Origin of the sequence: Rhizobium favelukesii, from assembly GCF_000577275.2 — a bacterium.
In the GTDB taxonomy this organism is placed as follows: Bacteria; Pseudomonadota; Alphaproteobacteria; order Rhizobiales; family Rhizobiaceae; genus Rhizobium; species Rhizobium favelukesii.
Genome location: NZ_HG916855.1, coordinates 683,846 through 912,103, shown reverse-complemented (window position 1 = coordinate 912,103; position 228,258 = coordinate 683,846). Strand labels below are relative to the sequence as shown.

Here is a 228,258-nt window from a genome sequence, read left to right as displayed (position 1 = left end):
GATCGAAAGAACCGCGGCGAACAACATGAAAGCCCAAATTGTAGACGCGATATGCGACGGCGCGCTCGGGCGTCTCATTCCAAACACCGCGGCAAACACACGTACGATTGACGGGGCCATTCTAATATTTTGGTCGCAAATGCACGGACTCACTTTGCTGCTGGTAGACGGCCTCGTCGGCCCCAGCGACAGGATAGAGGAGCTGACCGAAAACGTCTTGCAAGGCATGCTCGACGGATTGGCGAATTGTATCCCCACGGTACCAGAGGGCGTTTGGATAGGTCCTCCGCCTGCCAAGTAGGACGTCCCAAGCCTCCCGATCGGCGACCTGCTGACATTTCGACGAGCGAGCTTGGATATTGGAGCTGGTCGGGCAACCGCTCTGTCATTTACGTGGTGCGCGCGCCGTCTCGTTCCGAGAGGAGAATTCTCATGGACGCCTACATCTCTGCTCTGATGGGTCTCGCCGGCATTGCGATTGGCAGCCTGACCTCGTTTGCTACCACGTGGATGACGCATCGATCACAGGTGAGGGAAAAACATCGGGAGCTCGAGGCTGCCAAGCGCGAAAAGCTGTTTTCGGATTTCATCGCCGAAGCCACCCGGCTCTATGGTGATGCAATAAGCCACCAGAAGGACGACGTCTCTGACCTCGTGCTGCTTTACGCATTGGTCGCCCAGATGCGTCTGATCTCATCCCGTCCGGTCGTGGATGCAGCCGAGCTGGCGATGGCAAGGATCGTCGAAACCTATCTGACACCCAATCGCTCGCTCTCTGAAATCCGGGATCTTGCCCGTTCCGGCGCGATGAACTTTCTCCTCGATTTTGGCGAGGCTTGCCGGACAGAATTGGCGGCAGGGCACCTATCTACTCGGCGATAGGATTTTACCGAACTCGGTAGCAAAGCTACCACCAGCCACATTCCTCCCAGCAATTTACCTCCAGCCCATGGGCACGACGCAGAGTATGGCCGCCCAAGGTTATTCTCACGCGCCCACCGGTCGGAAACGTTCATCGATAGACGAGCGCGCAGATGGACCGAGATTGCCTGGTGGTATAGGCGGGACCATACCTAAGTGTAGTTACGCAATCTCCCCGATAGGCCTACCTTTTCTCTATCGCCTCAACCCCTCGATGAGGCGGGTAGCATCCTCCCAGCTACCGGGCTTCGGTGTCCCTCCCCTCCGCCGAGGCCGCGGATCCTCCCAAGGTCCGCCTAGGCCGTCTCCATCTGCCCGGAGACGGCCTACTTTTTATAAGAGCCGGAGGCTTTGGCCCCTGCAAGAAACCACGGCATCATCAACAATCCTTTCCAAATATCGGGCATAACTCCCCCAGGCCGCAGGATTTTGGCGATCAGCATGCTTGCGAGCTCACGATCGCGACAATCCGTTTTGCCACCCACGTCCATGTGAGGCAGTGGACTGCCAGATCGAGGCAGCGTCTCCAATTTTCGTTACCGACGGAACCGGGGTCATTCTTTCCAGGCCTCCTTGCCCGGGAAGGAGCGCGAATGAGATCGCGAGCTGCGCCCTGTGTCCTTTGCTTGCAGTCGTCCCGCGTGCCAATCCTACACCACTCATCACCTACACCTACGTATGATTCACCGCAGTAGTCCGTTCGACTAGACTCCTTGCATCAACCAGCGACGCGCTCGGCTCGGTCCGGGCAGGATGCGAGGATCTCGTCATGTACCAGGATTCCGTCACCAACCTTGCCCGCTTGGGTGAATGCAACGCACCCATGGTCCGCACCCTGTTCTTCGCGTTCCTGATAGGAGCGGCGATGGCGGGCGCCTATATCGGCTTCGGCGACATTCTGACGTTCCCCGCCGGTGTGCATGTCGATCCTGCCACCTTCTCCATGAGGCTGATTGGCGATTATCCCGCAAATATCACTGTTGCCGGCGCTCTTCACAATCTGGTCTGGATCACCAATCTGATCGGCGGCACGGCCTTCATGGCCTTGGGCAGGGCGCAGTTCCACAACAGCTGGCACGTTTCGGTCGTGCCCGCTCCCATAGCCGTCCGGGCAAAGATTTCCGCCAACACAAACGAGTGAGGCTCGTCATGGACGACCCACTCAATATCACAAACCTCAGCCCACCGCCGGCCAGTCTCGCGCCGGCCGGGGAGGCTTTCGCCCCTAGCCCGCAGCCTTCGACGGCCACGGCGACAATCAGACGGCTCGCCATTCCGGCCCTGGCAATCGCGGTCGTCTGCGCCAGCATGGCACTGGTCATGGCAGACTGGAACCGATGGGTGGCCGGTGCTGCCCGGCAATCGACAGACGATGCGGTGATTAATGCTGATGTCTCCACTCTCAGCGCGCAGGTTAGCGGCACGGTACGAAGCACGCCGGTTGGAGACTATCAGCGGGTCACGAAAGGCCAGTTGCTCGGTGAAATCGATCCCCGCGAGTATGACGCCGCCGTCGAGGTGGCGAAAGCAAACCTGGCATCCGCCAACGCCTCGCTCGCAAATCTTGCGAACCAAGTCGCGTTGCAGAAGGCTGTCGTGCAGGCAGCCGAAGCGCAGAACGCATCCGCGCTTGCCCAGCAAACACAGACTGAGCTTGAGTTTCACCGGCAGACAAATCTTGGAGATGCCACGTCGCAGCAGCTGCTGCAGCAGGCACAATCGGCCTATCTCCAGGCCCAGGCTGCCGTCAAATCGACCGCAGCCGCCATCGAGCAACAGAAAGCGCAGTTGAAGGTTCTTGATGGACAGGATCCGTTGTTGCGCGCTGAGGTTAGCGCCGCACAGGGAAATCTGGACACAGCTCTGATCCGCCAGGGATACACCCGCATCTCAGCACCCTTCGATGGTGTCGTTGGCCGCAAGCTCGTCCACGAAGGCGATTTTGTCGCCGCCGGCACCAGCGTCATTTCGGAGGTGCCCCTTCCGAGCGTCTACGTGACGGCAAACTTCAAGGAGACACAGCTTGCCCGTATGACCCCAGGCCGTGCGGCACAGGTCACCATTGATACATTTCCCGGCCAGACGCTTTCTGGAAAGGTCTCCCGGCTGTCGCCGGCAAGCGGCTCCATTTTCGCGCTTTTGCCGCCTGACAATGCCACCGGCAATTATACCAAGGTCGTGCAGCGCATTCCTGTCAGGATCGATCTCGATCCAGGCCAAACGCTCGCCAATCAGCTCAAGCCGGGAATGTCGGCTGTCGTAAGCGTCGATACAGCGGCGGACGCAAAGCCGTGAGCGCCGCAGCCAGCGCCTTTGGTCCGGTGACGAGTGGCACGACAGCCAGCCGCCCTCACCTGATCGTCGCGGCGCTGCTGTTGGCATCCTTCGTCGTTGGTTTCGACACCAGGGTCTTTACTGTCGGCCTTCCAGACCTGCGGGGCGCCTATTCATTGGGGGCCGACGAGGCCTCCTGGCTGAACACCATTGCCAACGCACCGCAGATCCTCATCTCGTCAGCGGTGGCATGGCTTGCCACAGTGTTTGGCGTCCGCCGGGTGATGATCCCTTCGAGCCTTGTCTACGCCTGCATCTCGTTTGCAATCCCGCTGCTCCATGACGGGACGGCGCTCTATGCGCTTCATGCTGTGCGGGCGCTGCTGCTCGGCGTCTTCATCCCGGCAACGATCATGGTGATCTTCCGGAACCTCGACATGAGATACTGGCTGGTCGGAATTGCGATTTACGCGCTTCGCCTTCCGTTGTCGCAAAACCTCGGCTTCGTGCTTGTCGGGGTTTATGGGGACTACCTCGGTTGGCAATGGCTCTATTGGCAGGACGTGATCGTCGCGCCACTTATTGCGCTCTTGCTGATCGTTGCGGCTCCCAAGGAGGAGATCAACGTCAGCTTGCTTGCGACTGCCGATTGGGGCGGAATGCTGTTGCTCGGTTCATCGATGACGATGCTCTATATCGCTCTTGACCAGGGAAACCGGCTCGATTGGTTCCAGTCAGGCATCATCAATTCGCTTCTTGCCGGCGGCGCAATCCTTGTCATCGGATTTTTCATCAACGAGAGCGTGGTAAAACTCCCCTGGGCGCATGCCAGCGTCATCCTGTCGCGTAACATCGGGCTCGGCTACGCCGTTATTATCGCCTTCACATTCTCCAGCTCCGGCGGTTCGATCGTCATCCCGGCGTTCCTGCAAAACGGCGTCGGGTTGCGACCCATTGCGATTTCAGAACTTTATGTCGTCGGTGCCGTAATCCCGGTCTTTGTCTTCATCACCCTGGCCGTCTATCTGCAGCGTCGGGTGGACTCGAGATTGTGCATGCTCATCGGTCTGGTGGCGATGGCGCTCGGTTCTCTCATTGGTTCCAGGCTGACGATTGAATGGTCTCCATGGAACTTCCTGCCCGTCGTTTTCCTGTTTACCGCGGGCCAGTCGTTCACCTTCTTCTCAACTGTCGTCTACCTCTTGGCAAACACCGATCCAAAGCGGGCAACCGCGGCGTCCGCCTATATCCAGGTCATCCGTCTTGGAAGTGCTGAGCTGGCTGTCAGTGTGCTGAGCACCTGGCTGCGGCAACGCGAGCAGTTTCACTCCAACATACTGACTGGCCCCATTACGGCCTCTTCACGAGATTTTCATGGCGTGATGGCCAGGCTGGAGACGCTGTTCGGTGCCTCGTCGCGGGGAAGCCTGGAAGCATTGTCGACCGTTGCGACACACGTGCGAGCGCAGGCCTATGTGCTTGCCTATTCCGATGGCTTTATCCTGTCGTTTTGCTTCGCCGTCGTTGGTTTGGGGCTGGTCACACTGATGGGCGCGATGCCGTTCGGCCCACTCCACCCAGACTTTCATCATAAGGGGCCTGCAGCAGGGACCCCAGTTGCACAGAGCAAGGCCGCTTGATCGACAAGCGACCATCATGCTTGCCGGTCAGCGGCGATATCGGAGCAAAGTCACACGATCGTCCAAGACGAAGCATGGCGTTCGACCCCAGGCTTGTGGCTGCCCGGCAAAAGCCAGTCCGACTCACACCTATGTATAGGTTAGACTGGGCCAGGAAGAAGGTATGGTTTCGGCAACATCGGCTGGGGGAACAATGTCTACAGCGTCAACGATATTTCGCTTTCGCGATGTCGGAGGATCAGGCCACAATCTGGCTTTCGGCCTCATTGCCGTCGCGCTTGCAGCCGCGGTCTTTTACGTTGATACCTATACGGACATCGAGGGCGCCGTCGCGGTTCTCTATGTCGTCACCATGTTGCTTGCCGCCCAAGCGACCACGCGCACCGGCCTGCTTGTCATCGCTGCCGTTTGCGCTGCCCTCACGCTTCTTTCCTACGCCACCACGCATAGGAACGATGCAGACCTTCAATCAACCATCCGCCTGATTGTGGCGCTTGCTGCGCTGTTCGTTACGACCATGCTGCTCCTGAAAACGGAGAGCGCCCGCCTCGCGCTCCTTTCGATCAACTCCGCGCTGAAGGACAGCGAGGCCAGATACCGGTCGATTTTCGACCGCACGCGCGTGGCCCTTTGGGAGCGAGACTATTCGAAGCTGCGCAGCTATCTGATGGATATCAGGGCGCAGGGCATCACCGATATCAAGGCGCATGCGCGCATTAATCCGGCCGTCGTCCATCATTGCGTCGGTCTCATCGAAGTGGTCGCGGCGAACGAAGCGGCACGCGAACTGCTGGGACCTCAGTCGGCGGCGGTCGGCACGCTGCGCCGGTCCGCCCTCCCCGGGCAAGAGAAATTCCTTGACGTGCTTCAGGCGATCATGGACGACGCAAGGGTGTTCGAAGACAAGGTCGAGGCACGGGCGGACAACGGCGAAGACAAGCTCGTGCTGCTCAGCATCAGCTTTCCCGAGGATCCGGCCGCCTTCAACCGCGTTGTTGTCAGCATGGTCGACATCACCCAGCGCGAAATGGCCCTGAAGGCCATAGCCGAAGCGCAGGCGGAGCTGACAAAGGCATCAAAGGCCGCGACGGTCGGCGCGATGTCGGCATCGCTTGCGCACGAGCTCAACCAGCCGCTCGGCGCGATCGTCGTCAATTCGCAAACGCTGCTGAGGTGGCTTGACCGCGACCCACCGGATCTCATCGCCGTGCGCCGCTCGGCCGAAAGAATGATCCGCGACAGCCAGCGGGCGAGCGAGATCATCCAGAATACACGCAGCCTGCTTTCTCCTTCGAGCAACAAGCTCGAGAACGTCAGCCTGGATAGGCTGATCGACGAGACGATGGCGTTGATGGAGCACGAGCTACAGCGCAGTGGCACGACCGTGCTTGTCGACCGGATGCCTGACATTCCGCCTGTCTCGGCCGTGAAGATCGAGTTGCAGCAGGTGCTGATCAATCTCATGACCAACGCTATCCAGGCGATGGACGAGGCCGGCAGTGCACAGCGGATCATTGAGATAGCGATGGAGCGGCCGGATATCGACCATGTGAGTATTGCCGTGCGTGACTCCGGACCCGGGATCACCGAAGATGCGAAGGCCAAGCTGTTTGCCCCGTTTTTCACGACGAAGGTGACCGGCATGGGCATGGGCCTGTCAATCTGCCGCAGCACACTGGAGGCCCGTGGTGGAAAGCTCGATGGAACCAATCATCCCGAAGGTGGCGCGATCTTCGAAATGCGCCTTCTGATAAAGCCGGAGGTGGAACATGGCTGAGACACGCAAGTCACAAAAGGAAGCGCCCGGACCTGTGGTCTTCATCGTCGATGACGACCTCTCGATGCGAGAAGCGCTCACGGACCTGTTCCGCTCGATGAAATTCGACGCGCAGGCATTCGACAGCGCGACGGCCTTCATGGAGGCCGCAAACGTCGATCGCCCCGGCTGCATTCTCCTCGATGTGCGCTTGCCTGGTGTCAGCGGTCTGGAATTCCAGACGCAACTGGAGCGCATCGGCAGCAAGATGCCCGTTGTCTTCATGACCGGATTCGGGGACATTCCGATGAGCGTGCGGGCAATGAAAGCCGGCGCCGTCGACTTTTTGACCAAGCCCTTCAAGGATCAGGATATTCTCGACGCGGTGGCAACGGCGATCGCGCGCGATGCCGTGCGCCGACGCCAGAATGCGCAGAGCGAAGCCGTTGCCTCGCTTGCGGGAAGCCTGACACCGCGTGAGCGCGAAGTCATGGAAGCGGTGGTCAGGGGGCTGATGAACAAGCAGATCGCCTATGAGCTCGGCATCAGCGAGGTCACAGTGAAACTGCACCGCGGCAATGTGATGCGGAAAATGGACGTTCGCTCGGTGGCCGAGCTTGTGAGGAAGGCCGAAATGCTGGGCGATGGCGTACGACCACCTGTATCTTAGTATGGTATCTTTGAAGCGGGCATGAGCGCATAACAAGACTTCGAAAGCAGTCAAAAAAGGTCGTTTCATTGCCCCCAGTCCCTACCATAGCCGTCGTAGACGACGACCAGGCTATCCGTGAAGCCATGGATGATCTCGTCAAGTCCTGCGGTTACGAGTGCCAGGTGTTCGCCTCGGCGGAAGAGTTTCTCGCCTTCGAACCGCGATCGATAATCGATTGCATGCTCGTCGATGTGAAGATGCCCGGTCTCAGTGGGATCGAGCTGCAGGCTGAATTGAACAAGCATTCGCAGCGCCCCCCGATGATCTTTGTCACCTCCTACAAGGATGAACGGACGCGCAGCGCGGCGATGAACGCGGGTGCATTCGCTTTTCTTGGAAAGCCTGTCGATATCGAAAAGCTGATCGGTTGCCTGGAGTCGGCGCTCGGGCACTGAGAGGTGAAGGGCAATTGAAATTGCCGTGATTGCGCTCGGGAATACCACAGCGCGCCACATCATCGTCAATCGGCACGGCCCACCAGAGCGAAGCGAACCGCACGATCAGGAATTCGGCGCTTCGCCAATGCATGCATCTCCTGACCGACACCGTCTGGGAAAGCGACCTTCTGTTTGGCCGGCTACAGGCGTGTCCCGAAAGCAACGCGCGCAAGGAGACAAGACGATGTTCCTCGCGCTTCGACTTCATCGCCGACCACCGCGGCATGTTCTCGCGCCTCGCCCTGACCGAAGCGCAGGTCGACCGCCTGCGAGACGAGTTCGGGATCTACATGGTCGGCGATTCCCGCTTCAACGTCGCGGGCCTCAAGGAAGGCCGGCTCGACGACCTCGCCGGAGCGATCCGGCCGACCAACTACGAGACGGGTCCTTCCGGCAGCGGCTCGCAGGTGCGGACGTCAATGATCGGCTCGTCCCGGTATGAGGCGTGCGTTCTCTGATCGTTCTTAGCGAGAACGGTTGGCGTCTCGGCATGGGCAGCCCGCGTGACGGCGAGCCAAACGATACTAGCCAGGAATATGAGCCGGCCCCTTCATTGCCCTTGCACCCTCGGATCGGCCCACATCCCGAAGCCGCCACGTCCGATCTTCTCCGCATCGCCAAGATCGGGCCGCATTAGCGATCCGCCCGGCTTTTTCGCGAGCCTCAGTGCGCCGAGCGAAACGAGCTGTTCCTCAAGGTTTGCGACAGTGTCGAGCGTGCCTGGAATATTGTAATAGCCAAAACAGGTGACATCCTGGCTCGGCGCATGCTCTTCCGAGACAAAGGCACGGCAGAACAGCACCTTGGGGTTCTTCAGCAGGATCTCGAGCTGGGTCCGCGCGAAGTCCTCACAGCGGCCGGCGAAATTCTCTTCGCGATTTACCATTTCGCCGGCGCACGGTTCGACGCCATAGAGATGCAGCCTAACCTTATCGTCAACGCGGATGTCGGTCGGCGACGCGGCTTTAAAACCGCTGGCCGACGCAAAACCCTGTCGGCCGACGACCTTCCGATTGCCGTCGTAGTACTCGATGACCAGGACCGTCTTCCCAGGCGCTGCAAGCGATTTCACATAGACCTCGTCGACCACCCCCGCAGCTGAAGCGGGCGATGACGGCATCGCCGGCACGACCAAAGCCAGGCTGCAAGCCCACCTTCGGAACTTCACTAAATTCGTAATCATTGAAGCTCTCGCTCAAAAGTTTCTTTTCGGGCTTCCACAATCCGCATTTTCGATGTAGCAGATAACGTATTGAGTTATTGTTTTGGGTTAGGCTAGCGGGTTTCTTAGGAAACGACAACCGTTTTTGTCGAGCGTAGTTCTGGATGAAAGGCGTGCAATGAAGGGCATACTTTTTTCCGCAACGATCATGGCACTGACTGCCGGCACCATGACTGGTATCAGCGCAAACGATCTGAAATCATTTGCTTTTAGCCGTTTTCCAAACGAAAAACGGAACATTGGCACTGCGCTCGATCAAGTTCTCTCACATCTTCATGCGGACGCGAGACAAGAGTTTTCGATGGGGAAAGACGGCATTCTCAGCAACGCAAGTCGCGATCTTTCGTATTACTATATACGTATAGCTGAACCGAACGTCTCTATCGCTCTAGAACGCGAATATGACACGCGACAAGACGAAACCGTCGGCGATGAACATAACGAACTGAGTCATAGTCACTTGTCGACTAGCCGTTGCGGGCCGTCGCCACTTGGCCCGGCAGCTATCCGTGATTTGGTCATCGCCTCGGCGGACAAGCACGGCGTCGACCGAAGCCTTGCAACGGCGATCGCCTGGACCGAAAGCCGGTTCGATCGGATCCGCAACAGCCCGAAAGGCGCGCGCGGCGTCATGCAGTTGATGCCGGCAACCGCGCAGCGTTACGGGGTACGCGACGTTTGCGATCCCGTCTCGAACATCGACGGTGGTGTCCGCTATCTCCGCTCGCTCATTGACCAGTTCGGCAACCCGCTGCTTGCGGCAGCCGCCTACAATGCCGGTGAGCAGCCGATCTACGACCATCACGGTGTGCCGCCCTACCCCGAGACCGTCGCCTATGTCGCAGCCGTCCTCAACTATCAGCTTGGGCTCCAGCCGCTCCGCGTAAAGAGCGCGACGCTGCAGTCGGGCGACGGCGACCGATCATCAACTCGAAGCAACAGCGTCATCGGCGCAACCGCCACGGCAAAGTTCGTTGGCGGCGTGATGCAATTCTAGTGGCATGAGGAGAAGGACATGAAGATTCCCGATACTTTCCGGCAATCCCGGGCGCTCCACATCGTGACAATCTGCTCGCTCGTTGCGACAGCCCAGTTTTTCAGCGCCGATTTGGCGATGGCGCAGCAAACGAGCCAGGCCTTCGCACCACTTCAGGCCGTGATGCAGGCGATCGTCGACTTCATCACCGGACCCTTTGGACGGTTGTGCGCGATCATCGCGGTAATTTCGATGGGCTTCCTCGCCTTTGCCGGTCGCCTCAGCTGGTTCCTCGTGGGCGGCGTTGCACTCGGCATTGGTCTCGTCTTTGGGGGGCCGGGCATTGTCGATGCACTGATATCCGTTGTCGGGCACTAAGTCATGGCCGAGCCCGACCTCACAAAGCCGATCCTCACCCCGTTGATCATCGGTCTGACGCGCTCGCCGACCTTGTGGGGGGTGCCGTACATGGCGGCCATCATCGTCATGGGTCTCACGATCATCGCCTGGCTTGCCACCAACAGGCTGTGGGCGTTGCTGACCGCCCCGATCGCCTATCTGGCTCTTTTCACCCTTTGCACCTGGGACGCTCGTATTCTGGACGTCCTTCAAGTCTCAACACGATTGACGCCGCGAACGCCGAACAAGGTCTTCTGGGGCGGCAATTCCTATGGGCCTTGAACCATGCTGAAGGTCGTGCGCGAAGAGCTCGGTTTCGGCGTCATCGGCGGCCGGGAACGGCCGATGTCGAAACACATCCCCTATCTCAGGCATGTGGCGGATACGGTCGTCAATCTCGCCGATGGCGCGCTGATGAGTGTCATCAAACTCGACGGCCTCTTCTTCCAGACAGAGGACCAGGCCGAGCTCAACATGCGCTCGGCAGTCCAGAACACGATGATCAGGGCGCTCGGATCGAGCCGCTTTTCAATCTGGTCGACGGTGATCCGCCGCCAGATTGATGCCGCTCAGGAGGGCGCGTACGAGGACCCATTCTGTGCTGCTCTTAACCGCCGCTACATGGCAGCACTTGCCCAAAAGCGACTGTTTGCGAACGAACTCTATCTCACCATTGTTCGCTCGGGCATGCGTGGCCCGCTTGCGATCGGCGACAAGCTGCGGCGCCTCCTGGATCGTACAGCGGGCAGCGATTTGCGTGACCAGCAACTGCGCGAAGCGGTCGGCGAGCTCGAGGAGCTGACGGAAAACATTGTGCGCGATCTTCGCAAGTACGGCGCCCGCGCACTCGGCGTCGTCCATCGCGCCGGCGAACCCTATTCGGAGCCGCTGGAGTTCCTGAACACCATTTTGACCTGTGGCATCCCGCGGAAGATGCGCCTGCCCAGGATGGGTATTGCCAACTACGTCGGAGCCTCACGACTGCACTTTTCGAGGCGAACATTACAGGCTCAGGGCGCGACGCCTGACGACAACCGCTATGGCGCGATGCTCTCCATCAAGGAATATCCCCCCTTCACCGGTCCCGGCATGCTCGATGGGCTCCTTCAGGTGAACCACGAGTTCATCCTCACCCAGTCCTTTACGATCGCCGACAAACCGGTGGCCCAAGAGCGCATCACCCGCCTGAAGCGGCAGATCGGCGCGTCCGATGAGGCCGGCAGCGATGTCGAAAACGATATCGATTTCGCGCTGAACAGTCTGCTGAACCAGGAAGCGGTGTTCGGTTTCCATCATCTCTCCCTGCTTTGCCTTTCGCGCGACCTCGACGGCATCAACAAGGTGGTGTCCGAACTCGGCGCCTGCTTGACCGACATGAACATCAACTGGCTGCGCGAAGATCTGAACGCAGAGGCGGCCTTCTGGGCCCAGCTTCCAGGCAACCATGCCTACATCGCCCGAAAAGCGATGTTGTCGAGCGCCAATTTCTCCGGCCTCTCGTCGATGCATAATTTCGCGTCCGGCCAGAGCGAGCGCCTGCACTGGGGAAGTCCCATCACCATCCTGGAGACGACCAGCCAGACGCCCTACTGGTTCAATTTTCATCAGCGCGATATCGGCCATTTCCTGGTGACCGGCCCGACCGGTTCAGGCAAGACCGTGGCGCTGACGTTCCTTCTGGCGCAGGCGTTCCGTGTGCGACCGACGCCTAAGGCGGTATTTTTCGACAAAGACCGGGGTGCTGAAATTTTCATCCGGGCGATCAACGGCACCTATGAGGTGCTCACCCCGGGAACGCAGACCGGTTTTAATCCCTTGCAGCTTGAGAACATCGGCGAGAACCGCGAATTCCTCCTGCGCCTCCTCAAAACGATGCTGCGGCGTGGCGATGGTGGCGATTTCGATCAACAAGAAGAGGACGTGCTCGAGCGCGCCATCGTGCGGCTGATGCAGGAGCCGGCCGCAGAGCGCAATCTTTCCAACCTCTCCGGTCTGCTGACCGGCCGATCGCGAGCTGATCCCAACGATCTGCATTCGCGTCTGAGGCCATGGATAGATGGCGAGAAGGCTTGGCTGTTCAATGCTCGCCATGATGTTCTGTCCTTCTCCGATCGAAACGCCGTCGGCTTCGACATGACAAGCATCCTCGACAATGACGAGGTGCGCACGCCAGCGCTGATGTACATCTACCACCGTCTCGATGAGTTATTCGATGGCGCGCCGGTGATGATCTTCATGGATGAAGGCTGGCGGTTATTGAGGGATCAAACCTTCAGCGACTTCATCATCGACAAGGCGAAGACGATCCGAAAGCTGAACGGCATCGTCGGGTTCGGAACGCAATCGGCCGCCGACATCGTCCGCTCGCCGGCGGCGCATACCCTGATCGAACAATCGGCGACCAATATCCATTTCCCCAATCCCCGGGCGGATGAGGAAAGCTATATCGGCGGGTTCGGTCTGACGGTGAAGGAGTTCAACTTCATCCGTAACACGCCGCCGGAGAAGCGGGCGTTCCTGATCAAGCACGGCCATGACAGCGTGATTGCCAGGCTCGATCTCAGCTCGATGCCTGATCTGATCAAGGTTCTGTCGGGACGGAAGGAAACGATCGAGGAATGCGCGAGCCTGCGCGAGACCCATGGCGATGATGCCGGAGCATGGCTCCCTACCTTTTGTGGCTGGGAGGATGGCACATGAGCCGAGGCCCCCTGCCGGTCTCCGTCCTGACCCTGTTGCTGATCGGCTTTGATGCAGGCGTTGCGATGGCCAACGTCCCCGTGATCGATGGCATCAATCTCGGTGAGCACCAGGAGCGCGACGAGACGACTGATGACATCGAGGATACCGACCACGATCGCCATACGATCCACACCTCGGTGACATGCTCGGTCTACCGGCCGGGCCGCAGCAATGATCCGGTTGGTGCGGCGAGCGCCAATCCTGAAATATCCGGCCTCGTACGGCGCGTCGCCCGCGAGGAACGCGTCGATGAGAACCAGTTCCTCGCGCTGGTCTACCAGGAAAGCCGTTTCAATCCCTGCGCCAAATCCAGTGCCGGCGCCACGGGCCTGGCGCAGCTTATGCCGGGGACGGCGGCCCAGCTCGGCGTCAACGAGAACAATATCGAGGAAAACCTGCGCGGTGGCGCGCGGTACTATAGGCAGCAGTTGCTCCGCTACGACAACAATGTCTCGCTGGCGCTCGCCGCCTACAATGCCGGCCCCGGCAATGTGAACAGGTATGGCGGAATTCCGCCGTTCAAGGAGACGCAGGGCTACGTCCGCAGTATCACGCAGGATTGGCTGCCGGCATTCGGCGGCTCGGACAAATCAGGAATACTCCTCAATTTCGGGGGTGGCGAGATGGCCTATGCCGGAATGCGTTCCGCGACATTGAACGCGATGGGAACCACTGCGGCGACTGGCGACAGCCTTGCCAATGTTTCGAGCTGGTATCAGCAGCTCGGTCAACTTCAGACCGGCACCATCCAGGAGAGCTGGGACCATAATTCCACGGTGCGCAACGCCAATCTCGAGATGATGAACAACTTCATCAAGCTCGGCACGGCGATGGCCGATCTTGTCACACCAGCAATGCCGTGTCCTCGGTCAATCTTTCCAGCTCGTCGCGAAGCACCGCCCATGACGAGGGCGATGAAAAGCCACGGGACGTCACCGGTCTCTGCGACCCGCGCCAGAACCTCGTCTGGAGCGATGCGCACAAGGCCTGCATCGAGAAACGGGAAAACGAGGACCAGGTTGAGCTGATGCTGCAGCCGCAATGATAGGAGAATCGATATGAGAGCCATCGTGCTGAGCAGCCTTGCGCTGCACGTTCTGCCGAGCGTCGTGTTGGCTGACGTGCCGGTGATCGACAGGACCAACTATAAGGTCGCCCAAAAGACCGCGGAGACGACCAGGCAGATCCTGGACACGAACAAGAATATCCTGACGACCGTCGAGGATACGTTGAAAGCGGTCACCGGCGATCGCGGCAGCACGGCGGCCCCCTTGAAAGACCTTGCCATCGGCAGCGGCTTCAGCGTCTCGGCGATCCCGTCCTTCGACAGCATCCTGAAAGAAGGCGTTCCGAACCTCGGCAACATGGGCGGCGACATTGCCAAGGGCGCAACGGTGTTCATCAACGGTTTGCAACTGGTCAAATCGCTGTCCGGCAAAGAAGACAGCACTTTTTCCGGCGACAAATCCTACGAGCAGCTGGTGAACACGGTCCTGGGGGTATCGGCACTCGTCAACGGGTCGCAGCAGGCGATCAAGAGCCGACGCAGCGCTTTCGAGCAGGCAGGGGGCCAGATCGGCACAGCGCAAGACATCAAAGGTTCGATCGATCAGAACACACAGCTGCAGGTTCAATCAGGCCTGACGCTCAACGAAATGATCGGCGTCATGAATGGCGCCGTCACGTCCCTGCAAGCGGAGAACCAGCGGCGTCTCACCGATATTTCAAACACCAAGAAGGCGCTGGCCTATGGGAACTGACATGGCAAAGCGTGAAATCGGCACCGCTCTTCTGGTCGCGGCAATCGTTGCCGGCTGCGGCACCGTCAAGGAAAAGACGGCGCCTTGCAGGCGTCCGGTCAATCTCACGTCCTTTGCGGGCGATCCGAGGCATGAGTGCGGGCCGATGCGACGCGTGAACGATCCGGCCGCGGCCTTTGCGGTGATCGGCGTGATGGATCAGGATCAGCATTAGGAACGCGCCAATGCAGGATTTTCTCGGTGATCTGCTCGACCGCATCGAGAACTCGGGGACGAGCTTCTCGGAGAAAGCCTATACGATCGTCGGCAACGAGATCATGCCGCTGCTGCAGACCTTGTTCGTCGTTTATGTCGCCTGGTACGGGCTCCAGCTTGTCATGGGAACAGCCCGGCTCGGCGTCGGCGAAATCGTCGGACGCATCGTGCGTATGATGATCATCCTTACGTTGGTCAGCTCCTGGGGCAACTTCAACAACCTGTTCTACCGCTGGATCAACGACACGCCCGAGGACGTCGGCCGTGCGATCCTGGCAGCATCCGGCACCGGAATTTCCGAGCCGACCAATGGCATGTCGATGATCTGGCGCACCGCCAACGAGGCGGCCTCGGCTCTTGCCGAGCAGTCTGGCTACCTCACCATCCTGCCAAGCATGATCGGCGTCACTATCATGGTCGGCGCCGGTGTCTTCATTGCGATCGCGCTTGCCATTCTGATCCTCGCCAAGGTGATGCTTTGGGTGCTGATTGGAACCTCTCCTATCTTCATCAGCTGCATGCTGTTCGAGAGAACGCGCGGTTACGGCGTTGGCTGGTTCAATCAGCTGCTCACCTACGCCCTGATCCCGCTGTTCATCTACGTCATTGCCGCATTCCTGATTGCCGCCATGAATCCTGAACTATTGAAGATCGACGCAGCCAGTGGTTCGAGAACACTCACGCTCGCCGATATCGCCGGCTTCCTGCTGCTGTGCATCGCGGGCGGCTTCGTCATGCTCTACATCCAGTCGTTGGGCCAGGGCATCGCTGGCGGAATCGCTGCAGGCATCGGCAACGCGGCGACCAACATTGCCCGTTTTGCCGGCGTAAGGGTACCGCTTGCGGCCGGTAAGGCCGCTCTCAGCGTTGGGAGAGCCGCCTACCAGGCCGGGCGGGGTCTGGGCGAGCGCGCCCGAAATGGCGGTAACGACGATGCCTCCGGCACGCGTTCCGCCATGCAATCACGCATCACCCAGAACAGCACGCCAACCTGAACGGAACCGTTTCCGAAAAGACATTTGCTATGGCCGATTCCAAAGACCTCAATCTACGCACCTATTATCAGAGCGGCGATATCTGGGAGCAGGAGATCGTCAAAAAGGCGAAGCGCTCGCGCACGCTTGCGTGGTTCGTTGCAACGATTTTCGGCGGCATCACGCTGTTGAGCTTGCTCGCCCTCGTCATGCTCGTGCCGCTGAAAAGCTTCGAGCCCTACATCGTCGAAGTCGACAGGAGCACGGGCTATATCGAGGTGAAGACCGGTCTAACGCGACCGACGAACCTCACGGAACAGCAGGCGATCACCCAGGCCAGTATCGTCCGATACATTCGGGCTCGCGAGGGGTACGATCCCTATGCCATCGAACAGAATTTCGGCATAGCGGCACTGCTGTCGACGGGCAATGCGGCGCGCGAGCTGCAGGACCTCTACAGCGCCACCAATGCGAAGAACCCGGCCAAGGTCTACGGCAAGAGCAAGCGCATCACCACCGAGATCGCTTCGGTCACCCTCCCGAACAACTCCACCGGCATCGTTCGTTTTTCGACGACGGAGCTCTCCGACACCGATTCCGTTACCAACCACTGGATCGCGGTGGTTCGCTATCGCTACACCGACACGCCGGCGACCAACGAGTGGCGCTTCGAGAACCCTCTGGGCTTCCAGGCCTATGACTATCGCCGCGACCAGGAAACGGTGACGGGGAGCGGCCAGTGATCAAACCGCTTCTCTTTGCCATTGCCGTCATGGCTATTAACGGCGCCGACAGCGCCACAGGCGCCGAGACGCCATTGGCGGGCCGTCTCGACCCTCGCGTCACCAGCGTCGTCTATCAAGCGAACAACGTCGTACGTGTCTTCGCGACCTACGGCGTCTCGACGATGATCATCTTCGACGAAGACGAGAAGTTCGAAACGATCGCCGTCGGCGATACGGACAGCTGGGACGTGGTACCGACTGACAAGGGCAACATCCTCTTCGTCAAGCCGAAGGCGAAGAACATCGCGACCAACATGAATGTCGTGACGACGAAGCGCATCTACTATCTCGAGCTTAACGACTATGCGCCGGAGGACAACAAACAGGTCTTCGGCATTCGCTTCATCTATCCCGACAAGGCCCTGAACGCCTCGCTTCGAAAAGAGGCGGAAGTCCGCGCCGGCTACCCGAACATCTCAGGCATCGAGAAGGCCAACGTCAACATCGACTATTCCTTTTCCGGCGATGGCCGGCTGAAGCCACTGATGGTCTTCGATGATGGTAAAAAGACGTTCTTCAAATTCGGCGACAGAGTACCGGCGATCTTTGCTGTCAACGCGGACTTCACCGAGACCCTGCGCAATTTCCGGCGCGAGGGCGACTACATCGTCGTCGACGGAACCGCTGCACAATATACGCTGCGCGACGGGAACCAGTGGACCTGCATCTTCAATCTCAGAAAGCCCGATTTCGGCGCCCCGGATCCAGCGATCATGGGGCCAGTGCCGGATGACAAGGCGACAATGCGAAGAAGGAGCGGCAACGGATGAAACGATCGCCCGAACTCGAGGCGATGTTGGCTGCGGACGAGACTGAAGTGCGCGATCAGGGTGCCCGGCGCAAGCAGCTCATCGGCGGTGCTGCGCTGTTGCTCGGGGGGGCAGCACTCGCTTATGTGATCGTCTTCGCACCGCAAAAGCGTCCAGGGGATGTCCCTCAGGGTGACGAAGAATTTTCCACGACCACCTTCCGGCCGCCGTCCTTTCTCCGTGAGGACCGCAAGCCCGAGCAGAAACCGGCCGAGAATATCATCCAGCTTCCGCAGCCGCCGGAGGAAGAGAAAGAAGACCATTCGGATACCACGGAATTTAATGTTCCGCCTCCGCCCGTCGCCGTCGAAACCGCCGAACAGAAGCAACAGCCGCCCGAGGAATTCCCGAAGCGATTTCTTTCCAAGCAGATTGTTACAGACTCCGCCAAGGCCGACAGCGGAGACGGCTCGCTGACCGGTGCCGCTGCGGAGGGTGCACCGACCGTGGCGGGTGAGGATAGCAACAGCAAGTTCCTGGCAACGGCCTCGGCAATTGGCGATCGCTCGGCCAAGGCGCGTCAGATCGGGCGGCTGGATGCCATGATCCCCGAGGGCACGCTGATCCCCGGGATTCTTGAAACTGCCATCAACAGCGACCTCCCTGGTCAGATCCGCGCCATCACTTCCCAGGACGTCTATTCCTTCGATGGCCGTCGGATCCTCGTTCCGACGGGAACGCGGCTGATTGGCGAATACCAGTCCGATATGACCCGTGGGCAGAAGCGCATCTTCGTCATTTGGACACGGCTCCTGCGCGACGACGGCGTTTCCGTTCGGCTGAACAGCATCGGCACCGACAGCCTCGGCCGGTCCGGCCTCACCGGTGTCGTCGACAACAAATGGCGCGAGCGTTTCGGCTCGGCCGTCCTGCTCTCCATTGTCGGTGCTGGCTCATCCTATCTTACCGGCTATGGCACCGGCCAATACAGTTCCGGCAGCAGTAACAATGGAGAGTCCGATTCCCAACGCGCCGCCGACCTGGCTCGCAAGACCATCGCCCAGACCTTCTCCGACATGGCCAACCAGGCGCTCGGAGAAAACCTCAAAATTCCGCCGACGATCAGCGTCCACCAGGGTGAGCGCATCTTCGTCTATGTCCGCCAGGATCTCGACTTCTCCGCCATGTATCCGGATCCGGTCGAGGCAGCCTTGAAGGAGATCAAGCATGAGCGAGGCCTTGGCACGGGTCGCGGCGTCAGGCAATGATCCGCATTATTTCCTGAAGCGGGCGCTCTCCCCGCTGGCAGAGTTTCTCGCCGATCCAAAAGTCGTCGAGATTTCCATCAATCGGCCGGGCGAGGTGTTCATCGAGCGTCTCGGTTCACCGCATATGGAGTTTCATGAAATCCCGGCCCTGACGGGGACCGAGATCGAACATATCGGCGAGCGGGTGGCCGCCACGAGCAACCAGTTCATCAGCCGCATCAATCCACTGCTCAGTGCCGCACTGCCGGGCGGCGAGCGTATCCAGATCATTCTTCCACCGGCTGCTCCTGATGGGGGCGCCATCTCGATCCGTAAGCAGGTGATCAGCGATTTCACGCTGGCGCAGTATCGCGATAGCGGCGCGCTCGATAAGGTTTCCGTCACCGTCGGCGGATTGAGCGGGACCGAGCAGAGGCTTGTCGCGCTCCTGAAGGCGGACCGCATCCACGACTTTGTCGAGACGGCCGTCCGTGAACGCGTGTCGATCCTGATCAGCGGCGGCACGTCCACCGGCAAGACGACCTTTCTCAACGCCTGCCTCAAGAGCATCGACGTGCACGAACGCATCCTGACGCTCGAAGACACACGCGAACTCTTCCCGCCTCATCGCAACAGCGTCCATCTGGTCGCATCGCGTGGCGATCAGGGGACGGCCCATGTGACAATCCAATCGCTTCTCGAGGCATCGTTGCGCATGCGGCCGGATCGGCTATTCGTCGGGGAGATCCGCGGGGCCGAGGCCTTCGCGTTCCTGCGCACCATCAACACAGGTCATCCCGGCAGCATGTCGACCGTGCACGCCGATACGCCCATGGGGGCCTATGAGCAGCTCGCCATGATGATGATGCAGGCGGGGCTGTCGTCGGGCTATTCGAAGCCGGATCTGATGTCCTACATCCGCATGGTGATACCGGTGGTGATCCAGCTGCGCCGTGACGGTGGCCGGCGCGGCGTATCGGAGATCTACTATGCCCGGCGCGTGCCATGAGCCGATCTTATCTTTCGATCTATCTGCTGTTCTGCGTGCTGATCGCCGCAGCCGTCTGGATGATGAGTTACAGCCTGATCCTGCTGCTTGTCTGGAAGGATGGTCGAATTCTGCATTTGATGACGACCACCAATCCCTTGGCGCCAATCCAGCAATTCGTCGCCTACTCGAACAGCCGGCCGTTGCGACTGGTGGCAATCGGATCTTTGGGTCCAGCGATTTTCGTCGCAGCTGCTGCGGCCGCATTCGGACTGCGTCGTCCCGCAAACCCGCTGGGAGATGCCGCATTTCAGGACATGGCGTCGCTGCGACGTGGGGGCTGGTTTCGGAAGGATGGACATGTCTTCGGCCGCGTCGGAGGCAAAATTCTTCGCCGCAAGGATGACCGCCATCATCTGGTAATCGGCCCAACACGCTCCGGCAAGGGTGTCGGTTATGTCATTCCAAATGCTCTGATGCACAAGGGCTCGATGATCGTCACGGATTTGAAAGGCGAAATATTCGAGCACACCGCCGGCTACCGGGCGCACAGCGGTAACGGCGTCTACCTGTTCTCGCCGGGATCGGCCAAGACGCACCGCTGGAACCCGCTGGATTTTGTGCGGACCGATCGTGGTAGCCGCACGCTCGACCTGCAGAACATGGCAAGTATCCTCATTCCCGAAACAATGGGCTCGGAAAACGCCATCTGGCAAGGGATTGCTCAGCAGGTGATTGCGGGCGTCATCAGTTACGTGTTGGAAAGCCCGCACTACAAGAACCGCTGCAACCTCGGCGAAGTCAACAGCTTCTTCAACTCAGGCGTCGATCTGCAGGTCCTGATGAAGCGGATCAAGGAGAAGGAGCCCGATCTCTCCAGGTTCACGACCGAGAGCTTCAATGCCTATATCGCTCTGAATGAGAGAGCGGCACGTTCTGCCCTTCTGGATATTCAAAAGGCTCTGGCACCGTTTCGCAACGAGCGCGTTATCGCCGCTACCAACGTGACCGACATCGACCTGGCGTCCCTTCAGCGGCGGCCGGTCACGATCTACCTGGCGCCGAATATCACTGACATGACGATCCTGAGACCCTTGCTGACGCTCTTCGTGCAGCAGACCATGGAGCTGCTCACCCGCGAGCATAACTCGAGCGCCCTTCCCGTCTATTTCCTGCTCGACGAATTCCGCCAGCTGAAGAAGATGGACGAGATCATGAACAAGCTGCCCTATGTGGCCGGCTACAACGTCAAGATGGCCTTCATCATTCAGGACCTTAAAAACCTCGATGAGATCTACGGAGAAACTGCGCGGCACTCGCTTCTCGGCAATTGCGGCCTGCAGCTCATTCTCGGCGCTAATGATCAGGCTACCGCCGAATATTCCTCACGGGCGCTTGGCAAGCGTACCATTCGCTACCAATCGGAATCCCGGACACTGGAACTGATGAGCCTTCCCCGTCGCACCAAGGTCGAGCAGATACGTGAGCGCGACTTGCTGATGCCGCAGGAGGTTCGGCAGATGCCGGAAGATCGCTTCATCCTGTTGGTCGAGGGTCAGCGTCCGATCTTCCAAACAAAGCTTCGCTATCACGTGAGCGAACCATTCAGGAGTGCTGCGAAATATGCCGCGGAACATCCCGTCGACGTTCCGGAAACGGAGTTCGCCGCGACCCTTCGGGTTCCCGCCATCGCAGCGGGAGATGAGACCGTGTCAAGTCTCCCTCCCGAGGGAGGTCAAGCGCACGCCCCAATGTCAAACATGTACACGACAACTGAGAGTGCGGAGACAGGCGCGAAGAAGGTAGCGCGCAGCATCCGGGCAAGACCAAGATCCAGCGTAAGTCGGAAAGCGAAATCGAAGCTGATATCGCCCGAAGGTGCACTGGCCGGCGATCGGCAGGCGCAAGTCGAAGAAAAGTTGTTGCCGACAGTTTGAAAGCTGCGATTGCTGCGTCCCTTGCTGCAGTACCCGATATGCCGTTGCCGCGGCGGAAGAACATCAAGGAGATTTTGGCGCAAACCATCCCTGATCCGGTCGAAATCGGCTTAGAATAGGCCAGGTCTCCGCACGAGGAGGCTCATATGGCAAATGCGGCCCAACGCGAGAGGCGGCACGTCGCTAGTTGTCCCCAAGGATGGCTTCCAAATCGCGGGCGCCATGCAAAACCCGCTCGATACGGACGGCGTGGTCATGGACGATGTAAAACATGATGTAGCGTTGAAAGATAGCTGATCGGACACCTGGCCAAAGCGAGAAGCGCGGCGTACCGGCTTCTCAGCCCTGCAACGAACCGGACCGCCCGCCGCGCGTTCGCCTCGCATGGATCAGCCGCCTTATCGCTCGCGGTCGTCGCGTTCAGGCTCTTGCCGTTCATCGGTCTCGCGCTGGAGCTGCTCGAGCCTCGGAATGAGTTGCTGGGCTGGATCGGAGCGCGTCGCATCGCCTGATCGAGGAGCTGGACCATCCCGGGTCTGCTGCGTCATATCGGCGACCGGCCTGTCCCGTTCCTCTTCAGTTTGAACACGGCTTGCCTCATCGTCATGATCGCGCAACACGTCCAGAGCGGTAGGTGACGTCTGGATCACCGAGGTGCCGTTCCCTTCCTGTCTCATCTTGCCACCGCGCTGCCGCGAGCGCTCGGCCGCTTCGATCGCAATCCTGAGGTCGTGATCCACCTCGGCGATTTCTCGGATCAATGTATTGCCGGAGGCACCGAGCTCACCCACACGGGCAATTACAAGGTCCAGGCGTGCCTGCAACGACGCTTTATTGGCATTGACTTCGCCTGCATCCGCGAGGTCGATCGCTTCACGGTAGTGCTCCACCTCGAGCATGATCTCGTTTGCTGCTTCGACGGTCCGCAGCCCATGGCGCGCGACCGCCTCGTCCCAGCGCACGTTGGCATCGTTGTCACCTTCGCGCAGCCTTGGCTCATCGCTGGCGATCCGCTCACCGTTTTGCTCCTGCAGTTCCATCAGTTCGCGCCGCACACTTACATGCTCACGGGCTGCAGAGGCAATCTCGTCGAAGTTTGCGCGCTCGTTTGCGGGAATGACGCGTTCCGCCTGGAACAGGGCGGTCTCGACACGCTTCTCATAGGCTTCGAATTCGGATCGGCTCATTTGACGCATTGGCTCATCCCTCGAAACGATCTGATCCAGAGATACCAGATGCGTTATGAATTGCGAGCGCAAACTTTCCGTCTTACGCCCACCAGGCACTCGGGGATGATCACGCACCACTTCTGATTCTAAACGGATAAGCTGCGATTGAGCGAAGCTTTCGACTCCTTCTCCGCCATGTTCTGTGGCCACGGCCTCCCATTGTCGCTTAGCGAAATCAGTATAGCGTCGGCTTCGCTCTGTTTGAGGGAAGCTATGTCTGTCGGACCGCTTCGCATCATATCGTCGCTGCGCGGCCTCGCTCGTTGCCTCGTGTTCGGTTCGCCCGTGGCGATTTGTCGGACGCACCTGGTTTTTGCCATAGGCCGCGGCACTCGCCCGCTCACGCCGATCGGTCATTTCCATATTGATGCCGTGCGCGCGTGCCTTTTCCGCCATCGTCACCCGCCAGCGACGAAACACCGAAATCGTCGTTTCGATCCGATCGCCGGCATCCGAACGCATGGCAACGATCGCATGGACGTGCACATGCGGCCGTTTGCCGCCCGCCTCCTCGGGCTTTGGGTCCTTCGACGGGTCATGCAGGGCAAACACATAGCGGTAACCGGCAAATTCCTGCGCCAGGAACCCTCGTGCGGCGGCATGGAAAGCCTGGACATCCGTTCCGGCCCGTGCCGAGAGGACGACATGCATGACGTCGCGCGGCTTGCGGCTATGCAGGCCGTCGCGCCATTTGAGCTGCACGACATCACCGGCCTGCTTGGCATCCGCGATCACACCCCCTTGCTCGTCGTAAGCGACGACCTGATACCGACTGACAAGATCACGAAGCCGGGCGGAGCCGTAGTCTGTGCCGTTGCCGTAACCGGTGAAGCGAAACGTCGCTGCCACGCTCTGCTCGCCCTCGTCACCATCCAGACGACCTTGCACGATCGCCGATGCTTTCCCGTCACCGGTGAGGCGCTCACCCATGCTGTCGCGCAAGACAGTGACGCCCTCGATGGTAAAGCCCGTGTCATCATTGCGAGGCGATGCGGCAAAGGCGAACATCCGGTCACCAAGCCCGCGTTTGAGGATCGCCCGCGCCTGCTCGTGAATAGCCGATGCCGGATCGAACTGCTCCTTCACCTCCACCACGAATGACCCGATATCGCGGCTTTCGGCGCGATTCTTCATCAGGTGGTCCCACTCGCCCGGGACCGTGGACAGTTCATTGCGGCCCCGCAGCTGTTCGCCACGCTCGTTCTCGACGACGACGTCGCCGTTGCGCGAGATATAGCCGATCATCGCGCCAAGCCTGCTGCCGCCACCGAAGGACGCCATCTTGACCACGGCCGGTTGGCTGCCGGACGCGAGCGATGCAAACCGGGACCGCATGGAAGGTTCGCCGGCGCCAAATCCATCCCCGGCCCTCAATCCGGCCGAACGGCGGCCGCGTTTGGTCCCACCATGCATTCGGCCGGCGACAAGAGATGCGGTCGGGACCGCTCCTCCGCGGCGCCGGCGCTCCTCTTCCTCCAAAGTCTTGCCCCGACCCAGCGACCGCTCGTGTAGCAGCGCTGCCCTCAGCCGCTCCCACTCATTCTCGAACGCACCGAAGAAGAACTCCATCAGGCGGCTCCTCGCCGCCGTTGGGCGCCGCGCGCCGCGAAGCGCCTGAGCTCGAGCATGACGGCGGCGACGATCTTTTGAATATCTGCCGTTTGAGCAGAGATCGCCTTGGCATCAACGTGACCGCTGCTGTTTGCGGCGCGCGCCAGCTGGTTGAGGTTCACGCCAATCGCCCGCATGTCCGACAAAAGCAGATCCAGAATTGCCCGGTCGTCATCGGTGAAGAAGGGGCGGACGCCTGCGCCTTCCAATGTCAGCGACCGCATAAAGGCCGAGATGGTCATTCCGGCGCCTGCGGCAACGCGCGCAATGACGGCGATTTCGGAGGTGCTGAAACGCGCGTGCACGACCCGATCCTTCCGCTTGTCTGCCGCTCCCGATTCGATCACCTTGCGCTGGCTTGCCGCCATTTCATCCTCTTCGAAACAATCGCCGCAGGCGCCATCGACGGCTTGTCCGTCGATCGTCAGCAAATTTGTATCACAAATTTGCGTATCCTGCCAAACATCACTATACGTATTTAGTATTGTTCTTCCAGACACATCGAGTGATCACATCGTGTGCCATTGGCATGTGATCCCACTCTAGGGGCCATCGCCCATAGAATGTGTTTGATCGCCAGCATTTTGGTTGACGATTGCTATACTAATAGAGTTATATTCACAGAGACACTGAGCACGTCAGCTTTCAAAGGGTCGATCAAGATGAGCCGGATCTATGCCGCGGTGAGCAATAAGGGTGGCGCGGGCAAGACCACGCTCGTCACCCTGGCGGCGGGGGAGTATGCGCTTAGAAACGAGCGTGTGCTTCTGATCGACGCCGATAGCAGGCAGAACCTGTCGGGATGGTGGCGACTGTGCCACAACAAGCAAAATGTGCCCGACAACATCGAAGTCACGACCGCATCGACATCACGAACGCTCGAGACGGCCATCGAGCGGTTTGCAACGTCCTTCGACCTCATCGTGATCGATGCACCTGGTGTCGACAGCTCCCTTCAGACGAGCATCATTCGCGCTTCGGAACTGGTCATCTCTCCCATTCAGCCGGCGATCAAGGAGATCGAGGCGGCTGGACAGGCGATCGCCATGGTCAACGAGACAAACGACGAAGCGGGTACCAAGATTCAGCATCTGAATGTGAGAACGCGCGTGACTATCCCGGGGCGCAACCTCGAAGCCTATCGCTATATCCGGCCATTCGTTGCCGGGTTGCAGCAAGCCGCCTATCGCACTGCACTTCTCGATACGGAGTTATTCGAGCGCAATATCTATCGCGCGATCCAAAACGGCCTCGGCACATTGCAGATGCAGGACTTGACCGACAGCGTCCGAAAGGCCCGCGCCGAAGTTCAGGCGCTCGTCAACGAAATCGAGAGCAAACGATCGATCCACCTCAAGGGCATTGCCGCATGAACAAGCCGAGCCTGGACCTTGACGACTTCATCATCGCATCGAACGCTGTCAAAGCCGACCACAATGCCGGGGGTGCGAACGCGAGATCGGTCGAAGGTCTCGCCGAAGAAGGATCTGCGCCGTCGGTCGAGGCCCCTATCCTGGCCAAGCTTTCGCAGAGTGTGCGCCAGCAAAAGGCAACCACCCGAGCTATTGCCGGAGAAGGAGCGCGACTTGCGCTCAAGAACCTGAAGCGCGCCAAAGAGCGCGACGCGAAGTTCTATGTCAACGTTGCGCTGAACTATGAGACCAAGATGCGCCTGAAGACGGCGGCACACGAGAACGATGTGAAGATGACGGTAATCATGCAGGCGGCGATCGACTTTTATCTGAAGGAAAACGGCTATTGAGTGTCGTCGAAGATGATCCGGCCGGTCGATTTGGCGGGGGTCATCTCAAGCAAACGCCAAAATGCCTCCTAGCGCGGGGCCAGGTTCTCGATTTCGGCGGCGAGTTGCTCGATCGCAGCGTTGAGTTCGGTTTCGATCTGCCGGCGCTCTTCGAGGGTCGGGGCGTTGCGGGCCTCAGTGCGCAGTTCTTCGATGTGCTGTTCGGTCGTCATCGTCGTCTCCATTGACGTTTGTGAAAGATGACCGGCGCGGCTGTGAGGGGAGAAGACGGGTCAAGGTTCGCGTCAGCGACCGGCGGAGCCGGCGTGCGGAGGAGCCGATTTTGTCGGAGCGCAAGCGCAGGCAAAATTGGAGGGACTGCGCGACCTTGAGGCGGCTTTTCCGCTCACAGCACAATCGCAGTTCTGAGCAGACAGGGTTTGGTCTCGTGTGGCACCGGAACGAGTGTTCGAAACACTCAAGGAGACATTGCAGGAATGAGGCGTTTCCAAATCGGCAACACAGTCGTCGAGGAGCAATCCGCAAGCATTCAGGAAAACCTGGCGATGGCCTATCGATCGAAGCTGCGCCCGGTCTGTCTTTGCCAGACGCCTGGCGTGGCGATGTACATTGCCAATATCGGGGACCAACTCGTCATTAAACGGATGCCATTGACCGGCGGTGCGCACGCGTCTGACTGCGAATCTTATGAGCCACCCTACGAATTGTCGGGGCTGGGCTCCCTGATCGGCAGTGCTATCCAGATCGATACGGAAAGCGGGGTTGCTTCTTTGAAGCTGAATTTTTCCCTTTCCACGAAAGGCCCGCGCACCGCGCCAACGCAGACATCGGCGGGCTCAGAGTCCGTCAAGAACGATGCCCGCAAGATGTCACTGCGTGCCCTCCTCCATTATCTCTGGCATCAGGGCGGCTTGACGGAATGGACCGCACACTGGGCGGGCAAGCGGCACTGGCCGCAGGTTCGCAACCACCTTCTGGAAGCGGCGCGCACCATGTCTGTCAAAGGAGAGCCACTCGCCGATCGGCTGTTCGTACCGGAACCATTCCGGCTCGACGATAGAAACGCGATCGAACAGCGACGCGCCGCCGCCCTGGCCGCTCTTCACGCGGGGGCCACCGGTTCAAAACCCTTGATGGTTCTGATCTGCGAGATAAAGGAATTTGCGCCGACACGCAGCGGTCAAAGGATTGTCGCCAAACACCTGCCTGGTTTTTCCCTTTTCCTGGAAGAGGCCTCCTGGCGTCGCCTTAATGCGCGATTTGCCGCCGAATTCGACATCTGGAAAGCAACCGGGACCTGTCACCTGATCGCGATTGCGACGATCGGCGCGTCAGCGTCGGGAGCAATCGCCGTCAACGAGATCGCCTTGACGGTCGTCACGCAGCAGTGGCTACCGGTCGAAAGCATCCACGAAGAGCGATTGCTGGAACGATTGACCAAGATGCGCCAAAAAACCGTCAAGGGGCTTCGTTTCAACCTTTCGACCACGCAGCCGCTCGCAAACGCGATGCTTCCGGAGCTGAAGCCCTGTCCCGCAGCGCTCTATATCGTACCGCCTGGCGCCGGCGAGGAATTCGAGATTGCGCTTGAGGACATGATCGAGGCGCGACCGGATATGACGCCGTGGATCTGGCGCGTCGCCGATGGCGACATGCCGCCCCTGCCCTAGAAAAACGTGGAGTGGCGTCGATTTTGACCTATCAAGCACGTGAATCAATGCGGCGCGACCGATTCAAAACTGTCGTTGGACGCTGTGCACCGGATCACCGACCCTGTTGTCCATGTCGCTCTACCCCTATCACCGGCGCGTGTTGCGCGACCAGATAAGCTGGAGGCCTTCCTGGCCCCGGGACTTCGGTCAGCGCGCGTAGATCGGTGCCGGGAGCTCGGATCGTCGAGCCTGACCGAGATGCAGTCGCGCTCTATGTCGCGGGCCTGTTTCTGCCAGCCGGCGCCGAACTCGACATTATGCGGAGCTCCACATATGTCGATTATGCAGAGAGCAGGATTATGCGGAGTATCGATCTCCAAAGGCCGCTTTGGCCGGCATTTGCGGTGGATTCCTGCTCCGCATAATACCGAGGGGTGGAAGGGGTGCGCCCCGCAGGGAGCGGAGCGCCATTGGCCTGTTTAGCGGGACCAGATGAGCTTGTGCTCGCCCTTGTCGCCCTGGACGAGGGAGGCGTAGACCGGGGCCGTGAAGGAGGGGTCATCGAGCTTGAGCGAGAGGTATTCGGCGCCTGTTTCCCGCGCGGTCCGGCTCCAGCCGGCGCCGAACTCGACACCAGTTGCTGTGACCCGGAAGTCCGGGGCGCGATCGTTGTCGCGGTCGCAGGGCTTGATGGATGCCTTGACGTTGAGGGTGAGGGTCTTGATGGTGCCGTTGTAGGCGCCGGTTTCGTCGCGGGTGAAGGTGCCGATCTGAGCCATTGTCGCATTCCTTTTCTGTTGCTCGAGCCGCGCCCATCGCGGTCTCGATGGCTGTCGATCAGACCGGCGACGATCGGCCCGCACCCGCAGGGCCGCAACGAAGTGGAGGACGGCCATGGGCCGAGGCTTTCTTCGCTATCGCGAGGAATGACGGCGCAGCCGGCAGGGGAAGAAAACGAGCCGGCCGTTGCGGGAGGACGATCGAGCCGAGCATCGCGAGGCGGTCCCCGGTCAGACATGCCCCATCGAGACAGCGGTGGGTGTGCCTTGCGCAGATTAAAGGGACGGAAATGGCGGGCCGAGGGCGCACCTCATCGAGGCTGCAAGGGCCGCGCATGTTCTCATTCAAGAATGCCCATCTGTCGGAGACAGACGGATTGCTGTCCCTGAGTGTCAGCCTAGTCAATCACCTGTCGCGCCGATCATACACATTGGCGAATTTTGGCGTGACGAGCCCCGTGGAGACGATCGACGTGGCATGTTTCGACAAGCGGCTTCAGTCACTGCGCAGGTCGATCGACAACTCCTTTTCCGGCGATTGACCGGCTGGGCCTCGCCGCGCAGCCGAATTTCGGGGCGATGCGACGTGGTCACCGCGAAGACGACGTGCCGCAAGCCCTGGTCGCTGGAAGGAACTGACGGGCGAGGACGACTGGCGAAAGTCGAGGTCTTTGACAGCGAAAGCGGGGAGTGCTGCCGCACCTTCGCGATAGATGATTAACTCACCGTCATGTTAAGGTTCCAGCTCTTTCGACAGCTGGAGCTTTTCCGCATGCCCGACCAGGATGGCAGTATTTTCGACTATATCGGAATTCTTGCTGTAGTTTTACTCGTTGCGGCAAACGGATTTTTCGTCGCCGCAGAGTTCGCTTTGGTCTCTGTCAGGCGCAGTCGCGTCGCCGAACTTGTAGCCGCTCGCAGGATGAACGCGTCGGCCCTGCAGCGCGCTGTCGATAACCTCGATGCCAACCTTGCTGCCACGCAGCTCGGGATCACGATTTCCTCACTGGCGCTTGGATGGGTCGGCGAACCTGCCCTTGCTCATCTCATCGAGCCGCTGTTGGGCTGGTTGCCGGCGGGCTGGGCCGCCACGGGCTCACACACCATTGCCGTGGTGATTGCGTTTGTCATCATCACTTCGCTCCACATCGTCCTCGGCGAACTGGCACCAAAAAGCCTTGCCCTACAAAGAAGCGAAGTGACATCCCTGGCCGTCGTCAGACCGCTTCGCCTGTTCCTGGTGATCTTCAAGCCCGCCATCGTCACTCTCAACGGCATGGGCAACCTCGTGCTGCGTGCTGTGGGGCTTCATCCCGGCACTGTCGAAGCCTCCTTCCATTCGCCACAAGAACTGAAACTACTTGTTGCCGAGAGCCAAGAGGCTGGCCTTCTCAATCAGGTCCAGCAGCTGTTGCTCGAACGCGTGTTCAACATAGGAGATCGACCGATCTCCGACATCATGACGCCGCGCCTTGATGTCGACTGGTTCGACGCCGATGGCAGTCAAGCCGAAATCCTCACGACGATCCGGAAGTGTAGACATGAGCAGCTCCTCGTCGCACGAGGATCGATCGACGAACCGATTGGCATGGTTCTCAAGAAGGACCTGCTCGATCAGGTGCTGGACGGAGGCAAATTGCGTCCCATGGATGTGATAAAGCAACCATTGGTGCTGCACGAGAGAACATCGGTCGTTCGGGTGCTCGACAGCTTCAAGGCATCGCCGGTGCGGCTTGCGATTGTCATCGACGAGTACGGAACCCTTGAGGGCATCATTACCCAGACAGACCTGCTGGAGGCAATTGCGGGAGACCTTCCGGGTACGGATCAGGAACCAGATATCGTCATACGCGCCGACGGTTCATTGCTCGTCGATGCGATGATGCCGGCATTCGAAGCGTTTGATCGCCTTGGCATGCGCGACAAGCCGGAAGGAGATTTCCACACGCTCGCAGGTTTTGCCCTCCATCATCTGCAGCGTATTCCAGAGGTTGGTGAAATATTCGACTTTGACGGCTGGCGGTTTGAGATCATCGACATGGACGGGATGCGTATTGACAAGATATTGGCGACCCGCACCGCCACCAGTGATGCCGGCACCTAGGACGTGCCCCTCACAACAGCGGGGTGCGCTTGAGGAGGCGCTGCAGCGTCCGTCGGTGCATGGACAATTGGCGTGCAGCGCGCGCCACATTGGCGCCGCACGACCTGTAGACGTCCCTGATATGCTCCTGGCGGACATTACCGGGAGCCGGGAAGGACGACCGGAACGTCGGCTGTCTAAGATCCTTGTTCAGCAGAACGCCAATCAGAAAGTCGACGTCGGTCGGCTTGGGAAGGACATCGCTGCCACCCGACTTGATTGCCTTTACGGCGTTAGACAGGTTGCAGAAGCGGCTGTGCACTAGCGTGCGGCAGCGCGGATAGCGTGCTGCGATAGCTTCAACCAGGCCGATGCCATCGCCATCATCGAAGACGAGTTCCACGATGGCGAAAGAGATGGTTCTTTCGCGCAGGTGCCGTCTCGCCGCATCGGCGGTATCGGCGAGGCATACATGAAGGCCTTTCCCGATCAGGCTTTCGACAAGCGGCGAGGCCGTTCCCACTTCGGCATCAGCGATTAACACCGCATTTTGCCTGGCAGTAGCCGGATGCCCGCTCGAATGAATGAGATCAGCCGAAGTCATCGTCGTTCCCCTTGCTTCATGAGGCTTGAAGTGTAGGAGGATTGTGCGGCGCCAGACACTATACATACGGTTAGATCGGCTTCGGGTACAAAGCATCCCCCGGTGAGGTCGTCACATAAGCAAGGAAAGCCCGCGCGGTAGTTCGTGATGATAGCCGCGCTTCGATTGCGATTGCGCGAAGACGCACGCCATTGTCGTGGCAATCAAAGCTGGATCTACGCTTCCAACGACCGTCGGGCCAAAGCTACACGCACGCCGATGGCATCGAGCTGCTCTCAGATCGATGTCGGCATCGGGCAGCGAGCGAGCGTCGGGGAGCGTGGCTGCCGCTTGGCCGGAAAGCGGCGTTAGTGGCCGTTGCTATCGTGCGAACTTGCGGGCAGCCGCCACGCAGGCAATGACCGCGGCGGTCACTGCAAACATGGTCCAAGTCACCGTTTCATGCAGCAGGGTTGCGGCCAGGGTCAGACCGAGGAAGGGTTGAAGCAATTGCAACTGCCCAACACTGGCAATGCCGCCTTGCGCCAGGCCCCGATACCAGAAGACAAAACCGATCAGCATGCTGAAGAGCGAGACGTAGACCAGGCCACCTAGCGCAGGGGCATTGATATGCGAGAAGCTTGCCGGCATGAACCAGATCGAGGCCAGGATCATCACTGGGAGAGACAAAACGAGCGCCCAGGAAATGACCTGCCATCCTCCCAATGTTCGCGAAAGTTTAGCGCCTTCGGCATAACCGAGCCCGCAGACGATGATCGCCGCCATCATCAGAGCATCTCCGACGGGCGCAGCGCTGAGGCCCTGCGCCAACGCGAAACTGCAAACGAATGCACTTCCCATTACTGCAAAGAGCCAGAAGGCCGGCTTCGGACGTTCTCCGCCGCGAATGACGCCGAAGACAGCGGTGGCAAGGGGCAACAGGCCGACGAAGACGACCGAATGCGCCGACGTCATGTGCTGCAGCGCGAGCGCCGTCAGCAATGGGAAACCCACGACCACGCCTGCAGCGACCACGACCAACGAAAAGACATCACGCCGTGCTGGACGCTTCTCTGCGAAAAAAAGCAGCAGTAAAAGCGCCAGCGCACCGGCGATTGCCGCCCGCGCGACCGTCAAGAACACCGGATCAAACTGCATGACCGCGACACGCGTCGCAGGCAGCGAGCCGCTGAAGATCACTACGCCGATAAGGCCGTTAAGCCATCCAGAAGCCGAGCGGTCCATATACCTTGCCTTTCTCATGTGCCGTCCTTATCGGGCCGGAGGCATGGTCACGCCAGTGACAGTCTGATACAGTTTTATAAAACTGTTATGCCTGAGGAAGCAGTACAGATGGATGGAGCTGAGGAACGCAATATCAGCCGAGTGGCGATGGTCATGGCCACAATTCGACAACGGATTGCCGGCCGCATTTTGACGCCAGGTGCGAAGCTGCCGTCGGTTCGGGCAATGGCAGCAACAGCTGGCGTGTCCACGTCGACGGTCGTCGATGCCTATGAGCGCCTGGTTGCTGAAGGTGTGATCCTGTCCCGACAAGGTTCCGGTTTCTACGTCGCAAACCAGGCCGCTCCATTTTCGCTTTCCGAGATCAGCCCAAAGCTGGACCGGGCCGTCGATCCCTTCTGGGTATCGCGCCAGTCGCTGGAGGCCGACGACAGCAATCTAAAGCCAGGCTGCGGGTGGCTTCCGCCATCGTGGCTTCCAGAAGACGGCATTCGCCGGGCGTTGCGGGGGCTGTCGCGCGCCGGCAGCACTGCGCTCGCCGACTACGGCTCCCCTCTCGGATTGCCGCCACTGCGCCAACACATCGCAAGGCGCATGGCGGAGCGCGGGATGGAGGCATCGCCGGATCAGATCATGTTGACCGAGTCCGGGACCCAGGCCATCGATCTCCTTTGCAGGTTCCTCCTCGAACCGGGGGACACGGTGCTCGTGGACGATCCGTGCTACTTCAATTTCCAGGCACTGCTGCGGGCGCACCGCGCCAAGATCGTCAGCGTTCCCTATACGCCTTCAGGTCCGAACATCGAGCTGTTCGCTCGGACCGTGGAAGAGCATCGACCGCGCCTCTACATCACCAATTCGGCAATCCACAACCCGACGGGCGCCATCCTTTCCCCCGTTGTTGCGCATAGGATCTTGAAACTTGCCGACAAGTTCGACCTGACCATCATCGAAGACGACATCTTCGCCGATTTCGAGCATACGCCGGCTCCACGCCTGGCGGCCTTCGACGGCTTGGAGCGAGTGATCCAAATCGGAAGCTTTTCGAAGACCCTGTCTGCCTCGGCCCGTTGCGGCTTCATTGCCGCAAAGCGGGAATGGGTTGACGGGCTGATCGATCTCAAGATCGCGACCTCTTTCGGCGGCGGACGGCTCTCTGCCGAGCTTGTTTACAAAGTGCTGAGCGATGGCAGCTATCGCAAACACGTCGAGGTCCTGCGAAGCCGGCTCTCGAAAGCGATGTTCGACGTTTCGGCCAGACTGAAGAACCTCGGCATCATCCCTTGGCTCGAACCTTCGGCAGGAATGTTCATTTGGTGTCGACTGCCCGAAGATGCTGACGCAGCCGATGTCGCACGTGCCGCCCTGAAAAGGAAGATTGTCTTGGCGCCTGGAAATGCGTTCAGCCTCTCCCAATCCGCAAAGAACTTCATTCGTTTCAATGTTTCCCAGACACTTGATGCGCGGGTCTTCGATGTGCTGCGCGAGACGCTGAGGGACTGAATTTGCAAAGGCGAGGCGAGCCTCGTGACATCATCGATCGAACATATCCTGCCACTGCCGCTCACCGACCATGCAGTCGGTCGCCGGTTGGTCAGCAATCCTGTCCATCGTGGGCTCAGGAGAAAGACCGCTGACTTCCAGGACAAGCTTGCGGCGCACCGCCACAGCGAAATCCTCGATCTTGTTGACTGGCAAGACGAAGGAACCGGGGCCGCCAATCACGCAATCGGCATAATACTTGTCGAGTCCGCCTGGTGCGCCAGAGGGGCGCAACATGAGTGCAAGTCCGTTGATGACGATGCCGGCCTGAACTGCCTTGTCGCGGGTTGGCGCAACTGGGTTTCCGGAATTGTTTGTGCCGTCGCCGGACACGTCGATCACTTGTCTCGTGCCTGAATATGGGCTGGAGACGATCATTGCAGCCCCTTGGGCAATCGCGGTGGAGATCGACGTGCGGCGCTGCGTGGTGATCGGTCGCTGCTCAAGCTTGCTGGCAAAGCCAATCGCATCCTGCTGTGTCTCGATCACATGCCAGTCGATGACGGAACCGGGCACCACATAGCCCGCCCATTCGAAGTAACTGATCGCAATGCGTCCGGTGAGCCCTCCCGTCACCGCCTCGATGAATTCTTTGTGCTTGAGCGCCTCGACATAGCCCTCCCGCTGGATGCGCACCTCCTCCTGATCCATAGACCGGGACGTGTCGACAGCGAGGACGAGTTTCACATCAACCTCGCCTCCGCCCAGCGGCACCGTTACCGGGGCCGCAGCTGAGAGGCTCATGAGCATCGCAAGCGTTGCAAACATCGGCGCTCCAATCACCCATTGTCCACTGTCGAAAATGTAACACAGCTTGATATGCAGGCGACGTCGCGATGCATCCTCCAAGTCAACTTTCGGTGATGCGTCACGTAATGGGTGTGAAAGACGTCTCGCTCGACCCCACTTGATTTGAGCAAGCTGCCATCTCATTTGATATCCCTATCTCAATCTGTCGAACCGACAGCCTCTCGCCTTTGCAGCCGCTGCCGTTCCTCAAATTGGACGCCGCGCGTCCGAGGAGTTTTCATGGGTTTCATTGATCGTGACGTCCAGCCGTCACATGACGCCAGCCTGCTGGACGCCTATTCTCAGTCAGTTTCGAACGCGGTCGATCTTGTTGGGCCGGCGGTCAGTCGCATCGAAAGGGTGGGCGGTCGGGCCGGACATGGCTCCGGATTCGCGATCTCTCCTGATGGTCTGGTCGTGACGAACAGCCACGTCGTCGACGATGCAAAATCCGTTCGGATCAAAACGCCAGATGGCACCGTGATCGAGGGCAAGGTGCTGGGTCGCGATCCGGACAGCGATCTTGCGCTCATTCGTGCGAACGATTGGGCAGGTTCCTTTGCCCGGCTTGGAGACTCCAAGACATTAAAGCGCGGGCACATTGCAATCGCAATCGGAAATCCGCTCGGTTTCGAGTGGACGGTGACGGCCGGTATCGTTTCGGCCCTCGGCCGATCGATGCGCGCCGCCAGCGGACGACTGATGGATGATGTCATCCAGACGGATGCTGCGCTCAATCCCGGAAATTCCGGTGGGCCACTCGTGTCCTCGGCAGGCGAGGTCATCGGCGTCAATACAGCCGTGATCCAAGGCGCGCAAAGCATCGCTTTTTCTGTGGCATCCAACACCGCCAAACATGTTGTGTCAGAGCTCCTGCGGTTCGGCCACGTGAGGCGCGCCTATATCGGCATCGCAGCCGATACCGTAGAACTGCATCGGCGAGTGGCCTTGGAGGCTGGGCTTGTTCAGACAACGGCCGTGCGTCTGCGCCGGGTGGAGGAGGAAAGCCCGGCAGCGCGAGCAGGACTTCGGGCGGGAGACTATCTGCTTGCAATCGATGGCCACCCCACATCGGGCATCGACGACGTGGTGAGGCTTCTTGATGGCGACAAGATCGACATGGATGTCGAGGTGTTGATCTTTTCGGTGGTGGGTCGGATTGAACGACACATCGTCCGGCCGGCGCACCGACCGAAATCGGAGTAGCTTCGCCAACGCGGTCTGTCAAACACGCCGCGTTTGTTCGAGCTCGGCGGGTCGCAAGACAGCCTCTCGTCAGACATTGCAATGCGAGCGTCGCGGTGGCAACCTTCGCTTTGGTGCCAATCAGGATCCCAACTTGACCCACCCCCAGATGCGCCTCGATGATCCGGAACTGGAACACGAGACTAGGAGCGGAATGCCGTCGCTCGTGCTCGCGGCGCTCGGGGTCGTCTACGGCGACATCGGCACCAGTCCCCTCTACGCCTTCAGGGAGGCGTTGCACGCCACGGCCGGATCGGGGACGCATCACGCCAACGTTCTTGGCGTCCTATCCCTTATCGTTTGGGCTCTTACCATCGTCGTCACCGTAAAGTACGTCTCCTTTGTCCTGAAAGCAGACAACCGAGGCGAAGGCGGCACGCTTTCGCTGATGACACTGGCGCGCGAGGGCCTCGCGGGCCGTCCAAAGTGGGTTCTGATCCTTGGAGTAGTGGGCGCTTCGCTGTTTCTCGGTGACGCCATCATCACGCCGGCGATTTCGGTCCTGTCGGCTGTCGAAGGCATCGAGGTCGTCGCGCCCGCCTTGTCGCACTGGGTCGTGCCGATCACGCTTATGATCATTGCCGTTCTGTTCTTTGTCCAAAGGTTCGGAACGGGCGGAGTAGCGTCGGTGTTCGGGCCGATCACCGCCCTATGGTTCCTGGTGCTCGGCATTAGCGGCGCGATCCATATCTTCGACGATCCTTCCGTCCTTGCCGCGATCAATCCCCTTCATGCCTTTCGCTACGTCGCCGACAATCTCGGATCGACCATCGCGGTACTGGGCGCCGTTTTCCTTGCGGTCACCGGCGCCGAAGCGCTGTATGTCGATCTCGGCCACTTCGGCCGTCGCCCGATCGTCATCGCCTGGTTCGCGCTCGTCTTCCCAAGTTTGCTGCTCAACTACTTCGGCCAGGGCGCGTTCGTCCTTTCTCATCCCGAGATGGCAGCCCATCCATTCTTCGGCATGCATCCGGAATGGGCGAGGCTTCCGATCGTCTGCCTCGCAACCGCGGCCACCGTCATCGCCAGCCAAGCGGTGATCTCCGGCGCCTACTCGCTTGTGCGACAGGCGATGCACCTGAACCTGCTCCCTCGCCTTCAGATCCTGCACACGTCAGAAACGCATTCCGGGCAGATTTTTATGCCGCAGGTGAATAGCCTGCTCTTCATCTTCGTCGCCGCGCTGGTCCTTTTCTTCCAGAATTCCAGCGGGCTGTCGGCCGCCTACGGTATAGCGGTGACGGCGGAAATGTTCATCACCTCGGTGCTGCTTTTTGTTGTGATGCGGCGGATCTGGCACTGGACGCTGGCCGTCGCCGTCGCCGTGATCGTCCCGCTGGCGATGATCGATGCCGGCTTTCTTGCCGCAAACGTCGCCAAGTTCGCCGACGGCGGCTGGGTTCCAGTGACCGTGGCGTCAGTCATGGCGCTTATCATGCAGACCTGGACGGCCGGACGCAGACTTCTTGCGAGGCGGACAAGGGCCGATGAGATTCCTCTGTCCGTCATCATCAACAATCTCGACCGCAAGAAGCTCCCGACGGTGCCCGGGACCGCCGTCTTTCTGACAAGTGACGTCGAGGGCGCGCCGACAGCACTTCTTCACAGTCTCAAGCACTACAAGGTGCTTCACGAGCAGAACGTCATCCTCAGCGTCACGACCGCCACGACCCCGTTTGTGCCCGACGACGAGAAGATCTTTCTCGAGAGCTTCAACCCGCTCTTCAGCCGGATCGTGATTACCTTCGGGTATATGGAGACGCCGAACATTCCCCGCGCGCTCATCCTCGTGCGCAAGCTCGGTCTGAAGTTCGACATCATGTCGACCTCGTTCTTTCTGTCACGAAGGACCATCCTGCCTTCAAGGAAGGGAGGTATGCCCTTCTGGCAGGACAGGCTGTTCATCGCCCTTTCCAGGAACGCGAGCAATGCGACAGACTACTTCGGACTGCCGAGCGGGCGAGTTGTCGAACTTGGCCTTCAGACAATAATCTGAAACAGGCACATGAAAGTCTTAAGTGTCACCATTGCGCGCCACCGCTGAGCTTCGACCAAATTGCCTGCAAACCGATCCGGTTCCGGAAAGCCAGCGTCGCGAACGAGCGTGCTGACATATGTCCGGCGGGCTTTGGCGTCGTATTTGATCGCCTTGAAATCTTCGACGCGCATGTTGATTTACGGATCATCTGCAGGGCCGATATACTGGCGTTGCTGCCTATGCCCCTCGCCTTCGCTCGGCTGATCGAAATACCAGTATTTGCGACCCTTGTTGGCGACACTACGAAGCGACCCTCAACGGGAAGTCAGCCGAGAACCTGGCATCCAGCAACGGTTGCCCGAGTTCAGTCATCGTGCGATACATGAGATCGATCTGCTTCATGTTGGCTTCGCTGTACTAAATCAACACTTTAGGACAACGCTCTTATCGCCTGCAATCTGACCCTTTTTGGCTTTGGAGATGGTCGAGGGACCATTTGCACTAAATCCACGATTTTAAGACAACGTCGGGTCCGGCACAGGACGGCGCACCGTCCCTGGCAAGTTGATCACGCGTGGCACCGGGGGCAAGTGCTTCACACCGGCAGAAACAGCGAACCAGGATCCATTCCGTCGACAGGATGTCGGGACCAAAAATTGGAGGGCTAACGCACCAGCGCTAGACCCTCCGCAAAAACCTGCTGCGGCATACCGCGTTGCCTTAAACGGTCGCCCGCAGATTCTCGTGTCCCGATGAGACATGAAAATCCTATGCGACTCGACAAATAAAGGAAAGCGCAACGAAACCGATCATTTATCGCGCTTCTATCCATGTAGTCAGGGAATGATCGTGCCCTGCCCTCGTGTTTCATGGAACCCACTTCCACGAAAAGCAGCTAACTTTTCGAAAGCTCGTGGATCTGCCGCAAGCGGTTCTCGGCGTCATGGAGCTTCTCCAATAGTTGCAGGTCTTCAGATTGCATCGCCTCGCCCACGAAGCCTCCGAGGATTTCCATTGGCGTCACTTTCAGGGCGTTGCAGAAGCCGACGAGAGTGGACGCGGCGATCCGGTTGAGCCCGCGTTCGTACTTCTGCATCTGCTGGAACGTCACATTCACGGCTTCGCCGAGCGTCGTCTGCGTCATCCCACGCATCTGCCGAAGCTGGCGAAGGCGCTCACCTATCGCCTTGTCGATATCCGAAATGCGTGCCTGACGAACACCTCTTCCCATTTGTCGTTTTTCTCTCAAATCAAAGGACGTTCGAGGAGTTGGATGGCCAGCTCGATCGCCGGCCTGTCAAGGACGTCGATGAGCGCGCAAGCGATAAAAGCCACTCTTTCCAGTTCGGCCTGCGAATGAAGACGACCGTGCGATCTTCGCCCGCATACGCAGGGACAACCCGCGCTTCATAAAACCCATCGTCCCGCTTGATCGTCCCGAGCCGTCTGCCGATCGGTCGTCCAAGTCGCTTCTCTTCTTCGGCCACGTAGTGCATCGGTTTTGCTCCGGCCTTGTCCGCAAAAGCCCGTGAACGATCTGGACGCCGCGCATTCGTTCGTCCGGAGCTGACGGGCCTGCCACTTTTTCGCAAGAAGTCGTTGCTGCTTGACAAAAGAAACCCAACACGCCTTGTCCGATCGTATGCGGTCAATGCCCTCCAGAATGGCCCGCATATCCTTTGCTTCGTCGGCCTCCAACGAGACGAGGGGAACGCCGTCAAGTCGCGCCGGCATGTGCGTGGCTTTGTCGATGATCGACCAGCCTACATATTTCATGCAGAGACAATATCCGGCCATCAAGTAAGTCCCTTGTCAAAGGCAAGATTGAACAAAAACGACGGCGGCGGCTATTTACCAAATTGGTCGGCCTCCCCCGATCAAAAGTTGTACATTCTCGTTTCCAATTCCGGGATCTGGTTTCAAGGCACGGCATCGTACAATGTCCGTTTGCAGGACATAAGGTCGCGCTACGGGCGCATCCATAGATCAGCGTGCGAGCGCTTTTGTGGCCCGGTGATAATCCTCAGCTTTCCTTTCCCTCGTCAGACGGACCAGACGACGAAGAAGGAGGAGTGCAGATCAACTGCCTGAAAAATCTCCAAGTGGACCAAGGCGGCCCGCCTGATTTCTCCATGAAACGAGCACGCGTCGTATCGGGCGCAGTTCATGGCTGTTTGGAGACGAACAGTAAGCGGTGTGCCGCTCACACGTCGACGGGATATAGTCGGATGCCACCGCGTGACGCGATATGACAACTGTGCGCCAGAAGCCGGCACAGGCATTGTTCTTCAGGTAATGCTGGTCGAACTCTGCCTTTGCCGATGACGTAAGGCGATCCTTATCCGCCGAAATCGTCGTTCTCATCTGCACAAGACTTGCGCTGCAGGCGCCTCGGCCTCAGGCGACGGACCATCCACCGTCCACCAGCAGGTTCGCGCCGGTGATTAGGCTCGCAGCCGGTGATGCAAGGAAGACTACGGCGCCCACCACATCATCGGTTTCACCGATCCGGCCGAGTGGAATGTGACCGAGCGTCGCTTTGCGATTGTCGGCATCGGATAGAAAAGGTGCTGTACCATCGGTGTGAATGAACGTCGGCGATACGGTATTTACGGTAACATTATAGCGTGCCCATTCGGCTGCAAGGCAGCGCGTGAGATGATTAATTGCCGCCTTGCTCATGCAATAGATTGCCTCGCCGCGCAGTGCCACGGTACCGGCCTGTGAGCTGATGTTGATGATCCGGCCCCCATTGCGCTTGATCATGTGACGGCCTACTGCCTGCGTCATCAGAAAGGTGCCCTTGATGTTGACATCGAGAATCTCGTCAAGGTCCTTCTCCTCAACGAGTTCTGCGAGATTGCCCGGAGCCACGCCGACGTTGTTGACGAGGACGTCGATCCGACCGAACGTAGTAAGCGCCGCATCGACGGCTTGTGCGATATGGGCCTTATTGGGAATGTCCAGTTCAACAGGGAGAACTTTTCGTCCCGCGCCTTCGAGTTCGGCAACCAGGCCCGCCGACGCTGCGACATCGCGGACCCCCAAAACAATATCGGAGCCTGCTGCGGCACAGGCAAGTGCGCAAGCTCGACCGATGCCACGGCTTGCTCCCGTCACCAAAGTCACCTTGCCCTCAAGGCTGAAGTCCGGCGCATTCTTCTGCATCATCATGCCTCCCTCGATGAAGCTCATTTATGGCAGCGTCGGCGTGCGGATGCCAGATGTTCTGCGCATGCCGAGGAGCGTCCTTTGACCAAGGGCGATCCCCCAGCGTCTCTAGAATCAGATTGATCGGCAGCCCGAGCGTCACCGCGTTCACGCGCAGTCCAAAAGAACCAATAGCAACATAAAACCAGTCCAGCTATAAAACTGATTGCATAATGCAATTAGAATTGCGGTGGCGTGGGCGCTTAGGAGGAGAAAGAGGGCATGGCCAAGCTCGTCTTCGGAATGATGCAGTCGTTAGACGGCTACGTCGATATGGAGTTTGCGCCAAGCCCCGCTCTCTTCCGTCACTTCATCGAGGAAGTGCGCGGCCTGACCGGCTGCGTGTACGGTCGCCGCATGTATGAGATCATGCGTTATTGGGACGAAGATCGCCCTGATTGGGTTGGGCAGGAACGCGACTTCGCGGCGGCGTGGCGAAGCCAACCGAAGTGGGTCGTGTCGCCCACGTTGAAGTCGGCCGGCCCCAACGCCACGCTCGTCGAGGACGAGCTTGAGCCGGCAGTGCGCGGACTGAAGGCTCGGCTGGGTGGGGAGATTGAAGTTGCCGGACCAGACCTGGCGCGAAGCCTTACCGATCTTGGTCTCATTGATGAGGATCGACTCTACCTCTGCCCCGTCGTGGTGGGTCGCGGTAAACCTTTCTTCGCCGGCCCGCGCGAGCCGCTCCGCCTAGCGGCCAGCGATCGGATTGCCGAGGACGTCATCAGGTTGACGTACGTTCCTGCCTGATCGCGCGACCCGCCTGGTGGATTGCGCCGACGCGTCAGCTTGCTTTGGGGCCGACAAGCGCCGATTGTGATATTGTCTGCCCGCCCAGCAGGGCGTTGCGGCGGGAGGAGTGGCGGAGACTTTGTCATAGAACCGTCGTATCGCGTCTCCGGCATCCGTGGAACAAGGGCATTATTGTCGGTCAGAAGCGGCCACTTCAGCCAAAGAACGTTTGGTCGATCTGCGTCCGTCTTGAAATGACCGGCGCAACGCTGGAGCTTGCTCTCTTTAATCTTGCGATAGATAGCAAGCTTCGCGCCTGCGACCTCGTCAGCTGAGGGTCGACGACCTATGGTCCGGAGGGGATCGGTTCACCGAGGAGCTGGTCAAGGCCGGCGTCTTCATTGCTGCCGCCGGCCTCCAGAATAGCGCTCAAGCCAAACGCATCATTCTCGATGGTCCGGGCCACACGGTCATCGATGGGCCGTTCGCCGAGACCCGCGAGCTGGTCGCCGGTTTCTCGATCTGGGAGGTCAGGGACATGGACGAGGCCATGGCTTGGGCGAAGCGCGCCCCCAAATTCATGTCGGGTAAGAGTGAGATGGAGATCCGCCCGTTCTACGAGGCGGCGGATCTGGCCGAGTTTCTGACACCCGAGAAACTCTCGACACCTCGTGAAGGGGAGCGCGGGAAGCTCGGCGTTGCCTGATCCCGTCAGAGTAAGCCGGCTTGTCTCCTCTAGCCTTTGTCAAAAAGGCGGTTTGACCGTAGGCGAGACGCGCCAGCGATCGAAGCGGTATTCGCATTGAACAGCCAGGTTCGTCGCCGTGCTGGCGCAAGACGCGCTCGCCGTCGGGCGTGCCTTTGGCTGCCGCCGCTTCCGGGGCTGGATTAAAGGGATACGAACTACAACTGATGTCAAACCATCGAGAGGATCGCTGTGAGTCATGACCGCAAGGGGGCCGCTTCCGGACATATCAGACCTTGAGCGTTTGCGCCAATTGCGGTCAAGACTACATGGCGACGTCACGGCAAGGCAGACGTGAAGAGCGGCTTGCTTTCTATTTCGCCGTCGCGGCCGGATCAGTCCGGTTCACCAGGCTTTGCAGGTATGCGCAAAACAAGAAAGCGGTGATCGTCCTCTGTCCTCGGCGTTGCCGAGAAATCCTGGCCGACCGTACCCAGCGTGGTCATGATCAAATCACATGCGACATCGCGAACTGGCTTCGACGCTGCCGGCAGGACGTCAAGCATGAATTCCTCCATGACCGGCTCGGTCGCGCTCTTTGATGCCTCGGCCTCGGGGGCGTCGCGGTAGAGCGGCGCGGCATCGCTGAGCGCGATCCGAACGGATGCCTCCTCGCATTCCGAGCGGAGGAACGCATGGACCAACGATCGAAGTCTTTCGAATGGAGGCCTCGATCGGTCGCTGAGTATCTCCGCCAGCATTTTGGTCGTCTGCCGCCTTTGCTCTCTAAGCTCGACTTTGTACATTATGCAGCGAAGCAAAGTGCTTGTGTCATCCGCTTGAGGCGGCTTGGTTGAGTTTCAGGAATGTCCGGGTCTGGCGGGTGCTGTCGATAAATATCCTGATCCCACAGGATCATGCGAACCGCACCGATGGCATCGGAGAAGGTGAACTCTGTTTTCTTGTACCAGGCGGCGGCATAGGGAAGGACGCCATGACCGAGCAGATCGCATGCCCAGAGTGTGACGAGGCTGTAGAGCGCCAGCAGCGACGGGGTCGTGCGCATGATGGCTTTGTCGTTCCACTGCCGTTGGGTTTCCACGCCAAGATGCGCTCGCGTTTCGGCGAAGGTGACCTCGATCTGCCAGCGCCGAACGAAATAGGCAATGATCTGAGCGGGCTCAAGGTTGACGTTGGTGCTCATGAACGCCTGGGGTTCACGACGGCCTGATGGATCGCGAACGAGAACCCAGCGAATTGGTCTTGGGGGCGTTCCACGCCGATACCAGAGGCCGGTTCCTGATGTGACATCAAGGGTTTTGTCGGTTTGCTTGCCGTACCAGGACGATGCGACGATGCGCTGCCACTCGGTCTTTGCGTCTTTGAGGAGCGTTTTCAGTTTCGGCAATGGCCTGCCTTTTTGCGCCGGTCGCCCGAGCGTATGTTCGTGCCGTTGATCTGGTGGAGCAAAGAGACTGGCATCCAGACGCAACCGCGTGATGAGAGTGGCCGTGTCGGGAAGAGCCGCAGCCAGTGTATGAACGGCAAAGCTGCTATCGCCGACAAAGATGATTTCGCGGCCCGGCAGCCAGCGGCAAAGCTGCAAGACGCCTTGCCTTGCCCAATCAGTCAGCAGCTTGTGCTTTCGGCCCTTCTTCTGATCATGGCGCTCAGAGGGACACAGGATCGTCAGCACCGGCAGGGCTTTAATACATTTTGCCCATGGGACAGGTGAAAGAACCATGAAGCTCAACCATCTCAAGCCGCTGGCTTTGACAAAGTGGCCATGGCTGGAGCGCACCGGGTCACGATAAATTCCACGCGCGGCGATGCGTTGGCCCCAACGCCGTTCGATTGTATCATCCATGCCAATCACGACAGGGCCCTCGGGCACGAGCCGGGCAACAATGATGGACAGCAGACGGGCCGCCAACGTGCGAGGGTTCCAGCGGGCTCGGTTGAGGAGTTGATGATAGGCGGCAAAATTACTTACCTCCGCGCGTCCGGTGATGCGCAGGCAGGCCGTCACCGTTCGCTTGCCAGGCGAAAGGAGCGCACCCATCACCAGGACCAGCAGATGCTCCCAGCTTGGCGCGGTAAACCAGAAACGAAACGGCGACAGCCATTTGCGAAGGATGTGGGGGACCGCGTCTCCCGGCTCACGGCTACAATCATGTTGTTCGCTCATCCATTCGTTCGAATCCGATCAAACGAATGGCGCAAGGCCGGGACCCTGCGGCGAATTGATTCACCCAGGGCTGCTCAGATGCCCCCGAAATCACCACCGATTTTGTACAAAGTCGAGCTAAGAACTGTCCCTAGAAGGCCGAGTGAGCAGCATAGGAAAGGCCCCAAGCTCTCGTCGAGCGACCGCTTCGGGCCGATAGAGACTTGGAACTGATCTCAATTAATGCCGAGCCAAGTACGCCCGCAATCAATAGTAGGGTGAGGCGCACGCGCGTCGCGAACCGTAGAAGGGCTGGAACGTGTTGTCGTAAGCTCTGTAGGACCGGTAGCGCGCATAGCACCAGCGCGTATGTGCGTTGCCGCCAGAATAGACCTGGCGGTAATAGCGCGGGGGCGCGTAGTAATGCTGACGGTAATAGGTCGGCCCGTAGTAGCCCTGATCGTAGTAGCTGGGGCCATAATAGCTCGGCTGCGCCAGCAATCCGCCGATAATTGCGCCCGTCGCGAGACCGCCGAGTGCCCAAGCCCAACCGTCGCCACCATTGTGGTGTCCATACCCGCGATAGCCGCCCCCGTATCCGCGATTGTAGCCGCCGCGGTAATGCCTGTACTGGACGGGCTGCGCCTCTGATACTTCGATCTTCGGCACGGCAACGGTGGGAAACGCAATGGCCGGCGGGACGCTCGTCAGCGCCGTCAACAGCGACAGGGTAACGATTGCTAACCTTTTCATTGGCTTCACCTTTCCTCTACAGCGCCCCGCGTCGAATACGGCGCGCAAGGACGCTGCAGCCCTTTAAATGAGCGGCGTAATTTTACCTTAGAATCGATTTTGATTCGAGGAATTATGCAGTCGCAGGAAGCTTTCTTTCAATAATGGCCCATTCACGGTGTCGCATCGCCCCGCCCGAAAAACGCAGTTTGTTGATCGCGAACGCTCGCCCCAAATTCTACCAGAATGGGCGGCGGGGCGGATCCGGGGCCGTCCGCCCGTCTGGACAACGCGATCTCTCTACAACTGCAGATTTCGTGAGTGCATGTTCCCTTAAATCGAGACCTGACCGCGTTCCCCAATGCAGACGGTCGGCTGCCAGACAGACGCGACCGCTTCGGTGAAGGGTTTCGGGTGCCGTCAGGCGTACGAAAGCCTCTCATGCAGGAACCCGCGGTCGGCATTCCGTGAGCTATGGGGTTTTGTGTATCGGATCTTCCGGCGGGCCGCTGCTCGCAGCGTCGCTTGTCGGTCCCAGCGGGTGAAGATTGGTGTTTTCGGGTGTGACGGCCGAGAGTTTCGTGGTGATTGGGAGAGCGTTTGGCCGGTTGGAAGCCAGCGCCATTCGGACTGGCGCAGGCCCTCCCGTTGGCCGGCTCTGTTTTGAGTGGACCATATGAATGGATCTGCCATGCCGGGTCATGACGCACTCTCCCGGTTCGTTGTTGCCTTATCTGGCGGTCCGCGCGGTTGCCGCCAGCGTTCGAACACCTTGACGACGATCATACGTCCGCCGCAGCATGGGCATGGCGGGCGGATATCGTTCGGCTCATCGGTTGCGTCGTCAGCGGGCGGCGGGACAGCGTTCAGGAGTTCGCGGGCGCGAGCGATGCTGATCTTTCGGGAGCTGCCGGCGAGCAGACCGTAATGCCGGATGCGGTGGAACCCGCGCGGCAGGACATGGAGCAGGAAGCGGCGAATGAACTCGACGGTCGCGAGCGTCATGATTTGCTGCCGGTCGCGGCCGTCGCGGCGGTAGTCCTTGTAGCGGAAGGTGACACCGGTCTCGTCGAACGAGATCAGACGACTGTTCGAGATGGCCACCCGGTGCGTATATCGTGACAGATAGGCAAGAACCGCCTCAGGTCCCGCGAAGGGCGGCTTGGCATAAACGACCCAACGCTTCTTTCGCACCGGCGACAGGTACCGTACGAATGCCCGGCGGTCAGTGAGATGCGCAGCCGAACCGAAGAAGGCGAGCCGCCCGGCATCGTGGAGTTGGAGCAGTCTCGTGAGGAACAAGCGCCGGAAGAGCTTGCCTAGCACACGCACCGGCAAGAGGAATGCAGGACGTGACGATATCCAGCGTGACCCATCAAGGGAGATGCCGCCGCTTGGCACGATCATGTGAACATGGGGATGATGGGTCATGGCCGATCCCCATGTGTGCAGCACGGCGGTCATGCCGATGCGCGCGCCGAGATGCTTCGGATCGGCGGCGATTGTCAGCATCGTTTCCGATGCGGCCTTGAACAGAAGGTCGTAGACGAGCGCCTTGTTGTAGAAGGCGATCGCGGCGATCTCGGCAGGCAGCGTGAAGACGACATGGAAGTATCCGACCGGCAAGAGATCAGCCTCGCGCTCGGCGAGCCATGTGCGTGCGGCGGCGCCCTGGCACTTCGGGCAATGCCGGTTCCGGCAGGAATTGTAGGCAATGCGCCACTCTCCGCAATCCTCGCAGGCCTCGACATGGCCGCCCAATGCAGCGGTGCGGCAGTGCTCGACCGCCGACATCACTTTGAACTGGGCCAAGCTGAGGTGTCCCCCATGGGCTTTCCGATAGGTCGGCCCGGCAACACGGAAGATATCGGCGACCTCAATCGAGGTGCGCATGGCTCAGCCGTCGGGCGTTTTGCCTTCCATCAGCGCCATCAGCCGGTCGAGGGGCCCTGCGACCGCGTGAATAGTCCGGGTGGAGACCTTCGCATAGAGCGCGGTCGTCTCCAGCTTGCTATGTCCGAGCAGAACCTGGATGACGCGGATATCGGTGCCATCCTCCAGAAGGTGGGTGGCAAAGCTGTGCCGTAGGGTATGCGGGCTGACGCGCTTGTGGATGCCGGCGACCTCCGCAGCTTCCTGAACCGCGCGATGCAGTTGCCGCGACGAGATCGGGTCGGTGCGACTGCGCCCCGGAAACAGCCAGCCATGAGGCAGCATCACGCCGCGCCGCTTTCCTTCGCGCCACCACAGTCGCAGCAGTTCAAGGAGTTGCGGAGAAAGCAGGGCATTGCGATCCTTGCGTCCCTTGCCTTGTTCAACGCGGATCAGCATGCGCGTCGAGTCGATGTCATCGACCTTGAGATGCGCGACCTCGGAGACGCGCAAGCCCGCGCCATAGGCCACGCCAAGCGCCGCTTTGTATTTGATGCCTGGCGCCGCCTCGAGCAACCGCGCAGCTTCCTCCATGCTCAGCACATCGGGTAGCTTGCGTGGATTGCGGGTTATCACCAGCGCTCGCGCCAGATCCCGCCGCTTTAGCGTCACCGCAAACAGAAAGCGTAGCGCCGAAACCGTGCCGTTGATCGTGGCCGGACCCACACCGTTCTCATGCTGATACAACTGGAAATGTCGTATGTCCTCGACCATTGCGGTGTCAGGGGTACGCCCAAGAAACGTGGCGAAGCGCCGGACATGACGGATGTAGTCCTGCTGAGTGTGGGATCCCAACCCTCGCATCACCATGTCTTCCTGCATGCGCTGGCGAAGCGGGGTGGTCGGGGCATCATTGGAGAAGCTGGCCATTGAACGTTCCTCTCGTTGAAGGGAACTCAATGGTCAGGCAACACCAACAGCCTGCCCAGAACTTCAGATAATCACACCAACCTCACCGCGCACGCCCTCCCGCGAAGCGGGTTCGTGCATGGAGCCAAAAGCGGAAATTATTGCCGCCCTACGCACATGTTGACTGAGGCCCAAAGCCAGGGCACAAAGGTGGCATCCACGGTCGCTCGCGATGGAAAAACAAAGGGAATTTCAAGGCGATTTCCATAAGCCATCGAAATCATGTGAGAATCAAGAGTCCCTAGGTAGTCGGATTTTATGCGTGCGGCCCCCTCCTTTGAAGAAGAAACTGCCTACCAAAAATCCTAAACTTTACAGCGACTTACCGGCTTGTTGAAGCAAGCTTGCCAGCGATTCCCTCCAATCTAAAACAAAGTTCGTAGCCGCGCGAAAAGTGGCTGGGACCCGATTATCGTGACTGCGGTTATTCGTTCTTCCGCTTCGCGCCAATTGCAGTCATTTCGGCTCGGGCATTTCGCTGAATGTCAGCGTCGGTGTATAGGTTAGGTGAATCGCACTCTCCAACATGGGCACGAACGACAGATGGCAGGTGATCAAGCCAGTTCTGGACAAGAAGATGCGTTGGCTCTTGCCGAAAACCTCCGTCGCACGCTCGGGAAATTTGTCCGTGGCATCCGATCCCAAGCAGATACGCCCACGACATCACAGTCGGAGACGCTCTCCCTTCTGGACAGGAATGGTCCCTTGAGTGTCGCCGAACTGGCAGGCCTCCGCAATGTCAGACACCAGAGCATGCGTCTGGTCGTCGGCCAACTGGAAATGGACGGGCTCGTCGGTAGATTGCCAAATCCTGCGGACGGGCGCAGCCAGCTCCTGTCCCTTACCGAGAAGGGCCAGGAGTCACTGTCCCGATGGAGGGAAGCAAGGGCCTCAAAGATTGCGGACTTGATTGAAGAAAGGCTATCCGATCGGGATCGGCAAATTCTCCGGGCCGCAATCGCCGTCATCGAGCGACTGGCATAGCGCCGACACTACACCTTCGCCAATGCAGCAAGGACATTCGACAAGCTGTTCAAGCCCCAGTGCTCTGCATACTTGCCCTCCTGAACCCGCACGATGTCGATGACGCTGATGGCGACATCCTTCCCCGTCGCTCGAATTCCCATCAATGTGCCCGAATGAATGCCGCTGATTGTTTTGCGGGTCGTCACCCTGTCTCCCTCGGCGATCTGATCATGGATCGTCACCTTCATGTCGGACAGGGCGGGGCGAAGGATGTTCTGGAAAGTGTTCCACATGCTTTGCGGGCCGTTCGGCATTCCCGACGGAGCGGCATGGTTCACGAAGTCCGAAGCCATCAACGCGTGGAATTCGTCCTCATTCCCGTTTTGAATGACCTCGATTTTAAAGCGGCGAACCACTTCCTTGTTGTCAGCGGACATGACTGATCCTTTGCCTGAAATTCTGTCACAAGAATATATACAGTTTAACTGTACATATTCTCGATCTAATCCCGGCTTTGCTCGTTTGCAAGCGTTGCGAAAGGGGAAATTTTCGATGCACTTTTGTTGCAGCCGAAGTCCGCTTAGGGCCGTGTAGCGACAAACCATGATATCGTTCGTCCGCCCATCACGGGCGACGAGGTGGAGGTGTGGCGGAGGTTCTGTCATGGACACCGCCGTATTGCGTCCCGATATCCATGGAACAAAGGTTCTCGTCGGTCAAAAGCGACCGCTTCAGCCAAAAAACGTGTGGACGATCCGGGTTCGGCTTGAAATGAGCGGGGCGATCCGAGAGTTGGCGCTCTTCAATCTCGCCATCGACAGCAAGCTCCGCGCTTGCGATCTCCTGAAGCAATGTCGACGTTCCCGACCTCGACCTGGTGCTGCCCGGCAACGCTGCCGGTCTCGACGACGGCGCGCACGACATCGCCGCGCAAGCGTCAGCCGCATGGGAAGCCGCCGTCTGCTGGCAGGACGAGTACGCCGTCAAGCGGCTCGCCGAAGTTCGAGCGGTCTGAGCAGTTTCGGCGGATCGATTGGCCGTATCGATGTCGGGACCTCCAGCGACCGCATTGCGCGCAATACGGCCGAACCTTCGCCCTCGCGGCAACGGCCGCCTCCCACCCCACGCAGTCCTTCGACGCTCATTTCGGCCGTTCTGCGGCTCAGGTGCCTGAACCAGCGGGACGCGCCATAAGGCGACCTTCATGGCGCTCCCTCAAAGCTGCCCTTCGCGCAACGGCTCGAGTCGGAACGTATAGCTGACCTCTGGCGAGCGGTTTGGAGACGTTGTCATTGCCAGCCGCCTACGCCGCGTCCGCGATCCATTCGAGCGAGGCGCCATGCGGGTCGGTCCAAGCGACAGGGGAGCCGTTCACAGATAGGAGAAAGCGGCCTGGCGGCCGGCTTTTTCCGGCGCACGTGGCGATGCACGGGAATACGCGAGGGAACTCGTTCGATACCCAATAGGGAGAGAGACGCATCACCTGCTCAGCGAAAGCCTCTCTGTCTGCGGGGTCGGAAACATAGTCGAGGACGGCTGTGTGAAAGACGACGAGGGTAGCATCCTTTGGAGCTTCGCTGCAGAGCCGCACTAGGTCGCTGCCGCGCAGGTCGCCCTTCAGCACTCGGGGCTTGACCGTGGCAGCGATTTTTACGGCCGCCCGCAGATTGGCGAGCCGCGCCGTCTGCTCTGGCCAGACCAGCGTCTCAAGCCATGCGACTTGCGAGGGGTCCGAAGCATCGATCGGGCTCAGGTCGAGTCCTGCCCGCCAGACGACCTGCGGTGCGGCCGCAGGCATCGGCGTTGTCTCACTGGCGGAACATCGGAAGACAGGCGGCTCCGCGGCCATCGCGGGTGCGCGGATCGCCTTGCGCCCGTAATCGTAGCTGTAGAGGTCGGGCATGAGGCAGAGGCCTGCGGAAGTCCCGACCTCCAGGAGGGCCAGCGGCTGCGGCAAGCGCGCCAGTACGGGGAGTAATGTGGCGCACCTTCCCGGCTCGTTGGTTTGCGTCGAGCGCTCGAGCATTAGTGAGCGGATAGCGTCGGCATTAGCCTGAAGCGCCTGACGAAACTCGTTCCATCCTGTCGGCGTGCCGAACAGGTGACGCACCGCGGCGAGCAGAAGGTTCGGTTGCCGCTTCACGTCCGGGAGGGTCGACAGGAAGCCGAGTGTTTCCCGGTCCCCAGCGACCGCACGAGCCAACTCCTCGTATAGCGGCGACCGACCGTGAGCCTCCGTATCGGCGAAGCGAATATATCGGGCTGAGATTTCAGCCAAGCCCTCCTCGCCCATATCCGCTGATCTCCGATCCCGACGTCTCGTCACAGTACACGATCCACGGATCAGATTGGAGCCAGGCGCGGCGTTTTTACACAAGTTCGACCCATTCCGGTCGTCAGGACGGCGGGTGTTACGCTTTTGCGGCAGCCCAATGCCTGAGCGCCTTCTCCGGTAATGATGCATATAGAAACGTCACGGACGCGCGATCAATCGCGTGATCCGAATTAGCGGTATTCCATGCCATCTTACCCTCTGTGCGCTTCTGCATTCCGCAATTTGGACAATGCAACCATGTGTCAACTGGTGGACCTGTGTAACAGTTAACTCACTGAAATTGTTTCGTTCGGATTTGAGGTCGCGAAGCACGTGGGCAATCCGATTCTCAGAACGATACCCGGCAAAGCAGGGACGCACTCGGGCGGGGCCTTCTTTCGGGCGACACGCCGGACAGCCTCCGAACGGCAGCACGTTGGCCATGCCGCCCGTTGGGGGGCGCGTTCGCTGACTTCATCCCGGAACATCGAAACCCCTCTCCACGGGCCTCTAGGTCGCGATCCGACCCTTGAGCGGTCATTCTGCGTCCTCCAGTTGTCTATGGTCCAATCGCCGTGACTGGCTTTATTTCGCACAATCGCCATTATTGATTTGGTCTCATTTCTCGAGCGAGCGAAAGCAACCATTTAGGCTTTCAGCAAGTGAAGGAGTGACGCCATGCGGCCGAATACATGATGGTTCAGGCACATTTGGAGAGCGACATGGTATTCTTTGCGAAAGGAAAGTTGATTGCTGCGGCGGGCGCCCTCGCCTTTTGCCATCTAACGTGCGTTGCTCAGGCGGCCTCATGCGGCAAAAGTGCTGCCGGGTTTGAACAGTGGAAAGTAGAGTTTGCCGAGACGGCAAATGCCGCCGGCGTCAAGGGGAAGGGTCTTGCTGCGCTTGCAGGCGCGAAATATGCCGTAGGAACCATCCAGGCCGACCGCTCCGTCAACAAGGCTTTCAGTGGCTCGGTCGGCGACTTTATGAGACGACGCGGTGGGTCCGCGATTATTTCCAAGGGCCGTTCGCTCAAGAGGGCAAACGCAGCACTCTTCGACAACATCGAGCGTAACTACGGCGTGCCCGCCGGGGTGCTGCTCGCCATCTGGGGCATGGAGACCGGCTACGGCGCCTCCATGGGCAACCAGAACACTGTTTCGGCAATCGTCACGCTCGCCTACGATTGCCGCCGCCCGCAATTCTTCGCGCCGCATGCGATAGCTGCGCTCAAGCTGGTCGACAGCGGCGCGCTGAGTGCCGGCTCGGTCGGCGCCATGCACGGCGAGATCGGCCAGACCGGGTTCTTGCCGGGGAACGTCCTGAAATACGGCGTCGGCAGCAGGAACATGCGCGACAAGCGTACCGCGCTAATGTCCACGGCCAACTTCCTCAGGGCGCACGGCTGGCGGGCCGGCGGGGGCTATCAGGGCAACATGGGCGCCATCGCTGGCTGGAACTCCGCGAGTGTCTATCAGCAGGCGATCGCCCGTATCGGCGAGGCGATCGACGGCAGTTAGATAGGTAGGCCTGCTTCCAGCTAACAAGCCGCCCTGGGCCGGCTCAGAATGCTATTAACGCTTGGCATTGCCGGGAGGTTCTAACTTCCGGAGGTGCTCCAGAACCAGCATCTCGAGCCACTCCGTCGTCGTCGGGCGACTTGCCTGCCAGCCTGACCCAGGCGCAATTGGCATTCAGCGTCGTCCATCTAATGCAGCGCGAACCAAACGAGGGACGACGCTCGGCCGAAAGGTGATCGCGGTACACAGCGAATTCGCCATGCCGCTGGTGCTTGGGCAAGCTCGCGTCTTTTTTGAGTCGTCCCCCCTGTTCCCAACCGATGTCAATTCTGGGACCTCAGATGCGATGTCGAGCAGAGTGCTCCGAACGTCCGCGTTGGATCGCCAAAAGCGGAAATAATTGCCGCTCCTCCCCCGTATTGACTGAGGCCCAAAGCCAGGGCACAAAGGTGGCATCCACGGTCGCTCGCGATGCGGCGCTCCGGTAGCCGCAGCTTCGCGCTACTCCGATGTCGCAATCTACGATCGCACGAAAATTGGCTGGGGACCCATTTGTCAGGGGCGAATTCTTCCGCTTTGAGCCCAAGAGCTGTTGTCTGCAGCCCGGTCGGCGCTGGCTCGTTTCGACCCATATCGGCTCTTGCCTTCGCGGGCCAGTGCCCCTCTAATGGCCAGCCAATAAGCAGGGCAGCCTCTCGATATGAGGCGGCTGAATCACTCAAGGCCCATCCTCAAGCCGTTATCCGCCAAGAAGCGTGATCTTGCGATTTCTGGCCTCGCAAAGAAATACGTATCGACAGCATCAAAAGCAGCTAAAACGGCATCCAAGAAGCCTCGCCAAACGGCAGGTGATGACCGGGAGCTTATGCACGAGGTCGCGGTAGCGATCCTCGACCACATCGATAAGTGCGGCGACTACACAAACAAGCTCATCGAGTTCGCCCGTAATGAACCTGAACGCGACGCCATTCGCGAGTGGTTTTCACGATACAGCAGGATCGAGTTCAACGGTACAGGCCAGAAATTCAGCTTCGTCAGGACGAAGCTATCAGACCGGACAAGTGCCGCTGCAAATGATTTCTGGACGCTCAAGGAGCCTCCGAAGCGCCGACCGTTCAGGTTCGCCGAACAGTTGGCGCGGCTCGTCGCCAAAGCTAGGCAGCAGCAGGAGGCTGGCGACAGCACGGACGACGCCCTCCTCAACGACGTCGAGGATGTGATGCACAACCATGGCATCCGTCTGTTCAAACAGACTGCGTTCTAGCCAGCTACGTCCGATTTCCACCCTTCCACGACGGATAGGAACCGGAAAGATCGACCCTTCTCTGCCTTCCGAACTGCCCTACGCCAAGTCGTGACCCGAAGCGGTCATATCACATGCTCGCTATTCATCGTTTCGGCGAGCACTGCGTGGCCGCGACCGCGAGGACGCGCCTGGTGCGTGTGCACCGAAAAGTCGCTTTTTCCCGCGGCCGCAGCATCGGGGATCGTTTGGTCGCACGGTCTTACGCCCACACTTATAACGGAATGCATTTTTGACTTGATACAACCGTTTGGTAATATCCTTGCGATGTATTTGAAATAAATAGATACTTCATTGCAAAGTGGACTAATCATGAGCTTGTTTAATTCCATTTCTCACGAACTCATCGATGCATGGCTGCAGTCAGATGAGATGGACGGTCCCGAAAGCCTGTATTCCAGAGTGCTGGCCAGCCTGAGTATCAAGATGGCGATCGCAGTCGTTAGCACCGATGCAGACGACCCCTACGACTGGCGTTTTCGCCGTATACAGGATTTCGGGTTCAAGAGTCGGATGCTGGATCGGCTGAGAGGGCAGCTTCCGAATGCCCGCCTGCGCGACCTTGACCGGTCATTCGTCGATGATGCAATTATTCCGACTTACTCGCGCGTCGTGGAGTTGCGGCGGCCGACGATCGATCTTGTGAAGACCAAGCTGATCGGCGTTCGCATCGGATACGAACGCCTGATATTGCCGCAGAAATGCAATGGTAAGCCGGGATGGTGCATCAGCCTGACGGAAGGCAGGTATTTTATCCCTCCGGGCCAGGAGATGAAGTTCGACATGACGGATGAGGGCATCATTCAACTGCTCATCGAAGGCCAAACCGCGAAGGAAATTGCAGAATTTCTCAACCTATCACCGAGGACCATCGAGCACCGTATCGACAAACTGAAGTTGCAGCTCGAAGCCAAGAATCTGGTGCATCTGGTGGCGAAACTGGTTGCCACCCAACTGGATCGCCGAACGTCTGCCAAGTAGGCAATACGAACGCATAGGAGGGGGAACCTATCTGGCGGTCTTCTTTGCCGCTGCTCTCTTCTGGAGGGCTTCGATCGACAATCCGGTGCTCGCCGACGCGATGCTGTAAAGTGCCTTGGTGACGTCCTTTGTCTTGAAAGCAATGCCATTTTCGCCGCGATCACGATCGAATCCAAGCGGATTGCCGAATCTGTCGACGAGGATATGCACGCCATAGAACATCTGGCCGAAATCGCGGCTAGCAGGCTTGTAGAAATTCGCGCCATCCGCTGTGTCCAGATCGCCATCGAAGTTGGCGATGAACATCTGTGTCACTGCATATTTGTCCTGACCGCGTTCTGTGACGACCTCACCGAACTTGCAGGTCCCCAAATATGGAAATCCGTGCAGGAGCGACGGACGCACCGTCCTGCGCATCTTGTGTCCGGCGGGAAGTTTGGACGTGAACAGATCACTGGCATCGTCTCCGAGAATGGAGAGGTTTTCCTTGGTTGCGGCAGCCACCTCTGAAACTGCCATGTTTGCGGTGATCTTGCGGAATTTCCGGCTCGATGTCGCCATCGGCTCCGGTGTAGCGTCCTCACCATTGAACCAGCGTGAGTACTTTGCGCTGGCAACCTCAGCCTCGGACGAGGACGAGGCGACAGAGAGCGATCCCCGTGCAATCTTGATCACCTCTTCACCGAAACGGTCGCCGTACTGGAGTTTCGAAACTGCGGTCATTGATCCCTCACTGTTTTGCTTTCGCGGTGCGAACGAACGTACGAGAGAAATTCTTAACCGGCTGCCGGAGCCGGATTAGTAGATTTACCCTTTTTGGCGCAGCACCGAGCATCGCCATTTCCGCACGTGCTGACGGTCCACTTGAAATGCTCAAGGGTGTTACTCTCGATCTGTTTTCGCGGCAGCAACTTTCGCATCGCACTGCTGTCCGAACTGCCATCTTAGTGTTTTTATTCACTTTTCATTCAGCATGAAAGCCTGCAGCCAAACACCTGAGAGAGCTTAGGGTAAAAATACCGCCTCGTTTTCTCGATCGTTTAAAACTTTGACTAGAAGTTGCTTTCTGCGAGCAACCGACAGGTCCGGTCTCGCTGTTCTGTTTGGGTACCAGGCCAATCCATGCGCTCAAAAGCCGCCATTGCTCTTTATCGAATTGTTTTCGTGCGCAAAATCGGCGATCAAATCACTTCGGCTACTGCGGAATGGAGCACTGTCCGACAGTCCTTTTATTGAGAGCCATGGGGACATCGGAAGGGCTGTCGTCCGGGAGACATTGGATCTTCACGCCGACGACGCCGTCCCACCCTTTGGTGATGATCTCCCTTGTCTTCTCCTGCTCCTCAAGAGTCGGGAATAGAGGATCGACATCGCCACCATAATCGTGGAACTGCACAAGCCTTTTCCCCAATTCGGCCGGCACCTTCCCACTGCGTGCCAGGTCCGCCAAGCGGATAGGACGACAGTGGCCGTTCAGGAAGGCGAGCTGCGTCTCGTCCGAATATAGGTATTCCATCCACAAACGGGCGGCATTCGGGTGCGAAGCGAAAGCGCTGATCGCCTGGACATAGACGCCCGCGACGCCACCGGTCTTGGGCCTGACGATCTCGATCCTGGTTTTGCCCCTTAGCCGCTCGCGGTCGCCAAGCGCCAGGTAATCCCAGCGAACGAGGATGGGCGTCCGTCCGTCCCTAAGCGAAGCAAGATTGCCGACGATAGGAACGAAATTGCCTTTACGGTTGAGGTCCGCAAAGAACCTCAGACCCTGATTGGCCGCCTGGTCGACATTGCCCTTTGCGGCCGACAGGCCCGCGGCGAAGACGCCCTGGATGGCCTGATTTGACGCAAGATCGCCGGCGAGGCCGACCGCATTTCTGTAATCCGGCGAGGCAAGGTCTGCCCAATCCGTCGGCATCTTCGTGATGATATCCGCATTCACCTCGAAGGCGATCGTCCCATAGTAGGCGCCGTACCAATATCCGTCCGTATCCTTGGCGGCGTGCGCAATGGTGGCCCACGTCGTCATCTTGTAAGGCTGCAGGAGGCCGTCCCTTTTCGCCGATGACGCGAAAGACAGGCCGACGTCGATCACATCCGGCGTTTGCGGGCCGGCTCTGTCCCGCAGCTCCCTGATCGCGTCAATCACCGTGGATGATCCCACGTCGGGTAAAAGTTCGTTGATCTTCAGGCCGAATTTCGCCTTGAAACCGTCGATGATGCCGCCGTATCCACACCAGTCGCGAGGCAGTGCGATAATGGTGAGCTGGCCCTCAGTCTTGGCGGCTGCCACCAATTCGTCCATCGGACTGGCGGAAGTCATTGCGGTGAATGCCAGCACGGCCAGTGCCGCCGACGGCATCACCAGGCAGTTCGCCCTCCATCCTACTTTCATGGCCGCCCCCTCCATAACTGATGGCCTAGGGTCGCTGGAATTATAGCAGCCTGCTAGAACCTTGAAAATTGCTATTGGGGCGGGCGCTGGCCGAAGCTCGGGCTGGCGGGGCCCGCAAATTCGATGGCCGGAACGTTCGGGTTTCAGCGTTGATGCAAGACCTCCCATGGTGGCACACCTTCTCCCGTATGTTCGATCGGCAACGGTTTGGGAACGTCCGCTTCGGGGCCAAGGAACGAACCCGCTCGCGCGGGAGGGGCTCGGGCCTTGAGGCGTGTGCGTTATTGACGGCATCGCTGAGGCTTTGATCGATTAGGGGTGACGGACGGCCATCGGCCTCCGAGCATGAAGCGTCAACCTTCAGCTTGAGAAGAGCCTCCGATGACCGTCCCCCCTTCACATCCGACCGGCAGCGCGCTTCGTGAGCGCATGATCGAAGACATGTCCATGCGCGGCTTCACCGAGGGCACGTGGGGCCGGCGACCGCGTGATACAGGGCTTGCGAGACCGGCGTGCCCGCCTCGTGCTCCTTCAGAATGCCGATAATCTGTTCGTCTGTGAAACGGCTTCGCTTCATTCCCTGGTCCTCTCAATGGGCCAGAGCTTACTTCAGCCGGAATGCAGTATCGAATTCAGTTGGTCACGGCTTTCACCACTGCACTTACAATATCGTCTCCAGTTAGGGCCGATGGCGGTCCGTGGAACAGAGAAACCTTCGAAACACAACGCTTCACTAATTCGTAAGCGGCCGGAAGCGCACCCCCGAATTATTCAAGGGTGTTCCGAGCGCGGGCTGGCGGCGCTGACCGAGCAAGCAAGGGCAGAACTGCAGCGCGATAGCGGAATGTCAGCAGAGAAGGCTACGACCGAGGTGTGCCGTCGCATGATCAAGGGGATCGGGTCCGGTACGGTGACCTACGAGGCGCATGGGCGGACGCGCCAGATGATAAGCCGGTCACCTTCCCCGATTACAACTGATGGACGGCATCGGACCAGACGCGGTCATGAGAAGGACGGCGACTTTGCGCCAATAGGAGACATTGGGGCTGTGGGGCCTGCCACTATTTCCGCTGTCTATGCCGGAAAGCGTCGACGAACGCCGAGAAGGCTGGCGAAGGATTGCGCCGGCTCGGATAATAGAGATGATAGCCCTGGAAGGTCGGACACCAGTCCGAAAGTAACTGCCGCAACCGCCCGCGCTCGACATGTCGCACGACGAGGTCCGTGGGCACATAGGCAAGACCGATACCGTCCAATGCAGCGTCTATCGCCGGAGCGATGTTGCTCAAGGTGAGCTGGCCCTCCACCCGCACGCTGAACTCACGGCCGTCCCGCTCGAATTCCCAGGCATAAAGCCCTCCGGACGTTGGAAGCCGAAGGTTGACGCAGTTGTGGCCTGTCAGGTCCTGCGGGATTGACGGCGGCCCATGCCGCTCCAGATAGTCGGGCGAGGCCACGACGGAATATGACACGTCGGGTCCTATGCGCACCGCCACCATATCTCGGGCAACGGCCTCGCCAAGACGGACGCCAGCGTCGAACTGCCGCTCGACAATGTTGGTGAAGCCATTGTCGACGATAATCTCCACCGTTACGTCTGGGAAGTCCCGCAGGAATGCCGAGAGCCGACGGCGGAACACGAGCTCGACCGCATCGTCGGGGCAGACCACGCGTACGTCGCCGGACGGCTTGTCGCGCAATGCGCTGATCGCGTTGATCCCTGCGGCGATACTCTCGAAATGCGGCTGGATGCACTCCATGAGACGTTCGCCGGCCGCGGTGGGGGCCACGTCCCGCGTGGTGCGGGAAAGAAGCCGGATGCCCAGCCGCTCCTCCAGCGCGCTGACTGTGTGACTGAGGGCCGAGCGTGTGACACCAAGCTTGGCGGCAGCGCGCGTGAAGCTCCGCTCCTTGGCAACTTCCAAGAACGCTCTCATCTCGGTGAACTCGTCCCGCCTCATTGTTGAATCTCTTTCACCTAGACATGCAGATTATACCTTCTAGTCTGTCTAACCCCGTTTGGCTATTTATTGCTGCAACCGCAAAGGAGAGCCGTAATGGTCGTTGAGCTGACAGCGAATGACATAATCTCGACGGAAGCCGCAGATACGCCATGGGCTGCCGTGACCTGCCTGTCGCTCCTGACCTTCCTGCTGGTTGGGCTGGAGTTCCTGCCAGTCAGCCTCCTGACCCCCATCGCCCGAGACCTCTCGGTATCGGAAGGACAGGCTGGGCTGGCGATTACAATCTCAGGCATCTTCGCAGTTGCCACCAGCCTGTTCGGCAACGGCTGTCTGTCGAAATGGGACAGGAAGGCAGTCGTCCTGCTCTACACCGGGGTTCTGGTCCTCTCCAGTCTGACAGTCGCCCTCGCTCCCAACTTCGCCGTCTTTCTCGCGGGTCGGGCGCTTGTCGGCGTCGCGATCGGCGGTTTCTGGTCGCTGTCGACAGCTATCCTCGCACGTTTGGCTTCCAAGTCGGACCTGCCAAAGGCCATCGCCCTGCTCCAGGGCGGCACCGCGCTCGCCATCGTTGTCGCGGCTCCTCTCGGCAGCTTCCTCGGCGGGCTGATCGGCTGGCGTAGCACCTTCCTGATCACGGTTCCGATCGGTCTCGTCGCACTGGTCTGGCAATTTGCCGTTCTGCCGAAGATGCTTGCGACGGAAACCGTGTCGGTCGGCCGGATGTTGCGCCTCTTGCGCAACCGCGCCTTCCTGATCGGTATGGCGGCGACGGGTCTTGTCTTCATGGGGATGAACGCGCTTTCGATCTATCTGCGTCCGTTTCTCGAGGGTGTCACCGGGGTGGAACTCAACACGCTCTCGCTGATGCTACTGGGTGTCGGACTCGGCGGTTTGGCCGGGACTACCCTGATCGGTTTCGTCCTGCGCCGACACCTGACCGCCGCGCTTATTGGCCTGCCTGGCACAGTCGCTCTGATCGCTCTCGCGCTGATCTGCTTCGGGTCTTCACCGTGGGCCACCGCGGTTCTTCTCGTGCTCTGGGGATTCTTCTCGACCCCGACCCCGGTGGCCTGGAACACCTGGATGGCGAGGTTGGTCCCCGGTGAATTGGAAGCGGCCGGCGGTGTCCAGGTCGCGCTGATTCAGTTGTCCATTGCAGGCGGAGCGTTTGCAGGCGGCGTTCTCTTCGACATCGCAGGCTGGTGGAGCGCTTTCCTTCTGGCCGCCCTCCTTCTTGCAGGCTCCGCCGCGTTCGGAGCGCTCGCCAGCCGACGCGTTTAACCTTTTCCAAAATCTCGAAACAGGAGAACATCATGTCTCAAGGCATCGAAAACAAAGTCGTCGTCATTACTGGGGCGAGCAGTGGACTTGGAGAAGCTACGGCGCGCCATCTCGCCGAGCGAGGTGCCACCGTGGTGCTCGGTGCCCGGCGGCGTGACCGCATCGATGCACTGGCAGACGAACTCACCAAAAAGGGCTACAAGGTCAGGGCGGTCCAGACAGATGTCACGGACAGGCAGCAGGTTAGCAACCTGGTGGACACGGCGGTGAGCGAATTCGGCCGCATCGATGTCATGCTGAACAATGCGGGCCTGATGCCGCTTGCCCCGCTCGAACGTCTCAAGGTGGACGAGTGGGATCGCATGATCGACGTCAACATCAAGGGCGTGCTTTATGGCATCGCCGCGGCACTGCCGCACATGAAGGCGCGGCAGTCCGGACACATCATCAACGTTTCCTCGGTCTACGGCCATGTCGTCGATCCGGGTGCCGCCGTCTACTGCGCCACTAAGTTCGCCGTCCGCGCACTCTCCGAAGGGCTGCGCAAGGAGGTGAAGCCCTACAACATCCGCACCACCATCATCTCGCCCGGCGCGGTCAGCACCGAGCTTCTCGAGCATATTAGCGAGAAGGACATCCAGGCGGGCACAAAGGAATTCGTGAGCAAGATCGCCGTCGGTGCAGACACGTTCGCCCGGACGGTCGCTTTCGCAGTGAACGAGCCCGACGATGTCGACATCAACGAAATCCTATTCCGGCCCACGGCGCAACCAGTTTGACTGGACGAACCATGTCGATGAACACCATGGCTATGACCCGGCGAAGGATGGTGGGTGGGGTTCTCGCAGCCGCGGCTTTCCCCTTTGCTGTACGTGGACAGGACGGCCGCGATCCCGCCAGCCAGGAGCCGACCGACGTCAAGATCAGAATGACCTTCAACGACCTGTCGCTGACGGCCACGCTTTACGACAATCCATCAGCGCGCGACTTCGCCTCGATGCTTCCTCTGGACCTCAGGATCGAGGATTTTGGGGGGAACGAGAAGATCGTCCATCCGCCGCGGAAGCTGACCGAGGAAGGCAGCGGTCCGTTCGGAAACGAGCGGCCCGGCGACCTCTGCTACTTCAAGCCATGGGGCAATCTCGCCCTGTTCTACGACGATTACCGCTGGGACGGGCTGATCCGTCTCGGCCGTTTCGACGGGGGTTTCGAGCCTCTATTCGTTCGCGGCACATACCCCGTGCACATCGAACGGATTTGAACCATCAACGCCACCACCCGAAGAGGATCAACCGAATGAAAAACTTCAAGATCGCGCTTATCGCACTGACGCTGGCCGCGTCCTCTCCCGCCTTCGCCTATGACAGCAAGTCTGCGATAACAGGGACGTGGCGCATGACGTCGCTCCAGGTCACCGACGCGAGGGGCAAGCAGACCGAAATCCCCTATTCCGGCCAGGTCATCTTCTCGCAAGGCGGAACGCTCTCCGTCCAGGCGATGAACCCGGACGCCGCCGCGGAACCGACGCCCTACACAGCAAATGGCTACGAGGCATACTATGGCCCGGTCGAAGTCGACGAAACCAAAAAGACGTTCGCCATCACCGTGGAATCGTCGCTTGTCCGAAATCTCATCGGCCAGCGCATGGAGCGCAAGTTCGAGGTCGATGCCGATCAACTCACGATCACGCCCGCCGATCCCCAAGAAGGTTGGCGCGTGACCTACGAACGGCTCTGAAAGGAGGGCTGCAATGAAAGGGAAACTGAAACGGAAGGAGGCGCTCGACCCGAACGGGAAGCGCCTCCCTCCTTAACCCGGACGACATCGAACGTCCGAGCTATATAGCCTGCCACAGGACGTCATCGAAACGGGTGATGGGCCGTAGATGGACAATGGCATCCTCCCGTTCAAGGCGCGTAAACGATATCCAACCTAGCCGATAGGCAGGTAGCTCGGTCGGATACGTTCCGATTTCAGCGCACTGGCGGTGGCCCGATGGATGACTGCTTTGGGCCGGAAGGCGACAACAGCCTCGTCCGCAGAGCGCCAGGAGCAGACATTACTTCAAGTACATGCTGAACAACACGAGTGCGATGAGCGCCACCAAGATTGCAACGTAGGCGATACCAGGAGAGTTCAATTTCCGGCATGACGCTCGATCGGCTCGGCTAGGTCGATCCAATGCGGGCGATTGTCCCACCAATGAACATGATCCGGCGCAGGAAAGGACGGATCGGCGAATGTGCCGCCCGCGATGACGACAGTGCCGGGAAAATATGTTCCGGATTTCGAAAATCCGCCCCCACCACAGATCGGGCAAAAAGCCTTCATCACATCAGGTGTGGTTTCGCCTCGCGGAAACCATATGGAGTATTCTCCAGAGATGATCCGGACATTTTCCTCAAGGAATCACACATTGTGCGCAAGTGCGCTGCCAGATGCACGCTGACAACGCGTGCAAGTGCATACGTGGTTGTGCAAAGGATCGCCATCGACCTCGAGGGAAAGAGCGCCACAAGTACACTTCGCATGATGGGTGGGCATAGGGGCCAGTTCCTTGTTTACCAACGGTTGTCGATCCTACGACGCCGGAAACGACAAGGTCTATCATACCCATTCGGATCGACACCGTCGGTCACGATCCAGCCGTGAATCTCCACTTCGCTCGCTCCGGTGCGGCTAAGAGACAGACTGATAATCTCGGCATCGTGGAAAGTTGGCACCTCTCCGAACCATGCCAACAACACTTCTCCTCCCGGCCCATCTCGGTCGATCATACGTTACCCCATGCAAAGTCGGTGGTGTCTCACCATAGCAACCTGAAGGGGTTTAGCAACGCGCTCAGAAACAAGGGCGAATGACCGCGAAAAGGCCCGCAGCGTACGAGAACATTGACGACATAGCGCCATGAGCAGTCATCAAAGAGCTCACTCCTCATATCTGCTCGCGACAGCAAGGGTCCTATCTGCGTTAGTCAACAGCTCAACGCTGCCTCCGTGTTCGAAACTGTCCGATCGAAGCCGTAAGAAGCTGCAACATCAAAATCGCGCCCGAGGTTCGGATAGATCATGTAAGAGCTGCTTCTTCCGGAAGCGTCGCTGTCGAACTGCCAACCAGCCAGAAGCGGTTCGAAGTCATCTGGGTTGATTGCGAAGGCGCAGGAGACGATCACGGCACCTGATGAACAATCGACATCGCGGACGGACGGAGGAGCCGACCGAATGTTTAGAAGGCTACACGACCGGGGTCTTTTAGACGGTCAAGGCTATTCATCGCCGTCATGAACCCCCACAACACAGCCGAACCGCCTAGAATTAGCATTAGTGCCCGCGCGAACTTCACTCTCTCACCGTCGGTTTAACCGGAAAGTACGTCCTACCAGCGACCGGTGTTAGATTAGTGAGGAAGATCCGTACAATTTTCAAAGTCCGCTTCTGGCCGACAGGCGACGATAGCCTTGGCCGGAAAGCGCCATAAGCGGACATTGCTTCAGGCGCAGAGGCCTGAGTATATTGCTCTCGTGCATCGGTCGAAAGTGAGGGCACAATGCTTCATCATGCTTCGTTTGGCGTCTCAAACATTCAAACCTCGTCCAGCTTCTATGATGCGGTATTTTCCGCTTTGGGGTATTCGAGGGTCTGGGAAGATTTAACGCCCGGCAGTGCTGATCAAGCTATCGGCTACGGACCGCCAGACTCCGGAGACAAGTTCGCTATTAAGCTTCGCGCTGGTGCCGCGATCTCTGGTGGCTCAGGGCATCACTTGGCCTTTGCTGCCCCTAGCCGAGAAGCGGTCAACGCATTCCATCTCGCGGCATTGGAGCACGGCGGCGTAGATAATGGAGGTCCGGGTCTCAGGCCGCACTACGGTCCGCATTACTACGCGGCCTTCGTCATTGACCCAGATGGAAACCATATTGAGGCTGTCTGGAAATCTCCCTCGCGATGACCGTTTCGGGCCGAGAGCGGACTGAGAACGTCGACAACTTTGCGCCAAAAAGCCGCCGTAGCGCAGATTGTGTATATGGCTGCAGGCGACCCCTAGCTGCCGCTCGACGATAGCACTGGATATGTCCTCCCGTGCTGGCCGCCACTCGCTCAACAGGAGAACAATCAGCTTCGACGCATGTCTCCCTATTTGGGCTTCAGCGTCCTGCCCAAGGAGCCAAATCGTAGGCGATAGTGCCCAGGTGTCAGGCTAGTCTCACGGCGGAACAGACGGCCGAAGAAGCTCGCATCCTCGTAGCCAGCTTCGTTGGCGACCGCCTCGATCGGTAAATCGGTGGTTTCCAGCATCTGCTTGGCTTCCTCGAGGCGCAGTGCATGCACATAGTTGAGGGGAGTCATGCCCGCGGCCTTGGTGAAGCGGCGGATGAAAGAGCGTTCCGGAAGGCCGGAAAGTGCTACCATCGCGGCGACCGGAGCGCGAGTCTTGTAGTTCATCGCCACCCAGTGCTGGCATCTGTTGATCACCACATCGGTTGTCTGCCGGAGGCTCATGAGCGACGCGAATGGCTGCTGTCCCATGTCATGCCATTGCAGCATGTAGACCTTGGCAACTTCCATTGCTTCCTTCAAACCGACAAACCGCGCGATCAGATACAGTGCAAGGTCCTGCCAGCTCGATCCGCCCCCCGCCATGACGATGCGCTGCGCTTCGCCGCTCAGCACGAGAGACCGATCCACTCTCACCCTGACCCCCGGGTAGTTGTTGGTGAGCGTCGCCACATAGCCCCAGTGAATTGTAGCATCACAATTAACGAGCAGCCCGGCTTCGCCGAGCAACACCGCACCTGAACACGCGCTGGCCAACATCGCGCCTTCCTCGTGCGACCGCTTCAGCCATCTCGCTTCAGGTTCATACCGTCCAGTGACGCTTTCGCCCGGATTGACGAAGAAATCCGGAATGCACACGATATGAGGGCGCGGGCATCCGTTGAAATCATAGTCCGGCTTCACCCAGATGCCATTCGCGGCTTCGAAACCATCACGCGATCGAGCGACGATATAGGGCTGCATGCGCTGTTCGCCTGCTTCACCACTTACGATGTAGGACCAATCCCGGCCGGGTGAAGAAAACAGGTCAAACATGCCGAACAACGCCGAGGCCGTGACCTCCGGCACCGCGAGGATGGCAACATTGATGCGGCTGTTTTGATCGAGCATGGCAGAAACGACCGCCTTTCAGCATTTTCGACTTTAGTCCCAAACGTCCGACGCTACTAGGCTCCTGCGAGCCTAGAGGAGGTCTCGACATGACGGATGAAGCACTCCGCAACGAACTGCGCGGCGAACTGCTCGCACCGGGAAGCGCCGCTTACGACGCTGCGCGGGTGGTGTGGAACGGGATGATCGACAGGCGGCCCGCGCTGATTGCCAGATGCCGCAACGCCGCCGACGTCATTGCGTCGGTAAACCACGCTCGCACCCACGGACTCGCCATTGCCGTTCGCAGTGGCGGACACAATGTCGCCGGCTATGCCGTCTGTGATGGAGGCCTGATGATCGACATGTCTCCGATGAATGCTGTCCGCATTACATCTGGACTTGACCGGGCGTATGTTGAAGGCGGTGCCACATGGGGCGACGTCGACGCCGCAACGACGCCTTTCGGACGCGCCACGCCCGGCGGACTGATTTCGACCACGGGTGTGGCCGGGCTTACCTTGTCGGGTGGCATCGGCTGGCTGCGGGGAACGCACGGTCTTAGCTGCGACAATCTCATTGCCGCCGATGTGGTTACCGCCGGGGGTGACGTGATCCATGCGAGCGAGACGGAAAACGCCGACTTGCTATGGGCACTGAAGGGTGGCGGCGGCAACTTCGGCATTGTCGTGAACTTTGAATTTTGCCTACATCCGATCGCAGAAGAGCTGATGTTCTGCGCTCCCGCCTATCCCGAAGAGTGCGCCAACGACATCCTTGCGAAATGGCGTGACTACATGGCCTCGGCACCGGAAGAAGTAAGCGGTCTCGCCGAATTTTCCACCATACCCAGTGATCCGGCGTATCCGGAATACACCTGGGGCATGCGTGTCTTGGCGCTCGCCACAGTTTATGATGGTCTGGCCGAAGAGGGAGAGCATGTCACGCAGCCTCTGCGCAGCTTTGGTGAACCGCTGCTCGATTTCAGCGGCCGCATGCCATACCGTGCACTGCAGTCCATCTACGACGGATTGTTTCCCACGGGCCGCGATCGCTGCTACTGGAAATCGACATACCTCTCGGGCCTCGACAATGGCGTTATCGCCGATATCACCAAGCGCGTGGCGAAACGTCCGTCCGAGATGACTTTTGCCTCGATCTGGAAGTTTGGCGGTGCGGTACAACGCGTTGCCGCCGATGCCACCGCCTTTGGCGACCGCTCCATGCCGTTCATGCTGAGCCTCGATGCAATCTGGTCCGATCCGACGGATGACGATGCCAACATCGAGTGGGTTCGCGACGTCTGGGGGGACATGCAGCCCTATTCCACCGGCCGCCTGTATCTGAACTTTCCCGGATTTGGAGAAGGTGAGAATCTTGTTAGCGACGCTTTCGGTGCTGAAACCTACGCAAGGCTTCAGAAGGTCAAGCGTGACTACGATCCAGACAATCTCTTCCACATGAACCAGAACATTCTGCCGCTATGAGGTCGGGCGAAACGCGTCATTGATGATTGCGACCTACTTCGAGCCGCATAGCGTCTCCTTTTGGCGCATCGCAGCCCGTGGCCGAACGGCCGCTCTCCACCTAACCTGACCTGCTGAGGCGTCTCCATAAAGGGCAGCTTCGGGCCCAAGAGCGGTCATGCTTGAAACAACCCGGCTTGCAGGCTTAATGTAAGCGCTAATTTCTGTGCGCCTTCTGTAGCGGAGTGCTGTGAGGCATGAAGCGTCCACCAAAAAATAGGTGGACACCAAATCATGGATGAAGATGCTCCTAAACTGCAGGTACGGCTTGTTGGTCGCGACGGCCGCCGTCGATATGACCCTGCGTCGAGAGATCAGCTTGTCGCGGCGTGCTTAGAACCCGGCGTTTCGGTCTCGCGGCTGGCGCTGGAGCACGGCGTCAATGCGAATCTCGTCCGGAAGTGGATGAAGAAGTCCAGAGCGGAGCGTCAATTGCCTTTGGCCTCGGCGTTCGTTCCGGTTCAGATTGCTCCGGATATGCACTCGGGTTCTGCTGGCGATCTGAAGAAGACCAAGCCATTGAGCCAGTGCCTTCCCGCATCCAAGGTGAGCGCACTCCTGCCGAACGGGGTCAGCCTGACCGTCGAGTGCGCCGGTGTGGAAGTGCTGGAAGCAATCATAGGAGCGCTGGGTCATGTTCAGACTGGGCGGTGATCTCAAGGTTTACCTGCATCGCGAACCGATCGACTTCCGCGCGGGCATCAACAGCCTGGCGGTCCTGGTCCAGGAGACGATGGCGCTGGATCCGTTTGCGCCTGCGGTTTTTGCCTTCTGCAATCGCCGGCGTGACCGAATGAAGCTGCTGTTTTTTGATCGTTCCGGTTTTGTGATGGTCCTGAAGCGGTTGACCGAGGACAGGTTCAGATGGCCCCGTTGCGAGGTGCCGGTGGTCATGCTGACGACAGAACAGCTTCACTGGATCCTCGATGGCATCGATATCGACGCAATGGTGCGCCATCCGGTGCGGCAATATCAGATTGCCGGCTGACGGATGTCGAATTGAGCAGTTGACGCGGCTGGGCGGTTCAGATTCAAGAATCTGATGACTCGCACCGGCGAACCGAGCATTGCAGAACTGATGGCGCAATTGGCAGCCAATGCTGCCGAAATCGCTGCGCTCAAAGCCGAGAAGGAAGCGCTCTCGCAGCGGGTCGTCAAGCTGGAAGAAGAGCTTGCACTGGCAAAACTCCATCGCTTTGCCCCCCGCAGTGAAAAGCACATTGATCGTCTCTTCAACGAGGCCGAAGAGGCTGCGGTCGAGGATGGCAGCGAAGCAGGCGATGTTGTCGAGCTTCCGGACACCGGCCTGCCAGCGGTAGAAGGTCAAACGGGAAAGAAGCGTGGACGCAGACCTCTGCCAGAAGACCTGCCACGCGAGCGCGTCGAATATGACCTCCCCGACGATCAGAAGTCTTGTCCCTGCTGCCAGGGTCAGATGCATCGCATGGGCGAGGCTGTTACCGAGCAGCTCCATATCGAGGTCAAGGCAAAGGTCCTACAGAATGTGCGGTTCAAGTACGCTTGCCGCCATTGCGACCGCACCGGGATCAACATACCCGTCGTGATCGCACCGATGCCGACGCAGCCCCTGCCGGGCAGCATCGCTACCGCCTCGACGTTAGCCTTCGCGCTCGTCCACAAATACGTCGACGGCACACCGCTTTACCGCGTGGCTCAGACATTCGAGCGTGCTGGTGTTCCGATCAGCCGCGGCGCTCTCGCTCACTGGGTCATCGGCTCAAGCGAGAAGCATCTGCACCGCATCTATGATGCGCTGAAACTGCGGTTGCGATCGCAGCCTCTCATTCATGGCGATGAGACGACGGTTCAAGTCCTCAAGGAAAAGGACAAGGAGGCCACCAGCACATCGTACATGTGGGCCTATCGCAGCGGCGAAGACAGTGACCAGCCAATCGTACTGCTCGATTATCAGCCCGGGCGCGGCCAGATCCACCCGCAGACCTTCCTTGGTGACTACCGCGGCATATTGGTGAGCGATGGCTACACAGCCTGGCGCACATTGCATGGCGCAACCCATGTCGGATGCATGGCTCACTCCAGGCGGCGCTTCGTCGAAGCCCTCAAGGCAAGAAAGAATGGCGGCGGCCCGCCGGAGCAAGCGCTCAGGTTCTTCGAGCAGCTCTACCGGATCGAGAGGCAGGCGCGAGAGATAAAGCCCGACGCCGGTGAAACGCAGGCCGCCTGCATTCGCCGCTTCCGGCAACAGCACAGTTTGCCTGTCCTGAACGCCCTCAAGACGTGGCTCGATAACATCGCGCCGAAGGTCGTGCCGGATACCAAGCTCGGCGATGCTGTGTCCTACACCCTGAACCAATGGGATTATCTGACGCGCTACACCAGCGACGGCAGGATGCCGATCGATAACAACATCCTGGAACGCGACATCAGGGTTTTTGCGACCGGAAGAAAATCGTGGCTGTTCAGCGACACTGCTGACGGAGCCAAGGCCAGTGCTGTGATTTACAGTCTGATGCTGACATGCCGCGCCTGTGGCGTCGACCCTCTGATCTGGCTGCGCCACGTACTCACCGAGTTGCCACAGCGCGAAGAGAATGCCGACATCGGCGACCTGCTCCCGTTCAACTTCTCCAAGACCTCCACGACCGAATAGAGCCGGATACCGCGACCGATGCTATCCGCCGTTCGGTGTGGAACAGGCGTCAATACGCATCGAAAATCGCGCTTACGGCTTAATTGAAGACCTCTACGGTTTCCCTTAATAAGAGTGCCAACATCTGCGAACGGAACCACGATCTATTTGGCGATAATTCGGTCGTTTCTGACCGGCCCACGAAATGGCTTCATTCGAAAGCGCTGGCGGCAGTAGCTCTTATGGTTCGAGCTTACCGCTCACTTTACAACACAGCCGCTATTGGTGCCCTCAATGTGTTTGGAATGGGCCAGGAGGCGACGCCAGCCTCTTCCGACCACAAACGTCTGGATGAAGGCGACGTAACTCCTTACCCAGTCGATATCTTTCAAATCGAGATCAAAGAGGCGGCAACTTGGGAGTGGTTTGATCGTGACCAATGACTGATTAACGAAGATTAAATGAGGTCGGTCTCGAACCAGCCTTGCCTGTCATCGGTGCCTGCTTTAGCTCCTGAATCAAATGGAGCACGCCAGATGATCCTCATGATAGTTGCGGTCGCGATCGTTTTAGTTTTTTTCTTCCTGTTTCCCCGCCCCACGTTGATTGCGCTGATTGCGGCCATTTTCGTCGGCGCTGGGATCGGGATCTATGTTTACTTCCAGCAATCCGACCGCAACAACTCAGCGGGCTTGGTGGTTGGCACGAGCACCGGCACCCAAGGCTGCCTTGACCCTGCCAAGCCAGTTTTCGTTCAGTTGTTCAACGGCTCGGACCAGCAGGTCAACGTAGTGCGCTTCCGATTGGTCGCAAAGCGCCCAGGCTTCAGCATTGAAGCTTACTCCGACTATCTCAGCAGCTACAAGATCATTGAGCCGCATGGCGTTTACGGGACATGCTGGGCGCTAAATAAGTATAGAGGCTTGGAGAGCTTACCAGACAAACCTTCGCCCAAGGATTTTGAATGGAGCGTAGACATCTCATCAGTTGATTTCGCTGACCATCGGTAGGTGTCGGTCCGTTTGTGAATTCTCCAGCCCCGCCCGTTGATGGGCGGTGCGGTCGATCGCTTTCGATCAGGTCTCGCAATGAGCCTTTGCCGTATTCCTTCCATCATGCGCTCCAGCATGAGGGCGGTGGTCACGCCGAGCAGGTCGGATGAGCGAGCCGCGACTGCAAGCGAGAGTGCAAGCCGGATCAGGTCGTACGCCGATTTCCAACAACTGTTTGATCGAGATCGCGGATTTGGATGGCGAGCACCCCCTCGCCGGTGGCAACCGGTCCAAGATTGCCCGCAATCGCCGCAAATCCAAATCGCCGGACCGGTCGGAATTTCAGTGTGCTCTGATTGCGATAGCCACTCGTAAATCCGTTTCGTGCTGCCGCACATAAGCGTGAGCCGACCCCGCCATCTTGCGATTTCGCTCAAGAACCAGCGCTCGAGCTTGATCTTCGGACAGAACCGTATCTTTCAGGGTATTTCTGACCTGGGAGGAATTCCGTGTCGGTGGTTCCACCGCATTCACGCGAAGGAGCTGGGGCCTTCGCGTCTTGCAGTCGACTACTTTGACTGGTTCTCAGGCGAACCGTTCCTCCCAAATATTGGGGTGATGTTCGACGCACCAGACGGAACTCGCTCCGCACTCTGGACGCGTCTCTTCCAGAACTCTTCCATTTCCCGGAGTTTTGCGACAAGCCCTTTTCGCGGATCGAAATAGGCGGGGCGCTCGGGAAGTGGCAATCCGTACTCGGAGCAAAGCCTTTCGATTAAGTCCATAGCCCGCAAACCGAGTCGCGCGAAGTCCTCCTGTCGGTGCTCGAAAAGATCGTTGAAATCTGGAGGGTCGATCTCAATCGATTCCAGCGCATCGAGCACATTCCTCAACCGGTTCGGAAGCCAGCGTATTTCGTCAGACAGCTCCCGCCCGAGCAGCGTCCAGTTCGCGTCCTTTGGAAGCAAGAGAACGGGATTATCGGAATGAAGGAAGAAGTTCGACGGCTCATTCAAGTCGATTTCCGGAAAGTCCATGGCGGCGGCATGGGACGACCCCACGAAGTCATCCAGTATGAGAACGATCCGCATGGCTAGGTCGCGGGCATCGTCATGAAGGACGGGTTCGTCGCGTTGTTGAAAAATGGGCCGAACCCAGAGAAAGCCACTGATTGATAATGCGCCCAATGCAAATCCGGCGACAACCAGGAGGGCAGCGACGTCGAAGGTGCTCATAGGATTCCTTTTGAGACAGTTAGCTGCAGTCCGGCCGATATCACCACGATTCTTTCCGCTGGCAAAACAGTAGCCAGAAAGAGAACGCAGTCGGCTCGCCCGACCCATTGGAGATGGGGGGCGTCGAGGGTATTCGCAAGGCATCTCCCGTCCGAGTACCTCGGCGTCGATCTCCAATGATGCCAAACGACCGTCAGGAACAAACCGCCCGCCCTGGTCAGGTACTACATTGGAGTAAGCGATTTGTCAGACAACACAAGCGATCCTTGTGGGCCCACCCATGAGAAAACAAATTACGACGGCCAAGAGAAAGCTATGTCCAAGGAGGGCACCTGGGCATTGTTCGCGGCAGCTGCCTTTGTGGCCTTGCTCATCGGCTTGGCCTACACATTTTAGCAGGAGGCAAGCGCCTCTCCTCACCCACAGGCCACATCCGCACCCATGGTGCCCGAACTTGCGGCGGCGAATTGGAGGGGCCGGGATGTTATCCTGGGGAGCCAACCTACTCACCAACTACGGCCCCAATCCATAAAACCGAAGCGCCACCTTGCGGCAGACCAATGAATTTGACATCGCGGGCAGCGAGAGCGACCCTGAAGGAACAGCGATTCGGATCACACAGTTTTGCTTCTGCGATCCAACGTGCCGCGCGTTATCCCCCTTGTCGAGTCCAAAGCTATCGGGAGAAAGACCATGATACCTTCGAGTCTCTTCTATGATCTAATTGATTCCCAAATCGCGTTTAAAATCGTGCAGAGGAATTTCAACAGTCCCAACTTCATCTTCAGCGTGCCTCGTGCGAAAGACGGGCAACTCCGTTTGACGATACTCGGAAGTCAGGCCCTTGTTGGGTCTGCCGATGCTATTCTAGCTCGCCTGAATGCCCTCCTCTGCGAACACCCCGCGCCTCAGCCGCAGCATTCCTTTAGGCAGGCTACCGTTAATGGAAAGGTCATAAGCTATTCGCTCTTTCCTGAGGCCGAAAAGGGCAAGCAGCATGGTCTGCCGGAAGAACTGTCTGTCGAATGCCGTCTCATGCCCGCCGACCATCCAAGTCCCGACCGAGAAACGGTGCTAGTGAATGTAATTGTAGAGGCAAGACATAGCCTTCATCTTATGGAGCGGCTCGGAAAAGATAACTTCCAAGAGATCAGCCGACTATCGCCGCATGCCCTGCCAAGAGAAATCCATCAGAAACTGGCAGCGAACGGTTACTATGAGCAGAGCTTCGTGACTTTATATGGCGAGGAGGCCCTCGAAGAGGCTAAAACAAAGCTCAAGGACGCCTGCGATAGGTGGGTTTCCGCCGACGGCAATGTACAGCACGCGCGTCATTGAGAACGGCCAGAATTATAATGCGGAAGTCGTTTGCCATAGTTGGGCAGCAGACAACAGGCACCCATCGGAACTGCTCCGATGGCCACCATCACGTGGGCAATGACGAGCGCCTTCCGGCGAAGGCCACGAAGACGGTCTTGGCCGGAATGCGCCACAAGCGGTCATCGTTCACATTGCTGTAGCTACGGTGCCGGTGCCTGTGCCTGTGCCTGACCAAAGAGGACGTAGGTCCGGTCGTCCAACCTTATCTTGATGATGGCAGCGGAAGGTCCACTAACGCAGTCTTCTTGGGAGAAATTGTGAGGCACGGCATCAGAGATTGCCGTCGGCAGCTTTCGATTGCCAAAGAAATACAGTTTTTGTGATCGCTTGATCCGTTCTATTTCGATGCCTTGCTTTCTGATGAAAACAAAGGCGAAGTGTCCCTCATCGGAGGAATACTCGACCTTCGCGAGGTGACATTTACGCTCGCGGTGAGGTCACCACTTTTGCGGCGTTATGGAGCAAGTGCCACATGGTTCCGCTAGAGCATCGCACTTGAATTGAGAATCGAGTGGGGTTTTCACGAGGGTATTGGTGTGATTCACTGCGGTTGGAGGTGAATCACATGGGTAAATCTCATTCTGTTGATCTTCGTCAGCGTGTTGTTTCCATGGTCGCTAGCGGCCAATCACGGCGAGCCGCTGCCCGTCATTTCGCAATCAGCGACAGCAGTGCGATCAAGCTGCTGCAACGCCGGGAGCGGACTGGGCTGATAACCCCCGCGCGTCAAGGAAGGCCACCAGGTGCAGGGAAACTGTCGGCGTTTCGCGATTTCCTGGTCGCACAGGTCGAAGGCAAACCGGATATCACCATGCCAGAGCTTGCCCGTCGCCTTGAGGATGAACATGGATTGGTTATTCCACCATCGTCCCTGTCGCGGTTTTTGATAACGCAGGGATACACATATAAAAAAACAGATAATGGCGTCGGAACGCGCTCGCGCTGATATCCGAAAGGATCGTGATGTCTGGATTTCGAAACGCCAACCCCGGATGCGATTTGAACCGCATCGACTTGTTTTCTTGGACGAAACCTCGGTGAACACAAAGATGGTGAGACTGCGTGGGCGCTCCCCGCGCGGCGAGCGTCTCATCACGGATGCGCCCTTTGGCCACTGGGGGACACAGACATTCATTGCAGGCTTGCGCTGTTTCGGTCTTACTGCGCCCTGGATTATTGACAGGCCGATGAACCGGGAAATCTTCGACACCTACATCGAGACCCAGCTTGCGCCGACACTCGAACCAGGCAATGTCGTCATCCTGGATAATCTTCGCGTTCACAAGAGCGATAAAGCCAAAGCCTGCCTCAAGGAAGTTGGTGCGTGGCTCCTGTTTCTGCCGTCTTATTCGCCAGATTTGAACCCGATCGAAATGGCCTTCGCCAAAATTAAGGCCCATCTCCGAGCCGCCGCCGCTCGCACGTTTGACGCACTCTCAAATGCGCTCGGATCCATCTGAAAGGTCTTCAACAGCCAAGAATGTCGAAACTATTTTACAGCCGCAGGCTATGGGTTCGATTAAAGGTACGGCGCTCTAGCGTGTGGTGGGGGCTCGCTCGATATGGCCCATAATGAGCGAAGGCGGCGCTATCATTTGCATACTCTCGGGTGCTAAAATCCCGGTGACGAACAGCGAGGGCGACTGCCAGCCCATCAGACGCCAGACGAGGAGACTGTGTCTTGAGATTGCTGACGCGCCTTTTCCGGAGGTTTCTGGTTTTCTGTCTGGGTGTACTCAGCGTTTGGCTGATCGTCTTCGTTGTTTTCGATACTGCGGACCACAGGTTTCCATGGCTCGTTGCGGTGTGCCTCACATATGGCCTGGCTGCTTACGTCATTCTTCCGAACGTCGTCCGACTGTCCCTGAAGGTTCTTCATCGGGGGCTGATCCCCAGATACACGATCACGGCCGATGGCCTGCCCGGCGATCCTATAAATTTCGCCCTCATCGGCAATCTTCAACAACTCCGCGAGGCCTTTGCAACGGCAGGCTGGTCCACGGCCGACCATTTGGGGATCGCAAGCTCGTTCCGAATGATACGCGCTTTCCTGATGAACTCTGCCTATCCCACCGCACCTTTCAGCACCTTCTATCTCTTTGGACGACGGCAGGACATAGGATTCCAGGAGCCCATCGACGATAGCCCCCGCAAGCGCCATCACATCCGTTTCTGGGCCCTTAGTCTTGCCCATTCCGAGGACGACATGAGCGCGGCGAGCTTCTGGTTGAATACCGACAGGCCATCGCCCGAGGAGCGGGTCCTATGGGTTGGGGCGGGCACCAGAGATACCGGTCTTTCTCTGACTTGGCTGACATTCCAAGTCACACATAAGACCGATTCCGATACGAACGCCGAGCGCGACTACATAGTCAATGAACTGAGGGCAAAGCAAGTAATCGGGGAGGTCGCGCGGCACCAATCTGGCTCACGTTTGAACATCGGAAAGGTCAACCATTACATTACCGATGGCGAGATCGCGTTTGCCAGCTTGACTCTCAGTGCCACGGGTGCCGGTCACGCCGGTGCCGTTGTCGGGCCGGATGCACCCTGATCCGGCAAACCAGACCGAATGAATTCAAAGTGCCGAGCGCTCTTGATCAAGAGAAAGACCGAGTTCCCACCAGTCTAGGACCCTGACAGCCAGCGTGCAACGCGCCGAGCTTAAATCGCTCGCGACGGTTTGTGGCACATGCTCCATGGTCCGCATTGTTGCGCAGCAGCGGGGTGCACGTCTGCAATGGGCCGATACTGTTGAAAAAGTCCGTTTTCTGCAAACTCTGATTTTTTTTCACGGCCGTAGAGGCCGACACAGAATATTAAGCTGGGGTGCCCGCCAGTTTCGCGTTCAGGCAGCGTGTGGGCCGTGTAACGGAAGTGAAACAGCATCGAGCGGCAACATTCGCTCAAATCGCGGATTGGCTGACTTTCGGCAAGCTCGGATTTTCGACTTTTTCAACACTATCGGCCGGATGCGGACACCGTTGTACCTAACACCTGCCAACACAAGATCATTCTTCGAACCTGCTTGCCACGGCAAGCGTTCGATCAGCGTTGCTGACGAGATCGACGCTGCCGCCGTGTTTGAAGCTTTCTGGTTCGGCGCTATAGGCAGTCGCAACATCGAACTCGCGCCCGAGATCGGGATAACTCATGTATGAGGTGCTTCTTCCGCTGGTACTTTTCTCAAACTGCCAGCCGACCAGAAGCTGATCAAAATCCTTGGCGTCAATGGCGAAGGCGCAGGTGATTATCACATCGGTGATAGCGCCCGACGAACATTCGACGTTTCGGACGGATGATGGAATCGTCGGAACATTCAAAATAAAGCCAACCCGATCTGGGTCCCTCAGGCGGTCAAATCGGGTCATCAAGGCGATGAAGTCTCCTAAGATCACCATACCAACGGCAGCCAAAATGGAAGCGCGCAAGAACTTCATAATCCACCATTAGCTTTCTCGAAAAAGCACTAATATCAACATGAAGTTGCGAAATTGTGAGATGCATTGATACAACTTTATGGCGGCTTTGGGCCAGTAGGAGACGTTTGCCCTACTGCGCCTGGAGGCCCGAAATGGTCGGAAACTGACAGTCGGTTTTCGGCTTCCAAGTATCGAGAGCAGCCGTTCCATGGTGCCCATACGGGACGCAAACCTGGCCCGCAATCAATCGAGATTGCCAGCGCTTCCCGATACCGCGCTACCGACGTTGGCCTGTTCAAGATCATCGAGTGGCGTGAGTATTTCGGAGACCTGATCGCGCAGCCAGGCGTGTGCACGAGAGGCGGAATTGCGCCGGTGCCAAATCATAGCCAACAGCGTTGGCGGCAAAACAAAGGGTAGCGGATGAATGGCAAGCCCCTCTGCGATGGCCACTTTCAGGGCCATCCGGCGCGGTACAATTCCGACGAGGTTTGTCGCGGCCACAGACCGCAAGACGGCCGTAAAGGTCGGCACCGACAGGACTACCTCGCGTTGCAGGCCCAGTGCAGCAAGTGCGGCAGTTTCTGGATCAGGCGCCATCTCGATGACGCGGAAGGCGGCGTGGCGCAGACTGCAATACAGTTCGACGGGCATCGCCGCCGCTGGCGTAACATGGTGCTGGCGTAGAACCGGATGATCCTGCCGCGCAACAACAACGTAACTGGCATGAAAAATCGGTCGCCAATCGACCCAGGGCGAAAAATTGCCCGCAGGCAACAACAGCAGATCCAGCCTGGCTTCTCGTAGGTCGTCAATGGTCTGAAGATTGAGCGAGTCAGTATAGCGCAGCGAAATGCCCGGCGCCCACTGTTCCAGGTTAGCCATTAGGCCGGGAAGCATCATCTCGGTGAAAAAATCCGACGCTGCAATGCGGAAAGTCTGCACCGCACTCACTGGATCGAAGCTTGCCGGGTTCAAGAGGCGGCTTGAATCCTCAAGCAGTTGCGTCAGCGGCAACACCAAACCAAGTGCAAATTCGGTGGGGCGCATTTGCTGGCCATCACGCACCAGCAATGGATCGCCGAAGGCGGCGCGCAACCGCCCAAGGGCCGCCGACACGGCCGGCTGCGATAGGCCAACCCGCTCCCCGGCGCGCACGGTAGACCGTTCGCGCAACAAGGCATCCAGCACTTTCAACAGGTTGAGGTCGAACGCGGATAAATTCATGGGACCAATTCAGTCGATACAATCATTCAATTTATCACAAGCCCGGCGGTGCGCTATCTCCGGGACCTTCCCATCAACCAACCACAAAGGTCCATGCATCATGAACATATACACTCAGCCACAGCAGTCTCATAGCTGGAACGGCACTACCTATCGCATCCTGTTGTCCTCCGCCGAAACTCAAGGCGCCATGTCCATCGTCCACGGCGTTGCCGGCCCGCTTGAAGGCCCGCCTTCGCACGTCCACGAGGCCGAGGACGAAACCTTCCTTGTGCTGGAAGGTGTCGTTGATTTCGAACTTGAGGGCACCGTGTTTCGGCGCGGTCCGATGGAGACTGCGCATATCCCACGTGGCAAGCGTCATAGCTTCCGCACCGGTCCAGACGGCGCTGTTTGCATTACCGTGCTGACGCCAGGTGGCTTTGAAGGCTTTTTCAAAGAAGTCGCCGCGGGCGGTTTTCAAATACCGCGTGACATCGCCGCGGTTGCCGAATGCGCGGCACGCTATGGCTCGCAGTTTACCGGCCCCGGACTGGCGCAGAGAGGCTGATTGCGTGACATCGCCTTTATCTTTTTTCTCGCGGCGGTCGTGTGTGTCACCTCTGGCATGGGTTGGGGGATCCAGATGGCAATCAGCGAGGATCACTTGCTGGCGCCGGCCCATGCGCACCTCAACTTGGTGGGATGGACCATGCTGGCGTTGTTTGGTCTGTACTACCGACTGACCCCCACAGCAGCGTGAGGGGATCCTTCCGCGCGTTCACGCCGGACTCGCCATCCTCGGTATCGCTCTCATGATCCCAGGCATTGCCACGGTCATCGTCGGAGGTTCGCCCGCTCTGGCGAGTGCCGGCGCGATACTGACTTTGGCCTCAATGCTGCTGTTTCTGCTGGACCGTTGCCCGCCACGGACTTGGTGCAGCGGCGTGACGACTGACCGCGGGCTTCGCGATGCCCGCGGTCAAAAGGCTTGGTTTAGCCTCCGGGCACTAGAAGAAAAGCGGACCCAACGCCACGAGAACTGCCGTCCGATTGCCAGAAGTTCCCCGATGGCATCAACCTGCTGTCTCGGCAGCTCGCGCAAATGTCCGCTTTTTCGGATGCGGCTAAGAACTCTCAATGTCCGACATGGTGAAGGGTTTCGGGTGCCGTCAGGCGTACGAAAGCCTCTCATGCAGGAACCCGCGGTCGGCATTCCGTGAGCTATGGGGTTTTGTGTATCGGATCTTCCGGCGGGCCGCTGCTCGCAGCGTCGCTTGTCGGTCCCAGCGGGTGAAGATTGGTGTTTTCGGGTGTGACGGCCGAGAGTTTCGTGGTGATTGGGAGAGCGTTTGGCCGGTTGGAAGCCAGCGCCATTCGGACTGGCGCAGGCCCTCCCGTTGGCCGGCTCTGTTCGGCGGCGGTCGATCGCGTCCCGGGAACAGCCAAGGTTCGCATTCACCTCGTCCGTTTCGCACTGGCTTCACGAGTTTCCAGGCGGGCTGCGCTCAGCGAGGTCACGGCGGTAAAATCATCCTTCATGCGGAAAGGAAATCTTCGCGTACTCGCATTTGTTGTTTTGCCGGCCTCGGTCAGAAGAACCGACCATTGGCAGACCATCCTCCGTCCCGCTCGGCAAGCCTCGCCGACAGCCCTCTTCGCGACGGAGCTGCTCATGCGCTCGCCATGAACGTGCCCTGCTCAGCGCCATCGACACCAAGGCCATATCACTCCTCAGCGCCGCATGGTATATTTTGAGGGATGGCGATTGGGCGCCGCTGGAATAGCAGATTGCTGATCACGGCGGGTCGCGATTGCCACATCATGACGGCGCGCCCCGCTGGCGCAGTTGCGGTACCGCTCTCGTGCAAAAAAATCCGGTATCAAGGCGGAAGGCTGTTTCATGCACCGCATCGTCGCCGTCGCTATTCTCGCACTTGCAGCCTTGGTCAGCTATTCCGCGCACGCTGAGGTGCTGATCGGCGTTTCAGCCGCGATGACCGGACGGCTCGCGTGGATCGGGGAACAGGGGCAGCGTGGCGCAGAGATGGCCGTGGCCGATATCAATGCGGCGGGCGGCGTTCTAGGCCAGCAGGTGCGGCTCATCGCGGTCGACGACTTCTGCGATCCAGAGCAAGCGGTGGCCGTCGCCAAAAAACTCGTGGCTGACGGTGTAGTGCTCGTCGTCGGTCACTACTGCTCTGGAGCCTCGATCCCGGCATCAAAGGTGTATGAGGCGGCGGGAGTTCTGCAGATTTCACCAGGGTCGACCAACCCGCTGCTGACCGAACAAGGCCGTGCCAACGTGTTCCGCGTCATTGGTCGTGATGATGCGCAGGGCGTCGTGGCCGGCAACTACCTGGCCGATTATTGGGTCGACAAGAAGATTGCGATCCTTCACGATGGCACCACCTATGGTAGGGGCCTTGCCGATGAGACCCGAAAGCAGTTGAACAAGCGAGGTGTGACCGAAGCGATCTACCAGGCGTACACCCCTGCGAAGAACGACTATTCGGCTGAAATCGCTGCACTAAAGGCTGCGAAGGTCACCGTGGTATATGTCGGCGGTTATCATGCTGAGGTTGCGCTGATGGTTCGCGCTGCACACGACCAAGGCTACGCGGTTCAGTTCGTCTCTGGCGATGCTCTGGCGACCGAGGAATTTGCCCTGATCGCCGGTCCAGCCGCTGAGGGAACCCTCTTCACGTTCTCCGCGGACGCACGGCGAAACCCCGAAGCGGCCCCAGTCGTGGAGCGGTTCCGTGCAGAAAACTTCGAACCTGCAGGCTACACGCTGCTGAGCTACAGCGCCGTTCAAGCCTGGGCGCAGGCGGTCACGAAAGCCGGCTCGCTGAAGCTGCGCGAGGTGATTGCTTCATTACGCGCCCATTCATTTGATACTGTACTGGGCCGTATCGACTTTGACGACAAAGGCGACCTCACTGTTCAGAGCTGGGTATGGTATATCTGGAAGGGCGGCGAATACGTGCTGTTGGAATAACACAACGCTGATCACTGCGGATCGCGTTCGAGAAAAAAGCTGTGCGGGCCATGTTGACCACATCAGCCGGATCGATGGGTCGCCGCGATGTTTGAACGTCTCGGAATACGTGGCCGCTTACTCTTCGCTTTCTTTGGTATCAGCACCTTCGCGGTGCTCGCAACTGCCGCGGCCGTGTATGCGTTCCTCCAAGTGGGCGAGGTCGTCGAGCGGATCACGGAGCGCCGGGTCCCGTCCGCGCTTGCATCGCTCGAGCTCCCCCGCCAAGCGGAGCGGGTCGCCGCCACTGCGCCGGCCGTACTTGCTACGACCAGCACGGTTCAGCACAACCAGGTCTCGGCTGCGATCGGGGTGGAGATGTCGCGCCTCGAAGAGTTGCTTGCCGCGCTCAAAGGCACCGCGGTCAGCACGGCGGCGGTGGCTGAGATCGAAGCCGCGGTGATCGGTCTGCGGCGCAACCTCAACACTCTCGACAATCTTGTCGCCGCTCGCCTCACCGTGGTTGCGCGCAAAGAGGAGCTGCTGCGCCGCTTGTCGGCTACGACAAACGCAAGCCAGCGTCTTGTGGCGCCTGGCATCCTCGTGATGAACTCCAAGGTCCCCCAGTGGCGTGCAGCCGTGGCGGATGCCGCCCTACCACCCGAAGCACGCGCGGCGGCTACGACAGACCTTGCGCAGGCAATCGCCTCCTACATCCCGCAACAGAAGGCACAACGGGAGATTTCGGCGATCAACGACGCGCTGCTCAAGACGGCGGTTGCGCCGACGCCCGGCGACCTGGCACTGATGTCCTTTCCGCTGCGCCGCTCGGTCGACTCCCTTGCGGCGGTGATGCCCGAGATGGATGAGAAGCTGCGGACGCGATTCCGCCAGCGTGTTGACGAGTTCGAGGGGTTGATCGACGGTCCGAAGAGCATTGCACAGGCGCGTGAGGATGAGCTCGCATTACTCGCAAAGGGCGGAAAACTTTTGGTCGAGAACGCTCAGCTCTCGCGTAATTTAACCGTTGCCGTGGATCGCCTCGTAGCTGCGGCTAACCGTGACATCACCGAGGCTGGTCGTGAAGCTGCGACCGTCCAGCGCTACGGTACCGGAGTTGTTCTTGGCTCGGCCGTTCTGAGCCTCCTGAGTTCAGTTCTGATCGTCTGGTTGTATGTCGACCGCAATCTTCTTGCCCGCTTGTCGGGGCTGAGCCAAAGCATGCTTGCCATCGCCGGCGGCAATCTTCGAGCACCACTGCCTGCCACGGGCCGCGACGAGATCGGCCGCATGGCCAAGGCGCTTCTGCTGTTCCGTGACACTGCGGTCGAGGTCGAGGAAAAAAACCTGCGCGAGGTTGCCGAAGCGCGCCAGCGACTCGTCGATGCAATCGAGAGCATCTCCGAGGGCTTCGCCCTTTATGATGCCGAGGACCGGCTTGTTCTATGCAACAGCCGATATAGGGAAATCCTCTATCCCGGCGTCGCCGATGCCGTCGTGCCTGGTGCACAATTTGAGACGATTGTCCGGAGGGCAGTGGAAAAGGGCCTCGTCGAAGATGCGAAAGGCAAAGAGGAGGAATGGCTCGCCGCACGGCTTGCGGCACATCGCAATCCTAAGCTGACGCTGGTTCAACTTCGCAGCCAGGACCGCTGGATTCAGGTCAATGAGCGGCGCATTACTGGCGGCGGCATCGTCGCTGTCTACACCGATATCAGCAAGCTAAAGAGGCATGAAACCGAGCTCGAGATCGCCCGCGACGCGGCCATGGCGGCGACACAGGCCAAGAGCAAGTTCCTTGCCAGCATGAGCCACGAGTTGCGCACGCCGCTGAACGCTATCCTGGGCATTACCGAAATGCTGCAGGAAGATGCCAGCGAAGCTGGCCAAGGCGAACTGATCGAACCGCTTCAGCGGGTGGCGCGCGCCGGCAAGCATCTGCTCAAGCTCATTAATGAGGTCCTCGATCTTTCCAAGATCGAGGCCGGCCGCCTGGAATTGCATATCGAGGAGTTCGATATCGCAGGCATGGTTCAAGATGCCGCGACAACCGCGCAGCCACTTGCACAGAAAAACCGCAACCGGATCATCATCCGATGCCCGGATGACATTGGCAGCATGCGCGCCGATCAGCTTCGGGTGCGCCAGATCCTCCTCAACCTGTTGAGCAATGCCTGCAAGTTCACGGAGAACGGCCAAGTGACGATTGGGGCGACCTGCGCAAAGCATGATGGAGGCGATGGCGTGATATTTACCGTCGCCGATACCGGCATTGGCATGACGCCGCAGCAGATGACGAACCTGTTCCAGGAGTTTAGTCAGGCCGATAGTTCCACCACCCGCAAGTACGGCGGCACCGGGCTAGGGCTTGCCATCAGCCAACGCCTGTGCCGCGCGATGGATGGCGAGATCACTGTGGACAGCACTCCTGGCGCCGGCACCAGGTTCACGGTGCGGCTGCCGTCGGCAATCGACGTGGGCCCCACGCTGGAGCAGCCGGCCCCTGGCGCCGGGGTCGCCGCTGATGATCGCGTTCGCCCCGTCTCGAACGTGGTCCTCGTCGTTGATGACGATGAGGCGGTACGGGACCAGATGCGCCGGTTTCTCGCCCGCGAGGGTTGCGATGTAGTGACCGCCAAGGACGGTGCGGAAGGGCTTAAACTGGCCCGGCAGGTGAAGCCAGCGCTCATCACGCTTGACGTGCTGATGCCGGACTGCGACGGCTGGAGCGTCCTGCAGGAACTGAAGGCGGATCCTGAGCTCGCGAATGTCCCTGTCGTGATGCTCACCATGGCCGATGAGAGGAACCGGGGGTACGCGCTCGGTGCCGCCGATTACATGGTTAAGCCGATCGAGCGCGACGCGCTCCGGAAACTGATCAGGAAATTCTGGTCCGGTGCTCCTGGTCCAGCGCTTCGTGTTCTGATCGTCGAGGATGATGAGAGCACGCGCCAGCAATGGCGTCGCATATTGAGCACAGAGGGTTGCGACGTGGACGAGGCCGAGAATGGCCGGGTCGCGCTGGAACGACTCATCAGCGCGCCTCCAGACCTCATCATCCTCGACCTCCTTATGCCGGAAATGGACGGCTTCGAGTTTCTCATCGAACTGCGCAAGCAACCCGCCTTTAAGGCGATGCCGGTCGTGGTTGTGACGGCGGCAACCCTCAGCGAGGATGACCACCGGCGCCTGAACGGTGGCGTCGAGCGCGTGCTCGCCAAGACCGCCTTCAGCCGCAACGAGCTTCTGGAGGAATTGCGCAAGATGGTTGCAAGATACATTCCCAAACGAAACTCGCCTGACAAGGATCGTCGTGATGGTTAGGATCCTCTATGTCGAAGACAATGAGGACAACATCTACATGCTGTCCGCGCGGCTAAGACGCAAAGGCTACGAGGTGATCGTCGCCACCGATGGCGATCAGGGCGTGGCGCGTGCGCGATCGGACGCGCCTGCGCTGATCCTGATGGACTTAAGCCTTCCCGTCCTCGACGGCTGGGAGGCGACAAGACGTCTCAAGACATTGCCTGAGACGCGGGATATTCCCGTGATCGCGCTCTCGTCGCACGCGATGGCTGGCGACCGCGAAGCAGCACTGGCAGCCGGGTGCGATGACTTCGATACCAAGCCCGTCGATTTCACGCGTCTGCTTGGAAAGATCAAGGCCCAACTTCCAAAGGGGTCGATGTCATGAGCGAGGTTGCACCCGCCCTGCTCGTCGTCGACGATAACGAGGACAATCGCTTTACGCTGACTGAGCGGTTGAAGCGAGAAGGCTATAGAAACGTGGCATGCGCCAGCAATGGACGGGAGGCGCTCGAAATGCTGGCAACGAGATCGTTCGATCTCGTGCTGCTCGACATTACGATGCCGGAAATGGACGGCTACCAGGTGCTCGAGGAGCTGAAGGCCGACACAACGCTGCGCAACATTCCGGTTGTCATGATATCGGCGGTCGATGAGATCGACAGTGTGGCGCGCTGCATCAGCCTCGGCGCCGAGGATTATCTGGCCAAACCGTTCAACGCGGTTCTGCTGCGCGCCCGCGTGGCCGCGTGCCTGGAAAAGAAGAGGCTGCGCGACCAAGAGGTGGTATACACGCAGCAAATCGAAACCGAAAAGCGCCGAGCGGACGAGCTTCTGTACGCCATCCTACCCGCCGGCGCGGTGCGCGAGCTCAAAGCGACCAATGAGGTCCGGCCCCGCCGCTACAATGAAGTCGCGGTGCTATTCTGCGATATCGTTGGCTTCACAGCTTATTGCGATGAGAATCCGCCGGAGAAAGTGGTGGAGGATCTTCAGGCGCTGATCGGCGAATACGAACGAATCGTCCGTCAGCATGGGATGGAGAAGATCAAGACTATCGGCGACGCCTTTATGGCTACGGCCGGCCTGTTTGATCGCATGCCAGATCCGGTTTTTGCCAGCTTGCAATGCGGACTCGACATGGTGACAGCATCACGTTGCATCGAGCCCAAATGGGAGGTGCGAGTCGGCGTTCATTTCGGTCCAGTTGTGGCGGGAATCATCGGGCAGCGGCAATTCGTGTTCGACCTGTGGGGCGACACGGTAAATGTGGCCTCCCGGATCGCAGCCCATGCTAGCCCTGGGACTGTAGCGATCAGCGGGGCCACGTGGCATCGCATTCGCGAGCGGGGTCGCGGGCGCTCCCTGGGCTTCGTAGAAATCAAGGGCAAGGGTCGGATCGAACTGATCGAATGCCAGGAACTGCGTTGAGGGAACCGGAACAATCCTAGCTACCTGCCAGTCCCCATCGTGGTTCATCCGTCAGACTGAGACGTTCCCGACCAGCGGCAAAGGTCTGCTGCTTCCGAGGCAGACATAAGGATCCGCTGAAGGTTCCGGATTGGGCCAAATGCTCGCCAATTGGCTTTCGCTTAGCGCCAACTGCGGTCACCACGCAGTCTTTAGGGCCATCCCCAAGAATTCGCTTGGCTACCAAGAAAGGCGAGCACCCCGAATACGAACATGAGCGGGAAAATGCGAGCCGGGATGCTACTTCATATCGCTGACGTCGCGGGTCTTTCCCAAACAAGGCAGCATGACCGCAACCACGATGCAGAACGTAAACGCAGCCGCAGTGAAAAACAGGTTGCTTGCGATAAAACTACGCTTTGCTTCTTGGACGGTTCGCCCGCTCAGGAAAGTGCTCGTTACAGAGTTAAATAAGCGGATAGCCGAAGGAGGAACAGGTGGCATAATTGAGGTACGTTTCCATCCTTGCAGCCGCCTACTTTCTGGTGGCGCTCATCAGCATGGTGATTTTTGCAGAACCGCGTTGGGGAGGTTGCTTCATACTTCTGCTGTTCGCCGAGTTTTCCCGTCTCTTTACCGTGTGGTTCAACTTCGCTTTGCGCGGAAAATAGCACCGACGGTATGGCAGCTTAGGGCCGTGTAGCGACAAACCATGATATCGTTCGTCCGCCCATCACGGGCGACGAGGTGGGGGGTGGCTGCGCCAGAAGCGGACATTGACAGAGGTGGATGTCATCGTATCCTCGCCTGAAGGTTTGATGGGGTGAGTCATGTCTGCGGTTACCCAACACATCATTGATCGAGGCGACGGCGCGCGCGTGGAACTATTCCAGGCTCGACCGTCTGCGCCCAAGAACGGGGCGATATTGTTTGTACATGGAAATCAGGGTGGACTTCTCTTAGGTGGAAAAGAGGCTGTCGATGACGGATCGCTGGTTCGGTTCTCTTCCCGTCTTGGTGTAACGGCGGCTGCAATCTCTCAGCCTGGTTTTGGTGCATCGGATGGGCCCGCCGATTTCTGCGGCCCGACTACTCAGCAAGCGATTATAGCCGCTTTGGCGTTTCTGAAGCAGCAGCCATCAGTCGATCCCGCACGCATAGTTCTCTACGGAAACAGTCGAGGGGCTGTGGCGTCCGCCATGGTGGCCACGAAAGTCCAGGGCCTTAGGGCGCTCATCCTAACAGGAGGCGTTTACGATTTACGAGACGCCTACGAAAGCGGTTCGAGAGGCTTGCAGCAAGCTATCCAGAAAGAGGCAGGCGTTTCGAACGAAAGCTTCTTGGATCGGTCCGCACTCCATTACTCGCACAGGATTCGTGCGGAAACCTTACTTCTACATGGCAAGTACGATGATCGTGCATCGGTTGATCAAGCTGAACGATTTTCGGAGGCTCTCGCACAGGTCGGTGTGTCGGTACGCTTCTATGCGCTCGAAGGCGGTCATCGCCTTCCCCGAGAACAGGTCACGCCAATCCTCCGGGAATTCTTAACTCGAATATTTGCGCCAGTCGCAACGCTTCACTGACTTATGGCTGCTTCGGGCCCGTCAGGCGACAACAGCCCCGGCCGGGATGCGCCAACACCGGACATCTCTAAATCCTACGATAGCTGTCGGCTAGAAGCCTGAATGGCGATGAACATTGGTGAAACGGAAGCCAACGTAGGTGGCATAAGGAAAGCGATCAGTTTCGCTTTCGCAGGATTTATCTCTGGAGATACCGTGGCAACAATCGGTCCACTGATAAAAAGCACCAAGACAAAGACCCTCCCACAGCCAACTTGAAGTAGCGCGTGCATTCGTCTTCGGAACTGGCCTTGGCTCGCTGGAGCAACGCCCAGATCGGGGATCACGAGCGAAGGGACACGGCTCTATCGCGCCAGCAAGAAGGACTGAGACGCCTGTGAACTCAAACAGCGCTGCTGCCCGAATGCGCCTGCCCGCAAGGTACCGCGTGATCTCAACGAAGATGCCCGCGATGTCGCCCGAGCGATTGCTGCCACGCCTGAATATGAGCAGTCCCGGCATCGTCGCAAGAAGGTCGAGATGCTCTTCGCACACCTGAAACGCATTCTCCGGATGGCGCGTTTGAGGCTGCGAGGTCCGTGCGGTGCGCGAGACGAATTCCTGCTTGCAGCAACCGCCCAAAATCTGAGGAGACTGGCGAAACTCAGACCACAAAGGTCGCCACACGGCGAGCGCCGTCTAAGAGCGGCATAAACCGATAGCTTGCGCAGAGGCGCCAGGCAGATAACCCATAATTCCCCTGCCCAAAAAGCCAAAGCGGCCGGGTAAGCGGCTAATCTATCGAGTTTTTCAACGACATCGGCCCATATCGGCCATTGAGGCGAGCTCCGCAGCCGCCTGAAAGCAGACATTCCCGTCGACCACGTGGGAGGTCGCTGTTGCGCAATCTCCAGACGTTCGTCTGAGCCGGATCAATGATCGCTATGCGTCGAGGAACTATGCTTTGCCCGCTGGCGCCTGCCTGCACGAATGCGCCATGAGCAAGTCTCGCACAATCTGGGGCGAACCCGAAACCACGCGGCGTGCTTTTGCGGAGCCGCACGGAAGCTGTGGACGATTGCCGGCGATGGAATGGTATCACTCAGTGAGGCCAGCTTTGCGCAGGCCGTCCACAATGCGCTCGAAATCGGCAGGGTTCTTGTAGGGCAGCACTTTGCGCCTGTGCTCCAGGGAATAATCGGGATTGATCCGGAACGCTTCCTCCCACTGCCCGCGCGCCTCCGCGAAGCGGCCCAGGTGACCATAGCTCGCCGCCAGCAACACACGTGAGATGTCGGTGGCTGGATTGCGGACAAGCCGTCGCTTCAGGATGACAACGGCCTCCTCGTACCTGCCTAGCTGGAACATCGCCTGCGCGTGGAAGTGCAGAAAGATATCCGGATAATATGGATTCAGGGCCATTGCCCGCTCGAAACAGACGAGGGCCTCGTCGGGCCTGCCCGCATAGTGGAGCGCGTTGCCGAGGCTCTCGTGGCCCTCGACAAGATTGGGAGCAAGCGCGATCACGCGTTCAGCCTCCCGGATGGCTACGTCAAGCCGTCGCAGGTACAAGCTGACGACGCCCAGCGCCCAATGTGCGTACGGATATCGATCATCGAGCGCCACCGCCTGCGTCGCAGACCCGGTCGCCTGTTCCAGCGATTTCGAGGGTGATTGGCTCCACTGGTTGACGTAGGCCAGCCCGTGCGCGACGGCGAGGAAGGCGTGGGCCGGGGCGAATTTCGGGTCCAGATCGATGGCGCGTTGCAACAATTGCTGGCCCTGAATGTTCTGCTCTCTCGTCAGCCGCCACATGTGTTCACGGCCCCGTAGGAAACAGTCATAGGCTTCCAGATTTTGGGTCTGCTCGGCCGCAAGCCGCTGCTGGTCCCCGGTCGTGAGCTTGAGTTCCAGAGCGCCGACGATCTGCTGCGTGACGTCATCCTGCACCGCGAAGATGTCGCTTAGGTCGCGATCGAAACGCTCAGCCCACTGATGCCCGCCAGTGGTCGCATCGATGAGCTGCGCGGTGATCCTCACCTTGTTGCCTGATTTGCGGACGCTTCCTTCCAGCACGTAGCGCACGTTGAGGCTGTGGCCCACCTCCTGCACGTTCACGTTCCGGCCCTTGAAGGTAAACGACGAGTTGCGTGCGATGACAAACAACTGCGACAGCTTCGACAGCGCAGTGATGATATCTTCGGAGATGCCGTCGGCGAAGTACTCCTGCTCGGCATCGCCGCTCATGTTGGCGAAGGGCAGCACGGCAATCGAGAGCCCCGGCGGCAATGCGGCCGGCGCACGAGCAACGGCGCCTGCGGTCACTAGTGGTTTTGCCTGCGCGGCGGCGCCGACCTGGAGCGAATAAATCCGGATCGGCTCGGCGATGTTCTTGAGCTGCGTGTTGCCGAGATCGCTGACGGAGAGATCGAGCCTCGCCCTGACCTGGCGATAGGCGTCCTCGGACAGGCAAATGGCGCCGGGGGCCGCGACACCCTCGATACGCGAGGCGATGTTGACGCCGTCGCCCATCAGGTCGCCATCGCTTTCCTCTACTACGTCCCCCAGATGGATGCCGATCCGGAACTCGATGCGCCGATCGTGCTGAACGCCGGCATTGCGCTCGACCATTCCGTTCTGCACCTCGATGGCGCAGCGCACGGCATCGACAACGCTGCGGAATTCGACCAGCGCTCCGTCTCCGGTACGCTTGATGACACGGCCGTTGTGCACGGCGATGGTTGGGTCGATCAGGTCGCTGCGCAGTGCCCGCAACCTTGCCAGGGTGCGATCTTCGTCCTCGCTGGCGAGCCGGCTATATCCGACTACGTCCGCGGCCAGAATTGCGGCCAGCTTGCGGTTCTCGCTCATAGAGCCGTTCCTCATCGCCACGATAGCAGGAAGACCGAGACATGGGAACTTATGCCCGCAGCGATCTCGGCTGAGATCAAGTTCTCTGGCGCGTCTGCGACCTACAGCGTGTTCGCCGACGATGTCTACTTTCGGGCAACGGCAAGGCGTACCCCAACGGCTTGGGGGCGCAAAGCTGCCGTTACGCGTGGCCAATCAGGGCCCAATGCGGACCCCCTCGTCGCTGAGGTGAGATCATCGGCTGTGGTGATGCCCGCGCAAAGAGGTCACGTCAAAAAAGGCATTATATCCACCCCGTCGCCCGGAAAAACGGTGATGTGCGGGTGGTCTTCGAACAGTCGTGCAGCGGCATCAGCGCTCTCCGCTTCGACCACCAAGTAGCCGCAGAACGAATTCACCGCGTTGACGACGCCCTCCTTGGTCATGCGTGTCGTCTTGCCCACCATTCCGCCAGGATCAAGGATGGATGAAGCATTTCTTTCTTCCCACGCCGACCACTCTTTTATGCCGACGGCGTCGACTGCATCCTGCTCGGCTTTGGGCAGGTTTCGAAAGGACGCCAGGTCCTCGGGCTTCATGGTGTAAACGGCAAGAAAGCGGGGCATCAGCACATCCTCCATTCATCTTAAAGGTTGCCAGTTTATACGCCTCGCTTCGGAAATCACCCGCCGACGCTTCATGTCCACACTTGACAAAAGAATAGTGTGTTGCATTCATCCTGTGAGCCCCCCTGCGGAAGCAGACGAGGGATCGGGCCGGCGCAGCGGCAAATGAGGACAAAGAAGGTTTCGCACCACCCTTAATCCAGGCGGGCTGGAAGACCTTCGAAATGCTCAACCGTGTCGTCAAGCTGTACCCACGGATGTTTCGATTGCTCGAAGACAGACATGGCAGGCGGCGAATAGGCCGGGTCGGCAAATGAACCGACCCCCACACCGATCCAGGACGGCGCGGCATCGGCCTTCCAATAGACGGTCGAACCGCAGGTCGGGCAAAAATGCATGTGAACCTTGCGACCGCTATCGGCGGTGCGAATGAATTCCGTCGACGTTCCGGATATTTCGACACAGTCAGTCGCGTAGAACGCATTGGCGCTGAACGGTGCGCCCGTTCGTAAGCGCGATTTTCGATGCGTATTGACGCCTGTTCCACACCGAACGGCGGATAGCATCGGTCGCGGTATCCGGCTCTATTCGGTCGTGGAGGTCTTGGAGAAGTTGAACGGGAGCAGGTCGCCGATGTCGGCATTCTCTTCGCGCTGTGGCAACTCGGTGAGTACGTGGCGCAGCCAGATCAGAGGGTCGACGCCACAGGCGCGGCATGTCAGCATCAGACTGTAAATCACAGCACTGGCCTTGGCTCCGTCAGCAGTGTCGCTGAACAGCCACGATTTTCTTCCGGTCGCAAAAACCCTGATGTCGCGTTCCAGGATGTTGTTATCGATCGGCATCCTGCCGTCGCTGGTGTAGCGCGTCAGATAATCCCATTGGTTCAGGGTGTAGGACACAGCATCGCCGAGCTTGGTATCCGGCACGACCTTCGGCGCGATGTTATCGAGCCACGTCTTGAGGGCGTTCAGGACAGGCAAACTGTGCTGTTGCCGGAAGCGGCGAATGCAGGCGGCCTGCGTTTCACCGGCGTCGGGCTTTATCTCTCGCGCCTGCCTCTCGATCCGGTAGAGCTGCTCGAAGAACCTGAGCGCTTGCTCCGGCGGGCCGCCGCCATTCTTTCTTGCCTTGAGGGCTTCGACGAAGCGCCGCCTGGAGTGAGCCATGCATCCGACATGGGTTGCGCCATGCAATGTGCGCCAGGCTGTGTAGCCATCGCTCACCAATATGCCGCGGTAGTCACCAAGGAAGGTCTGCGGGTGGATCTGGCCGCGCCCGGGCTGATAATCGAGCAGTACGATTGGCTGGTCACTGTCCTCGCCGCTGCGATAGGCCCACATGTACGATGTGCTGGTGGCCTCCTTGTCCTTTTCCTTGAGGACTTGAACCGTCGTCTCATCGCCATGAATGAGAGGCTGCGATCGCAACCGCAGTTTCAGCGCATCATAGATGCGGTGCAGATGCTTCTCGCTTGAGCCGATGACCCAGTGAGCGAGAGCGCCGCGGCTGATCGGAACACCAGCACGCTCGAATGTCTGAGCCACGCGGTAAAGCGGTGTGCCGTCGACGTATTTGTGGACGAGCGCGAAGGCTAACGTCGAGGCGGTAGCGATGCTGCCCGGCAGGGGCTGCGTCGGCATCGGTGCGATCACGACGGGTGTGTTGATCCCGGTGCGGTCGCAATGGCGGCAAGCGTACTTGAACCGCACATTCTGTAGGACCTTTGCCTTGACCTCGATATGGAGCTGCTCGGTAACAGCCTCGCCCATGCGATGCATCTGACCCTGGCAGCAGGGACAAGACTTCTGATCGTCGGGGAGGTCATATTCGACGCGCTCGCGTGGCAGGTCTTCTGGCAGAGGTCTGCGTCCACGCTTCTTTCCCGTTTGACCTTCTACCGCTGGCAGGCCGGTGTCCGGAAGCTCGACAACATCGCCTGCTTCGCTGCCATCCTCGACCGCAGCCTCTTCGGCCTCGTTGAAGAGACGATCAATGTGCTTTTCACTGCGGGGGGCAAAGCGATGGAGTTTTGCCAGTGCAAGCTCTTCTTCCAGCTTGACGACCCGCTGCGAGAGCGCTTCCTTCTCGGCTTTGAGCGCAGCGATTTCGGCAGCATTGGCTGCCAATTGCGCCATCAGTTCTGCAATGCTCGGTTCGCCGGTGCGAGTCATCAGATTCTTGAATCTGAACCGCCCAGCCGCGTCAACTGCTCAATTCGACATCCGTCAGCCGGCAATCTGATATTGCCGCACCGGATGGCGCACCATTGCGTCGATATCGATGCCATCGAGGATCCAGTGAAGCTGTTCTGTCGTCAGCATGACCACCGGCACCTCGCAACGGGGCCATCTGAACCTGTCCTCGGTCAACCGCTTCAGGACCATCACAAAACCGGAACGATCAAAAAACAGCAGCTTCATTCGGTCACGCCGGCGATTGCAGAAGGCAAAAACCGCAGGCGCAAACGGATCCAGCGCCATCGTCTCCTGGACCAGGACCGCCAGGCTGTTGATGCCCGCGCGGAAGTCGATCGGTTCGCGATGCAGGTAAACCTTGAGATCACCGCCCAGTCTGAACATGACCCAGCGCTCCTATGATTGCTTCCAGCACTTCCACACCGGCGCACTCGACGGTCAGGCTGACCCCGTTCGGCAGGAGTGCGCTCACCTTGGATGCGGGAAGGCACTGGCTCAATGGCTTGGTCTTCTTCAGATCGCCAGCAGAACCCGAGTGCATATCCGGAGCAATCTGAACCGGAACGAACGCCGAGGCCAAAGGCAATTGACGCTCCGCTCTGGACTTCTTCATCCACTTCCGGACGAGATTCGCATTGACGCCGTGCTCCAGCGCCAGCCGCGAGACCGAAACGCCGGGTTCTAAGCACGCCGCGACAAGCTGATCTCTCGACGCAGGGTCATATCGACGGCGGCCGTCGCGACCAACAAGCCGTACCTGCAGTTTAGGAGCATCTTCATCCATGATTTGGTGTCCACCTATTTTTTGGTGGACGCTTCATGCCTCACAGCACTCCGCTACAGAAGGCGCACAGAAATTAGCGCTTACTCTCCTTCCTCTCATGTTCAGTCGTTGACGGCTTCTGCCGGAGCATGGCCCGGCAATGCCGGCATATCGCTGGCGATCACAGGCCACTGCAAAGCGCAAGATCAGTCAAAACAATAGCAGGCGCGGCAGAGAGGACTTCCGGCTGAGCTCTTAAGAATGACCCCGCAAAACTGACGCCACCCCACCATCCGGAGCATTTCCATGGGCCGCATCCGCACACTCGCAAACGTACTGATAGGAGCAACTCTCATGACCCAAACGATCGCAATGGCTGCCGACGCCAACACCGATCCACGGATCGATCCCGAGATTCGGTCATTCCTGGCTGATATCAATAAGGACAGTAGCCCATTCTGGAAGCTGCCCCAACCAAAGCCGCAGGATATCCTCACGGGCCTGCAGTCCAAGACGCCCGTCGACATGAGCGGCGTTACGACGACAGAAAAGATCATCTCTCAGGACGGGCGGCAAGTGAAACTGTACATCATGAAGCCCGAACACTTGAGCGGAAAGCCAGGTGTCCTGTTCTTCATTCACGGTGGCGTTTGGATCGTTGGGAATTTCGAGAACCATCAGCGTTTGCTCCGCGATCTCGTCGTAGGCTCGGGACAAATTGGCGTTTTCGTCGAGTACACACCCTTGCCGGCCGCGAAATTCCCGACCCAGCTTGAGGAATGCTATGCGGGCCTGAAATGGGTCGCCGAGCACGCCGGTGAGTTTGGTGCTGACGGCAATCGCATCGCCGTTGCCGGCAACTCCGTCGGCGGGAATATGACCGCCGCGCTTTCTCTCATGAGCAAGGATCGCCAAGGGCCCAAGATCGCGTACCAGGCCCTCCTCATTCCGGCAACCGACGCCAGCGTGGACACGCAATCGTATCACGAGTACGGAACAGGTCGCTTCCTGGCCCGCGCATTTATGAAGTACGGGTGGGATCTCTATGCGCCGGACGAGAAGACTCGAAACAATCCGTACGTTTCGCCTCTTCTTGCAAGCAAGGACGAGCTGAAGGGCCTGCCCCCCGCGCTCGTGATCACGGCAGAAAATGATCCGCTGCGTGATGAAGGGGAAGCCTACGCCCGAAAGCTCAAGGACGCCGGCGTCGAGGTCGATGCGGTTCGATACAATGGTACGATCCATGACTTCGTGCTTCTCAACGCACTTCGCAACGTTCCCTCGACAGAAGCGGCGATCAAGCAGATCAACGATGGTCTGCGTCAGCACCTCGGGCCGGTCAACAACTAGGCGGTCCGATCTTGACTCGGCGGGGCATAGCACCGCCGCGTCAACCGCATTTCGTGGCTATCAGCGTCTTCTAGATGAACTGAGCAGCCAAAAGTCGCCACACGTAAGCAATAACGCTTGAGGAGTGTATCCAACGAATAACGGCACCGAGATTGGTCTTTATCAAAGGACTAGACCAAATTCTCCTATCCTGAGGTGCAGGTTGTGGCTGGTCATGGACGACGGTAAACCGTCCAGGTTATTACCGTCGGACAGGCCATTGCCTATACTTGCTGGTGCGCTGACATGTTGGACCAACTGCATTCACAGGGTTACAGAAAATACCCGGCCTCCCGGCTACTCAGGTCTTCGGACGATTTGGGATGGTCGACGCTCTTTGCAGAGCTCCGATCTCACTCCAGCTGTGAAGGACCGGGTGCAGAAGGACAGGATCTGGAAATAGCAGTCATAGTCAGTGGCTCAGATGCAGGACTCGTGACCTGCAAGGTCGGAGGAGAGCAGCGGCGTGTTCGGCCTTCCGACGGTACGATCTGGCTCAATCCCATGGCTGCCAAAGCCGACGCAATTCACATCGCATCGGAAGAACTGCAAGTCGCTCACCTTTATCTTCCATCCTCCGCTTTCATCCGCTTGGCGACAGACTTCAGCGTGCCTCGAACCCCCGGACAGTCTATCCGCTATGTTTCCGGTGTGCACGACAGCCTTATCAACCAGATTGCTTTGTCGATCCTACGCGAAATGTCGGATCCAACGACGTCTGGACCTATGCTGATCGAGACTGCGTCGCTCTTTCTGGCAGCCCGACTCCTTCATGAGCACTCAGAAAGTTCGTTGCGTCGTTTAGAACGCCAGCCGAGACTTGGACTTGATAACGTCAGATTGCGGCGTGTTCTTGCCTACATTGAAGAGCATCTCACCGAGGAAATTACAGTGAGCGATCTGGCGAGCATAGCGTGTCTGAGCGTGTTCCATTTTACGCGCGCATTTGCGGCCAGTGTCGGGACGCCACCGCATAGCTATGTGAGTAGGCGTCGGCTGGAGCGAGCAAAAAAACTCCTCGCGATAGGACAAATGTCACTCAGCGAGATTGCCTTTGATTGTCAATACTCGTCGCAATCGAGCTTTGCGCGCGCATTTCGACGTGCTACCGGCTTGACGCCGGCGAAGTTTAAGCAGGCCGTCCGCTAGTACAAAATTCAGCACGAGTAGATCAAACCACTGGCGAACCCGAGGAGAAGGTTCTGAACTGCTTGCGCATCGAGACGCTGACCGTGCAGCTTCGCTCGAGCGCGAACGCGACAACGGTGTGCCCGCTTTCACGTGCTGCCACACGCCGGGCTTTCTCCGCGGAAAGTGTTTCGAGTGGCGGCAGGGCCGAAGCGACGTCGGCAATCCCAACCGGTCGGCTCGCGGCCCTCTCAGCGCGATCGTCGCGAAGAAGGTAGCGGTCGTCGAGCAGCGGGGCTTCGACGGACCGAGAAGCTCGGCTTCGACGCGTGCATTCGCGAGCATGACGGCTCCTGTCCCAGTCGTGACGCCGATCACGTCCATCGTCGCCCCTTGCCGGCGCGCGCCCAGTCTTAAAGAAGGCCCTGCTTGACCGGCGTACGCCTTCGGCGGGGGCCACCTTGCGGAATTGTTGTGATGTTGTGAGTTTGCGCTCTTAAGAGTGGGCTTAAGAGCGCATTGAGGACTGATGGCACAGGCAATTTTATTGACCGGGCGAGAGCGACGTCGGCGATGGTCCCGAGATGAGCGTGCAGAGATACTGGCGGCGGCGTTTGCGCCGGATGGGATTGTTTCCGAAGTTGCGCGTCGCTTCGATGTTTCGACCGGTTGATTTATACTTGGCGGCGGCAGGCTTTGGCTGCAGAAGTCGGCCCTGCCTTCGTACCAGCGCGGGTCGTTGGCCTTCCGGGTAACGGCGGGGTCGAAACGGCTATGTTCGTGGACTTCCCGAATGGCGCGAAGGTGAGAATTGACTGTACCGCACCTGCCGCACTGGCGGCTGCGGTCATGCGAGCACTCAAATGATCCCGATCAGCTCCGGGGTGCGGGTGTGGATCGCGAGCGGTCACTGCGACATGCGCAAGGGGATGCAGGGGCTCGCACTTCTGGTGCAGGAAGGTCTCGGTCGTGACCCCTTCCAAGGTGACGTTTTTGTCTTCCGCGGGAGAAATGGACGACTGATAAAGGCCCTGTGGCACGATGGGATCGGGCTATCGCTTTATGCAAAGCGCCTGGAGCGGGGCCGTTTCGTTTGGCCCGCGACCGAGGGTGGCGCGATCGCTCTTTCCGCCGGTCAGATGTCCTATCTGCTTGAGGGGATCGACTGGCGAAACCCGCTGCAGACCTGGCGTCCGACGAGCGCCGGATAGCGCATATTTTGCCGGGATTTGCGGCTCAGAATCCGAAGAAAAGCTATGCAAATCAGGGGTTTTGTGGTCCACTTCGAGCATGGAAACCGGCTCGGAACAGCACCCCGATTACGCCGCTGCCCTTGAGGCAGAGCTGATCGTCGCACGGGCGGAACGAGCCGCTGCGGTGGCCGAACTTGCCGTCGCCAAGGCCAAGGAAGCCGATGATCAGGCCATCGGGAGACCAGAAGACGAGTTTGGCGGAAGACCTGGCGAACGGGAGCTGATTGTGCGATTGCATGCAACGAAAGAGGAGGTTCCGCAGTGTGGTCTCGTAATCGACGCCACTGCGCCGCTCGCCGTCATTGTCGACGAGATTCTCTCGAAATGCAGAGAGGTAGACCAAGGGACCCACTGGGCTCGGCGGCGCGCGAAAGGCGCTAGCCCGGCGGGTGGCTCCCCCGCGCGTTATTCGTGATTCCGCACAGCGTGAATGTCCGCGGATCCCTTCCATGAGAGGCTACCGCAGCCATGATGGGCGGCGCGATATGTCGCCGCCCATTGCGAGACCTACTTGGCCGAAGCAGCCTCTTCGATGACCTGAACGACCTTATCGGGATGTGAGACCATGACGACGTGGGAGGCTCCCTTGACCACGACAGTCCCCTTGGAATGGGCCCGCTCGGCCATCCATCCAAGCGCCTTGGCCGGAATGTTCTTGTCGGCGTCCCCGTAGATGAACCAGGACGGGATGTTTTTCCACGCCGCGTTTGGCGCTGGTTCGTTCAGCGCACTTTCGGTGATCGGCCGCTGTGTGGCTGCCATCAACTTGGCCGCTCTGGATGACACGTCGGCCGCAAACTGCTCGCGGAACTTCCCTTGCTGGATATAGAGGTCCTTGTCGCCGCCATCGAGCACAACTGGTTCGGCCAGTGTGGGAGCCAGGGTGCTTCCGGGGAATTTGCTCGAAAGCTCGACGGCTGTTTCTCCCTTTTCCGGGGCGAACGCCGCCACATACACGAGGGATTCGACGTTGTCTGCACGTGCGGCCGCATCGCTGATCACCGATCCTCCGTAGGAATGCCCGACCAGCACAACCGGGTTTTTGATTCCGGCGAGGATGCGGCCGACGTAATCACCGTCGCTCTTTACGCTGCGCAGCGGATTGGCAACCGCGACGACGGGGTAGCCGTCCTTCTCCAGCCGAGCGACAACGTCGTTCCAACTGGATGCATCCGCAAACGCACCGTGGACGAGGCCGACAGTGGGCTTTGCCTGAGCGGAGACCGCGGGGGCGGCCGGAGCAGCCAGGACACCAAAGGCCAGCAATGATCTCAACAGCAATTTCATCTTTCTTCTCCTTTTAGATTGTGCACAATCTATTATCGCGCAATTCGAATTCCGTCAATGCATCTTTGTTCAATCGTTTGTGACCGCGTTCATTCGCGCCAAGGAAGGCGCGAAGCAGCCGCCGCCCGTCTTCAATCTGGCGTTCGAAACGGCGTTTGACGAGGCTGTCTCTCTGACTTTGGCATCCATTGGGAGACCTTTGAAGCGAGCGTGGCAACGCCGACGTTCCTCTTTGGTGTCTATGAATCTCGTGCAGCCGAAGAGCTTCTGGCGGGCCATATCAGCCTGCGGTCGAACGTCCTTGCGACGAGTTGGTCAAAAAGAATAACGACGGCGGCTGACGGATGCTCGCGACATGATCTCACATGACAGGCCGAAAATGTAGATAGCTACCTCTGGACGAAGCTAGCCGCGGCGCTATCTGGACGTGAATTCGTATCAGGGAGGGAGCAATGTCTGAACTCGTGGTGCTTGGCTTCGATAAGGCCGATGAGGCGGACGCCATACTCAATCGCTTGTTGACGCTCGAAAAGGAGTACCTGATCGACCTCGAGGACGCGGTTGTCGCGGTTCGCGACAACGGAGGAAAGGTCCGGCTCAAGCAGAGCGTGAACCTCACGACAATGGGAGCCACAAGGGGTGGTTTGTCCGGCGCGCTTTGGGGATCTCTTGTGGGTCTTTTGTTTCTGAACCCGCTGGCCGGCATGGTCCTTGGCGGAGCGTTCGGAGCTGGTTCTGGAGCACTTGCCGGTTCGATCACAGATTTTGGCATAGACGACAATTTAATCAAGAAATTGGCGGACACCATTCCGGTCGACAGCTCGGCCCTCTTTCTGCTTGTTCGTAAAGTCCAGCCGGAAAAGGTCCTTGAGGAATTCAAAGGTGCGAACGCGCGGATCTTGCGGACTTCGCTCTCGCCGGAACAGGAAACGAGACTGCGCACGGCGCTTTCCCCTAAGGCACCCGCGGACGTGCGCATCGAAGCCGGCAACGCGAAGTCAACAATCTAGCACTTTGTCCGTCGAACCATGGGAATGATCACTCGCTGCACGCCAACGCAACAAGCACCCGGCATTGGCAACGACCGGAGTTCTGGCGGGGGCAGCGACAAACAATCTTCGCGGCATCGCCGTCGGCACCGCTAACGGCGGGGCGAGCAGCCGTGACAGGCGACGTCGCAGGCCAAGCGGCAGATTGTTCCGGCGGCGAGTGATACGGGCGATGGTATGTGGCCAACTGCCCCGCAACGGGTCGCAAATGTGGGCATGCGAGGCGAAAGGGTCCGTGAGTGCATCGGTCTGCTCGTCATGGGTTTCGACCTGATCGCCCCCCGTGAGTGTGGTATTTGCCAGGGCTTGCGGATCGAAACGACCACCGGCAGCATCACGCATTGGCGCCTATCGACTTCGAATGCCTTGAGTTGAAAGACACCTCGGTCTTGTGGGAGATTGGTCGATGAAAGTGCCTCGTCGAGTTCCGCCGGCCTATCTGCTGGTAATACTGGCGGCTTTCGTACCTCAAAGCCCATTGGCGCAGACCGGTCCCTCCGTCGGCGTTATGGCCGTTGCAGTCGGAGACGTATCCCCAAAGCATGAGTTCGTGGGACGCGTCGAAGCGATGAACGCCGTTGACATCCGTTCCCGGATCGAGGGTTTCATTGACAAACGCCTTTTCAACGAAGGCCAGGCCGTCAAGAGCGGGCAGGATCTGTTCCTCATTGACAGTCGCGCACTGGACATTGCGCTGGCAGATGCCAAGGCATCACTTGCAAGTGCGCAGGCAACGCTGGCAGACGCACAACGCCGCGTCGCGCGAAATAAATCCCTGAGCAGCCAGACAGTATCACGCGCAACACTGGAGGAAAGTCAAACAGCGCTGGAAACTGGTCAAGCAAACCTTTTGGCGGCGCAAGCACGGGTCAGTCAAGCCGAACTCAATCTCAGCTACGCCAGGATAAGCTCACCAATCGAGGGCCGTATCGGTGCCGCGCAATTATCGGACGGCAGCTTTGTGAGTGGCAGTTCGATGACACTTGCCCGCGTCGTAGAGATGGATCCCATTCGCGTGGTTTTCTCAGTAACCGACCGATCAATTCTCGAGCTTCGTGCGGCCGCCGGCGGCATCAGCAAGGATGAGCTCGCTGGAAAATTCGTACCCACCCTGCGGCTGTCCAACGGGCAGGAATACAAGGGGCCGGGCAAGATCGAGTTTTTTGGAAACGAGATCGATGAGGCAACCGGAACGCTGTCGATTCGAACTCTGTTTCCCAATCCGGACTTTCTGCTGGTTCCGGGCCAGTTCGTAACAGTGATCGTCTCGGAGGCGGAAAAGAAGATGCGCCCGATCGTACCGTTGGGCGCTGTCCAACAGGATCGCGAGGGCAAGTTTGTCCTGCTTGTCAACGAGAACAACGAGGTCGCGCTCCGGCGAATAAAAGTTTCTGAACAGGTGGGTGGAAACTGGGCAGTGGACGACGGTCTGAAAGGCGGCGAAAGCCTGATCGTGGAAGGAATACAGAATGTCGCCGAAGGATTGGCTGTCACTGTCACGCAAGCCTCGCCCGCAAACAACAGCGTGACGTCGATCGTCTCCCAGTCCGGTTCATCGCAATGAATATATCCGCGCCCTTCGTTGCAAGACCCAGGTTCGCGATGGTCATTGCAATCGTCATGATCATCGCGGGTGCTGTCGCCCTCCTTCAAATACCTGTCGCCCAATTTCCTCAGATCACTCCGCCGGAGGTGCAGGTTACCGCGAGTTATCCAGGTGCCAACGCCAGCGTCATGACCGACAGCGTGGGAGCACCGATTGAGGACCAGGTGAACGGGGTTGAAGACATGCTCTACATGTCGTCCTCCAGTACCAACAATGGCGCTTACAGCCTGACAGTGACGTTTGCTGCCGGAACAGATCCTGCAATCGCCCAGGTAAATGTACAAAATCGCGTAGCAATGGCGACGCCGCGACTTCCTGCTGCGGTGACCCAAACCGGCGTTTCGGTGAGAAGTCGTTCGTCGAGCATGCTGCTCGGCTTCGCAATTTACTCCCCGAAGGGTACGCACGACGATGTCTTCCTCAGTAACTACGCAACGATCAATATTAGAGACGCAATCGCACGGCTACCGGGGGTCGGAGAGGCGAGCGTCTTTGGCCCTGCCTATAGTATGCGGATATGGATGAATCCTGATCGCATGCAGGCCCTCGGGGTCACGGCCTCCGATCTGACTGCAGCCATCCAGGCGCAGAACGCGCAAGCCTCCGCCGGCCAACTGGGGTCTCCTCCCTCGACCCAAGGCCAGCAATTGCAACTGACCGTGATGGCAAGAGGACGACTGGCGAACGAGGCAGAGTTCGGCGACATAATCGTTCGCACGAACAGGGATGGAGCAATCGTGCGTCTTCGCGACGTTGCGCGCGTGGAACTCGGAGCACAATCATACGATACAGCCTCGACGCTGAATGGACAGCCCAGCGCGACGGTGGTTGTCTACCAATCCTCAGATGCCAACGCGCTTTCGGTGTCCACCGCTGTGCTTGGCGAACTGGAGACATTGTCAAAGCAGTTCCCCGACGACATCGCCTATACGGTGGTTTTCGATACGACCGCTTTTGTTCGACAAACCATCGAGGAAATTTTCATCACCCTGGCAATTACATTTGTCCTCGTCGTCGCCGTTGTCTTCATTTTCCTGCAAGACTGGCGTGCAACAGTCATTCCATCCTTAACGATACCCGTTTCACTGGTGGGTGGCTTTGCCGTTCTTTACCTCATGGGGTACTCGGCCAACACGATCACGCTCTTTGCGATGATCCTCGCGATCAGCCTGGTTGTGGACGACGCCATCATCGTCGTGGAGAACGCTCAGCGCATCATGAGCGAAACCGGGATCGGCGTGCGCGAAGCGACGCTGCAAACAATGAACCAGGTCACGGGTCCAATCGTCGCCACAACGCTCGTGTTGGCCGCGCTGTTTGTGCCGGTGGCTTTTCTGGCTGGTATCACCGGCGAGCTCTACCGGCAGTTTGCGGTTACCATATTGGTCACCATTACGTTTTCCACGATCAATGCACTCACGCTTAGCCCTGCCCTATGCGTCCTCATGCTGCGGCCTCCCGTGGAACAGAGCCAGTCCCGAATTTTCAGCAAGGTGAATGAGGGGCTAGACGCTTCACGCCGCTTTTATCTGCATTTATTGGCGCTCTTCGCCCGAAGGCTTGGTCTTAGTGCCGTGCTGCTTGTGGCAATTGTAACTGGCATTTACGGCTTCTATCGTGTCCTGCCGACCGGCTTCATCCCCTCCGAAGACCAGGGCTATCTCTTCATGAACGTCCAGTTGCCGAATGCCGCGTCTCTCGAACGCACACAGCAGACAATTGCAACAGTCACCTCGGTGCTTCAGCGTACGCCAGGCGTTGCAAACACGATCGGAATTGCCGGTGCAAGCATGGTGGGCGGGGGCGGCTCCAATTCCGGTATGATCATCTCGGCGTTGAAACCGTGGAATGAGCGTGGCGCGGATCAAAGCGTTTTTGCCCTGATGAACCGATTGCGGGCTGAGTTCGCGGCGATCACGACGGCATCAGTTGTGCCATTCAATCCACCTGCCATCCCCGGCCTCGGCACAACGGGTGGCTTCGACTTCCGCCTTCAGGCGCGCGCCGGGCAAAGTCAGGAAGAGTTGGCCGAAGTCATGCGAAGCCTGATTGTCTCGGCAAACCAGACCCGGGGACTGGCGAGTGTATTCAGCACGTTTTCGGCTGACTCACCACAGGTTTATCTCGACATTGACCGAAAGCGTGCAGAACTTTATGGCGTTTCGCCGGCGACGATATTCGGCGCGCTACAATCTCACCTCGGATCGTCTTATGTGGACGATTTCAATATATTTTCGCGTGTATACCAGGTTCGTCTTCAAGACGAGCCAAGTTTTCGAAGTCGCGTCGAGGACATTCAGCGACTGAGGGTGCGCAGCCAGTCCGGCAATCTTATTCCGCTGCAGGGCCTGCTGTCGATATCGACCGTCTATGGTCCCAGCACGGTCAACCGCTACAACCTCTTCCCATCGGCCGCGATCAACGGACAGGCAGCAGCCGGATCCAGTACTGGCGATGCGTTGGGTGCCATGGCAACGCTGGCGTCGGAAAAACTCCCACCCGGCTTCGGGTATGAGTGGACAGGGTTGGCTCTTCAGGAGAAGCAGGCCGGCAACCAGACCGTGGTCATTCTCATCATGGGGATCGTGTTCACCTACCTGTTTCTCGTCGCACAATATGAAAGCTGGAGCGTGCCTCTGGCAGTAATGTTGTCTGTGACCGTGGCCGTTGCCGGGGCGTTGGGGGGCCTTGTGGTTGGGGGCATCGACCTCAACATCTACGCGCAAATAGGCCTGCTGTTGCTCATCGGGCTCGCTGCCAAAAATGCGATCCTTATCGTTGAGTTCGCCAAGGAGCGCAGGGAAGCAGGTCTAACCATCATGGAAGCTGCAACCGAGGGAACGTCGCAGCGCTTTAGGCCTGTGCTGATGACAGCTATGGCGTCTGTGCTTGGCGTCATACCCTTGGTCGTGGCCACGGGGGCGGGAGCTGGCAGTCGGCAGGCGATCGGCACGACAGTGCTCGGAGGATTGCTCGTCGGCACCGTATTTGGCATTCTCATCATTCCGCTTCTGTATATTTTCATCCAAACAGTCAGGGAGGCTGTCAAGCGTCGTCTTTTCCGGACCGACCGCAATGCTGAAGGCAGCAAACCTCCTGCGATCGCGCCTTCGGAATAGTGCCGGCGCCCAGCACTGGTGCGTGCCCGTTCTCTCACCAGGTCGGCTTTTTGGATGCCAGAGCCGATCGGGCGCGATATGTCGCCGAAGCTCGTATAGTGTCCGACCGTCAGAGGCTTTCTCGGCATGCGTAAATGAGGCCGATAGATGCGCTCATGTCACACGCCGCTGGCGGATATTCGAGCATGGCTCCACAGCAACGCCAGTAAACTCCAGAGACAGAGAGCATCCGGCCAGCACATGCACATAGAGGTAGATCAAATCCGCCATGCGCTTGAATTGGTTTCGATATAGCCATCGGATCTCCATGCTGGAACGCGCACGCTCACTCGGGCGCGCTCTTCGATTTGTCTTCAATCTCTGCGTATCGCTTCCGGTGGCATGCCTTTGGCTGGATCAACCAATGGCGATGGGCATCGAGCGCCCTTCCTTGGAATGTGTTGTGCTGATGCACGGGCTTGCCCGCGGCAGCGGATCGTTCTGGCTTGTCGAAAGGGTGCTGGTGCAGCGTGGATTCTTCGTCATCAACGAAGAGTACCCTTCAACGACCGCATCGATTGCCGGTCTCGCGCATTACGTAGGAAAATCGGTCGAAGCGTGCGGGGCCCGGCGCGTCAACTTCGTAACCCACTCGCTTGGGGGAATTCTGGTCCGCTACTGGCTTGCTCACACACGGCCCCTGAGTTTGGGACGTGTCGTGATGCTTGCTCCACCCAACAACGGCTCCGAGATCGTGGATGTCTTTGGCGATATCGCGCCGTTCCAGTGGATCAATGGACCTGCGGGGCTAGAACTCGGAACCGACGCCAGTGCCACACCAAAGGTTCTACCGAACCCCGATTATCCGCTAGGGATCATCGCCGGTGACATTTCGCTAAATCCTATCTTCAATTCCATCATCGAAGGACCGAATGATGGAAAAGTGTCGGTCGCCTCGACGAAGATCGAGGGAGCGAGCGACCATTTGGTGCTTCATACCACGCACACCTTTATGATGTTCAATCCAATCGTCGTTGTTGAAACCATGAATTTTCTTGAGACGGGGGCATTCAATCACAACCTGACGCTTCACGAAGCGAGCGGTGCGATGTTGGCAATGTTTGAATAGACGGCCCGCGTCTGCCGATCGACCTTGCCTTTGTCGAAAGATAGTCAATTGCCTTGGCGCCCACCCCGGGACAGTGCCTGCGAGGCTGTTCGCGCAGGAGACATAGGATCGCTGCCGGCGCAGATTCGCGCTGTAAAGCGGACGACTTAGCTGTCAGCAGATCCAAGAGATTTGAACTCAGAGCTTGGTTTTGGGATTCTATGCCGATCACAGACAGTCTTCTGCGACACTATAGTTGTGATGATGGTGCATAGGCTTCTGCCGCGATCTACGGACTTAATTGAGCGTCACAGAGGATAGAGTGATGAAGCAGTTACTGATGTGTTCGATGGCGGGTCTGGCACTTGCAAGCTGCACGCCGACGCAGCAGGGTGCCGGTATTGGTGCCGCAACGGGAGCGGTGGTCGGTGGTGCGGTGACGAATAATGTGCGTGGTGCGGCCGTTGGCGCTGCGATCGGTGGGGCTTCCGGCGCTGTGATCGGCAACGTGGCCGGTCGTCCAGGGCAGTGCGAGTTTCAGGATCGCAATGGTCGGCGCTATATCGCAGCTTGCCCGCGCTAACGGGTGATGAACATGAAATCGCGGTCGGTGTCCTTCACGCCAGCGGGTAACGGGCCAGTAGTTCGAACGCGGGCTTGCGAAAGAGGTCGCTCTTTTGCGCTACCTCTCCTTCCCTCTCCCGAATGATCGCTGCTGAATTCTAGCCGTTGCGCCAGCGGTCAGACTGGATGGGCAGACAACGACATTAATTTATTGAATTATATCGCGATTTTTGAGCGTTCTGGGCTGTCGGCCACCGTTGGTGGGCAAGATCGGTTTGTTACACAAGGCATGTACGCGCGACTGATTGCATGTTGAGATCGATGCCACTTCGCTGGTCAACGGCTGTCACGGCAACGTGCCAACCAAGCGCATTTGAGCACCCTTCGGGTACGACATACCTCGGTTCAACTGGAGGCAAGACATGGCCACTGCCAATGCCGCGTCAAAGACCACGATGCAGAGATTTCTCGACGGCGTTGAGAAGGTGGGAAACATGGTTCCCCATCCCGTCATCATCTTCCTTATACTGATCGGCATCGTCATCATTTTGTCGGCCGTACTCGGCGCTTTCGGAGCGGCGGTGAGCTACGAGCGCATCAATCCTGACACACACGAGATTGAGCAGGCGTCGACAGCAATCCGCAGCCTGGTCAATGTGGAGGGCATCCGCTTTCTATATTCATCGCTCATTCCCAATTTCATGAGCTTTACGGCTGTCGGGCTGATGATCGCTGCCATGATCGGCGCAGGCGTCGCAGAGGAATCCGGTCTGGTCACGGCGCTGATCCGCAAGCTCGTCATTGTCTCACCCCGCTGGGCGCTGACCTATATCCTGGCTTTCGTCGGCATCCTCGCAAGTATCGCGGCGGATGCCGGCTATCTCGTGCTGATACCGCTTGCGGGCGTTGCCTATCTGGCGGTCGGGCGACACCCTCTGGCAGGCCTTGCCCTTGGCTTTGCTGCCGTGGCCGGCGCCTTCACGGTCAATATGCTGATCAAGCCACTCGATGCCGTGCTCGTCGAATTCACCAACGATGCGGCGCACCTTGTCGATCCCGCACGCTCGATCGGTCTGGCATCCAACGTCTGGTTTTCCATTGTCTCGGTCCTGTTCCTGACGGTGGTGATTGCGTTCATCACCGATCGCATGATCGCGCCGCGGCTGGGAGACTATGATCCGGCAACCGCAGAGGGCGGCGTGCAGGCTCAGGGGGCGACCCTTTCCGAGCAGGAATCGCGCGGTTTGCGGTTCGCGCTCTATGGTCTGATCGGTCTTCTCGTGGTTTTCCTGCTTTTGACGATCCCCAGCGGCGCGCCGTTGCGCAATCCCGATACCGGCGAACTCATCGGCAATTCACCCTTCATGAACGGCCTGATAGCGCTGATCATGCTGATCTTCCTGGTGACGGGCTGGGCCTACGGCATCGGCGCCGGCACGCTGAAGACACTGGCCGAGGTCATCGCGGCAATCGAGAAGTCGATCAAGAACATGGGCGGAACCATCTTCCTGTTCTTCGTGCTGAGCCAGTTCGTTGCCTACTTCACCTACACGAATATCGGCACCGTCATGGCACTTAGCCTTTCGGGCGTCCTGCAGGCCGCCAATATCGGAGCGTTACCGCTGTTGATCGGCTTTATCGTCGTGGTTGCGATCATCGATCTGCTGCTGACGGGCGCCATTGCCAAGTGGGCGATCTTCGCTCCTGTCTTCGTTCCGCTTCTGATGAAGCTCGGCGTCGAGCCGGAAGCCGTGCTTGCCGCCTATCGCGTCGGCGATTCACCGATGAATGCGATCACGCCGCTCAATGCCTACTTCGCGCTCGTCGTCGGCTTTGCCCAGAAATACGACAAGTCCGCCGGTGTCGGCACGATCGTCTCTCTGATGCTTCCTTATGTCGTGCTGATCTTCGTCTTGTGGACGGGTCTCTTTGCGGTCTGGAAGGCCCTCGGACTGCCGTGGGGCCTATGACGATCGATGCGGCAACCGTGAACGAATAAACACTCGAATGAACGGATGGGTATCATGAGCAACACCTTAATCCCTCTCGACGTCGCCGCCGCAGAAGACCATCTGATGCGCTTCTTATCGGTGGAGGGCGTCACCGGACAGGAAAAGAATATTGGCCTTGCCGTCTGCGACGCTCTGAAAAAGATCGGCGTGCCGGAATCGGCCATTCGCTTCGACGATGCCAACAAGCGCATCCCGTTGCCGACCGAGACAGGCAATCTGATCGTGGATATTCCAGGAACGCGGCCGGGTCCGCGGCTTCTTTTTTCCACGCACCTTGACACGGTGCCACTTTGCGCTGGCGCCAAGCCTCGGCGCGAGGGCAACCGCATCGTCTCAGACGGTACCACCGCCTTGGGCGGTGATGCCCGAACCGGCGTCGCGGTCCTCGTCGTGGTTGCCGAGACGCTGATCAAACACAAGTTGCCGCACCCGCCAATCACGCTGCTGTTCACGGTACGCGAGGAAAGTGGGCTGCACGGGGCACGTGAGCTCAACCCAGCTGATCTCAACGGCGCTGTGATGTGCATCAACGTCGATGGCCAGATGGCCGCCGACCTGATTGTCGGCGCCGTCGGCCAAGAAAACTGGGAAGTCGAGATCACAGGCCGTGCGTCGCACGCAGGTGTCGCGCCGGAGAAAGGTATTTCGGCAACCCTGGTCGGCGCCATGGCTTTGGCCGAAGCAAAGCACGGCGGCTGGTTCGGCAAGGTGATCAAACCGGACGGTCGAGGCACCAGCAACGTCGGCATTTTCGGAGGCAAGGGCAACAAGCCGGCCGGTGATGCGACCAATGTCGTGACCGACTACGCGTTCATCAAGGGCGAGGCGCGCAGCCCTGAGGCGACATTCGCGACGAAGATTGCGAACGGCTACAAGGAAGCCTTTGCCAAGGCCCAGAGCGAGGTGACGGACGATCAGGGCGACAAGGCCGAGGTGAAATTCAGCCATCAGGCATCCTATCCGCCCTTTGAATTGGGCAAAGACACACCAATCGTGAAACGCGCGACGAAAGCGCTGCAGATGCTCGATATCGAGCCAGTGTATGTGTTTTCGAACGGGGGCTTGGATGCCAATTGGCTCGACAAGCATGGCGTTCCCACCATCACCATTGGGGCTGGACAAGCCGAGATTCACACCATCAAGGAATATGTGAACCTCAAGGAGTACGAGAAGGGCTGCCGTCTGGGCGTGCTTATGGCGACGCTCGACGATTGATGTGTTCGCAGGGCCGTGTGCCGTGGACGGCTGCAGCAGGTGCGGCTGTCATGCTGCACTTGGCTGCAGTCATCGCGCCTCAGCCCGGTCTTTGTCGATCCAGGCCGAGGGAGGCAAACTTGGAGATCTAGATGGTTGCGCGATTGGGCTTGGACTGCGTGGTTTGGACGGTTAGAGGCACAAGGGAGCAAGGCGATTGAGTCCAATAGCATACACCGCGACTATCATCGCCGTTGCCGTCGTTCTGTTTGTCTGGAACAAGTTGCCGGTCGTCTTTGTGGCCATGCTGACTGCGCTTGCCCTTTGGGCGAGCGGTGTCCTGACGATCGGCCAGGCTCTTGGCGGTTTCGGTGATCCAGCGGTCATCTTCATCGCGTCGCTTTTCGTCGTCAGCTCCGGACTTGAGGTCACCGGTGTGACCGCCTGGGCCGGACAACTGCTGATCCGTGGTGCGGGCGAGGAGAGCCGGACGCGCCTTCTGCTTCTGACGATGGCACTGGTGTCGCTGCTTACTGCACTGATCAGCGTCAACGGCGCAGTCGCGGCCCTGTTGCCGGTCGTGGTGGTCATCGCTGTTCGCCTGCGGCGAAACTCGTCGCAACTGCTCATGCCGCTGGTCTTTTCCGCGCATGCAGGTTCCATGCTGGCGCTGACGGGAACGCCGGTAAACGTACTGGTGTCGGAGGCAGGCACCGACGCGGGCGCCGGAGGCTTCGGGTTCTTTGAATTTGCGCTCGTGGGTCTTCCGCTTCTGGCGGGCACGATGGCGATCATCATATTGTTCGGAAAGCAGCTGCTTCCCGAACGCAACGGCGCAACCATGCCGGCCGATTTCAGCCATCATGCCAAGACCCTTGTCGAGCAATACGGGCTTGCAAGCGGCATATACCAGATGCGTGTGCGCGCAAGCTCGCCTTTTGTCGGCCTCGCATCCACCGGGGTCGATCTCTTGGCGCATCAGGGGTTACAACTTGTCGCCATTCAGGAGGGGGAGACGGCCGGCCCGCTCCGCAGGCCTCATATTGCCGAGGGGGATCATCTTCTCTTGCGTGGCGAGCCTGACGTCGCAGCCGCATTCGCATCCGCGATGCATCTCGCCTTTCGCGACGAGAAGGCGACCGGTCACGGCGAGGAAACCTTGTTCAATCGCAGCTCGGGTCTTGCCGAGGTCGTCATCCCGCCGCGCTCCGGGCTTATCGGCGAAACGGTTTTTCCTGGCATGGTCACAGACAGCGGCGATCTCATCATTCTAGCGGTACAGCGCGCCGGCGCCGGGATCGCGCCCGGCAGTACCACGAAGGATGCAGGCGGCATCGCGTTGCAGGCAGGCGATACGATGCTGCTGCAGGGAACCTGGAAGGCACTCGATGTTCACCTCAATGACCCGGACGTTCTGGTTGTCAATTCGCCTGAGCTTGTCCGCCGTCAGGCTGTCCCGATGGGGCCGGGCGCGCGCCAGGCAGTCATCATCCTGATCGCGATGGTTCTGCTACTTGCCACCGGCATCGTGCCGCCGGCGGTCGCGGGTCTGCTTGCTGCTGGTGCGATCATCCTGTCAGGGATCATGAGTGTCGAGCAAGCCTATCGCGCTGTGGGCTGGACGACGGTCATCCTTGTTGGCGCGATGATGCCGCTTTCGACTGCCATGGTGCAAACAGGTGCAGCCAAACTGATGGCAGAGCATCTCGTAAATCTCGTTGGCGATGCAGGACCAGTTGCCCTGCTCGCCGGGCTGTTTATCCTGACGGCGATCATGGGGCAACTGATCAGCAACACTGCAACGGCACTGATCGTCATCCCGATCGGCGTGGCGGCGGCAACGGCCATGGGGATTTCTCCGCGTCCGGTGCTCATGAGCACAGCTGTCGCTGCAGCTGCTGCCTTCCTGACGCCGATCGCGACACCGACGAACCTGATGGTGATGGGCCCCGGCGGCTATGCCTTCAACGACTACTGGAAGCTTGGATTGCCCTTGTTGATCTGGTTCTTTGTCGTTGCAGTATTCATCGTGCCCTTGATCTGGCGCTTCTAAGATTGCTGGTGTGACGGTCGGCGCGACGATCCGGATTGCGAGACGCGCCTGCCCAGGTTTTTCCAGGCGACACCGTTGGGCACATCGCGGAATGAGGAACGGCCGGCAGGCTAAAGCATGTCTCCCGAAGGCGGGAACCGGCGGGCCAAAGACATGCGTGAAAACAAAGAACTAAAGCGCGACAAGCGAATCTCAAAGATCGCGCCGTGCGTGAGCGTGGAAACGGCGGGAGATGCTCACGTTCTCGCCTATTGTGATTTCACCAGCCCCGAAAAACCAGCGACAGCCAGAAGGCTGAGTGCCCAGCCAATCACCGACTGGAAGAAATAGTATTTCAAGGTGAACGTGCCGTTTGGCTTCAACGAGTCCGGTCGCCAGTAGTCCTTTTGCCCGATCGAGGCCACCGGCAGAAGAACATCCAACGAATACATCAACGCATTGAACTCTGGGTAGCTGGCTGCTTCCGGTTGATTGCGGAAACAGGTGAGCTGGTTTTCTCCAACCTCGGCACGTCCCGTCAAATCCTGTCCGCTTGATGGCATGAAGCGGCTTTCGGTTCGTTGGAGATCGCACATCGTCCATTCCGGGGAACGCAGGACGACAGGACTGTTTGGTTTCATTGCGCCGCTGCGATAGGCGACAGCAAAGATCCCGGTACCGATCGCCCAAAAGAGCATGAGCCAGACCAGCGCCAAAAGGGGTTGCCGCCCGTAGCGCAGCGTCACCGCAAGGACGGCATCGGTGCCCCCCAGGACTGCACGCAACATCGGATTTTTGGCGCGTGCCCGACGCGCCCGCCGTTGTAGTCGCTCCTTGGTGATCAGGACGGCGCGAGCATCCTCGTCATGCCCCATCTCCCGCAAGACCATCGATAACTGCTCGTAGGGCTGCGGCCAGAAGTCCGCCTTCCAACGGTCAGGCGTCTGGCGCGACAGCCAGTCGAGCCGGCTTTCCGCATCAGCCGGCCCGCCGATGAAGGCCCCATACCGGCAGCGATTGAGAAGCAAGTCGCCGGTCTTAGGCCAGCTCGTTGGTTCGTCGTCGATTGCGCCGATCGTTGTGGCAGTCAGGTCCAGCGCGCCCTCGACGGATGCGTTCTGTCGCAGAAAGAATGCGCCGTCAATGGTGGTTCGATTGAGCCGCAGCGCATAACCGCCCGGCTGCGAAAGTGACGCCGAGGTGCAATCGATGTCGCCACCGAAGCGGGCACCCAGCAGGCGGGTCTCACCGACAATGGTAGCCCCTCGCAAGGCGAGGTCGCCTGCTGCTACGATCGCGTCACCGTTGAAAACGACTTCACCGGGGCGTTCAAACCGGGCACCGACCGCGTTGACGTCGCCGCCAAGGCGAACCGCGGAAAGATTGATGCCGCCCCGCACATCGGCACCGCGCAACAGAACGCCGCCTCGGGTTTCCAGTCCATCAGCGTCGAGCGCGATCCCGCCGGGGGCAGCGATCGAGACGCCGTCGGCCTCTATGCTGCCGCCGATCCGCGCGCCGGGAAGGCGGATTTCGCCTGTTACGATCGCGCCGCGAAGCGAAAGGCAGCCGCGCGCTTCGAGCCTATCGGCCTGAAAGCCGGGTAAGGCCGAGCCGTCGAGGAAGAGATTGTCGATGATGGCGGAGCGCAACACTGGCGAGGCTTCGAAGTGGCAGTCCTTGAGACCGATGTCGCGAGGAACCCGGCATCCTTCAAGATCGAGGATACCGGTTATCCAGGCGCCGCTCAGCCTCAGCCCCTTTTCATGCAAACGGTAGCCATCGCTGCCGAGGATGAGATAGCGCAAAAGGTCCGCCCGCACGGTTCGCTCGGGGTCTTCCCGTTCCGGGCGTAGACCATCGCCCAATCGGTCGAAGTCTCCCAGCTGCAGATGTGCAACCACCTTCGCTTCAGCCACGCTGAGCGGGTGAAACTGAGCAAGGCTGGGTACGACGGGAACAGCAGATCCTGATTGCGGGGCCGTCTGGTTCATCGAACCGGTATCCGTTTGGGTTCGGCTGCGCATAATGATCGAACACTGTTCTGGCAGAGAGGAAATCTGCCGGACTTGCACACCGGTCGATCGGCAAGAGGGGCGTGGCAATTCATACGATCGTTCTCCTCGATCATGGCGTTCGCGCCGATCCTGGCCGATCAGCGTGTCGTACCACAACGCGATCGTGGCCAAGCCACCAAACAAACGGGTCGTTTCGGCAAGACCTACGTTCCAACGACATCGGATTCGGCGCTGCCTTGGCAATGCGACCGGGGCGGCATTTTTCCAGCCGCCTGACTGACCGTCGCGTCATTGATTTCGCCGTTTTTGAGTGTTGGTCAAGAGGTGTCGCAAAAATGCGCGCTGATCGGGCGGCATATCGGACCACAAGCATAGTTTCTGGATTCAGTGCCGATCACAGCCCGACATAGGCGATGCTAAAGTGTCGCCAGGACGCCTCACGGCCCATGCGACCGGTGAAAAGGCCGGATACAAATCGGGCCCTGCAGGGGGCATGCATGAAGGAAGTTGGCCTGCGGGGACTGCGCGCTATTACACCATCATAACCCGTCGAAAGCCTGTACGATGCCAGAAGACCACGCAACACCGCAGTCACGCGCATCGGGATTGCCACAGGGCCTGATCCTCCTCTGGAGCTTGCTGTTCGTCGTCTGGCTGGTGATCAATTCATCGGTAGAACCGGCGATCATGGGCGTCGGCGCGCTGGTATCGTTGGTCGTGGCGGTGATTTTCATGCGTCGTGGCGATGTCTGGCGGATCAAAGTGACGCCGAGCAAGATCTTTCATTTCATTGCCTATACCGGCGTTTTCTTGGTCGAATTGGTAAAGGCGAACGTCAACATGCTTGGCTATGTCTACGCGCCACGCATCGACATTCGTCCGGGGATCGTCAAGGTCAGGACGTCGCTCAAGTCGCCGATCGGACGGCTGGCGCTCGCAAATTCGATCGCGCTCACGCCGGGCTCGCTGGTGATGGATCTCAGAGGCGATGCACTCTTCATTCATTGGCTCGACGTCAAGACGACCGATCCGGAAGGCGCGACGCGAATGATCATCGGGCCTTTCGAAAGGCACTTGGGGGTGGTGTTTGGCTGAGATCATCCTGCAGATCTCCGTCGTCTTGATCTTCTTCAGCATCGTCTTCGGCGTGCTGCGGCTGATCATCGGCCGCACGGCGATCGATCGGGTGGTGGCCATCGATATGCTGACGGTCGTCACGATCGCGCTGATCGCGCTTTACGCCCACATATCCGGGCGCTTCGTCTATATCGACGTTGCTCTTGTCTACGGTCTCCTGAGCTTTCTGGCTGTCCTTGCCATTGCCCGCTTTCTGGAAAAGGGGCCGTAGCCAGATGCTGGAGATGCTGATCCTGTTGGTATGCGGCAGCATTCTGGTGAGCGGAGTGCTGGCCGTCGTGCTCAGCAATCTCATGGCAGCGATGGTCAGCGCCGGACTGGCAAGCCTGTTTGCGGCGGCGTCCTATGTGCTGTTGGCTGCGCCTGACGTCGCCATGGCCGAGGCTGCGATCGGGTCGGGTCTTGCAACGCTGATCTTCCTTTATGCGATACGCAAGACCAGAGGTGAAGGACCTGTCGATGAGTGATCTGGTTGGCAGCCTCGTTATCCTCGTTGGTGCGTTTTTCCTCTTCTCTGCGGGGGTCGGTCTGTTGCGCATGCCCGATGTCTTCACGCGCATCCAGGCGGGCACCAAGGCCTCGACGCTCGGCAATATCCTCGTTCTTGCCGGCCTCGGAATCTATCATCCCGACTGGTCGTTGAAGCTGCTGATCATCGCCTATTTCGTGCTCATGACCAATCCGTTGTCGTCACACGCGCTGTCGCGGGCCGCGCATGCAATCCGCACACCGATGGCGGCAACGACGATCGTCGACGCTCTGCGCGACGAAAACGACAATGCTGCCGAAGAGGGCTCGCTATGAGGCGCGCGTTCAGCCTGCTCGCCGTGCTGGCATTCGCCGTCATCTTTGCTGGACTTGTCAGCGACTATGGCGAACGCCAGACGCTCTCTGCCTTGGCGGTGCATTATCTGACGCAGGTGCCGGCGGATCTTGGCGCCCCCAATGTTGTGACCGGAATTCTGATCACTTTTCGCGGCTTCGACACATTGGGAGAGGTTGCAGTGCTGTTCATGGTGGCAGCGAGCGTCGGCCTGCTGTTGGCAAGTGAAGCGGATGAGACGCCATTTTCCAAGCCTGTTGGCGTGACACAGGGGCCGAGCGAACTGGTGCGCAACGGCGCAGAGGTGGTGCTTCCTGTTATCTTCCTGTTCGGTGCGTATGTCATCATCAACGGCCACCTGTCGGCTGGCGGTGGATTCCAGGGTGGCGCAGTTGTTGCCTCCGGTGTGATGCTCTTGATGCTCGCCTATCCCTCAGCGCCGCTCCATCATGCTTTCCTCAGCATCACGGAATCGCTGGCAGGCGTTTTCTATGTCTCGATCGGCATTGTCGGCATTGCCTTTGGCGGCGGTTTTCTCGACAGCCATATTCTGCCGCGCGGTAATTTCGGGACGCTCTTCAGTGCCGGGGCCATTCCGCTGATATCGGCTCTGCTGGGTATCAAGGTCGGTGCCGAACTGAGCGTCATTATCGACCGGTTTCGCAATTGAATGACGACAGACGGGGAGCGCGATGGGGCTGGCGATATCACAGATACTTCTCACCACGGGATTTCTTCTCGTGCTCATCGGCTTCTGGGGCATGCTCAGGCATCGCAACATCCTGCGCATCATCATCGGCTTTTCGCTGATCGATACCGGTATGCACATCGTTCTGGTGGCGACCGGCTATGTAAGCGGCGCGACCGCGCCGATCGTCGACGTGGCGCTCAGCGCTTCAGATGCGGCCGCGCACGCGGTCGATCCCATTCCTGCCGCACTGGTCGTGACTGCTATCGTCATCGGCTTTTCGGTCACCGCGATCATGCTGTCATTCGCGATCCGGCTGCATGCCGTGCGAAAAACTCTTTCGATCGACGTGCTGACGGAGTCTAAATGGTAGACAGCCTCCTCCAGCCACTGAACATCTTCCTGCTTGGCCTTGGCGGTGGATTTCTCATTCCCCTGCTCTACCGCATCGCCAAGCCGTTGCCGGCGGTGGGCTTTGTCGTAGCACTTCTGGGCATGACCTGTATTTCGTGCGTCTGCCTGTGGGCTATCCACAATGGCGCGCCGACCTTCGAGATTTTAACTGCGGGCAGCGTGCCGCCATTCTCGATCAATCTGCGCTTTGGGCCGTGGGAGGGGTTTTTCTCCCTTTGCGTCAATGTCGTCGCGCTGCTCGGTGCCTGGCACCTTTGGGCGCAGTTGCGCTCAAGCTATCCGGCGCTCTTGCTCTACCTGATCCTGATCATGGGCATCAACGGAATGGTCATGACCCGCGATCTGTTCAACCAGTTCGTTTTCCTGGAAATCACGTCGATCGGAACCTATGGGCTTCTTGGGCTTGAACGGACGCCCGCAGCGCTTGCGGCCAGCTTCAAATACATCATGGCGACGGTGCTTGCCTCGTCCTTCTTCCTGTTGGGAGCCGGGCTTCTCTACCATGTGACCGGTACGCTCAATATCGACGACATGATCACCAACCGGGCGGCAATCACCGGTCCGATCGGCGTGAGCGCGCTGCTGTTCGTGCTGGCCTGCCTCGTGCTGGAACTGAAGCCGTTCCCGGCCAATGGATGGGGGCTCGACATCTACGAGACGGCGGCCAGCGGCATCGCAGCCCTTGTCTCTGTCGGGGTGTCGGCGGGTGTGTTCTTTGCGCTTTTCAAGCTGCTGCCGCTTTTTGGCGATCACCTGGGCATCCTCGCCGTATCGGGTGGGATCACCTTCCTGTTCTCCAATCTCGTCGGGCTGAACCAGACGAGCGTTCAACGGATGCTCGGTTATTCCTCCATCGCGCAGATGGGGCTTCTGATGCTTGCACTGGCGCTGCTGCATCAGCTTGGGGCCGAGCAGTCACTGCCGCTGGTGGTCGGGGGCCTCTTCATCAACCATCTACTCGCGAAGGCCGGTCTGTTCTGGCTTGCCGGCATTGTCGAGCCGCGTGAGATCGGCGGTTGGTCCGATGTCGCCGGCAATCGACTTGTGCTCTTTATCCTTGCTGTGTTTCTGGTCGCGATTGCCGGCTTGCCGCCATTTCCCGGCTTCTGGGCGAAATGGGAGCTCGTGATGCAGGCGGCGGCCGGCGAGCGATACATCTGGATTGCCGTCATTCTGGCCGGGTCGCTGCTTGAGGCAGCCTATATGTTCCGCTGGTTCAAGCAGGCGACGCGGCCGATGCCGAGCCAGTTAGACAGTGGTTTGCCGGCTGGCAACCTGGCGCCCATCGGCCTGGCGCGGTTGGTTCCAGTGATGGCCAGCGCCGTTCTACTGTTTGTGAGTGGCTATGTGGCGGCCGCCCTTTCCGGTGCAGCGTCGCTGTGGCTTGTCGGACCGCTTTGCGTTGGTGGCGTTCTGTGCCTGCTTGACGGGCTTGCCGGCCGGATCAAGTGCGTGCTGATGATAGCGGCGGTGCTGGTTGTCGGTCTGTGGATCGCTGACGATATCGAAGGTTTGCGCCGACTGTTTACCGTACTACTCCTCGCAGGCGGTATGGTCATTGCTTTCGCCAGCCTCTATCGCTCCGATTCTCGCCGAGGCTTCTATCCGATGATGGCGATCCTGCTGTTGTCGATCGCCAGTCTGCTGCGCGCCGCCACCAGCCTTGAGTTCTTTTTCCATTGGGAGATCATCACCCTTTCTTCCTATTTTCTGATCGCGCAGCGGCCCGGCGCCCACCCCTATGTGCTGCAGTTCCTGCTGTTTTCTCTGGTGTCGGCGTTTTGCCTGCTCGCGGGCTTCGGCGTTGCCACCAGCGCCAACGGCAGCACGGCGCTTGCAGCATTTGCCACGGCTGGCTCGGATGCGGCGCCGGCCTTCATGTTCCTTTCGATCGGATTTCTCATCAAAACCGGAGCTGTTGGCGTCCATGTCTGGCTGCCGGGCGCCTATGCCGAGGCCGACGATGATCTCTCGGCGATGCTGTCCGCCGTCATCAGCAAGGTGGCGATCTTCGGCTTGTTTATGGTGACTTATCTCGCCATTCGCTCAAAGGTTGGGCTCGAGATGGCGCATGTGATGGGTTGGATCGGGCTTCTAACGACCATCGCTGGTGCAGTGATGGCGTTTCAGCAGAGCGACCTGAAGCGCATGCTCGGCTATTCCAGCATGAGCCAGATCGGTTACATCATCACGGCGATCGCCTTGATGAGCCATCTCGGTTGGGTCACCGCTTTCTACCTGGTCGCCAACCATCTGATGGTAAAGGGCATCCTTTTTCTTGCCGCAGCCGCCGTCATCCTGCGCACCGGCACGCGGTTGTTCGATGAGATCGGGGGCCTTGGCCGAAAGATGCCGCTCACCTTCGCGTCGGTGGTCATTGCTCTTATCTCGATGTCCGGTCTGCCGCCGCTTGCCGGCTTCGGCGGAAAATGGCTGCTGTTGAGTGCGATGGTGGACAGACGTTGGTACGGCCTTGCGATCGTTGCTGTGCTCGCGACCTTCATTGGTTTTCTCTACATGTTTCGCTTTGCCTATGCGCTCTTCCTGGGGCAGCGAAAGGCAGCGCACGATGAAATCACGGAAGCGCCTTTGACGCTACTGGTGCCGCAGTTCGTTCTGGTTCTGGCAATTTTCCTGCTGTCCTTCTTCCCGAAGCTGGTGATGGATCCCGTGTCCGCCGCGATCGACCCATACTTCGCATCGACGCTGGTGTGGCAAGGCATGTCGCTGGAGACCATCTATGGCTACTGGAACCCCTTGCCCGTCATGGCCATAAGCGTGGCGATCGCAACGGCGCTGCTTGGGGTGTTCCTGTTGATCTATAGAACTTGGCGGGGCCGTTCCATGCCTGTCAGCACCGCGCATTTCTACGCCTTCTATCGATCAATGTTTGCCCCGCTCGTGACCCCACTTGCCAACTTCGTCTGGGATGGGCTTTGCGATCTGACTGTCGGTGCGGCGGGAGTGGTGCGGAGAGTCTACACCGGAAACGGCCAAACATACGCGCTGCACGTGCTCTACTATGTTATAGCATTATATCTGTTGGGCACCTTCAGCCTTCTCGCAGCTTGACAGGTGGTCAATGCGCGCCGCTGCAAGGCTAAAGGCTCGGGCGATGTGGGCTCGACCTGCACACGTGCGCTATTGCCCAGCAGCTGCTTGCGCAAGCCCACCCAGAATGCGGCTTGGAAGAAAAATCACCAGGGATGCAGCACCTTCGACCACCGATGCTCCGTCTGCCAGCATGGTCTGGCCAACAGGGCCTTGATCCTCTCGGAGCACGCTGCGCATCAGGGCATTGTTGCTGACGATGTCCATGAGCGTCGGTGAACTGGCAAAGACGTTGTGTCTACCGCCATCGATGTCAGAGACATCGATAACAGCGATCTCCCTTTTTTGAAGAATCGCGACATCCGAGCCGCTGCCGACACGCGGGCGGCCGCCCGCCAATTGCCGGGAAATCCCGAGCGCTCGATCGCGCTGTGAAACGATGATCGTAAACGGGCGCGGGATATCTCCGATATCGTCAAGCTGGCTCAGGAACACGTCGACGTCGATGTCCGGGGCCGCGAGCACCACTCCACCCACGCGCTTCACAGTGCTGGTGCGGCCTCTAAGGGCCAGATCGCGTAAGGCTTCGGTGACGACATAGGCGCCCATTGAATGACCGACCAGGATCACTCTCGTCGCATTCGTCTCCGCAGCGATCTCGATCGTCTCGGCAAGTCCCCGCCGGCCGACGAGGGCGCTATCGCGGTCGAAGACGTAGAGAGGGACGGACGCTCCTGACGGCCAGGCATAGTGCAACGAGACCGACTTGATATTGTAATCGTAGGTGATCTGAGCATTACGGAAGACGCTGTCGGCGAAGTTGTTGTTGTATCCGTGGACGAAGATTAAGATCTCGCGATTTTCGGGCGCACGCTGCGCCAGCGCGGTATTCAGCCGCCTGATGAATTCTTGTCGCTCGGCGATCGGCTGGTAGGTTCGCGCCGAAAAGTGCCGGCTGGGATCGGGCAGGCGTCCGCTTGTCTCGACGCGGCCAGGAACGTGGTTTCTTGGAACTCCAATGTCGAGCTTCGCAAAATTCAGCGTCTTCGACCGCTCAGCCGAATAAGGTAGGGAAAGATTATCGGATCGCGCGCGCGTGGTAGCCACATAGATCGGAACGATTGCCCGTGGTTCTGCGCCTGATGACGATGCCACGGGAAGGCCGAGCACCGCGCGTGGTCCGCCACAGCCGACGAGAACCAATAGCATGATCGCAATGACGGACAATCGCATTGAGGACATGGCTCGGTCTTATTCCCTGGCGAGCTGGTCAAATCGGTCGACAACAAGGTGTCTCGCGGACAATCGGTTATGGTCGCTCACGCGGGCTACACGCATGAAGCGAAGCGTATCGTAGTTCTAGGCTATCCGCGCCAGGTTCGGTAGATGAATTTTGGGGCGCAGACAGCGTAAGGTCCATCGACAGCGAAGTCGCCTTGATCCTGATGCATCTGACGGTTGAGAAGACAAGACGAAATGGCTAGATTGTGGTTTGGAGGAAATGCCACCACTGGGGGCTTATCGCCATTTGCCGAGATGAACGCTGAAATATTCGGCATTCACCGCGTGCGGATGGAAGGCCATTCTCAAAGCCCGCAGAAAACAGTTCGCTTGCATCATTCAGTCGTCACCTGGCCCCCAAGAGGAGAGTACGAATGAACTGCACATTTTTTTCTGTTCTCTCAACCAGTCTTTCCACAGACTTGGCAACGACCTACACCCTCGAGAGGATCGTTGCCATTTCAGGTGGTCGCCTTCAGCGCAGACCCCGCACTCCAGCCAGCGCGTCTTCGAACTGCTGGAAACGCTTCGACACGGATCGCACGACGATACGCCGCAATCTGTTTGGCGGGCACGCTGACGGTGCGGCCTCGCTCATGGTGCGGGCGAAAATCATGCCGCGACACGACGGCGCGCGTCGGAATTTGCGTTTAAATTCCATGTCTTTAGGGATGAACGTTCCGGCACCGGCAACCGGTTGCGCGCTGACATCGGCCCCCAGGAGTTGATGCGATGAGGACCGAAGACGGCACAGCGCCTGTCGGGTTGCTCGCACGGCACCTGGACGACGAAAGCCTTGCGAGCCCGAATTGCGAGGCGGCGGCTTGGGAAGACGAGAGGGCATCGTCCTTGCCCTCCTTTGAATTTTCGACCGCAGGGTTGCCGCGACCGGATCAGTTTGCGGCATGGCACAGTAGTTTCGAGCCTATGCTCGAACTGGCTGACATCGACCCGACGACCGCCGCCTTCCACGGCCGGCAGAAGCTTTGGGACCTTGGCAGTCTTTTGCTTGCTCAAATCAGTACTGACAGCCTCGCATTTTCCAGCCTGCCGGGACATCTTAGGCGGGATCCGATCGATCACTGGACAATGACGATCCTGCTGTCTGGAAAGATTAGGACCGATGCGGGAAGAAGTGTGTTTACCGCGGGTCCCGGTGAGGCCCAGATTCATTCGCTTGGTCGCTCTTTCACCGGCGTCGTCGATCAAGGCGAAATGCTCGTGCTGTTCGTGCCGCGCGATCTTTCGCTTGAGACGGCGGCCACGCTTAGCTCGGCGGAATTTTCGACGCTTGGGACAGGCATGGGACGATTGTTCTCGGACTACCTGATTGACGTCGCCAATCGTCTGCCGATGCTCGCCAGGGCCGATCTGCCGGGGCTCGCGGCCGCCACACGGGCAATGATCCTTGCCTGTGTGTCGCCATCCGCAGATCATATCGAGGCGGCCGAAGGACCGATCGCCAATGTGCTTCTCGAAAGGGCACGGCAACTGGTGCACAACCGGTTGCTCGACCCGAAACTCGGAAGTGAGATGGTGCGACGGGAGCTCGGGGTCTCGCGCACGCGCCTTTACAACCTGTTCGAGCCCTTCGGCGGGGTGATGCATTACATTCAGCATCGTCGGTTGCTGAGTGCTTATGCGGCGTTGACCGACCCCAACGATCGGCGGCTGATATTTCAGATTGCCGAAGAGCGCGGTTTCAGCGACGGCGCCGAGTTTGGCCGCGCGTTCAAGCGAGCGTTCGGTTATAGCCCGAGCGAAGTGAGGAACCGAGAAGGGGGTGGCATACCGGTTCGCCCAGATCTTGAGGACTGCCCATCCGAGGAGCGATTGGGCGTGCTTCTTCGAAGGTTGCAAGGGTAGCCCAAATGTTCGCCTCTCGGCCGTTGGGGCATCCTCGCTTGGCAGGTCCTAACCCTATTATCATGGCAAGGTCAGTCGGCGCGATCCGCCCCATCTGCCCGGTCATGTCTCCGTACCGGGGCGGCCCTCGGCTACCCGGTCGAGGGTCTTCCTCAAACAGCACGAGATTGAAGTCGGCGTCTTTGCTGGAGCAACTTCAATCAACTGCAATATGCGTAATGGCCTCGCCAGACAGTCGCCTTGAGAGAAATCGAACTTGCAAACTCGCGATGGCTGACAGCAGTCGTTGACGTCCGTTTTCGCGGCGCCTTCAACGCTTCCTGAGCTAAGCTTGCAAATTCGAGTTTCGAAGCTTTTGGCAGGATATTGCTGCTCTTTAGAACTGAATTACAGCGCATTCATGTGGGCCCAGCGTCAACTTTTCTTCGACACGCCGACCGGTGATTAGATCGATGCCTTGCGGAGGAGTTTTGATTTCCGTTGCTTCGGCGTCGCAATTTAGGACGAACAGCAACTTGCGGTCATCGGCCTCCCGCATTGTGACTTCCACATTCGGCGGCAAGTCCTGGAGAAGAGGTTGAACATTGCTTTCTGCGAACAATTGGGTCGCCAAGGCTTCGACCAACGGTTCGGTTAGATACGTTCCGACATAAACCGCACGACCGTTACCGAACCTGCGGACTGTAACCATTGGTCGACCGCTGGCGAAGCGGTTTGTCCATCGCCCGATGACCTTCACGTCATCGTCGAGCCGAAGAAGCTCGTACAGGTGCGCTGCGTCGTACTCCTGGTTGCCGAGACTGAAACTGTAACGTCTGGTCGCCGAACTCGCCGGCAGACGCTTCGCTGGATTGTGGAGGCCGTACTCAGTTCCGTGCAGGCCGAAGAGCCCATCGGCACCCGGCTCTGCGAGACGGCCGAACTCCTCGACGCGAACGCCGCATAGTCTGGATAGTCCCGCTCGCGGAGCGAGTTCGGTTGGAATATGGTTGTTCTCGTCTCTGGTCCCCGTCATCGCACCGACAATCAAGGTCCCGCCATCCTTGACGAACGCTTCCACATTCTCGTTCCATTCCGGTCGCCAGATTACCCAATGCGGCACATATAGGATCTTGATCCGCGACAAGTCGTCTTCGGGATGGATGAAGCCACACGCTATACCCCTGGAATAGCAGTAGCGATGGAGAAGCAGCCCGTCTTCCAAGGGGCTTGGCATACCCATGGGATAAGTCTTATAGGCCTCCTGATTGTCGAAGTCCGCGCCGGCGATGGCGACGTCCATGCGCACAGTCGTACCAAGCAGGTGCGGCTTTATCTTGCTGATATCCCCGGCGAACTGAACGGCTTCCTGGTAGCGGCGGCGGGGCACGTCATCGTGGTCAATGATACCCATCCAGTAAATTTCGGCGCCGAAATGTGCTGGACGCCAGCGGAAAAACAGGAGGCCGTCGGCCCCACGGGCGACAGAGCTCAGTGCCATCCGTCGCATCTCACCCGGCTCAGGCGTCATTGTCGAGAAACCAGGCTGACTCCCGAAGCCTGAAGCCTGTTCGGGAACGATGAAATTGCCTGAATAGGCGCGGCAGATGTCAAGATGCAAGGCTTGAGTGGCGGGATGACCACCGCTGCGCCTCATCTCGTCGTAGAGCATCGGGTAAACGTCGAAGCCAAGGAAGTCGAGGTCCTGACCGAACTGACCGCGGAAATCGATGTCTTCAAGACGGCCGAGATTGTGGAAGATGAACCAGTCGGAGTTCGCTCGACGGAGAATTTCCACCTGGTCATGCTGGAAGACAGCCGTCGCATGCGCCAGGAACCGGTGATAGTCCTGCAGGTGCCCTGGAGCAGGAAAACCCGGATTGTCCTTTCGAGGCACAGCGATCTGGTCAAAGTTGTCGTAGGCCAGCGCCCAGAAGTTCCCGCCCCACGCGAAATTCAACGCCGCAATGGTTTCATAGCGATCCCGAAGATAGCGCCGGAACTCCCGTTCGGTTGCCTCGGCGTATGACGTCGACACAGTCGTGTTCAATTCATTGTCGGTTTGCCAGCCGATGACGTTCGGATTGCCCGCGTAGTGCCGGGCCAAAGCCTCCGTGATGCGTCGGCTGTGAATACGGTAGACAGGGCTGTTCGTGTCTGCGTGTTGGCGCGAGCCGTGAGACGCTGTGCGGCCCCACTCGTCCGTGCGCAGCACCTCAGGATAGGTTGATGTCAGCCAACGCGGTGGCGTCGCAGTCGGCGTGCAGAAGATCGTCTTGATACCTTCGCAGGCCAAGACATCGATGGCCCGATCGAACAGCGAAAAGTCGAAGTGCCCCTCCTGAGGTTCGATCAGGTGCCATGCAAACTCGCCAAGGCGCACGACGTTGAAACCGGCCGCCGCCATTCGCTGGGCATCGCGCAGCCAATAGCTCTCGTCAACGTGCTCCGGATAGTGTGGAACGCCCAGGAGAAAGTCATCGAGATTGAGAGTGCGCCAAACCGAAAGCGGTGCAGGAGGGGTACGCTTCATGACTGTTTCATCCTTGCTTAGATTGTCGCGACGGCCTTGGGAGGGGTGATGGTTTTGCCGCCGGGCCCAAAAAGGTAGGCATCGGCTGGATCGAAGCCGACCGACACCAAGCGATCGTTTTGAAAGGGTTTGACGTCCGCGATCTGAACGGTGAAAACGGTCGTGCCGCTGTCCGATCCTGTCGTGACCAGTGGTCCGGCGTCGACGTAAACGATCGTTTCTCGTCCCAGATACTCGGTCAGACGCACGTTTCCAGGAAAGCGGATTTCGGCGAAGTCGTCGTCGAGCCGAAGCCGTTCGGGCCGAACACCGACCGTGACCGTATCGCCTACCGAAACCTTGTCGGTGAGACGGTCAAAAGCAAGCTCCAGTCCGCCGGCACCTGTAATCCGCGCACCCGATCCACTGGTTTCAGCCACCCGTCCCGCGACGAAGTTCATGCGGGGCGCTCCAAGGAAACCAGCGACGAAGACGTTGTCGGGGTTGTTGTAGAGACTGAGCGGAGCGCCGACTTGTTCGATTGTGCCCTGATTGAGCACAACGATCCGGCTCGCCATTGTCATCGCTTCGACCTGGTCATGGGTAACGTAGATCATCGTTGATGCGAGCCGGGAGTGGAGCGTCGACAGCTCGACCCGCATTTGGGTGCGCAAGGCGGCGTCGAGATTGGAAAGAGGCTCGTCGAACAGGAAGACGTCGGGCGAGCGTGTGATGGCACGGCCGATGGCAACACGCTGCCGCTGCCCGCCGGACAACTGCTTCGGCTTCTTCTCAAGTTGCTCTTCAAGACGAAGAATTGTGGCGGCGCGGGCAACCGCGGCATCGATTTCGGTCTTCGGTCGCTTGGCCATTCTGAGGCCGAACCCCATGTTTTCGGCAACGCTCATGTGCGGGTAAAGCGCGTAGGACTGGAACACCATGGCAATGCCTCTGTCGCCAGGCTCCAATCTGGTCACATCCCGTCCCCTGATCAGCAGCTTTCCCGAACTGGTCGTCTCAAGGCCGGCGATCGTCTTCAGCAAGGTCGACTTGCCGCATCCCGACGGCCCGACCATGACAACGAACTCACCTTCCTCGATGACCAGGTTGACGTCCCTAAGGGCATGGTAGCCCCCATAATGTTTCTCGATGTTGATAAGTTCGACACTGACCATCTTATGTATTCCTTGAGTTTTCGCCTCAGCCCTTGACCGCACCGACGGTCAGGCCGGCGATGAAGTGCCGCTGCATGAGGAAGAACATGACGACTGGAGGAATTGCGACCATGATCGTTGCCGCCGCTACCAGATTCCACGCAGACACCCACTCCCCTCGCAGATTGCTAAGGCCGGCTGTCACGGGCTTTACCGCATCGCTCTGCGTCAGCACGATTGCCCAGAAGTAATCGTTCCAGACAAAGGTGAATGTCAGGATCGCGAGTGCTGCCAACGCCGGTCGGATCAACGGGAGAACAACGTGCCAAAGTGTCTGCCATGGCGACGCGCCTTCTGCGCGGGCGGCTTGGAAAAGCTCGTCTGGAAGCGCGGCGATGAAGTTGCGCATGAAGAGTGTCGCGAAGCCCGTTTGAAAGGCCACGTGGAAAACAATGAGCGCGTAGTAGGTATCATAGAGTCCGATGGAGACCATCAAATCCCTGACCGGGATCATCATGATCTGGGCTGGAAGGAAGTTTCCCCCGACGAACAGCGCAAACATCAGATCCGCCCCGCGAAAGCGGTAGCGAGACAGCACGAAGCCTGAAAGCGTGGAGAGAACGAGTACGCCGCCCACCGACGGCAATGTCACGATCAGGCTGTTGAGGAAGTATCGCGCCATGGCGGTCTGCGTGAACACAGCCGTGTAGTTCTCAATGAAATTGAAGCTCCTCGGCCAACCCCAATAGTTGCCCGCCATCACTTCCTCGAATGATCGCAGCGACGTCGCCATGACTGCCAGCAGCGGGACGAGCCAGAGAGCGAGGATCAAAGCGACCATCGCACCATACGCGAACCGCCGAACCGGCACGTCTTCCGGTATGGACCTTGGGTACATCACAGTCCCTCCCTTTCCGGCCTGAGAAGCGTGCGTAAGTACCAGGAGATAAAGGCTGCCATGATCACGAAAAGTACCGTCGCGATCGCCGCGCCATAGCCGAAACGGTAGGAAAAGATTGACTGCTCGTACATCTGATATGCAAGAACGGTCGAGGAGCCGAACGGCCCTCCCGACGTCATCACGGCGACCATGTCGAATGACCGAAGCGCGCCGATGACCGTCACCGCCAAGGCGATGAAACTGACTTCGCGCAATTGGGGAAGAACGACATGAAACAGCATCGGCCAGCCCCGCGCGCCGTCGACGCGCCCAGCCCCTATCAGGTCTTCGCTCAGATTGTTGAGGCCCGCCAGAAACAGGACGAGGCAGAAGGCCACCTGTGGCCACAAGGCCGCGACCACGACTGCGAAAGTCACGAAATGCTCGTCGGAAAGCAACGCGGGTGCGCTCGCCCCAAAGTATCCGAAGATAAGCGAGAGAAGTCCGAAGCTCGGGTCATAGACCCAAGTAAAGACAACGCCGACCGTAACAGATGCGAGCACCAGCGGCACAAAGAACAGGGATTTCATGATCCGCATGCCGCGGATAGGCTGGTTCAGGAGCAGCGCGAGCGCCAATCCGAGCGGTGGCGCCAGCATGAACATTGCGAGCCAGATGAGATTGTTCTTGAGCGATATGTAAAACTGCGGGTCATTCAGGAGCTGAACATAGTTGGCCAGACCGACCCATTGTTTTACGCCAACGCCGTCCCATTCAAACAACGACACCCAGATCGTCTCGATGGAAGCGACAATGATCACCACCCCAAACAACAGGGCACCCGGTGCGATGAACAGTGTCGGCGTTATCCAATGTCGATGGCGTCGCCAGAGAGTGGACATTCAGGACTACTCCAGGAAAAGTTGATGGGTCCAAGCCCCAGACGCTGGGTTGGCTCGCAGAAGGCAGGGCTGCCGCTAATCTGCAGCCCTGCCTTCTGCGGTACAGCTCCGGGGAGAAACAGGCGACCGCGATGGGGTTAGGTCTTGAAGATGCGCTTTCGCGTACCTTCGAGCCGTTCCAGAATCTGGTCGCGCCGATCGGGCTTCGCCATGAACTCCTGGAACCCCTTAAGACCTTCCTGTGCCATATCCGGGTCGGTATCCCGGTCGTAGTACTGCGCGGAGCCCTCGACGGTCTTGAGAGACTCGACGGCCGCGTTCACGAGCGGGTCTTTACTCGGAGGGCAGTCGCTGCGAGGCGGCACGGCGCTTTCCGTCTCCAGGAAGGCTGAAAGGTTGTCGGGCTTGTAGAAATAAGCAAGGAAGTCACGCGCGCTTTCCTTGTTCTTGGCATTCTTCGGGACGTGGATCGAATTCAGCGCAAAGTCCTCGTATCGCGCCACGCCTTCCACAACCTGCGGAAACGGTGTGAATGCGATTTGATCCTGCTGACCCTCGGGGAAGCCGTACTTGATGAAGCCTGCAAGGTCCATCATCGCCGCTTTCTTCTGCGCCAAGGCTGCAGAAGCCTGTTCCCAGCCAGACGAGGTGCTGTTGGCACTGAACATCCCCGCGTTGATGAGTTCTGCCCATTTATCGAAGACAGGCAGGATCGCAGGATCGGTATAGGACATCGTGCCGTCCATCAGTGCCATGTGCTTTTCCAGGCCGTTGATGCGCAGGTTCATATGGTCGAACCAGCCGGCCGCGGGCCACATCTCCTTGGTCCCCATGCTCACAGGTACCATTCCTGCGGACTTGGCTTGTTCGCCCAGCCCAAGCAGGTCGTTGATCGTTTTCGGGGGTGACCACCCCTTCTCAGCAAAGACGTCCTTGCGATAGAAGAGCCCCCACAGCAGCCCGCCGAGGGGCAAGCCATACTGCTTTCCGTCGACAGTCACGGCATTCAATGTCGGGCCCAGCACTGCCTTGTAGTTCTCGCGTTCAAAGAGATCGGAGATATCGTCGAAGAGCCCCCGCTTGACGAAGGCCTTCATGCGGTTACCCGAAAACCAGAAGCAAATGTCCGGCGCACCGACCACAAGATAGCTTCGGATCGCAGTCTTGTGAGCCTCGTGATCCATGTTGTTGATGGTCACCTTGACGCCACTTACCTTCTCGTACTCGCTGGCAATGCGCTGCAGGACCTCGCGCTGCGAAGCGTTGCCGATATTGGAGATGATCGTCATTTCCTTGCTCTGGGCAAGAGCGGGAGCGCTCAGTGATATTCCGGCGAGTGCCGTCCCGGCTCCGATTAGGAAATGGCGTCGGGACGCGGGCGCCCCTTTAAGCAGAGTGGTTATATCTTTCGGTGTCATTCAAAATCCTCCCAGGACAAAGCTTCGCCTCGCCCGAACGGACCAGCGGTCGGGCTTCTAGAACGTGAATTTGCTTGAGAACATGCGGGCCAGAAAAATCTCGCGCCGCGGTCTCCTCCTCATTGCCAACGCCGAAAAGCTAACCTACCTTCTGAGTTAGGACAAGAGTTAATTTACGAAATAAACTAACTCAATCGAGGAGGTAGAGTTTGAAAGGCAATGCGAGCACGTCACGCGCCTTAAACAGGCGGTTGATCTTGAACTTGCTGCGAAACCGGGGTCCGGTATCTCGGGCCGAGCTGGCAGTGATCACTGGTCTCAGTCCGGCGGCCGTAACATTTGTCGTCACCGAATTGATCGAAGACCGGCTCCTTGTAGAGCGGGAGGCCGTCACAAGCTCAAACGGTCGCCGTCCGATCCCCGTAGACATCAACTACGAGGCTCACCTCGCCCTGGGCTTCAAGCTCAATCGAAACAGCATCGACTGTGTGCTGACTGATCTCGCCACCATCCCACTCGCCACCATGGAAACAGCCGTCGCGAACACCTCCCCCGAGGGCATGATTGAGGCGATCAAGGATGCGATCCCGCGCCTGTTGGCGCAAGCAGGTCGCAAAGAGCAGGATATAATGGGTATAGGCGTGTCGATTCCTGGCGAAGTCGACCCAAAGAAAGGGGTGTGTCTGCAAAGTCCGCGCTTTGGTTGGTATGATCTTCCCTTCGCCGAACTCCTGGCCGAACGTGTGCATGCGCCGGTCTGGATAGACGATGACGTCAACGCTTTCGCTATCGCCCAAAAGCTGTTTGGGGCGGGCCGCAACCACCGGAATTTCGCCGCCCTGGCCATCGGCGCTGGGATTGGCTGTTCACTCGTCCTGAACGGGGAAATATACCACGGCAGCAACGGCGCGGCAGGCAAATTGGGCCATATTACAACGATACCGCAAGGTGAACTGTGCGAATGCGGACGCCGCGGGTGTCTCATGGCCCATGCTGCGGAACCATACATGATCGCGGAATGGGGGCGCAAACGGGGTGAACCGGCTACCCGGACCGATTTCGTGGCCGCCGCCGAGGCGGGCGAGGACGCTGTCGTTGCAATTCTACAGGAAGCAGGATCACGTATCGGCAGACACTTGGCCGATTTGGTGAATCTATTCGATCCCGAGATTATCGTCGTGGGAGGCGAGGCCGTGCAATTCGGTGAAGCGCTGTTGGGACCTCTCAAGCGATCGATGAACGAATTCCTGTTCTTCTCACGACCCGAGCTTCAAACGGATTGGGTTGCGAGCTCCTGGGCAAGAGGAGCTGCAGCGTTGGCTACGCAAAGCATCTTCGACTTCGAGCGATCGCCGAGTGGCTGATGACCGGCTCGAACCAGATCCAGTCCTGATTTCGCCAGAGCAGACCAACAGCCATCATAGAGGCTTGTCAGATGTGCCATGGAAGCCGCTTAGGCTCTGATCGGCGAACGCTTTTCTTGTGCATCCCACGAGATCGACAATGGAAAGGAAGGTCCGAAAGCCGTCGCAGAAATGCGTCGCTCACGAATTCGAACAGCGCTGCAAGCGAGATGGTTGGACTTAATTCCTTGCACGGGTGGGCACGTATCCGCGACTGCCGTCAAGCAATGTTCTTGTATAGGCGTGCGCGACCTGCCCTTTGAGAAGCTGCTCACGGGTTGCGATCTCGACGAAGACGCCGTCTTGCATGACCGCAACACGGTTGCACAGATGCGCTATGACGGCCATGTCGTGACTGACGAGAATATAGGTCAGCTTCTCTCTTTCACGCAGGTCTTTCAGCAGATTGAGGATCTCTGCCTGGATCGACACGTCGAGAGCCGACGTCGGTTCATCGAGAAGCAGGATGCGGGGCCTCAAGATCAATGCACGCGCGATCGCCACCCGCTGGCGCTGTCCGCCCGACAGCTGGTGCGGGAATCGATGGCGAAAGGACGCCGGCAACCCAACGTCGCGTAGGACTGCCTCTACCCTTTCTTGGCGCTGGCCAAGACCGTGAATCTCCAACGGCTCGAGCAGAGTGCGGCCGATCGTGTGGCGTGGATGGAGTGAGCCGAACGGGTCCTGGAACACCATCTGTTGCTTTGCCAGCTGCTGAGGCGAGCGCTTTCGGGAAATAGCCTCTCCATCGACACCGATAGTGCCGCTCCAGTTTTTGAGCCTGCCGGCAAGCGCTCCAAGAACAGTCGACTTGCCACAGCCGCTTTCCCCCACAAGGCCGAATGTCTCGCCTGGTTCGACAGCAAAGGAAACGTCCTTGACGACGTGCTTGCGCGCATCACCGCTGTCGAACGAAACGGCGAGATTGCTAACGGATATCATCGTCATCTCATGCCTCCGCCCAGCTCGCTTCGCGTCGCAGGACCTGAAGCCTGTCCTTCGGGTGATCGAGGCTTGGCAGGGCTTCCAGAAGACCCCGGGTATAGGGGTGCGTTGCATGGTTGAGGCGGCAGGCTTCAAGCGTTTCCACGATGCGTCCCGCATACATAATGATCACACGATCACAGAAGCTCTTTACCAGATTAAGATCGTGCGAGATGAAGATCAGGCCGATGTCGCGTTCGGCGATCAGGTCATCGAGGATAGACAGCACGTGCTGGCGAACGGTCACGTCAAGAGCGGATGTCGGTTCATCGGCAATGATCAGAGATGGCGACGAAATCAGCATCATCGAGATCATGATGCGCTGGCCCATTCCGCCCGAAACCTCGTGCGGATAGAGATTGAAGACGCGCTCAGGGTCGCGAATATGGACACGCTCGAGCATGGCGAGCGTGCGTTGACGTGCTTGTCGCCGCCCGATGCGCTCGTGCAGAATGACTGTTTCGGCAATCTGTTCGCCAACCGTCATCACCGGATTGAGCGAATATTTCGGGTCCTGAAGGATCATCGAAATGCGTCGGCCGCGGATCGCGCGCATGTCGGCCTCGCTGGCGCCAAGCAGGTCCACCTCCTCGAAACGCATCTCCTCGGCCACGACGCGCGCGTTTGCCGGCTGAAGGCGCATGATGGCGCGCCCGGTGGTACTCTTGCCGGAACCGGATTCACCGATGATGCCGACCTTTTCCCGTCCGACGTCGAACGAGATATCCTTCACCGCCGTCACGGCGCCCGACAAGGTCGGAAACTGGACCGACATATTCTTGACCGAGAGGATCGGCTGAAAAAGGTCAGGCATTTCGGGGATCCATGATGTCGCGCAGTCCGTCGCCAAGCAGGTTGAAGGCGAGACTGACAAGGAGAATTGCAACGCCTGGAACCGTTGTCAGCCACCAGGCATCGAGGAGATATTGCCGACCGGATGCCGCCATGGCGCCCCATTCCGGCATCGGCGGTTGCGCGCCAAGCCCAAGGAATCCCAATCCCGCCGCCGTCAGGATGACGCTCGACATGTTGAGCGTCAAACGGATGATGATGGACGGCGCGCAAAGCGGCACGATATGGCGAAAGAGGATACGGCCCACGCCTGCACCCTGCAATTCGGCAGCGACGACGAAATCGGCTGAGCGAAACGTTAGCGTCTCGGCGCGCGCCAACCGTGCGATTGGCGGCCACACCGTCAGGGCTATGGCAATGACGGCGTTCTCGATGCCGGGCCCAAGGGCGGCGGAGAACGCCAGCGCGAGCACGAGACTTGGAAAGGATAGGAAAATATCGGTGATGCGCATGAGAACGACATCGACCCAGCCGCCGAGGTAGCCGGCTGTTGCACCAATCGCAAAGCCGATCGGAGCGACGATGACGGTGACAAGGATGCTGATATAAAGCGTCGTGCGTGCGCCATAGACCAACCTCGAATAGACATCGCGGCCAAACTCGTCTGTCCCAAACCAATGGAGCGCCGACGGCGGCCTCAGGGCCATGGTGAGATCCTGCAGAATTGGATCGTGATTTGCCAGCAGCGGCGCAAGGACTGCAATTGCGATCAATGCGGCGACGACCACAAATCCGGCGAAGGCAAGTGGATTGGCGATAAGGCTAAGCCACAGCACATAGGCCTTGTGCAGACGAGCTTGACGCATCGAGGAAAAATCCTCGTTGATCAGCCAATTGTGGAGATCGTTGAAATAGCGTGTCGCCATGATGTCACCGGGTTCTCGGATCGAGGAAGCGATAGGTCAGGTCCGACAGCAGATTGATGGCAATCGAGATGATGCCGATCAGAAGCACGCTGCCGAGGACGGCATTCATGTCCGCAAAGAACAACGCAGAGGTCAGGTACTGACCAAGTCCTGGCCAGGCAAAGACGGTCTCGATGAGAACCGTGCCGTCGAGCAGACCGCAGTAGGCAAGGGCGACGATCGTCAAAAGCTGGACCCGGATGTTGCGGAGTGCATGACGCCAGACGATGGCGCGTTGCCCGAGGCCCTTGGCTTTCGCGGTCAGCACGTACTCCTGCCGCAACTGCTCGAGCATGAAACTGCGGCTCATGCGACTGAGATAAGCCATCGCGGCGTAGCCGAGGATGAGTGCAGGCGCAGCCACATGCAAAAGCGCGTCGCGGAAAACCTCCCATTCGCCGGCAAGCATCGCGTCGACCAGGATCGAGTTCGTCGGCCCTTCCACCAGACCCTCATTGTAGACATCCAGACGACCACTTCCCGGGATGAGGCCGAATTTCGCGTAGAAGACGAGGATGACGATGGTTCCCAACCAAAAGATCGGCGTCGAATGCCCGAGAAGTCCAACAATGCGCGCAACGTGGTCGACCCAGGTGCCCTTCCTGACAGCAGAGATGATGCCGAGAGGAATGCCGAGGCTTGCACCGATGATGGTTGCCAGGGTCGCAAGCTCCAGCGTCGCCGGAAACACGCGGGCAAGGTCGCTGGCGACCGGATTCTTCGTCACATGCGACTGGCCGAAGTCGAGATGAGCGACGTTTCCAAGATAGGTCGCGAACTGCACGTAGACTGGCTGGTCAAGGCCCATCTGCTTGTAGACGCGCTCATAGGTCTCGTGATCGGCCTGATCGCCGATCACAGCAATGACCGGATCGGCGGGCACCATGCGCCCGACAACGAAGGTGATCACCAGGAGCCCTAAAAGCGTGGTCAGGATGACGCCAAAGGACGTCGCCACCTTTTGCAATGCCGCAAGCGCTGCCGTACCGCGGCTCGGCCCGGTGCCGGTTGTCTGTACGATCGTCACGTCATTCTCCTCGAGCCGTCAGGCTATTGACCCTTTGAGACCGTGTCCCAACGTGTCAGCCAGGTTGAATGGCCAACGTAGCCCTTGATGTCCTTGCGCACTGCCTTTGCGTCGGTGCGCTGGAACGAAGTGATGAGAGCCGGAGAAGCCTTGAGATAGGCCTGGTTGACCTTCGCATAGAGATCATCGCGCTTCTCCTGGTCCGTCTCGTGCGCTGCCGCCGTCACCATATCCTGGATATCCTTCGGAACGTCCCAGGCGGTACGCCAGGCGATCAGGCCGCTCAGCTTTGCATCGTCTGCATTGTTGGGATTGGTCGCATAGGAGGCCAGAACGGCATGCGGATCGGGGAGACGTTCGCCGGTACGGGCCGAAAAGATTTCGAACTCACGGTTACGAAACTTGCCAATATGGTCGCCCCCTTGCAGGTCAAGTTTGATGCCCGCTTTGGCGGCATTGGCCTGAAGGGATTGGGCCACTTCATATTCCGGCGTCACCGGTGTCGCGTAGTAGACTTTCGAAAATCCATCCGGATAGCCGGCCTCGGCAAGCAGTTGCTTTGCCTTGTCGATATCGAGTTTGTAGGGAGCGGCATCGCTGGCACCCGGCAGGCCAGCGGGGACAATCGTCTCTTGCTTGATGCCGTAGTACTTCATGACCGTGTTTGCCAGCCCATCATAGTCAATGAGGTAGCGGAAGGCTTCGCGAACCTTCGGGTTGGCGAGAATCTCGTCCTTCTGGTTAAGCGCCAGATAGTAGAACCCGAATCCCGGCGTCTTCTGGATGTCGGCCTTCCCGCCTGACTGAACGGCAGCGAGATCAGTCGACGAGAGGCGTGTTGCAATATCGACGTCACCCGCTTCTAGCTGCAGGCGCTGGCCAGACGATTCCGGAATGTGGCGCAATATGACGCGACGCATCTTGGGAGTGCGGGCCCAATAGTCCTTGAAAGCGTCAGCAATCAACAGATCATTGACACGCCACGTCCGCAACGAATAGGGCCCGGAACCGGCATCAGCGGTTTGCAGGAATTCCCGACCCATATCGCCATTTTTTTCCTTCTCGGCGAGGAGCTTGCTGTCGAGGATGGAGGTGGAAAAACTCGCCAACGAATAGAAGATCAGGTTCGGATTCCAAACTTCCGGCGTTTCCAAGACGACGGTGGTGTCATCGCTTGCCTTGATCAGGCTGTCGACATTCTTGTCAGTAAAGCCCCACTGGCGCAGGTCGACGGAAGGCGCAAGCCCGAGCTTGACCAGTCGACGCAACGACCACTCGACATCCTTGGCGGTCAGAGGATTTCCTGAATGAAAGCTCACGCCGGAGCGGATCTTGAAGGTGAAGGTCTTGCCATCGGGCGAAACGGTCCAGCTTTCGGCCAGGCCAGGCATCGGCTTGGTGATGTCGTCTGCGGGCAGAGCAATGAGACGCTCGTAGAGATTGGCTACGATCTCGGCCGCCTCGAGTTGGTTGAGTTCATTCGGGTCCAATCCACGCATGGACGACATGTTCATCGCAACGACAAGCTGGTCCTTGGGCGTTGCCGCCTGTGCCGAGATCGACATCGAAAGCGTTGCGGCGATAAAGGCCGAGGTCATTAGGAAGCTGCGTCTTTGAATGCCCATTCGTTCCTCCCTGGAGCACTGCAATCGCGTCAAGCGCGCATTTTTCATATCGACATCAATCTGAAATCTGGTATATCAGATCTCACAAAACGATTTTCTCGTCAACGGGGGATTTTCAGGTGATGCAGAAAGATGCGCTTCCGGCACTGCGTGGGGAACGGATCGAGAAGCTCGACCCCCGCTTCTTAACGACCCTGCGCGATCACGTGCATCGCACGTTGCGCGCAGCCATTCTTTCTGGACGCTTCGGTGCCAACGAGCGCGTCAACGAACGCCAGCTCGCAGACCAGCTGGGCGTCAGCACCACGCCGATCAAAGAGGCTCTGCGCCAGCTCGAAACCGAAGGTCTTGTCGAAGCTCTTCCCCGGCGCGGCGTGCTCATCCGGTTCAACTCGGGCTGGGCAGAGGAGATGATCCTTGCCCGCGCAGCTCTGGAGTCGATGATTGCACATCTGGCGGCGAAGAGGATTTCCAAGACTGAGGCTGACACACTTGAAGCGATCGTCGTGCAGATGAAAACGGCAACCGCAGCGGGATCGCCAGACGAGTTGATTGCGCTCAACGAGACGTTTCACGACCAGATCCATGTGTCGTCGAGGTGTGCGTATCTCGCGCGGATGATCGAACGGCAGCAGTTCTATGACGCAAGCATCCGACGCGTCATTCACTCCGATCCGCAAGAGCGCGACAAGGCCCTGTCAGAACATGCCGCGATCGCTGCGGCCATCATTTCCGGCAACAGCGACAAGGCCGAGCGTGTGATGCGCGACCACGTGGTGCGCTCCGGTGAGACTTACCTCAAAATCGTATTCGAGAAGAACGAGGACATTTGACGTGACCGAGGCAATGAAGAAAATCCGCAAGGCTCTGACGGGTATTTCAGGCGTTCCCGTGACGCCCTATCAGAAGGATGGCAGCATCGACAGCACCAAACTGTCGGCCCTCATCAGCCGCCTTGCGGGCGCCGGCGTTCACAATCTGATGGCCGCTGGCAATACCGGAGAATTCTTTACGCTGACGCTGGAAGAGATCCGTCATGTTCACGCAACGACGATCACGGCAGCCGACGGGAAATCCCTTGTCAGCGCCGCCGTCGGTCGCTCGCTTAGCGATGCCAAGGCGCTGGCACGCCAGGCGATTGCCGATGGCGCAGACGCCATCATGGGCCATCACCCGATGGACCCATTTGCAGGTCCAAGCTACCAGGCCAAGTATTTCCTGGAGCTTGCGGAAGCCTCGAGCGTTCCCGTCATTGCCTATGTTCGAAGCGATACGTTCTCGGTGGCCGACTTCCGAAAGCTTGCCCTCCATCCCAACATTGCCGGCATCAAGTTCGCCTCCGGCAACCTGATGCTTCTCGCCGAGGTGATCCGCGCGACGAAGGATGCATCTGCGATCTGGGTTTGCGGTCTTGCAGAGGGATGGGCGCCTGCTTTTTATGCCATGGGCGCGCGGGGCTTTACCTCGGGCCTCGTCAATGTCTTCCCTGAGCGATCGCACGCAATCCATCAAGCGCTGGAAAGGGGGGACTATGCTGGCGCGCGTGCGCTCATCGATGACATTGCCGGATTCGAGGCCATGCGCACGAAGTATCTGAACGGCGCCAATGTAACCGTGGTGAAGGAGGCGCTCGGTATGCTCGGTAACGACGTCGGACCAGTGCGCATTCCAGGCGTTGAAGCGCTGACGGAAGCAGAACGCGCCGAACTCAAGACGATTGTTGCGCGCGTCAGCGAGCTTGGCCGCGCAGCCTGAGGATACAACGACATGCACATCACTGCCCTGAAGACCTACATGCAAAGGGTGGACGATCGCCCGCGCCTGCTGGTCAAGATCGAAACGAGCGAAGGCATTTCGGGTTGGGGAGAAGCCTACAACCATGGACCTGACTGGTCCCTGCCTCCCCTACTCGACTATCTCTTTCACCAGATCGAGGGACAAGACCCGCGGCGCGTTGAGTTCCTGGTGCTCAAGCTCAACCAGCAATGCCGTTTTCCGCCAGGTGCCTTGGGTTTGGCCGCAATTTCGGCGATCGATCATGCATTGTGGGATATTGCAGGAAAGGCGGCCGGCCTTCCGGTGTACATGCTGCTCGGCGGAAATGTGCGCGACCGCGTTCGCGTCTATTGCGGCGTCTATACCGCACCCGACCCGCAAGCCGCACGCGACCAAACATTCAAGCTGAACGAGACCTATGGCTATACGGCTTTCAAGCTCAGCCCCTACCGGCGCGATCTGCATGCCGGCCGATGGGGCGAACTGGTCAAAGAAACGGGTGACTGGTTCGGCAAGATCCGGGACCTCACGCCGTCGCATTTCGAATTCGCATTCGATGCCCATGCAAAGATCTATGAGCCCTACCAGGCCGCCCAGCTCGCTGCCGCGATCGCGCCCTATGATCCGCTTTTTTACGAGGAGCCGATCCGCCCGGAACACATTCCCGCCTGGGCGGAGCTAAAATCGAACGTGACGGTGCCGCTTGCAACGGGTGAGTCACTTTACTCGCGCTTTGAATTTCTGTCGCTGTTGAGCGCGCGCGGCGCCGACATTATCCAGCCTGACATCTGCGTGGTCGGCGGCGTCACCGAAATGCGCCGCATCGCCGCCATTGCGGAGGCACACTATGTGACGATCGCACCGCACAATCCAATGGGGCCGCTGGCCACAGCGGTCAATATTCATTTCTGTGCAGCGCAGCCGAACTTCAAGATTCTGGAGTTCAAGCCGCATGAATATGCCCCTTGGGCGACCGATCCCTATATGCCCGTCGACGGGCATATGGAGCTGAGACCGGACCGACCAGGCTGGGGCATCGAAATTGACGAAAAGGCGCTCATCAAGGAAGACTACGTCCATTGGGAACGCAAGATCACCCGCAAGCCGGACGGCGCGACTGCCTACCCATAAGGGCAGCGCTGCGCCATCGGCCACACAACGCCAGTGTCATACACCGCAGTCGCGCGTGTGTTCTCGTCGTCCGCTCTCCAACCTGCCCAAACGGCGTCTTAGCACGATCGGGCGGTGCGCATCTGCGAGATCGAAATTGATCGCCTTCGGGCAGCCAGGCGCTGCGGGATCATGTCAATTGGGCCCACCCTCGTGATAGCTTGACCTTGACAGCGTGTGACGAAGGCACCTGCGCCACACATGGGCTCAGCCCAGTAAGGTTTTCTTGAGCCGATGGATATGGCCAGCGCCGATGCCGCAGCAGCCGCCGATTATCGTCGCACCTGCTTCGGCCCATGAACAGGCAAAGCGCGAATAAGTATCATCGGTCAGGTCGTTGCGGGTATCGTGCAGGCCTTCATTGGCGGCTGCTGCGCCTTGCTCCCCTTCAAAGGCATTGGCGTAGACGCCGATTTCGATGTGAGCGTTCATTTTCCGAAACACACGCGCTGTCGTCTCCACCGCCGCCTTCATGACCTCAGGCTTGCTGCAATTAAATAACAGGGCCTCGGCGCTGGACGAAACCGCCCAGAATGCCGCGTCCTCGACCGTTTCGTCAGAGCGAAGCCTCGGTTCGTCGCTCCTGATGTTTGCCTCGTCATCTGCCAATGTGAACGAAATCCACAGTGGCTTGTCGGTGGTTGCCACGGCCTTGCCGACAGCCTCTCCCTCCGCGATCAGGCTCAACGTCTCGCCGAGCCATATATCGACGAAAGGACTGAGGTTTTCGACAAGCACCTTGAGATAGTCCTGAGCGCGCGAAGGCTGGAAGTTCTGTGGTTCGTAGGAGCCGAAGATCGGAGGCAGCGAACCGGCGACCAGCACCTTCCGATCGGTGACGGCATCGGCGGCTTCGCGCGCCAGGCGACCAGCGAGGCGTATCAACGCCGCACCCTCCTTGTGGAACCGCTCCTTGCCGATATGAAAGGGCACAAGCGCATAGCTGTTGGTGGTAATGACCTGCGATCCGGCGGCGATGAATTCCTGGTGTACCTTGCGTACGATGTCGGGCGCCTCGATCAGCGCCAATGCCGACCATTCCGGCTGTTTCAGTTCGGCGCCAAGTCGCAGGAGCTCGCGGCTCATGCCGCCATCGAGAATTCGCGTTGTGCTCATGAGGAGGTCTCCATTCAGGCGGTCGCCGTCGGCAGCGGCGAGCTTTTCATAACAAAGTGGGTGAGGTGTGCGCAGTTCGCGTCGGCGCGCACAAGGGATCAGGGCCAGTGCCTTTTCGTGTGACCTAACGTCGAACCGGCACCTGCCCTTCGACAGCTCGAAAGACGCGGGAGATCAATGCGGTCAGAGCGAGATAGAAGAGGGTGACGACGAGCAACGGTTCGTAGACGAGCAGCGTGTCCTGTCGAACCTTGTTTGCCACGGCGTAGAGATCCATCACCGTAATCGTAAAGGCAAGCGGCGTCGCCTTGAGCTGCATGACGATCTCTCCTGCTATGGTTGGCAGGGCGATCCGGATAGCGCGTGGCAGCCAGATGCGGCGGGTGAGTGTGAAGGGCGACAGGCCAAAGGCTCGGCCGGCTTCGAGCTCGCCTTTGGGAACGGCAAGCAGTGCACCGCGCAACACCTCCGCCTCATAGGCGGCATAGTTCAGCGTAAAACTTACGGCTGCGAAGAAGAAGCCCTCGCGCAAGATTGGCCAGAAAAGGCTTTGGCGGATGCCGGGGACCAGGGGCAATAGCGAGCCGATCCCGTAGTAGAGGAGCCATAGCTGTATCAGCAACGGTGTGCCGCGCAAAAAGGTGCAGTAGCTGCGGGCGAAGAGCCGCATAAATCTGCCGCCGCTGACCTGTGCGAAGGCGAGACCTATGGCGATGATGAACCCGAACACCACGGAGATCGCCAGCAACGAAACAGTCTGCCAGGCGCCCGTCAAAAGCAGCGGAAAGTAGGAAGAGATCCAGGTGAAACTCATAGCGCTTTCTTCAGGCAAGGCTTGGTTGTCCCTGCCGTACACGCCCCTCGACCAGTTTAAGGGCAAGATTGGAAACGAGCGTGATGGCGAGGTAAAGAAGGGCTGAGGCAAGGAAAAAGACGAAGTAATGTTTGGTGCTTGCCCCGGCAAGACGGGTGGCGAGCGCCAGCTCCTGATAACCGACGACAGCGACCAGCGCACTGTCCTTTGTGATTGACATCCACAAATTGGCAAGACCTGGCAGCGCATTTGGCAAAAGCGCCGGCAGCAAGACGCGGCGAAACCTCAACACGGGTCCCATGCCGAAGGCCTTGGCAGCCTCGATCTGGCCAGCTGGAATGGCGAGGATCGCACCGCGCAGCACCTCTGTCATGTACGCACCCTGCACGAAGCCCAGCACAGCGACGGCTGCGATGAAGCCGTTCACAGTGATTGGCGGCAGGTTCAACGCAGCGAGCAGCCGGTTAAGGCCATCCGTGCCCGCGTAATAGAGCCCGACGATCAGGATCAGCTCGGGAACAGCGCGCATCACCGTGGTATAGAGATCGAGCAGCAGGCGGAACATGCGATTGCCCGAAAGCTTTCCGATGGCGCCGCCCGTGCCGAGCAACAGGCCGACGGCGAAGGCACAGGCTGAGATGGCGACCGTGGAGGCGGCACCTGCCAGGAGAACTCCACCCCATCCCGGAGGATAGGGCGATAAAAGGTCCAGAACACTATGTTGCGTGGTCGCCATCGTTCAGATTGCTTACTTTGCGCCGTAGATGTCGAAATCGAAGTATTTCTTGGTGATGGCGTCATATTTGCCGCTAACACGGACGGCGGCGATGGCCGCATTCAACTTGGCTTTCAGCTGCGTGTCTTCCTTACGCAAACCACCCGCAACTCCAGCTCCGAGAACCTCCTTGTCGTCGGCGACGTCCCCCGTCCTGGCGCAGCAATCCTTTCCCCCGTCACTTTTGAGGAAAGCGTCAAGCGCCAGAAAATCACCAAAGACATAGTCGATGCGGCCGGACGCGAGATCCTGAAAAGCCTCGTCGAGTGTTTGGTAGGTCTTTTCCTGCGCAACCTTGGCAAAATACTTCTTGTAGTATTCCGATTGGATCGTCGACACCTGAATGCCAATCGTCTTTCCCTGCACGTCATCGGCGGTTGCGCCCGGCTTCTGGTCTTTGGGACCGATCAGGCTGCTCGGGGTGTTGTAGTACTTGTCGGTGAAGTCGATCACCTTCGAGCGTTCCGCCGTGTTCGACATCGATGACCAGATCACGTCGAACTTCTTGCTCTCAAGAGCCGGAATGAGACCATCCCATGAAATGTCGACGATCGAGCATTTCTCCTTCATTGCTTCGCAGACAGCGTCCATAAGGTCGATTTCCCATCCCTGCCAATGGCCCGAGGCATCCTTGGCAAAGAAAGGCGGATAGGATTCATTCATGACGCCGAAGCGGACTTCTGCCTGCGCCGTGATGGCGGAAAGCGCAAGTGCTGCGCCGGCAAGAAGCGTGGGGAGCAGTTTCATTCGCAGGATTCTCCTGGTTTGTGTTATCGACGACAGCTCGGTTCGCGCATTAGGGGGCGCGCAAGCCGGTGAACTCCCGACAGCGGGCGCTAACGGGCGCTCCAAATATTTGCTCGGGCGGGCCTTCCTCCTCGATCCGTCCCTGATGCAGAAAGAGGACACGGTTCGATACATCCCGCGCGAAGCGCATTTCATGCGTGACAATCAGCATGGTTCGGCCTTCTTCTGCGAGATCGCGGATGACTTTAAGGACTTCGCCAACGAGCTCCGGATCAAGTGCCGATGTCGGCTCGTCGAACAGCATGACAGCGGGATCTACGCATAGCGCCCTGGCAATCGCCGCGCGCTGCTGCTGACCGCCGGAGAGGAAAGCGGGGTAGGTGTCGCGCTTTTCAAAGAGGCCAACCTTGTGAAGCAAGGCTTCAGCCTTTTCGACGGCCTCGCGGCGCGAAATGCCCATGACGTGCACCGGCGCCTCGATGACATTTTCCAGAACCGTGCGATGGGCCCACAGATTGAAACTCTGAAAGACCATCCCCAATCCGGTCCGCAGCCGTTCGATCTGCCGCCAGCTGCGTGGCTGCAGCCGGCCGCTGCGGCCCATCTTCATCGCGATCTCCTCACCGTTCACGGCAATGCGGCCACGGTCTGGCGTTTCGAGAAAATTGATACATCTGAGAAACGTGCTCTTGCCGGAGCCTGACGAGCCGATGATCGAAATCACATCCGACTTATGGGCCCGCGCCGAGACACCCTTGAGAACCTGTTGCGAGCCAAAGCTTTTATGAAGGTCATCGACACGAAGAGAAAGAAAGGGTTGATCTGACATGCGGGGTTCCGGCTGCATTGAGTTTGCGGAGGATAATGATAAAATTGCGCGGCTTTTTCGCGAATTTTTCACCTATTTTGCACAATTTGTGCAAAATAATCTTTCTCGCGCGTCAACTGCGGCAGAATACATGATGTCCTGCAGCGACAATTGGACTGGAAGCAATGGAACAATTGGATCGTTTCGACCGTGACATTCTTGATATCGTTCAGCGCGACTGTCAGCTTAAGGCCGAAACCATTGCCGAACAGGTCGGATTGTCTGTCTCGGCCGTGCAGAGGCGATTGAAGCGCCTGCGCGAAGATGGAATCATCAGGGCGGAGGTCGCCGTGGTCGATCGGAAGGCGACGGGAACATCGATGGTGTTTATCGTCGGGATGGAGATCGAGCGGGACAATTACGATGCGCTGGCGAAGTTCCGTCTTTGGGCAGAAAAGCAGGATCACATTCAGCAGGTCTACTATGTGACTGGAGCGGTGGATTTGATCGCGATCATCACGGCCCGGGACGTCGAACACTACGACGACGTCGCCGCCTTGATCATGAAGGAAAATCCCCAGATCCGCCGCATGCACACCAATGTCGTGTTGAGGGATGTTAAACTCGGATTGTTCGTGCCGCTGAACGCTGGCGATCATTCCGACGGGAAGGCATGAGAGAAGGGCAATTCGCAATCGCTCTTCGACAAATGGCCACCACGCATCAAGCCATGAGACAGCGCCCCACGAAGCGCTGCGGGTTGGTTGATTTCGATGTTCCGACCTGATGTCCTGTTGATTTGAGCCCCACAACAGTGAAAGACCACGATCGCCGAGCGCCGTGCGGCTCCATGCACATGATCGTGCGGGTTCGCGGCGGATCATCAACCGGCAAAAGTTGCCCTGTTCAGATTGACGCTGCTTTCTGAATCAAAGAGATGAACCCGTTGCGGCTGTACAGCCAGCGAAAGGGACGACTGATCTTCTACAGCGACGTGGTCCGACAAATGGGCGATCGTCGCAGTCTCGCTTCCTTCGAGCTTGCCGTAGACATAGGTGTCGGTTCCGATACTCTCGGCGTAGTCGACGTTGAAACGGACCGCAAGCCCGTTTGCCCCGCCATCCTTGACAAGTTCAAAATGGCTCGGCCGCACGCCGAGGATAACGGCTTGTCCAGGCACCGCATTTGCAGCTTCGACGGGCAGATTTACGACCTCGAAGCCCGGCACTTCCACCGCGACGCCACCCGGTCCCGAGCAAAGCAGCGTGCCCTCGAAGAAGTTCATCTGCGGCGAACCGATGAAGCCCGCAACGAACTTGTTGGCCGGCGCGGCGAATAGTTCCAGTGGGGTGCCGATCTGTTCGACGCGACCGGCATTCAGGACGACGATGCGATCCGCCATTGTCATGGCTTCAATCTGGTCGTGCGTCACATAGACCATCGTCGCGCCCAGCCGCTTGTGCAGGCGGCTGATCTCGCCCCGCGTCTGCACGCGAAGCGCAGCATCTAGATTGGACAACGGTTCATCGAACAAGAACAGTTTGGGATTCCTGACGATCGCGCGGCCGATAGCCACCCGTTGCCGTTGACCACCCGAGAGCTGCTTAGGGCGTCGATCGAGGAGAGGCTCGATCGCCAGCATCCTTGCCGCTTCCATCACCCGCTGATCGATCTCTGCGCGGTTCATCTTGAGGTTCTCGAGGCCGAAGGAAAGGTTCTTTGCAACCGTCATGTGCGGGTACAAGGCGTAGGATTGAAACACCATCGCAATCCCGCGATCGCCTGGGGGCGCCGTCGTGACATCGTCGTTGTCAATGATGATCTGACCGGAGCTGGCGCTTTCAAGGCCGGCGATAAGTCGAAGCAATGTCGACTTGCCGCAACCGGAAGGGCCAACGAGCACAACGAACTCACCCTCTCCTACATCGAGATCGATACCATGAAGGATCGCATGATGGCCGAAGCTCTTCTTGATGTCGTTCAATTGGAGACCAGCCATGAAACGCTTCCTTCAATGCAACCATCTGCAGCGCAGGCACGCCGATTGATCGGATGCCTCCTTCAAATTTGACCGCAGTTTGCGTGGAACCAATTAGTTCGTCAAGATGACGAACGTAATTTTCTCCAAAAGCTGGTCAGTGCGTTCTCTGAAAGCACAGGGATAGGCTCGTGCAAAATATGCCCGGTTGGCTGGCACTCTAGGCCAAAGAATGGCCTGAGGATTAAAGCGGTGGCGGCGGTAGGCGCCGCAGCTCCGGCAGGGCCTGAGGGGAGAAAAGCAGATTGTGAACGTGGTTCAGACCGATGGCAAGCGCCCCCAGGAGTGTCGCACGGCCGCCAAGAACACTGGCTTTGACATCGATGGTGCGACGACTGGCTTTTGCAATGCCTTGCCGAACACGCTCGACGATCAGTGGATGGCGGCCAATGCTACCACCCAGAACGACGGCCTTGGGATCCACGATTGCATTGACGGACACAACAAGGAGTGCGGCGATGTCGGACGCTTTGCCGATGACGTCCATCGCAAGCGGATCGCCCTTGTCGGCAAGTGCCAGAATGTCACGTACGGAGGTCTCCTTGGCACCGCCGGAACGAGCATACAGGTCGCTGATCCCGCGAGCCGCGATCGCGCATTCCAGGGCGCCGCGTTCAAGGCTTTCCTCAGCATAGGGATCTGCGCCAAACGGCATATAGGAGATTTCGCCGGCCGCTCCGCTTGCGCCGCGCATCAGCTTGCCATCCTGCAGCACGCCCAGTCCGATACCTGTCCCCAGTGATATGAAAGCGACGGTATCGATCGCGGTTGCGCATCCCTGCCAGGACTCGCCTATCACCGCTGCATTGACATCGTTTTCAAGCACGACGGGACAGCCAAGTCTTTCGCTGAGCGTCGTGGCGATATCGATGCCGCCGATATCGGCCAGGTTCGGCGCCATGGAGAGCGCACCCGTGGCTGGATCGACGACACCGGGTGTCGCTATCGCCGTCACGAGCACAAGCTCGCGGGCGATACCCATATCCGCAAGCAGTTTCGACAGCATTGCCTCGGCCTGATCGATCAGGTGATAGCCGCCACGGCGGTCGGTCGGAAAGTCGATTTCACGAACAACATTTCCGACAATATTGCCAAGAACGATGCGCGTTGTCGTCGCGCCCATGTCGACGCCGACGGCGTAGCCGGCATCGCCATTGACCTCATAGGTAATGGCGGTGCGGCCGATGCGGCCGCTGGTGACCCCTTTTTCTCGAACCCAGCCACCCTCCTCCAGCGTCCGGATGACCTCCGACATCGTCTGCTTGGAAAGGCCGGTGATCTTGGAAAGTTCCGCGCGCGACGTGGGGCCGGCGTGAAGCAGAACATCCATGACAGCGCGAACGGAGATCTGCCGCAATACGGGAGGCGCGTTTTCGGTTAATGCCATATTCGAGCTATCTCGCCAGATCCGTTTTTCATCGTCGCACTGTGCTTGCTTTTTCCATGAAAGCCCGCCGATTTCAAACTGCTTGTTGACAGTTCAGGGGCGCAGCCATAATAAATTCGTCAACCTGCCGAACAAATATCGCGAAGGACTAGGTTTGTCAAATATTTCAACCATTGCGTACGGCTTGCGACAGGCAGATCGCAGCCATCGGGCAGACGAGGCGAGTGCGGTTCAAGGTGTCGTTGCCGGCGTGGACCTGGGGGGCACGAAGGTCCTTGCGGGTCTTGCCGATCTTCAGGGACGGATTCTGGCAACGGTCGAAGAGCCGACCAAACACGGTGCCGATGCCCCAGTCCTCACGCAGATTCCGCGCATGGTTTTGTCCCTGCTGCAGCGCCATCGCGATCAGGGCCCTTTGCGCAAGACTGTTGTCGGCATACCGAGCGCAGTCTCGCCGTCGACGGGGCTTGCTTCGCTTTCGCCGCACCTGGCAATTCCCGCCGATCGCCCCCTCGCCGCACTACTCGCGCGGAACCTGCCCTGCCCTGTCGTGGTGGAGAACGACGTCAATCTTGCGGCTTTTGCGGAGGCCACTCTTGGCAAGGGGCGCAACTGCGGCTCCCTCGCATTCATCGCTTTCGGAACCGGTGTCGGCATGGGGCTTGTCGTTGGTGGCGCGCTTTTCCGCGGTTATCACGGGCGGGCGGGTGAACTTGGCTTGTTGCCGCTAGGCGCTGATCCGCACCAATCTGCACCGCAGGCCCGCGCCGGTCTGTTTGAGGACCAGGTCGATTCGCCTGCGGTGCGCGGTTTGTATGGCGATGGGACCGTACCAGTCAGTGAGATTTTCGCCCGCGCTGCGGTGGGAGATGCGGACGCTGCCGCTGTCATCGAGACGCTCGCAAAATCGGCTTCGCTTGGCATAGCCTCCGTGCAGGCTCTCTTTGATCCCGCCATGATCGTCCTGGGCGGGGGCATCGGCTCACGTCCGGACTTCGTCGAGGCGGTGACACGGCATATGTCTGCGTTGCTGCCGTTTGCCGCGCAGATAGAGGCCACCGGAATCGGACCGGAAGCCGGTATGCTCGGGGCTCTCATGCTCGGCCTGAGCAACCATGCAAGTCTCGAGAACAGTCAACAACAGGAGGTCGCTCGATGACAGCACCGCAAGCGAAACCCCAAGTTCTGACACCCCTCGCCGACGGGCAACTTCGTACCGTGGAGCCAGTCCTCGTGCCCTTCATGGCTCCGCGCCTGCAAGGCGATTGCAGACCTGAAGGTAAGATCGAGCTTTCCCTGTGGGGCTCCGGCAGGCTCGCAAATCTCACCTTTACCGGCTGGAACGCACCCTTCACCTATGCTCCGAACCGCGTGGAAACGGACGGCGGAGGCCTCTATGTGGCGCAATCGGCCCCTGCGCTCTTCTTGAAAGGTGCAACGCTGCGCACACTGATCCCCGCCCGGCGCTGCGCCTGGTGGGGCAGCCTGGCAAAGCGAGAACGGGTCGAACGGCTCGCCGATCGCAGGATTGCCCGCACCGGGTGGGGCGTCGTGATCGCCGAACAAAGACCTGACGGGATTTTCGTGACCGCCGGCGCGACACTTAATGAAGCTCAGAGGGCTTTTGATCTGGACCAGGCAACGCTGATCGCCGAGGCGAATGCCTATGTGACCCGTTGCGATGCGATGCCAGAGGCTGGGCCGCTGATGCGCAGCATGATCTCGCAGAGCCTGCATGCGGCCCTTTCCAGCATCCGGCAGGATGAGCAGGGCAACTTTGCCGGCCTTGCGGCAGGTCAGGCCTATAGCGCGCCAGCACGAACCTACTATCGTGATGGCTATTGGACGCTTCAGGCGCTGCTTGAGCGTGAACCAGAAGTGGTGCGGGCTCAGATTGATCTTCTCGCGCGTGGTATCCAGCCGAACGGAGAGGCGCCGAGCGGTGTCATTCTGACAGGGCCGGCCCAAGCGGAGGAATGGGAAAAGGTGCGGCAGTCGCATCCGCGGATTAAAGAGGAGCACCTGCGATCGGGCGACTGGTGGAGCGATCACTTCGATAGCCCGCTGTTTTTTATCCTGACGATCGGCGACTATATCCGCGCAACCGGCGACAGTTCTCCGCTGTCTCTTCACTGGAACAAGGTGGTAGCAATCTTCAACCGCTATTGCGGGTTCGACGAGACTGGAAACGGCTTGCCAGTAAAGCCGCGCCACGACCGGGACTGGGCCGACAACGTCTACCGCCATGGATACGTTGCCTATGATCTCGGCCTGTGGATTGGAGCGCTCGACGTCATCGCGCAGCATGGCGGCTTGGTTGACCCGTCGCTCGCCTCTGAGGCGACCGCCGTGGCGAAAAAAGCGCGCGCTTGCCTGGACGAGGCGCTGTTGCAACCGAGCGGCACCTACGCAGACTATGGAACGAAGACGGATTTCGTCGAAGACCACCTGACGCTGGATAGCCTTACGCTCCTTCGTTTCAATGCGGTATCGCCGGAGAGGGCGAAAGCCGTGCTCACCCGGATGCAGGAGAGGCTGGAAAGCCGCAACAACAGCGAGCAGCCCTATGGCGATTGGGGCGTGCTTTGCGCCTTCCCACCGTTCAAGCGCCCAAAGGACACGCGCGAAAAATCCTATTTCGCCTACCGCTACCATAATGGTTCGGACTGGCCGTATCTCTCAGGCCTTTACGCGGAGCAGCGCCTCGCCTATGGGCTGGGCGAGGCGGACTACCCGCTGTTGCGCTGGTGGAAGACCTGCCTCGAGAACGGCTGGATGGGAGCGGTTGAATACTTCTCGCCACCTTGGGGACGCGGTTCGCTGCTACAGGGTTGGAGCAGCATGCCGGCCGTCGCCGCTCTGGCCTATAAGGACAAGCTGCCGGTGACGATGCGCTGAGTTTTCCCCAACTGGCCGCCATCAGGCGGCCTCTTTTTTGCCATCTGCACATTCATCGACGCAAAAAGCCGCCCCGTGGGGCGGCCTCTTGAGTTCAACTCAAGGCCCCTGCCCTATTCCTTCGTCGCACCCGCCATCAAACCGCTCATCAGCATGCGTTGCAGGGCGGTGAACATGACAAGGACGGGCAACACAGACAGCACCGACATGGACAATAGCCGTGGCCAGTTGATGCCAAAACGCCCGACCGTATTTGCAAGCGCAACCTGGACGGTCCATTTGTCCTGATCGCTGATGATCAGGAATGGCCAGAGATAATCATTCCAGCGCCAAACGAGATTGAAGGCGAGCAGCGTGCCGATTGCAGGTATGGCAAGCGGCACGATGATCCGCCAGAGAATGCGCCACTCCGGCGTCCCGTCGAGGCGCGCTGCCTCGAGAAGGCTGTCGGGAATGTTGGTGATGTATTGGCGCATCAAGAAGACCCCGGTGGGCGTCGCAGCCGGCGCGATGATGATACCTGCGAGTGTATCAAGAAGATTGAGATCGCGCAGGACCAGAAAGACGGGGATCATGACGATCTGCAGCGGCACCATCAGCGACGACATGATGAGCAGGAAGAAGAGCGTATCGCCCTTGAACCTGAATTTCGCCAGTGCATAACCGGCCATGACGCTGATGGTGACGGAAAGGAGCGCCGAGAGCACGGACACGATGGCCGAGTTACGGAAGAAAATCAGGAACTTCGCGCGCGATACGGTATCAATGAAGTTCTGCAGCGTCGGCTGCGCCGGGAAAATGGTCGGCGGCCACTGGAAAATCTCCTGTTGCGACTTCAGCGACGAGAGGAAGAGCCAGACCGGCGGCATCAGAAAGACAAACAGGGTGAGCGCAACGAAGGCCAGTCGCCAGAAAGAGTAGATCCGCGTCATTTTTCACCCCGCGATACACGCAGCTGGAAGACGGTCAGAAAAAGGAGGATGATGAACAGAACCATCGATTGGGCGGCGGCGACGCCTGCCTGCATCGGCTTTTGAAAGGCCGTGTCATAAATCGTCTGAATGAGATAGACCGTCGCCTTGCCGGGGCCGCCTCCCGTCAGCGATACGACCAGCTCGTAGACTTTGAAGGCCTCAATCGAAGACAATACCAAAACGACTGCCAGCGTTGGCTTGAGAAGCGGAAGCGTAATGTGCGTGAACTGGCGCCACTTGCTGGTGCCGTCGATTGACGCTGCCTCGTAATAGTCGCTGGAAATTGCGGTTAGGCCGGCGATAAAGATCATCATGTTGAAGCCGGCTTGCGCCCACACCCAGGCTATGACCATCGCCACTTGTGCCATCGTGTCCTGCTCCAGCCATGGGATCGGGGCGATGCCGACCAGTGAGAGCAGGTAGTTGACCAGGCCGTTGTTGAGACCGAAGAGCCACCGCCAGGCAACGCCGATGATCAGCAGACTGATCATGGAAGGAAAGAAGACGACGGTACGCACGAGGGCAAACAGCTTGGTCTGCGGTGCCAGAAGAAGTGCCAGCGAAAGCGACACAACGATGTTCAGCGGAACGGCGATAACGACGAAGAGGACGGTCTTAAGCAGCGAATTCTGGAAATCGCCGTTGCTGAGGAGCCCGATGAAGTTTTCAAGTCCCACATATTGCGGCAGGGTATTCGGCACCTGTGGAACGACCACCACGCCGCGCTTGAAAAACGCCATGAGCAGGCCTTGGACCAACGGATAGAGCGTAAAAGTGATGAGGAGCACCATCGTCGGCAGCATGAGCAAATATGGCCAACCAAGGCTCGCCAGACCGACTCGGCGGCCTTTCGGCACTGGGTGGGGACCCAGTGCCGAACTGCCTTCTTCTATCATGACCGCAGTCACTTGCTGGCCTCAAGCGAGGCGTCGGCCGCCTTCTTGATCTGTGAAATGGCCTCTGCGGAGGAGATCTGTCCGGCGACGGCCTGAGTGACGGCCGTCTTTACGGTGCCCCAGACGGCTTGCATCTGCGGCCAGGCCTGGTCGGTCGCCGCATAAGCCGGGCTGGCGTTCAGCTCGTTCTGCATCGCCTTGATCGCTTCGGTCGCTGCCGGATTATCATACTTGACAGCCGGCGCTTTCAGATTTGCTGGGATCGTGCCGAAGGTCTTGGCGTACTGCGCCTGGATTTCCGGTGAGGTGATCCACTTTAAGAATTCGACAGCTTCCGGAAGATGCTGACTGGTATTGAAGGCGACGATATAGTCCCCGCCATAGATCGACGACGCCACGGTGCCGCGCGGTGTCGGTCCGGCCTGCCACGCAAAATGCGCATTGTCCGCCAATCCGGCGATCTGCCAGCTTCCCGACATATAGGCTACGGCCTGGCCGGCGGTGAAAAGTTCCTTCGGGTTGTCCGAGCTTGCACCCGACCAGAGGCCGGGCGGCATGGCAGCCTTCGTGATGTCAACGAACTTGTCGAGCGCGGTCGTCCACGCTGCCTCGTCCATGACGACCTTCACAGGTTCTTTCTCGGTATAGATGTGGTTGCCGTATTGATACTCGTGGACGATCCAGCGGCTTGCAGAAACGTCCCAGACCAGTGGATAGCGGGTGCCGGATTTTTCGGCGACTTCCTTGATCTTCGGAACAAATTCATCCCAGGTCCAGCCGGTCGCCTGATCTGGGATCGCAACGCCGGCCTTCTTGAAGGCGTCGACGTTCAAAAAGACGCCCGTCGAGGTTACTCGCAGCGGTGCGGCGATGACCGTGTCGCCGAGTTTGGCACCATCGCCCCAGCCCTTGACAAAGTCATTGATCCATTCGGGCCCGATCTCTTTGTTGAGATCGACGAGGAAGGGTCGAATGACCGGCTCCATCGAAGACGTGAGTGACAAATCCGGCATGATGCCGGAGGCCGCGTACTGCTGGAATTTTTGGATCATCCCATCATAAGGGGTGATCTCAAGGTCGAAGGTCGTGTCTGGGTGCAGTTTCGTGTACTGATCGAGCAGGGCACGCGTGTTCGCCTCTTCCTGATCGTTGTCGACGTACCAGACGATCTTTAGCTCGGATGCTGCTGCGAGCGAAATCGTCATCGCCATGGCAGTTGCTGCCATCATCAATGTCTTGAGCGGTTTCATAGGGATCCCCTTTTTGGCTCCTCATTTTTAGAACTCCTGCCAACAATCGGCCTACCGTTTCGCTCCCTTCAAGCCGATTGTTTGTTCGTAACCATGACGAATTAAATACGAGTTTTCGATAGTGTCAACATAAACAAGTCGACTGACGGCACTTAGTTCGTCCTGTTGACGAATAAAATGGTGCGCCTTAAATGTTGGCAAAGCGCAAGGAGACGCAATGGACATTTTCGTCGAAGCAAATGGCACTGATCTGCAGCAATTCATCGACAGGCTGGCTGCTGCCGGCGGCGGAACTCTTGTGCTTAAGGCGGGACGGCACCGCATGGGACCGATCCGGCTTGCGAGCGGCGTAACCCTGTCGATTTCAGAGGGAGCGATACTCGAATTCGTGCCTGACTATGAGCTTTATAGCGCAAATTCGGTGAGCGTGATCGCGGAAGGGTCCAACCGTGCTTATATCGTGGCGCATGGTGCGCGTGATATTGCGATCGTCGGTAAGGGAAAGATCGTTGCCTCAGGCCACGCTTTCAATACCGGCTTCGATGAAACGGTCGGCACCTTCACACCGAGCAAGAAGCGTCCGAGAGTGCTTGTGTTCGAGGATTGCAACAATGTCAGGCTCGAGGGCTTTACCATCGAGGACTCTCCGATGTGGACGGTTCACCTCGTCCGCTGCCACGACGTGACCCTCAAGAATACGAAAGTCTTCAACGATCGCCAACTTCCAAACACGGACGGGATTGTCATCGACAGTTGCAGCCACGTTGCCGTGAACCATGTCGTCATCCGCACCGCCGACGACGGAATCTGCCTGAAGACGAGCCGAAGTGAAATGGGCATCGGGCGCTGCGAGAAGATAGACGTCGCAGATTGCATCGTTGAGAGTAAGAGTTGCGCATTGAAAATAGGTACAGAGAGTTTCGGCGATATCCGCGATGTTCGTTTTACGCGTTCCAAAATCCAGGAATCAAACCGCGGCCTCGGCATTTTCTCCCGTGATGGCGGAGTGATCGAAAATGTTGTCTTTTCGGATATAGAGCTCGACTGCCACGAGACGCCCGACGGCTTCTGGGGCTCAGGTGAGCCGTTGACGATCACCCAACTCGACCGTCGCCCGGAATTGCCAGCGGGAATCGTGCGAAACGTCCAGGTGGAGAACATCACCGGCCGCTGCCATGGCGCGATTAACCTCTTTGCGGAAAAAGCCGGAGGCATCCATGGCGTCACGCTTCGAAACGTGCATCTGAAAATGGACGAAGGTCCGTTGGGAACGGCCAGACAATACGATCTTCGCCCGACCAACGCCGATCTCACACCGCCGGGCGATGTGGTGGGGCGCGGCAACGCGTGGCTGCGTGGCACCGACGGAAAGATAGTCGGGCTTTTCGACTATCCCGGCGGGATGCCGACGCTCTTTGCACACAAGGTCACAATGCTGGTGCTAGACGATATCGACATTCAACGTCCTGCATCGTTGCCGACCGGGTGGAGTAAGCTGACGTCTGTCTTGGAGGATTGATGGCGGCGAACCCTTCGATGCCTTATCTCGGCACCTCATCCCCGTGATATTTGAGCCTCGCAGGACGAAATGAAGATCATCCAAGCGAGATCAGCCGCGCCGAGGCCAGGCCAGCGACATTGCGATGGTTCGCCAGGGCGAGAGCCTTGGTCAGGTTAACCGGCACATTGCTCAGCTGTGGTTGCCGAATATCGACATGGTCATGAAGCCTAGAGCATCGCACTTGAATTGAGAATCGAGTGGGGTTTTCACGAGGGTATTGGTGTGATTCACTGCGGTTGGAGGTGAATCACATGGGTAAATCTCATTCTGTTGATCTTCGTCAGCGTGTTGTTTCCATGGTCGCTAGCGGCCAATCACGGCGAGCCGCTGCCCGTCATTTCGCAATCAGCGACAGCAGTGCGATCAAGCTGTTGCAACGCCGGGAGCGGACTGGGCTGATAACCCCCGCGCGTCAAGGAAGGCCACCAGGTGCAGGGAAACTGTCGGCGTTTCGCGATTTCCTGGTCGCACAGGTCGAAGGCAAACCGGATATCACCATGCCAGAGCTTGCCCGTCGCCTTGAGGATGAACATGGATTGGTTATTCCACCATCGTCCCTGTCGCGGTTTTTGATAACGCAGGGATACACATATAAAAAAACAGATAATGGCGTCGGAACGCGCTCGCGCTGATATCCGAAAGGATCGTGATGTCTGGATTTCGAAACGCCAACCCCGGATGCGATTTGAACCGCATCGACTTGTTTTCTTGGACGAAACCTCGGTGAACACAAAGATGGTGAGACTGCGTGGGCGCTCCCCGCGCGGCGAGCGTCTCATCACGGATGCGCCCTTTGGCCACTGGGGGACACAGACATTCATTGCAGGCTTGCGCTGTTTCGGTCTTACTGCGCCCTGGATTATTGACAGGCCGATGAACCGGGAAATCTTCGACACCTACATCGAGACCCAGCTTGCGCCGACACTCGAACCAGGCAATGTCGTCATCCTGGATAATCTTCGCGTTCACAAGAGCGATAAAGCCAAAGCCTGCCTCAAGGAAGTTGGTGCGTGGCTCCTGTTTCTGCCGTCTTATTCGCCAGATTTGAACCCGATCGAAATGGCCTTCGCCAAAATTAAGGCCCATCTCCGAGCCGCCGCCGCTCGCACGTTTGACGCACTCTCAAATGCGCTCGGATCCATCTGCAACCTCTTCAACAGCCAAGAATGTCGAAACTATTTTACAGCCGCAGGCTATGGGTTCGATTAAAGGTACGGCGCTCTAAGGCCCCAGTCTCTTCGCCGATACTCGCAACACGTGGTTCTCGGCTCCAGGCAGCGGAAATCGCAAACCAGCCTTGGAGTCCGAGCGCATGGTCAAACGTCGACCCTGACTTGCGCTTGCTGTTACTGATGCGCTTTAAGCGACGCCAAATCGTTCAAGCATCTTCTTGAGTTGCAGGTTCTGCCGATGAAGATGCTCTGCCCATAACCGCTTGAGCCGTCTGTTCTCAGCATCAAGGGCAATCACCTCATCAAGGGAGATCGAACTCAAAATGGCTTCGGATTTCTCACGTAAATCCGTCGTCTTGCCCGTCCTTAGACGGCCAGTCTCACGAGCCGGCTTGCGTTTTCGGGATTTTCCATCGGCGTTCTTCGATGCTGGTTGTGGCTCCGATGTATCCCCGCTTGCGGGCATCTGTGCAACAACGGCCTTGTTCGCATCTTCGGCCTTCTGTGGCAGTGTCCCTTCAACGTCGATCCTTGCAGCTGAAGGCATGCCTTCCGGCGTGCCGTCAGCGCCCCTGCCACGTCCAGAAACCGAATTTGTCTGGAGCTGGGTAGGCCCGCCGCCTTCCGCGTCGACCTGCGTGTGCGGCGCCTCGGTCGACGAAAACAGATGCGGTGCCTTGTCTTCCACCTCGCGGGCCAACGCTTTAAGGTCCGTTCCACCCCAAATTGATGCCGCCTGCGCCTTCTGCAGTCGTCGTCCTCCCTTGATTTCTACCACGAACTGGCGCTGTCTTGTTTTCATATTGTCTGGTGTCCCGAGCATATCGCAAGACCGGCGCCGACTGGCGCCCCTTAAGGCCTGCCTTCTGCTGAATACAGAACCAAGCAGGATCGTTCAAGAAGGGTGGGGCTACGCGCAAAAGCCCTTACGGCATGAAGGGCTCGCAGGGGCCGTCATTGTGAGACCCTGCCAAGCCGAAATCTAGAGGTTGAAGGCCCATCATTTTCAGGCCTGGGCGCTCCAGCAACCACAAAGAGCGCGGGAGCGATCCGAACCAACTTCAGTCTAATCCGAGACGCTTGCGCAGTTCGGCGTTTTCCGTCCGCAACTTTGCAGCCAGAGCTTTGCGAAGCTCAAGGTTCTCCTGTTCGAGTTGAACGAGATCCTCGAACGCAGCGACAGCGGCAACTGACTTCTGCTCGGGTTGCTGGACAGGCTTAGCGGCTCTTTTCCAAAGATAGTACGTCTGCTCCGAAATACCGGCCTTTTTGATAGCGTCCTTGAGCGTACCGCTGCCCCCGGAGGCTTGCATCTCGATAAGCTTCAGCTTCTCGATTTTTTCCTTGTCGGTGTGCTTCCTTGGCTTGGCTGCTGGCGCCTTTGGAGCCGTGGCTTGGGTGGCTTCGTGAGGCGATTGCGCAGCTGTTTTCTGGCCGCGTGGCGATCGTTCTTTTTTGGGCGCTGGTATTTTCACCTCGCCATCGGTGTCCGCCATTATTGCAATAGGTCCGGTTTCACTCTCGTCAGCCATCAACAACTCCCTCGTTAAGACGTTTCTTTTCATCCCAGTGAACCAAAGAGTCAATGAAGCCACACCAAAGTTCGCCAGGGAAACCTTCAAGCCAATATGTGTTTGGTGTCGAGAAGCTCATCCAACAGCAACTGCACCTTGTGCCAATCGAAAAAGCGCGGTGACGATTTGTCGGTGTAGGCAGGCTCACGAAAGATCAAACCGCTCAAGCATCTTCTTAAGCTGAAGGTTCTGCAAATAGAGCTTTTGAGCCAAGAGCCTTTTCATCTGCTTGATTTCGTCGTCGAGGCCCGCCACTTCATCGAAGAAGCGAGGCTCCTTGAAAGTCAAGGATTGAGCGCCTTGATCCTCGTTTATGTCAACAGCGCTGTGCATGGCCGCCCGGACGCGGCCCCGCTTCGGGCGTTCTGGACGCTTGTTTCGCGGTATTCGTGGAGACTGTGTGCGTGTCTTGCTCCCCTGCACGAACGCATGCGCTTCAACACCTGAATGATCGGCCTGATCACTGTTCGATGTGCGACGTTCCTCAACACTGGCTGATGGCAGGACAGCTCGTGCGACATCGAGATCGCCCTCAGGTTCATTTGAAGCCGTCGCCATTTGATCAGCTGGGACGTCCCCCTCGTGCTCAGCTTTGTCCAACGCTTCCCTTGAATTCGAAGGCAGCGCCGAGGGGTGTTCGACTTCGCTGTCGAAAGGCTCGGAGACCGGATCATCCCCAATCGAGCTCTCTTGTGCTTCTGGCTGCGGTCGCCGCGACCTGAAGCCAACAAGATATTTCCATGGTGATTTCATCGTGTTTCAACCTTGCAAACTGCACCGCAATGCTGCTGCAGCTTCCAATACAACCTCATGCGTCGTTCCCCCGCCGGCTCACGACGTGAACTCGGTGAATTTTCCTGCCGAAAATGCAGTGACCGAGGTCGTTCTCACGACCCGGCCACCTGCCCCACTCGGTGGTTAATCGAGTCCGAGCCGCTTACGCAGCTCGGAATTCTCCTTACGCAACTTTTCCGCCAGCGTTCTTCGAAGCCTCTGGTTCTCCTCTTCGAGTTGAACAAGATCTGCCATCTCATCGATTGCCAGAACAGACGACTTTGCCGTTTGTTCAATATGCTTCGCAGTCTTCTTCCTTCCGGCACTCTTGATGGTGGAGTTGAGCGTGCTCGCGCCTTCAGTGACTTTCGTCGCGATCGACTTGAGCTTGCCTGCTCTATCTTGTTCGCCACGCTTCCCGGGTTTTGCCGTCGGGGTCTTCGCACTCGTCGCCTTTGAAGCTTGAACCGGTGCGACAGCCGTCTTTTGACGCCGTGGTGCACGCGGCTTCTTGGGCGACGCGGGTGTTTTTACGGGGGCATCGTTCTCAACAACGTCAGCAATCAAGTCTGGATTATTCTCGTCAGCCATCAGCTATCTCCCTCTGTAGTCAAGCCCACCTTTCGACCTAGTGAAAGGCGGAGTCAAGACAAGTGCAACGGATCGCTGACTGCTCTCCTGCAAAGGCCGGCATCCCCGGGTCTCCGCTCGGCCTGCCGAGTGGGTGGGATCCGGAGGGGAAGAAAGTTTCGGGTGGCCGTTGCGGGAGGACGATCAAGGCTCGAGCCGGTCTCCAGTCAGACATGCGTCATCGAGCTCGCAGAGGGCCTGGCCTACGACTGAGACGGTGGCGGCCCTCGCCGGCAGACTTCAGCCCCAACACGGTCCAGGGGCGACCCACTCTCCCGACCGCCATCATCACCGCGCCACGCCGCGACGCAACCGGCGAAAGCGCTCACGCATGTGCCCTTAACGCCTGCTGTCGATGATTTGCCACCGGACAAATCCGAGCAGCCCTCGGGCCGGGGCTCGGCGTCATCATGCCGGCGATCCACCGTCAACCGGCTTCGAGCGGCGACGCGGTGCCTCGCCGAGAGTGAGATCCCCGCCCCAACCCAGCACTCCGGCGGGTGAAATCTTGCAGGCACTATTTGGACCGGCTGATCTCGGCAAGCGACTTGCGGCGCGCGATGAACTCGCGGAGAAGGGGAAGGAAGAAGGCCTTGCTGAACCGCCCGATGGGTGGTTCAGGCTCAAGGTAAAAGGAGCGGCCGACGACATCGCTGTTGAATTCATCGAGGACGATCCAGAGCCGCAAATCTGCATCGCGACCGGCCCGCCGTTTCTCGATCGCGGGAATTTCCGCTGCGAAACGAGCCTTCTCTGGCTGTTTCGTTGTGATCGGGAAAAACAGAACCAGATCACCGTCAGGTCTTGAAAGTCTCACGCCAACGGCAACTGGGCGATCCTTGCGGCCCTCGGTCTCACCCTTGCCGGCCTCCCTCGCCCAGAGATAGGGATAGCGGATCACCGTCGCGGTCTGGATGGCGTCGTAGCCGCTCACCGGCTAACCTCGTCAGTCTCGGCATAGGTATCGACTGCGGCCTCGAGTTCGTCCAGCAATTCGCGCGGCATGGTTTCGAGCGTGCCCACCGACCGCGCGTCGGATTGCCGCATCAACCGCTCATAGTCATCGATGTTGAGAAGTACGAGGCGCGGCTTGTTGCGCTGTGTGATCGTCACCGGATGCCGCAAGGCTTCCGCGATAATATCGCCGGATTTTCGAGATAGATCGCTCGTTGAATATGAGCCACTGGGACGGGGCATACTTATCTCCATGGTGTCTGCGCGAACTCGACTATAGCGCTTGCGCAGGCGAAAATACAGCATTTACAGCATTTCTGTAATACTGTTATTGCGGCCGATTGGCCCCCGGTGACAGGGTTTTGGCCGGATCTCAATCCCGGTTCGGTCGGGACCAGATCAACTGGAGGCGTCCTCGACTTCGGCGAGCGTGGCGTAGATCGGAGCAGGACGCTCGGGTCATCGAGCTTGACCGAGAGATAGTCGCGGCGCTGCTCGGAGGTCTTCTGCCGGGCGGCGGCGAGCTCGACGTTATGCGGAGTGGGGCGATTTAGGCATCTGTCTTTCTGAACTATCGCTCCGGTATACTGCGCATAATTCCGGGCTAAAAATGAGCAGGCATGTCCTGCGTCGGTTATGCGTGAGCGTTCTTTCCCGCGAGGAATGTGGCAAAGCCGCAGGGGAAGCCGCAGGGGAAGAAGGTCGGAGAAGCCGTTGCAGGCCAAGGGCGAACCGGCGCAAGACCAGCCAAAAGAGAGGCCGTGGGGGCTTCACCAGCCCTGTCGAACGAGAGTGAGGCTGGCGATCGGCATTATCCGTTGTGTGTTCGGCACAAGCGGCGCCATCCGTCCCGTGCGGCCGAGGCGGACAACATCGCGCACGGTGCGGCGCGTATCCGTCGTCGACTGCTGCTCGACGAAGGCGACGCGGCGGGTGAGCGCCGCACGCGACAGCCTTGACCCGCCGCAGCCGACAGATCGACCTGAGCAGGCTGGATTTGCCCAGATTGGATTGGTTCAACCGAGTGTCTGGCTGGCAAGCGCATAAGTTCTTGGTTGGCGTGGCGCGTCGCCTTCACCTACGTTCAGCCAACGCCGTCCCAGCGACATGGATGTCACGGTGTCGTAAACGGAGAGACCGCAGCGCGCCAGAAAATCGGAAAACCTGCCGTCTTTCTCGCGTGTGTCGAGCCGCAGGAAGGAGGCTATATGTCGGACCGCATGCGGATGAATCACGGCGATTGCATCTTCGTCGTTGGTGGCGACGACGGGCCCGATTACGTGGCCACGCCCAAACCGCCGACAAAGCGAAAAGGCTTCCATCTTGTCGCCGCGCATCAGCCCGATGCCCTTAGAGCATGTCAGCAGTCGGACCAGCAATGTCCTGCGATCTGCACCGAAGGCGGCCTTGTCCAATTCGACGATGGTATCCAGATCCCCGGGCTCCAACGGCCGGCGCACGCTGCCGGCGGGGGCATCGAGTTCCGGTGGAGCAACCGCTTCACCATTGCATTGGTAGACAGTCGCCTCTCGGGCGAAGTTCAAGGAAAGGTACAGGCGCCGCGCGGCTCGCGTAGCGTTAAGTCCAAGGTCGCGTCCTGCAACCCGATCCAAGACATGGCCCATCAGCCATTGCCCGGCACCGTTGGATTGCAGGCGCGGAGAGGTAATCACCATACCGATCGTGGCAAAATGCTCATCATAGGGAAACCACATCGCAGAGCCCATTATGCGGCCGATTTCGTCCATCGCAACGATGCCCTCGCCGACTTCCCGCAGGAACTGCCAGTCTTCGGCGCGGTGCGGCCATCCGACAGAAATCGATAGTGCATGCAGCTGATCGAGATCTGTGGTGCTGAGATCGGCAATGCGCATGTCGAAACTATCGACAACTCTCGATTCTCTTGGGACCACGTGCGTTTCTCCCGAACACCGATCTTCACGCCGAACGCGATATCTCGCATCGGCAGGTCGACTTAAAGGTATGCCAGGACCACCGATAGAAATTGCTTGTGAGGCTACTGCAAACACAACAATCGACCAAATCTACCGCGATTTCGGCATGTAACGCCTGGGCCGATGTCTAGGATCATCGAAACAGGCTCGAGCCGGCGACACCGCCGTGAAAAGTTAAGAGATCAGAGATGTCGCCTCCGGTTAGCCCCGTTTCCAGTTCCTCCAGAATTCCATCCCGTGCCGATGTCGTTGTCATTGGTGGCGGCATGGCCGGCGTGACAGCCGGCTATGAACTGGCGCGCCGAGGAACGTCTGTCGCCATCATCGAGAAAGGCCTGGTTTCGGGCGAGCAATCGAGCCGCAATTGGGGATGGTGTCGCCAGCAGAACCGCGATCCGCGCGAACTGCCGCTCGCCCAGCTCGCGATGCGTATCTGGGCGGGACTGAATGCTGAACTCGGCGAAGAAACCGGCTTTCGCCGCACGGGTCTCGTTTACGCTTCTGGCAACCCGGCAGATATCGCAAGTTGGGAGAAATGGGGCCAGATCGCTCGTGCTTTCGACGTCGATACGCGTCTGCTAACGAGTGCTCAGACGGCTGCCCTCTTGCCTGGAAACGGCCGCAACTGGCTCGGCGGCGTGCATTCCCCCACCGACGGCCGCGCCGAGCCGCAGCTTGCGGTTCCCGCTCTTGCCCGCGCCGCCCAGCGCCTCGGCGCCATCATCGTCCAGAACTGCGCCGTACGCGCATTCGAGACCGCAGCCGGCAGCGTATCCGGCGTGGTGACGGAACAAGGCCTGATCCGCTGCGCAGCCGTCCTCGTCGCTGGAGGCGCCTGGAGCGGCATGTTGCTGCGCCACCAGGGCGTCCGCTTTCTGCAGGCCTCGGTGAAGTCCACGTGTTTCTACACCGAACCGGCTGCTGCGGTGACCGAAGGCGGCATTTCGATGCAAAATGTCGCCCTGCGCCGTCGCCTGGACGGCGGCTACACGGTGGGCCTGAGTGGCCAGGGGCAATTGCAGATCACTCCCTGGGGTCTGATGCAGGCGAAAGCCTTCTGGCCGACCTTCCAGGTGCGCCGCAAGGGGCTGACCTTTGCCATCGGGCGTCAATTTTTCGAAGGACCGGAGGCGCTTTCCCGCTGGCAGGCCGATGGTGTCTCGCCCTTTGAGCGCGTTCGTACGCTCGACCCGGCACCCGACAGGCGCCTGATCGACACGGGCTTGAAGCGATTGCAGGAAATCTATCCGCAGCTCGCCGGCCTGAAGGTCGCGCACGCCTGGGGTGGCATGGTCGATTCGACCCCGGATGCGATCCCGGTTATCGCCCCGGTCAGGGCGCAGCCCGGCCTTTTCATCGCCTCCGGCTTCAGCGGTCACGGCTTCGGCATCGGCCCTGCGGCCGGGCGCCTTGCAGCCGACCTTATTCGAGGCGACACGCCGTGCGTCGATCCGACACCCTATCGCTATGAACGCATGATCGACGGCACCGATCTCGGCAAGCCGGGTATGCTGTGAGGACCACAACAATGCAGGCAATGGAAATCCTTGAAACGCTTGTTGGCTTCCCCTCCGTCGTCGGTACGCCCAATGCCGGGATCGTTGCCTGGATTGGCGATTATCTGCAAAGCCACGGCATCGACGTCACCATCCTTCCCGGCCCGGAGGGTGATCGGTCGAACCTCTTCGCCACCATCGGCCCGAGGGAGATGCCGGGCTATATCCTTTCGGGCCATATGGACGTGGTCCCGGCTGCCGAGAATGGCTGGACGAGCGACCCCTTCCGGCTGCGCGCTGAAGCGGGCCGCCTATACGGACGCGGCGCGACAGACATGAAGGGTTTTCTTGCCGCTTGTCTTGCTGCCGCCCCTAGCCTTGCGCAGGCACCGCTTAGGCGACCGATCCACTACGCTTTTTCCTATGACGAAGAGGCGGGCTGCAAAGGGGTACCGCACATGATCGCGCGCCTGCCGGAGCTCTGTAAAACTCCGCTCGGCGCCGTCATCGGCGAGCCGAGCGGCATGCGCGCAATCCGCGCGCACAAGGGGAAGGCAGCCTCCCGGCTGACGGTCAAGGGTCGTTCCGGTCATTCCTCACGTCCCGACCAGGGGTTGAATGCCATTCATGCCGTCGCTGGCGTGCTCGCCCAAGCGGTGGCGCAGGCCGAGCGGCTGGCCCGGGGTCCCTTCGAGCCCGTGTTCGAGCCGCCCTACTCCTCTCTCCAGGTTGGCACACTGAAGGGTGGACAGGCGGTCAACATCATTCCGGATTGGTGCGAGGCCGAGTTCGAGGCACGCGCAATTTCCGGCGTTGATCCCGGCGTGCTGCTTGCACCCATCCGAGCCGCCGCCGAGGCGCTGTTGGAACAGGGCTTCAAGGTCGAATGGCAGGAACTGAGTGCTTATCCGGCGCTTTCGCTTGCCGCCGATGCGCCCCTTGCAACGCTATTTGAGGAACTGACCGGGCGCGAGCCGCTCGCCGCCGTCAGCTATGGTACAGAAGCCGGGCTTTTCCAGCAGGCGGGCATCGATGCGATCATCTGTGGGCCCGGCGACATCGGACGCGCCCACAGGCCGGACGAATTCATCTGCGCAGACGAACTCTTCGCCTGCCAGGCGGTCATCGAGGCGCTCGGCGCGCGCTGCACCGCCTGACGATCAAGAAGGAGTTCCGCCATGGCCTTCCTCTTCAATTCCGATACCAAGCGCGGCGCAATTTTCGCCGAAGCGTTCGCGCGCGAACTGCCCGACATTCCCTTTTCGCTCGACCCGGCGACAGTCGATCCGGAAGTTGTGCGGTACCTGATTACCTGGACGGTGCCGGAAAATCTCGCGCGATATCGCAATCTCGAGATCCTCTTTTCCATCGGCGCCGGCGTCGACCAGTTTCGTATCGATGCCGTTCCGGCGCATGTGAAGGTAGTACGGATGGTCGAGGACGGCATCGTCCGGATGATGCAGGAATATGTGACACTCGCCGTGCTCTCGCTTCACCGTGATCTGCCGACCTATCTGAACCAGCAGCGACTGCGGTCCTGGCAGGCAATCGCACCGGTTCAGGCGTCAGAACGGCGCATCGGCGTGCTTGGCCTCGGCATGCTCGGCACGCAGGTGCTCGAACGACTGAAGCCTTTCGGTTTCCCGTTGTCGGGATGGAGCCGCAGCCCGCGCCAGATCGGCGGCGTCAGGTGCCTGAGCGGCCGGGACGGACTGGACACGCTACTGCGCGCAACCGACATTCTCGTCTGTCTCTTGCCGCTGACAGATGAGACACGCGGCCTCCTCAGCGCAAAACTCTTTGCGCAACTCCCGGCCGGTGCCGCGCTCGTCCATGTCGGCCGCGGCCCGCAGCTTGACCATCAAGCCCTCCTTGAGGCGCTTGACAGCGGCCATCTCAGCGGTGCGGTGATCGATGTCACCGATCCGGAGCCACTGCCGGCGGACCATCCCTTCTGGATCCATTCGAAAATCCTGCTGACGCCGCATATCGCGAGCGTCACCCAACCTGAAAGCGCCGCTGCGGCGGTGATCGAAAACATCAAGCGCTTCCGCGCTGGCCTCGACCCGGTCGGGCTGGTCGATCGCCACCGCGGCTACTAAGTTGTCAACCCACCGGATAAGGAAACCCATGTCCCTCTTGAAGACGATCGATACTGATCCATCCTTCGCGCCGCGTCAGTCCGTCGCCCACCCGGACCGCCTGATTTCCGGCGATCCGTCCTTCAAGACCTGGGCGCAGGACGTCGCCCGCGAAGAGATGATCCACACGGGCGTGTGGGAAGCGACCCCGGGCGAGACGCGCTCGATCAAAGGCGAGACTTTCGAATTCTGCCATATTCTTTCGGGCGTCGTCGAACTCAGCCCGGAAGGCGGCGCGCCGGTCGTCTACAAGGCCGGCGACAGCTTCGTCATGAAGCCGGGCTTTGTCGGGGTCTGGAAGACGATCGAGACCGTGCGCAAGATCTATGTGACGGTGATGTGACGCCGATGCCGCGCGACCCGATCGTCTTCGAGGCCTACCGGAACGGCTACCTGCTCAGCACCGATCGCACTCGCCTCGATCCGGCAACGGTCCACCGCTTCCTGGCAGGCGATTCCTACTGGGCGCGCGGCATGACGCTCGAGCAGCTCAAGCGGGCCTTGGACCATTCACTCCCCATCGGCATCTACGCCGAAGACGGCACGCTCGCCGGCTTCGGCCGTTTGGTCACCGACTATGCCATCTTCGCCTATCTGCGCGATGTCTTCACGCTGCCGGCCCATCGCGGCCGGGGGCTTGCATCCTGGCTTGCCGACGAGATCCGCAATCATCCGGAACTCGTCGACGTCACCAGTTGGATGCTCGCGACGAGGGACGCGCACGCCGTCTACGAGAAGGCCGGCTATCGACGGGCTCCGCATCCCGAATACTATATGACCGTTCCAAAGCCCGACGAGGCGCAGGCGCGCGAGCCATAACCGCGGGTTATGGATCGCTTTCATGTCTTTCGTGGTTTCGACTGCTGCTTGCGCGCATCCTCTCATTGACCACACAGGAGACGCGCCATGACCTATCGCATTGGCGTCGACGTCGGCGGGTCCTTTACGGACTTTGCCGTGTTCGACACAGGCACCGGAAACCTCGCTACACTGAAGGTCTTCTCGCGGCCGGATGCGCCTGGCGAGGAGATTGTCTCTGCTCTCGACATGCTCTCCGAGCGCTATGGAATAGAGCCGAGCGAGGTCTCCTATTTCACGCATGGAACAACCGTCGGCGTAAATACCGTCATTGAGCGCAACGGCGACGACATTGCTCTTTTCACCACGAAGAATTTCGAAGACGTGCTGCAGGTCGCGCGTCTCAAGATCCCCGAGATCCACAATCTCTATTCCGTGCGTCCGCAACCGCTGATCAGCCGCGACCGGGTGTTCGGTATCGACGAGCGTATCCTGGCGAGCGGCGAGGTTCTAAAGACGCCCGATGAGACGGACGTGGCCTGTGCCGTCCAGGCGGCGATCGACGCCGGCTGCAAGGGGATCGTCCTCGCCTTTCTGCATTCCTACCGCAATGGCGCCAACGAGCATGCCGTCAAGTCGATGATCGAGCGGCTCGCACCGGGGCTGCCGGTCATATGCTCGGCTGCCACCTGGCCGATCATCCGCGAATATGAACGCACCATCACGGCCGTGATCAGCGGCTACGTCCAGCCACGTGTCGCCAATTATCTCGACCGCTTCGAAAAGGTACTGCGCGAGCGCGGCGTCACCTGCCCACTGCTGATCACCAAGACCAACGGCGGCGTCATGGGCATCGATCAGGCTCGCTCACACTGCGTCCAGATGATCCTGTCCGGCACCGCCTCGGGCGTCATCGGTGCCGGCTATCTGGCCAAGGCGAGCGGCTTCGAGCGTATCATGAGCCTCGACATCGGCGGCACCAGCGCCGACGTCGCCGTCATCATCGATGGCGAGGCGCAGTACGGCACGGGCGAACTGATCGGTGATTTCCAGATCCATGTCCCGTCAGTGTCGGTAAGTTCGGTCGGCCAGGGCGGCGGTTCGGTTGCCTGGATTTGATCGGCTTGGGCTTCTCCATGTCGGGCCCCAGAGCGCAGGCTCAACTCCTGGTCCCGCCTGCTATGGCCGCGGCGGCACAAAGCCGACGATCACTGACGCGATGGCCGCCGCCAATCTCATCGGCCATATGCCTCTCGGCTATGGTGCCGTGAATGTCGATCACGCCGCATCGCGAGCGGCCCTTGCCCCGCTCGCCGAAGAGCTCGACACCAGCGTCGAGGAACTTGCCGGCAATATTGTCGATATCTCGGTGTCCGGCATGTATGCGGAGGTGAGCGCGCTCGTCTCGCGCTTTGCCATCGACCCGCGCGAGTTCCACCTTTTCGCCTTCGGTGGTGCCGGCGCGATGCTCGCCTGCTTTCTCGCCAGGGAGCTCGACATGCGGGGCGTCGTGGTGCCGCCGACCCCTGGTGTCGTGTCCGCCTATGGCGGGCTCATCGCCGATCTCAAGAACGACTTCGTCCGCACGGTCTATTGCGAGGTGACGGTCGGGGCGCTGGCCGACCTTTGCGCAACCCTCGGCTCACTTGAAGTAGAGGCGCGCGCCTGGCTCGAGACGCAGGGCTACAGCGGCCGCGGAAGCATTCGTCTCTCCGCGGACATGCGTTACCTCGGTCAATCCTTCGAGATCGAAACGCCGATCCAGCCTGCCTGGCTTTGCCACGGCGATGCCGCTGCGATACGAGCCGCCTTCCACCAGGAGCACGATCGCCTCTACGGCCACCGCGACGACAACGCCGACGTCCAGATGGTCAGCCTGCGTCTCGTCATTGCCGGCGCCACGCCGAAGCCGCCGCTCAATCCCATTGCTGCCGGGAAAGCTCCAGCCGCGCCGCGCCTTCACGTCGACGGCTGGTTTTCGGGCCGCAGTTGGGTGACCGGCGTCTATCACCGCGCCGACCTGGCCGCAGGCCATCGCTTCCACGGCCCGGCGATCGTCGCCCAGGACGACACGACCACCATCGTACCGCCGGCCTTCGAGGTCCTCGTCGACCGCTTCGGCAATCTTGTTATCACCAGGACGGAGCTCTGATCATGGCCATCGACCGCCGCAACCTGAAGGTGCTCGCAAACTTCTGCTCGGCAGCCGCCGACGCGATGGCCTTCACGCTAATGCGCACCGCCCATTCCGCCTTCGTCAAGGAGACGGAGGATTTCTCCTGCCAGATCGTCACGCGCGAGGGGCTCGCCTTCGCCAATCCCCGCCAGTTCGGCGCCCCCTGGTACAGCGGCATCGACTATGCCTCGCTGATCGAGGCCTTTAACGACTATGAGGAGGGCGACATCTGCATCACGAACGATCCCTATTCAGGCTTCGTCGCCACCCATTCGCCCGACATCCACATCTGGAAGCCGGTTTTCTTCGAGGGGGAGATTGCCTGCTTCGTCGTCGGCCACATCCACAACACCGATGTCGGCGGCGCTGTACCGGCCTCGCTCTCCCGGTCCTTGAGCGAGATCGAGCAGGAGGGCCTGCGCCTCCCGCCGACGAAGCTTGTTTCGAAGGGTGAGATGAACCGCTTCGTCCTCGACGTGATCCGCGTCAATGTCCGTTTACCGGAACAGAACCTCGGCGATCTTCATGCGCAAATCGCTTCTGTCAATGTCGGCGAGCGCAAGATCCGGGAGATCATAAGTCGCTTCGGCTACCGGACCTTCCTTGAGGGTGTCGCGCAGATTCTCGACTATGCCGAGGCGCAAACGCGCAGTATCCTGGCGCGCGTGCCAGACGGCGATTATTTCTTCGCCGACTATGCTGACGAGGATTCCGTCGGCGGCAAGCCCTGCAGGATTGCGCTCACCCTCAAGATCCGCGGCGACGAGGTCGTACTCGACTATACCGGCTCGGACCCGCAACTCGGCTCCTCACTCAACATGCCGACCGGCGGACGGGACCGCCATCCGCTGGTGATGGTCGGCCTGACCTATGTGCTTTACACGCTGGACAAAAGCCTGCTCCTCAACGCCGGCACATTGAGGCCTGCCCGTGCGATCCTGCCCGAGGGCTCGGTCGTCAACTGCAGCCGGCCAGCAGCCGTCGGCATGCGCTCGCTCACCTGCGCCATGACCCAGATCGTCACCGTTGGCGCCTTCGTCCAGGCGCTGCCCGACCTGATGCCCGCTGCCTCCCCGGGCGGCAACGCCATCATGAACATCAAGACGACAAGTCGGGCCGGACGCCCGGTCATGGCCTCGATCGGGCCGGTCGGCGGAGGCGGCGGAGGCACGCCTGCCGGTGACGGCAGCGACGGCGCAGGTGGTGCCACGGGTTTTCTGCGCAATACGCCGATCGAGATCAGCGAGGCAGAGGTGCCGATCCGCTTCCTGCGGTACGGCCTGGAGCGCGATACGGGCGCGCCTGGTCGGCACCGCGGCGGTCTGTCGGCCGTCATGGAGTTTGAGATCTCGGCGCCGGAAACCATCATCACCGCCCGCAACCGCAATCGCTCGATCATGCCGGCCTGGGGCGTGAAGGGTGCACATGCCGGCAGCATTTCCCGGTTCCTTCGCAATCCGGGCCGGTCCGACGAGGTCTCGCTCGGCAATACTGATGTCGTCCACTGCGGTCCCGGCGACGTGATCCGCGTCGTTGGCCCCGGCGCCGGTGGCTATGGCGACCCCCTGTCGCGGCCGGCGGGCGAGGTCTTGAAGGACGTACGATGCGGCGCCGTCAGCGTTGCAAGCGCTAAGCGGGACTACGCAGTCGTCATTCGCGTCGGCAGTGTCGACGAGGAAGCGACCGCAGCCATCCGTTCAGGCCACCGGCCTGCAGTGGCGGAAGTCATCACCCATGGCGTTGAACGGCGGGCCTTCGAAGCGATCTGGAACCTGGAGCGCTACGATCTCCTGACCGCCTTCCTCGCCTCTCAGCCAGTCGGCTGGCGGTATTTCCTCAAGCATCGGATATTCGAGGCGGTCGAGAAGGTCGCGGGCGATCGCCCCCCTGTTGCGGAGGAGATGCGGATGCTGTTTGAGACGATGCGAATCCGCTACGCTCTCAGCTGAGAACGAAACTGCCGGAGGCGCCGTCTCATGAACATCCGCCAGCTCGAAGTCTTCCGGGCAATCATGCGCGACGGCACCATCACCGCCGCCGCCAATTCGCTCGGCGTTTCGCAGCCGGCAGTCAGCAAGCTGCTCGCCTATCTTGAAGATCAGCTTGGCTATCCCCTGTTCGAAAGGATCGGCGGCCGGCTCGCACCGACGACAGAGGCGCATATTCTTTATGGCGACGCCGATCGCGTCTTTCGGCAAATGGAGGCGCTTTCATCCCTTGCCCGCGACGTTGGCGCCAGCAAGATCGGGCTCATCCGCATCGCTGCCAGCCTGCCGCTTGCCTATTCGGTCCTACCGGTGGCACTCACCGCCTTCCGCAACCACCATCCCGAGGTGAAAATCCATCTTCATACGCTGCCGAAGCGTGAGATTGCCGAGGCGTTATTGCTCGGTGACGTTGACGTGGGTGTCACGCTGTCACCGATCCTAGCACCGACAGTACGGGTGGAAACCCTCTATTCCGCCAAGATCGTGGCGATCCTGCCCGCGAGTGATCCGCTGACCACGGAAGCAACGCTCACGCCGGCCGCCCTTGCTGGGCGGTCCATCATCTCCTACGGCTCCCACGCGGAGTTCGGCGCAGCTCTCGACGACGTCTTCGCAGCGGCTGGACAAGTGCGCGAGGTCTCGATCCAGATCGCTTCCTCGGTTGGCGCCCTGCCTCTGGTCCGTCAGGGGCTTGGCATTGCGCTGGTCGACGGACTTGCGCTATGGAGCCCAGTTGAGGGGATTGTCTCCCGGCCTTTCCGTCCAGCGATCCCGACACCAGTCTCGCTGACGATCAATGAGGCCCGGCCGCAATCACGCTTCGTTCCACCGTTCTGCGAATGCCTCAGGCAAGCCTTCGCCGACACCCCGCAAATGTAGCCTCTGCACGACCGCCAAAGAATTGACTGTGGCGTCGCCGAAAACGTAATTTTCCGCCGTCCCGGCATCGCCCGTCGATGCATGCTGCTTCTGTGGCCGCGCTAACCTCGCCTTTAGGCCCACCCAGAGGACGCGCAATGACACTGAGCTTTGATCCGGACAAACTTCCCTTGCCTGTCGGACATTTCATCGGCGACCGGCTGGTACCGGCTGCCGGGGTCATCGACATGCATCGCCCATCCGATGCCAAGGCCTATAGTGGTTGCCCGGTCGCTGACGAGAACATGGTTGATCGCGCCGTCCAGACCGCCAAACAGGCCTTGAAGGTGAGCAACTGGGGCGGCGTACGCCCACGCGAGCGCACCGTCGCGCTGCAGCGCTGGGCGGACCTTATCGAGAGCGAGGCCGAAACGCTTGCGAAACTCGAAGCGCTTTCCTCAACACGCCCCGTCGGCCAGCTTGTCACCGGCGATATCGCCGTCACCGCAGAGCAGATCCGTTTCTTCGCCGAATTCGCCGATAAGGAGGGAAGCGATCTCGTTCCGACGGACGACAGCAATCTCGGCATGATCATCACGGAACCTTACGGTGTGGTCGGCGCCATCACGCCCTGGAATTTTCCTATTTCCATGGCTGGCTGGAAGCTTGGTCCCGCACTCGCCGCCGGCAATGCAGTGGTTCTAAAGCCGTCCGAACTGACACCGTTTTCAACCATCCATCTCGCCGAACTGGCAATCCGGGCCGGCCTACCGGCGGGTCTCATCAACATTGTTCTTGGCGACGGCCAGGTTACGGGCAATGCCATGACCGGCCATCCGGAGATCGCCAAGATCAGCTTTACCGGCTCGACCGCAGCCGGTTCTGCGATCATGGCCAATATCGCCCGCACAGGCGTCAAGCCGATGACGCTGGAACTCGGCGGAAAGAGCCCGCAACTGGTTTTTGCAGACGCCGATCTCGACAAGGCTGCCTCAGTCATTTCCCAAGGCATACTTTCCAATGCCGGCCAGGCCTGCGTCGCCGGCTCCCGGCTGATCGTCGAAGAATCCATTGCGGCCCCTCTGGCCGAAGCGATCGTCGCACGCATGAAGATGGTGAAGGCAGCGCCGACCTGGGACGAGACGACACAATATTCGCCGATCATCTCGAAGCGCCAGTTGAGCCGTATCCACGGCATTGTCGAGTCGGCTGTTTCGGCCGGCGGCGAATGTCTGTTCGGCGGCGCACCGATGGATGCGCCGGGCTATTTTTATCAGCCGACATTGATCGCCGTTCGCGAGCCCTCGCCTGCGGTCACGCAGGAGATCTTCGGGCCTGTCCTTACGCTGCAGACCTTTGTAGACGAGGAGGAGGCGCTCGCGCTCGCCGACCATCCGACCTACGGGCTTGCCGCCGGGCTCTTCACCCGCGACCTATCGCGCGCGATCCGGCTCACCCGTCGTCTGCAGGCAGGTACCGTCTGGGTCAACCGCTACAACCGTTCGCGCGACCATATCTTACCAACCGGAGGCTACAAGCAGTCGGGCATCGGGAAAGATCTCGGCCGCGAGGCTTACAACGCCAACCGCAAGAGCAAGAGCGTCTTGATCAGCCTTTGAGGACGATATCGCCATGACACATCACAGGATCGCACTTATTCCAGGCGACGGTATCGGGCGCGATGTCACAGCCGCCGCCTGGTCGGTTCTAGAGAAGGCAGCCGCGATCGGCAAATTTAGGCTGGAAGGCACGGAATTCCCGTGGTCATGCGCCTTCTACAAGCAGACCGGCGCCATGATGCCCGCTGATGGCATCCAGATACTGCGCGGCTTCGACGCTATCCTTCTTGGCGCCATTGGCTGGCCGGCAGAAGTGCCCGATTCCGTATCTCTGCACGGCCTGCTGCTACCAATCCGCAAGGCCTTCGTGCAATACGCCAATATCCGTCCGCACCGGCTTCTGCCTGGCGTCCAAGGTCCCTTGAAGGCGGAGGCTTTCGACATCGTCTGCATCCGGGAAAATACTGAGGGCGAATACTCCGGCGCCGGCGGCCGTGTTCATCAGGGGACCGCCGACGAGGTCGCGGTGGAAACCTCGATCTTCACGCGCACCGGCGTCGAACGGGTGCTGCGTTTCGGATTCGAGCAGGCGCGCTTGCGTCGCGGCAAGCTCGCCTCGGTGACCAAATCGAACGCCCAGAAATATTCCATGGTGTTCTGGGACGAAATCACCAGGGAGCTCGCCGCCCAATACCCGGACGTCGAGGTCACGATGTATCACATCGATGCCATGGCCGCCCGGATGGTCATGGCACCGGAAAGCCTCGACGTTGTGGTTGCCTCGAACCTCTTTGGCGACATCCTGACTGATCTGGGCGCGGCCATCCAGGGCGGTCTAGGATTTGCTGCTTCCGCCAACATCAATCCCGATCGAAGTGGTCCCTCCATGTTCGAGCCGGTGCACGGATCGGCGCCCGATATCGCCCATCTCGGCATTGCCAACCCGATCGCCACCATCTGGTCCGGCGCAATGATGCTTGATCATCTCAGCGAAACGGACGCGGCACGAAGGATCATGGAGGCGCTGAAAAGGACGACTGCCAGTGGCATAGGCACCGTCCCGGGCAAAGACAGAACGGAAACCATCACTGCGGCGGTTCTTGCCGCGCTCGACTGATCGTTTGGAGAATGAGCATGAAGACGTTGAACGACACGGAACTGTTCCGGCAAACGGGCCTGATAGGCGGGACGTGGACCGGCGCTGCCTCTGGCGGGGTCGTGGAGGTGATCGACCCGGCGACCCAGACGATCCTCGGTACCGTTCCAGATATGGGGGCTGCCGAAACGCGCGCCGCGATCGAGGCTGCCGATGCAGCCTTCACACCGTGGAAGAAGAAGACCCATGCCGAACGCGCCGGCCTCCTCGAACGCTGGTATGCGTTAATGATCGAAAACCTTGAGGATCTGGCGCTCCTCCTTACGCTGGAACAGGGCAAACCGCTCGACGAAGCGCGCGGTGAGATCCGCTATGGCGCCGCCTTCGTCAAGTGGTTTGCGGAGGAAGCGAGACGCATCGGCGGCCATACCATTCCCTCTCCAACCCCCGACCGCCGTATCGTCGTGCTTAAAGAAGCAGTCGGCGTCTGCGCCATCGTCACGCCCTGGAATTTCCCGAACGCGATGATCACCCGCAAGGTCGCGCCTGCCTTGGCGGCCGGATGCACCGTTGTGATCAAGCCGTCGGAGTTCACGCCGTTTTCCGCGCTGGCACTCGGTGTGCTTGCGGAGCGGGCGGGCATCCCGGCCGGGGTCGTCAACATCGTCACTGGCATGCCCACGGCCATTGGCAACGAGATCATGGCCAATGTGACGGTGCGCAAGATTTCGTTTACGGGCTCGACACGCGTCGGCTCGCTGCTGATGCGCGGTGCAGCCGATAGCATCAAACGGCTTTCACTCGAACTCGGTGGCAACGCCCCGTTCATTGTCTTCGATGATGCCGATCTCGATCTCGCGGTGGAAGGCGCGATCGCCTCCAAGTTCCGCAACGGAGGTCAGACTTGCGTTTGCGCCAACCGCATCCTGGTCCAGGCTAGCGTATACGACGCCTTCGCCGAAAAGCTCAGCGCCCGAGTGAGGGCGATGAAGGTCGGGCCGGGAACCGAGCCAGGTGTGGCAATTGGCCCGATGATCAACGAGGCGGCGATCACCAAGATCAACTGCCATATCGACGATGCGCTTGCGAAAGGCGCTAAGATCGCGGCCAGCGGCAGATCGCTACCGGAGGGCCGGCAATACACCGCCCCCATCGTTCTGACCGGCGCCACAACAGAGATGCTGCTTGCGAAAGAAGAGACCTTTGGCCCTGTCGCGCCGCTGTTTCGCTTCGAAACCGAGGACGAAGCGATCAGGATTGCCAATGCCACGCCCTTCGGTCTGGCCGCCTATTTCTACACCGAGAGCCTCAAGCGCTCCTGGCATGTCGGCGAAGCGCTCGAGTTCGGCATGGTCGGGCTGAACACCGGGGCAATTTCGACCGAGGTTGCCCCCTTCGGCGGCGTGAAACAATCCGGTCTTGGTCGTGAAGGCGCCCAATGCGGCATCGAGGAATATCTCGAAATGAAGAGCTTCCATATCGGCGGACTTGGCTGACCGAGGCCATCGAGTTTGACGGCATCCTCGATGGCGTTGAGCTCGTGACCCTCTTACATCTTCACGAGGATTATTTTGATGAGATTGTCAGCGAGCGGATGTCAAGCGCCTTCCGATCCTATGACAACCGTGCAACGAAACGGAAATTTGCAAGGCAGGGTGTTCCAACATCCCCCACTCACGCGTCTGGATCCCACGGGTTGGCAATGATGGCACCAGTGTCCTCGAAGTCCGCGACATTCCGCGTGACAACGATGAGATCGTGAACGATTGCCGTCGCCGCGATCAAACCGTCGATATCGCCACGTGGACGGATTGCGGCGATGCGACCCCATTCGACTGCAATTTGGTCTGATATGGGTAGAATGCGCTCACCATGGTCGTGACGCAATTTGCGTAGCCACTCTGCGAGATGGGCAGCCGACTTCGGGTCGTTCTTCTGCTTAAGGGCGATGCCTCGCATGATTTCGCCCAGCGTGAGCACGCTCAGATGGACCGTTAGAGGATCGACCGATCGCAGCCACGATTTGGCCTGAGGCGTGCCGCGGCGCGCCTCTGAGATGACGTCGGTATCGAGAAGATACATCAGAAGGCGACTTCTCGGCTTGGTGTCCTAGAGCGATCGCTCACCACCTCTGAGAGGGCGTCATCCCAAGCAGGTCCCGACAGCAGATCGTCAACCAGGGTCGGCCGGCCGGCGCGCAAGGCGTCGTATTCGCGGGCCGACAGCACGACGGCCGCGCGTTGGCCGCGTACGGTTACCACTTGTGGCCCCTCGTCCCGAGCTTTCTGAACGACTTTTGAAAATTGGTTCTTAGCGTCCTGTAACTGCCATTCCATGATTCTCATCCAAGCTAGCCTGTCTAGCTATATAGCGCGTCCAGCTGTTGGGATCAATCTCGCTATCGCCGGGCCAGCCCAAGCTCTTCATCCTGCCGATCCCGAACGGTCCAGTATTTTGGTCGGTCGCGGGCGGAGGTCCGGCATTGCGCAAGCAACCGAGGTTTGCGCGAAGGGTTGTCGGCAGACTTTGGGCGCCCGGTTCCGGATGGATGATTGGCCGTTATTGAAACCGGTCGAGCGTCTTGTAGTACAATCCGACCAGCGGCAGGAACCAGGGCTTGCCGAAATGGCCAGGAACGGCCGGCCAGTCGAGGCCCTTGACCGGGTTACGGTCAGCCTTGCCGAGAATGGCGTCGGCCATGATCATGCCGAGATGGGTGGACAGCTGCGCCCCATGGCCGGAATAGCCCATGGCGTACCAGACGCCATCGACATAGCCGGCGCGCGGATAGCGGTCCTTGGTCATATCGACGAGCCCACCCCAGCAATAGTCGATCTCTACCCCTGAAAGCTGTGGGAAGATTTCAAGCAGGCTATTGCGGAGAATGTCGCCACTCTTTGCATCCGAGCGCTGATCGGACGTTGCCGAAAACCGGGCGCGGCCTCCGAATATAAGCCGGTTGTCTGGCGACAGCCGAAAGTAGTTGCCGATGTTCATCGAGGTGACACAGGTGCGGTTGCCCGGCATCGTCACCGCAATTTCTGCATCCGTCAGTGGACGCGTTGCAATGAGAAAGCTGCCGACGGAAACAATCCGACGTCGGAAATAGCCGAACACTGGCGGCGTATAGGCGCCTGTCGCGACCAGCACGTGGTCTGCGGTAACGGTGCCCCGTACAGTCGCGAGGCTATGGCGACCGTTGCCACTTTGGTGCGCGGTCACTGCCGCCTTCTCGAAGATGGTGGCGCCATGGCGCGCGGCAGCACTGGCAAGGCCGACGACATAGCGTCCCATATGCATCATGGCGCTCTTTTTCGACAGCATGGCACCATGGAAGGGCGAGCCGACCTCGCTTTCAAGATCATTTGCACTAAGAAGCGCCGTCTCCGGGTCCACCTCTTTGTGAACTGCCTCGAAATTGCGGGCGATCGCATCGAAATGCTGCGGCTTGGACGCGAGCTTCAGCTTTCCCGCGCGACGGAAATTGCAGTCGATCCCCTCCTTTACGACGATTGCCTCGATGGTATCGATCGAAGCGTCGAGCGCTTTGTAGAGCGCGATGGCTCGCTCCTTGCCGAGTTCGGCCTTGGCGGCAATGAAGCTGTGGGCAAGGCCGTTGTTGAGATGGCCGCCATTGCGTCCCGAAGCACCCCAGCCGACCCGCTCTGCCTCCAGCACGACAACCTTTGCGCCGGCCTTTGCCAGCTGGCGCGCCGCGGCAAGGCCAGTGAAGCCGCCACCGACAATGGCGACGTCGTAGTGTCCTTCGACAGGACCTTGCATACCGCCTTCAAAAGCGGGGGCCGTATCGTGCCAGTAGGATTGGAACTTCATCGCCATGCCTTTCTCAGAGCCCGACGACGCCCGGAAGACCCGAGATATCGGCGATTTCGACATAGCCGTAATAGGGGTTCGCCGGTTCGTGGCCACGATTGACCCAGACCTTGTTCTTGATGCCGAGGTCATGCGCCGACATCAGATCGTAACGGAATGAAGACGAGCAATGGAGAATGTCTTCGGGGCCGCAGCCCAGCATATCAAGCATGTATTCGAAGCCCTTGAAGCGCGGTTTGTAGGACTGCGCCTGCTCCGCTGTGTAGACTGCGTGAAACGGCGCCCCGAGCTTTTCGACATTCGACATGATTTGCGCGTTCATCGCGTTGGAGAGGATGACCAGCGGGATTTCCTCAGCAATCTTGGCAAGGCCTGCCGGAACGTCCGGATGCGGCCCCCAGGTCGGGACGCGCTCGTAGACCGCCCTCGCAGCTTCATCATGGAACTTTATGCCGTTGCGCTTGCAGGTCCGCTCAAGCGAGTTGTGAACCACCTCATTATAAGGTTTCCAATCGCCCAGTACCTCGTCGAGGCGATAGGCGGCAAAGTTCTTGATGAACTCGGCAATGCGCGGCTCGTCGAACTGATCACCGTAAAGATCGCGCGCCGCCTCCGCCATCTGGAAGTTGGTGAGTGTGCCATAGCAGTCGAAGGTGATGTATTTCGGCCGGAAGTGAGTCATGACCTGTCCTTGAGCTGTAGCGGTTTCATCTGTGGCCATCATAGGCCGAGGTTCACCCGCCCGCTCGACTGAAATCCGAACGATCAAAGCAGATTGTTTCGTATCTAAAGCCGGCTTTGGCAGAAGGTTGTGCGTCCTGGGGCGTTTCACTTCTCTTCCAGGACAGCGTTTCTCGCGCACGCGTTCGTTGTCAGCATAAGATGCGGCGGCATGCGCCTGCAAAGCCATAAGATACCGTCCGGGCCGCGTCCTTCAGACAATCTTCCGGCCGATACTGCCTCACACTTGTGACCAGAAATGAAGGACATTCCAATGCAAACACGTCAGATCGATCTTGCGACGTTCGGTCCCGAACACCTGGGAGCTGCCATCGACCTGTCTCGGCAGGCGGGCTGGCCGCACCGGTCGGAAGACTGGCAGATGGCGCTGGCGCTCAGCGAAGGGGTCGTGGCGGTCGAGGCCGGACGGGTCGTCGGCACCGTGCTCATGACGCCATACAAGACCGAGTGTGCAACAATCAACATGGTTATTGTCGACGAGACGATGCGCGGTCGCGGTCTAGGTCGCAGGCTCATGGATGCCGCATTTCAGATGGCGGCAGACCGACCGCTGCGGCTCGTGGCGACGGCCGAAGGCCTTCCCCTCTACAAGAAGCTTGGCTTTTGCGAGATCGGCACGGTCTTACAGCACCAGGGGGTGGTCGGCGAAATCGCCGCGCCAACGCAAACCGAGGACGCAACCGTCGGCGATCTTCATGCACTCACCGAACTCGACCGGGTTGCTTTCGGCGCCGATCGCGAAGGGCTGATGGCCTATCTCGCCAAGGTCGGTGAGTTCGCCGTCACCCGCCGTGACGGCCGCATTTCAGGGTTTGCAGCCCTGCGCTCCTTCGGTCGAGGAGACGTAATCGGCCCCGTCGTCGCCGCCGATCTCACTGATGCCAAAGCACTCGTCAGACACTTCATTGCCAAGCGTCCCAGCCGATTCCTCAGGATCGACACCACCGACGACAGCAACCTTTCGCCCTGGCTCGCCGAACAAGGCCTCGCGCACGTTGGCGGCGGCATTGCCATGGCCAAGCCGCAGATCCACCGCGCCGCAGATCGTGTTGCGGCCACCTTTGCCCTCGCCAATCAGGCGCTCGGCTGATCCGGAGACCTTCATGTTTAGCAATTCCCTGATCGAACTCGACCGCGCGCATTTGATCCATCCGGTCGCTTCCTATCGCGGTCACGAAAATCTGGGCGTGCGGGTCCTGACATCGGCTTTTGGTGCAACAGTCACCGATGCGAACGGCAAACAACTGATCGATGGCTTTGCCGGCCTTTGGTGCGTCAATGCTGGCTATGGTCATGACAGCATCGTCGAGGCGGCGGCAAAGCAAATGCGGGAGCTTCCTTATGCAACCGCCTATTTCGGCCTCGGCTCGGAGCCGGCAATCAGGTTGGCCTCGGAACTCGCCGATCGCGCGCCAGGAGACCTCAACCACGTCTATTTCACGCTCGGCGGTTCGGATGCGGTCGACAGCACGATCCGCTTCATCCGCTACTATTGGAATGCGCGCGGACGACCCGGGAAAGACCAGTTCATCTCCATCGAACAAGGCTATCACGGTTCCTCGACGGTTGGAGCCGGTCTTACTGCTCTACCCGCCTTTCACGCTGGTTTCGGCTTGCCTTTCGACTGGCAGCACAAGATTCCGTCCCACTATGCCTACCGCAACCCGGTCGGCACCGAACCCGAAGCCATCATCGCTGCTTCCATTGCCGCGTTGAAGCAGAAGATCGAAGAACTGGGCGGCGCCGAGCGCGTTGCGGCATTCTATGCGGAACCGATCCAGGGATCGGGCGGCGTGCTCGTGCCGCCCAAGGGCTGGATGAAGGCAATGCGTGCCGTTTGCCGCGAGCTCGATATCCTCTTTGTCGCCGACGAGGTCATCACCGGCTTCGGGCGCACAGGTCCGCTATTTGCCTGTTCTGAGGATGACATCGTGCCGGACCTCCTGACGGTCGCCAAGGGCCTCACATCCGGCTACGTGCCGATGGGTGCCCTGTTCATGTCGGAACACGTCTACCAGACGATTGCCGATGGCGCCGGCACCTCCGCCGTCGGACATGGCTATACCTATTCGGCCCATCCCGTCAGCGCCGCCGTCGGTCTGGAGGTTCTACGACTCTACGAAGACGGACTGCTGGAAAACGGCCGCAGAGCCGGAGCGCGGCTGATGGCCGGGCTCGAGAGCCTGAAGGACCATCCGCTCGTCGGCGACGTCCGCGGCCGCGGCATGTTGGCTGCCATCGAGCTCGTCGTCGACAAGGAACGCAAGACTCCCCTTCCAGCCGCTGCAGAACCGGCGCGCCGCATCTTCGACCGCGCCTGGAACAATGGTCTCGTCATCCGCGCCTTCGCCAATGGCGTGCTCGGCTACGCCCCACCACTCTGTTGCACGGAGGCGGAAATCGACGCGATCGTGGAGCGTACGCGCAGGACGCTCGACGAGACGCTCGCCGACAACGATATCCGGCGGGCCCTTGTGGCCTGAGAAACCCGAGCCGCAATATGTCGCGGAACCGTCATCTTCGGTATTTTGTGCCGCGCCACAGCCTGTTTTCGGAGACTCTGGTTTGGGACAGCTGCCAAACTCAGTTCAAGAAAAAGGGCCGGATCCCAGAAATCCCGGCCTTTCACCAAGAGCGGGAAAATCACCTCGCCAGGGAACAGAATATTCTTCTTCACGAAGCCGGCGTTCCCTCAGGAGGCCGAGAACTGGGAAATTGCGATGGGCAAGAGCCTTCATGACTTCACGTATCTGACCTTCGATGTCGTCGGCACGCTGATCGACTTCGAGGGTGGTCTTACGGAGTGCCTCGCCGGCATCGCCGCAGACGCGGGCGTCGTGATCGACGCCGAGGAGGCTTTAAGCCTTTACCGCGCGGCGCGCTATTCCAGGGATGCCGACCTCTTCCCGGATGATCTCATTCGCGTCTATCTGGCGATCGCGCCAAACCTCGGCCTGCCGGTTGAGCGAAAGTGTGGTGAGCGGCTGCGCGTTTCCGCAAAACGCTGGAAGGCCTTTGACGACAGCGCCGAAGCGCTGGCCCAACTTGCCAAAGATTACCGCCTGGTGGCGATGACCAATGCACGTCGCTGGGCCTTCGATTACTTCGCGAAGGAACTGGGAAGCCCGTTTTACGCCGCCTTCACCGCCGACGAAACCGGCACAGAAAAGCCCGACCCCGTCTTCTTCGAGAAGGTTTTCGACTTCGTCGCGGCCGAAGGAAGTTCAAAAGACGAGATCCTGCATGTCGCCCAAAGCCAGTACCACGACATTGGGATTTCGCGGGAGCTGGGGATGAGCAATTGTTGGATTGAGCGCCGCCACGGACAGAAAGGCTATGGCGGCACCATCGAGCCGGCCAAATTCACCGAGCCCGACTATCACTTCACATCCTTGAAGGGCCTCGCCAATGCAGTGGCCGCCGCGCGGGGCTGAATGAGAATCTTAAAGAACCTGGCCTGAACTTTGCGGAAAGACGAAGACGCGCCAACCAACCACGAAAAGGGGAATGCTATGAACGACAAGATTACCAACTGGACCACATCCGACGACACAAGGGTCGAAAACGCCATTCGCCGTGGCGCGACGCGTCGAGAATTACTCCACATGATGCTGGCCGGCGGTGTGGCGATGTCGGCGGGGGGCCTCATCCTCTCTCGCGCCTCGCAGGCGCTCGCCGCCACACCCGTTTCCGGCGGCGCGCTGAAGGCGGCGGGATGGTCGTCTTCGACGGCCGATACGCTCGACCCGGCCAAGGCATCGCTCTCGACTGACTATGTCCGTTGCTGCTCCTTTTACAATCGCCTCACCTTCCTCGACCAGAACGGCGTCCCGCAAATGGAGCTTGCCGAAACAATCGAGTCCAAGGATGCAAAAACCTGGACCGTCAAGCTTAAGAAGGGCGTTACTTTCCACGACGGCAAGCCGCTGACGGCCGACGACGTCGTCTTTTCGCTGAAGCGCCATCTCGACCCGGCCGTCGGTTCGAAGGTCGCCAAGATCGCCGCCCAAATGACGGGCTTCAAGGCAGTCGACAAACAGACCGTCGAGATCACGCTCGCAAATCCGAACGCCGACCTACCGACCATTCTGTCGATGCACCACTTCATGATCGTCGCCGACGGTACGACGGACTTCTCGAAGGCGAACGGTACGGGCGCCTTCGTCAAGGAGGTCTTCGAACCCGGCGTGCGGTCGGTCGGGATCAAGAACAAGAACTACTGGAAATCCGGCCCGAACGTCGATTCGTTCGAATACTTCGCCATCAGCGACGACAATGCCCGCGTCAACGCACTGCTTTCGGGCGACATTCATCTTGCCGCCTCGATCAATCCCCGCTCGATGCGTTTGGTCGAGACACAGGCAGACGCTTTCGTCCTGTCGAAGACGACGTCTGGCAACTACACCAATCTCAACATGCGACTCGACATGGAGCCCGGCAGCAAGCGAGACTTCATCGAAGGCATGAAGTATCTCGTCAACCGCGAGCAGATCGTCAAGTCGGCGCTTCGGGGCTTGGGTGAGGTCGGCAACGACCAGCCGGTTTCCCCCGCGAATTTCTATCGCAATGCAGATCTGAAGGCGCGCGCATTCGATCCCGAAAAAGCCAAGTTCCATTTCGAAAAGGCCGGCGTTCTTGGTCAGTCGGTCCCGGTGATCGCCTCCGACGCGGCGACGTCGTCAATCGACATGGCGATGATCATCCAGGCCGCCGGTGCCGAAATCGGCATGAAGCTTGACGTCCAGCGCGTTCCATCCGACGGTTATTGGGACAATTATTGGCTGAAGGCACCCGTCCATTTCGGCAATATCAACCCGCGCCCGACACCGGACATCCTGTTCTCGCTGCTCTACGCTTCAGAAGCGCCGTGGAATGAGAGCCAATACAAGTCGGAGAAGTTCGACACGATGCTGATCGAAGCGCGCGGCTCGCTCGACCAGAACAAACGAAAGGCCATCTACAACGAAATGCAAGTCATGGTCGCCGAAGAAGCTGGCACGATCATTCCGGCCTATATTTCGAACGTCGATGCCACGACTGCCAAACTCAAGGGCCTCGAAGCGAACCCGCTTGGTGGCCAGATGGGCTATGCCTTTGCGGAATACGTCTGGCTGGAAGCCTGACGACGCAACCGGCCACGGGGCTGCAGCCGCACTGCTGTAGCCCCGGGCTTTTTTCCGATGCGGAAAACGATGTCGAACGTTGAAAGGGAACGCGCGTGAACAACCCCGTCCTATCCCTTGTCCTGGGGAGACTGCTCATCGCCGTGGTCACATTGTTGATCGTCTCCTTCGCCGTCTTCTTCGCGACGACACTGCTGCCGGGAGACACGGCAACGATCCTTCTCGGCCAGGCCGCCACACCCGAGGCCGTTGCAGGTCTGCGCAACGCAATGCACCTCGACGAGCCGGCGCTCTTCCGTTTCCTGCGCTGGATTGTCGGCTTGTTGCATGGCGATCTCGGGACCTCCTATGCCAATGAGATGCCGGTTGCCAAGCTTATTGCCGGACGTTTCATCAACACCATGAAGCTTGCCGGCGTGACCGCCTTGTTCTCGGTCCCGATCGCCCTTTCGCTCGGAATCACGGCTGCCATGCTTCGCGGCTCGCTCTATGACCGGATTGTCACCATTTTGACAATCGGGGTGATCTCCGTGCCGGAATTCATGGTCGCGACCTCCGCCGTGCTGATCTTCGCCGTCTATCTAAAGTGGCTGCCGGCGCTGTCCTTCGCCAACGAGATCCATAGCTTGAGCGATATGCTACGTGTCTATGCAATGCCGGTGATCACGCTCACATTCGTCGTTTCGGCGCAGATGATCCGGATGACGCGCGCCGCAGTCATCGAGACGCTCAATACGCCTTACGTCGAGATGGCGCTACTCAAGGGCGCCTCCCGGCCGCGCATCGTCTTCCGTCATGCCTTGCCCAATGCGCTCGGGCCGATCGTCAATGCCGTTGCGCTCTCGCTCTCATATCTGCTGGGCGGCGTCATCATCGTTGAGACGATCTTCAACTATCCAGGGATTGCCAAGCTCATGGTCGATGCTGTTGCCACCCGCGACCTGCCGCTGATCCAAAGCTGCGCGATGATCTTCTGCCTCGGCTACCTGATCCTGATCACGGCTGCCGACATCATCGCCATTCTTTCCAATCCGAGGCTCCGATGACAATGACGCCTTCAAGCACTTCGACACCCCTGCGGAAATCCGGAATCCGGTTTGGCTATCGCTTCAACATCGTGGGCATGATCGGCCTTGCGATCATCCTGTCCTGGGCGCTCGTTGCAATCTTTGCACCGCTTATAATCCCCTACCCGGTCGGTGAGATCGTTGATGTCGATTATTTCGGTCCGATGAGCCGTGATCTTTGGCTGGGCTCGGACTATCTCGGCCGCGACATGGTCTCGCGAATCCTGATGGGCGCACGCTATACCGTCGGTATCTCGCTCGCAGCCGTGACGATTGCCTGTTTCAGTGGCGTGGTTCTTGGCATGATCGCCGCCGTCACCGGAGGCTGGATTGATACGATCTTGAGCCGTGTCCTCGACGCGCTGAATTCGATCCCAAGCAAGCTGTTCGGCCTTGTGGTCGTCGCGGCCGTCGGCTCCTCGATCCCGGTGCTGATCTTGACGCTGTCGGTCATCTACATTCCCGGTTCCTATCGCTTCGCTCGCGCACTTGCCGTCAACATTAACGCGATGGACTTCATCACTGTCGCGCGCATCCGCGGGGAGAACACCCTCTATCTCATTCGATCCGAGATCCTACCCAACATCGTTGGGCCGGTGCTCGCAGATCTGGGGCTTCGCTTCGTTTTCATCGTTCTCCTGCTCTCCGGGCTCTCGTTCCTCGGCCTCGGTGTTCAGCCGCCTTATGCCGACTGGGGTGCACTTGTGCGCGAGAACATCGGCGGTCTGCCTTTTGGAGCACCGGCCGTTATGTTCCCCTCGCTTGCGATCGCCAGCCTCACGATCAGCGTGAACCTCCTGATCGATAACCTGCCGCACAAGATCCGCGATCGGAGCGAGTGATGACCAACCTTGTAGAAATCTGTGACCTGAAGGTCGAAGCAACCACCGATTCCGGGCGCCACGTCGAAATCATCAAGGGCGTTAGCCTGGCCGTCGCGAAGGGCGAGATAGTCGCCCTGATTGGGGAAAGCGGTTCGGGAAAGACGACGATCGCATTGACGTTGATGGGTCACGCCCGCCCAGGCTGCCGCATTTCCGGCGGCATTGTATCGGTCGCCGGCAAGAACATGGTCGCACTTTCGGAAAAGCAGCGCGCCAAGGTACGCGGCACCGAGGTCGCTTACGTACCGCAATCGGCGGCCGCCGCCTTCAACCCGGCAACCACCATCATGGACCAGGTCATCGAGGTCACCCGCATCCATGGGCTGATGTCGCCCGACGAGGCCCGCACGCGCGCCGTCGAGCTCTTCCGGGCGCTGTCCCTGCCCGAGCCGGATACGATCGGCAGCCGTTATCCGCATCAAGTCTCCGGCGGACAGTTGCAGCGGCTTGCGGCTGCCATGGCCCTGATCGGCGACCCCAAGCTCGTCATCTTCGACGAACCGACCACCGCACTCGACGTTACCACGCAGATCGAGGTTCTGCGCGCCTTCAAGGCAGTCATGAAGAAGGGCGGGATCGCAGGCGTCTATGTCTCGCATGATCTTGCTGTCGTCGCCCAGATTGCCGATCGCATCGTCGTTTTGAAAGGTGGCGAGGCGAAGGAGACCGGCACCACCGAAGAGATCCTCAACGAAGCAAAGCATCCCTACACGCGCGAACTGCTCGCCGCCTTCGAGCCAAAGTCGCGCGGGCCTGTCGCCGCCGCACCGACTTCGCCTGCTCCGCTTCTGAAGATCGAAGACCTGGTCGCCGGTTATGGTCAGCGCCAGACCGACGGGCTGCCGCTCGTGCGGGCTGTGGAGCATGTGAGCCTCAAGGTGGAGAAAGGTCGCAACCTTGGCATCATCGGGGAATCCGGTTGCGGAAAGTCGACGCTCGCCCGCGCCATAGCCGGCATCTTGCCGGCCGCCGTCGGCAAGATCGTCTTCGACGGCAAGGAACTCTCTCGCAGCGCACGCGAGCGCTCACGCGACCAGCTGCGCCAGATGCAAATCGTCTTTCAATATGCTGACACCGCGCTCAATCCGGCAAAGTCGGTCGAGGATATCCTGGACCGGCCCCTTGTCTTCTACCACCGCATGGACAGAAAGGCGCGCAGCGCCCGCATCGACGAGTTGCTCGATATGGTGCGCCTACCGCGCAATCTGCGCCACCGGCGCCCGGGTGAGCTTTCCGGCGGCCAGAAGCAGCGCGTGAACTTTGCCCGCGCATTGGCCGCTGACCCGAAGTTGATCCTCTGTGACGAGATCACCTCGGCACTCGATACGGTTGTCGCCGCCGCCGTCATCGACCTCCTCAAGGACTTGCAACGCGACCTCGGACTCTCCTACATTTTTATCAGTCACGACTTGTCCGTGGTCGAGGCGATCTGCGACGAGATCGTTGTGATGTATGGCGGCAGAAAGGTCGAGGAAATCATGCCGGCCAAGGTCAAGACGCCGCAGCACCCCTATTCGCAATTGCTGTTCTCGTCGGTGCCGAAGCTCGACCCCACCTGGCTTGACGGTCTTCAACAGGATGCCGAGTTGGTTCGGGCCTATTGCCGGCGCTAAAGCGCCTGCGCGTCATGTTCAAAACGACACAGCCTTACATCGGAAACAGGCTGGTCAGTGGCATGTGGGCTTTTACGATCGGCGACTTTAGAACGACGAAGCTGAAATATTTGTCGATGCCGACATCCATGTCAGTCAGGCGTTCCATGATGGTTTGGTATTCGCCAATACCGGCAGTCACGAATTTCAGCAGATAGTCGTACCCGCCAGATACGAGGTGGCACTCGATCACATTGTCAACCTTCTCGATCGCGGCGAGAAACCGGGCAAAGTCTATCTGCCGGTGGTTTTTCAGTGTGATCTCCGTGAATACAGTGAGCGTCTGGCCCAGTTTGCCGACATTGATCTGCGCAGAATAGCCTCCGATATAACCCTCCGACTGCAGCTTTTTCACCCGCATCAGGCAGGGGCTCGGCGACAGAGCAACAAGCTCCGCAAGTTCGACGTTGGTGATGCGTCCGTTCTTTTGTAGTTCGTAGAGAATCTTGATGTCGATCCTGTCGAGCTTCATGCGGCACCTCTTCGAATTCTCTGTCTTGGCCAATCGCACAGCAGATTATGCTGCGAAACACATTGCGCCGAACCTAGCACAAAGGTCGGATGTGTCGATTTCATTTTGCCTCTTGCGCCGAAGCACAAAGGCCCGAGCAGCTCCGGGAAGACAGAATTTTCTGCTGCCATCGGCGACAGTCCGGCAACGCTGCAGCGGAGAAACCGCTAGACTGCGTGCGAAACGGAGACCATGCCATGCCTGCACCGCTGAAATTTGTCGCGACCACTCCGCAGTTGCCCGCTCAAGCGGACGCGGTGATCATCGGTGGCGGCATCGTCGGCGTCTTTGCAGCCTATTATTTGGCGAGGCGCGGATTGACGGTAGCGCTCGTTGAAAAAGGTCGGATCGGCGCAGAACAATCGAGCCGCAACTGGGGCTGGTGTCGCCAGCAAAACCGCGACGCTCGCGAACTTCCGATGGCAACAAAGAGCCTCGATCTATGGGAGAGCTTCGCCGCCGAAACAGGAGAGGATACGGGCTTTCGCCGCTGCGGGCTTTTCTATTTGAGCAACAGTGACGAAGAACTGGCCGGCTGGGCGCGGTGGCGCGACTTTGCCCGCACCGCCGGCGTCACCACCCATATGCTCGACAGTGTCGAAGCGACGGAGCGCGGCCGCGCGACCGGCAAGCCTTGGAAGGGTGGAGTCTTTTCGCCGACCGACGGCACCGCCGATCCGGCGTCCGCAGCGCCCGCCGTCGCGGCCGCGGCCCTCAAGCTCGGAGGAACAGTCCACCAATCCTGCGCCGCCCGCGGTATCGAGACGGAGGGCGGCCGCGTCTGCGGCGTTGTCACCGAACACGGCACCATTCGCACCAAAATCGCGGTGCTTGCCGGCGGTGCCTGGGCGTCCTCCTTCTGCCACCAGCTTGGCATCCGCTTTCCGCAGGCCTCTATCCGCTCTTCGATCCTTTCGGTCTCGCCCGGCGCCACTGGCCTGCCCGATGCGCTACACACGACGGCCGTTTCTGTCACCCGTCGCAGCGACGGCGGCTACACCCTGGCAATCAGCGGCGGCGGGCGCGTCGATCTGACGCCGCAACAGCTGCGCTTTGCGCCCCAGTTCCTGCCCATGTTCGTCCGGCGCTGGCGCAGCCTGGCACCGGGTGGATTGCAGGGAATTCGCTCAGGGCATGAGACACTGGCACGCTGGCGGCTGGACGCACCCACGCCGATGGAGCGCATGCGCATCCTCGATCCGGCCATCGATAAGCAGACCATTCGCACCACCCATTTGCGCGCACTGGAACTATTGCCGGCTTTGAAGAACACCAAGATCGCTGCCACCTGGGCAGGCTATGTCGACAGTACCCCCGATGGAGTGCCGGGGATCGGCGAAATAGCGACCGTTCCCGGCTTCGTGTTAGCCGCCGGCTTCAGCGGTCACGGCTTCGGCATCGGTCCCGGCGCAGGTCACCTGATTGCCGATATCGTCACCGGCGATGAGCCGATCGTCGACCCTCGGCCCTACCATCCAGACCGCTTCTTAACATCTGCCTGGGGGAAAGTGGCTGATTTCTGAGCGGCGGCGCATGGAAATCGGGGCCTGAGTTGAAGAACGAAACCATTCCGTACGACCGCGTTCAATGTCAAACCAGCTCCCCCAGATCATGAATGCCGAGGGACGCATTCAGTCATCCGCCAGCAAAGCCAATTTCCACACATCCACGGAGAACCCCATGAAGAACGCACACAGGTTCTACATAGACGGTGAATGGGTCGAGCCCGAGACACTAAAGAAGCACGACGTCATTGATCCATCGACCGAGCAGGTGATCGGGACGATTGCGATCGGTAGCGCAGCGGATGCAGAAAAAGCGATCAAAGCTGCGCGCAATGCCTTTGCCGGCTTTTCTAGGACGACGAAGGATGATCGGCTGGCGTTGCTGAAGCGGGTTCTTACAATCGTGAAGCGTCGCAAAGATGAGATCGGCGACATGATCTCGCGCGAGATGGGAGCGCCGCTCATCATGGCCCGGGCAGAACAGGCCGGCCTCGGCGCGGCCCATTTCGAGGAGACCATCCGCGCCTTCAAGACATTCGACTTTGAATACATGCAGGGCTCAACCCGAATCGTCCATGAACCGATTGGGGTCGTCGCAATGATCACACCCTGGAACTGGCCAATCAACCAGATCGTCTGCAAGGTCGCGCCTGCACTTGCGACCGGTTGTACAATGGTGCTCAAGCCGTCTGAGATCGCTCCCTTCAACGCTGTCATTTTGGCCGAGATCATGCATGAGGCTGGCGTGCCAAAGGGGGTCTTCAACTTGGTTCAGGGTGACGGCCCGACGGTCGGCGCGGTGTTGGCCAGCCATCCGGACGTCGACATGGTGTCCTTCACTGGCTCAACGCGCGCCGGTATTGCCGTTGCGCTGGCAGCAGCGCCCACCGTCAAACGGGTACATCAGGAACTCGGCGGCAAGTCACCGAATATCATACTGCGAAGCGCCGATCTTGCCGGCGCAGTCAGGGCCGGCGTTCGCCGCTGCTTTGCCAATTCTGGTCAGTCGTGCAACGCGCCGACGCGGATGCTCGTACCTGTAGAGCGTATGGACGAAGCAAGCGCTGTCGCGGCGCGAGAAGCAGCAGCGCTCGTCGTGGGTCCTCCATCCGATCCTCGTACCGACATCGGACCGGTCGCAAGCGCTACCCAGTTCGAAAAAATCCAGGCGCTGATCGAGAAGGGTATCGCGGAAGGAGCGGAGCTAGCTGCCGGCGGTCCCGGTCGGCCATCGCATCTCAGTTCGGGTTACTATGTGCGCCCGACCGTGTTTTCGCGGGTGACCAATTCGATGACGATCGCGCGCGAGGAGATCTTCGGTCCGGTGCTCTCCATCATCGGCTACGAAACCGAGGACGATGCGATGGCGATTGCTAATGACACGCCATATGGCCTCGCGTCCTTCATCCATGGCGCTCAGTCGGAAGCGCGGACGCTGGCACGCAGATTGCGCACCGGCAGTGTTCGCCTCAACGGCCCGGCATGGGATGGTGCCGCCCCCTTCGGCGGTTACAAGCGGTCGGGCAACGGCCGTGAATACGGCAAGTTCGGGCTACATGAGTTCACTGAGATCAAGGGCATCGTTGGATATGCAGGCGACTGAACGATTTGATCCCTGCCACCGCACTACGCGGTTCGGCTACCACCCCCGGTCAGGTATCAACAGCCAAATATTCGCAATGATTGATTGCACAGCCGATGAGATTGCGCTCAGCCGGAACTCGTCCGAGGATCTTTCGACCGCGATTTTCGGGATACCGCTCGCCGAAGGCGATCAAGTGCTGATTTCGCCGTGGGATTACCCCAGTGTCCGACGGAATGGTCGGAAGATTCGGGGACACAGGAGTCCGCTCAAAAGATTGGTCAATTTCCCCCGATCTCTCGTCGCGATCATGGTCCCACTCGGTTCCGCAAGGGATTGATGAACTGGGTGCCGGCAAAATCCTTTTCGTTGTCCGTAACCACCACACAATCATTCGCGCCTGCAATTGCGGCCACGATCATATCGAGCCCGCTACGAGGCCGGCCAGCTGACTTGCCATCGGCCATCAGGCGAGCCCAAATCAGTGCGGCCTTGTCGTCGAAGGGCAGGACGCGTCCCGCGAACAAACCTTGCGGCCCTTCGGGACCAGAGAACCACGCATCGAGAGCGTCGCGCTTCTTCCCACGTGGCTTTTCAAGGATGCCACGCCTAATCTCCGCAACCGTTAGGGAGGCTATGTACAGATTTTCGTCGCGTTGCTCTGCCCACCATGCCAGCAGCGATTCCGACGGCTTTTGCTTTACGACGTTGCTGATGACGTTGGTATCGAGGAGATAGCGTGTCACAGATCGACCCTGCGCCCCTCTTCGCGCGGGCGCGAAACATCGAGTTCAGCTCCAACAAGGGGCGATCGACGCAATGCGGCCAGGATCCCTCCTGTTTTAGGCGGTGCGCCCTCAACAAGCGTTTTCACGGTTTGTCTCGCCTGCTCTGCATCCGGCCCTTCCTCCGCTAGGTGCCGTGCCAACGCACGTATCAGTTCACGGTCCGATTCAAGTGCCATGACTTCCAATCGCTTGAAACCTCGTTGCGTGAGACGCCCTCGGTAGTTTTCGATCGCTCTTTTCTGCGCGGTATTACCCATCAATGATCTCCGATTTATATCAGGATATATACCCGAAACATTGACGAAAGACAAGATTTCAACAGGGTCGTTGCCAGCGAAAAGAGTTTCGCCGGTGCACTTTGTCTCAACCTCGATTTCTTCAAAAATCGGGGTGTCTCGATGAGGAAGCCGCACTTAGAAGTCGGTCGGGCCGACCTGAAAGAGCTAATGTCGCGGGCTGTCGAGTTCATCGCTGCTCTCCGACGCTGATATGAAGCGAGGTCGCGCATTCCATCGTCTGCAAACGAGATAGAGCATCCGGTTGCCGATACCGCGCTGAGCGCCGGCCAATTTAGGCCTTGATCTCGACGGTTTCGGGTTCCGGGCGCTTGGCTACGTCGGGAACATTGCCCTTGAAGACGCGCCTGACACTGACAAATAACAGCGGGATAAAAAATATCCCGATGACCGTTGCCGAGATCATACCGCCCATCACACCGATACCGATTGAGTTCTGGCTGCCGGATCCGGCGCCATTGGCAATCGCAAGTGGCAAAACCCCGAGAATAAAGGCCAACGAGGTCATGAGGATCGGCCGCAGACGCTGCCGGGAGGCCTCAAGCGTGGCCGCGAAGAGATCCTTGCCGGTTTTTTGCTGGTCGATCGCAAATTCGACAATCAGGATCGCGTTCTTGGCTGCGAGGCCAATTGTCGTCAGCAATCCCACCTTGAAGTAGACGTCATTGGTCTGGCCGAACAAAATAGCGGCAAGCAAGGCCCCAAAGACACCGATAGGGACCGACAGCATGACGGCGACGGGTATCGACCAGCTCTCATACAAGGCCGCCAGCGCCAGAAACACCACGAGAATGGAGATAGCGTACAACTGGGTCGCCTGGTTTCCTGAGAGGCGCTCCTGCGCCGACAGGCCGGTCCATTCATGGCGGAAGCCTTCCGGTAACTGAGCGACCAGATCATCGATCTCGTTCATGGCATCGCCGGATGAAACACCTGTGGCCGCAGCCCCCTGGATTTCGACCGCAGACGAACCGTTGTAGCGTTCGAGGCGCGGCGACCCAAACTTCCAGTGTCCGCTGGCGAAGGCTGAGAACGGCACCATCTCGTCGCCGGAGTTCTTGACGTACCAACGATCGAAGTCCTCAGGCTGCATTCGAAACTCCTTGTCAGCCTGTACATAGACCTTCTTGACGCGCCCGCGATCGATGAAATCATTGACGTAGTTGCCGCCCCAGGCTGTCGAGACCGTCGTATCGATATCTGAGAGATCGAGGTTAAGTGCACTCGCCTTTTCCTGATCGATGTCGACGGAATATTGCGGCGAATCTTCCTGCCCGTTTGGTCGCGTACCGCTCAATTTGCTGTTCTTGCCAGCTGCGGCGAGCAGTTGGTTTCTGACGTCGATCAACGGCTGATGACCAGTTGCATTCATGTCCTTGAGGTAAAAGTCGAAGCCAGCATTGTTGCCGAAGCCGGGTATGGCCGGAGGCGCCAAAGCGAACACGTTGCCGTCTCTGATCTTGGAAAAAGCCGCCATCGCGCGCCCTGCGACGGCTTGCGCCTTCGATTGGGGAGTACTGCGCTGGGAAAAATCCTTCAGCTTCACGAAGGCGATGCCGACGTTTTGGCCTTGGCCACCAAAGCCAAATCCAACGACTGCCATGACACCGGTGACGTAGTCCTTTTCATCGTTGAGATAGTGGTCGGTAACCTGCTGCAACACCTTTTGCGTGCGATCCGCCGTGGCGCCGACCGGCAACTGAACGCTGCTGATGAGGATTCCTTGATCCTCCTCGGGCAGGAACGAACTCGGCAATCGTGTGAAGAGGTAACCGACGCAAGCAGCGATCAGGAGAAAGATGCAAAGGAACAAAGCGCTGCGCCGCAGCATGCCACCAACGCCGCGCTGATATGCTGTTGTACCGCGCTCGAAGTTGCGGTTGAAAAACCCGAACACGCCGCGCTGTTTGGCGCCGTGCCTGGGTTTTTTCAGGACGGTCGCGCATAGCGCCGGGGTCAGGATCAGTGCGACGATCACGGAAAGCAGCATCGCCGACACGATGGTCACCGAGAACTGGCGGTAGATGATGCCGACGGAGCCCGAAAAAAATGCCATCGGAATAAACACGGCAGACAGGACAGTGGCGATGCCGATCAATGCGCCAGTGATCTCGTCCATGGACTTTATGGTCGCCTCCCTTGGCGAGAGATCCTCCTCCTCCATGACGCGCTCGACGTTTTCGACGACGACGATGGCGTCGTCAACGAGAAGCCCGATCGCAAGCACCATGCCGAACATCGTCAGCGTGTTGATCGAATAGCCGAAGTAGGCAAGGACCCCGAATGTGCCAAGAAGCACGACCGGTACGGCAAGTGTCGGAATGATCGTCGCGCGCAGATTTTGCAAAAAGACGAACATCACGAGGAAGACCAGCACAATGGCTTCGATGAGGGTCTTGACGACGTCTTCGATCGACAGCTTTACGAACGGCGTCGTGTCGTATGGGTAAACAACCTCGACGTTGGGCGGCAAGGTCCCCCGCAGGCTGTCGACCGTCGCCTGAACGGCCTCAGCCGTGTCAATCGCATTTGCGCCGGAGGCCAGGTTGATAGCAAGACCGGCTGAGGGTTTGCCGTTGTAGGTACTGAAGCTGGAGTAGCTATCCGCGCCTATTTCCACGGTCGCGACATCATTGAGACGAACGAGCGAGCCGTTGCTGTCGCTTTTGAGAATGATGTTCTGGAACTGCTCAGGCGTCTGGAGGCGGCTCTTGGCAGTAACCGTGGCGTTGAGTTGCTGGCCCTTGCGCTGCGGCAGTGCACCGATCTGACCGGCGGCAACCTGCGTGTTTTGCGCTTCGATAGCAGCGGTGACGTTGCTGACCATCAGCGAGTACTTCGCGAGCTTGTCAGGATCCACCCAGATGCGCATGGCATATCCCGAGCCGAAAAGCTGCGTGTCGCCAACGCCTGCAACCCGCTTCAGCGTGTCGTTCAGCGAGCTGTTGACATAGTCGGCGAGATCAGTTGACGTCAGCTTCCCGTCGGTTGAGACAAAACCAATGACCATTAGGAAGTTGGATGTGGATTTGGTGACCGTCAGCCCAGTGTTTTGAACGCTTTGTGGCAGTTGTGCCTGGACAAGCTGCAGCTTGTTTTGCACCTGCATCTGGGCCACGTCGGGATTTGCCGCACTGGTGAAGGTGAGCGATATCGACGCCTGACCAGTCGACTGGGATGTCGATGCCATATAGTCGAGATTGTCGATGCCGGTCATACCCTGCTCGATGACCTTCGTTACCGAGTTTTCGACCGTTTGTGCGTCGGCGCCCGGATAGTTTCCGGATATCCTGACCGTTGTTGGCGCAATCTGCGGATACTGAGAGATGGAAAGTGTTGTGATCGACAAAATGCCCGCGAGCATGATGACGATTGCGATGACCCAGGCAAACACCGGCCTGGCAATGAAAAACCGGGACACGTGATCACCTCACTTGGGAACAGGAGTGTTGGCCGCTTGCTTCACAGGAGCAGCGCTTGTGTCGGCTGCCTGATTGATCTGACCGGTCGCATCATCGATCACCACATCATCGACCTTGACATCTTGCCCGTCTCGCACACGCTGCAGACCTTCGACGATGACACGGTCGCCGTCAGTTATACCCTCTGCAACGAGCCAGCTATTGCCGACGCTTCTTTGTACTGAAAGCGTCCGCCTCTGCACCTTTCCATCTGAAGACACAAACAATGCGAGTGGCTGGCCCTTCGCATCACGTGTGACAGCTCGCTGAGGCACGAGAAAGCTGTTGGGCGCTATCCCCTCTTCGATTGTTGCCCGGACATACATGCCGGGCAGAAGAAGTCGGTCGGGATTTGGGAAGGTGGCGCGCGCAGTCACGGTGCCCAGTGTCTGCGAAACAGCGGCTGTAGAGAATTCAAAGGTTCCAGGCAGGGGGTATTTCGATCCATCTTCAAGCCTAAGGTTGACCGAGACGTTGTTGCCGACGATCTTTATCCGCCCCTCGGATATCGCTCGGCGGACCGCCAATAGGTTTGCACTGGATTGGGTGGCATCGACGTTGATCGGGTCAAGCTGATTTATCGTCGCGAGCGCCGTCGTCTGCTCAGCCGTCACCAACGCGCCCACTGTCACTGATGATGCGTCGATGCGGCCCGAGATCGGCGCGCGAATCCTTGTATAGTCGAGATTGATGCGGGCCGTCTCGAGCGCGGCTTTGGCCGAGGCGACATCGGCCTGCGCTTGCGCCAGTGTTGATAGCGCATCGTCGAGATCCTGCTTGCTGACGACTGACTGGGAGGTCAGACCCTGATATCGGTCTACCTTGGCCTGGGCACTGGGAACAGCACCCTCGGCTCTCTGCAGCCCCGCGACCGCACTGTCGAAGGCTGCCTGATAGGCGCTGGGATCGATCTCGTAGAGAACGTCTCCAGCGTTGACCTCGCTGCCTTCCCTGAAATTGCGGGCCCGGATAATGCCTCCGACCTGCGGGCGGACTTCGGCAATGAGCGACGCTGCGGTCCGGCCCGGGACCTCTGCCGTTATCGTCACAGATTGTGGATGCAGCGTGACCGCACTGACTTCCGGCTTTGCGTCGGCGCCCGCCTTTCGTTGAGTACCCTGCTCGTTACAGGCAACGAGCGCCAAGCCAACAGCGACGATCTGGGTGAATAGAATAAGGCGCGTTCTATCTAACAAAAGCATCGGTGGCTCCTGAATGTGCCGCTGCTGCTGGCCAACGCACACGCTAAAGTTCTGGTGTAGTCGCGGGATGTTTCAAGAGGCAGATGTGTAACGACCCTCGCGATCCGTGTCTCCAGCGACATTCGATCTGAAAATCGATCCGTGCCTTGCCGTTCGCCGTGCCGGGCGGCCGCCCGGCCAAGTCATGCACGGGCGGTCCCCTTAAAGGTTGTCCGATCGCGCGCCGAGGCGCTCGATCGCTGGGGCTGCCTGATCAAGCGCGGCGGTGCGACCGAAAGCATCGCTGCGACCACATAAGTGTGGTCGCATTGTATGGCGTGCGCCATCGTTGTATCCTGTAGCCTGACAAATGCGCAAACTACGCAGTGCATAGCCGGATCCAGTCCGGTCGGTGTTTCAAACCGTGAACAAATAGCCGCGGACCATGGAACTCATCGTCATCATCGGATTGATCGTCGTCAAGGTCGCGTTGCTGATTGCAATGCTGCTGCTGCTGCCCTTGCCTCTAACCTGGCTGGAACGCAAGATCGCCGGACACATGCAGCAACGGATGGGGCCGATGCGCGTTGGGTGGCACGGGCTGCTGCAACCGATGGCGGACGGAATCAAGCTTTTAACCAAAGAGGACCACATCCCGGCCGAGGCTGATCGCTTGCTGTTCAAGGTGGCTCCCATCCTGGCGCTCGCTCCGCCCTTTGTCGTATTCGTCGCGATCCCCTTCGGCGAAACTGTCTCGGTCCTCGGCGCCGAAGTCACGCTCTACGTTTCCAACATGAATGTGGCGCTCCTTTTCGTCTTCGCGGTGATCGGGATCGAGGTGTATGGCGTTATCTTCGGCGGCTGGGCCGCTAACAGCAAATACGCTGTCCTGGGCAGCCTGAGGACCTGCGCCCAGATGATAAGCTACGAGATCCCCATGGGGTTTGCGGTGATCGGCGTGGTCATGTTGGCGCAATCCATGAGCCTGCTCGAAATCGTGCGAGCGCAAGCCGATGTCTGGAACATCGTCTACCAACCGATCGGATTCTTCGTGTTTTTCGTCGCCGGACTGGCCGAGGCACAGCGCATTCCTTTCGACCTGGCGGAAGCGGAAGGCGATCTCGGCGCCGGGTTCCACACCGAATACAGTGGTATCCGGTTTGCGTTCTTCATGATCAGCGAATATGCCATCGTCTTGCTGGTGTCGGTCCTCGTGGTGATCCTGTTCTTCGGCGGCTGGAACGGCGTGCTGATCCCTTTGCCACCCCTCCTGTGGTTTCTGCTCAAGGTGGCGTTCTTCGTCTACTTGTTCATATGGTTCCGCTTCACGTTCCCTCGCTACCGCTACGACCAGCTGATGGCGATCGGATGGAAAGTCTTGCTTCCTTTGTCGATGGCGAACATAATCATAACTGGTCTTATTTTCTTTTAGGGGCCGCAACGGCTCCGTAGTGGGGCGCCGATGTCGCGCGCACGAAACAGCATTGGGACATGGATCGGCTGGACGTTCTTCGCCGATCTGGCGAGCGGCTTGGCGCTGACCTTCAGCTACATGTTCTCCAGATCCGTGACCATGCAATATCCGGACAAGGAAAAATGGTTGCCCTACTCGCGTTACCGCGGGCATCACTTTCTGACGCGCGACGAAGAGGGCGAGATCAAATGCGTGGCCTGCGAACTCTGCGCGCGGATTTGTCCCTGTGACTGCATCGAAGTCGTCCCCTACGAGGACGAGAAGGGCAACCGTCATCCGGCAAAATTCGAGATCGACACGGCACGGTGTCTGTTCTGCGGCCTTTGCGAGGATGCCTGCCCGGCGGACGCGATCGCGCTTGGCCAGCAGTACGAATTCTCGAGTTTTTCCTCGCGTGACCTCGTGGTCGGACGTGACGATCTACTTAGCAAGCCGGGCAAGGCCGCGACCGGCGGCGGCGTGATTGCCGCGCGCCTGAACACCAAGAAGGACGTGCTCGTCGAGACGAAAGAAACGCAGGGCTACAACTGGTGGCGGAATATCCGGCGAACGTAAACGCGCACCAGCTGTCAAACCGCAGCGCGCAGACAGGAGGCTCAGATGTTTGTCGGCGAAATCATGAAGAACAAGGGTGTCGGTGTCATCGCGGTCAGTCGCAATCAGACGATGGTGGAAGTCTTGAGGCTGTTTCGCGACAACAATATCGGCTTCGTCGTCGTCAGCCAACCGAACGGCAAATACCTGGGTACATTATCGGAGCGGGACTGCTGCAATGCCGTGGCGGAATACGGCGCCGAGGCGGCGACGATGCGGGTCGTGGACATCATGAACCGCAATGTAGCGACCTGTTCGACACGGGATTTGCTGCCCGTCGCGATGGAGATCATGACGCAGCGGCGTACGCGTCATGTGCTGGTCATGGATGGGGACGACGTTGTCGGCGTGGTCAGCATCGGTGATGTGGTCAAACATAGGCTCGACGAAGCGCAGCTCACCGAGCAGGAGTTGCAGGATTATATCTGCGGGGCCAGATATCACTGACCAGACCCGTCAGGTTCGGGCGAGCGACCGGCGGTGTCTTCAGCGAGGGTCTCGGCTCCCGCCCAGGCTCCGGCGACAGTGGTGATCTCGACTGCCGCGCGCGCCTTTTGAACGTCCACCGGACATGGATACTCGCCCCGCCGCATCAGCCCATTGAGACGCAGGGCTCTGTAGTTTTCGGGAACGAACACGAGCCCCCGAGGAAAGCGCCTGTCGACCTTGAGCTTCGCCGTCAGTTCGCGCTGGGCGGATCGCACGACCACCTGATCGCCATCCGAGAGGCCAAGTTGTGCGGCGTCCCACGCACCCATCTCGACATAGGGGTCATCGGCGACCGTGTTGAGGATTTCCGAGCGCTCGGAAAGATATCCATTGTGGAACAGGCAGTTGCCAGTGACCAGCATCAGCCGGTCGGTTGCAATGGGCAGAGGCGGCGGGGCGAAAAAGGCGCCAACCGGCGGCGCAACAGCCGCCTTGGTGAATGCTCCGTCGGCGCCAAGCCCATCCTGGGTCAGGCCCACGTAAGCGGGAACCAGCCGGGCGATCTCGTCGAAAATCTCGGATTGAACCGATGGCAGCAGCGCGTGGCTTTGAAGTGCTGCGACAAAGTCGAAGATCTCCAGATTACCTCTTGCCTCGGCGACCGGCTCACGGAACTTGCAGACCCTCTGGGCCCGGCCTTCGTTGTTGGTAAAAGTGCCCGATTCCTCGCCATACGTCGCGGCCGGCAGCACCACGTCAGCCAGTCCTGCCGTATCCGTGAGGAACGCGTCCTGCACGATCAGGAGATCTGCGGCTGCAAGTGCGCGCTTAACGAACGCCCGGTCGGGATACGACATCAGGGGGTCGCTTCCGGCTATATAGAGCGCGCCCATCTGCCCCTGGTCGCAGAGTTCCAGCATGGCGTCGAAATCCGCGCCTGTCTCAGATGGGATCTCGGCGCGCCAGGCCCGCTCGAGAGTGGCGCGCGCCGCGCCATCGGCGAGCGCGGCAAGCCCCGGCAAGGCCGCCGGCAGAACCCCCATATCCCAGGCGCCCATCTGGTTGGCACGATCGAAGAGGAACTGCATCTTCGGGTCCTTGTCGAGCAGGCTGAGAACCTGCAAAAGGTTGTTAAGCTGCTGCAGGGCCGCGCGCGCGTGTGGTGAGCGAAGGACTTCGACGCTGACAAGCACGGTGACGCGCGCGCCCCCCAGAAGCGCCGTGACCAGAGGGTCCTGTTTCTCACCATGGGTGGCGGCGGGTTGCCAACCGGTTGTCGCGACGATGTCGGCAAGAACGTCTTCCGGCAGGTCCTCACCGGCCGCAGCCACGAGCGCGGCCACCACCGCGGCAAGGCTCGCGGCCTCACCGCCCGGCAAAACGCGAACGACTGCCCGTGCATCGGCCTCCAGGCGCGACGGCCGCGCCGAGAGCATGAGCAATCCGGTCTGGCGCCGGCGTGCACCATCGCGCAGGAGGTACTCGGTGACCGGGTTCTCCTCGGTCACGTTGCCGCCGACCACGAGCACGCAGGCATCGCCGATCACCTCTTGAAGCGGGGCGCGGGTGTAGAAGCCCGCCAGCAGCGGACCCAACGTCTCGACGGGCGTTGACCAGCGCGACGAGCAGTCAATATTGTTTGTCCGGAACACCGTGCGCATCAGTTTCTGGAACTGATAAAGCACCTCGTTGGGAAGACGCGGCGAGGCAAGCCCGCCCGCGGCCTTTTTCTCGACGCCCGACAGACGCTGACGCAGGTAGTTGCCCGCTTCGTCCCAAGAAACCGCAACGAGGGCGCCATCTCGGCGGACCATCGGCCGCTTGATCCGGCCCGGACTCGCGACGAAATCGAGTCCGAAGCGCCCCCGCACGCAGAGCGTTTCGCGGTTGAGCCCCTCGTCCCACTTCGAGCGGACCCGCATGAACTCGCCCTTGCGGGTGCCGACCGTCAGCTGGCAGCCGGTGCCGCAATGTGGGCAGACCGTGTCGGTCTCGTCGAGATCCCAGGGCCGCGCCTTGTAGCGATAAGGGAAGCTCATCAGCGCGCCGACTGGACAGACCTCGACGCAATTGCCGCATTGGTCGCAACTCGCAAGACTGCCCTCGAAGCCGGTCACGGCGGTGTCCATGCCTTTTTCGACCGTGCCCAAGGCGACCGCGCCGACCACCTCCTCGCACATCCGCACGCAGCGCTGGCACTGGATACAGCGGTTGACGTTCATGATGATGACCGGGCTGAGGCGGATGTCCTGGGAGTGGAACACACGTTTGGCATCACGAAACCCGCTTTCGCGCGGCCCATAAGCCATCACCTGGTTCTGCAGCTCGCACTCGCCGCCTTTATCGCATATCGGGCAGTCGAGCGGGTGGTTGGCGAGCAGCATGTCGAGCATGGACGAGCGCGTTTCCTCGATCAAAGGCGTATCTGTCCGCACCACCATGCCGTCCGTGACCACCGTGGCACAGGAGGGCTGCAAGCGCCGCTGCCCTTCGATCTCCACCAGACACATGCGGCACGAGGCGAGCGGCGGCAGCCGCTTCATGTAACAGAACGTCGGGATGTCGATGCCCAAACGCTCGGCGGCCTGCAGCACCGTAGAGCCAGCTTCCACTTCCAGCGTTTGTTCATCGATCGTGATGCTAACCATGGCCTCCTCGCGATCTTCTTCTCGCGCACCTCAATGAAACGGGCACCTGCGCTCTTCGATATGGGCGACGAATTCATCCTCGAAATGCTTCAGTGCTGCGCGCAGCCCCATAGCCGCGCCGTCGCCAAGAGCGCAGAACGTATTGCCGAAAATGCCCTTGCAGAGCGCCTGCAGCTGTTCCAGATCGCCAGGCTCCCCCTGCCCGGACTCGACCCGGCGCAGCACTTTCACGACCCAGTTCAGCCCTTCGCGGCAAGGCGTGCATTTGCCGCAGGACTCGTGGTGGAAGAACTCGATGATCCGGGTGGCGACCTTGACCATGCAGGTCTGGTCGTCGATCACGATGACCCCGGCCGAACCGAGCATTGAGCCGACGGCGGCAAGCGAATCAAAGTCCATCCCAACGTCCAGCCCGGACGCCGCGATGACCGGCGCCGAGACACCGCCGGGGATCACGGCCTTGATCTTGCGCCCCGGCAGCGGCCCGCCGCCATGGTTTTCGACCAGTTCGCGCAGCGGTATACCCATCGGCAGCTCGTAAAGGCCGGGTTTGCGCACCTGCCCGCTGAGGCAGTAGAGTTTCGGACCAGGGCTCTTGTTCGGGCCGATGCCGCGAAACCAGTCCGCGCCCCGCATCACAATATGCGGCACGCAAGCGAGCGTCTCGACGTTGTTAATCACCGTCGGGCTGGCGTAGAGCCCTTCGACCGCCGGGAACGGCGGCTTCAGGCGCGGCTGCGCCCGTTTGCCTTCGAGCGATTCGAGCATTGCGGTCTCCTCGCCGCAGATATAGGCACCGGCACCGCAGTGAATGTGTACGGCGAAATTGAAATCCGAGCCCAGAACGCGCGTTCCGAGAAAACCCCTTTCGTGAGCCTCGGCGATTGCCTGCTTGAGGCGACGAATCGCCGTCACATATTCTCCGCGGATATAAACATAGGCGGTTTCGGCCCCAATCGCGTAGGCGCTGACCGCCAGCCCTTCGATGAGCTGGTGCGGGTCGCGCTCCATGATGATCCGGTCCTTGAAGGTGCCCGGCTCGCCCTCATCGGCGTTGCAGCACAGATATTTCGGCCTGTCGGCCCGCTTCGGCACGAAACTCCATTTCATGCCGGTTGGAAATCCCGCACCGCCGCGACCGCGCAGGTTGGACCGTTTGATCAGATCGACGACCTCATCTGGTGTGTACTCGCGCAGCACCTTTTGCAGCGCCTGATAGCCGCCGCCGGCCTCATACGTTGACAGCAAATGGCCATCCGGCATGTCTACATTTTTGAGAAGAACCGGCTCGAACATGGCGCTATTTCCCTGGCGGTCGCGTCGCGGCGTCGTCGACAACGCTCTTGACCCGGCCCACCGTCGCCCGGAGATCGTCCAGCAGTGCGTCGATCCGCGCCACATCAAGGTCGCCGTGGTAATCATCGCCGACCTGCAGCACCGGAGCCATCTCGCAGGCACCGAGACACTCGACGGTCGAAAGCGTAAACAGCCCGTCCGGGGTGGTATCGCCCTTCCTGATCCCAAGCGCCGTTTCCAGATGCTCCAGCAGATCCTCGCATCCGCACAGCATGCAGGAAACATTGTCACAGAGTTGCAGGTGGAAAAGGCCCACCGGCTCGGTATGGAAGAGTGTGTAGAAGGTCGCCAGCTCGTAAACCCAGATGCGCTCAACGCCGAGAATGTCGGCGACCTCTTCCAGCACCGGGCCGGGCAGATGGCCGTGCTCCTCCTGGGCAATCAGGAGCGCGGGCATGATCGCCGAGCGCTGGTCCGGATAGCGCGCCGCCGCCTCTTCGATCTTTTGGCGCATAGTCATCGCATCCAATTCCCTTGTTACTTATCCACCTCCGCCATCACGGGGTCGAGGCTGCCGAGCACGGCGATCATGTCCGCCAGGTAGCGCGCGTTGGTGACCCCGAAGAGGCCCTGAAGGTTGACGAAAGACGGTGCTCGCACCTTCATGCGGAACGGTTTCGGCGATCCGTCGCTAATGATGTAGAACCCCAGTTCACCCTTGGGCGCCTCGATCGCCGAGTAGACCTCGCCCTTGGGTACCTTGAAGCCGTAGGCCGACAGGTCGAAATGCTGGATCAAAGCTTCCATCGAGCAATGCACACGCTCCTTGTCCACCGGGAACGCGATCGTCGGCATGTCGATCTGGAATGGTCCCTCCGGCATCTGGTCGATGCATTGCTCGATAATCGCGATGCTTTCCCGCATCTCGTCGACACGGCACCGCCAGCGTGCGTAGCAATCGCCCTCTTTGCGCGTGATGACATTGAAATCGAGCCGGTCGTAAATTTCGTAAGGTTCGTCGCGGCGGATATCCCAGTCGACCCCGGAGGCACGCAGGTTCGGGCCGCTGAGACCCAGATCGACAGCGTCTTCGCCGGAGATCACGCCGATCCCCTTCGTGCGGTGGAGGAACACCCTGTTATCTTCGAGCAATCGCTCATAGTCGCGGATCCGGTTCGGGAAGATGTCGCAGAACTCCCTGATCTTGGGAAGGAAACCGTCAGGCAGATCCTCGCGTACGCCACCGACCCTGCAGAAGGACGTGTGCATTCTTGCACCGCTAATCATTTCGAGCAGGTCCATGATCATTTCGCGCTCGCGCATGACGTAAAGCAGCGCGGTCATTGCACCCAGATCCATCGGCAGCGCGCCGGTGATCAGGAGATGACCGGAGATCCGCGCCAGCTCAGCCATCATCACGCGTATGTACTGCGCCCGCACCGGTGCTTCTATGCCGAGGAGCTTCTCCACCGCCAGCGCAAACGCCAGGTTGTTCGACGGCGGGCAGAGATAATCGAGCCGATCGGTGAGCGGGAATATCTGGGTGTAGGTGAAACTCTCCGCGAGCTTTTCGGTGCCCCGGTGGAGGTAGCCGATATGCGGGTCCACGCGCTCGACGTACTCGCCGTCCAGTTCGAGGACGAGGCGAAGAACCCCATGAGTGCTGGGGTGCTGCGGGCCGAGGTTGAGAAGCACTTCCCTGGTCGTGAGCGCTTCCCCGTCCGGCCTGCTGAGCTCTGTGACTTCGGTCATCTCAATTTTCCGGCGTAGAACGGCCTCCTTGCGGAATGTCCCTGGTGGCGAGGTCGGGCTGTGTTGGCGGCGGACCTTCGGCCCCGAAGGGGTTCAGCTTGTCCTTGTAGCCCCTTAGGGGGAAATCCTTGCGCTGGGGAAAGCCCTCGAAGCCTTCCCACATGTAGATCCGGCGCAGATCGGGATGCCCCTCGAACCTGATGCCATACATGTCCCAGGCCTCGCGCTCATGCCAGTTGGCGGTGCGCCAGACCCCCGTCACCGAAGGGACATGCGGCGGATCACCAAGCCGGCACTTGATGCGAACCCGCCACTTGTTGGGTAGTGAATAGAGGTGATACACCGCCTCGAACCGCGGCGTGTCGGGATAATGATCAACCCCGCAGATGTCTGAAAGGAAGTTGAACTGCAGCGCCTCATGCTCTTTCAGGAACCGGCAGAACGCGACGATCTTCTCAGGTGGCACTGCAAAGACGTCAATGCCGTGCGCCGCGCCGAGATCCTCGATTGTTCCCTCGAAATGCTGCGTGATCAGAGCGCGATTGAGAGGCAACTCCACGCTCATGAGGCTGCAACCCGATCCAGAGGCGTCCCGGCCAGCGCGCGAGACCTCTTGATCTTCTCCTGAAGCAGCAGGAAGCCGTGCATCAGCGCCTCGGGCCGTGGCGGACAGCCGGGCACATGCACGTCGACCGGCACGAAGGTCTCTGACCCCTGCACCACGGCATAGGTGTTGTAGACCCCGCCCGAGATCGCACAGGTGCCCATTGCGATCACCCAGCGCGGCTCCGGCATCTGATCATAGAGCCGGCGCACGACGGGCGCGAACTTCCGGGTCACGGTGCCGGCGATAATCATCACATCGGACTGGCGCGGCGAAGGCCGGAACACCACGCCGAACCGGTCGAGATCGTAGCGCGCGCATCCCGCCGCGATCATCTCGATGGCGCAACAGGCAATGCCAAAGGTCTCGGGCCACAGCGCCGACGCCCGGCTCCAGCTGATGATACTGTCGGCCGTGGTAAACAGCACGCTGTCGCGGATCGCATTGTTTACGCCTCCCATTCCAGTGCTCCCTTCAGCCAGGCGTAGGCGAAACCCACAATTAGCAGCAACATGAAGACGAACATCTCGACGTAACCCACCAGACCGATGTCTTTCAGGACAACAGCCCAGGGAAAGAGAAACATGGTCTCGACATCAAAGACCACCAACAGGATCGCGAGCAGAAAGAACTGCACCCTGAAACGGCCCCCGGCGGCCTCGCCAGCCGGGTCCATGCCGCATTCATAGGGCATGTTCTTTTCGGGATAGGGATTGGACGGACGCAAAAGCGAGGAGACAAACAGCGTTGCCCCCGTCACCAGAACAATTCCGGCGATCATGAAAAGAACCGGCAGGAATTCCATTGCAGCCATAGTCATATCGCATTGCCCCGGTCACCCACCTAGAGCTTGTTCAGGCCGCCGCCGACCCCATTCGGAACCGGTAGTGCGGTCGCCCCGGGAAGCGACTTTGGCAATCCTTTCTTGCATTGTCAGTGTATTCCGTCGGGTGGATCATTGCAAATTCAATAGATCAGCCCCCAAACACCGCATGCTGAGCAAACCTCAAGAACCACGCCGGAAACAGGCCGATGCCGATCGTGCCGGCGGCGGTAAAGGCGAGCGTGGCGCGGACCAAGGGCGTCAGCGCGGGGTCGAACGCCCTGTTTGGCTCGCGCATGTAGATCACCATGGCGATGCGGATGTAGAAATAGGCGGCGACGACGCTCAGAAGCACTGCGATCACCGCCAGCATGACGAAACCTCGCTCGACGAGCGCCACAAGCACGTAGAACTTGGCGAAGAAACCGGCCGTCGGCGGAATACCGGCCAGCGAGAACAGGTAGAGCAGCATCAAAAGCGCCAGCCCGGGATGCGACTTTGCCAGACCCGCGTAGTCTTCGATGACCTCGCCCGAGAAATCGCCATTGCGCATCATGATGATGGTGCCGAAAATGCCGAGATTCATGAAAGAGTAGATCAGCAGGTAAAGCATCACGCTGGCGATCCCGTCCGCACCGCCGGCAACCACGCCAAAAAGGGCGAACCCGGCATGGGAAATGCTGGAATAAGCCAGGAGGCGCTTGAAATTATCCTGAACCAGCGCCACGAAACTGCCGAGCGCCATGGTCGCGACCGCAATCACCGCAACGATGATCCAGACATCCGAGGCTGCGACCAGCGGGTTGAGGAATACCCGCAAGATCACAGCGAAGCCCGCCGCCTTGGGACCGACAGACATGAAGGCAGTGATGGTCGTCGGCGCGCCTTCATAGGCGTCCGGCAGCCACATGTGGAACGGCACGGCGCCGACCTTGAAGACCAGCCCCGCGACGATGAAGACCACCGCCAGCAACAATGCGGGATCGAGCCGATCACCGGTCACCGCAGCAGCCATCCCGTCCAGTTGCGTCGTGCCGGTGAGCCCGTAGACCAGCGAAACGCCGTAAAGGAAAATCCCGGTCGAGACCGAGCCAAGGATCACGTATTTCAGCGCCGCTTCGTTCGACCGTTGCTCTTGGCGCAAGAAGCCGGTCAGCACATAGGTGCAGAGCACCGTCAGTTCGAGGCCCACATAGATCGACAGGAGGTCGGTCGCCGAGGCCATGATCATCATTCCCGAAAGCGCAAACAGCAGCAGGACATAATATTCGCTGTTCCCAATCCCTTCGATGTCGGCGTATTTTTGCGAAAGCAGGAGTGTCAGAACTGTGGCCAGATAAAAAACGAGCTTGAAGAAGACCGAGAAGCGGTCGACGACGAACATGCCGGCGTAGGCTGGCCGCACCTCGCCCGACAGCATGATTGTCCAAACGGCGGCAATCAGCACGACGGCGACGGACGCAAAGACAAGGAATTGTTCCTGCCCCTTGCGTACAAGCTGTCCCAGGATCAGAAGCATGCAGGCCCCCGTGACCACGACGATCTCGGGCAGGCTCGCAAGGATCGACTGGAGGAGCGCGGCTGCGGTCATTGGCCGCTCCCGTTGCCGTGCACCTGCACCATGAGATGCTTCACCGAGGCGTCGATGATGCCAAGAAAGGGTTTCGGATAGAAACCGACCCAAAGCACGAAGAGTGCCAGCGGCAGGATCGCAACCATCTCGCGGGCGTTGACGTCACGTATCTTGAAACGGGCGTTGACGCTGGCCGGACCGAGGGCAACTTTCCCATACATGCCAAGCAGATAGGCCGCGCCCAGTAGAGCACCCAAGACGGCTGCCGCGCCGACCGTCAGGTTGGCCGCAAACCCGCCCGAAAGCACGAGCAATTCTCCCACGAACGAGTTCGTTCCCGGCAGTGCCATCGATGACAGGGTGAACAGCGCAAGAAACGCGGTATAGACCGGCGCCGCCTTCATCAACCCGCCATAATCCGCCATGCTGCGCGTATGTGTCCGTTCGTAGATCAGACCGACCAACAGGAACAAGGCCCCCGTCGTTACGCCGTGATTGAACATTTGCAGGATGCCGCCCTCGAGCCCGCGCAGGTTCAACGCGAAAATCCCCAGCGTCACGAAGCCCATGTGGCTGATGCTGGAATAGGCCACCAGCTTCTTCAGGTCGTCCTGCGCCAGCGCAAGCAACCCACCATAGACGATCGCAAGCGCCGAAAGCGCCAGCATCAGCGTCGAATAATACACCGACGCCTCCGGCAGCATTGGCAAGGAAAACCGCAAGAATCCGTAGGCACCCATCTTCAGGAGCACTCCGGCGAGGATGATGCTGCCCGCTGTCGGCGCCTGCACATGGGCGTCCGGCAGCCAGGTGTGGACCGGGACCATCGGCACCTTGACCGCGAAGGCCACCAGGAAGGAAAAGAACAGCCACGACTGGATCCGGAACGGCAAATCCTGCGCTGTCAGGGCGAGGATGTCGAAGGTCTCGCCGCCGTTGAAATAGAGCACGATGACGCCGATCAGGAACAGGACGCTGCCCGCAAGCGTGTAGAGGAAGAACTTAAATGCCGCATAAACCCGGCCCTCGCCACCCCAGACGCCGATGATCAGGTACATCGGGATCAGCATCGCCTCCCAAAAGACGTAGAACAAGAACAGGTCGAGCGCACAGAACACCCCCAGCATCAGCGCCTGCATGACCAGCAGACTGACCATGAACTCTTTCACCTTGCGGTCGATTGCGACCCACGAGGCGAGCACGCAGATCGAGCCCAACAGCGCGGTCAGGAACACGAAGAGCGCGCTGATCCCGTCAACGCCAAGCGCATACGTGATCCCGAGCGCGGGCACCCACGGGTGCGTCTCTCTGAACTGCATCACGTGGGTCGTGGTGTCAAAGCTCGTCAGCATGGCGATGCACAGAGCAAGGTCGAGGAGGGTGGCGCAAAGCGCTGTCCACCGAACGGCATTGTCGCTGCGCAGAAACATCAGAACGGCTGCCCCGACGGCGGGGGTAAACACGATGAGGCTGAGGAGCGGCAACCCCATGGACATCCCCTACCGCCACGCCACGGCGAAGACGACGGTGGCGGCGATCAAACCGACGATCATCGCCAGCGCGTAATGGGTCACGACGCCGGTCTGGAGCCGCCGCAGCGCCCCGCCGCCGCGCAGGATCGAGCGGGCGAGGCCATTCACGATGGCGTCCACGCCGGCGAGATCGACCCGCAGTCCTGCCTGTGCCGCGCCATGCAGGAAGGGCAGCGCGGCGCTCTCGGACACATTGCTCACGGCCTTCTCGTAGCGTGCCAGCGGCTTTTCGGCGATCCACATGAAGCAACGCGCACCCTTGCGGTAGAACCAATCGGTATCGATGCTGATCGTGTTCTCGGGGTCGAGGGCCCTGAGGAACAGCACGAAGCCCAGTGCGGTAAACATCAGCAACCCGAGGCTCTCGGTGATATGGACGCCGGTGTAGGGTTCGAAATCGACTGGATAAGGCAAAAGCGCGTAGAGCGGCTGGGGGAAAACCCCGATGGCGATGCACAGCACCGCTGCCATCGCCATGGCAACCAGCATGTTGCGGGGTGGCTCGCGCGCCTCCAGTTTACGGTCCGTGCCGAAAAACATGTAATAGGGGAGTTTCAGCCCCGTGTGCAGGAACGTCCCCGACGACGCCATCGTCAGCGCCAGCACCACCAGCGCGCGATGATCCTGTCCGGCAGCGGCTATCACCATCGACTTGGTGACGAAGCCCGAGAAGAATGGAAATGCCGAAATCGCAAAAGCGCCGACCATATAGAGCGCCACTGTCAGCGGCATGGCCTTGTAGAGCCCACCAAGCTCGGTGAGCTTGCGCCGGCCGGTCGCATGAATCACCGCCCCAGCGCCCATGAACAGAAGCGCCTTGTAGAGGATATGGGCGAAGGCATGGCCCGCGGCCCCGTTTACTGCCATCTCGGTCCCGATACCGACACCCGCCACCATATATCCCACCTGACTGACGATGTGATAGGCCAGGAGCCGCCGGCAGTCGTTCTCCAGCACCGCGTAGATGACGCCATAGAGCGCCATCGCGGTACCGAACCAGACCAGAAGCTCGGTGCCCGGAAACGCTCGCGCCAGCACATAGACCGCGGTCTTGGTGGTGAAGGCGCTCATGAACACCGCCCCCGTGACGGTCGCCTCGGGATAGGCGTCGGTCAGCCAGGCGTTGAGCGGCGGCACCGCGGCGTTGAGCATGAACCCGGCAAGGATCAGGTAAGCACCGACACCCATTTGCCCCACGATCGGGCCGAACAGCAGCGAGCCTGTCGTAAGCCCGTGGACAATGATGCCGCCAAGCAGGACGACGCCGCCGGTGATATGGACCATGAGATACCGGAACCCGGCGTTGATCGCTTGCCGGCCGCCCTGGACGAAGATGAGGTAGGCAGAGGCAAACGCCATGCCTTCCCAGAACAGGTAGAGCGTCAGGTAGTCGCCGGCGAACACGACGCCAAGCGCGCTGCCGACATAGACGAACGCAGCGACATGCTGGCCGGGGCGAGGCAGGTGCAGCGCGTAGACCGTTCCAATCAGCGCCATGATGGTGAAGACGGTGGCGAAGACGATGCTCAGCTTGTCGACCTTCGCGATCAGGATCTCCTGCCCGATGAACGACGCCGCACCGTAGTTGCCCGGCTGCATCGCCACGACGGCGAGGATCGCCAGCGCTGGAATGAGCAGCAGATAGAGCTTGCGGATCGATCCGCTCAGGAAAGGGATCGGCACAGCGCCGAGAATGAAGAGCAGGGCGGGATGGACGAAGTCAGTCATAATAGTCCTCGCGCCGCATGAGCCCACCCTGATGGCCGAGGAACTTGGAAACGAAGATCAGTAGAATGCAGGATAAGAAGCCGTAGACGGCCGACCAGCCCGGCAGTTGGTCCCACAGGTATTCGGCGTGTTCGCGCGGGACCAGAAAGTCGGCGATGACGATCACAACGAGCGCCAGATAGAACAGGCGGCGGCGCTGACTGGCATATACTTCGTCGCCAAAGAAATCGACCACGCGCTTTATCATCTGACAACTCCTTGTGCCAGGGCGAGGAAATAGTCTGGGAAGATGCCCATGGACACCGACAGGATGGCGGTCGCGATCAGCGGGATTGTTATCATCGGAATTTCACGGACCGTCACCGGGCTCTCCTTAACCTCCGTCCCGAAAAAGGCGACATAGCTGACCGGCAGAAAATAGGCGGCGTTCAGGACCGAGCTCGCCAGGAGCACGACCAGGAACGCGATTTGCCCCCCCTCCACCGAGCCCCAGGCCAGATACCATTTGCTGACGAAGCCCGCGGTTGGCGGCACCCCGATCATGCTCAGCGAGGCGACAAAAAATGCTCCCATCGTCCACGGCAGCCGGCGGCCGATACCGGCCATGTCGCTGATGTTGCGCTTGCCAGACGCGCAGAAGATCGATCCGGCGCAGAAAAACAGCGTGATCTTGGAGAATGCATGCGCCGCGATGTGGATGATCCCACCGACCATCGCGACTGGAGACAGTAAAACCGCGCCGAGCACGATGTAGGAGAGCTGGCTGACTGTCGAATAGGCGAGTCTCGCCTTTAAGTCGTCCCGCGTCAGCGCGTAGACCGAGGCCATGAGGATCGTGAACGAGACCAGATAGGCCGTGGCAATGCCGAGCCCCAGCCCGTCCACCAGCCTCGTGCCGAAAATGTCGAACACCACCCGCAGCACGCAGAACACGCCCATCTTGACCACGGCCACCGCATGCAAGAGCGCGCTGACCGGCGTCGGCGCCACCATCGCGGCAGGCAACCAAGCGTGCATCGGCATCACCGCGGCCTTGGCGAAGCCGAAGAGATAGCAGAAATAGACGACAGTCAGCAGCGCCGCCGAGGCATTGACCCCGGCCAGCAGCCCACCGGCGACAAAGTCGAGCGACCCCGCAATGTGGTAGGTCAGCGCCAACGCGGCGAGAAGCGCGCTTTTCGAGGCGCCCATCAAATAGACAAGGTACCTGCGGCTGCCCGTCCATGCCTCATCGTCCTCGTGATGGTAAACGAGCGGATAGGTAACGAGGCTGAGCATCTCGTAGAAGATCACCAGCGTGAACAGATTGGCGGCGAAAGCGCCGCCGGCGGCGGCCGCAAGACTGCTTGCGAAGCAGGCGAAGAACCGGGTCTGCGCGTGCTCGTTCAAATGCCGCATGTAGCCGATGGAATAGACCGCCGCCACGATCCACAGCAGCGACGAGACGGTGGCAAACACCATGCCGAGCGCATCGACCCGGAAAGCGAAGTCGATCCCCGGCAGGATCTCGAACAGGCGCAAATCGATGGTCCCGCCCGCCAGCACCGTGGGTGCCATCGAGGCGACAATTGCGAACATGGCGATCGCCGCCATCGGCGAGACGACATCGCGGAGTTTCTCGCGGTTGTTCAAAAGGAGAATCGCAAGAGCCGCCAGACCTGGGACGGCAACGGCAAGCAGCGGCCGGATCGATATCACCGGGTCCAAACCGCTATCCTTTCATCATCGTCACATCGTCGACCTTGAGGGTGGATTTGTTCCTCACAAAGGCGACCAAGATGCCAAGGGCGACGGCAACCTCCGCCGCGGTGATTGCGATGACGAAGATCGCGAAGATCTGTCCACGGAAGTCGTCATACTGACGCCCAAAAGCGATGAAGTTGATGTTGACCGAGTTGAGCAGCAGCTCCAGCGACATCAGCACGACCAAAATATTGCGTCTGAGCAGTACGCCCGCCGCTCCGATCACGAACAGGATCACTCCGAGCACGATGTACCACGAGAGCGGAACCATCACCCCTGCTCCGTTCGCGCCAGCACGATGGCGCCGACCAAGGCCGCCAGCAAGATGATGGAGGCGGCTTCAAACGGCAGCAGGTAGTCAGCGAATAGCGTCGTACTGAGTTGCCTGATCCCATCGCCGCCGCGCATGGCGGCGGGCTCGGCTACCGAAAAGCGCTCGCTCCGGACCACCAGCACGAGCATCTCAACCCCAAGCAGGACGAGCAACACCAGAGCAGGCAGATTGCCGCCCGGCAAGAACCGCTGCAACACCGCTTCGCGCACATCGATCATCATGATCACGAACAGGAACAGGACCATGATCGCGCCGACATAGACGAAGATCTGGATGACGGCGAGCAACGGCGCTTCGAGCAAGATGAAGATTGCAGAAATCTGCAGGAAACAAGCCATCAACGCCAATGCGCTGTGAACCGGGTTGCGCGCCACGACCACAGTCAGGGCCGCAATCACGGACACCGTCGCGAACAGAAGAAAGAACCCCTGACCCATCGGCGGACCCTCCCACGCAAGCTGTCACCCAGCGCGAGACGGCCGGATTTGAGATAGTTGCGCACTACAGGTGCATTTATAAATTGTGCCCTAGTCTCGGATTTTTCACAAGATTATTGTCATTGGTGGAGCAGGACCGGGGTGAAGCAGGACCGGGCCAATCCGAATGTGGCGAAAGCCGCTCGCGAGCGCGTGATGGCGGGCGAAACCCCATGTTTCGGTCTTTGACGATTCCGCGGAAAACAATCCGTGAGGTGTTGCAGCCCGGGTTTACCGTGTCGGTTTGCCTCATTGACCAGGTGGCCGGCGCCGGCACCAGGCGCCGCGCGGCAGCATCACGAGCTCTTCCGGCCCTGTGCGGGGTATCGGCATCAAAAGACAGGCTATCGCCCGCAAGCATGGGAGGCCCCGCGATATGGCGATGCTCGGCAAGATCGAGATCTGCGGCAAGGATGCGGCGCAATTTCTCAACCGTGTTTGTTGTGGGCCGATCCTGGGCGACCAGCTTACATTCTGGAAGGTATAGCCAGTTCTCGCTCCCAGCGCCCAGGCCAAGATATCGGCCGAACCGACCTTCCCGACCTGGCCCATCGCTTCCACATCCCAGTCGAAACCGGCATGTTTGCCGGCCGAGCGGATATCGAGGATGTGCCTGCCCTCCTCACCCGACGCGGTGAGGAAATCGGCGGCCTTGCGTTGGTAGAGCGTGTAATAGGCGCAGGCCTCGATCGTCGGCGAAAGCTGCCGCTCGATACGTGCGCCGCTGAACAGCACATCGCTGCTTGAGCGATCATCAAAAGGATCATCATCCCGATACCCGACGGGCTGGCTGACAAGACCGTAGAAGCGCCATGCATCCGTCTCCCAACCGGCCCAGACCGCATCGAACGACTGGCGGACATTCGGCCCATCGCGCAACGACATGAAGCGCTCCAGGTCGAACGCGAAGTCTTGCCGACCGACCCTTGCCCTGAACGTTCCGGCGTCAGTCTCGTGCGTATAGCCGATGAATGCGAGCCGAAGGTCAAATCGGTTTGCGTCGTTAGGGCCGACCACCGTCTTGTTAAAGGCTCGCACATCCTCGAACTGTGTAAACAGTTGCCAGTTTTCATTCAGGTGAACGTCGACGTGGAACTGCGCGCGCTGTAACCAATAGGAATCTCTGGGGTTCGCCGGCACGGTTCCGAACGCCGGCGCATCACTGACTTCGAAGATTTCGCGTAGATTGAGCCCTAACGAGATATAGCTGTCGGGATTGGAGGGAAACAACGGAATGTATTTGAGACTATCCAGCGGCTCATTCCGCAGTTTCGGATCCGCGAGAAGCGACCAGTCCTCCTGCGACCGGTCGGCTTTTATCGAGGGCCTCTCCTGCTCCAAGAGAAAATCATCCGCCGCCAGGGCTGACCGGCAGTTCCGTTGAGCAAAGGCAAGGGCGGCAAGCGAAAGCAGGAGTGACCGCGCCTTGGATACGGACCGAAGACTGAGCGCTATTGAAAGACGCGAGGTGACACATCTCTGTCGGTCAATCATCTGCTCGCCTTTTCAGCCTTCGGCCCATAGCCACATCCTGTGTTAACTTTTCATGGGTGATCGCCGCCGTCCGCCACTGGCACGGCCAAGCACGAGGGCGTTTGAGACGAGATGATGAGGCTGGAACCAACGTGGCTCTTCGAGATGCCTCGTCCGAGGTCTCGTCAACCCTACTTTTAATCAGTGCGCGCTCGTGATCGTCGGCACTCGGGTGTTGAGCAGCTGCTGCTCCCACACATAGGCGATGGTGCTTCCGCCGCAGCAGCGTACGGCCAGGCGGCGAAACCGGAGTCCAACGGGCTTCTGCAATGGGACTGTTGGGGAAAGCGGGGAGAACCTTTCAGCTGGGTTCATTTTTCCCCATGATAGCTGCCGAAGTATTTTACGGGTGACCAAGCCGGAAGGATCTCGGGCAGTTTTGGCGATAGAGCGCTATAGTCCTGCGCACCAAACACTACCTCTCCGTCCATGATAGTGAGCACAGAAGAGATGGATTTGATCTGATCTTCCGACACGGTGAAGTAATCCCTGTCGAGCACAACAAAGTCCGCCAGGTATCCAGGGGCGATTACGCCCATTTCGGATTCTGTATTCATGAACCACGCTGCACCATTGGTAAACAGTTTCAGCGCCTCGGTGCGGGATAGGCGATTGTCCTTGGCAAGAATTTCGGATCCGGACACAGACTTGCCAGATACCATCCAACTTATACCGACCCAAGGGTTGAACGTGGCTGCACGGAAGGCGTCGGTGGTCATGGCCAGCGGCATGCCGCTATCCACGAGCTTGCGCAGACGCGGGGTCTCCAGAGCCTTCTCGCGACCATGGGTTTTGATGAAACCATCGCCGTGCAGCGCCATTTTGGCGTCCAGGGCAATTCCGCCGCCCAGCTTTTTCACCCGATCGATGTTCTCCGGATTGATGGTCTCAGCGTGCTCGAGACTCCATTTCAGGCCATCGAGCGGGATCGTTTCGTTCACCTTCTCCAGAGCGTCGAGAAAGGGGGAGATGTTCTCGTTGTAGCTGACGTGCATGCGAAACGGGATACGCCGCTGGACCAGCTTCATCACATCCTGCTCGACGAAGCGCCGCATCTTCTCGGGCTCGATGATGACCGCCGGACGGTCGAAGTTCTCATGATCGTGCACTTCCCCGCTCAGAACCTCCCCGGCCCCTCGATATTCATGGCCATGTGCCAGGGTGGGGTGCAGGTTTTGTCCTGGACTTATCGCCGCCGTTTTCGTGATCGCCTCGAGTTCCAGATCCACCATGTTTACCGGCCCGCCGTCGCCCAGTTGCAAGTCCACAAAGGGCATGCGCACATTGAGGCGGTTGTCTCGTGCAAGCACGTCTACCCTCGTCTGGGCCTCCGGGTATGGCCACCTGCCGCCGTTATCGATGATCGAGGTCACGCCGAACCGGTTCAAACCGTGAATGCTATAGATCAACGAACTCACTTCTTCGTCGAACGTGGGCTGCGGCACCATGCTCTCGGGGCGAGAAACAACCAAGTATAGCCGTGGACCACACCGGTCGGATTGCCGCGGCTGTCCTTTTCGAATTCGGTGTCCGGCAACTTTGGGAACCGATCGGTGCCCACGCCAAGTGCCTCCATCGCCTGCTTGTTCAAGAATGCGCGGTTGTAGGCATATTGCACGATCATGGGGCGATCGGGCACGGCCTTGTGCAGTTCGCCCAGCGTGGGAAAGCGGTTCTCCTCAAACTGGTAGGGGGACCAGCCTCCAATTACCTTGACCCATTGGCCCTCCGGCGTGCGTGCGGCCTGCTCACTCAGCATGGCCAATGCGCGACGCAGCGTCGGCACACCATCCCATCGAACATTGTAGTTATAGGCCAAGTCGTTGAGGACATGTATATGGGCATCGATGATGCCGGGGATGAGTCTGCGGCTGCGCGCATCAATCACCCTGGTCTCCGAATTTGTCAGACTGAGAATGTCCGCATCTAAGCCTACGGAATAAATGCGGCTTTCCTTGATGGCTAAAGCCGAAGCTTCGGGCTGCCCACGGTTGCCGGTGAAGATCTTTGCGTTGAAAACGATCAGATCAGCACCGGGCTGTTCCTGCGTCGTTTGTGCCTGAACCGCAGAGAAAGAAAAAGTTGTCACAAACGCAATGAATATTTTTCTGATCATTTTACCCTCGTTCGATTGATTTTTACGAATTGCGGTCATGCGCAAGGCGGCGCCTTACGGACGCGTGCGATGGACGACGAAGTGAGTTGAAGCCGTTAGAAAGATTATGGAATAAATCCTATATTGGCGGTTCGTGAGGCACGTTGCGAGGATGCCCTGATGGGAGAGTCAGCCGCGGCGAAGTTGTCATTGTCTTCTTTGCCTTGGTAGTCCTCGGTCGTGTGAAGCCGTGTTGCAAAATAAGGAACGTTTGGTGGAACTTGAGGATCTAAGAATATTTGTCGAAGTTGCTGATGCCGGCGGAGTATCGTCTGCAGCGCTGCGACTGGGCATCTCCAAGTCGATGGTCAGCCGGCGGATCACCAGGCTTGAGGCGGAACTCGGCGCACAGCTATTTGCAAGGACGACCCGTGGTATCGCGCTCACGGAAGCAGGTTGTACATTCAGAGATTACGCAGCACGGGTTTCTGCTGACTTGGATGTGGTGCGCGAAACGATCCTGCCCGCCGGTGAGCTTCGAGGCCGCATGCGCGTAGCCGCGCCACTGTCATTTGGCCCGACCTATTTTGCTCCCGTCCTCTCCCAGATGGCTAGCCGACACCCGCAACTACAAATCCTTTCTTCCTATACTGATCGCTTCGTAGATCTCGTGGGAGAGGGTTTTGATTGCGCAATTCGGCTGGGGCATCTGTCGGACTCGAACCTCGTCGCACGACGCATCGGACCGATCTTTGGCAAGCTGGTTGCGAGTCCTGCCTACATCGAGGCTCACGGTGCCCCAGAAGCACCGGACGAGATTGTGAATCACCAAGTCGTTATGCGGGACGCCGAGACGTGGCAATTCATGGATGGCGACGAGATTGTCACGGTGCGTCCCCAGGGACGCTTCATAGCTGATAACGCAATGTCCCTCGTAGCCGCCGCTCTGGACGGAGTCGGGGTCGCCTATCTGCCAGAACCGCTGGTCGCGGAGCATATTTGTTCGGGTGCACTGGTGCCAATCATGACGCGTCATCCGATTCCGCCAGCCGGCATCTTCGTCGTGAGGCCGCCCGGCCAGTATCCCTCTCGAAAAGTGCGAACCCTCACTGAGATGCTTATCGAACGATTTGGAACTCGTTAATCACAGCCAGAAGATGACGGAAGCTGCGATACAGGTTGCCGAGAAGAAGGTGTGGGCACATCGGCCATAACGGGTTGCCATGCGCCTCCAATCCTTGAGTTTGGCGAACAGGTTCTCGACCTTGTATCTGCGACGATAGAGAGCTTTGTCGTAGACGGATGGTTTCTTCCGGCTTTTTGAGGACGGGATGGAGGGCTCGATTCCCCGCTGACCAAGCAGGGCTCGAAGCTCTGCAAAGGACGAGGGGGACGGGATTACCGGCAGGCCGCGGTTGAGCGCAAGCGCCGTTGTCTGGCCGATCTGTAACCAGCTCTTTCCCCTTCCTCCTTCCGCATTGGCCTCTTATCGGATTGAACACCGCTGTTTCTGACGCTATATATCGTCAGTGAGATTGGCATTCTGGAACGAAGGCAAGAGAAATGGGACTCGCTCAATATGCGGATAACGGGCTGTTTGCGCCGCGCAAAATCGCGGACGTTTTCCGCACGACCAGCGAAGAAATCGCCCGCACCGCCGGACTCGGCAAGGACGCGATCCAGCGCAAGGACCGTATCCGCTCCGGCAAGACCCAGCGTCGCCTGCGCGAGATGATCGAGGTCGTCAACAAGGTCGAGCCGCGCTTCGGCTCGGGACTGATGGCCTATGCGTGGTATCGCTCCGAGCCCCTGCCCGGTTTCTCGGGCCAGACCGCCATGCAACTGGTGCGCGATGGCCGTGCGGATGAGGTGCTCGACTATATTGACGCGGTCGACGCCGGCATCCACGCGTAGCCCCAGCTGATGCGATATGAAGGTAAGCTCTATCGGGCACTGAACCCGATATATGCTCGCCAGCCACTCTCGGGCCGGGGAGCCGAACTCTATGGCGGAAGGTTCAACCCAAAGGGAATGCCGGCGCTCTACACGTCGCTATCAGTGATGACTGCGTTGCGCGAGGCCAATCAGGTCGGCAACCTGCAGCCGACAACGCTCGTCTCCTATGACGCTGCTTTCGAGAGCGTCTACGACAGTCGCGACGAAGATGCGCTTCAGGCCAAAGGAATGGATGCCGCCGCGATTTCAGACCCGACATGGCGCGATCAGATGAAGGCAAGCGGCGAGGCCAGAACGCGAGACTTCGCCAGGCGGCTGGCCGCCGGCGGCTATCATGGTCTGCTCGTTAGAAGCTTCGCCCCGGGCGCGACGCGGGAGGATCTGAACCTCGTTCTTTGGGAATGGACTGAGCGCGCGCCAGCACGACTGATCGTGATTGACGACGAGAACCGCCTGGGTCAAGGGGAATAGCCTGCTCGGCGATATCATCTTGTCGTGGGCTTAATGGTTGGAAAGATAAGTGGTCGGCTGACCACGCCGACCGTCAGCTGTGGAACCATCGTTTTCCACCGTCGTTGGCAGCGGCCGCTTTGCCAGGGAATTATGTCCCTCCTCGTCTTTCTCGCAGTCGGATTCAGTCCGCGTGCTTGGAACTAATGACGGGCCAGACTGTTGAGCTATCACGTTGATCCGACGGTGACGTGGCCGGCCGGCTGGGTAAGTGGCGATTTTGAGGAGTTCTCATCATGAAGATTTCGTCCAGATTTCGTTCAGTCGCGGCTGCGGTTATCGCTGCAGCAGGAATCAGCGTTGCCGGCTCCGCGCATGCCGACAGCGGTACGATCAGCTTCTCAGTCTACAAGGCTGCCTTCTTTGTGGGTGGTTCTGGAGGCGAGGGCACGCTGACCTTCCATGGTCGCCGCTATCCCATCTCTGTCGGCGGCATCTCGGGCGGCCTCGCTTTCGGGGCTTCTAAGACCTATTTCCAAGGTACCGTTCGACACATTCGCCGCGCCCGAGATGTGACGGGGGTCTACGGGGCGGCGGGCGGTGGCGGCGCGGTCGGCAAAGGGGCACAGGTGATCGTCATGACCAATGACAAGGGCGCCCAACTCGAACTCTCAGGCAAGCAGGTAGGCTTGCAAGTCAACGCCGATCTCAGCGGCATTGCCATCACGGTGAAGTAAGGGCCGCCCTTGGTCTCCTCATCGGTGTGTCGAGGTCAAGCGCTGTCGCGCCGACGCTTGATCGGCCACATCACGCGGGTCGATGAAGACGCCTTCGAAATCATCTTACTGCGCGGCTTCGCCGAAAACCTGTGGGACGACCTTGCCCGCATGTACGCCGAATACGTGTGACGCGGGAGCGAACCTATTACAGTCATCATCGACGGCAAGCAGCTAGCCGCCGCGACCACGACAGCTGGAGGAAGGTTGACGCCCCTGGCTCCCCCATGTATTAGAGCGCATCGATACTTTGTTTTGCCGATATTTGTTGTTGCTGCGCTTGCCGCTTCGTAACGAACTTCCCCTCTCAAAAGTCGAAAACTAGCCGCTGTGCGTCGCCCAGCGGTGATCAACGTTGCTATGAAAGGGTTTGTGATGACCGCTGGCACAGTTAAATGGTTCAATGCCACGAAGGGCTTTGGCTTCATTCAGCCCGACGACGGCAGTGCGGATGTGTTCGTTCACATTTCTGCTGTTGAGCGGGCCGGATTGGACTCGATCGTCGAAGGACAGAAGCTCGGCTACGAGGTCGAGCGCGACCAGAAGTCGGGCAGGATGTCCGCCGGCCAGCTCCAGGCCGCATGAGCTTAGGGGCGTGTCATGACCGCGGATGTACCGGCATGGCGGGCCACGAGTTGAGAAGGTCAGGCGCATGCCTGGCCTTTTTTTCGTCGTAAGGCCCGTTGAACCGCGACGAATGCCCTTTTCTGTTCCCGACCTTTGAAAATCAAACTAGGAAGACACGTTGAGACACAAAAGCGACAATGGCTTTGCCGAACGGCGGAATTCTGCGGCGGAAGCCAAAAAGCAGCTTCTGACGAAGTTTGCGTCTGCCCCGAAATCGACAGATCCCGCGATGCGGGAACGACTTGCTGCACGCGAAGCGATCGCTGCCGCCAGACAAGTGCGTCGCGCCGACCGCGAAGCATCAAAGAAGGCGGAACACGAGCGTGTTTTGATGGAAGCGGCGGCACTGGCGGCTGCTGCAAAAGCCAACGAACGGGCCGAGGCAGAAGCCCGGCAAGCCGTTATCAACGATCAAATGTCTCGGGATGTCGTCGATGAGGCGGCCCGCAAGGCGGAACGTGACCGTCGATACGCGGCACGTAAGGCCCGTAGAGCCTGACATTTTTCAAGGCAGGCCGAAGCCGGCAAATTACGCGAAGCTGCGGCGGCGCTGCGGCCGGAGGCCAGAAAGACGGATCGAGTTCATGGAAAGCAGTGTCTACATGCCTGCCGAGTCTACTGAGGATAATGTTCGAGCGTGGCTGAAGGTTCTTTCCAGATACCGCCAGCCTCGCATCGGGCGGAGCGGCTTTGAGCTTCTGGTTACGGTCGTCCCGTTCGCCGCCTTTTGGGCTTGCGCGTCCATTTCGCTCTTCCAAGGATTCTGGCTCGGACTGATATCGGTCGTTCCGGCGTCCGCGTTTCTATTACGGCTTTTCATGATTCAACACGATTGCGGGCACGGCTCGTTCTTCGCCCGCAGGCGTCTCGACGACTGGACAGGGCGCGCCATTGGTGTTTTGACGCTGACCCCCTATGACTACTGGCGGCGGGCGCATGCCGCCCATCACGCATCAGCAGGAAATCTCGACGAGCGGGGCACAGGCGACATCACCACGCTGACGGTCGCCGAGTATCGATCTCTCCCGCGCCTAAAGCGGCTCGGCTATCGCCTTTACCGGCATCCGCTGGTGATGTTCGGCATCGGCCCCGCCTGGCTCTTCGTTTTCAAGCAGCGCTTGCCCTTCGGGATGATGGCCGATGGTCCGTTGCCGTGGATCTCCACAATGGCGACCAATCTCGCGATCACCGCCCTGGCGCTCGCCATGATATGGGCTGTCGGACCTGTTCCCTTTCTCGCGATCCACCTCCCGATCGTGACGTTGGCGGGAGCGGCGGGTGTGTGGCTCTTTTACGTTCAGCACCAGTTCGAGGAAACTCACTGGTCGAAAGGCAAGGCGTGGCGATTTGCCGAAGCCGCACTCCACGGCGCGTCCCACTACGATCTGCCGCCGGCGCTCCGATGGATCACCGGCAATATCGGCATCCACCACGTTCATCACCTGTCGAGCAGAATCCCCTACTACCGGCTTCCTGAAGTATTGCGCGACCACCCTCAACTGGCAGACATCGGCCGCATAACACTATGGGAGAGCCTGCAATGTGTCAGGCTCGTGCTGTGGGATGAAACGAGGGGGAAGCTGATATCCTTCCGCGAAGCATCCGAAGCAACATCGAACCCTTAATTCAGGAAATCTGAGCAGACCGCCCGTGTAAATCGCGGCGCGTCAACCGCATTCACACTTTTCAAGGACCGAACATTGAAGACGATCATGCTTACGCCGGCGCAAATCAGGGGTCTGAAACTCGCCAAAGATGGAGATCTGTTTCCAACGGATGCCAAGAAATGGACCCATCTGAACGCCACCGTCACCTATGCGAAGACAGACAGATTTAAGGAACGGCCGCAAAAGGTCAAATTTTTGACCACGTCAACTTTGCAAGAGTTGAAAGAATTCGGCTTTCTGCAATGCCTTAATCCGGTCTCCGCAGCGCAAGAAACCGCTCACGGGATAACGATGGCGGGCAAAATCTGGCTTCTGAAGAACATCTAACCGCACGCCGCGATGGGCTTGCCAAATGACCGCCGTTTACAGACGCGATAGGAGTTCGATTTCGATCCCGACCAACCGCCCGCGCTGCGCCCGCCGCTCAAAAAGGGTTGCTCCAATCGGATGGTGGGCAGCTCCAAGAACGACCGCGGTTGCAACGAGCAGCACCGCAATGATTTTTGTGCAGCAGGTGCTGGGTGCCGCCGGTTATACAGAGCGGTCAGGGCAAGGGTCTGGTCCCGGACCATGCGCCCCGGTGGAAACAAGGCAAACGATGTATTTTGAATGCTGATGAACTGGATTGCGACGGTGATGACTAAGCCGCCAGGCGCCCTACGCCATCGCTTTGCCAGGCACCATGGACGCAGCGGGCTCGTGGTTGGAACTGACCTCAGGGCAGCTGAGAATGTCCGCCAGACGCAAGAACCTGGCGGACCATAAACTTCTAAAGGCGGGAACGATACCGTGCACGTTCTGCTGCGATCTGTTGCGCAGTATAAGGATCGGCCGCCTCATCGAAGCGGGTCCACCCCTCTTCCGCATACAGCGCGCGGCGGTTGGCGATGTCGACGGCCCGCGAACTATCAAGGATTGCTTTGGCCTCCGCTGCACGGCCATCATCGACGCGCGCGGTCACCACGGAGCCACCTCGGCGAATACCCTCAGCGTAGAAGTGCGCATCCTCTTCGGGGACGCCCGAGCTGACCATTGCGCCCACTAGTCCGCCAACCGCGCCACCGGCGACCGCGCCACCCGCAGCTCCCGCAACCGTTGCAGCTAACCAACCCGCTGCGACAACGGGTCCCACGCCCGGGATCGCGAGCATTCCAAGCCCGGCTAGCAAACCGCCAGCGGCACCAGCTAAAGCGCCGAGGCCTGCCCCGCTACCTGCACCTTCGGCGGCATAGCTTCCCTGCCCTTCGACGTCGACGCCGTCCGATTTATTACTCACGATGCTGATGTCGTCGGATGGAATGCCTGCGTCCTCGAGCGCTTTCACAGCGGAGCGGGCGTCGTCGTAGCTGTCATAAAGTCCAGTGACCGTTTTCATTATCGTTTTCCTCGATCGTGTTGCTGGTTACTTGGCCATCGTCACGTTACCCTGAAAGTCCAGGGAGACGCCGGTCTGCTTGCCGTCCTTGCTGGCGGTGGCGCGCCAGACACCTTGGTCATCGAGCTTCAGACCCGTAACGTCCTTGTAGCCCGCCTCCTCGATCCGAGACTTTGCCTGGGCTTCCGTGAAGCTGTTCTTGCCAGCGACAGGAGCGCCCGGATTTGGCCCGGTGGCGATTGCAGGCGTGGTCTGCGATGTCGACGGCGTCTCGCTCTGGGCGAAGGATGCGCCTGCAGCCAGAAGCATGCCGATGGTTAGAATTGCCAACTTCTTCATGGGGTTGCCTCTCGTGTCATTGGTCTTGTTGTCGCGGTTCGAGAACCCTGAGAACCCCTATTTGTTCCAATAATTTAAACCAGAAAGCGGATTAGCACCTCGCCGGCGGGACGTTCACCGATCGAAAAGACATCCGGGGACCTTTTATTCAGAATGGCTCCCGGGACGGCAGCGTCTCATCCCCGTTGGTCGGCCTCCCAAATACGGTCATCAAAAGCGCGAGTGCGCCGACTCCGGTCGAGTGCGGGGCATAGGCTCGTATCCGTCACGATGCTAGCCCGATCGGATATGGAACCGCGGGCGTTTCCGATGGTTCGTTAGCAATCGTCAAAAGGAGCGGCATGAAAGAGGCCGCGGCCGCTGAGAGAACGGATCACCGAGATGCAGGTAGTGATCCGAGCGCAGCGGCCGCACGAGCGCCGTCGATCATGAAAAAGCGCGCCTGCATTGGCAGCCGGCATTCCTACGCTAGCGCCAGCTTTCTTCACGGCGGACACCGAACGCTTGGAGCCGCGTCTCGAAATAACGGCGATCGGCCGGGCCGCAAGGACGGCGTGCCGCTCGTCGAGCGGGGCGTCGAACCATCAGCAAGGCAGTCGCGGGCAATCGCCTAACTGCCATCGTATGACGACTGATAGAAAGCTGTTAATCTCGGGAGATGCCTGCAAGAACTTCAGATGGTTCTGCAGCGCGTTCGGGATGGAGCCGCCATTCACGCACGGCAAGCCACACTGATCAAAAGGATTGGCGAGTGCTGGCTTTGCGACCCACCAAACCGAACAGTTGCTGGTTCTCCTGGAGGGGTGCAATCCGAGCATGAGTTGCAACTCAATCGGTTTGGTTTCGGGTCACATGTTTACAGCAAAATGGAGGACCAATGTGCAATGATTATAGGCTGATGGTCGATGTCGCCTCGATCGTCGAGGACTTCGCGGAGCTTAAGATCAAGATCCGTTTCGGCGAAGGCACACCGAACCTCGAAGCCCGCGAGGACATCAAGATCACCGATATCGGCCCCATCGTCAGAACGATCGACGGCGTGCGCGACGAGGTCGAACTCGTGCAGCGGCGATGGAGTTGGCCGGGTCAAAACAAGCGGCCGGTATATAATTTCCGGTCAGAAGGCCGGGAGTTCAACTCCCATCGTTGCCTGATTGTCGCCGACGGCTTTTACGAATTCACGGAACCCGAGGATCCGAAGAAAAAGCGCAAGGACAAATGGCTGTTCACCAAAAAAAATGAACCGATTTTCTGCATAGCCGCCATCTGGCGAGAGACGCCGGAGGTGGGCCAAGCCTTCACAATGCTGACGATGGAGCCCGGTCCGGATATTGCCCCATACCACGATCGGCAGATCGTTATCCTCGAGCGCAACGCCTGGGCCGACTGGCTCGATCCGACGATCTCCGCAACGTCTCTGATCAAGCCGCTTTCAGCAGGCACTCTGGCAGTGGAGCAGGTCGGCTGAGAGATATGTCCGACTCGGAAGTGAGCAAGCGACTGCCGCGCGATAGCGGGTGGAGCTCGCATTGCTGAGAACGTCCATCCCCTTTTTGAGGGCGACAGCTCTCGTCGGTGCGCGGATGCTCGCTATTGCTGAAAGGTTCGCCGACCTCCCCTCAGCGTTTTGTGTCTCCTTGAGCGACGATTTAACGTGTGTCAGCTTCGCCCATGGGGCGATCAAGCGCGGGTCGTTCTCCGCGGTATCGACATTCGCGTCTTCCAATGTGCGTCGCGTCACGTCACGAAAGACCAGATGAGGCGGTCACCATCCGGACGTGCATAGAGGTAAGCCCACTTGCTCCGAAAACGAAAAAGCCTGCCGCGGGAGGAGGTGCGGCAGGCTTTCGAATAAAGACCCGAACAGCAGCTGGGAGGAGGAGTGCTGCCGTTCCCGCAGACGATCTTGGGAGGAGGATAAGAGCGTCTGCAAATCGAAGCGACACGGGAGGAGATGCATCGATTCGATCGATTTATATATAAACCCGTTTTGCCTAATGCATAGGCTTTTATTTGCAGGGCAGGCTTTCGCTATGCGAAAAGCGGAGGGCTCATTTCAAGGTTGGCATTCAGTTGGGACATGGTGAGCCAGATTCTTGACCATCCCAACATCAATGTGAGCCTCAACACGCAATTTCTCCGGGCGCAGAAAGAGCACATTGCACATGTATTTTATTCCGGCCCGCTCGACGGCTATCTGGATCACGAGTTCGGTCCGCTGGGTTATCGAACGCTTGACTTCGGCCAAGAAAGTTTTGAAATTCTTCTCGCCGGCAAACCTGACAAGATTTGGAAGATAGGCCGATATCCAAGCCGATCATTCGGTCGACGTCCTACTTCGGCCGTACAGGCACGTGTACAGACCAGTTTTCCATCGCAACATTCGCAATCGCGGCAGTGCATATCACCATCACGCTGCGTCGCGAGAGGCCGAAACTCTTCGGCGTCCACTGTGCCTTGAGGGGGACAGCGCAGCGCGGGACGAATGTCTTCAGGTTGGGCTCCAATACGTCCCATTGCTGAAGCCCCTTGGCGTTCTCCTTCGAGATGAAGCGCCTAGCCTCTTGACGGATTTCAAAGAGGCCGTGCTTGTCTGACGTAGAGCGATCATTCTCGATGCTCCACGATGCCATGGTCGGTGCGGACGCGAACAAGGCGGTGATAAGGAGCAAGGAAGGAAGCAATGGTGCGCCATTGTCAGCCAAGTCCGTCTCCTTCCGCGAAAAAAGCCGCCTTCTGATGCATGTAAGGGTTATGGATCATAGGATCACGTCCTCGCGGCGCCTCGTGCTCGGAATCGACGTCGATACTCGGCGGCTCGTCGTGTCCCTGCCACACGAAACGCTCCAAGAGAAGATCGTTTGTGATCCCGAGGGTATAACAGACGGCCGTGTTCGCAGCCGAGCCCACCACAATGGCAATGACGAAAATCCGAACGAAAAAGTGCCGCAACATTGACGGTCGCGGCACTTTGTAGCGGGTTGCTCGGTTATTTTAGAATTCGCGCCAATCTTCAGCAGCCGCACCGCCAGCAAAAGCTGTCGCGACCTTGCGTGCCATTGCCGCTGGAGCGTTTCTCTGTGGCGCTTTCGGTGCGTAGGCAGATTGCGCCGCCCCGGCAGAGCCTTGAAAGCGGAATTTTGACAGCTGGCTTGTCAGCGAACCTGCTTCGTCAGCCAGCTTATGGCTGGCTGCGGATGTCTCTTCGACCATCG

At 59.3% G+C, this 228,258-nt stretch carries 207 protein-coding genes and 16 pseudogenes (2 of these 223 only partly in view); 126 read left to right on the top strand and 97 right to left on the bottom strand.

The genetic code is table 11. The features are described from left to right. From LPU83_RS67870 to LPU83_RS67830, 9 genes and pseudogenes are all read left to right on the top strand, one after another. Positions 1-301: the 3' end of a TetR/AcrR family transcriptional regulator gene (locus LPU83_RS67870; protein ID WP_024317112.1), read on the top strand. It extends 386 nt beyond the left edge of the window; only the last 301 of its 687 coding nucleotides appear in the window; its start codon lies beyond the left edge, outside the window; the stop codon is at positions 299-301. 131 nt (positions 302-432) lie between these two features. Continuing rightward, positions 433-882 (top strand): hypothetical protein, encoded by a 450-nt coding sequence (locus LPU83_RS67865; protein ID WP_024317111.1) that lies wholly within the window; start codon positions 433-435, stop codon positions 880-882. Between the two features lie 808 nt (positions 883-1,690). Further along, complete coding sequence (locus LPU83_RS67860; protein WP_024317110.1) at positions 1,691-2,062, top strand: formate/nitrite transporter family protein; 372 nt, start codon at positions 1,691-1,693, stop codon at positions 2,060-2,062. Positions 2,063-2,070: 8 nt separating this feature from the next. Continuing rightward, positions 2,071-3,216 (top strand): HlyD family secretion protein, encoded by a 1,146-nt coding sequence (locus LPU83_RS67855; protein ID WP_024317109.1) that lies wholly within the window; start codon positions 2,071-2,073, stop codon positions 3,214-3,216. Beyond that, entirely contained in the window at positions 3,213-4,835 is a 1,623-nt protein-coding gene (locus tag LPU83_RS67850; RefSeq protein ID WP_024317108.1) for an MFS transporter, read from the top strand. Before LPU83_RS67855 ends, LPU83_RS67850 begins: the two co-directional genes overlap by 4 nt. A 193-nt stretch (positions 4,836-5,028) precedes the next feature. Beyond that, on the top strand, positions 5,029-6,612 hold the full coding sequence (locus LPU83_RS67845; RefSeq protein ID WP_029710269.1) for a sensor histidine kinase: 1,584 nt from the start codon (positions 5,029-5,031) through the stop codon (positions 6,610-6,612). Then, complete coding sequence (locus tag LPU83_RS67840; protein WP_024317106.1) at positions 6,605-7,261, top strand: response regulator transcription factor; 657 nt, start codon at positions 6,605-6,607, stop codon at positions 7,259-7,261. The genes LPU83_RS67845 and LPU83_RS67840 overlap by 8 nt, the downstream gene beginning before the upstream one ends. A 68-nt stretch (positions 7,262-7,329) precedes the next feature. After that, positions 7,330-7,698 carry a response regulator transcription factor gene (locus LPU83_RS67835; RefSeq protein ID WP_024317105.1) on the top strand — a complete coding sequence of 123 codons (369 nt, stop codon included), beginning with the start codon at positions 7,330-7,332 and terminating at the stop codon, positions 7,696-7,698. Positions 7,699-7,928: 230 nt separating this feature from the next. Continuing rightward, positions 7,929-8,102: pseudogene (locus tag LPU83_RS67830) on the top strand (aromatic amino acid aminotransferase); the annotation flags it as partial. Between the two features lie 188 nt (positions 8,103-8,290). On the opposite strand, the gene LPU83_RS67825 reads toward LPU83_RS67830, so the two are convergent. After that, the gene (locus LPU83_RS67825) at positions 8,291-8,860 is read right to left on the bottom strand and encodes a hypothetical protein (protein ID WP_029710268.1); all 570 of its coding nucleotides are present in this window, start codon (positions 8,858-8,860) and stop codon (positions 8,291-8,293) included. A gap of 562 nt (positions 8,861-9,422) precedes the next feature. Here LPU83_RS67825 and LPU83_RS74885 point away from each other — a divergent pair. The 13 genes and pseudogenes from LPU83_RS74885 (at position 9,423) to LPU83_RS67760 (ending at position 21,774) form a co-directional block, all read left to right on the top strand. After that, entirely contained in the window at positions 9,423-9,959 is a 537-nt protein-coding gene (locus LPU83_RS74885) for a lytic transglycosylase domain-containing protein (RefSeq protein WP_374046182.1), read from the top strand. A gap of 18 nt (positions 9,960-9,977) precedes the next feature. After that, positions 9,978-10,316 (top strand): TrbC/VirB2 family type IV secretion system protein, encoded by a 339-nt coding sequence (locus tag LPU83_RS67815; protein WP_024317101.1) that lies wholly within the window; start codon positions 9,978-9,980, stop codon positions 10,314-10,316. A 3-nt stretch (positions 10,317-10,319) separates the two neighbouring features. Next, the gene (locus LPU83_RS67810) at positions 10,320-10,619 is read left to right on the top strand and encodes a VirB3 family type IV secretion system protein (protein WP_024317100.1); all 300 of its coding nucleotides are present in this window, start codon (positions 10,320-10,322) and stop codon (positions 10,617-10,619) included. A 3-nt stretch (positions 10,620-10,622) separates the two neighbouring features. Next, positions 10,623-13,037 carry a VirB4 family type IV secretion/conjugal transfer ATPase gene (locus LPU83_RS67805; RefSeq protein WP_024317099.1) on the top strand — a complete coding sequence of 805 codons (2,415 nt, stop codon included), beginning with the start codon at positions 10,623-10,625 and terminating at the stop codon, positions 13,035-13,037. After that, positions 13,034-14,124 (top strand): annotated as a pseudogene (locus LPU83_RS67800) (lytic transglycosylase domain-containing protein). Before LPU83_RS67805 ends, LPU83_RS67800 begins: the two are co-directional and overlap by 4 nt. Positions 14,125-14,137: 13 nt before the next feature. Then, positions 14,138-14,839, top strand: coding sequence for a type IV secretion system protein (locus tag LPU83_RS67795; protein WP_024317098.1), 702 nt, complete (start codon positions 14,138-14,140; stop codon positions 14,837-14,839). Between the two features lies 1 nt (position 14,840). Continuing rightward, positions 14,841-15,053 (top strand): hypothetical protein, encoded by a 213-nt coding sequence (locus LPU83_RS67790; RefSeq protein WP_024317097.1) that lies wholly within the window; start codon positions 14,841-14,843, stop codon positions 15,051-15,053. Positions 15,054-15,063: 10 nt separating this feature from the next. After that, positions 15,064-16,089, top strand: coding sequence for a TrbL/VirB6 family protein (locus LPU83_RS67785; protein WP_024317096.1), 1,026 nt, complete (start codon positions 15,064-15,066; stop codon positions 16,087-16,089). Between the two features lie 29 nt (positions 16,090-16,118). Further along, positions 16,119-16,811 (top strand): VirB8 family type IV secretion system protein, encoded by a 693-nt coding sequence (locus LPU83_RS67780; protein ID WP_024317095.1) that lies wholly within the window; start codon positions 16,119-16,121, stop codon positions 16,809-16,811. Beyond that, positions 16,808-17,623: a TrbG/VirB9 family P-type conjugative transfer protein gene (locus tag LPU83_RS67775; RefSeq protein WP_024317094.1), complete on the top strand. Its 816-nt coding sequence runs from the start codon at positions 16,808-16,810 to the stop codon at positions 17,621-17,623. Before LPU83_RS67780 ends, LPU83_RS67775 begins: the two co-directional genes overlap by 4 nt. Continuing rightward, complete coding sequence (virB10, locus tag LPU83_RS67770) at positions 17,620-18,870, top strand: type IV secretion system protein VirB10 (RefSeq protein ID WP_024317093.1); 1,251 nt, start codon at positions 17,620-17,622, stop codon at positions 18,868-18,870. The genes LPU83_RS67775 and virB10 overlap by 4 nt, the downstream gene beginning before the upstream one ends. Beyond that, positions 18,830-19,858: a P-type DNA transfer ATPase VirB11 gene (gene virB11 / locus LPU83_RS67765; protein ID WP_024317092.1), complete on the top strand. Its 1,029-nt coding sequence runs from the start codon at positions 18,830-18,832 to the stop codon at positions 19,856-19,858. The genes virB10 and virB11 overlap by 41 nt, the downstream gene beginning before the upstream one ends. After that, on the top strand, positions 19,855-21,774 hold the full coding sequence (locus tag LPU83_RS67760) for a type IV secretory system conjugative DNA transfer family protein (protein WP_112334146.1): 1,920 nt from the start codon (positions 19,855-19,857) through the stop codon (positions 21,772-21,774). The genes virB11 and LPU83_RS67760 overlap by 4 nt, the downstream gene beginning before the upstream one ends. 183 nt (positions 21,775-21,957) lie before the next feature. On the opposite strand, the gene LPU83_RS67755 is transcribed toward LPU83_RS67760, so the two are convergent. The 3 genes from LPU83_RS67755 to LPU83_RS67745 all read right to left on the bottom strand — a co-directional run bounded on the left by LPU83_RS67755 (position 21,958) and on the right by LPU83_RS67745 (position 25,045). Then, positions 21,958-22,047, bottom strand: a complete 90-nt coding sequence (locus LPU83_RS67755; RefSeq protein ID WP_231052139.1) for a hypothetical protein — start codon at positions 22,045-22,047, stop codon at positions 21,958-21,960. A gap of 125 nt (positions 22,048-22,172) precedes the next feature. Beyond that, on the bottom strand, positions 22,173-24,572 hold the full coding sequence (locus LPU83_RS67750) for a hypothetical protein (RefSeq protein ID WP_040680942.1): 2,400 nt from the start codon (positions 24,570-24,572) through the stop codon (positions 22,173-22,175). Then, positions 24,572-25,045 carry a plasmid mobilization protein gene (locus LPU83_RS67745; protein ID WP_331000936.1) on the bottom strand — a complete coding sequence of 158 codons (474 nt, stop codon included), beginning with the start codon at positions 25,043-25,045 and terminating at the stop codon, positions 24,572-24,574. Before LPU83_RS67745 ends, LPU83_RS67750 begins: the two co-directional genes overlap by 1 nt. 231 nt (positions 25,046-25,276) lie before the next feature. On the opposite strand from LPU83_RS67745, the gene LPU83_RS67740 reads away from it, so the two are divergent. Then, on the top strand, positions 25,277-25,987 hold the full coding sequence (locus tag LPU83_RS67740; RefSeq protein WP_040680939.1) for a ParA family protein: 711 nt from the start codon (positions 25,277-25,279) through the stop codon (positions 25,985-25,987). After that, complete coding sequence (locus LPU83_RS74880; RefSeq protein WP_024318406.1) at positions 25,984-26,376, top strand: hypothetical protein; 393 nt, start codon at positions 25,984-25,986, stop codon at positions 26,374-26,376. The genes LPU83_RS67740 and LPU83_RS74880 overlap by 4 nt, the downstream gene beginning before the upstream one ends. A gap of 68 nt (positions 26,377-26,444) precedes the next feature. Here LPU83_RS74880 and LPU83_RS73305 read toward each other — a convergent pair whose 3' ends face one another. Beyond that, positions 26,445-26,588, bottom strand: a complete 144-nt coding sequence (locus LPU83_RS73305; protein WP_167546230.1) for a hypothetical protein — start codon at positions 26,586-26,588, stop codon at positions 26,445-26,447. A gap of 264 nt (positions 26,589-26,852) precedes the next feature. On the opposite strand from LPU83_RS73305, the gene LPU83_RS67730 reads away from it, so the two are divergent. Next, positions 26,853-28,046, top strand: a complete 1,194-nt coding sequence (locus LPU83_RS67730; protein WP_024318407.1) for a DUF1173 domain-containing protein — start codon at positions 26,853-26,855, stop codon at positions 28,044-28,046. 189 nt (positions 28,047-28,235) lie between these two features. Here the strand turns inward: LPU83_RS67730 and LPU83_RS74875 are convergent. Together LPU83_RS74875 and LPU83_RS67720 are read right to left on the bottom strand one after the other, a co-directional pair. Further along, positions 28,236-28,345, bottom strand: a pseudogene (locus LPU83_RS74875) (DUF736 family protein); the annotation flags it as partial. A 162-nt stretch (positions 28,346-28,507) separates the two neighbouring features. Then, positions 28,508-28,807: a DUF736 domain-containing protein gene (locus LPU83_RS67720; protein WP_024318408.1), complete on the bottom strand. Its 300-nt coding sequence runs from the start codon at positions 28,805-28,807 to the stop codon at positions 28,508-28,510. A 335-nt stretch (positions 28,808-29,142) separates the two neighbouring features. Here LPU83_RS67720 and LPU83_RS67715 point away from each other — a divergent pair, with 335 nt between their 5' ends. Together LPU83_RS67715 and LPU83_RS67710 are read left to right on the top strand one after the other, a co-directional pair. After that, complete coding sequence (locus tag LPU83_RS67715) at positions 29,143-29,349, top strand: hypothetical protein (RefSeq protein WP_024318409.1); 207 nt, start codon at positions 29,143-29,145, stop codon at positions 29,347-29,349. A 230-nt stretch (positions 29,350-29,579) separates the two neighbouring features. Continuing rightward, complete coding sequence (locus tag LPU83_RS67710; protein WP_024318410.1) at positions 29,580-30,911, top strand: hemolysin family protein; 1,332 nt, start codon at positions 29,580-29,582, stop codon at positions 30,909-30,911. Between the two features lie 10 nt (positions 30,912-30,921). On the opposite strand, the gene LPU83_RS67705 is transcribed toward LPU83_RS67710, so the two are convergent. Then, positions 30,922-31,494: a response regulator transcription factor gene (locus tag LPU83_RS67705; protein WP_024318411.1), complete on the bottom strand. Its 573-nt coding sequence runs from the start codon at positions 31,492-31,494 to the stop codon at positions 30,922-30,924. A gap of 360 nt (positions 31,495-31,854) precedes the next feature. After that, positions 31,855-32,718 carry a DMT family transporter gene (locus LPU83_RS67700; RefSeq protein ID WP_024318412.1) on the bottom strand — a complete coding sequence of 288 codons (864 nt, stop codon included), beginning with the start codon at positions 32,716-32,718 and terminating at the stop codon, positions 31,855-31,857. A gap of 87 nt (positions 32,719-32,805) precedes the next feature. Between LPU83_RS67700 and LPU83_RS67695 the strand changes: the two genes are divergently transcribed. Then, entirely contained in the window at positions 32,806-34,221 is a 1,416-nt protein-coding gene (locus LPU83_RS67695) for an aminotransferase-like domain-containing protein (protein ID WP_024318413.1), read from the top strand. 30 nt (positions 34,222-34,251) lie between these two features. Here the strand turns inward: LPU83_RS67695 and LPU83_RS67690 are convergent, their stop codons facing one another. Then, complete coding sequence (locus LPU83_RS67690; RefSeq protein ID WP_024318414.1) at positions 34,252-35,028, bottom strand: DUF1194 domain-containing protein; 777 nt, start codon at positions 35,026-35,028, stop codon at positions 34,252-34,254. 261 nt (positions 35,029-35,289) lie between these two features. Between LPU83_RS67690 and LPU83_RS67685 the strand changes: the two genes are divergently transcribed. Both LPU83_RS67685 and LPU83_RS67680 read left to right on the top strand, forming a co-directional pair. Further along, a complete protein-coding gene (locus LPU83_RS67685) occupies positions 35,290-36,255 on the top strand; it encodes a S1C family serine protease (RefSeq protein WP_024318415.1) in 966 nt (321 codons plus the stop codon). Between the two features lie 148 nt (positions 36,256-36,403). Further along, on the top strand, positions 36,404-38,290 hold the full coding sequence (locus LPU83_RS67680) for a potassium transporter Kup (RefSeq protein WP_167546236.1): 1,887 nt from the start codon (positions 36,404-36,406) through the stop codon (positions 38,288-38,290). 877 nt (positions 38,291-39,167) lie between these two features. On the opposite strand, the gene LPU83_RS67675 is transcribed toward LPU83_RS67680, so the two are convergent. Continuing rightward, positions 39,168-39,503 (bottom strand): helix-turn-helix domain-containing protein, encoded by a 336-nt coding sequence (locus LPU83_RS67675; RefSeq protein WP_024318417.1) that lies wholly within the window; start codon positions 39,501-39,503, stop codon positions 39,168-39,170. A 1,166-nt stretch (positions 39,504-40,669) separates the two neighbouring features. Beyond that, positions 40,670-41,440: an SDR family NAD(P)-dependent oxidoreductase gene (locus LPU83_RS67670; RefSeq protein WP_024318419.1), complete on the bottom strand. Its 771-nt coding sequence runs from the start codon at positions 41,438-41,440 to the stop codon at positions 40,670-40,672. Between the two features lie 264 nt (positions 41,441-41,704). Here LPU83_RS67670 and LPU83_RS67665 point away from each other — a divergent pair, with 264 nt between their 5' ends. The 3 genes and pseudogenes from LPU83_RS67665 (at position 41,705) to LPU83_RS67655 (ending at position 42,920) form a co-directional block, all read left to right on the top strand. After that, positions 41,705-42,232 (top strand): dihydrofolate reductase family protein, encoded by a 528-nt coding sequence (locus LPU83_RS67665; RefSeq protein WP_024318420.1) that lies wholly within the window; start codon positions 41,705-41,707, stop codon positions 42,230-42,232. A 95-nt stretch (positions 42,233-42,327) separates the two neighbouring features. Then, a pseudogene (locus LPU83_RS74870) lies at positions 42,328-42,572 on the top strand (tyrosine-type recombinase/integrase); the annotation flags it as partial. Beyond that, positions 42,546-42,920 carry a YciI family protein gene (locus LPU83_RS67655; protein ID WP_425301970.1) on the top strand — a complete coding sequence of 125 codons (375 nt, stop codon included), beginning with the start codon at positions 42,546-42,548 and terminating at the stop codon, positions 42,918-42,920. The pseudogene LPU83_RS74870 and the gene LPU83_RS67655, both read left to right, overlap by 27 nt. A gap of 374 nt (positions 42,921-43,294) precedes the next feature. On the opposite strand, the gene LPU83_RS67650 is transcribed toward LPU83_RS67655, so the two are convergent. The 5 genes from LPU83_RS67650 to LPU83_RS67630 form a co-directional block, all read right to left on the bottom strand. After that, entirely contained in the window at positions 43,295-43,603 is a 309-nt protein-coding gene (locus LPU83_RS67650; protein ID WP_231052137.1) for a hypothetical protein, read from the bottom strand. Between the two features lie 101 nt (positions 43,604-43,704). Beyond that, positions 43,705-45,087 carry an IS701 family transposase gene (locus LPU83_RS67645; protein WP_037068948.1) on the bottom strand — a complete coding sequence of 461 codons (1,383 nt, stop codon included), beginning with the start codon at positions 45,085-45,087 and terminating at the stop codon, positions 43,705-43,707. 246 nt (positions 45,088-45,333) lie between these two features. Further along, positions 45,334-45,819, bottom strand: coding sequence for a BA14K family protein (locus tag LPU83_RS67640; RefSeq protein WP_024319298.1), 486 nt, complete (start codon positions 45,817-45,819; stop codon positions 45,334-45,336). A 678-nt stretch (positions 45,820-46,497) separates the two neighbouring features. Further along, positions 46,498-47,691 carry an IS91 family transposase gene (locus LPU83_RS67635; RefSeq protein WP_040680937.1) on the bottom strand — a complete coding sequence of 398 codons (1,194 nt, stop codon included), beginning with the start codon at positions 47,689-47,691 and terminating at the stop codon, positions 46,498-46,500. Between the two features lie 3 nt (positions 47,692-47,694). Continuing rightward, positions 47,695-48,600 carry a tyrosine-type recombinase/integrase gene (locus LPU83_RS67630; protein ID WP_040680778.1) on the bottom strand — a complete coding sequence of 302 codons (906 nt, stop codon included), beginning with the start codon at positions 48,598-48,600 and terminating at the stop codon, positions 47,695-47,697. 582 nt (positions 48,601-49,182) lie between these two features. Between LPU83_RS67630 and LPU83_RS67625 the strand changes: the two genes are divergently transcribed. Further along, on the top strand, positions 49,183-49,623 hold the full coding sequence (locus LPU83_RS67625; RefSeq protein WP_024319266.1) for a MarR family winged helix-turn-helix transcriptional regulator: 441 nt from the start codon (positions 49,183-49,185) through the stop codon (positions 49,621-49,623). 8 nt (positions 49,624-49,631) lie between these two features. Here the strand turns inward: LPU83_RS67625 and LPU83_RS67620 are convergent, their stop codons facing one another. Further along, complete coding sequence (locus LPU83_RS67620; RefSeq protein WP_024319267.1) at positions 49,632-50,042, bottom strand: ester cyclase; 411 nt, start codon at positions 50,040-50,042, stop codon at positions 49,632-49,634. A 410-nt stretch (positions 50,043-50,452) separates the two neighbouring features. Here LPU83_RS67620 and LPU83_RS67610 point away from each other — a divergent pair. Continuing rightward, positions 50,453-50,620 (top strand): annotated as a pseudogene (locus LPU83_RS67610) (aminoglycoside phosphotransferase); the annotation flags it as partial. Between the two features lie 288 nt (positions 50,621-50,908). On the opposite strand, the gene LPU83_RS67605 reads toward LPU83_RS67610, so the two are convergent. After that, the gene (locus LPU83_RS67605; RefSeq protein ID WP_258579877.1) at positions 50,909-51,883 is read right to left on the bottom strand and encodes a DUF2332 domain-containing protein; all 975 of its coding nucleotides are present in this window, start codon (positions 51,881-51,883) and stop codon (positions 50,909-50,911) included. 758 nt (positions 51,884-52,641) lie between these two features. Between LPU83_RS67605 and LPU83_RS67600 the strand changes: the two genes are divergently transcribed. The 3 genes from LPU83_RS67600 (at position 52,642) to LPU83_RS67590 (ending at position 55,723) form a co-directional block, all read left to right on the top strand. Next, complete coding sequence (locus LPU83_RS67600) at positions 52,642-53,439, top strand: lytic murein transglycosylase (RefSeq protein WP_024318545.1); 798 nt, start codon at positions 52,642-52,644, stop codon at positions 53,437-53,439. Positions 53,440-54,304: 865 nt separating this feature from the next. Beyond that, positions 54,305-54,703: a hypothetical protein gene (locus tag LPU83_RS67595; protein ID WP_141652618.1), complete on the top strand. Its 399-nt coding sequence runs from the start codon at positions 54,305-54,307 to the stop codon at positions 54,701-54,703. Positions 54,704-55,054: 351 nt separating this feature from the next. Further along, positions 55,055-55,723, top strand: a complete 669-nt coding sequence (locus tag LPU83_RS67590) for a LuxR C-terminal-related transcriptional regulator (protein ID WP_024318543.1) — start codon at positions 55,055-55,057, stop codon at positions 55,721-55,723. A gap of 27 nt (positions 55,724-55,750) precedes the next feature. On the opposite strand, the gene LPU83_RS67585 is transcribed toward LPU83_RS67590, so the two are convergent. From LPU83_RS67585 to LPU83_RS67575, 3 genes are all read right to left on the bottom strand, one after another. After that, positions 55,751-56,446, bottom strand: a complete 696-nt coding sequence (locus LPU83_RS67585) for a DUF6656 family protein (RefSeq protein WP_024318542.1) — start codon at positions 56,444-56,446, stop codon at positions 55,751-55,753. A gap of 472 nt (positions 56,447-56,918) precedes the next feature. Next, the gene (locus LPU83_RS67580) at positions 56,919-58,115 is read right to left on the bottom strand and encodes an ABC transporter substrate-binding protein (protein ID WP_024318541.1); all 1,197 of its coding nucleotides are present in this window, start codon (positions 58,113-58,115) and stop codon (positions 56,919-56,921) included. 1,061 nt (positions 58,116-59,176) lie between these two features. After that, positions 59,177-60,076 (bottom strand): LysR family transcriptional regulator, encoded by a 900-nt coding sequence (locus tag LPU83_RS67575; RefSeq protein WP_024318539.1) that lies wholly within the window; start codon positions 60,074-60,076, stop codon positions 59,177-59,179. A 96-nt stretch (positions 60,077-60,172) separates the two neighbouring features. Here LPU83_RS67575 and LPU83_RS67570 point away from each other — a divergent pair, with 96 nt between their 5' ends. Genes LPU83_RS67570 through LPU83_RS67555 form a run of 4 tightly spaced genes read left to right on the top strand, consistent with a single transcriptional unit; the run spans position 60,173 to position 63,097 of the window. Further along, positions 60,173-61,360 carry an MFS transporter gene (locus tag LPU83_RS67570; protein ID WP_024318538.1) on the top strand — a complete coding sequence of 396 codons (1,188 nt, stop codon included), beginning with the start codon at positions 60,173-60,175 and terminating at the stop codon, positions 61,358-61,360. A 32-nt stretch (positions 61,361-61,392) separates the two neighbouring features. Beyond that, complete coding sequence (locus LPU83_RS67565; RefSeq protein ID WP_024318537.1) at positions 61,393-62,139, top strand: SDR family oxidoreductase; 747 nt, start codon at positions 61,393-61,395, stop codon at positions 62,137-62,139. An 11-nt stretch (positions 62,140-62,150) separates the two neighbouring features. Further along, entirely contained in the window at positions 62,151-62,621 is a 471-nt protein-coding gene (locus LPU83_RS67560) for a cyclophilin-like fold protein (RefSeq protein ID WP_024318536.1), read from the top strand. A 35-nt stretch (positions 62,622-62,656) separates the two neighbouring features. Continuing rightward, entirely contained in the window at positions 62,657-63,097 is a 441-nt protein-coding gene (locus LPU83_RS67555; protein WP_024318535.1) for a lipocalin-like domain-containing protein, read from the top strand. 672 nt (positions 63,098-63,769) lie between these two features. On the opposite strand, the gene LPU83_RS76090 is transcribed toward LPU83_RS67555, so the two are convergent. After that, positions 63,770-63,904: a GFA family protein gene (locus tag LPU83_RS76090; RefSeq protein ID WP_442980798.1), complete on the bottom strand. Its 135-nt coding sequence runs from the start codon at positions 63,902-63,904 to the stop codon at positions 63,770-63,772. 1,002 nt (positions 63,905-64,906) lie between these two features. Between LPU83_RS76090 and LPU83_RS67545 the strand changes: the two genes are divergently transcribed. Next, the gene (locus tag LPU83_RS67545) at positions 64,907-65,308 is read left to right on the top strand and encodes a VOC family protein (protein ID WP_082321336.1); all 402 of its coding nucleotides are present in this window, start codon (positions 64,907-64,909) and stop codon (positions 65,306-65,308) included. Positions 65,309-65,493: 185 nt separating this feature from the next. Here the strand turns inward: LPU83_RS67545 and LPU83_RS67540 are convergent, their stop codons facing one another. Next, positions 65,494-66,525, bottom strand: coding sequence for a GlxA family transcriptional regulator (locus LPU83_RS67540; protein ID WP_024318533.1), 1,032 nt, complete (start codon positions 66,523-66,525; stop codon positions 65,494-65,496). 89 nt (positions 66,526-66,614) lie between these two features. On the opposite strand from LPU83_RS67540, the gene LPU83_RS67535 reads away from it, so the two are divergent. The 6 genes from LPU83_RS67535 (at position 66,615) to LPU83_RS67510 (ending at position 71,651) form a co-directional block, all read left to right on the top strand. After that, positions 66,615-67,991 (top strand): FAD-binding oxidoreductase, encoded by a 1,377-nt coding sequence (locus LPU83_RS67535; RefSeq protein WP_029710474.1) that lies wholly within the window; start codon positions 66,615-66,617, stop codon positions 67,989-67,991. 273 nt (positions 67,992-68,264) lie between these two features. After that, on the top strand, positions 68,265-68,684 hold the full coding sequence (tnpA, locus tag LPU83_RS67530) for an IS66-like element accessory protein TnpA (protein WP_037069550.1): 420 nt from the start codon (positions 68,265-68,267) through the stop codon (positions 68,682-68,684). Further along, positions 68,665-69,018, top strand: a complete 354-nt coding sequence (gene tnpB / locus LPU83_RS67525) for an IS66 family insertion sequence element accessory protein TnpB (RefSeq protein ID WP_037069548.1) — start codon at positions 68,665-68,667, stop codon at positions 69,016-69,018. Before tnpA (LPU83_RS67530) ends, tnpB (LPU83_RS67525) begins: the two co-directional genes overlap by 20 nt. A gap of 54 nt (positions 69,019-69,072) precedes the next feature. Beyond that, on the top strand, positions 69,073-70,662 hold the full coding sequence (gene tnpC / locus LPU83_RS67520) for an IS66 family transposase (protein ID WP_040680932.1): 1,590 nt from the start codon (positions 69,073-69,075) through the stop codon (positions 70,660-70,662). 83 nt (positions 70,663-70,745) lie between these two features. Beyond that, complete coding sequence (locus LPU83_RS67515) at positions 70,746-71,084, top strand: hypothetical protein (RefSeq protein ID WP_040680929.1); 339 nt, start codon at positions 70,746-70,748, stop codon at positions 71,082-71,084. A gap of 93 nt (positions 71,085-71,177) precedes the next feature. Next, a complete protein-coding gene (locus LPU83_RS67510) occupies positions 71,178-71,651 on the top strand; it encodes a hypothetical protein (protein ID WP_024319175.1) in 474 nt (157 codons plus the stop codon). Between the two features lie 65 nt (positions 71,652-71,716). Here LPU83_RS67510 and LPU83_RS74850 read toward each other — a convergent pair. Then, positions 71,717-72,053: pseudogene (locus LPU83_RS74850) on the bottom strand (DUF2252 family protein); the annotation flags it as partial. Between the two features lie 149 nt (positions 72,054-72,202). Next, on the bottom strand, positions 72,203-72,976 hold the full coding sequence (locus LPU83_RS67505) for a hypothetical protein (RefSeq protein WP_141652650.1): 774 nt from the start codon (positions 72,974-72,976) through the stop codon (positions 72,203-72,205). A gap of 585 nt (positions 72,977-73,561) precedes the next feature. Between LPU83_RS67505 and LPU83_RS67500 the strand changes: the two genes are divergently transcribed. The 3 genes and pseudogenes from LPU83_RS67500 (at position 73,562) to LPU83_RS67490 (ending at position 76,802) form a co-directional block, all read left to right on the top strand. Next, complete coding sequence (locus tag LPU83_RS67500; RefSeq protein WP_024319177.1) at positions 73,562-74,206, top strand: hypothetical protein; 645 nt, start codon at positions 73,562-73,564, stop codon at positions 74,204-74,206. Positions 74,207-74,813: 607 nt separating this feature from the next. Beyond that, a pseudogene (locus LPU83_RS67495) lies at positions 74,814-75,705 on the top strand (IS630 family transposase); the annotation flags it as partial. A 224-nt stretch (positions 75,706-75,929) separates the two neighbouring features. Next, positions 75,930-76,802 carry an LssY C-terminal domain-containing protein gene (locus tag LPU83_RS67490; RefSeq protein WP_024319150.1) on the top strand — a complete coding sequence of 291 codons (873 nt, stop codon included), beginning with the start codon at positions 75,930-75,932 and terminating at the stop codon, positions 76,800-76,802. 457 nt (positions 76,803-77,259) lie between these two features. Here the strand turns inward: LPU83_RS67490 and LPU83_RS67485 are convergent, their stop codons facing one another. Next, entirely contained in the window at positions 77,260-77,688 is a 429-nt protein-coding gene (locus LPU83_RS67485; protein WP_024319151.1) for a hypothetical protein, read from the bottom strand. A gap of 225 nt (positions 77,689-77,913) precedes the next feature. After that, positions 77,914-78,861 carry a LysR family transcriptional regulator gene (locus LPU83_RS67480; RefSeq protein WP_231052158.1) on the bottom strand — a complete coding sequence of 316 codons (948 nt, stop codon included), beginning with the start codon at positions 78,859-78,861 and terminating at the stop codon, positions 77,914-77,916. 136 nt (positions 78,862-78,997) lie between these two features. On the opposite strand from LPU83_RS67480, the gene LPU83_RS67475 reads away from it, so the two are divergent. The 10 genes and pseudogenes from LPU83_RS67475 to LPU83_RS67440 form a co-directional block, all read left to right on the top strand. Continuing rightward, positions 78,998-79,447, top strand: a complete 450-nt coding sequence (locus LPU83_RS67475) for a cupin domain-containing protein (protein WP_024319153.1) — start codon at positions 78,998-79,000, stop codon at positions 79,445-79,447. Next, positions 79,448-79,639: a hypothetical protein gene (locus LPU83_RS75495; RefSeq protein WP_245272608.1), complete on the top strand. Its 192-nt coding sequence runs from the start codon at positions 79,448-79,450 to the stop codon at positions 79,637-79,639. 1,140 nt (positions 79,640-80,779) lie between these two features. After that, complete coding sequence (locus LPU83_RS67465) at positions 80,780-81,877, top strand: branched-chain amino acid ABC transporter substrate-binding protein (RefSeq protein WP_024318946.1); 1,098 nt, start codon at positions 80,780-80,782, stop codon at positions 81,875-81,877. 87 nt (positions 81,878-81,964) lie between these two features. After that, a pseudogene (locus LPU83_RS74845) lies at positions 81,965-83,659 on the top strand (PAS-domain containing protein); the annotation flags it as partial. Positions 83,660-83,662: 3 nt separating this feature from the next. After that, entirely contained in the window at positions 83,663-85,180 is a 1,518-nt protein-coding gene (locus LPU83_RS74840) for a hybrid sensor histidine kinase/response regulator (RefSeq protein ID WP_231052157.1), read from the top strand. Then, positions 85,173-85,550, top strand: a complete 378-nt coding sequence (locus LPU83_RS67455) for a response regulator (RefSeq protein ID WP_024318944.1) — start codon at positions 85,173-85,175, stop codon at positions 85,548-85,550. The genes LPU83_RS74840 and LPU83_RS67455 overlap by 8 nt, the downstream gene beginning before the upstream one ends. Continuing rightward, complete coding sequence (locus LPU83_RS67450) at positions 85,547-86,593, top strand: adenylate/guanylate cyclase domain-containing protein (RefSeq protein WP_024318943.1); 1,047 nt, start codon at positions 85,547-85,549, stop codon at positions 86,591-86,593. Before LPU83_RS67455 ends, LPU83_RS67450 begins: the two co-directional genes overlap by 4 nt. 485 nt (positions 86,594-87,078) lie before the next feature. Further along, positions 87,079-87,243, top strand: coding sequence for a hypothetical protein (locus tag LPU83_RS72880; protein WP_162392089.1), 165 nt, complete (start codon positions 87,079-87,081; stop codon positions 87,241-87,243). A 159-nt stretch (positions 87,244-87,402) separates the two neighbouring features. Next, positions 87,403-88,158: an alpha/beta hydrolase family protein gene (locus tag LPU83_RS67445; RefSeq protein ID WP_024318942.1), complete on the top strand. Its 756-nt coding sequence runs from the start codon at positions 87,403-87,405 to the stop codon at positions 88,156-88,158. A 306-nt stretch (positions 88,159-88,464) separates the two neighbouring features. Then, a pseudogene (locus LPU83_RS67440) lies at positions 88,465-88,851 on the top strand (transposase); the annotation flags it as partial. Between the two features lie 384 nt (positions 88,852-89,235). Here LPU83_RS67440 and LPU83_RS67435 read toward each other — a convergent pair. From LPU83_RS67435 to tnpA (LPU83_RS67410), 6 genes are all read right to left on the bottom strand, one after another. Continuing rightward, on the bottom strand, positions 89,236-91,008 hold the full coding sequence (locus LPU83_RS67435; RefSeq protein WP_024319216.1) for an adenylate/guanylate cyclase domain-containing protein: 1,773 nt from the start codon (positions 91,006-91,008) through the stop codon (positions 89,236-89,238). Positions 91,009-91,274: 266 nt separating this feature from the next. Beyond that, positions 91,275-91,613: a hypothetical protein gene (locus tag LPU83_RS67430; protein ID WP_024319217.1), complete on the bottom strand. Its 339-nt coding sequence runs from the start codon at positions 91,611-91,613 to the stop codon at positions 91,275-91,277. A 194-nt stretch (positions 91,614-91,807) separates the two neighbouring features. Further along, positions 91,808-92,179 carry a GFA family protein gene (locus LPU83_RS67425; protein ID WP_024319218.1) on the bottom strand — a complete coding sequence of 124 codons (372 nt, stop codon included), beginning with the start codon at positions 92,177-92,179 and terminating at the stop codon, positions 91,808-91,810. 18 nt (positions 92,180-92,197) lie between these two features. Further along, a complete protein-coding gene (gene tnpC / locus LPU83_RS67420) occupies positions 92,198-93,787 on the bottom strand; it encodes an IS66 family transposase (RefSeq protein ID WP_037069545.1) in 1,590 nt (529 codons plus the stop codon). Between the two features lie 54 nt (positions 93,788-93,841). Next, complete coding sequence (gene tnpB, locus LPU83_RS67415) at positions 93,842-94,195, bottom strand: IS66 family insertion sequence element accessory protein TnpB (protein ID WP_037069548.1); 354 nt, start codon at positions 94,193-94,195, stop codon at positions 93,842-93,844. Next, positions 94,176-94,595, bottom strand: a complete 420-nt coding sequence (gene tnpA, locus LPU83_RS67410; RefSeq protein ID WP_037069550.1) for an IS66-like element accessory protein TnpA — start codon at positions 94,593-94,595, stop codon at positions 94,176-94,178. Before tnpA (LPU83_RS67410) ends, tnpB (LPU83_RS67415) begins: the two co-directional genes overlap by 20 nt. Before the next feature lie 333 nt (positions 94,596-94,928). Here tnpA (LPU83_RS67410) and LPU83_RS67405 point away from each other — a divergent pair, with 333 nt between their 5' ends. From LPU83_RS67405 to LPU83_RS76000, 5 genes are all read left to right on the top strand, one after another. Next, positions 94,929-95,924 carry an alpha/beta hydrolase gene (locus LPU83_RS67405; RefSeq protein ID WP_231052136.1) on the top strand — a complete coding sequence of 332 codons (996 nt, stop codon included), beginning with the start codon at positions 94,929-94,931 and terminating at the stop codon, positions 95,922-95,924. A gap of 543 nt (positions 95,925-96,467) precedes the next feature. After that, positions 96,468-97,112, top strand: coding sequence for a helix-turn-helix domain-containing protein (locus tag LPU83_RS67400; RefSeq protein WP_024319212.1), 645 nt, complete (start codon positions 96,468-96,470; stop codon positions 97,110-97,112). 508 nt (positions 97,113-97,620) lie between these two features. Further along, a complete protein-coding gene (locus tag LPU83_RS76005) occupies positions 97,621-97,764 on the top strand; it encodes a transposase (protein ID WP_082321335.1) in 144 nt (47 codons plus the stop codon). A gap of 190 nt (positions 97,765-97,954) precedes the next feature. Beyond that, the gene (gene tnpB / locus LPU83_RS67390; protein WP_040680928.1) at positions 97,955-98,302 is read left to right on the top strand and encodes an IS66 family insertion sequence element accessory protein TnpB; all 348 of its coding nucleotides are present in this window, start codon (positions 97,955-97,957) and stop codon (positions 98,300-98,302) included. A 79-nt stretch (positions 98,303-98,381) separates the two neighbouring features. Next, positions 98,382-98,759 (top strand): hypothetical protein, encoded by a 378-nt coding sequence (locus LPU83_RS76000; protein WP_024317377.1) that lies wholly within the window; start codon positions 98,382-98,384, stop codon positions 98,757-98,759. 92 nt (positions 98,760-98,851) lie between these two features. Here LPU83_RS76000 and LPU83_RS67380 read toward each other — a convergent pair whose 3' ends face one another. Beyond that, positions 98,852-99,631: an alpha/beta fold hydrolase gene (locus LPU83_RS67380; RefSeq protein WP_024317376.1), complete on the bottom strand. Its 780-nt coding sequence runs from the start codon at positions 99,629-99,631 to the stop codon at positions 98,852-98,854. A 452-nt stretch (positions 99,632-100,083) separates the two neighbouring features. On the opposite strand from LPU83_RS67380, the gene LPU83_RS67375 reads away from it, so the two are divergent. The 8 genes from LPU83_RS67375 to LPU83_RS67340 all read left to right on the top strand — a co-directional run bounded on the left by LPU83_RS67375 (position 100,084) and on the right by LPU83_RS67340 (position 112,315). Then, positions 100,084-100,641, top strand: a complete 558-nt coding sequence (locus LPU83_RS67375; RefSeq protein ID WP_024317375.1) for a DUF1269 domain-containing protein — start codon at positions 100,084-100,086, stop codon at positions 100,639-100,641. Positions 100,642-101,086: 445 nt separating this feature from the next. Next, on the top strand, positions 101,087-102,244 hold the full coding sequence (locus LPU83_RS67370; RefSeq protein WP_024317374.1) for an efflux RND transporter periplasmic adaptor subunit: 1,158 nt from the start codon (positions 101,087-101,089) through the stop codon (positions 102,242-102,244). Next, entirely contained in the window at positions 102,241-105,405 is a 3,165-nt protein-coding gene (locus LPU83_RS67365) for an efflux RND transporter permease subunit (RefSeq protein ID WP_040680924.1), read from the top strand. The genes LPU83_RS67370 and LPU83_RS67365 overlap by 4 nt, the downstream gene beginning before the upstream one ends. A gap of 403 nt (positions 105,406-105,808) precedes the next feature. After that, the gene (locus LPU83_RS67360) at positions 105,809-106,513 is read left to right on the top strand and encodes a lipase family protein (protein ID WP_037071113.1); all 705 of its coding nucleotides are present in this window, start codon (positions 105,809-105,811) and stop codon (positions 106,511-106,513) included. Positions 106,514-106,817: 304 nt separating this feature from the next. Further along, positions 106,818-107,075 (top strand): YMGG-like glycine zipper-containing protein, encoded by a 258-nt coding sequence (locus tag LPU83_RS67355; protein ID WP_024317371.1) that lies wholly within the window; start codon positions 106,818-106,820, stop codon positions 107,073-107,075. 403 nt (positions 107,076-107,478) lie between these two features. Continuing rightward, complete coding sequence (locus tag LPU83_RS67350) at positions 107,479-109,026, top strand: AbgT family transporter (protein WP_024317370.1); 1,548 nt, start codon at positions 107,479-107,481, stop codon at positions 109,024-109,026. Positions 109,027-109,080: 54 nt separating this feature from the next. Continuing rightward, positions 109,081-110,283: a M20/M25/M40 family metallo-hydrolase gene (locus tag LPU83_RS67345; protein WP_374046206.1), complete on the top strand. Its 1,203-nt coding sequence runs from the start codon at positions 109,081-109,083 to the stop codon at positions 110,281-110,283. Positions 110,284-110,479: 196 nt separating this feature from the next. After that, positions 110,480-112,315 carry an SLC13 family permease gene (locus LPU83_RS67340; RefSeq protein WP_024317368.1) on the top strand — a complete coding sequence of 612 codons (1,836 nt, stop codon included), beginning with the start codon at positions 110,480-110,482 and terminating at the stop codon, positions 112,313-112,315. Between the two features lie 248 nt (positions 112,316-112,563). Here LPU83_RS67340 and LPU83_RS67335 read toward each other — a convergent pair whose 3' ends face one another. Then, positions 112,564-114,288 carry a hypothetical protein gene (locus tag LPU83_RS67335; RefSeq protein ID WP_024317367.1) on the bottom strand — a complete coding sequence of 575 codons (1,725 nt, stop codon included), beginning with the start codon at positions 114,286-114,288 and terminating at the stop codon, positions 112,564-112,566. A 588-nt stretch (positions 114,289-114,876) separates the two neighbouring features. On the opposite strand from LPU83_RS67335, the gene LPU83_RS67330 reads away from it, so the two are divergent. From LPU83_RS67330 to LPU83_RS67300, 7 genes are read left to right on the top strand one after another with little or no spacing between them, the layout of a single operon-like run. Beyond that, the gene (locus tag LPU83_RS67330) at positions 114,877-115,407 is read left to right on the top strand and encodes a Na+/H+ antiporter subunit E (RefSeq protein ID WP_024317366.1); all 531 of its coding nucleotides are present in this window, start codon (positions 114,877-114,879) and stop codon (positions 115,405-115,407) included. Continuing rightward, a complete protein-coding gene (locus LPU83_RS67325; protein ID WP_024317365.1) occupies positions 115,400-115,660 on the top strand; it encodes an MrpF/PhaF family protein in 261 nt (86 codons plus the stop codon). Before LPU83_RS67330 ends, LPU83_RS67325 begins: the two co-directional genes overlap by 8 nt. Before the next feature lie 4 nt (positions 115,661-115,664). Beyond that, on the top strand, positions 115,665-115,916 hold the full coding sequence (locus LPU83_RS67320) for a hydrogenase subunit MbhD domain-containing protein (RefSeq protein ID WP_024317364.1): 252 nt from the start codon (positions 115,665-115,667) through the stop codon (positions 115,914-115,916). Beyond that, positions 115,909-116,253, top strand: coding sequence for a monovalent cation/H(+) antiporter subunit G (gene mnhG / locus LPU83_RS67315; protein ID WP_024317363.1), 345 nt, complete (start codon positions 115,909-115,911; stop codon positions 116,251-116,253). Before LPU83_RS67320 ends, mnhG begins: the two co-directional genes overlap by 8 nt. Beyond that, the gene (gene mbhE, locus LPU83_RS67310; protein WP_024317362.1) at positions 116,250-116,942 is read left to right on the top strand and encodes a hydrogen gas-evolving membrane-bound hydrogenase subunit E; all 693 of its coding nucleotides are present in this window, start codon (positions 116,250-116,252) and stop codon (positions 116,940-116,942) included. The genes mnhG and mbhE overlap by 4 nt, the downstream gene beginning before the upstream one ends. Before the next feature lie 22 nt (positions 116,943-116,964). Then, on the top strand, positions 116,965-117,333 hold the full coding sequence (locus tag LPU83_RS67305; protein ID WP_024317361.1) for a sodium:proton antiporter: 369 nt from the start codon (positions 116,965-116,967) through the stop codon (positions 117,331-117,333). Beyond that, a complete protein-coding gene (locus LPU83_RS67300; RefSeq protein ID WP_024317360.1) occupies positions 117,327-120,446 on the top strand; it encodes a proton-conducting transporter transmembrane domain-containing protein in 3,120 nt (1,039 codons plus the stop codon). Before LPU83_RS67305 ends, LPU83_RS67300 begins: the two co-directional genes overlap by 7 nt. A gap of 69 nt (positions 120,447-120,515) precedes the next feature. On the opposite strand, the gene LPU83_RS67295 is transcribed toward LPU83_RS67300, so the two are convergent. After that, entirely contained in the window at positions 120,516-121,667 is a 1,152-nt protein-coding gene (locus tag LPU83_RS67295; protein ID WP_024317359.1) for an alpha/beta hydrolase, read from the bottom strand. 771 nt (positions 121,668-122,438) lie between these two features. Between LPU83_RS67295 and LPU83_RS67290 the strand changes: the two genes are divergently transcribed. Then, positions 122,439-123,572, top strand: a complete 1,134-nt coding sequence (locus tag LPU83_RS67290) for a helix-turn-helix domain-containing protein (protein ID WP_024317358.1) — start codon at positions 122,439-122,441, stop codon at positions 123,570-123,572. A gap of 376 nt (positions 123,573-123,948) precedes the next feature. Here LPU83_RS67290 and LPU83_RS67285 read toward each other — a convergent pair whose 3' ends face one another. From LPU83_RS67285 to LPU83_RS67265, 5 genes are all read right to left on the bottom strand, one after another. Further along, positions 123,949-126,084 carry a beta-galactosidase gene (locus tag LPU83_RS67285; protein WP_024317357.1) on the bottom strand — a complete coding sequence of 712 codons (2,136 nt, stop codon included), beginning with the start codon at positions 126,082-126,084 and terminating at the stop codon, positions 123,949-123,951. A gap of 17 nt (positions 126,085-126,101) precedes the next feature. Beyond that, a complete protein-coding gene (locus LPU83_RS67280; protein WP_024317356.1) occupies positions 126,102-127,238 on the bottom strand; it encodes an ABC transporter ATP-binding protein in 1,137 nt (378 codons plus the stop codon). 25 nt (positions 127,239-127,263) lie between these two features. After that, positions 127,264-128,115: a carbohydrate ABC transporter permease gene (locus LPU83_RS67275; RefSeq protein ID WP_024317355.1), complete on the bottom strand. Its 852-nt coding sequence runs from the start codon at positions 128,113-128,115 to the stop codon at positions 127,264-127,266. Beyond that, positions 128,115-128,999 carry a carbohydrate ABC transporter permease gene (locus LPU83_RS67270; RefSeq protein ID WP_024317354.1) on the bottom strand — a complete coding sequence of 295 codons (885 nt, stop codon included), beginning with the start codon at positions 128,997-128,999 and terminating at the stop codon, positions 128,115-128,117. Before LPU83_RS67270 ends, LPU83_RS67275 begins: the two co-directional genes overlap by 1 nt. A 137-nt stretch (positions 129,000-129,136) precedes the next feature. Next, entirely contained in the window at positions 129,137-130,417 is a 1,281-nt protein-coding gene (locus LPU83_RS67265; RefSeq protein ID WP_112334144.1) for an ABC transporter substrate-binding protein, read from the bottom strand. A gap of 209 nt (positions 130,418-130,626) precedes the next feature. On the opposite strand from LPU83_RS67265, the gene LPU83_RS67260 reads away from it, so the two are divergent. After that, a complete protein-coding gene (locus tag LPU83_RS67260) occupies positions 130,627-131,781 on the top strand; it encodes an ROK family protein (protein ID WP_024317352.1) in 1,155 nt (384 codons plus the stop codon). A gap of 219 nt (positions 131,782-132,000) precedes the next feature. Here the strand turns inward: LPU83_RS67260 and LPU83_RS67255 are convergent, their stop codons facing one another. The 5 genes from LPU83_RS67255 to LPU83_RS67235 all read right to left on the bottom strand — a co-directional run bounded on the left by LPU83_RS67255 (position 132,001) and on the right by LPU83_RS67235 (position 137,213). Beyond that, a complete protein-coding gene (locus tag LPU83_RS67255) occupies positions 132,001-132,768 on the bottom strand; it encodes an ABC transporter ATP-binding protein (RefSeq protein WP_024317351.1) in 768 nt (255 codons plus the stop codon). Between the two features lies 1 nt (position 132,769). Beyond that, complete coding sequence (locus tag LPU83_RS67250) at positions 132,770-133,618, bottom strand: ABC transporter ATP-binding protein (RefSeq protein WP_024317350.1); 849 nt, start codon at positions 133,616-133,618, stop codon at positions 132,770-132,772. Next, a complete protein-coding gene (locus tag LPU83_RS67245) occupies positions 133,611-134,462 on the bottom strand; it encodes an ABC transporter permease (RefSeq protein WP_231052156.1) in 852 nt (283 codons plus the stop codon). Before LPU83_RS67245 ends, LPU83_RS67250 begins: the two co-directional genes overlap by 8 nt. 64 nt (positions 134,463-134,526) lie before the next feature. After that, on the bottom strand, positions 134,527-135,588 hold the full coding sequence (locus LPU83_RS67240) for an ABC transporter permease (RefSeq protein WP_024317348.1): 1,062 nt from the start codon (positions 135,586-135,588) through the stop codon (positions 134,527-134,529). Between the two features lie 23 nt (positions 135,589-135,611). Then, the gene (locus tag LPU83_RS67235) at positions 135,612-137,213 is read right to left on the bottom strand and encodes an ABC transporter substrate-binding protein (RefSeq protein ID WP_029710300.1); all 1,602 of its coding nucleotides are present in this window, start codon (positions 137,211-137,213) and stop codon (positions 135,612-135,614) included. Positions 137,214-137,335: 122 nt separating this feature from the next. On the opposite strand from LPU83_RS67235, the gene LPU83_RS67230 reads away from it, so the two are divergent. Genes LPU83_RS67230 through LPU83_RS67220 form a run of 3 tightly spaced genes read left to right on the top strand, consistent with a single transcriptional unit; the run spans position 137,336 to position 140,120 of the window. Next, entirely contained in the window at positions 137,336-138,046 is a 711-nt protein-coding gene (locus LPU83_RS67230; protein WP_024317346.1) for a GntR family transcriptional regulator, read from the top strand. A 13-nt stretch (positions 138,047-138,059) separates the two neighbouring features. Further along, the gene (locus LPU83_RS67225; protein WP_029710299.1) at positions 138,060-138,968 is read left to right on the top strand and encodes a dihydrodipicolinate synthase family protein; all 909 of its coding nucleotides are present in this window, start codon (positions 138,060-138,062) and stop codon (positions 138,966-138,968) included. A gap of 12 nt (positions 138,969-138,980) precedes the next feature. Beyond that, a complete protein-coding gene (locus LPU83_RS67220) occupies positions 138,981-140,120 on the top strand; it encodes a mandelate racemase/muconate lactonizing enzyme family protein (protein WP_024317344.1) in 1,140 nt (379 codons plus the stop codon). 246 nt (positions 140,121-140,366) lie between these two features. Here LPU83_RS67220 and LPU83_RS67215 read toward each other — a convergent pair whose 3' ends face one another. The 5 genes from LPU83_RS67215 to LPU83_RS67195 form a co-directional block, all read right to left on the bottom strand. Continuing rightward, positions 140,367-141,275: a homocysteine S-methyltransferase family protein gene (locus LPU83_RS67215; protein WP_024317343.1), complete on the bottom strand. Its 909-nt coding sequence runs from the start codon at positions 141,273-141,275 to the stop codon at positions 140,367-140,369. Between the two features lie 124 nt (positions 141,276-141,399). After that, positions 141,400-142,089, bottom strand: coding sequence for an ABC transporter permease (locus LPU83_RS67210; RefSeq protein ID WP_024317342.1), 690 nt, complete (start codon positions 142,087-142,089; stop codon positions 141,400-141,402). Positions 142,090-142,099: 10 nt separating this feature from the next. Further along, positions 142,100-142,825 carry an ABC transporter permease gene (locus tag LPU83_RS67205; RefSeq protein WP_024317341.1) on the bottom strand — a complete coding sequence of 242 codons (726 nt, stop codon included), beginning with the start codon at positions 142,823-142,825 and terminating at the stop codon, positions 142,100-142,102. A gap of 12 nt (positions 142,826-142,837) precedes the next feature. Next, entirely contained in the window at positions 142,838-143,611 is a 774-nt protein-coding gene (locus LPU83_RS67200; RefSeq protein WP_040680921.1) for a transporter substrate-binding domain-containing protein, read from the bottom strand. A gap of 49 nt (positions 143,612-143,660) precedes the next feature. Continuing rightward, positions 143,661-144,440: an ABC transporter ATP-binding protein gene (locus LPU83_RS67195; protein WP_024318779.1), complete on the bottom strand. Its 780-nt coding sequence runs from the start codon at positions 144,438-144,440 to the stop codon at positions 143,661-143,663. 164 nt (positions 144,441-144,604) lie between these two features. Here LPU83_RS67195 and LPU83_RS67190 point away from each other — a divergent pair, with 164 nt between their 5' ends. Beyond that, the gene (locus LPU83_RS67190; protein WP_024318778.1) at positions 144,605-145,096 is read left to right on the top strand and encodes an Lrp/AsnC family transcriptional regulator; all 492 of its coding nucleotides are present in this window, start codon (positions 144,605-144,607) and stop codon (positions 145,094-145,096) included. 206 nt (positions 145,097-145,302) lie between these two features. Here the strand turns inward: LPU83_RS67190 and LPU83_RS67185 are convergent, their stop codons facing one another. Both LPU83_RS67185 and LPU83_RS67180 read right to left on the bottom strand, forming a co-directional pair. Next, positions 145,303-146,418: an ABC transporter ATP-binding protein gene (locus tag LPU83_RS67185; RefSeq protein WP_024318777.1), complete on the bottom strand. Its 1,116-nt coding sequence runs from the start codon at positions 146,416-146,418 to the stop codon at positions 145,303-145,305. 223 nt (positions 146,419-146,641) lie between these two features. Beyond that, complete coding sequence (locus tag LPU83_RS67180; RefSeq protein WP_024318776.1) at positions 146,642-147,844, bottom strand: ROK family transcriptional regulator; 1,203 nt, start codon at positions 147,842-147,844, stop codon at positions 146,642-146,644. Positions 147,845-147,998: 154 nt separating this feature from the next. Between LPU83_RS67180 and LPU83_RS67175 the strand changes: the two genes are divergently transcribed. Together LPU83_RS67175 and LPU83_RS67170 are read left to right on the top strand one after the other, a co-directional pair. Next, a complete protein-coding gene (locus tag LPU83_RS67175; protein WP_024318775.1) occupies positions 147,999-149,003 on the top strand; it encodes an ROK family protein in 1,005 nt (334 codons plus the stop codon). Then, entirely contained in the window at positions 149,000-150,742 is a 1,743-nt protein-coding gene (locus LPU83_RS67170; protein WP_024318774.1) for an amylo-alpha-1,6-glucosidase, read from the top strand. The genes LPU83_RS67175 and LPU83_RS67170 overlap by 4 nt, the downstream gene beginning before the upstream one ends. A gap of 113 nt (positions 150,743-150,855) precedes the next feature. On the opposite strand, the gene LPU83_RS67165 is transcribed toward LPU83_RS67170, so the two are convergent. The 3 genes from LPU83_RS67165 to LPU83_RS67155 all read right to left on the bottom strand — a co-directional run bounded on the left by LPU83_RS67165 (position 150,856) and on the right by LPU83_RS67155 (position 153,862). After that, on the bottom strand, positions 150,856-151,674 hold the full coding sequence (locus LPU83_RS67165; protein ID WP_024318773.1) for a carbohydrate ABC transporter permease: 819 nt from the start codon (positions 151,672-151,674) through the stop codon (positions 150,856-150,858). Further along, positions 151,671-152,519, bottom strand: coding sequence for a carbohydrate ABC transporter permease (locus LPU83_RS67160; protein ID WP_225040152.1), 849 nt, complete (start codon positions 152,517-152,519; stop codon positions 151,671-151,673). The genes LPU83_RS67165 and LPU83_RS67160 overlap by 4 nt, the downstream gene beginning before the upstream one ends. Before the next feature lie 101 nt (positions 152,520-152,620). Then, positions 152,621-153,862, bottom strand: coding sequence for an ABC transporter substrate-binding protein (locus tag LPU83_RS67155; protein ID WP_024318771.1), 1,242 nt, complete (start codon positions 153,860-153,862; stop codon positions 152,621-152,623). Between the two features lie 217 nt (positions 153,863-154,079). Between LPU83_RS67155 and pglB the strand changes: the two genes are divergently transcribed. Then, positions 154,080-155,381 carry a polygalacturonase PglB gene (gene pglB / locus LPU83_RS67150; protein WP_024318770.1) on the top strand — a complete coding sequence of 434 codons (1,302 nt, stop codon included), beginning with the start codon at positions 154,080-154,082 and terminating at the stop codon, positions 155,379-155,381. 293 nt (positions 155,382-155,674) lie between these two features. Further along, positions 155,675-156,632, top strand: a protein-coding gene (locus tag LPU83_RS67145; protein ID WP_112334086.1) for an IS630 family transposase whose coding sequence is annotated in 2 segments (ribosomal slippage) — positions 155,675-156,025 and positions 156,027-156,632 — 957 coding nt in all. Because the reading frame shifts where the segments join, the coding sequence is not laid out codon by codon here. A 150-nt stretch (positions 156,633-156,782) separates the two neighbouring features. Here the strand turns inward: LPU83_RS67145 and LPU83_RS67140 are convergent. The 9 genes and pseudogenes from LPU83_RS67140 to LPU83_RS67100 form a co-directional block, all read right to left on the bottom strand. Beyond that, the gene (locus LPU83_RS67140) at positions 156,783-157,397 is read right to left on the bottom strand and encodes a hypothetical protein (protein WP_024315471.1); all 615 of its coding nucleotides are present in this window, start codon (positions 157,395-157,397) and stop codon (positions 156,783-156,785) included. A 259-nt stretch (positions 157,398-157,656) separates the two neighbouring features. Further along, positions 157,657-158,127, bottom strand: coding sequence for a transposase (locus LPU83_RS67135; protein WP_024315472.1), 471 nt, complete (start codon positions 158,125-158,127; stop codon positions 157,657-157,659). 186 nt (positions 158,128-158,313) lie between these two features. Beyond that, positions 158,314-158,922, bottom strand: coding sequence for a hypothetical protein (locus tag LPU83_RS67130; RefSeq protein WP_024315473.1), 609 nt, complete (start codon positions 158,920-158,922; stop codon positions 158,314-158,316). 165 nt (positions 158,923-159,087) lie between these two features. Beyond that, positions 159,088-159,534 carry a hypothetical protein gene (locus LPU83_RS67125; RefSeq protein WP_024315474.1) on the bottom strand — a complete coding sequence of 149 codons (447 nt, stop codon included), beginning with the start codon at positions 159,532-159,534 and terminating at the stop codon, positions 159,088-159,090. A 556-nt stretch (positions 159,535-160,090) separates the two neighbouring features. Next, positions 160,091-160,507: a hypothetical protein gene (locus LPU83_RS67120; RefSeq protein ID WP_024315475.1), complete on the bottom strand. Its 417-nt coding sequence runs from the start codon at positions 160,505-160,507 to the stop codon at positions 160,091-160,093. After that, a complete protein-coding gene (locus LPU83_RS67115; RefSeq protein ID WP_024315476.1) occupies positions 160,504-160,770 on the bottom strand; it encodes a type II toxin-antitoxin system prevent-host-death family antitoxin in 267 nt (88 codons plus the stop codon). The genes LPU83_RS67120 and LPU83_RS67115 overlap by 4 nt, the downstream gene beginning before the upstream one ends. Before the next feature lie 130 nt (positions 160,771-160,900). Further along, a pseudogene (locus tag LPU83_RS67110) lies at positions 160,901-161,060 on the bottom strand (DUF736 family protein); the annotation flags it as partial. Between the two features lie 294 nt (positions 161,061-161,354). Continuing rightward, positions 161,355-161,547, bottom strand: a pseudogene (locus LPU83_RS74830) (histidinol phosphatase); the annotation flags it as partial. Next, positions 161,544-162,401, bottom strand: coding sequence for a GNAT family N-acetyltransferase (locus tag LPU83_RS67100; protein ID WP_051166674.1), 858 nt, complete (start codon positions 162,399-162,401; stop codon positions 161,544-161,546). The gene LPU83_RS67100 and the pseudogene LPU83_RS74830, both read right to left, overlap by 4 nt. Positions 162,402-162,670: 269 nt before the next feature. Between LPU83_RS67100 and LPU83_RS67095 the strand changes: the two genes are divergently transcribed. The 11 genes and pseudogenes from LPU83_RS67095 (at position 162,671) to LPU83_RS67045 (ending at position 176,090) form a co-directional block, all read left to right on the top strand. Next, positions 162,671-163,999, top strand: coding sequence for an NAD(P)/FAD-dependent oxidoreductase (locus tag LPU83_RS67095; protein ID WP_024315479.1), 1,329 nt, complete (start codon positions 162,671-162,673; stop codon positions 163,997-163,999). Between the two features lie 11 nt (positions 164,000-164,010). Beyond that, positions 164,011-165,135, top strand: a complete 1,125-nt coding sequence (argE, locus tag LPU83_RS67090) for an acetylornithine deacetylase (RefSeq protein WP_024315480.1) — start codon at positions 164,011-164,013, stop codon at positions 165,133-165,135. A gap of 21 nt (positions 165,136-165,156) precedes the next feature. Beyond that, positions 165,157-166,080: a 2-hydroxyacid dehydrogenase gene (locus LPU83_RS67085; RefSeq protein WP_024315481.1), complete on the top strand. Its 924-nt coding sequence runs from the start codon at positions 165,157-165,159 to the stop codon at positions 166,078-166,080. 28 nt (positions 166,081-166,108) lie between these two features. Further along, positions 166,109-166,462, top strand: coding sequence for a cupin domain-containing protein (locus LPU83_RS67080; protein WP_024315482.1), 354 nt, complete (start codon positions 166,109-166,111; stop codon positions 166,460-166,462). 5 nt (positions 166,463-166,467) lie between these two features. Beyond that, a complete protein-coding gene (locus LPU83_RS67075; protein WP_024315483.1) occupies positions 166,468-166,938 on the top strand; it encodes a GNAT family N-acetyltransferase in 471 nt (156 codons plus the stop codon). An 87-nt stretch (positions 166,939-167,025) separates the two neighbouring features. Next, positions 167,026-169,069 (top strand): annotated as a pseudogene (locus tag LPU83_RS67070) (hydantoinase/oxoprolinase family protein). A 2-nt stretch (positions 169,070-169,071) separates the two neighbouring features. Beyond that, complete coding sequence (locus tag LPU83_RS67065; protein ID WP_024315484.1) at positions 169,072-171,042, top strand: hydantoinase B/oxoprolinase family protein; 1,971 nt, start codon at positions 169,072-169,074, stop codon at positions 171,040-171,042. Between the two features lie 27 nt (positions 171,043-171,069). After that, positions 171,070-171,960, top strand: a complete 891-nt coding sequence (locus LPU83_RS67060) for a LysR family transcriptional regulator (RefSeq protein WP_040680918.1) — start codon at positions 171,070-171,072, stop codon at positions 171,958-171,960. A 137-nt stretch (positions 171,961-172,097) separates the two neighbouring features. Beyond that, on the top strand, positions 172,098-173,558 hold the full coding sequence (locus LPU83_RS67055) for an aldehyde dehydrogenase family protein (RefSeq protein WP_024315486.1): 1,461 nt from the start codon (positions 172,098-172,100) through the stop codon (positions 173,556-173,558). 13 nt (positions 173,559-173,571) lie between these two features. Then, the gene (locus LPU83_RS67050; protein ID WP_024315487.1) at positions 173,572-174,615 is read left to right on the top strand and encodes a tartrate dehydrogenase; all 1,044 of its coding nucleotides are present in this window, start codon (positions 173,572-173,574) and stop codon (positions 174,613-174,615) included. Between the two features lie 17 nt (positions 174,616-174,632). After that, on the top strand, positions 174,633-176,090 hold the full coding sequence (locus LPU83_RS67045) for an NAD-dependent succinate-semialdehyde dehydrogenase (protein ID WP_024315488.1): 1,458 nt from the start codon (positions 174,633-174,635) through the stop codon (positions 176,088-176,090). Positions 176,091-176,268: 178 nt separating this feature from the next. Here the strand turns inward: LPU83_RS67045 and LPU83_RS67040 are convergent, their stop codons facing one another. The 4 genes from LPU83_RS67040 to LPU83_RS67025 form a co-directional block, all read right to left on the bottom strand. Beyond that, positions 176,269-176,676 carry a type II toxin-antitoxin system VapC family toxin gene (locus LPU83_RS67040; RefSeq protein WP_024315489.1) on the bottom strand — a complete coding sequence of 136 codons (408 nt, stop codon included), beginning with the start codon at positions 176,674-176,676 and terminating at the stop codon, positions 176,269-176,271. Next, complete coding sequence (locus LPU83_RS67035) at positions 176,676-176,930, bottom strand: type II toxin-antitoxin system Phd/YefM family antitoxin (RefSeq protein WP_024315490.1); 255 nt, start codon at positions 176,928-176,930, stop codon at positions 176,676-176,678. Before LPU83_RS67035 ends, LPU83_RS67040 begins: the two co-directional genes overlap by 1 nt. 223 nt (positions 176,931-177,153) lie before the next feature. Then, positions 177,154-178,428: an NAD(P)/FAD-dependent oxidoreductase gene (locus LPU83_RS67030; protein ID WP_024315491.1), complete on the bottom strand. Its 1,275-nt coding sequence runs from the start codon at positions 178,426-178,428 to the stop codon at positions 177,154-177,156. Between the two features lie 13 nt (positions 178,429-178,441). After that, positions 178,442-179,110, bottom strand: a complete 669-nt coding sequence (locus tag LPU83_RS67025; RefSeq protein ID WP_024315492.1) for a haloacid dehalogenase type II — start codon at positions 179,108-179,110, stop codon at positions 178,442-178,444. A gap of 312 nt (positions 179,111-179,422) precedes the next feature. Here LPU83_RS67025 and LPU83_RS67020 point away from each other — a divergent pair, with 312 nt between their 5' ends. The 7 genes from LPU83_RS67020 (at position 179,423) to LPU83_RS66990 (ending at position 187,856) form a co-directional block, all read left to right on the top strand. Continuing rightward, positions 179,423-180,259, top strand: a complete 837-nt coding sequence (locus tag LPU83_RS67020) for a GNAT family N-acetyltransferase (RefSeq protein ID WP_024315493.1) — start codon at positions 179,423-179,425, stop codon at positions 180,257-180,259. A gap of 13 nt (positions 180,260-180,272) precedes the next feature. Further along, entirely contained in the window at positions 180,273-181,652 is a 1,380-nt protein-coding gene (locus LPU83_RS67015; protein ID WP_024315494.1) for an aspartate aminotransferase family protein, read from the top strand. A 237-nt stretch (positions 181,653-181,889) separates the two neighbouring features. Then, positions 181,890-182,603, top strand: a complete 714-nt coding sequence (locus tag LPU83_RS67010; protein ID WP_024315495.1) for an HAD-IA family hydrolase — start codon at positions 181,890-181,892, stop codon at positions 182,601-182,603. Positions 182,604-182,681: 78 nt separating this feature from the next. Next, a complete protein-coding gene (locus tag LPU83_RS67005; protein WP_024315496.1) occupies positions 182,682-184,292 on the top strand; it encodes an ABC transporter substrate-binding protein in 1,611 nt (536 codons plus the stop codon). 95 nt (positions 184,293-184,387) lie between these two features. After that, positions 184,388-185,338 (top strand): ABC transporter permease, encoded by a 951-nt coding sequence (locus tag LPU83_RS67000; protein ID WP_024315497.1) that lies wholly within the window; start codon positions 184,388-184,390, stop codon positions 185,336-185,338. Then, entirely contained in the window at positions 185,335-186,201 is an 867-nt protein-coding gene (locus LPU83_RS66995) for an ABC transporter permease (protein WP_024315498.1), read from the top strand. The genes LPU83_RS67000 and LPU83_RS66995 overlap by 4 nt, the downstream gene beginning before the upstream one ends. Beyond that, positions 186,201-187,856, top strand: a complete 1,656-nt coding sequence (locus LPU83_RS66990) for an ABC transporter ATP-binding protein (RefSeq protein ID WP_024315499.1) — start codon at positions 186,201-186,203, stop codon at positions 187,854-187,856. Before LPU83_RS66995 ends, LPU83_RS66990 begins: the two co-directional genes overlap by 1 nt. 34 nt (positions 187,857-187,890) lie before the next feature. On the opposite strand, the gene LPU83_RS66985 is transcribed toward LPU83_RS66990, so the two are convergent. After that, positions 187,891-188,367 (bottom strand): Lrp/AsnC family transcriptional regulator, encoded by a 477-nt coding sequence (locus tag LPU83_RS66985; protein ID WP_024315500.1) that lies wholly within the window; start codon positions 188,365-188,367, stop codon positions 187,891-187,893. A 236-nt stretch (positions 188,368-188,603) separates the two neighbouring features. Here LPU83_RS66985 and LPU83_RS66980 point away from each other — a divergent pair, with 236 nt between their 5' ends. Both LPU83_RS66980 and LPU83_RS66975 read left to right on the top strand, forming a co-directional pair. Next, positions 188,604-189,929, top strand: coding sequence for an NAD(P)/FAD-dependent oxidoreductase (locus LPU83_RS66980; RefSeq protein ID WP_024315501.1), 1,326 nt, complete (start codon positions 188,604-188,606; stop codon positions 189,927-189,929). Positions 189,930-190,086: 157 nt separating this feature from the next. Beyond that, the gene (locus LPU83_RS66975; RefSeq protein WP_024315502.1) at positions 190,087-191,514 is read left to right on the top strand and encodes an aldehyde dehydrogenase family protein; all 1,428 of its coding nucleotides are present in this window, start codon (positions 190,087-190,089) and stop codon (positions 191,512-191,514) included. A gap of 287 nt (positions 191,515-191,801) precedes the next feature. On the opposite strand, the gene LPU83_RS66970 is transcribed toward LPU83_RS66975, so the two are convergent. The 4 genes from LPU83_RS66970 to LPU83_RS66955 all read right to left on the bottom strand — a co-directional run bounded on the left by LPU83_RS66970 (position 191,802) and on the right by LPU83_RS66955 (position 197,240). Beyond that, complete coding sequence (locus LPU83_RS66970) at positions 191,802-192,239, bottom strand: PIN domain-containing protein (protein WP_024315503.1); 438 nt, start codon at positions 192,237-192,239, stop codon at positions 191,802-191,804. Beyond that, positions 192,236-192,538, bottom strand: a complete 303-nt coding sequence (locus LPU83_RS66965; protein WP_024315504.1) for a class II glutamine amidotransferase domain-containing protein — start codon at positions 192,536-192,538, stop codon at positions 192,236-192,238. The genes LPU83_RS66970 and LPU83_RS66965 overlap by 4 nt, the downstream gene beginning before the upstream one ends. 313 nt (positions 192,539-192,851) lie before the next feature. Further along, positions 192,852-195,998 carry an efflux RND transporter permease subunit gene (locus LPU83_RS66960; RefSeq protein WP_024315505.1) on the bottom strand — a complete coding sequence of 1,049 codons (3,147 nt, stop codon included), beginning with the start codon at positions 195,996-195,998 and terminating at the stop codon, positions 192,852-192,854. A gap of 9 nt (positions 195,999-196,007) precedes the next feature. After that, entirely contained in the window at positions 196,008-197,240 is a 1,233-nt protein-coding gene (locus LPU83_RS66955; RefSeq protein ID WP_024315506.1) for an efflux RND transporter periplasmic adaptor subunit, read from the bottom strand. A 424-nt stretch (positions 197,241-197,664) separates the two neighbouring features. Between LPU83_RS66955 and nuoH the strand changes: the two genes are divergently transcribed. The 3 genes from nuoH to LPU83_RS66940 are packed head-to-tail and all read left to right on the top strand — an operon-like array spanning position 197,665 to position 199,734. Next, positions 197,665-198,651 (top strand): NADH-quinone oxidoreductase subunit NuoH, encoded by a 987-nt coding sequence (nuoH, locus tag LPU83_RS66950; RefSeq protein ID WP_024315507.1) that lies wholly within the window; start codon positions 197,665-197,667, stop codon positions 198,649-198,651. Between the two features lie 30 nt (positions 198,652-198,681). Then, the gene (locus LPU83_RS66945) at positions 198,682-199,248 is read left to right on the top strand and encodes an NADH-quinone oxidoreductase subunit I (RefSeq protein WP_024315508.1); all 567 of its coding nucleotides are present in this window, start codon (positions 198,682-198,684) and stop codon (positions 199,246-199,248) included. A gap of 45 nt (positions 199,249-199,293) precedes the next feature. Continuing rightward, a complete protein-coding gene (locus LPU83_RS66940) occupies positions 199,294-199,734 on the top strand; it encodes a CBS domain-containing protein (RefSeq protein ID WP_024315509.1) in 441 nt (146 codons plus the stop codon). Here the strand turns inward: LPU83_RS66940 and nuoG are convergent. The 16 genes and pseudogenes from nuoG to LPU83_RS66860 all read right to left on the bottom strand — a co-directional run bounded on the left by nuoG (position 199,728) and on the right by LPU83_RS66860 (position 217,874). Continuing rightward, positions 199,728-202,364: an NADH-quinone oxidoreductase subunit NuoG gene (gene nuoG / locus LPU83_RS66935; RefSeq protein ID WP_024315510.1), complete on the bottom strand. Its 2,637-nt coding sequence runs from the start codon at positions 202,362-202,364 to the stop codon at positions 199,728-199,730. The two genes, LPU83_RS66940 and nuoG, sit on opposite strands and share 7 nt — an antisense overlap. Before the next feature lie 30 nt (positions 202,365-202,394). Further along, complete coding sequence (gene nuoF / locus LPU83_RS66930) at positions 202,395-203,660, bottom strand: NADH-quinone oxidoreductase subunit NuoF (RefSeq protein WP_024315511.1); 1,266 nt, start codon at positions 203,658-203,660, stop codon at positions 202,395-202,397. 4 nt (positions 203,661-203,664) lie between these two features. Continuing rightward, the gene (gene nuoE, locus LPU83_RS66925; protein WP_024315512.1) at positions 203,665-204,180 is read right to left on the bottom strand and encodes an NADH-quinone oxidoreductase subunit NuoE; all 516 of its coding nucleotides are present in this window, start codon (positions 204,178-204,180) and stop codon (positions 203,665-203,667) included. A gap of 17 nt (positions 204,181-204,197) precedes the next feature. Further along, positions 204,198-205,412 carry an NADH dehydrogenase (quinone) subunit D gene (gene nuoD / locus LPU83_RS66920; protein WP_024315513.1) on the bottom strand — a complete coding sequence of 405 codons (1,215 nt, stop codon included), beginning with the start codon at positions 205,410-205,412 and terminating at the stop codon, positions 204,198-204,200. A 1-nt stretch (position 205,413) separates the two neighbouring features. After that, positions 205,414-205,977 carry an NADH-quinone oxidoreductase subunit C gene (locus tag LPU83_RS66915; RefSeq protein WP_024315514.1) on the bottom strand — a complete coding sequence of 188 codons (564 nt, stop codon included), beginning with the start codon at positions 205,975-205,977 and terminating at the stop codon, positions 205,414-205,416. Then, positions 205,974-206,477, bottom strand: a complete 504-nt coding sequence (locus tag LPU83_RS66910) for a NuoB/complex I 20 kDa subunit family protein (protein ID WP_024315515.1) — start codon at positions 206,475-206,477, stop codon at positions 205,974-205,976. The genes LPU83_RS66915 and LPU83_RS66910 overlap by 4 nt, the downstream gene beginning before the upstream one ends. Then, entirely contained in the window at positions 206,465-206,830 is a 366-nt protein-coding gene (locus LPU83_RS66905) for an NADH-quinone oxidoreductase subunit A (RefSeq protein WP_024315516.1), read from the bottom strand. Before LPU83_RS66905 ends, LPU83_RS66910 begins: the two co-directional genes overlap by 13 nt. A gap of 160 nt (positions 206,831-206,990) precedes the next feature. Next, a complete protein-coding gene (locus tag LPU83_RS66900; protein ID WP_024315517.1) occupies positions 206,991-208,430 on the bottom strand; it encodes an NADH-quinone oxidoreductase subunit N in 1,440 nt (479 codons plus the stop codon). Continuing rightward, entirely contained in the window at positions 208,427-209,902 is a 1,476-nt protein-coding gene (locus LPU83_RS66895) for an NADH-quinone oxidoreductase subunit M (protein ID WP_024315518.1), read from the bottom strand. The genes LPU83_RS66900 and LPU83_RS66895 overlap by 4 nt, the downstream gene beginning before the upstream one ends. A gap of 9 nt (positions 209,903-209,911) precedes the next feature. After that, positions 209,912-211,672 (bottom strand): Na(+)/H(+) antiporter subunit D, encoded by a 1,761-nt coding sequence (locus tag LPU83_RS66890; protein ID WP_024315519.1) that lies wholly within the window; start codon positions 211,670-211,672, stop codon positions 209,912-209,914. Further along, positions 211,665-211,919 carry a hypothetical protein gene (locus LPU83_RS66885; RefSeq protein ID WP_024315520.1) on the bottom strand — a complete coding sequence of 85 codons (255 nt, stop codon included), beginning with the start codon at positions 211,917-211,919 and terminating at the stop codon, positions 211,665-211,667. The genes LPU83_RS66890 and LPU83_RS66885 overlap by 8 nt, the downstream gene beginning before the upstream one ends. Then, positions 211,916-213,379 carry a monovalent cation/H+ antiporter subunit D family protein gene (locus tag LPU83_RS66880; RefSeq protein WP_024315521.1) on the bottom strand — a complete coding sequence of 488 codons (1,464 nt, stop codon included), beginning with the start codon at positions 213,377-213,379 and terminating at the stop codon, positions 211,916-211,918. The genes LPU83_RS66885 and LPU83_RS66880 overlap by 4 nt, the downstream gene beginning before the upstream one ends. A 4-nt stretch (positions 213,380-213,383) precedes the next feature. Then, complete coding sequence (gene nuoK, locus LPU83_RS66875) at positions 213,384-213,686, bottom strand: NADH-quinone oxidoreductase subunit NuoK (RefSeq protein WP_024315522.1); 303 nt, start codon at positions 213,684-213,686, stop codon at positions 213,384-213,386. After that, positions 213,686-214,186: an NADH-quinone oxidoreductase subunit J gene (locus tag LPU83_RS66870; protein ID WP_024315523.1), complete on the bottom strand. Its 501-nt coding sequence runs from the start codon at positions 214,184-214,186 to the stop codon at positions 213,686-213,688. Before LPU83_RS66870 ends, nuoK begins: the two co-directional genes overlap by 1 nt. Before the next feature lie 288 nt (positions 214,187-214,474). After that, entirely contained in the window at positions 214,475-215,566 is a 1,092-nt protein-coding gene (locus LPU83_RS66865) for an alginate export family protein (protein WP_231052135.1), read from the bottom strand. A gap of 503 nt (positions 215,567-216,069) precedes the next feature. Beyond that, positions 216,070-217,874 (bottom strand): annotated as a pseudogene (locus LPU83_RS66860) (amidohydrolase). A 253-nt stretch (positions 217,875-218,127) separates the two neighbouring features. On the opposite strand from LPU83_RS66860, the gene LPU83_RS66855 reads away from it, so the two are divergent. Continuing rightward, positions 218,128-218,997 carry a LysR family transcriptional regulator gene (locus tag LPU83_RS66855; protein WP_024315525.1) on the top strand — a complete coding sequence of 290 codons (870 nt, stop codon included), beginning with the start codon at positions 218,128-218,130 and terminating at the stop codon, positions 218,995-218,997. Here the strand turns inward: LPU83_RS66855 and LPU83_RS74825 are convergent, their stop codons facing one another. Further along, on the bottom strand, positions 218,998-219,186 hold the full coding sequence (locus LPU83_RS74825; RefSeq protein ID WP_374046188.1) for a transposase: 189 nt from the start codon (positions 219,184-219,186) through the stop codon (positions 218,998-219,000). Between the two features lie 230 nt (positions 219,187-219,416). Here LPU83_RS74825 and LPU83_RS66845 point away from each other — a divergent pair, with 230 nt between their 5' ends. From LPU83_RS66845 to LPU83_RS66810, 8 genes and pseudogenes are all read left to right on the top strand, one after another. Further along, a complete protein-coding gene (locus tag LPU83_RS66845; protein ID WP_024315526.1) occupies positions 219,417-219,767 on the top strand; it encodes an MbcA/ParS/Xre antitoxin family protein in 351 nt (116 codons plus the stop codon). 9 nt (positions 219,768-219,776) lie between these two features. Continuing rightward, the gene (locus LPU83_RS66840; protein ID WP_024315527.1) at positions 219,777-220,280 is read left to right on the top strand and encodes an RES family NAD+ phosphorylase; all 504 of its coding nucleotides are present in this window, start codon (positions 219,777-219,779) and stop codon (positions 220,278-220,280) included. 275 nt (positions 220,281-220,555) lie between these two features. Continuing rightward, the gene (locus LPU83_RS66835) at positions 220,556-220,996 is read left to right on the top strand and encodes a lipid-binding SYLF domain-containing protein (protein WP_024315528.1); all 441 of its coding nucleotides are present in this window, start codon (positions 220,556-220,558) and stop codon (positions 220,994-220,996) included. Positions 220,997-221,053: 57 nt separating this feature from the next. After that, positions 221,054-221,167, top strand: a pseudogene (locus LPU83_RS66830) (sarcosine oxidase subunit gamma family protein); the annotation flags it as partial. A gap of 243 nt (positions 221,168-221,410) precedes the next feature. Next, the gene (locus LPU83_RS66825; protein ID WP_024315529.1) at positions 221,411-221,620 is read left to right on the top strand and encodes a cold-shock protein; all 210 of its coding nucleotides are present in this window, start codon (positions 221,411-221,413) and stop codon (positions 221,618-221,620) included. A gap of 160 nt (positions 221,621-221,780) precedes the next feature. Beyond that, complete coding sequence (locus tag LPU83_RS66820; protein ID WP_024315530.1) at positions 221,781-222,161, top strand: DUF6481 family protein; 381 nt, start codon at positions 221,781-221,783, stop codon at positions 222,159-222,161. 85 nt (positions 222,162-222,246) lie between these two features. Further along, positions 222,247-223,287, top strand: coding sequence for a fatty acid desaturase (locus tag LPU83_RS66815; RefSeq protein WP_024315531.1), 1,041 nt, complete (start codon positions 222,247-222,249; stop codon positions 223,285-223,287). 87 nt (positions 223,288-223,374) lie between these two features. Then, positions 223,375-223,656 (top strand): hypothetical protein, encoded by a 282-nt coding sequence (locus LPU83_RS66810; RefSeq protein WP_029710094.1) that lies wholly within the window; start codon positions 223,375-223,377, stop codon positions 223,654-223,656. A gap of 442 nt (positions 223,657-224,098) precedes the next feature. Here LPU83_RS66810 and LPU83_RS66805 read toward each other — a convergent pair whose 3' ends face one another. Next, positions 224,099-224,704: a general stress protein gene (locus tag LPU83_RS66805; RefSeq protein ID WP_024315533.1), complete on the bottom strand. Its 606-nt coding sequence runs from the start codon at positions 224,702-224,704 to the stop codon at positions 224,099-224,101. 27 nt (positions 224,705-224,731) lie between these two features. Next, positions 224,732-225,013, bottom strand: coding sequence for a PepSY domain-containing protein (locus LPU83_RS66800; protein WP_225040157.1), 282 nt, complete (start codon positions 225,011-225,013; stop codon positions 224,732-224,734). Between the two features lie 907 nt (positions 225,014-225,920). On the opposite strand from LPU83_RS66800, the gene LPU83_RS66795 reads away from it, so the two are divergent. Beyond that, positions 225,921-226,511: an SOS response-associated peptidase gene (locus LPU83_RS66795; RefSeq protein ID WP_024315536.1), complete on the top strand. Its 591-nt coding sequence runs from the start codon at positions 225,921-225,923 to the stop codon at positions 226,509-226,511. 612 nt (positions 226,512-227,123) lie between these two features. Then, positions 227,124-227,303: pseudogene (locus tag LPU83_RS66790) on the top strand (UDP-galactopyranose mutase); the annotation flags it as partial. 73 nt (positions 227,304-227,376) lie between these two features. On the opposite strand, the gene LPU83_RS66785 reads toward LPU83_RS66790, so the two are convergent. The 3 genes and pseudogenes from LPU83_RS66785 to LPU83_RS66775 all read right to left on the bottom strand — a co-directional run. After that, complete coding sequence (locus LPU83_RS66785) at positions 227,377-227,727, bottom strand: hypothetical protein (protein ID WP_029710095.1); 351 nt, start codon at positions 227,725-227,727, stop codon at positions 227,377-227,379. 43 nt (positions 227,728-227,770) lie between these two features. Then, positions 227,771-227,950: pseudogene (locus LPU83_RS74820) on the bottom strand (hypothetical protein); the annotation flags it as partial. An 87-nt stretch (positions 227,951-228,037) separates the two neighbouring features. After that, a protein-coding gene (locus LPU83_RS66775) for a HAMP domain-containing methyl-accepting chemotaxis protein (protein ID WP_024315538.1) crosses the window boundary here: on the bottom strand, positions 228,038-228,258 show its end. The gene runs 1,711 nt beyond the window's last position; the window shows 221 of its 1,932 coding nt (coding positions 1,712-1,932); the start codon falls outside the window, past its right edge; the stop codon is at positions 228,038-228,040.

What these genes read in the sequence shown, in the direction of transcription:
- LPU83_RS67295 (WP_024317359.1), bottom strand. Translation starts at nt 121,667, where the DNA reads ATGTCCTCAATGCGATTGTCCGTCATTGCGATCATGCTATTGGTTCTC.
- LPU83_RS67215 (WP_024317343.1), bottom strand. Translation starts at nt 141,275, where the DNA reads ATGAGCACAACGCGAATTCTCGATGGCGGCATGAGCCGCGAGCTCCTG.
- LPU83_RS67400 (WP_024319212.1), top strand. Translation starts at nt 96,468, where the DNA reads ATGGCTGCCAAAGCCGACGCAATTCACATCGCATCGGAAGAACTGCAA.
- LPU83_RS67060 (WP_040680918.1), top strand. Translation starts at nt 171,070, where the DNA reads ATGAACATCCGCCAGCTCGAAGTCTTCCGGGCAATCATGCGCGACGGC.
- LPU83_RS67365 (WP_040680924.1), top strand. Translation starts at nt 102,241, where the DNA reads ATGAATATATCCGCGCCCTTCGTTGCAAGACCCAGGTTCGCGATGGTC.
- LPU83_RS67585 (WP_024318542.1), bottom strand. Translation starts at nt 56,446, where the DNA reads ATGACCGCAGTTTCGAAACTCCAGTACGGCGACCGTTTCGGTGAAGAG.
- LPU83_RS67705 (WP_024318411.1), bottom strand. Translation starts at nt 31,494, where the DNA reads ATGACTTCGGCTGATCTCATTCATTCGAGCGGGCATCCGGCTACTGCC.
- LPU83_RS67025 (WP_024315492.1), bottom strand. Translation starts at nt 179,110, where the DNA reads ATGACTCACTTCCGGCCGAAATACATCACCTTCGACTGCTATGGCACA.
- LPU83_RS67265 (WP_112334144.1), bottom strand. Translation starts at nt 130,417, where the DNA reads ATGACACCGAAAGATATAACCACTCTGCTTAAAGGGGCGCCCGCGTCC.
- LPU83_RS66965 (WP_024315504.1), bottom strand. Translation starts at nt 192,538, where the DNA reads ATGGGTAATACCGCGCAGAAAAGAGCGATCGAAAACTACCGAGGGCGT.
- LPU83_RS66940 (WP_024315509.1), top strand. Translation starts at nt 199,294, where the DNA reads ATGTTTGTCGGCGAAATCATGAAGAACAAGGGTGTCGGTGTCATCGCG.
- LPU83_RS67065 (WP_024315484.1), top strand. Translation starts at nt 169,072, where the DNA reads ATGGCCATCGACCGCCGCAACCTGAAGGTGCTCGCAAACTTCTGCTCG.
- mbhE (WP_024317362.1), top strand. Translation starts at nt 116,250, where the DNA reads ATGAGGCGCGCGTTCAGCCTGCTCGCCGTGCTGGCATTCGCCGTCATC.
- LPU83_RS67125 (WP_024315474.1), bottom strand. Translation starts at nt 159,534, where the DNA reads ATGGCTGACGAGAATAATCCAGACTTGATTGCTGACGTTGTTGAGAAC.
- tnpC (WP_040680932.1), top strand. Translation starts at nt 69,073, where the DNA reads ATGACTCGCACCGGCGAACCGAGCATTGCAGAACTGATGGCGCAATTG.
- LPU83_RS67375 (WP_024317375.1), top strand. Translation starts at nt 100,084, where the DNA reads ATGTCTGAACTCGTGGTGCTTGGCTTCGATAAGGCCGATGAGGCGGAC.
- LPU83_RS67075 (WP_024315483.1), top strand. Translation starts at nt 166,468, where the DNA reads ATGCCGCGCGACCCGATCGTCTTCGAGGCCTACCGGAACGGCTACCTG.
- LPU83_RS67635 (WP_040680937.1), bottom strand. Translation starts at nt 47,691, where the DNA reads ATGCGCACCTCGATTGAGGTCGCCGATATCTTCCGTGTTGCCGGGCCG.
- LPU83_RS67710 (WP_024318410.1), top strand. Translation starts at nt 29,580, where the DNA reads ATGCCCGACCAGGATGGCAGTATTTTCGACTATATCGGAATTCTTGCT.
- LPU83_RS67785 (WP_024317096.1), top strand. Translation starts at nt 15,064, where the DNA reads ATGCAGGATTTTCTCGGTGATCTGCTCGACCGCATCGAGAACTCGGGG.
- LPU83_RS67805 (WP_024317099.1), top strand. Translation starts at nt 10,623, where the DNA reads ATGCTGAAGGTCGTGCGCGAAGAGCTCGGTTTCGGCGTCATCGGCGGC.
- LPU83_RS67715 (WP_024318409.1), top strand. Translation starts at nt 29,143, where the DNA reads ATGTTCTCATTCAAGAATGCCCATCTGTCGGAGACAGACGGATTGCTG.
- LPU83_RS67565 (WP_024318537.1), top strand. Translation starts at nt 61,393, where the DNA reads ATGTCTCAAGGCATCGAAAACAAAGTCGTCGTCATTACTGGGGCGAGC.
- LPU83_RS67225 (WP_029710299.1), top strand. Translation starts at nt 138,060, where the DNA reads ATGAAGAAAATCCGCAAGGCTCTGACGGGTATTTCAGGCGTTCCCGTG.
- LPU83_RS67790 (WP_024317097.1), top strand. Translation starts at nt 14,841, where the DNA reads ATGGCAAAGCGTGAAATCGGCACCGCTCTTCTGGTCGCGGCAATCGTT.
- LPU83_RS67300 (WP_024317360.1), top strand. Translation starts at nt 117,327, where the DNA reads ATGGTAGACAGCCTCCTCCAGCCACTGAACATCTTCCTGCTTGGCCTT.
- LPU83_RS67505 (WP_141652650.1), bottom strand. Translation starts at nt 72,976, where the DNA reads ATGGGTCGGGCGAGCCGACTGCGTTCTCTTTCTGGCTACTGTTTTGCC.
- LPU83_RS67450 (WP_024318943.1), top strand. Translation starts at nt 85,547, where the DNA reads ATGAGCGAGGTTGCACCCGCCCTGCTCGTCGTCGACGATAACGAGGAC.
- LPU83_RS67435 (WP_024319216.1), bottom strand. Translation starts at nt 91,008, where the DNA reads ATGAGCGAGAACCGCAAGCTGGCCGCAATTCTGGCCGCGGACGTAGTC.
- LPU83_RS76005 (WP_082321335.1), top strand. Translation starts at nt 97,621, where the DNA reads ATGGCACAGGCAATTTTATTGACCGGGCGAGAGCGACGTCGGCGATGG.
- LPU83_RS67160 (WP_225040152.1), bottom strand. Translation starts at nt 152,519, where the DNA reads ATGCTGCCGACGATGGTGCTCCTCATCACTTTTACGCTCTATCCGTTG.
- LPU83_RS66905 (WP_024315516.1), bottom strand. Translation starts at nt 206,830, where the DNA reads ATGGCTGCAATGGAATTCCTGCCGGTTCTTTTCATGATCGCCGGAATT.
- LPU83_RS66910 (WP_024315515.1), bottom strand. Translation starts at nt 206,477, where the DNA reads ATGGGAGGCGTAAACAATGCGATCCGCGACAGCGTGCTGTTTACCACG.
- LPU83_RS67810 (WP_024317100.1), top strand. Translation starts at nt 10,320, where the DNA reads ATGGCCGAGCCCGACCTCACAAAGCCGATCCTCACCCCGTTGATCATC.
- LPU83_RS66980 (WP_024315501.1), top strand. Translation starts at nt 188,604, where the DNA reads ATGCCTGCACCGCTGAAATTTGTCGCGACCACTCCGCAGTTGCCCGCT.
- LPU83_RS67425 (WP_024319218.1), bottom strand. Translation starts at nt 92,179, where the DNA reads ATGCTATCCGCCGTTCGGTGTGGAACAGGCGTCAATACGCATCGAAAA.
- LPU83_RS67855 (WP_024317109.1), top strand. Translation starts at nt 2,071, where the DNA reads ATGGACGACCCACTCAATATCACAAACCTCAGCCCACCGCCGGCCAGT.
- LPU83_RS67625 (WP_024319266.1), top strand. Translation starts at nt 49,183, where the DNA reads ATGGCAGGTGATCAAGCCAGTTCTGGACAAGAAGATGCGTTGGCTCTT.
- LPU83_RS67825 (WP_029710268.1), bottom strand. Translation starts at nt 8,860, where the DNA reads ATGCCGTCATCGCCCGCTTCAGCTGCGGGGGTGGTCGACGAGGTCTAT.
- LPU83_RS67640 (WP_024319298.1), bottom strand. Translation starts at nt 45,819, where the DNA reads ATGAAAAGGTTAGCAATCGTTACCCTGTCGCTGTTGACGGCGCTGACG.
- LPU83_RS66800 (WP_225040157.1), bottom strand. Translation starts at nt 225,013, where the DNA reads ATGCTTCTGGCTGCAGGCGCATCCTTCGCCCAGAGCGAGACGCCGTCG.
- LPU83_RS67600 (WP_024318545.1), top strand. Translation starts at nt 52,642, where the DNA reads ATGGTATTCTTTGCGAAAGGAAAGTTGATTGCTGCGGCGGGCGCCCTC.
- LPU83_RS67360 (WP_037071113.1), top strand. Translation starts at nt 105,809, where the DNA reads ATGGCGATGGGCATCGAGCGCCCTTCCTTGGAATGTGTTGTGCTGATG.
- LPU83_RS67685 (WP_024318415.1), top strand. Translation starts at nt 35,290, where the DNA reads ATGGGTTTCATTGATCGTGACGTCCAGCCGTCACATGACGCCAGCCTG.
- LPU83_RS66870 (WP_024315523.1), bottom strand. Translation starts at nt 214,186, where the DNA reads ATGGGTCAGGGGTTCTTTCTTCTGTTCGCGACGGTGTCCGTGATTGCG.
- LPU83_RS67020 (WP_024315493.1), top strand. Translation starts at nt 179,423, where the DNA reads ATGCAAACACGTCAGATCGATCTTGCGACGTTCGGTCCCGAACACCTG.
- LPU83_RS66845 (WP_024315526.1), top strand. Translation starts at nt 219,417, where the DNA reads ATGGGACTCGCTCAATATGCGGATAACGGGCTGTTTGCGCCGCGCAAA.
- LPU83_RS67005 (WP_024315496.1), top strand. Translation starts at nt 182,682, where the DNA reads ATGAACGACAAGATTACCAACTGGACCACATCCGACGACACAAGGGTC.
- LPU83_RS67740 (WP_040680939.1), top strand. Translation starts at nt 25,277, where the DNA reads ATGAGCCGGATCTATGCCGCGGTGAGCAATAAGGGTGGCGCGGGCAAG.
- LPU83_RS67180 (WP_024318776.1), bottom strand. Translation starts at nt 147,844, where the DNA reads ATGGCATTAACCGAAAACGCGCCTCCCGTATTGCGGCAGATCTCCGTT.
- LPU83_RS67195 (WP_024318779.1), bottom strand. Translation starts at nt 144,440, where the DNA reads ATGTCAGATCAACCCTTTCTTTCTCTTCGTGTCGATGACCTTCATAAA.
- LPU83_RS67865 (WP_024317111.1), top strand. Translation starts at nt 433, where the DNA reads ATGGACGCCTACATCTCTGCTCTGATGGGTCTCGCCGGCATTGCGATT.
- LPU83_RS66795 (WP_024315536.1), top strand. Translation starts at nt 225,921, where the DNA reads ATGTGCAATGATTATAGGCTGATGGTCGATGTCGCCTCGATCGTCGAG.
- LPU83_RS67155 (WP_024318771.1), bottom strand. Translation starts at nt 153,862, where the DNA reads ATGAAACCGCTCAAGACATTGATGATGGCAGCAACTGCCATGGCGATG.
- LPU83_RS67165 (WP_024318773.1), bottom strand. Translation starts at nt 151,674, where the DNA reads ATGACGCGGATCTACTCTTTCTGGCGACTGGCCTTCGTTGCGCTCACC.
- LPU83_RS67050 (WP_024315487.1), top strand. Translation starts at nt 173,572, where the DNA reads ATGACACATCACAGGATCGCACTTATTCCAGGCGACGGTATCGGGCGC.
- mnhG (WP_024317363.1), top strand. Translation starts at nt 115,909, where the DNA reads ATGAGTGATCTGGTTGGCAGCCTCGTTATCCTCGTTGGTGCGTTTTTC.
- LPU83_RS67665 (WP_024318420.1), top strand. Translation starts at nt 41,705, where the DNA reads ATGGCCAAGCTCGTCTTCGGAATGATGCAGTCGTTAGACGGCTACGTC.
- LPU83_RS76000 (WP_024317377.1), top strand. Translation starts at nt 98,382, where the DNA reads ATGGAAACCGGCTCGGAACAGCACCCCGATTACGCCGCTGCCCTTGAG.
- nuoD (WP_024315513.1), bottom strand. Translation starts at nt 205,412, where the DNA reads ATGACCGAAGTCACAGAGCTCAGCAGGCCGGACGGGGAAGCGCTCACG.
- LPU83_RS67370 (WP_024317374.1), top strand. Translation starts at nt 101,087, where the DNA reads ATGAAAGTGCCTCGTCGAGTTCCGCCGGCCTATCTGCTGGTAATACTG.
- LPU83_RS67455 (WP_024318944.1), top strand. Translation starts at nt 85,173, where the DNA reads ATGGTTAGGATCCTCTATGTCGAAGACAATGAGGACAACATCTACATG.
- LPU83_RS66810 (WP_029710094.1), top strand. Translation starts at nt 223,375, where the DNA reads ATGCTTACGCCGGCGCAAATCAGGGGTCTGAAACTCGCCAAAGATGGA.
- LPU83_RS66995 (WP_024315498.1), top strand. Translation starts at nt 185,335, where the DNA reads ATGACAATGACGCCTTCAAGCACTTCGACACCCCTGCGGAAATCCGGA.
- LPU83_RS67555 (WP_024318535.1), top strand. Translation starts at nt 62,657, where the DNA reads ATGAAAAACTTCAAGATCGCGCTTATCGCACTGACGCTGGCCGCGTCC.
- LPU83_RS67330 (WP_024317366.1), top strand. Translation starts at nt 114,877, where the DNA reads ATGCCAGAAGACCACGCAACACCGCAGTCACGCGCATCGGGATTGCCA.
- LPU83_RS67355 (WP_024317371.1), top strand. Translation starts at nt 106,818, where the DNA reads ATGAAGCAGTTACTGATGTGTTCGATGGCGGGTCTGGCACTTGCAAGC.
- LPU83_RS66955 (WP_024315506.1), bottom strand. Translation starts at nt 197,240, where the DNA reads ATGCTTTTGTTAGATAGAACGCGCCTTATTCTATTCACCCAGATCGTC.
- LPU83_RS67780 (WP_024317095.1), top strand. Translation starts at nt 16,119, where the DNA reads ATGGCCGATTCCAAAGACCTCAATCTACGCACCTATTATCAGAGCGGC.
- LPU83_RS67190 (WP_024318778.1), top strand. Translation starts at nt 144,605, where the DNA reads ATGGAACAATTGGATCGTTTCGACCGTGACATTCTTGATATCGTTCAG.
- LPU83_RS67545 (WP_082321336.1), top strand. Translation starts at nt 64,907, where the DNA reads ATGCTTCATCATGCTTCGTTTGGCGTCTCAAACATTCAAACCTCGTCC.
- LPU83_RS66840 (WP_024315527.1), top strand. Translation starts at nt 219,777, where the DNA reads ATGCGATATGAAGGTAAGCTCTATCGGGCACTGAACCCGATATATGCT.
- LPU83_RS67270 (WP_024317354.1), bottom strand. Translation starts at nt 128,999, where the DNA reads ATGTCCACTCTCTGGCGACGCCATCGACATTGGATAACGCCGACACTG.
- LPU83_RS67475 (WP_024319153.1), top strand. Translation starts at nt 78,998, where the DNA reads ATGAACATATACACTCAGCCACAGCAGTCTCATAGCTGGAACGGCACT.
- LPU83_RS67030 (WP_024315491.1), bottom strand. Translation starts at nt 178,428, where the DNA reads ATGAAGTTCCAATCCTACTGGCACGATACGGCCCCCGCTTTTGAAGGC.
- tnpA (WP_037069550.1), top strand. Translation starts at nt 68,265, where the DNA reads ATGGATGAAGATGCTCCTAAACTGCAGGTACGGCTTGTTGGTCGCGAC.
- LPU83_RS67730 (WP_024318407.1), top strand. Translation starts at nt 26,853, where the DNA reads ATGAGGCGTTTCCAAATCGGCAACACAGTCGTCGAGGAGCAATCCGCA.
- LPU83_RS67580 (WP_024318541.1), bottom strand. Translation starts at nt 58,115, where the DNA reads ATGAAAGTAGGATGGAGGGCGAACTGCCTGGTGATGCCGTCGGCGGCA.
- tnpB (WP_037069548.1), bottom strand. Translation starts at nt 94,195, where the DNA reads ATGTTCAGACTGGGCGGTGATCTCAAGGTTTACCTGCATCGCGAACCG.
- LPU83_RS67645 (WP_037068948.1), bottom strand. Translation starts at nt 45,087, where the DNA reads ATGAGCGAACAACATGATTGTAGCCGTGAGCCGGGAGACGCGGTCCCC.
- LPU83_RS67840 (WP_024317106.1), top strand. Translation starts at nt 6,605, where the DNA reads ATGGCTGAGACACGCAAGTCACAAAAGGAAGCGCCCGGACCTGTGGTC.
- LPU83_RS67445 (WP_024318942.1), top strand. Translation starts at nt 87,403, where the DNA reads ATGTCTGCGGTTACCCAACACATCATTGATCGAGGCGACGGCGCGCGC.
- LPU83_RS67720 (WP_024318408.1), bottom strand. Translation starts at nt 28,807, where the DNA reads ATGGCTCAGATCGGCACCTTCACCCGCGACGAAACCGGCGCCTACAAC.
- LPU83_RS67860 (WP_024317110.1), top strand. Translation starts at nt 1,691, where the DNA reads ATGTACCAGGATTCCGTCACCAACCTTGCCCGCTTGGGTGAATGCAAC.
- LPU83_RS66900 (WP_024315517.1), bottom strand. Translation starts at nt 208,430, where the DNA reads ATGACCGCAGCCGCGCTCCTCCAGTCGATCCTTGCGAGCCTGCCCGAG.
- LPU83_RS67795 (WP_024317098.1), top strand. Translation starts at nt 14,138, where the DNA reads ATGAGAGCCATCGTGCTGAGCAGCCTTGCGCTGCACGTTCTGCCGAGC.
- LPU83_RS67760 (WP_112334146.1), top strand. Translation starts at nt 19,855, where the DNA reads ATGAGCCGATCTTATCTTTCGATCTATCTGCTGTTCTGCGTGCTGATC.
- LPU83_RS67700 (WP_024318412.1), bottom strand. Translation starts at nt 32,718, where the DNA reads ATGGACCGCTCGGCTTCTGGATGGCTTAACGGCCTTATCGGCGTAGTG.
- LPU83_RS67430 (WP_024319217.1), bottom strand. Translation starts at nt 91,613, where the DNA reads ATGCCCCGCTTTCTTGCCGTTTACACCATGAAGCCCGAGGACCTGGCG.
- LPU83_RS67540 (WP_024318533.1), bottom strand. Translation starts at nt 66,525, where the DNA reads ATGCTCGATCAAAACAGCCGCATCAATGTTGCCATCCTCGCGGTGCCG.
- LPU83_RS67680 (WP_167546236.1), top strand. Translation starts at nt 36,404, where the DNA reads ATGCGCCTCGATGATCCGGAACTGGAACACGAGACTAGGAGCGGAATG.
- LPU83_RS67815 (WP_024317101.1), top strand. Translation starts at nt 9,978, where the DNA reads ATGAAGATTCCCGATACTTTCCGGCAATCCCGGGCGCTCCACATCGTG.
- LPU83_RS67290 (WP_024317358.1), top strand. Translation starts at nt 122,439, where the DNA reads ATGAGGACCGAAGACGGCACAGCGCCTGTCGGGTTGCTCGCACGGCAC.
- tnpB (WP_037069548.1), top strand. Translation starts at nt 68,665, where the DNA reads ATGTTCAGACTGGGCGGTGATCTCAAGGTTTACCTGCATCGCGAACCG.
- LPU83_RS67690 (WP_024318414.1), bottom strand. Translation starts at nt 35,028, where the DNA reads ATGTTTGCAACGCTTGCGATGCTCATGAGCCTCTCAGCTGCGGCCCCG.
- LPU83_RS67845 (WP_029710269.1), top strand. Translation starts at nt 5,029, where the DNA reads ATGTCTACAGCGTCAACGATATTTCGCTTTCGCGATGTCGGAGGATCA.
- LPU83_RS66815 (WP_024315531.1), top strand. Translation starts at nt 222,247, where the DNA reads ATGGAAAGCAGTGTCTACATGCCTGCCGAGTCTACTGAGGATAATGTT.
- LPU83_RS76090 (WP_442980798.1), bottom strand. Translation starts at nt 63,904, where the DNA reads ATGCCCACCCATCATGCGAAGTGTACTTGTGGCGCTCTTTCCCTCGAG.
- LPU83_RS67220 (WP_024317344.1), top strand. Translation starts at nt 138,981, where the DNA reads ATGCACATCACTGCCCTGAAGACCTACATGCAAAGGGTGGACGATCGC.
- LPU83_RS67115 (WP_024315476.1), bottom strand. Translation starts at nt 160,770, where the DNA reads ATGCCCCGTCCCAGTGGCTCATATTCAACGAGCGATCTATCTCGAAAA.
- LPU83_RS67675 (WP_024318417.1), bottom strand. Translation starts at nt 39,503, where the DNA reads ATGGGAAGAGGTGTTCGTCAGGCACGCATTTCGGATATCGACAAGGCG.
- tnpA (WP_037069550.1), bottom strand. Translation starts at nt 94,595, where the DNA reads ATGGATGAAGATGCTCCTAAACTGCAGGTACGGCTTGTTGGTCGCGAC.
- LPU83_RS67380 (WP_024317376.1), bottom strand. Translation starts at nt 99,631, where the DNA reads ATGAAATTGCTGTTGAGATCATTGCTGGCCTTTGGTGTCCTGGCTGCT.
- LPU83_RS66990 (WP_024315499.1), top strand. Translation starts at nt 186,201, where the DNA reads ATGACCAACCTTGTAGAAATCTGTGACCTGAAGGTCGAAGCAACCACC.
- LPU83_RS67280 (WP_024317356.1), bottom strand. Translation starts at nt 127,238, where the DNA reads ATGGTCAGTGTCGAACTTATCAACATCGAGAAACATTATGGGGGCTAC.
- LPU83_RS67185 (WP_024318777.1), bottom strand. Translation starts at nt 146,418, where the DNA reads ATGGCTGGTCTCCAATTGAACGACATCAAGAAGAGCTTCGGCCATCAT.
- LPU83_RS67200 (WP_040680921.1), bottom strand. Translation starts at nt 143,611, where the DNA reads ATGAAACTGCTCCCCACGCTTCTTGCCGGCGCAGCACTTGCGCTTTCC.
- LPU83_RS67130 (WP_024315473.1), bottom strand. Translation starts at nt 158,922, where the DNA reads ATGAAATCACCATGGAAATATCTTGTTGGCTTCAGGTCGCGGCGACCG.
- nuoE (WP_024315512.1), bottom strand. Translation starts at nt 204,180, where the DNA reads ATGACTATGCGCCAAAAGATCGAAGAGGCGGCGGCGCGCTATCCGGAC.
- virB10 (WP_024317093.1), top strand. Translation starts at nt 17,620, where the DNA reads ATGAAACGATCGCCCGAACTCGAGGCGATGTTGGCTGCGGACGAGACT.
- LPU83_RS67670 (WP_024318419.1), bottom strand. Translation starts at nt 41,440, where the DNA reads ATGCAGAAGAATGCGCCGGACTTCAGCCTTGAGGGCAAGGTGACTTTG.
- LPU83_RS67695 (WP_024318413.1), top strand. Translation starts at nt 32,806, where the DNA reads ATGCCTGAGGAAGCAGTACAGATGGATGGAGCTGAGGAACGCAATATC.
- LPU83_RS67055 (WP_024315486.1), top strand. Translation starts at nt 172,098, where the DNA reads ATGACACTGAGCTTTGATCCGGACAAACTTCCCTTGCCTGTCGGACAT.
- LPU83_RS67255 (WP_024317351.1), bottom strand. Translation starts at nt 132,768, where the DNA reads ATGACGATGATATCCGTTAGCAATCTCGCCGTTTCGTTCGACAGCGGT.
- LPU83_RS67250 (WP_024317350.1), bottom strand. Translation starts at nt 133,618, where the DNA reads ATGCCTGACCTTTTTCAGCCGATCCTCTCGGTCAAGAATATGTCGGTC.
- LPU83_RS74840 (WP_231052157.1), top strand. Translation starts at nt 83,663, where the DNA reads ATGAGCCACGAGTTGCGCACGCCGCTGAACGCTATCCTGGGCATTACC.
- LPU83_RS66895 (WP_024315518.1), bottom strand. Translation starts at nt 209,902, where the DNA reads ATGGGGTTGCCGCTCCTCAGCCTCATCGTGTTTACCCCCGCCGTCGGG.
- LPU83_RS67045 (WP_024315488.1), top strand. Translation starts at nt 174,633, where the DNA reads ATGAAGACGTTGAACGACACGGAACTGTTCCGGCAAACGGGCCTGATA.
- LPU83_RS67755 (WP_231052139.1), bottom strand. Translation starts at nt 22,047, where the DNA reads ATGTTTTACATCGTCCATGACCACGCCGTCCGTATCGAGCGGGTTTTG.
- pglB (WP_024318770.1), top strand. Translation starts at nt 154,080, where the DNA reads ATGGACATTTTCGTCGAAGCAAATGGCACTGATCTGCAGCAATTCATC.
- LPU83_RS67285 (WP_024317357.1), bottom strand. Translation starts at nt 126,084, where the DNA reads ATGAAGCGTACCCCTCCTGCACCGCTTTCGGTTTGGCGCACTCTCAAT.
- LPU83_RS67245 (WP_231052156.1), bottom strand. Translation starts at nt 134,462, where the DNA reads ATGCGTCAAGCTCGTCTGCACAAGGCCTATGTGCTGTGGCTTAGCCTT.
- LPU83_RS66805 (WP_024315533.1), bottom strand. Translation starts at nt 224,704, where the DNA reads ATGAAAACGGTCACTGGACTTTATGACAGCTACGACGACGCCCGCTCC.
- tnpC (WP_037069545.1), bottom strand. Translation starts at nt 93,787, where the DNA reads ATGACTCGCACCGGCGAACCGAGCATTGCAGAACTGATGGCGCAATTG.
- LPU83_RS66885 (WP_024315520.1), bottom strand. Translation starts at nt 211,919, where the DNA reads ATGATAAAGCGCGTGGTCGATTTCTTTGGCGACGAAGTATATGCCAGT.
- LPU83_RS67570 (WP_024318538.1), top strand. Translation starts at nt 60,173, where the DNA reads ATGGTCGTTGAGCTGACAGCGAATGACATAATCTCGACGGAAGCCGCA.
- LPU83_RS67345 (WP_374046206.1), top strand. Translation starts at nt 109,081, where the DNA reads ATGAGCAACACCTTAATCCCTCTCGACGTCGCCGCCGCAGAAGACCAT.
- LPU83_RS67500 (WP_024319177.1), top strand. Translation starts at nt 73,562, where the DNA reads ATGATACCTTCGAGTCTCTTCTATGATCTAATTGATTCCCAAATCGCG.
- LPU83_RS67095 (WP_024315479.1), top strand. Translation starts at nt 162,671, where the DNA reads ATGTCGCCTCCGGTTAGCCCCGTTTCCAGTTCCTCCAGAATTCCATCC.
- LPU83_RS67035 (WP_024315490.1), bottom strand. Translation starts at nt 176,930, where the DNA reads ATGGAATGGCAGTTACAGGACGCTAAGAACCAATTTTCAAAAGTCGTT.
- virB11 (WP_024317092.1), top strand. Translation starts at nt 18,830, where the DNA reads ATGAGCGAGGCCTTGGCACGGGTCGCGGCGTCAGGCAATGATCCGCAT.
- LPU83_RS67210 (WP_024317342.1), bottom strand. Translation starts at nt 142,089, where the DNA reads ATGAGTTTCACCTGGATCTCTTCCTACTTTCCGCTGCTTTTGACGGGC.
- LPU83_RS67080 (WP_024315482.1), top strand. Translation starts at nt 166,109, where the DNA reads ATGTCCCTCTTGAAGACGATCGATACTGATCCATCCTTCGCGCCGCGT.
- LPU83_RS67305 (WP_024317361.1), top strand. Translation starts at nt 116,965, where the DNA reads ATGGGGCTGGCGATATCACAGATACTTCTCACCACGGGATTTCTTCTC.
- LPU83_RS67350 (WP_024317370.1), top strand. Translation starts at nt 107,479, where the DNA reads ATGGCCACTGCCAATGCCGCGTCAAAGACCACGATGCAGAGATTTCTC.
- LPU83_RS66985 (WP_024315500.1), bottom strand. Translation starts at nt 188,367, where the DNA reads ATGAAGCTCGACAGGATCGACATCAAGATTCTCTACGAACTACAAAAG.
- nuoH (WP_024315507.1), top strand. Translation starts at nt 197,665, where the DNA reads ATGGAACTCATCGTCATCATCGGATTGATCGTCGTCAAGGTCGCGTTG.
- LPU83_RS67040 (WP_024315489.1), bottom strand. Translation starts at nt 176,676, where the DNA reads ATGTATCTTCTCGATACCGACGTCATCTCAGAGGCGCGCCGCGGCACG.
- LPU83_RS67620 (WP_024319267.1), bottom strand. Translation starts at nt 50,042, where the DNA reads ATGTCCGCTGACAACAAGGAAGTGGTTCGCCGCTTTAAAATCGAGGTC.
- LPU83_RS67135 (WP_024315472.1), bottom strand. Translation starts at nt 158,127, where the DNA reads ATGGCTGACGAGAGTGAAACCGGACCTATTGCAATAATGGCGGACACC.
- LPU83_RS67015 (WP_024315494.1), top strand. Translation starts at nt 180,273, where the DNA reads ATGTTTAGCAATTCCCTGATCGAACTCGACCGCGCGCATTTGATCCAT.
- LPU83_RS67535 (WP_029710474.1), top strand. Translation starts at nt 66,615, where the DNA reads ATGACGGATGAAGCACTCCGCAACGAACTGCGCGGCGAACTGCTCGCA.
- nuoK (WP_024315522.1), bottom strand. Translation starts at nt 213,686, where the DNA reads ATGGTTCCGCTCTCGTGGTACATCGTGCTCGGAGTGATCCTGTTCGTG.
- LPU83_RS67010 (WP_024315495.1), top strand. Translation starts at nt 181,890, where the DNA reads ATGGGCAAGAGCCTTCATGACTTCACGTATCTGACCTTCGATGTCGTC.
- LPU83_RS67230 (WP_024317346.1), top strand. Translation starts at nt 137,336, where the DNA reads ATGCAGAAAGATGCGCTTCCGGCACTGCGTGGGGAACGGATCGAGAAG.
- LPU83_RS67510 (WP_024319175.1), top strand. Translation starts at nt 71,178, where the DNA reads ATGATCCTCATGATAGTTGCGGTCGCGATCGTTTTAGTTTTTTTCTTC.
- LPU83_RS67465 (WP_024318946.1), top strand. Translation starts at nt 80,780, where the DNA reads ATGCACCGCATCGTCGCCGTCGCTATTCTCGCACTTGCAGCCTTGGTC.
- LPU83_RS66825 (WP_024315529.1), top strand. Translation starts at nt 221,411, where the DNA reads ATGACCGCTGGCACAGTTAAATGGTTCAATGCCACGAAGGGCTTTGGC.
- LPU83_RS67205 (WP_024317341.1), bottom strand. Translation starts at nt 142,825, where the DNA reads ATGGCGACCACGCAACATAGTGTTCTGGACCTTTTATCGCCCTATCCT.
- LPU83_RS67085 (WP_024315481.1), top strand. Translation starts at nt 165,157, where the DNA reads ATGGCCTTCCTCTTCAATTCCGATACCAAGCGCGGCGCAATTTTCGCC.
- tnpB (WP_040680928.1), top strand. Translation starts at nt 97,955, where the DNA reads ATGATCCCGATCAGCTCCGGGGTGCGGGTGTGGATCGCGAGCGGTCAC.
- nuoF (WP_024315511.1), bottom strand. Translation starts at nt 203,660, where the DNA reads ATGTTCGAGCCGGTTCTTCTCAAAAATGTAGACATGCCGGATGGCCAT.
- LPU83_RS67595 (WP_141652618.1), top strand. Translation starts at nt 54,305, where the DNA reads ATGCACGAGGTCGCGGTAGCGATCCTCGACCACATCGATAAGTGCGGC.
- LPU83_RS67750 (WP_040680942.1), bottom strand. Translation starts at nt 24,572, where the DNA reads ATGGAGTTCTTCTTCGGTGCGTTCGAGAATGAGTGGGAGCGGCTGAGG.
- LPU83_RS67100 (WP_051166674.1), bottom strand. Translation starts at nt 162,401, where the DNA reads ATGCGCATTGCCGATCTCAGCACCACAGATCTCGATCAGCTGCATGCA.
- LPU83_RS67575 (WP_024318539.1), bottom strand. Translation starts at nt 60,076, where the DNA reads ATGAGGCGGGACGAGTTCACCGAGATGAGAGCGTTCTTGGAAGTTGCC.
- LPU83_RS67235 (WP_029710300.1), bottom strand. Translation starts at nt 137,213, where the DNA reads ATGGGCATTCAAAGACGCAGCTTCCTAATGACCTCGGCCTTTATCGCC.
- LPU83_RS73305 (WP_167546230.1), bottom strand. Translation starts at nt 26,588, where the DNA reads ATGACGACCGAACAGCACATCGAAGAACTGCGCACTGAGGCCCGCAAC.
- LPU83_RS66890 (WP_024315519.1), bottom strand. Translation starts at nt 211,672, where the DNA reads ATGACTGACTTCGTCCATCCCGCCCTGCTCTTCATTCTCGGCGCTGTG.
- LPU83_RS67405 (WP_231052136.1), top strand. Translation starts at nt 94,929, where the DNA reads ATGACCCAAACGATCGCAATGGCTGCCGACGCCAACACCGATCCACGG.
- LPU83_RS66835 (WP_024315528.1), top strand. Translation starts at nt 220,556, where the DNA reads ATGAAGATTTCGTCCAGATTTCGTTCAGTCGCGGCTGCGGTTATCGCT.
- nuoG (WP_024315510.1), bottom strand. Translation starts at nt 202,364, where the DNA reads ATGGTTAGCATCACGATCGATGAACAAACGCTGGAAGTGGAAGCTGGC.
- LPU83_RS67485 (WP_024319151.1), bottom strand. Translation starts at nt 77,688, where the DNA reads ATGAAGTTCTTGCGCGCTTCCATTTTGGCTGCCGTTGGTATGGTGATC.
- LPU83_RS74880 (WP_024318406.1), top strand. Translation starts at nt 25,984, where the DNA reads ATGAACAAGCCGAGCCTGGACCTTGACGACTTCATCATCGCATCGAAC.
- LPU83_RS67320 (WP_024317364.1), top strand. Translation starts at nt 115,665, where the DNA reads ATGCTGGAGATGCTGATCCTGTTGGTATGCGGCAGCATTCTGGTGAGC.
- LPU83_RS67335 (WP_024317367.1), bottom strand. Translation starts at nt 114,288, where the DNA reads ATGAACCAGACGGCCCCGCAATCAGGATCTGCTGTTCCCGTCGTACCC.
- argE (WP_024315480.1), top strand. Translation starts at nt 164,011, where the DNA reads ATGCAGGCAATGGAAATCCTTGAAACGCTTGTTGGCTTCCCCTCCGTC.
- LPU83_RS66945 (WP_024315508.1), top strand. Translation starts at nt 198,682, where the DNA reads ATGTCGCGCGCACGAAACAGCATTGGGACATGGATCGGCTGGACGTTC.
- LPU83_RS67275 (WP_024317355.1), bottom strand. Translation starts at nt 128,115, where the DNA reads ATGTACCCAAGGTCCATACCGGAAGACGTGCCGGTTCGGCGGTTCGCG.
- LPU83_RS67590 (WP_024318543.1), top strand. Translation starts at nt 55,055, where the DNA reads ATGAGCTTGTTTAATTCCATTTCTCACGAACTCATCGATGCATGGCTG.
- LPU83_RS66915 (WP_024315514.1), bottom strand. Translation starts at nt 205,977, where the DNA reads ATGAGCGTGGAGTTGCCTCTCAATCGCGCTCTGATCACGCAGCATTTC.
- LPU83_RS66975 (WP_024315502.1), top strand. Translation starts at nt 190,087, where the DNA reads ATGAAGAACGCACACAGGTTCTACATAGACGGTGAATGGGTCGAGCCC.
- LPU83_RS67630 (WP_040680778.1), bottom strand. Translation starts at nt 48,600, where the DNA reads ATGGCCAGCTTCTCCAATGATGCCCCGACCACCCCGCTTCGCCAGCGC.
- LPU83_RS67140 (WP_024315471.1), bottom strand. Translation starts at nt 157,397, where the DNA reads ATGAAAACAAGACAGCGCCAGTTCGTGGTAGAAATCAAGGGAGGACGA.
- LPU83_RS67170 (WP_024318774.1), top strand. Translation starts at nt 149,000, where the DNA reads ATGACAGCACCGCAAGCGAAACCCCAAGTTCTGACACCCCTCGCCGAC.
- LPU83_RS67560 (WP_024318536.1), top strand. Translation starts at nt 62,151, where the DNA reads ATGTCGATGAACACCATGGCTATGACCCGGCGAAGGATGGTGGGTGGG.